Origin of the sequence: Taklimakanibacter lacteus, from assembly GCA_003576695.1 — a bacterium.
GTDB classification, from domain to species: domain Bacteria; phylum Pseudomonadota; class Alphaproteobacteria; order Rhizobiales; family Aestuariivirgaceae; genus Taklimakanibacter; species Taklimakanibacter lacteus.
Genome location: QOZQ01000001.1, coordinates 346,030 through 576,715, shown reverse-complemented (window position 1 = coordinate 576,715; position 230,686 = coordinate 346,030). Strand labels below are relative to the sequence as shown.

The 230,686-nt window shown below is 62.8% G+C and carries 201 protein-coding genes, 1 tRNA gene, 1 pseudogene and 1 CRISPR repeat array (2 of these 204 running past the window's edge); of the genes and pseudogenes, 103 read left to right on the top strand and 100 right to left on the bottom strand.

All coding sequences use genetic code 11. The features are described from left to right. From DT068_RS02635 to DT068_RS02625, 3 genes are all read right to left on the bottom strand, one after another. Positions 1-1,859 carry the 5' portion of a hypothetical protein gene (locus DT068_RS02635; RefSeq protein ID WP_119388199.1) on the bottom strand. The gene continues 667 nt to the left of window position 1, outside the view, so the window shows 1,859 of its 2,526 coding nt (coding positions 1-1,859); its start codon is at positions 1,857-1,859; the stop codon falls past the left edge of the window. A gap of 31 nt (positions 1,860-1,890) precedes the next feature. After that, the gene (locus tag DT068_RS02630) at positions 1,891-2,142 is read right to left on the bottom strand and encodes a hypothetical protein (RefSeq protein ID WP_119388198.1); all 252 of its coding nucleotides are present in this window, start codon (positions 2,140-2,142) and stop codon (positions 1,891-1,893) included. Positions 2,143-2,299: 157 nt separating this feature from the next. Beyond that, positions 2,300-2,650 carry a VOC family protein gene (locus tag DT068_RS02625; protein ID WP_119388197.1) on the bottom strand — a complete coding sequence of 117 codons (351 nt, stop codon included), beginning with the start codon at positions 2,648-2,650 and terminating at the stop codon, positions 2,300-2,302. Positions 2,651-2,805: 155 nt separating this feature from the next. Between DT068_RS02625 and DT068_RS02620 the strand changes: the two genes are divergently transcribed. The 12 genes from DT068_RS02620 to DT068_RS02565 all read left to right on the top strand — a co-directional run bounded on the left by DT068_RS02620 (position 2,806) and on the right by DT068_RS02565 (position 11,365). Continuing rightward, a complete protein-coding gene (locus DT068_RS02620) occupies positions 2,806-3,156 on the top strand; it encodes an ArsR/SmtB family transcription factor (protein WP_368904391.1) in 351 nt (116 codons plus the stop codon). After that, positions 3,140-3,601, top strand: a complete 462-nt coding sequence (locus tag DT068_RS02615; RefSeq protein ID WP_119388195.1) for an SRPBCC domain-containing protein — start codon at positions 3,140-3,142, stop codon at positions 3,599-3,601. Before DT068_RS02620 ends, DT068_RS02615 begins: the two co-directional genes overlap by 17 nt. A gap of 14 nt (positions 3,602-3,615) precedes the next feature. After that, on the top strand, positions 3,616-4,092 hold the full coding sequence (locus DT068_RS02610; RefSeq protein WP_119388194.1) for an SRPBCC domain-containing protein: 477 nt from the start codon (positions 3,616-3,618) through the stop codon (positions 4,090-4,092). Between the two features lie 31 nt (positions 4,093-4,123). Next, on the top strand, positions 4,124-4,897 hold the full coding sequence (locus tag DT068_RS02605; protein ID WP_368904377.1) for a DUF899 domain-containing protein: 774 nt from the start codon (positions 4,124-4,126) through the stop codon (positions 4,895-4,897). Between the two features lie 156 nt (positions 4,898-5,053). Beyond that, positions 5,054-5,737 carry a DUF899 domain-containing protein gene (locus DT068_RS02600; RefSeq protein ID WP_119388192.1) on the top strand — a complete coding sequence of 228 codons (684 nt, stop codon included), beginning with the start codon at positions 5,054-5,056 and terminating at the stop codon, positions 5,735-5,737. Between the two features lie 129 nt (positions 5,738-5,866). Beyond that, positions 5,867-6,283, top strand: coding sequence for a YciI family protein (locus DT068_RS02595; protein ID WP_119388191.1), 417 nt, complete (start codon positions 5,867-5,869; stop codon positions 6,281-6,283). A gap of 26 nt (positions 6,284-6,309) precedes the next feature. Continuing rightward, the gene (locus DT068_RS02590) at positions 6,310-6,738 is read left to right on the top strand and encodes a VOC family protein (protein WP_119388190.1); all 429 of its coding nucleotides are present in this window, start codon (positions 6,310-6,312) and stop codon (positions 6,736-6,738) included. A gap of 13 nt (positions 6,739-6,751) precedes the next feature. Beyond that, the gene (locus DT068_RS02585) at positions 6,752-7,180 is read left to right on the top strand and encodes a YciI family protein (protein WP_119388189.1); all 429 of its coding nucleotides are present in this window, start codon (positions 6,752-6,754) and stop codon (positions 7,178-7,180) included. 103 nt (positions 7,181-7,283) lie between these two features. Beyond that, entirely contained in the window at positions 7,284-8,549 is a 1,266-nt protein-coding gene (locus DT068_RS02580) for an RNA polymerase sigma factor (protein ID WP_119388188.1), read from the top strand. Positions 8,550-8,589: 40 nt separating this feature from the next. After that, positions 8,590-8,946, top strand: a complete 357-nt coding sequence (locus DT068_RS02575; RefSeq protein WP_119388187.1) for a DUF1428 domain-containing protein — start codon at positions 8,590-8,592, stop codon at positions 8,944-8,946. 32 nt (positions 8,947-8,978) lie between these two features. After that, the gene (locus tag DT068_RS02570) at positions 8,979-9,770 is read left to right on the top strand and encodes an SDR family NAD(P)-dependent oxidoreductase (RefSeq protein ID WP_119388186.1); all 792 of its coding nucleotides are present in this window, start codon (positions 8,979-8,981) and stop codon (positions 9,768-9,770) included. 65 nt (positions 9,771-9,835) lie between these two features. Beyond that, a complete protein-coding gene (locus DT068_RS02565) occupies positions 9,836-11,365 on the top strand; it encodes an MFS transporter (protein ID WP_119388185.1) in 1,530 nt (509 codons plus the stop codon). Between the two features lies 1 nt (position 11,366). On the opposite strand, the gene DT068_RS02560 is transcribed toward DT068_RS02565, so the two are convergent. After that, entirely contained in the window at positions 11,367-11,888 is a 522-nt protein-coding gene (locus DT068_RS02560; protein ID WP_119388184.1) for a winged helix-turn-helix transcriptional regulator, read from the bottom strand. A gap of 125 nt (positions 11,889-12,013) precedes the next feature. Here DT068_RS02560 and DT068_RS02555 point away from each other — a divergent pair, with 125 nt between their 5' ends. From DT068_RS02555 to DT068_RS02545, 3 genes are read left to right on the top strand one after another with little or no spacing between them, the layout of a single operon-like run. Then, entirely contained in the window at positions 12,014-12,622 is a 609-nt protein-coding gene (locus tag DT068_RS02555; protein WP_119388183.1) for a glutathione S-transferase family protein, read from the top strand. A 51-nt stretch (positions 12,623-12,673) separates the two neighbouring features. Then, the gene (locus DT068_RS02550; protein WP_119388182.1) at positions 12,674-12,988 is read left to right on the top strand and encodes a type II toxin-antitoxin system RelE/ParE family toxin; all 315 of its coding nucleotides are present in this window, start codon (positions 12,674-12,676) and stop codon (positions 12,986-12,988) included. Positions 12,989-12,990: 2 nt separating this feature from the next. Next, positions 12,991-13,305, top strand: a complete 315-nt coding sequence (locus DT068_RS02545; RefSeq protein WP_368904376.1) for a helix-turn-helix domain-containing protein — start codon at positions 12,991-12,993, stop codon at positions 13,303-13,305. Positions 13,306-13,312: 7 nt separating this feature from the next. On the opposite strand, the gene mmsB is transcribed toward DT068_RS02545, so the two are convergent. The 9 genes from mmsB to DT068_RS02500 are packed head-to-tail and all read right to left on the bottom strand — an operon-like array spanning position 13,313 to position 20,138. Beyond that, positions 13,313-14,197, bottom strand: a complete 885-nt coding sequence (mmsB, locus tag DT068_RS02540) for a 3-hydroxyisobutyrate dehydrogenase (protein WP_119388181.1) — start codon at positions 14,195-14,197, stop codon at positions 13,313-13,315. Then, positions 14,194-15,246 carry an enoyl-CoA hydratase/isomerase family protein gene (locus DT068_RS02535; protein WP_119388180.1) on the bottom strand — a complete coding sequence of 351 codons (1,053 nt, stop codon included), beginning with the start codon at positions 15,244-15,246 and terminating at the stop codon, positions 14,194-14,196. The genes mmsB and DT068_RS02535 overlap by 4 nt, the downstream gene beginning before the upstream one ends. 9 nt (positions 15,247-15,255) lie before the next feature. Then, complete coding sequence (locus DT068_RS02530; RefSeq protein WP_119388179.1) at positions 15,256-16,401, bottom strand: acyl-CoA dehydrogenase family protein; 1,146 nt, start codon at positions 16,399-16,401, stop codon at positions 15,256-15,258. 27 nt (positions 16,402-16,428) lie between these two features. Next, a complete protein-coding gene (locus DT068_RS02525; protein ID WP_119388178.1) occupies positions 16,429-16,863 on the bottom strand; it encodes a c-type cytochrome in 435 nt (144 codons plus the stop codon). 2 nt (positions 16,864-16,865) lie between these two features. Further along, the gene (locus tag DT068_RS02520) at positions 16,866-17,303 is read right to left on the bottom strand and encodes a c-type cytochrome (protein ID WP_119388177.1); all 438 of its coding nucleotides are present in this window, start codon (positions 17,301-17,303) and stop codon (positions 16,866-16,868) included. After that, positions 17,303-17,833 carry a methylamine dehydrogenase light chain gene (locus DT068_RS02515; protein ID WP_368904375.1) on the bottom strand — a complete coding sequence of 177 codons (531 nt, stop codon included), beginning with the start codon at positions 17,831-17,833 and terminating at the stop codon, positions 17,303-17,305. The genes DT068_RS02520 and DT068_RS02515 overlap by 1 nt, the downstream gene beginning before the upstream one ends. An 11-nt stretch (positions 17,834-17,844) precedes the next feature. Next, positions 17,845-18,441, bottom strand: coding sequence for a methylamine dehydrogenase accessory protein MauD (gene mauD / locus DT068_RS02510; RefSeq protein WP_119388175.1), 597 nt, complete (start codon positions 18,439-18,441; stop codon positions 17,845-17,847). Between the two features lie 3 nt (positions 18,442-18,444). Next, entirely contained in the window at positions 18,445-18,990 is a 546-nt protein-coding gene (locus DT068_RS02505) for a MauE/DoxX family redox-associated membrane protein (RefSeq protein ID WP_119388174.1), read from the bottom strand. After that, a complete protein-coding gene (locus DT068_RS02500; protein ID WP_368904390.1) occupies positions 18,990-20,138 on the bottom strand; it encodes an amine dehydrogenase large subunit in 1,149 nt (382 codons plus the stop codon). The genes DT068_RS02505 and DT068_RS02500 overlap by 1 nt, the downstream gene beginning before the upstream one ends. A gap of 163 nt (positions 20,139-20,301) precedes the next feature. Here DT068_RS02500 and DT068_RS02495 point away from each other — a divergent pair, with 163 nt between their 5' ends. The 3 genes from DT068_RS02495 to DT068_RS02490 all read left to right on the top strand — a co-directional run bounded on the left by DT068_RS02495 (position 20,302) and on the right by DT068_RS02490 (position 23,023). Beyond that, positions 20,302-21,171, top strand: a complete 870-nt coding sequence (locus DT068_RS02495; RefSeq protein ID WP_162913969.1) for a cytochrome c3 family protein — start codon at positions 20,302-20,304, stop codon at positions 21,169-21,171. A 463-nt stretch (positions 21,172-21,634) separates the two neighbouring features. Further along, positions 21,635-22,393, top strand: coding sequence for a hypothetical protein (locus tag DT068_RS27900; protein ID WP_162913968.1), 759 nt, complete (start codon positions 21,635-21,637; stop codon positions 22,391-22,393). Between the two features lie 105 nt (positions 22,394-22,498). Beyond that, complete coding sequence (locus DT068_RS02490; RefSeq protein ID WP_162913967.1) at positions 22,499-23,023, top strand: hypothetical protein; 525 nt, start codon at positions 22,499-22,501, stop codon at positions 23,021-23,023. 55 nt (positions 23,024-23,078) lie between these two features. Here the strand turns inward: DT068_RS02490 and DT068_RS02485 are convergent, their stop codons facing one another. From DT068_RS02485 to DT068_RS02470, 4 genes are all read right to left on the bottom strand, one after another. Continuing rightward, positions 23,079-25,058 carry an acetyl/propionyl/methylcrotonyl-CoA carboxylase subunit alpha gene (locus tag DT068_RS02485; protein ID WP_119388170.1) on the bottom strand — a complete coding sequence of 660 codons (1,980 nt, stop codon included), beginning with the start codon at positions 25,056-25,058 and terminating at the stop codon, positions 23,079-23,081. A 200-nt stretch (positions 25,059-25,258) separates the two neighbouring features. Next, positions 25,259-26,866: a carboxyl transferase domain-containing protein gene (locus tag DT068_RS02480; RefSeq protein WP_119388169.1), complete on the bottom strand. Its 1,608-nt coding sequence runs from the start codon at positions 26,864-26,866 to the stop codon at positions 25,259-25,261. Between the two features lie 186 nt (positions 26,867-27,052). Then, entirely contained in the window at positions 27,053-28,222 is a 1,170-nt protein-coding gene (locus tag DT068_RS02475; protein WP_119388168.1) for an isovaleryl-CoA dehydrogenase, read from the bottom strand. A 169-nt stretch (positions 28,223-28,391) separates the two neighbouring features. Further along, positions 28,392-30,050: an AMP-binding protein gene (locus DT068_RS02470; RefSeq protein ID WP_119388167.1), complete on the bottom strand. Its 1,659-nt coding sequence runs from the start codon at positions 30,048-30,050 to the stop codon at positions 28,392-28,394. A 450-nt stretch (positions 30,051-30,500) separates the two neighbouring features. Here DT068_RS02470 and speB (DT068_RS02465) point away from each other — a divergent pair, with 450 nt between their 5' ends. The 3 genes from speB (DT068_RS02465) to DT068_RS02455 all read left to right on the top strand — a co-directional run bounded on the left by speB (DT068_RS02465) (position 30,501) and on the right by DT068_RS02455 (position 33,317). After that, the gene (speB, locus tag DT068_RS02465; protein WP_119388166.1) at positions 30,501-31,451 is read left to right on the top strand and encodes an agmatinase; all 951 of its coding nucleotides are present in this window, start codon (positions 30,501-30,503) and stop codon (positions 31,449-31,451) included. A gap of 445 nt (positions 31,452-31,896) precedes the next feature. Beyond that, positions 31,897-32,697, top strand: coding sequence for a ParB/Srx family N-terminal domain-containing protein (locus DT068_RS02460; protein WP_119388165.1), 801 nt, complete (start codon positions 31,897-31,899; stop codon positions 32,695-32,697). 20 nt (positions 32,698-32,717) lie between these two features. Next, on the top strand, positions 32,718-33,317 hold the full coding sequence (locus tag DT068_RS02455; RefSeq protein WP_119388164.1) for a DUF5681 domain-containing protein: 600 nt from the start codon (positions 32,718-32,720) through the stop codon (positions 33,315-33,317). Between the two features lie 85 nt (positions 33,318-33,402). Here the strand turns inward: DT068_RS02455 and DT068_RS02450 are convergent. The 16 genes and pseudogenes from DT068_RS02450 to DT068_RS02365 form a co-directional block, all read right to left on the bottom strand. Next, positions 33,403-33,525: pseudogene (locus DT068_RS02450) on the bottom strand (CsbD family protein); the annotation flags it as partial. Between the two features lie 431 nt (positions 33,526-33,956). Next, positions 33,957-36,897: direct repeats of the CRISPR family, unit length 36 nt; unit sequence GTTGCCGCTGGACCACGATCTCTGAAGCGCTATTCT. Positions 36,898-36,969: 72 nt separating this feature from the next. Further along, a complete protein-coding gene (cas2, locus tag DT068_RS02440; protein WP_368904374.1) occupies positions 36,970-37,308 on the bottom strand; it encodes a CRISPR-associated endonuclease Cas2 in 339 nt (112 codons plus the stop codon). Then, positions 37,305-38,231 carry a type II CRISPR-associated endonuclease Cas1 gene (gene cas1, locus DT068_RS02435; RefSeq protein ID WP_119388162.1) on the bottom strand — a complete coding sequence of 309 codons (927 nt, stop codon included), beginning with the start codon at positions 38,229-38,231 and terminating at the stop codon, positions 37,305-37,307. Before cas1 ends, cas2 begins: the two co-directional genes overlap by 4 nt. Then, positions 38,228-41,470 carry a type II CRISPR RNA-guided endonuclease Cas9 gene (cas9, locus tag DT068_RS02430; protein WP_119388161.1) on the bottom strand — a complete coding sequence of 1,081 codons (3,243 nt, stop codon included), beginning with the start codon at positions 41,468-41,470 and terminating at the stop codon, positions 38,228-38,230. Before cas9 ends, cas1 begins: the two co-directional genes overlap by 4 nt. Positions 41,471-42,166: 696 nt before the next feature. Further along, positions 42,167-43,111 (bottom strand): hypothetical protein, encoded by a 945-nt coding sequence (locus tag DT068_RS02425; RefSeq protein WP_119388160.1) that lies wholly within the window; start codon positions 43,109-43,111, stop codon positions 42,167-42,169. 210 nt (positions 43,112-43,321) lie between these two features. Next, positions 43,322-43,510: a hypothetical protein gene (locus tag DT068_RS02420; protein ID WP_119388159.1), complete on the bottom strand. Its 189-nt coding sequence runs from the start codon at positions 43,508-43,510 to the stop codon at positions 43,322-43,324. Then, positions 43,507-43,989 (bottom strand): c-type cytochrome, encoded by a 483-nt coding sequence (locus DT068_RS02415; protein WP_162913966.1) that lies wholly within the window; start codon positions 43,987-43,989, stop codon positions 43,507-43,509. The genes DT068_RS02420 and DT068_RS02415 overlap by 4 nt, the downstream gene beginning before the upstream one ends. Before the next feature lie 41 nt (positions 43,990-44,030). Further along, positions 44,031-44,324 (bottom strand): DUF1488 family protein, encoded by a 294-nt coding sequence (locus tag DT068_RS02410; protein WP_368904373.1) that lies wholly within the window; start codon positions 44,322-44,324, stop codon positions 44,031-44,033. A gap of 290 nt (positions 44,325-44,614) precedes the next feature. Beyond that, a complete protein-coding gene (locus DT068_RS02405) occupies positions 44,615-48,181 on the bottom strand; it encodes an autotransporter outer membrane beta-barrel domain-containing protein (protein ID WP_119388156.1) in 3,567 nt (1,188 codons plus the stop codon). A gap of 151 nt (positions 48,182-48,332) precedes the next feature. After that, positions 48,333-51,638 carry an autotransporter outer membrane beta-barrel domain-containing protein gene (locus DT068_RS02400; RefSeq protein ID WP_119388155.1) on the bottom strand — a complete coding sequence of 1,102 codons (3,306 nt, stop codon included), beginning with the start codon at positions 51,636-51,638 and terminating at the stop codon, positions 48,333-48,335. Positions 51,639-51,774: 136 nt separating this feature from the next. Beyond that, entirely contained in the window at positions 51,775-55,506 is a 3,732-nt protein-coding gene (locus DT068_RS02395) for an autotransporter outer membrane beta-barrel domain-containing protein (protein WP_162913965.1), read from the bottom strand. 297 nt (positions 55,507-55,803) lie between these two features. Then, the gene (locus DT068_RS02390; protein WP_368904372.1) at positions 55,804-56,925 is read right to left on the bottom strand and encodes a TIGR03032 family protein; all 1,122 of its coding nucleotides are present in this window, start codon (positions 56,923-56,925) and stop codon (positions 55,804-55,806) included. 107 nt (positions 56,926-57,032) lie between these two features. After that, a complete protein-coding gene (locus tag DT068_RS02385) occupies positions 57,033-60,680 on the bottom strand; it encodes an autotransporter domain-containing protein (RefSeq protein WP_119388153.1) in 3,648 nt (1,215 codons plus the stop codon). Between the two features lie 14 nt (positions 60,681-60,694). Beyond that, the gene (locus DT068_RS02380; RefSeq protein ID WP_119388152.1) at positions 60,695-61,618 is read right to left on the bottom strand and encodes a FecR family protein; all 924 of its coding nucleotides are present in this window, start codon (positions 61,616-61,618) and stop codon (positions 60,695-60,697) included. Positions 61,619-61,781: 163 nt separating this feature from the next. Continuing rightward, entirely contained in the window at positions 61,782-62,693 is a 912-nt protein-coding gene (locus DT068_RS02375) for a LysR substrate-binding domain-containing protein (RefSeq protein WP_119388151.1), read from the bottom strand. A 184-nt stretch (positions 62,694-62,877) separates the two neighbouring features. Further along, complete coding sequence (locus DT068_RS02365; protein WP_119388149.1) at positions 62,878-63,978, bottom strand: helix-turn-helix transcriptional regulator; 1,101 nt, start codon at positions 63,976-63,978, stop codon at positions 62,878-62,880. A 364-nt stretch (positions 63,979-64,342) separates the two neighbouring features. On the opposite strand from DT068_RS02365, the gene DT068_RS02360 reads away from it, so the two are divergent. Together DT068_RS02360 and DT068_RS02355 are read left to right on the top strand one after the other, a co-directional pair. Further along, positions 64,343-65,410, top strand: coding sequence for a helix-turn-helix transcriptional regulator (locus DT068_RS02360; protein ID WP_368904371.1), 1,068 nt, complete (start codon positions 64,343-64,345; stop codon positions 65,408-65,410). A gap of 87 nt (positions 65,411-65,497) precedes the next feature. Further along, the gene (locus DT068_RS02355) at positions 65,498-66,271 is read left to right on the top strand and encodes an outer membrane protein (protein WP_119388147.1); all 774 of its coding nucleotides are present in this window, start codon (positions 65,498-65,500) and stop codon (positions 66,269-66,271) included. 46 nt (positions 66,272-66,317) lie between these two features. Here DT068_RS02355 and DT068_RS02350 read toward each other — a convergent pair whose 3' ends face one another. Then, complete coding sequence (locus tag DT068_RS02350) at positions 66,318-69,206, bottom strand: autotransporter domain-containing protein (protein ID WP_162913964.1); 2,889 nt, start codon at positions 69,204-69,206, stop codon at positions 66,318-66,320. Between the two features lie 300 nt (positions 69,207-69,506). On the opposite strand from DT068_RS02350, the gene DT068_RS02345 reads away from it, so the two are divergent. The 8 genes from DT068_RS02345 to DT068_RS02310 all read left to right on the top strand — a co-directional run bounded on the left by DT068_RS02345 (position 69,507) and on the right by DT068_RS02310 (position 77,580). After that, positions 69,507-69,914, top strand: a complete 408-nt coding sequence (locus DT068_RS02345; protein WP_162913963.1) for an outer membrane protein — start codon at positions 69,507-69,509, stop codon at positions 69,912-69,914. After that, on the top strand, positions 69,878-70,195 hold the full coding sequence (locus tag DT068_RS02340; protein WP_162913962.1) for an outer membrane protein: 318 nt from the start codon (positions 69,878-69,880) through the stop codon (positions 70,193-70,195). Before DT068_RS02345 ends, DT068_RS02340 begins: the two co-directional genes overlap by 37 nt. 196 nt (positions 70,196-70,391) lie before the next feature. Further along, positions 70,392-72,797: a xanthine dehydrogenase family protein molybdopterin-binding subunit gene (locus DT068_RS02335; protein WP_119388143.1), complete on the top strand. Its 2,406-nt coding sequence runs from the start codon at positions 70,392-70,394 to the stop codon at positions 72,795-72,797. 231 nt (positions 72,798-73,028) lie between these two features. Further along, positions 73,029-73,757 (top strand): LamB/YcsF family protein, encoded by a 729-nt coding sequence (locus DT068_RS02330; RefSeq protein WP_368904370.1) that lies wholly within the window; start codon positions 73,029-73,031, stop codon positions 73,755-73,757. 17 nt (positions 73,758-73,774) lie between these two features. Continuing rightward, entirely contained in the window at positions 73,775-74,011 is a 237-nt protein-coding gene (locus DT068_RS02325; protein ID WP_119388141.1) for an acetyl-CoA carboxylase, read from the top strand. Positions 74,012-74,207: 196 nt separating this feature from the next. Further along, entirely contained in the window at positions 74,208-75,572 is a 1,365-nt protein-coding gene (locus DT068_RS02320; protein WP_119388140.1) for an acetyl-CoA carboxylase biotin carboxylase subunit, read from the top strand. A gap of 174 nt (positions 75,573-75,746) precedes the next feature. Beyond that, a complete protein-coding gene (locus DT068_RS02315) occupies positions 75,747-76,619 on the top strand; it encodes a 5-oxoprolinase subunit B family protein (protein ID WP_119388139.1) in 873 nt (290 codons plus the stop codon). Beyond that, positions 76,612-77,580: a 5-oxoprolinase subunit C family protein gene (locus DT068_RS02310; RefSeq protein WP_119388138.1), complete on the top strand. Its 969-nt coding sequence runs from the start codon at positions 76,612-76,614 to the stop codon at positions 77,578-77,580. Before DT068_RS02315 ends, DT068_RS02310 begins: the two co-directional genes overlap by 8 nt. Positions 77,581-77,803: 223 nt before the next feature. Here DT068_RS02310 and DT068_RS02305 read toward each other — a convergent pair whose 3' ends face one another. Further along, entirely contained in the window at positions 77,804-78,772 is a 969-nt protein-coding gene (locus DT068_RS02305) for an AraC-like ligand-binding domain-containing protein (RefSeq protein WP_119388137.1), read from the bottom strand. Between the two features lie 242 nt (positions 78,773-79,014). Here DT068_RS02305 and capB point away from each other — a divergent pair, with 242 nt between their 5' ends. The 7 genes from capB to DT068_RS02270 all read left to right on the top strand — a co-directional run bounded on the left by capB (position 79,015) and on the right by DT068_RS02270 (position 87,858). After that, a complete protein-coding gene (capB, locus tag DT068_RS02300; protein WP_119388136.1) occupies positions 79,015-80,772 on the top strand; it encodes a caprolactamase subunit beta in 1,758 nt (585 codons plus the stop codon). After that, positions 80,769-82,862: a caprolactamase subunit alpha gene (gene capA / locus DT068_RS02295; protein WP_119388135.1), complete on the top strand. Its 2,094-nt coding sequence runs from the start codon at positions 80,769-80,771 to the stop codon at positions 82,860-82,862. Before capB ends, capA begins: the two co-directional genes overlap by 4 nt. Beyond that, positions 82,859-83,602 (top strand): ABC transporter ATP-binding protein, encoded by a 744-nt coding sequence (locus tag DT068_RS02290; RefSeq protein WP_119388134.1) that lies wholly within the window; start codon positions 82,859-82,861, stop codon positions 83,600-83,602. The genes capA and DT068_RS02290 overlap by 4 nt, the downstream gene beginning before the upstream one ends. Then, positions 83,599-84,321: an ABC transporter ATP-binding protein gene (locus DT068_RS02285; protein ID WP_119388133.1), complete on the top strand. Its 723-nt coding sequence runs from the start codon at positions 83,599-83,601 to the stop codon at positions 84,319-84,321. The genes DT068_RS02290 and DT068_RS02285 overlap by 4 nt, the downstream gene beginning before the upstream one ends. A 256-nt stretch (positions 84,322-84,577) precedes the next feature. Next, positions 84,578-85,492, top strand: a complete 915-nt coding sequence (locus DT068_RS02280; protein WP_162913961.1) for a branched-chain amino acid ABC transporter permease — start codon at positions 84,578-84,580, stop codon at positions 85,490-85,492. Beyond that, entirely contained in the window at positions 85,489-86,571 is a 1,083-nt protein-coding gene (locus DT068_RS02275; RefSeq protein WP_119388132.1) for a branched-chain amino acid ABC transporter permease, read from the top strand. The genes DT068_RS02280 and DT068_RS02275 overlap by 4 nt, the downstream gene beginning before the upstream one ends. 45 nt (positions 86,572-86,616) lie before the next feature. Continuing rightward, positions 86,617-87,858 carry an ABC transporter substrate-binding protein gene (locus DT068_RS02270; protein ID WP_119388131.1) on the top strand — a complete coding sequence of 414 codons (1,242 nt, stop codon included), beginning with the start codon at positions 86,617-86,619 and terminating at the stop codon, positions 87,856-87,858. 120 nt (positions 87,859-87,978) lie between these two features. On the opposite strand, the gene DT068_RS02265 is transcribed toward DT068_RS02270, so the two are convergent. Then, a complete protein-coding gene (locus DT068_RS02265) occupies positions 87,979-88,725 on the bottom strand; it encodes an MBL fold metallo-hydrolase (protein ID WP_119388130.1) in 747 nt (248 codons plus the stop codon). A gap of 153 nt (positions 88,726-88,878) precedes the next feature. On the opposite strand from DT068_RS02265, the gene DT068_RS02260 reads away from it, so the two are divergent. Beyond that, a complete protein-coding gene (locus DT068_RS02260; RefSeq protein WP_162913960.1) occupies positions 88,879-90,075 on the top strand; it encodes a S1C family serine protease in 1,197 nt (398 codons plus the stop codon). Here DT068_RS02260 and DT068_RS02255 read toward each other — a convergent pair whose 3' ends face one another. Further along, the gene (locus DT068_RS02255; protein ID WP_119388128.1) at positions 90,076-91,398 is read right to left on the bottom strand and encodes an NAD(P)/FAD-dependent oxidoreductase; all 1,323 of its coding nucleotides are present in this window, start codon (positions 91,396-91,398) and stop codon (positions 90,076-90,078) included. Beyond that, positions 91,395-91,787, bottom strand: coding sequence for a EutQ-related cupin domain-containing protein (locus DT068_RS02250; RefSeq protein WP_368904369.1), 393 nt, complete (start codon positions 91,785-91,787; stop codon positions 91,395-91,397). Before DT068_RS02250 ends, DT068_RS02255 begins: the two co-directional genes overlap by 4 nt. Positions 91,788-91,831: 44 nt before the next feature. On the opposite strand from DT068_RS02250, the gene DT068_RS02245 reads away from it, so the two are divergent. Continuing rightward, entirely contained in the window at positions 91,832-92,470 is a 639-nt protein-coding gene (locus tag DT068_RS02245) for a TetR/AcrR family transcriptional regulator (protein WP_119388127.1), read from the top strand. A 13-nt stretch (positions 92,471-92,483) separates the two neighbouring features. Here the strand turns inward: DT068_RS02245 and DT068_RS02240 are convergent, their stop codons facing one another. From DT068_RS02240 to DT068_RS02210, 7 genes are all read right to left on the bottom strand, one after another. Beyond that, positions 92,484-93,083 (bottom strand): DUF1989 domain-containing protein, encoded by a 600-nt coding sequence (locus tag DT068_RS02240; protein WP_119388307.1) that lies wholly within the window; start codon positions 93,081-93,083, stop codon positions 92,484-92,486. 62 nt (positions 93,084-93,145) lie between these two features. Beyond that, the gene (locus DT068_RS02235; protein WP_119388126.1) at positions 93,146-94,099 is read right to left on the bottom strand and encodes a LysR family transcriptional regulator; all 954 of its coding nucleotides are present in this window, start codon (positions 94,097-94,099) and stop codon (positions 93,146-93,148) included. 86 nt (positions 94,100-94,185) lie between these two features. After that, a complete protein-coding gene (locus tag DT068_RS02230; RefSeq protein WP_119388125.1) occupies positions 94,186-95,076 on the bottom strand; it encodes an SMP-30/gluconolactonase/LRE family protein in 891 nt (296 codons plus the stop codon). Next, on the bottom strand, positions 95,076-96,809 hold the full coding sequence (locus DT068_RS02225) for an ABC transporter ATP-binding protein (protein WP_119388306.1): 1,734 nt from the start codon (positions 96,807-96,809) through the stop codon (positions 95,076-95,078). The genes DT068_RS02230 and DT068_RS02225 overlap by 1 nt, the downstream gene beginning before the upstream one ends. A 14-nt stretch (positions 96,810-96,823) precedes the next feature. Then, on the bottom strand, positions 96,824-97,936 hold the full coding sequence (locus DT068_RS02220; protein ID WP_368904389.1) for an ABC transporter permease: 1,113 nt from the start codon (positions 97,934-97,936) through the stop codon (positions 96,824-96,826). Positions 97,937-97,967: 31 nt separating this feature from the next. Further along, the gene (locus DT068_RS02215; protein WP_119388123.1) at positions 97,968-98,954 is read right to left on the bottom strand and encodes an ABC transporter permease; all 987 of its coding nucleotides are present in this window, start codon (positions 98,952-98,954) and stop codon (positions 97,968-97,970) included. A 67-nt stretch (positions 98,955-99,021) separates the two neighbouring features. Continuing rightward, the gene (locus DT068_RS02210) at positions 99,022-100,989 is read right to left on the bottom strand and encodes an ABC transporter substrate-binding protein (protein WP_162913959.1); all 1,968 of its coding nucleotides are present in this window, start codon (positions 100,987-100,989) and stop codon (positions 99,022-99,024) included. A gap of 278 nt (positions 100,990-101,267) precedes the next feature. Between DT068_RS02210 and DT068_RS02205 the strand changes: the two genes are divergently transcribed. Next, on the top strand, positions 101,268-102,584 hold the full coding sequence (locus DT068_RS02205) for an amino acid deaminase (RefSeq protein WP_119388121.1): 1,317 nt from the start codon (positions 101,268-101,270) through the stop codon (positions 102,582-102,584). A gap of 35 nt (positions 102,585-102,619) precedes the next feature. Continuing rightward, entirely contained in the window at positions 102,620-103,336 is a 717-nt protein-coding gene (locus tag DT068_RS02200) for a ribonuclease activity regulator RraA (protein WP_119388120.1), read from the top strand. A 114-nt stretch (positions 103,337-103,450) separates the two neighbouring features. Here DT068_RS02200 and DT068_RS02195 read toward each other — a convergent pair whose 3' ends face one another. Both DT068_RS02195 and DT068_RS02190 read right to left on the bottom strand, forming a co-directional pair. After that, positions 103,451-105,658: an oxidoreductase gene (locus DT068_RS02195; RefSeq protein ID WP_119388119.1), complete on the bottom strand. Its 2,208-nt coding sequence runs from the start codon at positions 105,656-105,658 to the stop codon at positions 103,451-103,453. Continuing rightward, positions 105,655-106,128 carry a RidA family protein gene (locus tag DT068_RS02190; protein ID WP_119388118.1) on the bottom strand — a complete coding sequence of 158 codons (474 nt, stop codon included), beginning with the start codon at positions 106,126-106,128 and terminating at the stop codon, positions 105,655-105,657. Before DT068_RS02190 ends, DT068_RS02195 begins: the two co-directional genes overlap by 4 nt. 218 nt (positions 106,129-106,346) lie before the next feature. On the opposite strand from DT068_RS02190, the gene DT068_RS02185 reads away from it, so the two are divergent. Then, the gene (locus tag DT068_RS02185; RefSeq protein WP_368904368.1) at positions 106,347-107,102 is read left to right on the top strand and encodes a FadR/GntR family transcriptional regulator; all 756 of its coding nucleotides are present in this window, start codon (positions 106,347-106,349) and stop codon (positions 107,100-107,102) included. A gap of 12 nt (positions 107,103-107,114) precedes the next feature. Here the strand turns inward: DT068_RS02185 and DT068_RS02180 are convergent, their stop codons facing one another. Continuing rightward, positions 107,115-108,035 (bottom strand): dihydrodipicolinate synthase family protein, encoded by a 921-nt coding sequence (locus DT068_RS02180; protein ID WP_119388117.1) that lies wholly within the window; start codon positions 108,033-108,035, stop codon positions 107,115-107,117. 91 nt (positions 108,036-108,126) lie between these two features. Further along, a complete protein-coding gene (locus tag DT068_RS02175) occupies positions 108,127-108,960 on the bottom strand; it encodes an amidohydrolase family protein (RefSeq protein ID WP_119388116.1) in 834 nt (277 codons plus the stop codon). A 110-nt stretch (positions 108,961-109,070) separates the two neighbouring features. Here DT068_RS02175 and DT068_RS02170 point away from each other — a divergent pair, with 110 nt between their 5' ends. The 5 genes from DT068_RS02170 to DT068_RS02150 all read left to right on the top strand — a co-directional run bounded on the left by DT068_RS02170 (position 109,071) and on the right by DT068_RS02150 (position 113,033). Further along, complete coding sequence (locus DT068_RS02170; RefSeq protein ID WP_119388115.1) at positions 109,071-109,880, top strand: NAD-dependent epimerase/dehydratase family protein; 810 nt, start codon at positions 109,071-109,073, stop codon at positions 109,878-109,880. Between the two features lie 117 nt (positions 109,881-109,997). Next, positions 109,998-110,396: a Fur family transcriptional regulator gene (locus tag DT068_RS02165; RefSeq protein ID WP_162913958.1), complete on the top strand. Its 399-nt coding sequence runs from the start codon at positions 109,998-110,000 to the stop codon at positions 110,394-110,396. 100 nt (positions 110,397-110,496) lie between these two features. Continuing rightward, entirely contained in the window at positions 110,497-111,243 is a 747-nt protein-coding gene (gene aztA / locus DT068_RS02160) for a zinc ABC transporter ATP-binding protein AztA (RefSeq protein ID WP_438816397.1), read from the top strand. Continuing rightward, positions 111,240-112,112 carry a zinc ABC transporter permease AztB gene (gene aztB, locus DT068_RS02155; RefSeq protein ID WP_119388112.1) on the top strand — a complete coding sequence of 291 codons (873 nt, stop codon included), beginning with the start codon at positions 111,240-111,242 and terminating at the stop codon, positions 112,110-112,112. The genes aztA and aztB overlap by 4 nt, the downstream gene beginning before the upstream one ends. A 12-nt stretch (positions 112,113-112,124) precedes the next feature. Beyond that, on the top strand, positions 112,125-113,033 hold the full coding sequence (locus tag DT068_RS02150; RefSeq protein ID WP_119388111.1) for a metal ABC transporter substrate-binding protein: 909 nt from the start codon (positions 112,125-112,127) through the stop codon (positions 113,031-113,033). A gap of 3 nt (positions 113,034-113,036) precedes the next feature. Here the strand turns inward: DT068_RS02150 and DT068_RS02145 are convergent, their stop codons facing one another. The 8 genes from DT068_RS02145 to DT068_RS02110 are packed head-to-tail and all read right to left on the bottom strand — an operon-like array spanning position 113,037 to position 121,109. Continuing rightward, a complete protein-coding gene (locus DT068_RS02145; protein WP_119388110.1) occupies positions 113,037-113,795 on the bottom strand; it encodes a bestrophin-like domain in 759 nt (252 codons plus the stop codon). Between the two features lie 51 nt (positions 113,796-113,846). After that, a complete protein-coding gene (locus DT068_RS02140) occupies positions 113,847-115,379 on the bottom strand; it encodes a hydantoinase/oxoprolinase N-terminal domain-containing protein (RefSeq protein WP_119388109.1) in 1,533 nt (510 codons plus the stop codon). Then, a complete protein-coding gene (locus tag DT068_RS02135) occupies positions 115,376-116,461 on the bottom strand; it encodes an S-methyl thiohydantoin desulfurase family protein (RefSeq protein WP_119388108.1) in 1,086 nt (361 codons plus the stop codon). Before DT068_RS02135 ends, DT068_RS02140 begins: the two co-directional genes overlap by 4 nt. 17 nt (positions 116,462-116,478) lie before the next feature. Then, a complete protein-coding gene (locus DT068_RS02130; protein WP_162913957.1) occupies positions 116,479-117,537 on the bottom strand; it encodes an ABC transporter ATP-binding protein in 1,059 nt (352 codons plus the stop codon). Next, positions 117,534-118,361: an ABC transporter permease gene (locus DT068_RS02125; protein WP_119388107.1), complete on the bottom strand. Its 828-nt coding sequence runs from the start codon at positions 118,359-118,361 to the stop codon at positions 117,534-117,536. The genes DT068_RS02130 and DT068_RS02125 overlap by 4 nt, the downstream gene beginning before the upstream one ends. Next, positions 118,358-119,254 (bottom strand): ABC transporter permease, encoded by an 897-nt coding sequence (locus tag DT068_RS02120; RefSeq protein WP_119388106.1) that lies wholly within the window; start codon positions 119,252-119,254, stop codon positions 118,358-118,360. Before DT068_RS02120 ends, DT068_RS02125 begins: the two co-directional genes overlap by 4 nt. Beyond that, positions 119,254-119,985 (bottom strand): aspartate/glutamate racemase family protein, encoded by a 732-nt coding sequence (locus tag DT068_RS02115; protein WP_119388105.1) that lies wholly within the window; start codon positions 119,983-119,985, stop codon positions 119,254-119,256. Before DT068_RS02115 ends, DT068_RS02120 begins: the two co-directional genes overlap by 1 nt. 17 nt (positions 119,986-120,002) lie before the next feature. Beyond that, a complete protein-coding gene (locus DT068_RS02110) occupies positions 120,003-121,109 on the bottom strand; it encodes an ABC transporter substrate-binding protein (RefSeq protein ID WP_162913956.1) in 1,107 nt (368 codons plus the stop codon). A gap of 217 nt (positions 121,110-121,326) precedes the next feature. Here DT068_RS02110 and DT068_RS28270 point away from each other — a divergent pair, with 217 nt between their 5' ends. Beyond that, entirely contained in the window at positions 121,327-122,361 is a 1,035-nt protein-coding gene (locus DT068_RS28270; protein ID WP_368904367.1) for a helix-turn-helix transcriptional regulator, read from the top strand. Here the strand turns inward: DT068_RS28270 and DT068_RS02100 are convergent, their stop codons facing one another. Beyond that, on the bottom strand, positions 122,362-123,285 hold the full coding sequence (locus DT068_RS02100; RefSeq protein WP_119388103.1) for an aminotransferase class IV: 924 nt from the start codon (positions 123,283-123,285) through the stop codon (positions 122,362-122,364). Positions 123,286-123,388: 103 nt separating this feature from the next. Here DT068_RS02100 and DT068_RS02095 point away from each other — a divergent pair, with 103 nt between their 5' ends. Next, positions 123,389-123,784 (top strand): hypothetical protein, encoded by a 396-nt coding sequence (locus tag DT068_RS02095; RefSeq protein ID WP_162913955.1) that lies wholly within the window; start codon positions 123,389-123,391, stop codon positions 123,782-123,784. Here DT068_RS02095 and DT068_RS02090 read toward each other — a convergent pair whose 3' ends face one another. Beyond that, a complete protein-coding gene (locus DT068_RS02090) occupies positions 123,785-127,045 on the bottom strand; it encodes a GH36-type glycosyl hydrolase domain-containing protein (RefSeq protein WP_119388101.1) in 3,261 nt (1,086 codons plus the stop codon). Positions 127,046-127,267: 222 nt separating this feature from the next. Between DT068_RS02090 and DT068_RS27895 the strand changes: the two genes are divergently transcribed. Further along, positions 127,268-127,729, top strand: coding sequence for a hypothetical protein (locus tag DT068_RS27895; RefSeq protein WP_162913954.1), 462 nt, complete (start codon positions 127,268-127,270; stop codon positions 127,727-127,729). Continuing rightward, positions 127,665-128,345, top strand: a complete 681-nt coding sequence (locus DT068_RS02080; protein ID WP_119388099.1) for a nucleotidyl transferase AbiEii/AbiGii toxin family protein — start codon at positions 127,665-127,667, stop codon at positions 128,343-128,345. The genes DT068_RS27895 and DT068_RS02080 overlap by 65 nt, the downstream gene beginning before the upstream one ends. Before the next feature lie 13 nt (positions 128,346-128,358). Here the strand turns inward: DT068_RS02080 and DT068_RS02075 are convergent, their stop codons facing one another. The 3 genes from DT068_RS02075 to DT068_RS02065 form a co-directional block, all read right to left on the bottom strand. Beyond that, positions 128,359-129,957, bottom strand: coding sequence for an adenylate/guanylate cyclase domain-containing protein (locus tag DT068_RS02075; RefSeq protein WP_119388098.1), 1,599 nt, complete (start codon positions 129,955-129,957; stop codon positions 128,359-128,361). A gap of 126 nt (positions 129,958-130,083) precedes the next feature. Further along, complete coding sequence (locus DT068_RS02070) at positions 130,084-130,779, bottom strand: RES family NAD+ phosphorylase (protein WP_119388097.1); 696 nt, start codon at positions 130,777-130,779, stop codon at positions 130,084-130,086. Continuing rightward, on the bottom strand, positions 130,766-131,203 hold the full coding sequence (locus DT068_RS02065) for an antitoxin Xre-like helix-turn-helix domain-containing protein (protein WP_119388096.1): 438 nt from the start codon (positions 131,201-131,203) through the stop codon (positions 130,766-130,768). The genes DT068_RS02070 and DT068_RS02065 overlap by 14 nt, the downstream gene beginning before the upstream one ends. 187 nt (positions 131,204-131,390) lie before the next feature. Here DT068_RS02065 and DT068_RS02060 point away from each other — a divergent pair, with 187 nt between their 5' ends. After that, a complete protein-coding gene (locus tag DT068_RS02060; protein ID WP_162913953.1) occupies positions 131,391-132,197 on the top strand; it encodes a hypothetical protein in 807 nt (268 codons plus the stop codon). A gap of 35 nt (positions 132,198-132,232) precedes the next feature. On the opposite strand, the gene DT068_RS02055 is transcribed toward DT068_RS02060, so the two are convergent. From DT068_RS02055 to DT068_RS02025, 7 genes are all read right to left on the bottom strand, one after another. After that, positions 132,233-133,693 (bottom strand): hypothetical protein, encoded by a 1,461-nt coding sequence (locus DT068_RS02055; protein ID WP_162913952.1) that lies wholly within the window; start codon positions 133,691-133,693, stop codon positions 132,233-132,235. Continuing rightward, positions 133,638-136,208 carry a hypothetical protein gene (locus DT068_RS02050; RefSeq protein ID WP_162913951.1) on the bottom strand — a complete coding sequence of 857 codons (2,571 nt, stop codon included), beginning with the start codon at positions 136,206-136,208 and terminating at the stop codon, positions 133,638-133,640. Before DT068_RS02050 ends, DT068_RS02055 begins: the two co-directional genes overlap by 56 nt. Before the next feature lie 221 nt (positions 136,209-136,429). Continuing rightward, a complete protein-coding gene (locus DT068_RS02045) occupies positions 136,430-137,683 on the bottom strand; it encodes a PEP/pyruvate-binding domain-containing protein (protein WP_119388092.1) in 1,254 nt (417 codons plus the stop codon). Then, a complete protein-coding gene (locus DT068_RS02040) occupies positions 137,680-139,317 on the bottom strand; it encodes a PEP-utilizing enzyme (protein WP_119388091.1) in 1,638 nt (545 codons plus the stop codon). Before DT068_RS02040 ends, DT068_RS02045 begins: the two co-directional genes overlap by 4 nt. Positions 139,318-139,425: 108 nt before the next feature. After that, entirely contained in the window at positions 139,426-140,892 is a 1,467-nt protein-coding gene (gene zwf / locus DT068_RS02035; RefSeq protein ID WP_119388090.1) for a glucose-6-phosphate dehydrogenase, read from the bottom strand. 78 nt (positions 140,893-140,970) lie between these two features. Then, positions 140,971-142,320, bottom strand: coding sequence for a sensor histidine kinase (locus DT068_RS02030; protein ID WP_119388089.1), 1,350 nt, complete (start codon positions 142,318-142,320; stop codon positions 140,971-140,973). Continuing rightward, positions 142,320-143,036: a response regulator gene (locus DT068_RS02025; protein ID WP_438816396.1), complete on the bottom strand. Its 717-nt coding sequence runs from the start codon at positions 143,034-143,036 to the stop codon at positions 142,320-142,322. The genes DT068_RS02030 and DT068_RS02025 overlap by 1 nt, the downstream gene beginning before the upstream one ends. A 189-nt stretch (positions 143,037-143,225) precedes the next feature. Here DT068_RS02025 and DT068_RS02020 point away from each other — a divergent pair, with 189 nt between their 5' ends. The 3 genes from DT068_RS02020 (at position 143,226) to DT068_RS02010 (ending at position 144,808) form a co-directional block, all read left to right on the top strand. Beyond that, a complete protein-coding gene (locus DT068_RS02020; RefSeq protein ID WP_368904366.1) occupies positions 143,226-143,528 on the top strand; it encodes a hypothetical protein in 303 nt (100 codons plus the stop codon). Between the two features lie 77 nt (positions 143,529-143,605). Further along, positions 143,606-144,514, top strand: a complete 909-nt coding sequence (locus DT068_RS02015) for a sterol desaturase family protein (protein ID WP_119388088.1) — start codon at positions 143,606-143,608, stop codon at positions 144,512-144,514. 3 nt (positions 144,515-144,517) lie between these two features. Continuing rightward, entirely contained in the window at positions 144,518-144,808 is a 291-nt protein-coding gene (locus DT068_RS02010; protein WP_119388087.1) for a cysteine rich repeat-containing protein, read from the top strand. An 18-nt stretch (positions 144,809-144,826) separates the two neighbouring features. On the opposite strand, the gene DT068_RS02005 is transcribed toward DT068_RS02010, so the two are convergent. Continuing rightward, positions 144,827-146,236: a hypothetical protein gene (locus tag DT068_RS02005; RefSeq protein WP_119388086.1), complete on the bottom strand. Its 1,410-nt coding sequence runs from the start codon at positions 146,234-146,236 to the stop codon at positions 144,827-144,829. A gap of 86 nt (positions 146,237-146,322) precedes the next feature. Between DT068_RS02005 and DT068_RS02000 the strand changes: the two genes are divergently transcribed. The 5 genes from DT068_RS02000 (at position 146,323) to DT068_RS01980 (ending at position 151,043) form a co-directional block, all read left to right on the top strand. Beyond that, a complete protein-coding gene (locus tag DT068_RS02000) occupies positions 146,323-147,615 on the top strand; it encodes an ABC transporter substrate-binding protein (protein ID WP_119388085.1) in 1,293 nt (430 codons plus the stop codon). A 161-nt stretch (positions 147,616-147,776) separates the two neighbouring features. Then, positions 147,777-148,661: a branched-chain amino acid ABC transporter permease gene (locus DT068_RS01995; RefSeq protein WP_119388084.1), complete on the top strand. Its 885-nt coding sequence runs from the start codon at positions 147,777-147,779 to the stop codon at positions 148,659-148,661. Then, entirely contained in the window at positions 148,658-149,611 is a 954-nt protein-coding gene (locus DT068_RS01990; protein ID WP_119388083.1) for a branched-chain amino acid ABC transporter permease, read from the top strand. The genes DT068_RS01995 and DT068_RS01990 overlap by 4 nt, the downstream gene beginning before the upstream one ends. Beyond that, a complete protein-coding gene (locus tag DT068_RS01985) occupies positions 149,608-150,342 on the top strand; it encodes an ABC transporter ATP-binding protein (protein WP_119388082.1) in 735 nt (244 codons plus the stop codon). The genes DT068_RS01990 and DT068_RS01985 overlap by 4 nt, the downstream gene beginning before the upstream one ends. Continuing rightward, positions 150,342-151,043, top strand: coding sequence for an ABC transporter ATP-binding protein (locus DT068_RS01980; protein ID WP_119388081.1), 702 nt, complete (start codon positions 150,342-150,344; stop codon positions 151,041-151,043). The genes DT068_RS01985 and DT068_RS01980 overlap by 1 nt, the downstream gene beginning before the upstream one ends. An 81-nt stretch (positions 151,044-151,124) precedes the next feature. On the opposite strand, the gene DT068_RS01975 is transcribed toward DT068_RS01980, so the two are convergent. Together DT068_RS01975 and DT068_RS01970 are read right to left on the bottom strand one after the other, a co-directional pair. After that, a complete protein-coding gene (locus tag DT068_RS01975) occupies positions 151,125-151,481 on the bottom strand; it encodes an endonuclease domain-containing protein (RefSeq protein ID WP_119388080.1) in 357 nt (118 codons plus the stop codon). A gap of 121 nt (positions 151,482-151,602) precedes the next feature. Next, positions 151,603-152,073, bottom strand: coding sequence for a MarR family winged helix-turn-helix transcriptional regulator (locus DT068_RS01970; protein WP_119388079.1), 471 nt, complete (start codon positions 152,071-152,073; stop codon positions 151,603-151,605). 88 nt (positions 152,074-152,161) lie between these two features. On the opposite strand from DT068_RS01970, the gene DT068_RS01965 reads away from it, so the two are divergent. After that, a complete protein-coding gene (locus DT068_RS01965) occupies positions 152,162-153,361 on the top strand; it encodes an amidohydrolase family protein (protein ID WP_119388078.1) in 1,200 nt (399 codons plus the stop codon). Positions 153,362-153,502: 141 nt separating this feature from the next. Here DT068_RS01965 and DT068_RS01960 read toward each other — a convergent pair whose 3' ends face one another. From DT068_RS01960 to DT068_RS01935, 6 genes are read right to left on the bottom strand one after another with little or no spacing between them, the layout of a single operon-like run. After that, on the bottom strand, positions 153,503-154,087 hold the full coding sequence (locus tag DT068_RS01960; protein ID WP_119388077.1) for an amino acid synthesis family protein: 585 nt from the start codon (positions 154,085-154,087) through the stop codon (positions 153,503-153,505). After that, positions 154,084-154,668: an amino acid synthesis family protein gene (locus DT068_RS01955; protein ID WP_119388076.1), complete on the bottom strand. Its 585-nt coding sequence runs from the start codon at positions 154,666-154,668 to the stop codon at positions 154,084-154,086. Before DT068_RS01955 ends, DT068_RS01960 begins: the two co-directional genes overlap by 4 nt. Beyond that, on the bottom strand, positions 154,661-155,536 hold the full coding sequence (locus DT068_RS01950) for a UPF0280 family protein (protein ID WP_119388075.1): 876 nt from the start codon (positions 155,534-155,536) through the stop codon (positions 154,661-154,663). The genes DT068_RS01955 and DT068_RS01950 overlap by 8 nt, the downstream gene beginning before the upstream one ends. Further along, on the bottom strand, positions 155,533-156,975 hold the full coding sequence (locus tag DT068_RS01945; protein WP_119388074.1) for a 6-hydroxynicotinate reductase: 1,443 nt from the start codon (positions 156,973-156,975) through the stop codon (positions 155,533-155,535). The genes DT068_RS01950 and DT068_RS01945 overlap by 4 nt, the downstream gene beginning before the upstream one ends. A 2-nt stretch (positions 156,976-156,977) precedes the next feature. Next, positions 156,978-159,764 (bottom strand): molybdopterin-dependent oxidoreductase, encoded by a 2,787-nt coding sequence (locus tag DT068_RS01940; protein ID WP_368904365.1) that lies wholly within the window; start codon positions 159,762-159,764, stop codon positions 156,978-156,980. Beyond that, entirely contained in the window at positions 159,740-160,594 is an 855-nt protein-coding gene (locus DT068_RS01935) for an FAD binding domain-containing protein (RefSeq protein WP_119388073.1), read from the bottom strand. The genes DT068_RS01940 and DT068_RS01935 overlap by 25 nt, the downstream gene beginning before the upstream one ends. Positions 160,595-160,750: 156 nt before the next feature. Here DT068_RS01935 and DT068_RS01930 point away from each other — a divergent pair, with 156 nt between their 5' ends. The 3 genes from DT068_RS01930 to DT068_RS01920 all read left to right on the top strand — a co-directional run bounded on the left by DT068_RS01930 (position 160,751) and on the right by DT068_RS01920 (position 163,689). Then, positions 160,751-161,524, top strand: coding sequence for a ferredoxin--NADP reductase (locus DT068_RS01930; protein WP_119388072.1), 774 nt, complete (start codon positions 160,751-160,753; stop codon positions 161,522-161,524). A 236-nt stretch (positions 161,525-161,760) separates the two neighbouring features. Continuing rightward, the gene (locus DT068_RS01925) at positions 161,761-163,248 is read left to right on the top strand and encodes a peroxidase family protein (RefSeq protein ID WP_162913950.1); all 1,488 of its coding nucleotides are present in this window, start codon (positions 161,761-161,763) and stop codon (positions 163,246-163,248) included. Positions 163,249-163,263: 15 nt separating this feature from the next. Beyond that, positions 163,264-163,689 (top strand): hypothetical protein, encoded by a 426-nt coding sequence (locus tag DT068_RS01920; protein WP_119388070.1) that lies wholly within the window; start codon positions 163,264-163,266, stop codon positions 163,687-163,689. Between the two features lie 63 nt (positions 163,690-163,752). Here the strand turns inward: DT068_RS01920 and DT068_RS01915 are convergent, their stop codons facing one another. Next, the gene (locus tag DT068_RS01915) at positions 163,753-164,838 is read right to left on the bottom strand and encodes a YcaO-like family protein (protein ID WP_162913949.1); all 1,086 of its coding nucleotides are present in this window, start codon (positions 164,836-164,838) and stop codon (positions 163,753-163,755) included. Positions 164,839-165,044: 206 nt separating this feature from the next. Between DT068_RS01915 and DT068_RS01910 the strand changes: the two genes are divergently transcribed. From DT068_RS01910 to DT068_RS01860, 11 genes are all read left to right on the top strand, one after another. Next, complete coding sequence (locus DT068_RS01910; RefSeq protein WP_119388068.1) at positions 165,045-167,531, top strand: adenylate/guanylate cyclase domain-containing protein; 2,487 nt, start codon at positions 165,045-165,047, stop codon at positions 167,529-167,531. Positions 167,532-167,861: 330 nt separating this feature from the next. After that, on the top strand, positions 167,862-169,181 hold the full coding sequence (locus tag DT068_RS01905) for an NAD(P)/FAD-dependent oxidoreductase (RefSeq protein WP_368904364.1): 1,320 nt from the start codon (positions 167,862-167,864) through the stop codon (positions 169,179-169,181). Positions 169,182-169,274: 93 nt separating this feature from the next. Continuing rightward, a complete protein-coding gene (locus DT068_RS01900; protein WP_119388067.1) occupies positions 169,275-169,820 on the top strand; it encodes a MarR family winged helix-turn-helix transcriptional regulator in 546 nt (181 codons plus the stop codon). A 30-nt stretch (positions 169,821-169,850) separates the two neighbouring features. Beyond that, entirely contained in the window at positions 169,851-170,549 is a 699-nt protein-coding gene (locus DT068_RS28265; RefSeq protein WP_119388066.1) for an SDR family NAD(P)-dependent oxidoreductase, read from the top strand. Beyond that, the gene (locus DT068_RS01890) at positions 170,550-171,878 is read left to right on the top strand and encodes an NAD(P)/FAD-dependent oxidoreductase (protein WP_119388065.1); all 1,329 of its coding nucleotides are present in this window, start codon (positions 170,550-170,552) and stop codon (positions 171,876-171,878) included. A 67-nt stretch (positions 171,879-171,945) separates the two neighbouring features. Beyond that, the gene (locus tag DT068_RS01885; protein ID WP_119388064.1) at positions 171,946-173,631 is read left to right on the top strand and encodes a peptide ABC transporter substrate-binding protein; all 1,686 of its coding nucleotides are present in this window, start codon (positions 171,946-171,948) and stop codon (positions 173,629-173,631) included. A gap of 69 nt (positions 173,632-173,700) precedes the next feature. Continuing rightward, a complete protein-coding gene (locus tag DT068_RS01880) occupies positions 173,701-174,654 on the top strand; it encodes an ABC transporter permease (RefSeq protein ID WP_119388300.1) in 954 nt (317 codons plus the stop codon). 7 nt (positions 174,655-174,661) lie between these two features. Then, positions 174,662-175,549 (top strand): ABC transporter permease, encoded by an 888-nt coding sequence (locus DT068_RS01875; RefSeq protein ID WP_119388063.1) that lies wholly within the window; start codon positions 174,662-174,664, stop codon positions 175,547-175,549. A gap of 7 nt (positions 175,550-175,556) precedes the next feature. Further along, a complete protein-coding gene (locus tag DT068_RS01870) occupies positions 175,557-176,573 on the top strand; it encodes an ABC transporter ATP-binding protein (protein ID WP_119388062.1) in 1,017 nt (338 codons plus the stop codon). Beyond that, entirely contained in the window at positions 176,570-177,592 is a 1,023-nt protein-coding gene (locus DT068_RS01865) for an ABC transporter ATP-binding protein (RefSeq protein ID WP_119388061.1), read from the top strand. Before DT068_RS01870 ends, DT068_RS01865 begins: the two co-directional genes overlap by 4 nt. A 38-nt stretch (positions 177,593-177,630) precedes the next feature. Beyond that, the gene (locus DT068_RS01860) at positions 177,631-178,461 is read left to right on the top strand and encodes an ectoine synthase (RefSeq protein WP_162913948.1); all 831 of its coding nucleotides are present in this window, start codon (positions 177,631-177,633) and stop codon (positions 178,459-178,461) included. On the opposite strand, the gene DT068_RS01855 is transcribed toward DT068_RS01860, so the two are convergent. The 4 genes from DT068_RS01855 to DT068_RS01840 all read right to left on the bottom strand — a co-directional run bounded on the left by DT068_RS01855 (position 178,455) and on the right by DT068_RS01840 (position 183,352). Beyond that, the gene (locus DT068_RS01855; protein WP_119388059.1) at positions 178,455-180,542 is read right to left on the bottom strand and encodes an oxidoreductase; all 2,088 of its coding nucleotides are present in this window, start codon (positions 180,540-180,542) and stop codon (positions 178,455-178,457) included. The genes DT068_RS01860 and DT068_RS01855 overlap by 7 nt on opposite strands. A 76-nt stretch (positions 180,543-180,618) precedes the next feature. Beyond that, positions 180,619-181,401 carry an ABC transporter ATP-binding protein gene (locus tag DT068_RS01850; protein WP_119388058.1) on the bottom strand — a complete coding sequence of 261 codons (783 nt, stop codon included), beginning with the start codon at positions 181,399-181,401 and terminating at the stop codon, positions 180,619-180,621. 1 nt (position 181,402) lies between these two features. Beyond that, the gene (locus DT068_RS01845; protein ID WP_119388299.1) at positions 181,403-182,206 is read right to left on the bottom strand and encodes an ABC transporter permease; all 804 of its coding nucleotides are present in this window, start codon (positions 182,204-182,206) and stop codon (positions 181,403-181,405) included. Positions 182,207-182,368: 162 nt separating this feature from the next. Next, positions 182,369-183,352 carry an ABC transporter substrate-binding protein gene (locus DT068_RS01840; RefSeq protein WP_119388057.1) on the bottom strand — a complete coding sequence of 328 codons (984 nt, stop codon included), beginning with the start codon at positions 183,350-183,352 and terminating at the stop codon, positions 182,369-182,371. A gap of 377 nt (positions 183,353-183,729) precedes the next feature. On the opposite strand from DT068_RS01840, the gene DT068_RS01835 reads away from it, so the two are divergent. Next, positions 183,730-184,659 carry a Gfo/Idh/MocA family protein gene (locus tag DT068_RS01835; RefSeq protein ID WP_119388056.1) on the top strand — a complete coding sequence of 310 codons (930 nt, stop codon included), beginning with the start codon at positions 183,730-183,732 and terminating at the stop codon, positions 184,657-184,659. Positions 184,660-184,713: 54 nt separating this feature from the next. Continuing rightward, positions 184,714-184,971, top strand: coding sequence for a hypothetical protein (locus DT068_RS01830; protein WP_162913947.1), 258 nt, complete (start codon positions 184,714-184,716; stop codon positions 184,969-184,971). Between the two features lie 932 nt (positions 184,972-185,903). Here the strand turns inward: DT068_RS01830 and DT068_RS01820 are convergent. Then, a complete protein-coding gene (locus DT068_RS01820; protein WP_119388053.1) occupies positions 185,904-186,713 on the bottom strand; it encodes a TIGR04255 family protein in 810 nt (269 codons plus the stop codon). Between the two features lie 244 nt (positions 186,714-186,957). Next, positions 186,958-187,032 (bottom strand) — tRNA-Gly (locus tag DT068_RS01815). A gap of 111 nt (positions 187,033-187,143) precedes the next feature. Between DT068_RS01815 and DT068_RS01810 the strand changes: the two genes are divergently transcribed. From DT068_RS01810 to DT068_RS01790, 5 genes are all read left to right on the top strand, one after another. Continuing rightward, positions 187,144-187,638 (top strand): prolyl-tRNA synthetase associated domain-containing protein, encoded by a 495-nt coding sequence (locus DT068_RS01810; RefSeq protein WP_119388052.1) that lies wholly within the window; start codon positions 187,144-187,146, stop codon positions 187,636-187,638. Between the two features lie 130 nt (positions 187,639-187,768). Further along, complete coding sequence (trxA, locus tag DT068_RS01805; RefSeq protein ID WP_119388051.1) at positions 187,769-188,698, top strand: thioredoxin; 930 nt, start codon at positions 187,769-187,771, stop codon at positions 188,696-188,698. Between the two features lie 6 nt (positions 188,699-188,704). After that, entirely contained in the window at positions 188,705-189,376 is a 672-nt protein-coding gene (locus DT068_RS01800) for an LON peptidase substrate-binding domain-containing protein (RefSeq protein ID WP_119388050.1), read from the top strand. 7 nt (positions 189,377-189,383) lie between these two features. Next, positions 189,384-189,569 (top strand): Trm112 family protein, encoded by a 186-nt coding sequence (locus DT068_RS01795; protein WP_119388049.1) that lies wholly within the window; start codon positions 189,384-189,386, stop codon positions 189,567-189,569. Next, positions 189,562-189,915, top strand: a complete 354-nt coding sequence (locus DT068_RS01790; RefSeq protein WP_119388048.1) for a gamma-butyrobetaine hydroxylase family protein — start codon at positions 189,562-189,564, stop codon at positions 189,913-189,915. The genes DT068_RS01795 and DT068_RS01790 overlap by 8 nt, the downstream gene beginning before the upstream one ends. A 119-nt stretch (positions 189,916-190,034) precedes the next feature. Here DT068_RS01790 and trmB read toward each other — a convergent pair whose 3' ends face one another. The 4 genes from trmB to lnt form a co-directional block, all read right to left on the bottom strand. Then, entirely contained in the window at positions 190,035-190,694 is a 660-nt protein-coding gene (trmB, locus tag DT068_RS01785) for a tRNA (guanosine(46)-N7)-methyltransferase TrmB (protein WP_119388047.1), read from the bottom strand. After that, positions 190,691-191,884: a methionine adenosyltransferase gene (metK, locus tag DT068_RS01780; protein ID WP_119388046.1), complete on the bottom strand. Its 1,194-nt coding sequence runs from the start codon at positions 191,882-191,884 to the stop codon at positions 190,691-190,693. Before metK ends, trmB begins: the two co-directional genes overlap by 4 nt. A 254-nt stretch (positions 191,885-192,138) precedes the next feature. Further along, positions 192,139-192,489 (bottom strand): helix-turn-helix domain-containing protein, encoded by a 351-nt coding sequence (locus tag DT068_RS01775; RefSeq protein ID WP_438816395.1) that lies wholly within the window; start codon positions 192,487-192,489, stop codon positions 192,139-192,141. A gap of 290 nt (positions 192,490-192,779) precedes the next feature. Further along, positions 192,780-194,345, bottom strand: a complete 1,566-nt coding sequence (gene lnt, locus DT068_RS01770; protein ID WP_162913946.1) for an apolipoprotein N-acyltransferase — start codon at positions 194,343-194,345, stop codon at positions 192,780-192,782. 79 nt (positions 194,346-194,424) lie between these two features. Between lnt and DT068_RS01765 the strand changes: the two genes are divergently transcribed. Continuing rightward, a complete protein-coding gene (locus DT068_RS01765) occupies positions 194,425-195,219 on the top strand; it encodes a maleate cis-trans isomerase family protein (protein ID WP_368904363.1) in 795 nt (264 codons plus the stop codon). Between the two features lie 145 nt (positions 195,220-195,364). Here the strand turns inward: DT068_RS01765 and DT068_RS01760 are convergent, their stop codons facing one another. After that, complete coding sequence (locus tag DT068_RS01760; protein WP_119388043.1) at positions 195,365-195,790, bottom strand: EamA family transporter; 426 nt, start codon at positions 195,788-195,790, stop codon at positions 195,365-195,367. Between the two features lie 4 nt (positions 195,791-195,794). Beyond that, a complete protein-coding gene (speB, locus tag DT068_RS01755) occupies positions 195,795-196,769 on the bottom strand; it encodes an agmatinase (protein WP_119388297.1) in 975 nt (324 codons plus the stop codon). A 167-nt stretch (positions 196,770-196,936) separates the two neighbouring features. On the opposite strand from speB (DT068_RS01755), the gene DT068_RS01750 reads away from it, so the two are divergent. After that, the gene (locus DT068_RS01750; protein WP_119388042.1) at positions 196,937-198,001 is read left to right on the top strand and encodes a dipeptidase; all 1,065 of its coding nucleotides are present in this window, start codon (positions 196,937-196,939) and stop codon (positions 197,999-198,001) included. Then, a complete protein-coding gene (locus DT068_RS01745; protein ID WP_119388041.1) occupies positions 197,998-199,110 on the top strand; it encodes an NAD(P)/FAD-dependent oxidoreductase in 1,113 nt (370 codons plus the stop codon). Before DT068_RS01750 ends, DT068_RS01745 begins: the two co-directional genes overlap by 4 nt. Here the strand turns inward: DT068_RS01745 and DT068_RS01740 are convergent, their stop codons facing one another. Then, positions 199,111-199,776 (bottom strand): outer membrane protein, encoded by a 666-nt coding sequence (locus DT068_RS01740; protein WP_119388040.1) that lies wholly within the window; start codon positions 199,774-199,776, stop codon positions 199,111-199,113. Between the two features lie 77 nt (positions 199,777-199,853). Between DT068_RS01740 and DT068_RS01735 the strand changes: the two genes are divergently transcribed. The 11 genes from DT068_RS01735 (at position 199,854) to DT068_RS01685 (ending at position 214,532) form a co-directional block, all read left to right on the top strand. Then, a complete protein-coding gene (locus DT068_RS01735; protein WP_119388039.1) occupies positions 199,854-201,101 on the top strand; it encodes a phenylacetate--CoA ligase family protein in 1,248 nt (415 codons plus the stop codon). Positions 201,102-201,220: 119 nt separating this feature from the next. Beyond that, the gene (locus DT068_RS01730) at positions 201,221-202,819 is read left to right on the top strand and encodes an ABC transporter substrate-binding protein (RefSeq protein WP_119388038.1); all 1,599 of its coding nucleotides are present in this window, start codon (positions 201,221-201,223) and stop codon (positions 202,817-202,819) included. Between the two features lie 53 nt (positions 202,820-202,872). Further along, positions 202,873-203,883 carry an ABC transporter permease subunit gene (locus DT068_RS01725; protein WP_119388037.1) on the top strand — a complete coding sequence of 337 codons (1,011 nt, stop codon included), beginning with the start codon at positions 202,873-202,875 and terminating at the stop codon, positions 203,881-203,883. Between the two features lie 4 nt (positions 203,884-203,887). Next, the gene (locus DT068_RS01720) at positions 203,888-204,796 is read left to right on the top strand and encodes an ABC transporter permease subunit (protein ID WP_119388036.1); all 909 of its coding nucleotides are present in this window, start codon (positions 203,888-203,890) and stop codon (positions 204,794-204,796) included. A 158-nt stretch (positions 204,797-204,954) separates the two neighbouring features. After that, on the top strand, positions 204,955-205,950 hold the full coding sequence (locus tag DT068_RS01715) for an ABC transporter ATP-binding protein (RefSeq protein ID WP_119388035.1): 996 nt from the start codon (positions 204,955-204,957) through the stop codon (positions 205,948-205,950). Further along, positions 205,947-206,939: a peptide ABC transporter ATP-binding protein gene (locus DT068_RS01710; RefSeq protein ID WP_119388034.1), complete on the top strand. Its 993-nt coding sequence runs from the start codon at positions 205,947-205,949 to the stop codon at positions 206,937-206,939. Before DT068_RS01715 ends, DT068_RS01710 begins: the two co-directional genes overlap by 4 nt. A gap of 20 nt (positions 206,940-206,959) precedes the next feature. Next, positions 206,960-208,567: a 5-guanidino-2-oxopentanoate decarboxylase gene (locus DT068_RS01705; RefSeq protein ID WP_162913945.1), complete on the top strand. Its 1,608-nt coding sequence runs from the start codon at positions 206,960-206,962 to the stop codon at positions 208,565-208,567. A 95-nt stretch (positions 208,568-208,662) separates the two neighbouring features. Further along, complete coding sequence (locus DT068_RS01700; RefSeq protein ID WP_119388032.1) at positions 208,663-209,343, top strand: HAD family hydrolase; 681 nt, start codon at positions 208,663-208,665, stop codon at positions 209,341-209,343. Between the two features lie 28 nt (positions 209,344-209,371). Then, the gene (locus tag DT068_RS01695) at positions 209,372-212,830 is read left to right on the top strand and encodes an acyl-[ACP]--phospholipid O-acyltransferase (protein ID WP_119388031.1); all 3,459 of its coding nucleotides are present in this window, start codon (positions 209,372-209,374) and stop codon (positions 212,828-212,830) included. After that, entirely contained in the window at positions 212,827-214,107 is a 1,281-nt protein-coding gene (locus DT068_RS01690; protein ID WP_119388030.1) for an aconitase X, read from the top strand. The genes DT068_RS01695 and DT068_RS01690 overlap by 4 nt, the downstream gene beginning before the upstream one ends. After that, complete coding sequence (locus DT068_RS01685) at positions 214,104-214,532, top strand: aconitase X swivel domain-containing protein (RefSeq protein WP_162913944.1); 429 nt, start codon at positions 214,104-214,106, stop codon at positions 214,530-214,532. Before DT068_RS01690 ends, DT068_RS01685 begins: the two co-directional genes overlap by 4 nt. Here DT068_RS01685 and mdoH read toward each other — a convergent pair. From mdoH to DT068_RS01670, 3 genes are all read right to left on the bottom strand, one after another. Next, entirely contained in the window at positions 214,498-216,384 is a 1,887-nt protein-coding gene (gene mdoH / locus DT068_RS01680) for a glucans biosynthesis glucosyltransferase MdoH (protein ID WP_119388028.1), read from the bottom strand. The genes DT068_RS01685 and mdoH overlap by 35 nt on opposite strands. After that, entirely contained in the window at positions 216,357-217,901 is a 1,545-nt protein-coding gene (locus DT068_RS01675; RefSeq protein WP_119388027.1) for an OpgD/OpgG family glucan biosynthesis protein, read from the bottom strand. The genes mdoH and DT068_RS01675 overlap by 28 nt, the downstream gene beginning before the upstream one ends. A 249-nt stretch (positions 217,902-218,150) precedes the next feature. Further along, on the bottom strand, positions 218,151-219,722 hold the full coding sequence (locus DT068_RS01670; protein ID WP_119388026.1) for an aldehyde dehydrogenase family protein: 1,572 nt from the start codon (positions 219,720-219,722) through the stop codon (positions 218,151-218,153). Between the two features lie 259 nt (positions 219,723-219,981). Between DT068_RS01670 and DT068_RS01665 the strand changes: the two genes are divergently transcribed. From DT068_RS01665 to DT068_RS01655, 3 genes are all read left to right on the top strand, one after another. Beyond that, on the top strand, positions 219,982-221,124 hold the full coding sequence (locus DT068_RS01665; RefSeq protein ID WP_119388025.1) for an AI-2E family transporter: 1,143 nt from the start codon (positions 219,982-219,984) through the stop codon (positions 221,122-221,124). Between the two features lie 181 nt (positions 221,125-221,305). After that, positions 221,306-221,674, top strand: a complete 369-nt coding sequence (locus DT068_RS01660) for an SPW repeat protein (protein ID WP_119388024.1) — start codon at positions 221,306-221,308, stop codon at positions 221,672-221,674. Between the two features lie 130 nt (positions 221,675-221,804). After that, positions 221,805-222,980, top strand: coding sequence for a pyridoxal phosphate-dependent aminotransferase (locus DT068_RS01655; protein WP_119388023.1), 1,176 nt, complete (start codon positions 221,805-221,807; stop codon positions 222,978-222,980). Here DT068_RS01655 and DT068_RS01650 read toward each other — a convergent pair. Beyond that, complete coding sequence (locus tag DT068_RS01650; protein WP_119388022.1) at positions 222,977-223,987, bottom strand: serine hydrolase domain-containing protein; 1,011 nt, start codon at positions 223,985-223,987, stop codon at positions 222,977-222,979. The genes DT068_RS01655 and DT068_RS01650 overlap by 4 nt on opposite strands. A gap of 156 nt (positions 223,988-224,143) precedes the next feature. On the opposite strand from DT068_RS01650, the gene DT068_RS01645 reads away from it, so the two are divergent. Further along, on the top strand, positions 224,144-225,361 hold the full coding sequence (locus DT068_RS01645; protein ID WP_119388021.1) for an MFS transporter: 1,218 nt from the start codon (positions 224,144-224,146) through the stop codon (positions 225,359-225,361). Here the strand turns inward: DT068_RS01645 and DT068_RS01640 are convergent. Beyond that, entirely contained in the window at positions 225,352-226,185 is an 834-nt protein-coding gene (locus DT068_RS01640; RefSeq protein WP_119388020.1) for an NAD(P)H-binding protein, read from the bottom strand. The two genes, DT068_RS01645 and DT068_RS01640, sit on opposite strands and share 10 nt — an antisense overlap. A gap of 146 nt (positions 226,186-226,331) precedes the next feature. On the opposite strand from DT068_RS01640, the gene DT068_RS01635 reads away from it, so the two are divergent. Beyond that, complete coding sequence (locus DT068_RS01635) at positions 226,332-227,876, top strand: CYTH and CHAD domain-containing protein (protein ID WP_119388019.1); 1,545 nt, start codon at positions 226,332-226,334, stop codon at positions 227,874-227,876. Between the two features lie 33 nt (positions 227,877-227,909). Here the strand turns inward: DT068_RS01635 and DT068_RS01630 are convergent, their stop codons facing one another. Continuing rightward, a complete protein-coding gene (locus tag DT068_RS01630; protein WP_119388018.1) occupies positions 227,910-228,815 on the bottom strand; it encodes a LysR family transcriptional regulator in 906 nt (301 codons plus the stop codon). Positions 228,816-228,921: 106 nt separating this feature from the next. On the opposite strand from DT068_RS01630, the gene DT068_RS01625 reads away from it, so the two are divergent. After that, on the top strand, positions 228,922-229,947 hold the full coding sequence (locus DT068_RS01625; protein WP_119388017.1) for an aldo/keto reductase: 1,026 nt from the start codon (positions 228,922-228,924) through the stop codon (positions 229,945-229,947). Here DT068_RS01625 and DT068_RS01620 read toward each other — a convergent pair. Both DT068_RS01620 and DT068_RS01615 read right to left on the bottom strand, forming a co-directional pair. Continuing rightward, positions 229,944-230,552: a sarcosine oxidase subunit gamma gene (locus DT068_RS01620; protein ID WP_162913943.1), complete on the bottom strand. Its 609-nt coding sequence runs from the start codon at positions 230,550-230,552 to the stop codon at positions 229,944-229,946. The two genes, DT068_RS01625 and DT068_RS01620, sit on opposite strands and share 4 nt — an antisense overlap. Then, on the bottom strand, positions 230,545-230,686 hold the final stretch of the coding sequence (locus DT068_RS01615) for a sarcosine oxidase subunit alpha family protein (protein WP_119388015.1). It continues 2,801 nt past the right edge of the window; 142 of the gene's 2,943 nt are visible here — the last part of the coding sequence; its start codon lies off the right edge, out of view; it ends in the stop codon at positions 230,545-230,547. Before DT068_RS01615 ends, DT068_RS01620 begins: the two co-directional genes overlap by 8 nt.

The window sequence follows — 230,686 nt, the reverse complement described above, 5'->3', positions numbered from 1 at the left end:
TTTCGCTCTTTGCCGGCGCTGTCGGTCCAAGAAATTGAGAACTTACCCCCCTCAATTCGGCGAGAAAAGTAGTCATCGCGCGCGTCCGTTTCGAATTGTAAGCGCATTCGGTAATTGATTGGGCAGTCACGCCTATGCAACTCACCATAGACTGTTCCCTTAACTTTGAAGAAAGTCGGATAAACCTCCCCCTTGAATGACTTCTCGTCTTGCGCTGTTGACTTAGCGTTGAACGGCGCCGTAATACGCTGCCCAAGCTGCAGTAAGGCGGTAAGATTAGGAGAACTCTTAATAAGATTCTGAAGGACATCAGCTAGTGGTTTGTCGTCCTTTACTTTGTCCGACATCATCTCCTTCTGCCGTTGATTGCGGAGCAGACGAAGGGTCTCATCGTTCCTAATCGCCTGTTCAAGGCAGTCAATCATTTCTACCTTGAAGTCATTTTCGGTTAGGCGATCACGCGAAGGCATGAAAAGATCTTCGCGAACTTCATCACTCATGTTATCGCATTCAACAAAGACCAATAAATCATCCGCCAGCGTCTTCATCTTCATCGCATCGCGACGAAAAAAATCTTTCGGCAGGGTCCCTTGTGTTTGTCCATTGCGGATGAACAATACGCCTTCACGCTTTCGATAGCGCGTAAGACCACCGAGCTTTTTCTTCTTTGACTCCTCTTCCCCATCTTCATCCTCATCCCGCGTCGACCCAGCAGGTTTAAATGCATACACAGTGGCGTAGAGTTGTTCGCCCGCGGGGGAGAAAGGTAGCGTAATTGGAAATCCCTCCTCAACGTTCGGCGTGTTGGAGAGCCGGCGACGAAGGCCACTGAGTGTAGTTTCGCGGCTACCAGCATCCAAGTACTTCCCGTTCGGGCCAGTACGAAATTCGTACAAGCGTATTGGAAGAGCGATCTCGGGAAGAAGAAGGTCTAGACGACTGAGAATACTCCGGCCACGAATGATGTTCGAGCGTTCGCCAAGGTACTTGTAGTCATAGAGCTTGATAACAGTACCATACGCGGCTTCCCTCCCATATGGACTATCTCTATCCGGGTAAATCTTCATTGTTGGTGCAGCGAACGCCAGTATTTCGCCTTTACGATCGGGATGAGCATCCCCGACGCCGACCGGGGCAAGGTACGACAGAATCGAGTTTTTGCGACCGCCTTCAGGACGCTCCCGGCGAACCACGGTAAAACCCCAGTTGCTATCGGCTTCATCAGGATCCGGACCCAGCAACTTAGGATTCCTACGACTGATGACTAGCTGTAGATTGTGGCGCCCACAAAACCGTAATGCACCAGTTCCGCCTTGATTGAACTGTCCCTGCACAAACGGAATATACATCTTGTTGCTCTTGCTGAGCGACATGATGGTAAGAGGTATCTTTCGCGGTGTCTGACCTTCACCACAGTCAGTAATTGTAAGATTCATAGTGGGCCTAGTGCCGGTTCCGCAGAGAGTGATCCCCTGCGCAATTTCCCTGATTTTTTCGTCCGACCAATCCTCGATGGCCCCGCCAGTCGCCATCTTCTTGCCGGTTCCACCTTCAAAGAAACGCGACACTGCTTCGCGAATGCTCTTTGGAGCATTAGGCCCGCGCGGATCGATACCGCGCTCTAAACACTCATTGATGAGACGAGCATCGACTGAATTGACAATCTTCTCAACAAGTGCCGCTTCGGCCAAACTCTGCTGATTGCCGCCTTGCCCCCAATTGTTTTCCAGATCGCCATAGTGGCGCCAGAGTTCTGACTTCTCCCAGAATCCTGCCTGCTTCAGCAGATCTATAACCTCATCCTCGGTCTCTGATTGAAGCAAAGCGATACAAAGGCTTCGAATTTGGCCGTTATTCATTTACACAGCCCTCCGCGCACCCAGCGCTCTATTACAATTGAAAGTCTATAGTGTCCTTGCCGCTAGTCGAGGACATACGCGCTTTCAGAGCGTCGACTTCTTTCAGAAGAGCGCGAACAATTTTCTGAACGTCAGAATCATCAAATTGATAGGCATTCTTGTTACCTAGCTTACCTATAACGCGGATCGCTTTGATTGCATTGCGAGTCCGATTTTCTGCCAATTTCACGAATTTATCGCGCTTTTGGCTTCTTGATTTTCCCTTGTCAACTGTATCAAGCATTTATGCCTCCTCTTGATATTTTATATAATAATATAGATTGCCATTTCCTTTGTAAATTACAAAAAATATGGAGTCCAGGGGAATCTAAATCCCGTAAAATATGGCAATTGCGGAGTCAGGATTTTGCTTAGTCAGCACCCTTGTATCCGGCCAAGCTTCACTCGTGGGTGAGGATATTGACGATCGCCCCGAAAGGATCGCGCACAAAGAAACGCCTGACACCCCAAGGCTCGCGCGCGAGATGATAGACGATGTCGAGGCCCGCTGATCGGGCGCTTGCATAGGCTTCATCGACATCCTCGACCTCGATCGAAAGATCGGGAACCGGCGTTCCCGAACCACCCTCGCTCATGAAGCTCACCTGCGGCCGCATTTTCGCATCCGACGCGAAGGTCACGATCCAGCCCTGGTCCATGACGACATCGAGTCCCAGGAAAGCGCCATAGAATTCACGGGCCTTTGCCGGATCCGCCGTCTTCAGATTGGGAACGATGCGCCTGATCTTCATGCTGACAACTCCTGACTGAGAAAAGTTCTATGGCTGTCTGGCCGCCGGGGCGGGCGGCAATTGCGCTCTCGTCTCTTCTATCTCCTGGACCGGCTTCTTGACAGGAAGGCCACGATCCTTTACTTAACCGATAGATTAATTAACTTAGTGGTTCAATAATGGCCGACCGCCTCAGCGCCGCTTTTTCCGCCCTTGCCGACCCGACCCGCCGGGCGATACTGGCGCGGCTCGCTTTGGGCGAGGCCTCGGTCACCGAGCTCGCCGAGCCTTTCGAGATGAGCCTGCCCGCGATCTCCAAGCACCTCAAAGTGCTGGAAAAGGCCGGCATGATCGCCCAGAGCCGCGAGAAGCAGTGGCGGCCGCGCCGTCTCGAGCCAGGCCCGCTCAAGGAGGCCGCCGACTGGCTCGAAAATTATCGCCGCTTCTGGGACGAGAGCTTCGACCGCCTCGATTCATATCTGAAGATGCTGCAGGCCAAGGGGGGCGGCGATGGCCCGCAAAGCTGAAGCACCCGCCCGCGAGCTTCATCTCTCGCGCCACTTCGATGCGCCGCGCACGCTCGTCTTCGCCCTGTGGACCGATCCCAGACACCTCGTTCATTGGTGGGGACCGCGCGGTTTCCGCACTTTGTCCTGCGAGGTCGATCTCAAGCCCGGCGGCAGCTGGCGCATTCATTCGCGCAGTCCCGACGGCATGAAATTCTCTTCTTATGGCGAGTTCCGCGAGATCGTCGTGCCGGAGCGCCTGGTCTTCACCCATGGCTTCGAGATGCCGGGCAAGTCGCCCGGCCCCCTCACTCTGGTGACGGCACTTTTCACCGAAGCAGACGGCAGGACGCTGCTCACCTTCCACCAGGGCGTCTTCGACACGATCGCCGACCGCAACGGCCATGAGGAAGGCTGGAGCAGCGCCTTCGATCTCATCGATGAATATCTACGCGATCTTGCGTGACGAAAGGAAACACCATGCCGGCTGCGAACAACACCGACATCAGGAAGGACAGGCTCGAGCTCGTCATCACGCGCGTTCTCGATGCGCCGGCGATCCTTGTCTACAAGGCCTGGACCGAGCCTGAGCATTTGGTGCGCTGGATGGGACCCAAGGGCTTCACCGCTCCTTCGGCCAAGCTCGATGTGCGGCCCGGTGGTGAATATCGCGCCTTGATCCGCTCCGCCGAAGGCAAGGACTATTGGTTCCGCGGCGTCTATCGCGAAGTCGTTGAGGCCAGGCGCCTGGTCTTCACCTTTGCCTGGGAGGAGGATGGCGAGCGCGGCCAGGAAAACCTGGTGACCATCACCTTCGCCGAGGAGAACGGCAAGACCCGCATGACCTTCACGCAGGCGCCGTTCCAGTCGGTCGAGGAGCGCGATGGCCATGAGGGTGGTTGGAGCGAGGCTTTCGACAAGCTCGGCGCCTATGTCGCCGCCGCCGGGAACATCTGATCAAACAAGTTAAGAGCGTAAGGAGATGACAATGTCCGAACATGAGATCGTCAGCCGCGAACAATGGACCATTGCCCGCAAGGCTTTCCTCACCAAGGAGAAGGAGTTCACCCGGATGCGCGACAGGCTGAGCGCCGAGCGGCGCGAATTGCCCTGGGTCCGGATCGAGAAAAACTATGGCTTCGACACGCCGGCGGGCCGAAAGAGTCTCGGCGATCTCTTCCAGGGCAACAGCCAGCTCATCGTCAAGCATTTCATGCTGGCGCCCGGCCAGGAGGAAGGCTGCGTCGGCTGTTCCTTCGAGGTCGATCATGTCGAAGGCGCGCTCACGCATTTGCGCCATCACGACATCGCCTTTGTCGCGGTGGCCCGCGCACCCATCGGCGAGATCGAAGCCTATCGCCGGCGCATGGGATGGGAATTCCCCTTCGTGTCCTCCTTCGGCAGCGACTTCAATTATGATTTCAACGTGTCCTTCACGCCGCAGCAGATGGCCGACGGCGAGACCACCTATAATTATGAGCAGACCGAAGTCGGCATCGAGGATCTTTCAGGAATAAGCGTCTTCTATAAGGACAACAATGGCGAGATCTTCCACACCTATTCCACCTTCGGCCGCGGCGGCGAGGAAATCCTGGGCTCCTATATGTTCCTCGACATGACGCCAAAGGGCCGCAACGAGCATGGTCCCAATTTCAATCTCACCGATTGGGTCAGGCTGCATGACCGCTACGATCATGACGGCCATGTCAACCGGCTGGGACGCTTCGTGCCCGGCTCCAAAGCCGAAAACTGTTGCAGCTGATCTTTTGCCGTTTGACATCTTTGAATAAGGTTGATATCAACATATTTGTCCGGACGGTAAAATTCGCGATCGGGGGACGCATCGCGGAAATAGCAAGTTGGGAATGCTTGGCCCTGCCGGCATTGCGCCACTAACCGGGAACAAGGAGTACTCTCGATGACTGAGACGACCGCGACCTTGCCGAAAATCGCCTCACGCGCCGAATGGCTCATGGCCCGAAAAGGACTTCTCGAGAAGGAGAAGCGCCTGATGCACGAGCGCGACGCGCTCAATGCCGAACGCCGGCAGCTGCCGATGGTGAGGATCGAGAAGGACTATGTGTTCGAAGGTCCCGATGGCCAGGTGAAGCTCGCCGATCTCTTTGCCGGCCGCCGCCAGCTCATCGTCTATCACTTCATGTTCGACCCGGCCTGGGAGAAGGCCTGTGCCGGCTGCACCGGTTTCGTCAACGACATCCCCGATGTGAAGGATCTCCACGAGCGCGATACGTCGCTCGCCATCATATCCCGTGCCCCGCAGGCGAAGCTCTCCGCCTACCGCAAGGCCATGGGCTGGGACCTGCCGCTCTATTCATCCTTCGGCAGCGACTTCAACTATGATTTCCATGTCACCTCGGACGAGAAGGTGGCGCCGGCCGAATACAACTATCGCCCCCGCGCCGAGCACCTGAAAAATGGCGAGCCATGGTTCGCCGATGGCGAGCATCACGGCGTCAGCGTTTTCCTCAAGGATGGCGATCAGCTGTTCCACACCTATTCGACCTATGCCCGCGGCGTCGAACCTTTGGTGCCGGTTCTGCATTATCTCGATCTGACACCCTTGGGCCGGCAAGGGGCCTGAGACCCGGACTGCCGCCACGGCAGAAATAAATACAAAAAAAGATTGAGGGCCATGTCGATTTCGCCAAGCCTCATTCGTCGTCGGGATAGAGCCCCAGAAACGGCTCCCAACCCGACAGGAGACTGAAGAATGCGTTTCATGATCATCGTCAAGGCATCGAGGGACTCGGAAGCGGGCCGCATGCCCGAGGAAAGCCTGCTCGCCACCATGGCGACCTTCCATGAGGAGCTGGCCAGTGCGGGCGTCCTGCTCGATGCCAATGGCCTGCAGCCCAGCTCAGAGGGCTTCCGCATCAGATATGAAGGCGGCAAACGCCGGGTCATCGATGGCCCCTTCGCCGAGACCAAGGAGCTCATTGCCGGCTACACCATCATCCAGGTGAAATCGCGCGAGGAAGCGCTCGAATGGGCGCGCCGCTTCCCCAATCCCCATAATGAGGACGGCGAGATCGAAATCCGCCAACTATTCGAGCTTGAGGATTTCACTCAAGGCGAGGCGATCAACCGCTTCCGCGAAATGGAAGTGGGCAGCGGCAAGAGACAATAAGCTTTAGCAACCAGAGGAGAACGACCATGCAAGTCCAACCCTATCTGTCTTTCGAGGGTCGCGCCGAAGAAGCGCTTGATTTCTACACCAGGGCGATCGGCGCCAAGGTCGGCACCAAGATGCATTTCAAGGATGCCCCACCCATGGAAGGCTCCGGCGAAGGCTGTGCCGGCATGACCCCACCCGCCGACAAGATCATGCATTCGGAATTCAAGGTCGGCGATTCGCTGATCATGGCGAGCGACGGCATGTGCTCGGGCAAGACCAATTTCGCCGGCGTTTCCCTGGCGCTCCAGGTCAAGGACGATGCCGAAGCGAAAAAGGTATTTGACGCCCTCGCCAAGGACGGCCAGGTCCAGCAGCCGCTGATCAAGACCTTCTTCGCGACGAGCTTCGGCATGGTCGCCGACAAGTTCGGCGTGGGCTGGATGGTCGTCACCGCCGGAACACCGTAACGGAGTGCGTGAAATGAAAGTGATGGTAATCGTCAAGGCCACCAGGGATACGGAAGCGGGCGTCATGCCCTCGACCGAGCTCCTGGCCGCGATGGGCAACTACAATGAGGAACTGGTCAAGGCCGGCATCATGCTGGGCGGTGACGGCCTGCATCCGAGTAGCAAAGGCAAGCGGGTGGAGTTCACCGGCAAGGCGCCGAAGGTGATCGATGGTCCCTTCGCCGAGACCAAGGAGCTCATCGCCGGCTACTGGATCTGGAAGGTGAGATCGATGGACGAGGCCCTCGACTGGGTCAAGCGCTGCCCGATGCTGGACGGCGACGTGATCGAGATCCGCCAGGTCTTCGAAGCGGAGGATTTCGGCGAAGCCTTCACGCCCGAGCTCCGCGCGCAGGAAGAACGCGTCTGGGCAGAAGCCCAGAAGCTTGCCCGGAAATCGTAAGCGAACCCGGCCCACGAGCCTGCTCGTGGGCCCAACCGGATGCGGATAGTGATGCGGCAGATGATCTTGCGGCGAAGAAGCGAAGATGGTGTGATCGGACATCATGACCATGTCCGAAGCTCATCGCGCGATCGACGCCATATGGAGGATCGAGCAGGCGAAGCTCATCGCTGCCCTGACCCGCTTCACCCGCGACATCGGCCAGGCCGAGGAATTGGCGCAGGAAGCCTTGCTGACGGCGCTCGAGCAATGGCCGAAGGCCGGCATACCGGATCGGCCGGGCGCCTGGCTCATGACGGCGGCGAGAAATCGCGCCATCGACCGGATGCGCAAGGCGAAACTCGCTTCGACCAAACATGCCGAGATCGGCCGCGAACGCGACGCCGACCAGGAGGAGGCGCTCCAGGAGCTGGAAGATGCGCTCGACGATCCGGTAGGCGACGATCTCCTGCGCCTCATCTTCATCTCCTGCCATCCGGCGCTCTCGACCGAAGCGCGCACCGCCTTGACCCTGCGCCTGATCGGCGGATTGACCACCGAGGAAATCGCCCGGGCATTTCTGCAGACCGAGCCTGCCATTGCGCAGCGCATCGTGCGCGCCAAGCGCACGCTGGCGGAGAGGAAGGTTCCCTTCGAGCTGCCGCGCGGGCCGGAGCTCATCGCCCGCCTTGCCTCGGTTCTCGAGGTCATCTATCTCATCTTCAACGAAGGCTATTCGGCGACCAAGGGCGACGACTGGATGCGTCCGCAGCTTTGCGAGGAGGCGCTGCGCCTCGGCCGCATCCTGGCCGGGCTGGCACCTCAGGAAGCGGAAGTGCATGGCCTCGTGGCGCTGATGGAGATCCAGGCCTCGCGCACCGAAGCGCGTATCAATGCCGAGGGCGAGCCCATCCTGCTGCTCGACCAGAACCGGGCCCTGTGGGACCAGTTGCTGATCAGGCGCGGCCTTGCCGCTTTGGCGCGTGCCGAGAAGCTCACCCCTTCACCTGGCCGTTATGTGCTGCAGGCGGCGATTGCCGCGTGCCATGCGCGGGCGACCACGGCGGAAGCAACCGACTGGTCGCGCATCGCCCGACTCTACGATGTGCTGGCAGCCCTCGAAGCGTCCCCCGTCGTGGAACTCAATCGCGCCGTGGCGCATTCCATGAAAAGCGGCCCGCAGGCAGGTCTCGATCTCACCGATGCCCTGATCGGGGAGGAAGCGCTCAAGGCCTATTATCTCTTGCCGAGCGTGCGCGGCGATTTCCTCGTCAAGCTCGGCCGGCTCAGCGAAGCGGAAGCGGAGTTCCGCCGCGCCGCGTCGCTCCCCCGGAATGCTCGCGAGCGCGCTTTGCTGCTCGCCCGCGCCGAGGCCTGCCGGTCGCCCTGACCTGGCTGGTCCACAAATCTGAAATCCAAGGAGAGTGAACATGGCTTATGTCGATGGTTTCATTGTTGCGGTGCCCAAGAAGAAGCTGGGCGATTATCGCAAGCTGGCCAGGCTCGCCGGCAAGGTGTGGCGCGAGCATGGCGCGATCGATTACAAGGAATGCATCGCCGATGACGTGCCGATGGGCAAGCTCACGTCCTTCCCGAGAAGCGTGAAGCAGAAGCCGAGCGAGACGGTGATCTTCGCCTGGATTACCTACAAATCCAAGGCCGAGCGCAACCGCATCAACAAGAAGGTGATGGCGGATCCGCGCCTTTCCGGAATGGATCCGAAGAAGATGCCTTTCGATGCCAAGCGCATGATCTATGGCGGCTTCAAGGTCATCGTCGCGGCATGATCTACGACAGGGTTTAACGACAGGAGTATCCGATGCTCGCGGACAAGACCGCCATCATCTATGGCGGGGGTGGAGCTGTTGGCGGCGCTGTAGCGCGCGCCTTTGCCCGGGAAGGTGCGAAGGTCTTCCTGGCCGGGCGCACCTTGAGCAAGCTCGTCAAGGTCGCGACCGACATTTCAGCCGAGGGCGGTGATGTCGAGATCACAGAGATCGACGCTTTCGACGAGGAAGCGGTAAAGGCCCATGCCGACATGGTGGCGGCCAGGACAGGCGGCATCGATATCGCGCTCAACGCGATCGGCCTTGTCCATGTCCAGGGCACATCCTTTGTCGATCTCACTCTCGACGACTATGCGTTCCCGATCATCGCCTATGCGCAAGCTCATTTCATCACCGCCAAGGCGGTCGCCTTCCATATGGCGAAGCGCAGCCGGGGCGTGATCCTTACCTTGTCGACGCCCGGCGGCTACCTGCCCGGCACCGGCTATCTGGGCTTCGGCGTCGCCTGTGCTGCGATCGAAGGCTTCTCGCGGCTGCTCGCTTGCGAGCTGGCGCCTTCCGGCATTCGGGTCATCTGCCTGCGCCCGCATGCACTGCCCGAAGCGCTGGCGCTCGGATCGCATGGCCGCCAGGTGTTCCAGCCCATGGCCGATCGCGCCGGCATCACCGTGGACGAGATGCTGGCAGGTCCGGCGCAGACTTTGCTGAAGCGCTATCCGACCCTTGCCGAAGTGGCCGAGACCGCAGCCTTCATGGCTTCCGACAAGGCCGGCGCCATGACCGGCACGGTGGCCAATCTCACTTGCGGGACATTGCTCGACTGACGCTGCTGACACCGTTGCGGCACATAATAATATAAAGTGCCGCGCATAGCTGATGGGAAGAAACCATGTCGACCTCCGATGTGCCGCAAAAGGCCGGCACCCGCGAATGGATCGGGCTCGCCGTCATCGCACTGCCCTGTCTCCTCTATTCGATGGATCTGACGGTGCTCAATCTGGCGGTGCCGAAATTGAGCGAGGATCTGAAACCCAGCGCATCCCAGCTTCTGTGGATCGTCGACATCTACGGCTTCTTCGTCGCGGGCTCGCTCATCATCATGGGCAATCTCGGCGATCGTATCGGCCGGCGCAAATTGCTGATGATCGGCGCTCTGGCCTTTGGCGCAGCTTCGGTCTTCGCCGCTTTTGCCGCGAGCGCGCCGATGCTGATCCTGGCGCGCGCCGTTCTCGGCATTGCCGGCGCGACGCTTGCACCCTCGACGCTCTCGCTCATCCGCAACATGTTCCATGACCCGCATGAGCGCACCACCGCCATCGGCATGTGGATCGCGAGCTTCTCGATCGGCGGCGCCATCGGGCCCCTTGTCGGCGGCCTGCTGCTCGAGCATTTCTGGTGGGGCTCGGTCTTCCTGGTGAATGTGCCGATCATGCTGCTGCTGCTCGCAGTGGCGCCGGCACTGCTGCCGGAATTCCGCGATCCCGGCGCGACGCGCCTCGACATTGCGAGTGCCGCCCTCTCCCTCATCGCCGTGCTGGCCCTGATCTATGGCCTGAAGCAGTTTGCCGAATATGGCATGGGATGGCGGCCCATCCTGTCCGCTTTGCTCGGCATCGCTGTCGCGACAATCTTTGCGCGCCGGCAGCTTCATCTCGCCGATCCGCTGATCGACCTGTCGCTGTTCAGGAAGCCCGCTTTCAGCATTTCTCTCGCCGTCTACATGCTGGGCGTGCTCGTCGCCTTCGGCTTCTTCCTGTTCATCTCGCAATATCTGCAGCTTGTCCTCGGCATGCGGCCGCTGCAGGCGGGGTTGTGGATGATGCCATCCGGTCTCGCTTTCGTGGCAGGCTCGATGCTGGCGCCTCGGATCGTGCGCAAGGTCCGGCCGGTCTATGTGATGGCGGGCGGCCTCGCCATCGCAGCGCTTGCCTGCCTGCTCCTCACCCAGATCGGCAGCACCCATGGCCTGGCCGTGCTGGTGTCGGGCTTCGTCCTCCTGTCACTGGGCCTGGCGCCGGTTTTCACGCTGGCGACCGACTTCGTGGTGACTTCGGCACCACCGGAACGCGCCGGCGCCGCCGCGGCAATTTCGGAAACGAGTGCCGAATTCGGCGGCGCGCTCGGTATCGCTCTGCTCGGCAGCATCATGACGGCGATCTATCGCACCTCCATGAGCTCAGCCGTCCCGGCCGATCTTCCCTCCGATGCCGCAGAAGCGGCGCAAAGCACGCTGGGCGGCGCCGTCGCCGTGGCTGCCGAATTGCCGGCGGATGTCGCGAGCGTCCTTCTCACGACCGCGCGCGAGGCCTTCACCGCCGCCCTCGTGACGACATCGGTGGTCTGCACGGCGATCGCGCTTTTCGCGGCACTCCTGGCGATGTTCATGCTGCGGCGAGTTCAAACCGCGGCACAACACTAGTCTAGCCCGCGGCGGCCGTCTTTTGGCGCGCGACGACCTCTTCATAGGCGGCCTGCAGCCTTGCCCCGACCGAGGGACGCCCGGCAGGACGCTTCTTGAGGGGAATGCCCAGATGCCTTTCGCGCAATTCGTCCATGAACTCGGCCCACAATCTGGGTCCGCCTTCTTCGAGGAGCTGTGCTCTTATCGCGAGCTCCTCGCTGACCGGCATATATTTGCGTCCCCACATCGCCATTTGCGCCAGCACCGGCAGAAGCTCGATGCCCTTCTCGGTGAGGCTGTAGAGCGCCTTCTGCTTGTGGCTTGGATCATCGCTCTTGGTCAGCACGCCTTCCTCCAGCAGCTTCTTCAGCCGGTCGGCCAGGATGTTGGAGGCGATGCCTTCCAAAGACTGGGTGAGGAGCTCCCGGAAATGCCGCTTATTGCCGAAGATGATGTCGCGGATGATGAGCAGGCTCCATTTGTCGCCCAGCACTTCAAGGGTGAGATTGATCGGGCAGCCCGAGCGATGCGCATCGTTCATCAGATGAATTTCTCCAGAAACCGCTTGCATTATCGCATCGGTCTGGGTAAATTACAACTAGTTGTAAAATACAACTAGTTAATCATAAACGCCGCCCGGTATCCTTTTGAAAACAGGAGGAATTCATGAAACTCTATGTTGCCCCTGGACCGAACTCCTATCGTGTCCGCATCTTCATGGCCGAGAAGGGCATAGAGCTGCCCCTGGTGGAGCTCGACTATGGCAAGCGCGAGCATAAATCGCCGGAATTCCTGAAGCTCAACTCGCTGGGCCAGGTCCCGGTGCTCGTCCTCGATGACGGCACCATCGTCACCGAAAGCGTCGCCATCTGCCGGGTGCTCGAGGATCTGCACCCGTCTCCATCCTTGTTTGGAAGTGACCACAGAAGCAAGGGCCTGATCGACATGTGGAACCGGCGCATGGAGAACGAGGTCTTCGCCACCATCGGCAATGTCACCTTGCACACCAATGAGTTCTTCAAGGAGCGGCTGATCCAGGTTCCGGCCTTCGCCGAGGCGCAGAGAAAGATGATCCCCACGAAATGGGCCTGGCTCGATCGCGAGATCAGCGACGGCCGTCCCTTTCTCGCCGGCGACCATTTCTCCATCGCCGACATCTCGGGCATGGTCACGCTGTGGCTTTCGGAAGTCTTCAGCTTCGAAGTTCCTTCCAATCTCGCTCATGTGCAGCGCTGGAACGAGCGCCTGCGCCGGCGCCCGAGCTGGAACGCGTAACCGGAAATGCGTGACGCTTGCAATATGTAAATACTTCTATATATATCGGCCATGGGCAGGCAGGTCGTCTTCCTCGGTTCGACACAGGAAGATCTTCAAGAGTGGCCTGACGAAGCACGCCGCGAGGCTGGCCATCAACTTTGGCTCGTCCAGAACGATAGAGAGCCGACGGATTGGAAGCCGATGCCTAGTGTAGGGCCTGGCGCACGCGAGATCCGGATCCAGGAAAATGGTGGGCAGTGGCGTGTGTTGTATGTCGCGAAGATCAGAGGTCTTGTTCATGTCCTGCATGTCTTCAACAAGAAAACGCAGCAAACGTCGCAACGAGACGTCAATCTAGGGAAATCTCGATATCGGAGTATTTAGTGATGCCTAAGGAGAAAGCACGAACCTATCGCAGCGTGTGGGAGGCGATCGAGAAGGACCCGATTGTGGCGTTGAATCTCGAGCGCCGGAGTAATCTGCTTATGAATATTCAGGAGCGGATCAGAAAGGAAAAGTGGACTCAGGCTGAGGTCGCGCAGATGCTTGATACCGATCAGCCCCGCATATCGAACCTGATGAAAGGAAAGATCAATCTGTTTTCTCTTGAGACACTGATCGGCTATCTCGACAAACTTGGCCATCCAGTCAAGATCGAGGTCGGCCGACCGAAGAAGTCAAGGAAGCTTGAGCACGCCTGAGGTTCTCCTACTCGCGCTTCGCCGTGCCGAGATATCGGATGATGGCGGAGAAATCCTCGCCCGCCCCGCCTCTTTCGCTGAAGCTGCGGTAGATCTCCTCGGCATGCTGGCCAAGCGGCGTCGCAGCCCCCGCTTCCGCCGCCGCCTGTTGCGCCAGCGCCAGGTCCTTGAGCATGAGCGCTGTGGCGAAGCCGGGCTTGTAGTCATTATCGGCGGGCGACACCGGGCCGACGCCCGGCACCGGGCAATAAGAGGTGAGCGACCAGCATTGGCCTGAGGCGGCGGAGGCAACGTCATAAAGCGCCTTGGCCTCGAGGCCGAGCTTGTCGGCGAGCACGAAGGCTTCCGACACGGCGATCATCGAGATGCCGAGGATCATGTTGTTGCAGATCTTGGCCGCCTGCCCCGCTCCCGCATCGCCGCAATGGACGATGCGCTTGCCCATCGCCGAAAGGATCGGGCTCGCGCGCTCGAAGGCTTGCGGTACGCCACCCGCCATGAAGGTGAGCGTCGCCGCGGCGGCCCCGGCCGTGCCGCCCGAGACCGGCGCATCGAGGCTTTGCATCGCCGCCGCCTTGGCCATGCGATGCGCCTCGCGGGCACTCGCCACATCGATGGTCGAGCAGTCGATGAACAAGGTCCCGCGCGGCGCCGGCTGCAGGATGGCGCGGTAGAGATCGAGCACATGCTGGCCCGCCGGCACCATGGTGATGACCACCTCGGCATTCTTCACCGCATGCTCGGCACTCTTGGCCGCGGCGATCCCCTGGGCCGTGGCGCGATCGAGATTGGCCGCCACGATATCGAAGCCGGTGACGGCGAAGCCCTTGGCCGCGAGATTTGCCGCCATGGGTCCACCCATATTGCCAAGACCGATGAATGCGATCTTCATGACCTACCTCCCGGAAACAGGCCGAGCTCTTCGGCGCCAAGCGGCGCGAACAGCGCTTCCACATCGCTCATCCGCACATCCGCGAGCCGCGCCGGCCGCCATCGCGGCTTGCCGTCCTTGTCGACAAGGAGCGCCCTGACCCCTTCGCGGAAATCATGCAGATGGACGCAGCGATGGGCGAAGCGATATTCATGATCGAGGCTTTCCTCGACGCAGGTAAAGCCCCGCGCCTGGCGCACCGAGACATGCGCGGCGGCGAGCGACGTGGGCGAATGCGCGGCGATCTTCGCCAGCGCCTCCTGCTCGAAGGCTTCATTCGCCGCCGCAAGCCGGGTCACCGCCTCCTGGATCGTCGCCGCCGAGAAGGCGCGGTCGATGCGCGCCTGCTGCGCCGCCAGAGGGCTCGGGCCCGGCTGGATCGCGAATTTGCGCATTGTCTCATCCGCCGGCCGGCCGGCGCACAGGGCCTCGATGAAGGCTGCCTTGTCCTGCGCGGGGACCTGCGCATCGGCGAAGCCCGCATAGATGGCATCCGCCGCATTCATCCGATGGACGGTTGCCGCCATATATTCCCCGGCATGGCCCGGTGCACAGGCCAGAAGCCACGAGCCGCCGACATCCGGCGTGAAGCCGATGGCCGTCTCCGGCATCCCGACAGCCGAGCGCTCGGTCACGATGCGATGCGAGCCATGGCAGGCAAGCCCGACGCCGCCCCCCAGGCAGAAGCCATCGATGAAGGCCACATAAGGCTTGGGATAACGCGCGATCATCGCATTGAGCCGGTATTCGTCGCGCCAGTAGCCGCGCGCCAGCTCGGGATCGACCGGGATCATGTCATAGACCGCCCTGATATCGCCGCCGGCGCAGAAAGCGCGCTCGCCTGCCCCATCGATGACGACATGCCTGACCTTGGCATCATCCCGCCATCGGGTGAGGGCCTCGGCGATGGCGCGCACCATCCCGTGATTGAGGGCATTGAGCGCCTTCGGCCGGTTGAGCGTGATGCGCCCGGCCGCACCTTCGATGCGGATAAGAACGTCGTCTGTCATCTCTTCTCGCTAGTCGTTGTCCAGCAAATCGCGCGCCACGATGAGCCGCATGATCTCGTTGGTCCCTTCGAGGATCTGGTGCACCCTGAGATCGCGCACCGTCTTCTCGATGCCAAAATCGGCCAGATAGCCATAGCCGCCATGGATCTGCAGCGCCTCATTGGCGACACGGAAGCCCGTATCGGTGACGAGCCTCTTGGCCATGGCGCAATATTTGCGCGCATCGGGCGCGTTCCGGCTGAGCTTCCAGGCCGCCTGGTAGAGGAAGATGCGCGCCGCCTGCAGTTCCGTCTCCATATCGGCGATCTTGAATTGCAGTGCCTGGAATTGGCTCAGGGATTTGCCGAAGGCCTTGCGTTCTTTCATATAGGCGATGGCCTTGTCGAGCGCCGCTTGCGCCGCCCCCAGGCTGCAGGCGGCAATATTGAGCCTGCCGCCATTGAGCCCGTTCATCGCGATCGAGAACCCCTTGCCTTCGCCGCCGATCAGATTGTTGGCGGGAACGGGCGCCGAATCGAGATTGACGGTCGCGGTCGCCTGGGCATGCCAGCCCATCTTCCTCTCATTCGCCCCGAAGCTCAGCCCCTGCGTGCCCTTCTCGATGAGGAGACAGGAGATGCCCTTGGGCCCCTCCTCGCCGGTGCGGCACATCACGAGATAGATGTCGGAATAGCCGCCGCCCGAGATGAAGGCTTTGGAGCCCGAGACGCGATACTGGCTGTTTCCTTCCTTCACCGCTTTGGTCTTGAGGGCTGCCGCATCCGATCCCGAGCCGGGCTCAGTGAGGCAGTAACTCGCGACCCGGTCCATGGCGCAGAGTTGCGGCAGCCAGGCCTTGCGCTGCTCCGGCGTGCCATAGGTGTCGATCATCCAGGCGCACATATTGTGGATCGACAGGAAGCTCGCCACCACCGGATCGGCATAGCTGAGCTCTTCGAAGATGAGCACCGACTCGACGCGCGAGAGCTCGGAACCGCCATGTTCCTGGCCGACCGTGATGGCGGCGAGGCCGAGTTCCGCCGCTTCCTTGAGAAGCGCGCGCGGAATGTTCTTCTCTTCTTCCCATTTGGCGGCGAAGGGCGCGATCTTCTCGGCCGCGAAGCCGCGCACCATGTCGCGGATCTGGGTCTGATCGTCGGTGAGCGCGAAATCCATCAAAAGGCCCCGGCAGTCGGCAGTCCGTCAGGGATAGGCGCCGATGCTGTAGCCCTGCGCATCGAGCTCGTCCTGGACATGCTTGCGATAGGCCATGATGTCGGCAGGCGCCGCCTTGCGCAAGGCCTTGATTTCGGCGCCATTGAAGGGGGTCCAGCTTTCGGGCGTGCTCTTTTCGCCGAACACCTCGACCACCCAGTTGAGGAGCGCTGCCGTTTCGTCAGCGCTGAGCCCGGAATTGACGATGCCCGGCACATTGGCGAAATAGAGCCGCGCATCCTCGCTGCGCACCAGATGGCCGACGACGCCCTTGAGCGGCGGAATGCGCCCCAGCGGCGGGCTCACCCCTTCGGCGGTGTGGCAGCCGGTGCAATGCAGCGCATAATTATAGTTGGGCTCGACCGCTTGCGCGGCCGCTGTCGGCAGGCTGAGTGCGAGAAAAACCGCCGCGCTCAGGCGCATCGTCATTCTCCCAACTTCGACCGCATGTCGCGCAGAGTCTGGTGGTCGACTGTGGCGGTTCTGAGAGCCGCGACATCGGTCCCCGCCAATGGCGAGGCTTTGAGACCATTGAGGTCCGCTTCGACATAATTGGCAAGGGCAGCGATATCATCGTCGCTGAAGTCGGCGCGCGGCGGCATGGCGCTCACATAGAGCTGCCCCTTGACCTTAATGGGACCGCTGAGCCCATGGATGATGACGAGCGGCACGTAGTCGCGCTCGACGCTGCCGGCTTTCTTGAGCGTGTCGGAGACGAGCGGCGGGGCGAGACCCGGCGTTCCGACACCGCCCTCCTGGTGGCAGGCGACGCAATTCTCCGAAAACAGCGACGCGCCATCCGCTGCCGCGGCGCCCGACGAAACGGCGAGCAGCGTGGTCGCCAGAACCAGCCTATGGATCATCAGCCGGTCCCGATCACCGCCGCGACGGTGCAGTGATAGAGGCCGCGTGAATTGGCCATGCACCAGTTGATGTCATTGTGGATGCCCATGCGATAGCCGGGCCGTTCGCGCAGATTGTAGTTGCACAGGCAGTTGCCGCACGACACCTGGCCGCAGCAGTCATTATAGCTGATGAGATAGGCCTTGTTGTCCTTGGGATTCTGGCAGGTCCCGACCCAGGTGACCTTGGAGGGCTCAGCACCTGGCGGGCAACTGGCCAGCGATCCGCCGCAGCAGGTGCACAGGAAGCCATCGAGCGCGCAATAGCGCCAATATTCGCAGGTCTCATCGCCGTCATCGCGGGTGCTGGCCGCTTGCGCGGCCCCCCCCGAGCGGTCGAAGGGCAGCATCGGCAGGATGGCGCTGCCGGCAATGGCGGTGCCGAGCGCCGACAGCGCATTGCGCCGCCCGATGCGCTGCGCGCCAAGCCGCGCCGCCGCCTCGCTCAGCCGGTCGAAGCTTTCCATGAGCCCGTGCAATGATCTCAACATGGCAACCCTCCTCAAGCCTCCTTGACCTGATCCAGGAAGCCCTGGATCGAGGCGACACCCATTTCCTTCGCGTTGAACAGGCTTTCCAGCTGTTCGCGGTTGTTGATCAGTCCCTTGGCCCTGACCGTGCCTTCACCATCGAGAACGACGCCATAGGGCAGCCGGCTGACCCGATAGGCCATGCCGAGATCGCTCGACAGCACATAGGGGAAGCCGTCAAGCTTGTGGCTCGTGATGAAGGCCTCATGCCTGGGCGCCTCGCCGTCGCTGGCCAGCACGATGTCGAGCCAGCCCTTCTCGGCCTTCTGCGCCGATTTGAGCACCGGCAGCAGCTTCTTGCAGACCGGGCAGGTGGGCGACAGGAAGAAGATGAGAAGGGCGCGTCCCGAGGCGGCGCCGATCGAGACCGGCTTGCCGGTGGCGAGCGCCTGGAGCGCGAATTTGGGAGAGGCTTCGCCGATCTTGGGGCCGGCATCGGTCATCAGCGCCCCCATGGGCGCCACCCTCTCGAACAATATGCCGATCTGGCGGGCCAGCGCGATCACCACGATGCCGAGCGCCAGGACAACGGCCCAAAGCAGGATGAGCGCGATGGTGAACGGATCCATGGGTCAGCCCTTGCCTCTGCTGTTGCGGATGAACTGGCGATGCGCATCATTCACCGCAGCCTGCTCGCTGGCGAGGAGGGCGAGCCATACGGTGACCACCGACAGGCCGAGCACGATCGCATCGGTGAACGAGATGTCGCGCGGTGTCGGCGCGGCGAGGGCCAGGCCGGCGACAAGGATGAGGATCGCATTGCGGGCGACGAGGAACCAGGACAGGCCCTGCCCCGATCCGCCGCAGCCGCAGTCGATCATATAGCGCCCGCGCCTGAGATTGACGGCAATGGCAAACCCATAGACCGCAAGCAGGACGATCGCGCCAATCGCAGCCGCCTGTCTTGTCGCCGGAACGACGAATCCGATGACAATCGCGGCTTCCGCCAGCAACAGGATGAGCGATGCCGGGGCGATGAGACCGGCGGGAAGCATCTCGTAATCGGCGAACAGGGCCTTGAACACGGCGAAGTCGCTGAGCTTGTGCCACAGTGCCCTGACAAAGACGGCAATGAGCACGCCCGACGCGATGAGCACGATGAGCGGGTCGAGCATCATCACTGCGTCTCGGCCTGGATCGGCGTATTGCCCGCCTTCTGCTCGCCGGCGGCGGTGAGCGCATAGCCCTTGGCCGCATCGGAGGTGTAGCGCATGACCTTGAGGCCGACGAGATCGATCGCATAGACGACCGGATCATCACCCTGTCCGAGCGCCACCGAGAAGGCCGTGGTGGTGGGCGAGCGCGACAGGAGTTTCTTGTTGCGCACATCATAGGCCCAGATCTCTTCCGCCGGATTCTTGTGCGAACCCTCGGTGCCGCCCTTGTGCATGAGAACGAACACCACGCCCGATTTCTGGTGGAAGGCATGGGTCTGATAGCCGCTCGGCCGCCAGTCGCCCTCGACCCCCTTGGTCATCTCGATCATTTCGACGAGCTTCGCCGCCGCGCCCTCCAGGTCGACCAGGTAGATATTGCCGGTGAAGGACACGAAGAGCCAGTTGTTGGCGTCGCGCTCGCCATGGATGAAGAGCGCGTCCTTGTCGGCATCGAAGATGGGCTCGGACGCGGCACGCTCCGCCGCCGAGCCGTCATCCTTCAGCGTATAGCTGCCGAAAGTGCCGTCGCCGCACATGGTGGCGAAGCGCAGGCCATTGGTGGCGGCGGGAAAGATGCCATAGCAGCCGGCATTGGCGACCTCGGCGGTCTGCTTCTGGGCGTTGAGGTCGACCACGCTGATCGATGTCGCGGGCGTCGCATTCTGGGCGAAGATCCAGCGGCCGTCGACCGAGCCCTGCAGCAGCGGCCGGTAGTTCAGCGCCTGCGCCCTTGTTGTCGCGATCGGGATCTCGCTCTTGAGATGCAGCGTGTTCGAATCATAGACCTCGAGCCAGTCGCTGCGCTTGCCGCGGGTGATCTTCTCGATATAGCTGGTGGCGATATAGAAGACATCCTGCTTCGGCGGAATATAGATCTGGCCGAGGAAGCCGGTGCCGACCATGCCGAGAAGCTTCATTGAGTTGGCATCGAAGATGCGCACCCGGCCATCCACGATATGCTCGATGGCAAGATCGGCGATGAAGAGCTTCGGCGTTCCCGCCGGGATCGTCTCCTCGCTCATCTGTTCAGGTTTGAGCGGCTCCTGGGCAGAGGCGATGAAGGGAAGGAGCGCGGCAAAAGCGCAGGCGAAAAATCCGGTGCGAAGCATGGGCACGGTTCCCCTCCTCTCGAGCGCTTCCCGCATCGGTCGATGAGGAAGCGCCCCTATGTATGTACGATCTGGTGTGGAGCGTACTGTTGATCATACTATCCGGCAGGCTTTTCGGGTTTTCAACCGATACCTTTGGTCGATTGAGGTGGAAAAACACAGCATGCGGATGATATCCGGTGCCGATCGTCTGGGTGGCGCGCTGCTGGCGGCAGCACTCCTCGCGCTCGCTTTTCAGCCGACCGATGCAACATGGTGGCTGGTCCGCACCCCCGGCATCCTGGCACTGCTGCTCTCGGCTTGCGCTCTCATGCTTCAACCCGATGCCAAGGGACGGTCGTGGCACCGGTACATCGGCTCATTCGCGATTGTCGCGGTGAGCCTGCATGTCCTTGCGGTTGCAGGCTTCGAGCCATCCTTCTGGCGCTGGCTGGATGGTGCTGTGCCTGTCGAGATCATCGCGGGCATCGTGGCGGCGCTGGCGCTCTTTGCGACACTTGCGGTGCGGCGCGCGCTCACCTCGCCCAAATCATTGATCCTCCACCGTATTGCGGGATTCATGGTCGTCGTCGCGGCAGCCCTGCATGTCGCTTTCATCGCCGGAACGCATGCCGCCATCTTGGGCTTCCTCCTGGCGGGAATGCTCATCCTGGTGTTCGCCGCCCTCTTGCCGGAAAGGCGCAAGCTCATTCTTGTTGCGCTTCCCACCGTCCTGCTCGGCATCATCGCTGCCCTCGCCACCGGGCCGATGGCGCAATTGCGGCTCGCATCGCTGCGCTCATCGCCCATAGATCACGCCAATTTCAACCATGGCGATCATACGGGCTTCGTCTGCACGGCCTGTCACCACAATTTTACCGATCGCACAGGTAAGGAGAACTGTCTCACCTGCCACAAGGCTTTGTCGGACAGCGAGAGCATGCGCATCGACCGGCTATTCCACGCTTTCTGCAGCGATTGCCACCGCCGCGAAGCGCTGGCGGGCAGGAAGAGCGGTCCGATCGATCATTGCACCGCCTGCCACGGCACTTGATCCATCAGGACGCTGCGAAACGTAAGAGTTCCTGACCTTTCCGGACTCACGCCACAAAAGCCTTTGACATTGCGTGCGCAAGCGTTGGATTGGAGAATATCAGGGTCAGATGATGTGCGCCCGCGGCTCAAACCCGCGGGCGTTTGTATTTCGGACTGAAACATGAATGCGCCGATCGGGCCGTGCCTACCCGCTTTCAGTGGGGCTTGTCGCGCTGATCGCTCCACCAAGCGCCCCGACGATGCCGTGGCAGATGGCAAGGCCGAAGCCGACGCTGGCGACCGGCCATCATCCTGCTTCACGCAAAAGAACGAGATGCGAACCTGGGATGCGCGCCATTCGGGGTGACGCCTCTCAAGGCATTTCATCTCGTTTCTGACCAGAAACCTCCAAATCATCAAGTTTCCTAAGGCTGACCACACGCGCGTCAGCCTCCACCCAGAGACCGACAAAGGATCAACCGATGGCTCTCGATCGTCAAAGGACTCATGAAATCGTGCAGGCATTGCTGCGCGCGAGGAACAGGAAGGATGGGGGTAATATCCTCCAGAGTATAGCACAAACCAAGGCGGAATCCGGCGACCGAAGCTACCGCGAGCCCGCATTTGGAGGAATGGGATTTCCTCCTGCATTGCGACTAAGGGTGACGGCAGGCGATAGCGCCGTAAGTCAATCGCGCAAGTTGATACCGAGGCCTCGTCCTCATCCATTCCGCGATCCGGCAGCATTCTCCGACACTGATGAGCCTACCGACATGGCGGCGGCGCGCAGCATTCCTGACCACGATCTGCTTGCTTTCAAGAAGGGGCCCAGCACTTTATCACGAGTGGCAAATCCGCAAGCCATGTATGGCGGGCCATTGGCGGTCAATGTGGCGGCAACTCCTCAACAGGGCTATTGGGACTCTTTTTGGGAAAGATTACTCCCGCCTTATTGCTCCCCCACCGACGACAATCTCTCATTTCCTCCCTTAATCAATCAAGATAGGAAACCGCTTACTGAAGCTGACAAGGACGCTTGCCACAACCAATTTTATCATGACAACGAGCAGTGTCATAAGAACTACAGTTATAGTCCAGAAGCTTGGAGGAAATACCACGAGCGCGCGAAAGTAATTCGCGACCTATGCCTGAGAGGCGAAAGCGAGATATTGCCCTGGAGCGACCCAGATGAAGATGGTATAAGATTCCCCAAGCCGCGCAAGAGATGGAAGAGAAAGTAGCGACGAGTGGAGAGAATCGATCTCAAGTCTCTGCTAAAGCAAGTAGAGCCTCATAGAATTGAGGTCGTGGAGATCGATGGCGTAACCATGCCAAAGAGCGCAGCCATGCTGCTGTCCGGTCTCGCAACCGAAAGCGAGTGGAATGTGCGCGTCGAACTCCATACGTGCGCTATCTCTGAGTGCGGATTGGCAGAGAATACCGCAGCTGCCGTCAAGTTGGCGCAGGCGTACCATCAGGAGTTCCGCGATGACATATCGTTGATGGGTTTGTCCAGGGCATTGATTGAGAACAATGAACTGGAGGCGGGACTTTTGCGCGCAAGGGAAGCCCTCGAATTGTCGATCCAGAACCAGGGGGGCGTGAATGACGCGGCGGGAAACCTGGTCCGGCTCTCCGTCAAGACAGGCTCCGTCGAAGCGGTGAACGAGGCGATGGAGGCGCTCGTCGACTCTACTGATATGCCGCGCAAGTGGGACTGCGTGCTGGATACCGACTGGTGTGATGACGCAGAAGCGCTCGGTGCCGATATGGAGATGATATCCTGGATCAGGGAAGTCGCGTTGGCGCAACTGCTGCACACGAAGCGTCGAAAGTCCGAGCGTTCACCCGAATCGGAAGCCAAGACGTGACATTGGCAAAATATCAGATCCATCATTGCACCGCGCTTCGCGGCGTGTGAATCGATCAGGACGCTGCGAAACGTAAGAGTTCCTGACCTTCCCGGATCTGGTCGCCCGACTTGCAGCCGACATGCTCGATCTTGCCCGCGTGACCCGCCTTCAGCGTATGCTCCATCTTCATCGCCTCGAGCACGATGAGCGGAGCGCCTTTCTCGACCATCTTTCCGGCCGCGACATGGACGGCGATGATGCGCCCGGGCATCGGGGCCGTGACTTTGAGCGCCGCCGCCTCGCCGCTTTCATCTTCGAACGCGATGCCGGCACGCTTGAGGCGATAGCTGATGCCATCGAGGAAGAGCGCGATGTCGTCGCCGGTGCGCGCGAAGCCTGCTGCCATGCGGCGTCCGCTGATATCGGCAATGAGCCGGCCATCCACCGACAGGGATGCCCTGACGATTGGGGCCGCCCTCTTGAGATGGAAGACGAAACCGTCCTTCGCATAGTCGAATACGAGCTTGTGGGCCGTCTGGCCGCCGCTGACATCGATCAGGCTCAGATGATCGTGCGCGCCGCCATAGTGGCGCCAGCCATCGGAGCTGGACCACGGATCGCCAAGCGAGACTTGGCGCTCGCTGAGGAGAAGGCCCGTCGCCGCCAGCAGCAGCACATCTTCGCTGGCCGCCGGAACGCTCGGCAGCAATTCCTTCTCATGACGCCCGATGAAGCCGGTATCGACATCGCCCTTGGCAAAGGCCTTGTTGCCGGCGAGCCTCGCCAGGAAAGCGGTGTTGGTGATGAGCCCGCCGATCTCCGTTTCACCGAGTGTCCGGCGCAATTGCGCCAGTGCCGACATTCGGTCGCGGTCCCACACGATGAGCTTGGCGATCATCGGATCGTAATAGGTGCTGATCTCCTTGCCTTCGGTGATGCCGGTATCGATCCGCACATGGCCGTTCTCGGCCGGGAACCTCAGATGCGCGATGCGTCCCGTTTGCGGCAGGAAATCACGGTCGGGATCCTCGGCATAGAGGCGCACTTCGAAAGCATGGCCGTTGAGGACGAGTTGGTCCTGGGCGAGCGGCAGCTTCTCATCCGAAGCCACGCGCAATTGCCATTCGACCAGATCGAGGCCGGTGATGAGTTCGGTCACCGGATGCTCGACCTGGAGACGGGTGTTCATTTCCATGAAATAGAAGGAGCCATCCTCATCAAGCAGGAACTCGACCGTGCCGGCCCCGACATAGCCGATGGATTTGGCCGCCGTGACCGCGGCCTCGCCCATGCGCTTGCGCAAGGCTGCCGTCATGCCGGGCGCCGGCGCTTCCTCGATGACTTTCTGATGCCGGCGCTGGATCGAGCAGTCGCGCTCGAACAGATAGACGCAATTGCCGTGGCTGTCGGCGAAGACCTGAATCTCCACATGGCGCGGTCTCTCGAGATATTTCTCGATCAGCACCCGGTCATCGCCGAAGGAAGATTTGGCTTCGCGCTGGGCGGAAGCGAGCTGGTCGCGGAATTCGGCCTTGCTGGCCGCCACCTTCATGCCCTTGCCGCCACCGCCGGCCGAGGCCTTGATCAGGACGGGATAGCCGATCTTGTCGGCCGCTTTCTCGAGAACCTTCGGGTCCTGGTCTTCGCCATGATAGCCTGGCACCAGTGGCACATTGGCCTTCGCCATCAACGCCTTGGCTTCGCTCTTGCCGCCCATGGCACGGATCGCCGACGGCGGCGGGCCGACAAAGACGATCTTCGCCTCGGCACAGGCCTGCGCAAAGGCGGCATTCTCGGAGAGGAAGCCATAGCCTGGATGAATGGCCCCGGCGCCCGTCTTCTTCGCCGCCTCGATGATGGCGTCCGCTTTGAGATAGCTGTCGCGCGCCAACGGTCCGCCGATGCGCACCGCCTCGTCAGCCTGAGCGACATGCAGGGCCTGCGCATCGGCATCGGAGTAAACGGCGATAGTGCGCAACCCCATGCGCTTGGCGGTGCGGATGACCCGGCAGGCGATCTCGCCGCGATTGGCAATGAGGACGGACTTCAGCATGGAACCTCGCAACCCTCTCCCTGCTTCAGTGGGGAGAAGGGAGGGACCCACCGCAGAGCGGTGGGAGGGGTGAGGGGCTTGTTGAAGTCCTGCACCAAGCCCCTCACCCTACCCATTGCTACGCAATGGGCCCCTACCCTCTCCCCGCTGAAGCGGGGCGAGGGCGTTGTCGCAATGGCTGCAAACACGAGTGGCATTCCCTACATCCTGAATATGCCGAAGCGGGTTTCGGGGATCGGCGCGTTGAGCGCGGCCGAGAGGCTTAAAGCCACCACGCGCCGCGTCTCGGCCGGGTCGATCACGCCGTCATCCCACAGACGCGCCGAGGCGTAATAGGGATGGCCCTGATGCTCATATTGCTCGCGGATCGGCGCCTTGAAGGCTTCCTCGTCCTCAGCACTCCATTTCTCGCCCCTGGCGGTGAGGCCGTCGCGCTTGACGGTGGCCAGCACATTGGCCGCCTGCTCACCGCCCATCACCGAGATACGCGCATTGGGCCACATCCACAGGAAGCGCGGCGAATAGGCCCGCCCGCACATGCCGTAATTGCCGGCGCCGAAGCTGCCGCCGATGATCACCGTGATCTTGGGCACCTGCGCCGTCGCCACCGCGGTCACCAGCTTGGCGCCATGCTTGGCGATACCCTCATTCTCGTATTTGCGCCCGACCATGAAGCCGGTGATGTTCTGCAGGAAGAGCAGCGGAATGCGCTGCTGGCAGCAGATCTCGATGAAATGCGCACCTTTGACGGCCGATTCGGAGAACAGGATGCCGTCATTGGCGAGGATGCCGACCGGCATGCCGTGGATATGGGCGAAGCCGCAGACCAGCGTCTTGCCATAGAGCGCCTTGAACTCGTCGAGCTCGCTGCCGTCGACGATGCGGGCGATCACCTCGCGCACATCGAAAGGCTCGCGCGAGGTCGGCGGCATGACGCCATAGAGCTCGGACGGATCGAATTGCGGCGGCTTCGCCTCACGCAGGATCACATCGGCAGGCTTGCGGACCTGCAACGCGGCAATGGCGCGCCGCGCCAGCTCCAGCGCATGCTCGTCATTCTGGGCAAGGTGATCGGCGACGCCGGAGAGCCTGGTATGTACATCGGCGCCGCCAAGGTCTTCGGCACTCACCACCTCGCCCGTCGCCGCTTTCACCAACGGCGGGCCGCCTAAGAAGATCGTGCCCTGCTCGCGCACGATGATGCTCTGATCCGCCATGGCCGGCACATAGGCGCCGCCCGCGGTACAGGAGCCCATCACCACCGCGATCTGGTGGATGGCCTTGGCCGACATATTGGCCTGGTTGAAGAAGATGCGGCCGAAATGATCGCGGTCCGGGAAGACTTCGTCCTGGTTGGGCAGATTGGCGCCGCCCGAATCGACGAGATAGACGCAAGTCAGCCGGTTCTGCTCGGCGATCTCCTGGGCGCGCAGATGCTTCTTGACGGTGAGCGGATAGTAGGTGCCGCCCTTCACCGTCGCGTCATTGCAGACGATCATGCATTCGCGGCCCGACACGCGCCCGATGCCGGCGATGAGGCCGGCCGCCGGCACCTCGCCGTGATACATCTTGTGCGCCGCCAGATGGCCGATCTCGAGGAAAGGCGAGCCGCGATCGAGCAGGCGCAGCACGCGTTCGCGGGGGAGAAGCTTCCCACGCGATTCATGCTTGTCGCGCGACGCCTTGGGGCCGCCCTGCACGATCTGCGAAGAAATCTTGCGCAGGTCATCGACGAGCCCGCGCATATGCTCCTCATTGCGCCGGAACTTGTCGGAGGAAGGATCGATGTCGCTTTTGAGGGCGGTCATTGGAGATCAGTCCATTTCCCCTCCCCCTTGCGGGGAGGGGCTGGGGTGGGGGTCGGGTGGTCCATCAATCCTTGTTCCTGCGAAGTAGAAGAAGAGAAGGCTTGAGAAACCACCCGACCCCCACCCTTAATCCCTCCCCGCAAGGGGGAGGGAAAATGAAGTGTGTTTGTGGCAGAGCATCCATCGTCAGATCGACTTCTCGAACAGCTCGCGGCCGATCAGCATGCGCCTGATCTCGCTGGTGCCGGCGCCGATCTCATAGAGCTTGGCGTCGCGCAACAGCCGCCCGGTGGGGAAGTCGTTGATATAGCCATTGCCGCCCAGCAGCTGGATGGCATCGAGCGCCACTTGCGTCGCCTTCTCGGCGGCGAACAGGATGGCGCCCGCCGCGTCCTCGCGCGTGACCCGGCCCCGATCGCAGGCCTTGCACACCGTATAGACATAGGAGCGCGCCGCATTCATCAGCACATACATGTCGGCGAGCTTGCCCTGCACCAGCTGGAAGGTGCCGATCGGCTGGCCAAACTGCTTCCTGTCATGCACATAGGGCAGGACGACATCGAGCGCGGTGCGCATGATGCCGACCGCTCCTGCCGCCAGCACGGCGCGCTCATAGTCGAGGCCCGACATCAGCACGCGCACGCCCTGGTTCACCTCGCCGACGACATTCTCCTCCGGCACTTCGCAATCCTCGAAGATGAGCTCGCCGGTGTCGGAGCCGCGCATGCCGAGCTTGTCGAGCTTCTGCGCGGTGCGGAAGCCCTTGAAGCCCTTCTCGATCAGAAAACTGGTGATGCCCTTCGCCCCGGCCGCGGGGTCGGTCTTGGCATAGACGAAGAGCGTGTCGGCGATGGGGCCATTGGTGATCCACATCTTGTTGCCGTTGAGGATGTATTTCGAGCCCTTCTTCTCGGCCCGGGTGCGCATCGACACCACGTCCGAGCCCGAGCCCGGCTCCGACATGGCGAGCGCGCCGACATGCTCGCCCGAGATGAGCTTTGGCAGATAGCGGCGCTTCTGCTCATCCGTGCCATTGCGGCGGATCTGGTTGATGCACAGATTGGAATGGGCGCCATAGGAAAGCGCCACCGAAGCGGAAGCGCGGCTCACCTCTTCCACCGCGATCGCATGATCGAGATAGCCGAGGCCGAGGCCGCCGAATTCCTCCTCGACGGTGATGCCATGGAGCCCGAGCTCACCCATGCGCGGCCACAGGTCGCGCGGGAATGTGTTGGTCTTGTCGATCTCGGCGGCCCTGGGCGCGATCTCGGCCTGCGCGAAGCTCGACACCGTGTCGCGGATCATGTGGGCGGTCTCGTCGAGATCGAAATCGAGCCCGAAATTGCTCTGCGTCATGCTCTAACCTTCAATCACAGAAATCGCGCCACCCCAAATCCGTCATCCCGGCGAAAGCCGGGATCCATTGGGTCCGCTCCACACAGGCAGCGCTGCTGAAATTGCGCCAATCTAGTGGGTCCCGGCTTTCGCCGGAATGACGGTAAGTGGATATCAGATGCTCGTCTCATCAAGCGGTCTTTTCTTCCTTGAGACCCAGTTCCCTGCGCGCTTCCTCGCGCATCAGGTATTTCTGGATCTTGCCGGTCACCGTCATCGGGAAACCGTCGACAAACTTAACATAGCGCGGAATCTTGTAATGGGCGATCTGCCCCTGGCAGAACTGGCGGATTTCCTCATCCGTGCAGGCCTGGCCGGCTTTGAGCTTGATCCAGGCGCACAGTTCCTCGCCATATTTGACGTCGGGCACGCCGATCACCTGCACATCCTGCACCTTGGGATGCTTGTAGAGGAACTCCTCGATCTCGCGCGGATAGATGTTCTCGCCGCCCCTGATCACCATGTCCTTGATGCGCCCGACGATGTTGCAATAGCCCTCACCGTCGATCGTGGCGAGATCGCCCGTATGCATCCAGCGCCCGGCATCGATCGCTTCCGCGGTCTTCTCCGCATCGTTCCAGTAGCCCCGCATCACCGAATAGCCGCGGGTGCAGAGCTCGCCCGTCGCCCCCGGTGGCACGATGCGCCCGTCGGCATCGACGATCTTGACCTCGACATGGGGATGGATGCGCCCGACCGAGCCGACGCGCTTCTCCAGGGGATCATCGGCCGAGGTCTGGAAGCTCACCGGGCTCGTCTCGGTCATGCCGTAGCAGATCGTGACCTCGTTCATATGCATCTCGTTGACGACGCGCTTCATCACCTCGATCGGACAGGGCGAGCCCGCCATGATACCGGTCCTGAGCGAGGAGAGATTGAAGCTCTTGAAATCGGCATGGCCCAGCTCGGCGATGAACATGGTGGGCACGCCATAGAGGCCGGTGCAGCGCTCGGCCTCGACCGTCTGCAGCACCGCCAGCGGATCGAAGCCTTCGCCCGGATAGACCATGGCCGAGCCATGGGTGATGCAGGCCATGTTGCCCAGCACCATGCCGAAGCAGTGATAGAGCGGCACCGGGATGCAGATGCGGTCTTTCTCGTCGAGCCGCATCGTCTCGCCGATGAAGAAGCCGTTATTGAGGATATTGTGATGGGTGAGCGTGGCGCCCTTGGGATAGCCGGTGGTGCCGCTGGTGAACTGGATGTTGATCGGATCGTCGAACTGCAGCGCGCCGGCGATCTCTTGGAGCTGGCGATGATGATCAGGGCCTGCGAGGCCCGCAATCTCATCGAAGCCCCGCATGCCGGGCGCCGAACCGCCGATCCGGATGATGGTCTTGAGATGCGGCAGGCGCTTCTCGGCGATGAGTTGGTTCAGCATGCCGACATAGTCGCTGGTCTTGAACTGGCTCGCGGTGACGAGCGCTGCGCACTCAACCTTGTTGAGCGCGTAATCGGCCTCGGCCAGGCGATAGGCCGGATTGATATTGACCAGGATCAGCCCGGCCCTGGCGGTGGCGAACTGGGTGATCACCCATTCGGCATTGTTGGGCGACCAGATGCCGACGCGATCACCCGGCCTGAGGCCGAGCGCCAGGAGGCCGGCGGCGAACGCATCGACCTTGCGCTTGAGCTCTTCATAGGTCCAGCGCACCTGCTGATGGCGCACCACCAGCGCCTCGCATCGAGGCCAGCGCCGCGCCGCTTCATCGAAGAAAGCGCCCACGGTCTGGCCGATCAGCGGTGTCTCGCTGACCCCATGCACATAGCTTTGCGTGAGCCGCGCCATTCGCACTCCTCCTGCCCGGCCAAGAAAGAGGATTATCGCATGGGTTTCAACCGGGGCGACCGAAAGTGTAAGCGCTTGATTCCCCTCCCCCCTTGCAGCAGGGCAATCGCATATGAAAATTCTGGAGCCAGGCAGGCTGTCTCCAATTTTCCCCCTCGCCCGTTGCGAAGCAATGGGAGAGGGTGCCCAACAGGGCGGGTGAGGGCTCTTTGCCTACAACAAGAACAGCTTTTGAAGGTTGCGCGAGCTTCGAGAAAGAGCCCTCATCCGGCCTGTCGGCCACCCCATCCTGCGGACGGGAGAAGGGGAACTGGAGGGAGTGATTTCTCCTTTCCAAGAGCCGCGCAAATTCCATATGCGATAGCCCTCCCCGCAAGGGGGAGGGGAATGGCACCACTTGCTTAACCAAAAGACCCATGTCACCTGTGGACCGGACCGGGAGGAACCAGCATGACACGAACACTCAACCAGCCCCTGGGCGGCAACCAGATGCCCCGTTTCGGGGGGCCGGCCACCATGATGCGGCTGCCAAGCCAGGCGGGCACCGACGGGCTAGATGCCTGCTTCGTCGGCATCCCCATGGATATCGGGGCCTCCAACCGTGCCGGCACGCGCCATGGGCCGCGCCAGATCCGGGCCGAATCCTGCCTCATCCGCCCTTACAACATGGCGACGCGCGCCGCCCCCTTCGACAGCCTGATGGTCGCCGATATCGGCGATGTGGCGATCGACACGTTCAATTTGCCGAAATGCATCGACATCATCACCGAGGCCTACCGCAAGATCATCGCCAAGGGCTGCCGGCCGCTGACGCTCGGCGGCGACCACACGCTGACCTATCCGATCCTCAAAGCCATGGCCGAGAAATACGGGCCCGTCGGCCTCATCCATGTCGATGCCCATGCCGACATCAACGAGAACATGTTCGGCGAGAAGATCGCCCATGGCACGCCTTTCCGGCGCGCGGTGGAGGACAGGCTGCTCGACACCAAGCGCTGCATCCAGATCGGCCTGCGCGCCACGGGCTATGCCGCCGATGACTTCGACTGGCCGCGCCAGCAGGGCTTCCGCGTCGTCCAGGCCGAGGAGTGCTGGCACAAGTCGCTTGTCCCCCTGATGGACGAGGTGCGCCGGCAGATGGGCAAGGGCCCGGTCTATCTGAGCTTCGACATCGACAGCCTTGATCCGGCTTTCGCGCCGGGCACCGGCACGCCCGAGATCGGCGGCCTCACCACCATCCAGGGGCTCGAGATCATCCGCGGCGCCTGGGGCCTCGATCTCATCGGCTGCGACCTCGTCGAAGTGTCACCGCCCTATGACCCGACCGGCAACACCGCGCTCACCGGCGCCAATCTCCTGTTCGAGATGCTGTGCGTGCTGCCCGGCGTGAAGCGGCGCTAGCCGACCCCACCGCGGGTAACCAAAATGCTTGGGAGTAATTCGCGGATTCAGGGAAATTCAGGGAATTCCACCCCACTTTTGATGTGGCTTGATTCACCTGTTACAGATGCCGATACTAGGATTTAAAGCCTATTCTTTAATAACTCGCGCGAAGCCGCCGAAAATCATGTGCTTGCCGGCGAAGGGCATTGTGGCGGATACGCCTTCCGCATCGATTGACATGGATCATCAACCCGAAGGGTTGACCTGTTGCATTTACAACGGGTGAAATCGTCGGCGGCATTACTCCCTGACAGTAGCATTTAATTCGAAGTGCCCTTCTCTGAAGGCAATGCAATTCGGATTTCAGAACAAAAAATTCCTCTTGCAATTGCGGACACAACGGGCACAAAAGAAGGGCTCCCTGCTGGCCGCCTTTTGGCTGGCGCAATGATGGAGCACCAGCTTGCCCAGAATTGATTATCTGCCCCTGCAGAATCTCAAGCCCTGGCCGGGCAACAGCCGCAGGCACTCCCGCAAGCAGATCAAACAGCTGATCGACAGCATCCGCCGCTTCGGCTTCGCGAGTCCGGTGGTTGTCGATGAGGCGGGCCATATCCTGGCCGGGCATGGCCGAGTGCGGGCGGCGTGCGAGCTGGGGCTGGCCGAAGTGCCCTGCCACCGGCTGGACCATCTGAGCGAGAGCGAGAAACGAGCCTATGTCATCGCCGACAACAAGATCGCGCTCAATGCGGCGTGGGACAGGAAGAAGCTGACGCAGGAGCTGAGTACGCTTCGCGCCGAGGATATCAATTTCGACATTGGAGCCATCGGATTTTCGATCAGCGAAGTGGACGCTCTCCTCGACATCACGCATTCGAGCGGCGGCGCCGATTTCGATTCCGAGCAAGGGGAAAGCCCGGCGGAGGTATCCCTGCGCGCGCCCCCTGCCCGCTGCGCCCCGGGTGATGTCTGGCTGTTGGGGCCGCACCGCCTCTGCTGCAGCGGGAAACTGCATAGCCCTGTCTATGAAGGATTCGGCGCCCATGCCGAGGAAATGATCATCGTGGTGACGCCGCAAGGCGCTCATCCTGACGGTTCGTCGAAAGAGCCGGGCGCATGGAAGACAGATACCATCCTCGCCGCCGGCGCAATGGGCAGGTCCGTTCTGCTCGCTGAACCTGACCTCACTCAATGCGACCGGATCCTGGCGCAGTGGGAATCTCATTCCCGGTCCAAAGCCGTGAGATTGGCCGGAAGAATTTAGATTGATCTGGAGTTGCGAGAATGAATGACAAATGCAGTACCGAGCCGGCCATCGAACCCAAGCGAGGCGGCTACGACGTGGGCTACGGGCGTGCGCCCAAGGACAACCGTTTCGTCAAGGGCCAATCGGGCAATCCTGGCGGCAAGCCCAAAGGTACGCGAAACAAGCTGCCCGCGCTTCACGAACGACGGCTCAAGGATCTCATCATGGAAGAGGCTTACCGGCAGATTGTGATCCATGAAAACGGAACGCCAATGACCGTTTCGATGGTGCAGGCAACGCTGCGCGCCGTCGCCGTTGCAGCCGTTAAAGGCAAGTTTCACGCCCAGACGCTGCTGCTGCGGCTGGTCAGCGCCGTGGAAGACCAGAACCAAGAGCTTCACGAGGAGTTCCTGGATTCCATGATCGACTACAAGACCCAATGGGAAAAGGAGCTTGCGCGCCGCAAGGCCAACGGCCTCGAGCTTCCCGACCCCGTTCCGCATCCGGACGATATCCAGATCGACATGCAGGAAGGGACGGTGCGCATGCTCGGCGCCTGGACAAAAGAGGAGAAGGCGGTTCTCGACGAGTGGCAAGCGGAACAGGAACGGTCAAAGCCCAAGGAAGCGATTTCATAGGCATGTTCCGCGATGCGCACTAAAAAATCTGCCCGCTCCATTTGACGATGGAGCGGGCAACGCGATGGTAACGCGGTTTCTGAATTTACCACACTTGACCGTTGTACCACGTGTCCACATCCCTGCGAGCCTGATCCCTGGCAATTCCGTAACGCTCCTGGATCTTGCCCTCGAGTTGATCACGCCGGCCATCGATGACATCAAGGTCTTGCGCCTGCGTCGAGCGGCGCACGGCGCGCGCGGTTGCCGCTGGACCACGATCTTTGAAGCGCTATTCTCGTAGCCAAGGTGGCCAAAGATTCCTGTTGGTGACAACTTGTTGCAGTATGGGGTGGCGTGCTCTAAAAGCACGCATGTCTTGGCAGCTTGTTTTGCTCGTATTGCAGGTAGCGCTGGGAGGCGGCCTCCTCCTGCGTGGCATGCGGAAGGCCATTTACGACTACAACACTGGCAAAGGCCCCGTATGGGGTGGGGTCGCGATGATGGCTGCGGGGGCGCTTTTGCTTTTGCTGGTACACCCGATGATTGGCTTGATTGCGCCGGAAAGGCCGATCTAGAACACCATGCGCTCGGCATACATCGCCCCTGTCGTTGCCCTCCTGGCGATATTGTCATTCTCCAGTGGCGTTGACGACTCGGGTTGCCGCTGGACCACGATCTCTGAAGCGCTATTCTCGCCGCCTTGAACAAAGTGAGCGCCGTCATGTTGCCGCTGGACCACGATCTCTGAAGCGCTATTCTTCGTGGTGGCGTTCGCCATGTCGGCCAGATGTTGCCGCTGGACCACGATCTCTGAAGCGCTATTCTCGACAAGCGCCCGGTTGCAAAGCTGATCGAGTTGCCGCTGGACCACGATCTCTGAAGCGCTATTCTATATTGCTCCTCGGCCTTGTCCCAATGCTTGTTGCCGCTGGACCACGATCTCTGAAGCGCTATTCTGCGCTATGATAGCGATGGTCTCTTGTGCCGGTTGCCGCTGGACCACGATCTCTGAAGCGCTATTCTGGCGGCTCTGCACGAGGTACTGGAATATGCGTTGCCGCTGGACCACGATCTCTGAAGCGCTATTCTAGATACCAATGAATGGCAGATACCAACTCAGTTGCCGCTGGACCACGATCTCTGAAGCGCTATTCTACCTTGCCCCAGGCGGACGAGAGCAGCGCCGTTGCCGCTGGACCACGATCTCTGAAGCGCTATTCTCCGCGAAGTCTTCCCGCTTGGTTCCCGCATGTTGCCGCTGGACCACGATCTCTGAAGCGCTATTCTTCTGGAAATCTTCCTTGCCCATTGCCGGCAGTTGCCGCTGGACCACGATCTCTGAAGCGCTATTCTCTCGCTCATGCAGCTACCTCCCTTCTATCAGTTGCCGCTGGACCACGATCTCTGAAGCGCTATTCTCAGGATTCGAACCATGCATTTGTGACCTGAGTTGCCGCTGGACCACGATCTCTGAAGCGCTATTCTAGAAGGACGCAGCGCCGATACCACCTGAGAGTTGCCGCTGGACCACGATCTCTGAAGCGCTATTCTGTTGCGCGATATGTATACCTGTCAGAAGACGTTGCCGCTGGACCACGATCTCTGAAGCGCTATTCTCGGGTAGCACGGGCAAAGCTGCGGCGCTTGGTTGCCGCTGGACCACGATCTCTGAAGCGCTATTCTGAACTGGCGCTTCGGCCCCTGGCCGGCATAGTTGCCGCTGGACCACGATCTCTGAAGCGCTATTCTCGTGTGGCGTAGCGCCATAGCGAGCGGCCAGTTGCCGCTGGACCACGATCTCTGAAGCGCTATTCTGTACGCCTGCAACGCCGGATAGATCATCTGGTTGCCGCTGGACCACGATCTCTGAAGCGCTATTCTATAGGGACATGGGTCAGCGCTCCATATTTGGTTGCCGCTGGACCACGATCTCTGAAGCGCTATTCTCTTCTCAACCGCTTCGAGGCGCTCCCCAAGCGTTGCCGCTGGACCACGATCTCTGAAGCGCTATTCTCTTCTCAACCGCTTCGAGGCGCTCCCCAAGGTTGCCGCTGGACCACGATCTCTGAAGCGCTATTCTCTCAACTTGAATTGCCTCTTCTTAGGCCAGGTTGCCGCTGGACCACGATCTCTGAAGCGCTATTCTAATCGGCCTCGATCATCTGCCAGCCCACGCGTTGCCGCTGGACCACGATCTCTGAAGCGCTATTCTCCGGGTACGGGATAAACTGTTGATCTGTCCGTTGCCGCTGGACCACGATCTCTGAAGCGCTATTCTCTTTTCAGCGCGCAATACATCGCGCTCGGGTTGCCGCTGGACCACGATCTCTGAAGCGCTATTCTTCAAGAAAATACGCCCCGGCACCGACATAAGTTGCCGCTGGACCACGATCTCTGAAGCGCTATTCTGAGGCTTGCTCGCCTCCCTCCCCGCAATGAGTTGCCGCTGGACCACGATCTCTGAAGCGCTATTCTACCTCGCCCGACCGGCAAGCACCCGGCACTGTTGCCGCTGGACCACGATCTCTGAAGCGCTATTCTACAACGCTGGAAAGAGCATCTTCAACATGGCGTTGCCGCTGGACCACGATCTCTGAAGCGCTATTCTGCAAGTCGCCATGCAGCCCTACCAGGCGACGTTGCCGCTGGACCACGATCTCTGAAGCGCTATTCTCCAGCGGCGCACCGACCGGCCGGCGCCATAGTTGCCGCTGGACCACGATCTCTGAAGCGCTATTCTCGGTATCGACCACGGCAAGCGGCGCGCCGAGTTGCCGCTGGACCACGATCTCTGAAGCGCTATTCTGCGTGCCGCGCGCCACGTTGTTTGCCGTGCGTTGCCGCTGGACCACGATCTCTGAAGCGCTATTCTCTGCACGATGTTGATGGCCTTATAGACGTTGTTGCCGCTGGACCACGATCTCTGAAGCGCTATTCTGCCCCTGTCGGCGTCGACTGCACCGGCGGAGTTGCCGCTGGACCACGATCTCTGAAGCGCTATTCTTTCGAGGGTCTTTCGCCGGCGGGCGAATAGTTGCCGCTGGACCACGATCTCTGAAGCGCTATTCTGTTGAGGATCGTGTAGAGATCGGAGAGCGTGTTGCCGCTGGACCACGATCTCTGAAGCGCTATTCTCCGACACCCTGGCGATTGACGCCCGCCTGCAGTTGCCGCTGGACCACGATCTCTGAAGCGCTATTCTCTATTCACCGGCCGTCACGTCTGTTGTGGAGTTGCCGCTGGACCACGATCTCTGAAGCGCTATTCTGACATTGAAACTGGATGGATAACGGCCTTCGTTGCCGCTGGACCACGATCTCTGAAGCGCTATTCTCAGTCAGCATCTGAATATCGAGATCGGCGTGTTGCCGCTGGACCACGATCTCTGAAGCGCTATTCTAAGTTGATCCGCCACCCACTGATGCCACGCGTTGCCGCTGGACCACGATCTCTGAAGCGCTATTCTGCCAGCGTAGTCTGCCGCCATTATCGGCATGTTGCCGCTGGACCACGATCTCTGAAGCGCTATTCTCATCCGGTCGATCGAAGAAGCCGACGAAGAGTTGCCGCTGGACCACGATCTCTGAAGCGCTATTCTAGATAGGCAGATATCCCATTGAAAACAATGGGGATATCTGCCCTTTTGAAGCAAATAAAATGCCCCCGATCCTTAAAACAAGGCGAGTTGGCCGGGATTTTTCTTTTGCCGCTTTCGGCGCTGCCCGGAAAATCGAACGATATTCTCATACTGCTTGTCCGTGAAGGTCAGGACATGCACATCCCCGCTGCCGGGAAGGTTGTCCTCGATTCGCCGCATATAGGCTTCGAACTGTTCTTTCCCGCTGCAGAAGCGAGCATAGACAGAAAACTGGCTTTTTTCAAAACCTTCGTCCAGCAGATACTGCCGAAATTTGGTCGCGGCCCGGCTTTGGGCTCTGGTGGTCACCGGCAGATCGAACATCACAAAGATCCACATGAGCCGATAGCTGTTGAGTTGGGTGAGGGTCACCGTATGAGGGCTTCCAGGCCCGCCAGATCGAGAGGCGAAGGCGGCGAAGGCAGCAGGAGCCCCGACGACTTCCCGGTTTCAAAGCACTGCGACAGGGACTGCGCCAATCTGGTGGCCGCGACGGTCACTGTCGTCGTCCCGTTCACGCCTGCGAGATCAAGCGCAATCAGCCCGGCAAAAGCCTGCTTCGATTCAGGAGTCAGCTCCGAATGTCCCTTCTTGACCAACTGGACGGCCATGGCATCGACCAGCGGCCTGAAGGGCTCGACAAGGTCATCGGCAAGCGCAAAAGCGTTTCCTCGATTGGCATGATGAATGCCGATCGAGGGATGCAATCCGGCTGCCACCACAGATCGCGCCAGCAATGAACGCAAGATCGTGTAGCCGTAGTTGAGAAGACTGTTGACGCCATCGGCTGAGCGATCACGTCGAAATTCCTCACCCATCAGCAGCGGCCAATAGCGCCGCGCTGCCTGCGCCTCGACATTGTCGGGATCGCCCGAACGAACCCGGCGTGCCAGCAGGTCGAAGGCACCGGATTCGACCCCGCGCGCCTCCAGAACGGCGGCCTGCCACCGAATCTTCGCCACGACGACTTCACGCCAGAGCTGCTTGGCAAGCGGCTTTCCCGCCTCCCATTGCGACCTCAGCCGAGCGTTCTGACCGTGATGGCCATCGAGGGGCAAGCAGACGGCGACGGGGGCATGGTTCGAGCCGCAAACCACCATCAACGCGCCCCGCTCCGCCAGCGCCACGATGAGATTGGTGCTCCAGGTTATGCCGTGAGCATGCACGACGACGGCGGCGATATCGTCGAGCGGAACACGTCCCACCTCCTCCCGCTTCTCGCTGACGACCAGAAATCCCCTGTACGCAGAAAGATGCCGGTCATCGGTGGCGATATCGACGATACGCTCCATCATCCCCCAGCCTCGGGAGATGCGCGCGGGCCAGGGTCGAGGACGCGGCCGAGCTCGTCCACCCTCACCTGGCGAGCTTTGATGCGCTTCAGGCCACCCGGCGTCGGGGCGAAATACTTGAAGGGATCTATGTCGACTGGCGAATCGTTCCGCCTCTTGAGATCCCCGGCTTCATGCGCTTCCGCCAACGTGACTTGACCCTTCTGGTCGAATTTGACGACCCGGACGAGCTTGCGGCCATTTGCATCTGGCTCGATCGCCAGCATGTCATCCTGGCGCAATGAGAGAACTTTCTTTGCATTGTGATTCTCGTGCCTAGCCTTAGATGACCAACCGGGCTGATGCACATCGAACATGGATACGACTTCCGCTATCCACTTGCCGTCCTTCAATTCCCAGACGTCATAGCGGTAGTTGGAGTCGCCCTTATAGCCCTTATAAGCGCGGCCATCCTTGTCGCGGATCGCTATGACGGACAGTGGCTCCACCTTGCGATATCGCCTTATGCCGCGAAATTGCAGGGGGCCGAGTTCGGGGAACTTCAACAGTTTCGTTTCGAAGGCCTTTCCTTCCAGGCCCCTAGTCCAAACAAGCAGGGCCTTGCGCAATTCAGGATCACGAACACTCTCGATATCGGCCGCCTTCGTCAGGCCATCGAGCGGCACCCGGTGAACGACAAGGTCGTTCTGCTTCGCATCCTTCTGACCGGTGAGCCCATAGGCGGTGTCGTTGTGCAGCCGCCCTGCCGTCGCATCCCGTCCTTTGGGCAAGGCTTTCTTTGCGGTCGTACCGTGATCAGCGCGATGGCTGACGACGATGCGGCTTACCACCTCTCCGACCTGATCCCGGAAAGCCTCCCACGGCATCGGCAGATCGGCTGTCATCCGGTTTGCGGCTTCAGCACCACGCCGGCCCGCCTCGCGGGAGATGCTCTGCAGCAGATGACGATCAGTCACGGCGACGACAATTGCGTCGATGGCATGATGGCGATGATCGCGCCGGTTCTTCGGCTGGTCGGCACCGCCACCGAAATTATGATCCGGAAGCAAACTGTTGAGGCCCCAGCTCCTGCGCAGCATCTCGGTGAGACGGCCGGGTGAAACCCAGACTCGACCGCTGCCTTCGCCCACATCCGGGAACAGTCCCGCCAAATACTCCCGCGCGAGTCGCGACAGATATTGCGTGTCGACAAGCTGGCGGGCGATGAAGCCGCCCTGATTGTCAAACCGTGACATCGCATCGGGCTCGAAGCGCCAGCGCTTTCCGCGTGGCAGGCGGGCCGCGCGAGCGGCAATCTCCGCCCAATCCGGACGATTGCCGAAAGCCTCATAGGGCGAACGCTTGCGCTTCTCTCGATTCGCCTCGCGCATGCACAGCAGGCGATTGTCATTCGAATCGTCAAGCGTGGCGCCGAAGGGTAGGATGTGGTCGACCTCCACCGCTCCCGAGAACAGCATCTCGATCGAAATCTGCCGTCCGGTGTATACACAGCGCCGGTCGAGCGCATTGTCGAGATTGAGCTCTTCCCAAAGCTTCAGGAGTGCTCGATTGCCCCCCTTGTCGGCGACTCCGATGTTCACCAGCTTTTCCGAGCGCTTGGTCGCGTCCTCCCGATTCTGTAGATTGCGCTTGTTGATCTCACGCTTGCGCTCGTCGTCAAGCTTCAGTTCGCGCGCCAGCTCGATCGCGACCTGCTCCGGCCGACCGTAGCACTTGATCAGCCTGTTGATGACATGGCGCAGCTGATTCAGCCCGATATGCACAGTCGGATTGGTAAGGCGTCCGATGCGCAACTCTTCCGGATCCGTCGGATCGGCGGTCCCCGGCATGATATGCCGTTCGAGCACGACGCCATAATAGGGAAGCTCGTCGAATGCTTCCCCGGTGCGGAAATCCGAATGATGGGCAAAACCCGCCTTCTTCACTGCCTCGCTGTAAATGGTGACATCAGACTGCAAAGCGGCGATAAGCCTGGTGGTCGCTGTCAGGCCGAAACGGCCGAAGCCCTCCGGAAGCCTGGCCCCGGCTGTCGAGCGCGATTGCTCAGGCTCAAGCTCATATGTATCGCGCAGCCACGCCAGCAGCCTCGCCTCATCTTCATCGCTCTCCAGTTCGCGGATTTTTGAGATGATCTCCCACTGCGCCTCATCGGACAAAAAGGCCCACCGCTTGCCGAAGCGGGTCTTGGCGCCCAGTTCCGCCGCCACCTCGTTTCCCTTGATTTCCCTGCGATTCTCGCTCTCCTTGTTGAAGCGTGCCTCCGGCTCGAGCCCGAGAAGCTTCCGCAGGCTCTCAAATGTGACGGAGCGCTTGTCCTTGAGTTTGAGATAAAGCAGGTCGCGCTGCTCGCGCGTCAATGGCTCGGCTGAAGCCCCCGGCCTGACGACCCGCAATGCGTTCAACTCTTCCAGCAGCCGCCGGCGCTGAAACAGCGGATGTGCCTTGGGTAGGCGCTCCTCGCCGACGACCAGAGTGCAGGTGCCGACCTTCGGTTGTTTCAGTGGCCGCTGGTGAAAGATGACCTCGAACAGACGCTTCCTGTTCTCAAGAGTCAGTACAGCCGGATGATGCACGGCCTGTCGCTCCCAGATAAGATCGAATTCTTCCTCCAGCATGCGGCGATCGGGATAGAAATCATAGCCATCGCCGCGCTTGCCTTCGCCGGGCTCCGGGCGCAGGCGCGTCCGCACGCCAGGAATGGTATTCGCGTCGCTGGCCGCGGCTCTGCGCTCGTGCAGGAATTCACCGAGCGTCTCGGCGCCCTTGTCGCGCATCGCCTCATAGAGGCGATTCACCCCGAGCTTGATCTTGCCGTCTTCCGCATCCTTGCCCCGATCGGCCTTGCGGTTGGATTTGAAGCCACGCCGTTGGTTGAGATGGAATAAGGCGCGACCGATATGATGTGGCGGCAAAGGCTCACGCAGCGCCTTGGCGCGAAGCTCGAACGGATCGAGGATCGCCAGCGCTGCGCGCTCGGCCGCGTTGGCAGGAAAGAGTCCCGCCATTTCGAGATGCTTGAGGAGTGCTGCCTGCCGTCTCTTGAAACGGTCGCGCCGGCGCCGCATGGCGCGCGCGGCGCGCCGGTCGACCGCCAGCGAAGCTCCGGACTTCGGATCGCGACCGGCCCCGAAAATCCGAGAACCTGCCGCGATGAGCCGGATGGGGACATTGTCCGCATCGAGCTCGATCGCCGCCCAGCCAAGTGAGCCTGTACCCAGATCGGCCCCAAATCTCCAGCGCATTGTTCCCCCTTTCATATACTATCGTAACTTACGCCCCAGAATTACCCCACGACACCTGCAAGTGGGAAGCCACAGGCCCTGAGGCATTCAGATGTAAGATGGCTTAGGGAGTTTGACAGAATCAAGAGAGATAGTTAATTGGACTTCACGTTGCAAGTGGGTTGAGGGTCCAAGCTCAACTGCCGCCCGACCTCCACAGTCTGAGCGTCGCAGAACGCGTCTGCCACTCGCAGCTCGTAAGCTCTCCCAGGAGACGGCTTTGGCCGCCCCCCAAGATGGCTTAGTTGCAGCTAGTCGCGATCTTGAACCAGAGTTGCCGATGAGCTACAATTGATTCTTCAGAGATCGTGGTCTGGCGGTTAACAAGCAGCCAGTCTGCACCAGATAAGGGTGACGCTCCGGCGTCGCCTTTTTTGTTGCGGCGCCGAAACTTTATTGGCACCACCGAAAACTCTGACAATATTCTCAGGACCGGCAACCGTTGCTACGCACCGTGTCGATCAATGGGTGGATCTTCGTACGCATGATTGCCCCCGCTTATCGGGGAAGCCGGCGATCAACTGGTATGAGCAGAGAAATCCGCCGAGAAGGACCCGGCCATTGCCGGCAGCCATCGCCATGCCTCGCCGCAAAACAAAACTGCAAGGCGCTGTCTGACAGGCGCCTTGCAGTCACGAAGCCAGGCAAGATCCGCGATTACAGAACGGGGTCGGCGGCTTCCGCGGAGATGAACACGTTGGGCAGCTTCTCATTGAAGACGCTGGTGTTGTCCACCGTGCCGGTGCGCTGGCGCTCGATCAACGTGCCGTCATGGCCGAAGTTGAACTTCACGCCGGCAAAGACCTGGAAGTCCTCGATCTCGAAGCTGAAATCACTGTCGTCGGGATCGAACTCGCGATCGGCATAGCGGGCGCCTGCAAAGATCGACAGGCCCTGATCCCACACGAGATATTCGCCGTCGCCGGTGATGGCGAAGCCGTCAAGATCGGCACCGTCGCTGCCTAGTTCCAGGTCGGCCAGCAGGACGTCGCCGCGCAAGGTGAAGGCAAGGTCGGGCGTCGCATAGAACTTGCCCCAGGCGGCCAGCTCGAACCCGTCCTCATCCTTACCCTCAGGCCAATCGGCATTGTAGTAATGCGCCGACGCGCCGAGCGTGAAGACATCGTCGAGATAGAATTCGCCAAACAGGCCAACCCGGAAGATATCGAGGTCAAGCCCTTCGATATCCTGCGATATCCAGGAAGCGCTGAGGCCGCCCGCCCATGAAGCCGGCTCGCGATAGAACAGCGCGCCGCCGATATGTGTATTGGTCTGGTCAATATCGATATCAACCTGGTCCAGGTCGGCCGAATGGGCGTAATAGGCGACATCGGCCTGGATGTTGAAGCCGCCGCAGGTCACGAGGCCGGCGCCTTCGCCGAAGGGCGTCGACCAGTCAACATCCTTGCCATCGATGGACTCATCGCCGTCATCAAATTCGGAGGACTGCCAGTTATACATGAAGCCGGCTGTCACCGAACCGGAGAGCATGCAGCCCGGATCCGCCACCACGTCGGCCGCGCGCGCCGTCGAGGTTGCAATTCCCCCAGCCATCACAAGAGCCAGCGCCAGGCTGCTTACGGCAGATTTAAGTCCGGTCATGATTTTCCCCAATTCGAATGCCTCACCCCGAATTATAAGAGGCCCCGCACCCCCACCTCAATGAGGACATATGACCTGGTGGAAGTAATTCCTCCACTGTGACTTCCAGGTCACACACAACACAATCCTTGATTGAATTTGGGTTGCAAAATAGAGCCGCCCGCAATCATACATCGGCCCGCAAAACCTCCCGACTCAACACTATCCGGCCTACCAGGCGAATCTCACCCCGGCATTGCCGGCGAAGGCGTCATAGTCCTCGGCGCACTGGCAATTGGCTCTGAGGGAGCTCGACCAGCCTTCCGGTGACTGCGCGCTGAAGCCCAGCGCCATATCGCCATAGGTCGCGCTTGGAGCGCAATATTTCCCGGCGATGCGGGAGCCCCGACCGGCCTTCATTTGCGGATCTGAATGGTCTCGAGATATTTGACCAGCCGCCTGATCCGCTCGGTCACTTCCGCGGCGGCCTCCTGGGCCTCCTCGAGCGATACCGAGGAATCGAGAGTTTCTCCCACGAACAAATCGCCCCAGACCGGCATTTCCCGCGTGCCATGCGAGATCGGCATGCTGCTTCCGGCGATCATCTCGAAGATTGCGTCTTCGGGAAATGTCCCACCCCTGCGCTCGGCGATCCGCGTCAGGTCCGGCGGCTCTATCTTCAAGGTCCGCGCCACCGGTCCATCGCCCCGTCCATCGGCGCCATGACATGCCGCGCAGTGAAACTGGAAATCCTGCGCGACTGTCGGTGCGGCGTCCGCGGGGCCTGAAGCGTCATCGGCCAGAGCAGCCCTGGGGCCGAGCACCAGCCAGACGGCAGCAGCCAGGATTGCTCCCGCTCCGGGACCGGTCCTTGCCGAACTGTCGGGCGAAGCCGTCACGCACTTTCCTCGTGGATCATCATCGACCGATCCCCCTGGCCTCACGGCGACAGATCACGGCGATGAACCATGACCCGCACACCACCTTCGCTTTCGAATTCGCCGCGCTCATGCTTGCAACGCGCGGCATCGTGGATCGCGATGGCAAGCTTCTCGAACGACGCAAGGAAGGCTTCCGCGGGAACCAGGCCGTGGCGCTGCAGGCTCGAATCGCATTCCTTGAGCGCGGCGATCGTCACGCCGCACAGCACTTCATCCTCTCCGTCGAAACCCTTGAAGCGGACACACTGCCCGTCAAACAGCCTGTCCTCGTCCAGGAAAGCGAGCTGACCCATATGGCTTCTCCTCATGCCCGGCTTTGCCAGCTTGGATTTTTTCCCATTATCTCCGATCGTCGGCACTTGCATTTGATCGTGATCAAATCCCGGCGACAAAAAGTCGAGTGTCGAGGACCGGGCCGGGCTTCAGTCTCAGCACGCTGAACATATTCGACATGTCGGCGATTGATTGCGCGTCCGAAGCATGCGCCAAAGACCGCGGCCGCCGCCCGACATGGCAGCTCCTCCGGCAGTCCTCACAGCGCCCGTGCGACGTGAGGGTTTGCTCCAGCCTCGGGCATTCCGCCCTACCAGGCGAATCTCACCCCGGCATTTCCGGCGAAGGCGTCATAGTCCTCGGCGAACTGGTAATTGGCGCGCAGGAACGAGGACCAGCCTTCCGGCGACTGCACGCTGAAGCCCAATGCCACATCGCCATAGGTCTCGCTCGGGCTGTCCGACACATCGCTCACCGGGAAACCCGGCGCGGCGATGGTGACGTCATTGTCGCCGGCGAATTCCTGCCACACGCTTGCCGTCACATCCGAGGAATAGATGAGCTGGTTGCTGGCGGTCAGCTCATGGCCGAGCCTCAGGCCCAGGCGGCCCCTGATGCTCGTCTCATCCTCGAAGTCGACGGAGCCACCCATGACATCATCGATGTCGTCGATCTCGGTATGGACGACGGCGAGCGAGGCTTGCGGCTCGGCGAACAGGCCATGGTTCAGCGGCATCTTGTAGCCCGCATCGATGAGGCCGCCGAGATTGACCACATCCGTATCGACATCATCGGCATCGGGCGCGATGTCGCCATCGTCGATGTCGACATCGAGGAAGTCGGCCTTCACCGTCAGGTCGGCATAGAAGGCATGATCGACATAGGTCGCATAGGCGCCGACCGACGGCCCTTCGTAATGCCACTCCGAGCCCGACTGGTCGAAATCGAGGTCGGACATGACATAGCCGCCGAACAGGCCGAACATCCAGGCCTCACCAGCGCTTTCCGAGCCGAAATCGAAGCCCGCCATGAAGCCATAGATCTCTTGGCTGCGGTCGGTCGAGACATTATTGGCTTCGTCCTGGTCGCGTTCGAGATAGGCGCCCACGCCTTTGAGCCAAAGCCCGGGCGTCACACGACCCACCGGCGTCGGCTCGACGGGTTCGGAGAAGTCGGCGACCGGCGTCACCTGCGTGCCGGCAAGCAGCGCGCGGAGATCGGCCTGGCGCTGCAGCAGCGTGCCGGTCGTCTGATGCCAGATATCCTGGGCGCCGGTGATGCCGGCGGCGAACTCATAGGAGCCGGCGCCAAGACCGACCGTGATCAGCTCATGGGTATTGCCGTCAAGCTGCAGATCCCAGGCAAAGAAGCCGGCATTGAGGACGCCGCCCTCGACATTGAAGTCCGCTTCCGCCGTCCCGTCGGTGACAGTGATCACCGGGATGCCGACGAAATTGGGTGTGCTGCCCAGCGGATTGGTGAGATTGACGACCAGACTGGTGACACCGCCGCTGCTGCCGGCGATGGTCAGCCGGTCCGATGTGCCGGCGGGATCAAGGAAAGCATCGACCGCAAGCCTGCCATTCAAGCCGACATATTCCGTTGCCCCGCCCATCTGCAACGCGTCGCCTGCAACCCCGTCAACCAGCGTCATCAGACCGGAATTGTTCACAAGCTCAGCATTGCTGAGCATCATTTCCTCGGACAGTGCCGGATCATCCGCCGCGCGCAAGGTGCCGCTGTTGTTCACGACGTCGTAGCCGCCGCCGAACTCGCTGAATCCGTTGGCGCTGTTCCACAGGCCGCTATTGTTGAGCGTATCCTCCAGATCGCCGAGCCAGACCGTGCCGATGAGCAGGTTGTCGTTGTTGACCGTCGCGGGGCCGAGGCGCGTCCTGATCGCCTGGTCGGACGACGAGCCCGAGAGGTTGCGCACCACGCCGTCATTGGTGATCGCGATGTTCTGGCCGTCGCCCGAATAGGCATATATGCCGCCCCTGGCGCCTTGCGCCAGACCAGTCGAGCCGACCCTGATGATCGTCTCTATCCCATCGAAATTGTTCGAGTATATGCCGTATTCATTCTCACCCGTCGCCTCGCCATCGACCAGGATATTGAGCGTGCCGGTGCCGCGCTGATCGATATCGATGCCTCTTTGGCGGGCCCTGACAACGCTTCCCGCAGCGGTCTCGATGGTCGCGTCCAACCCGCTGTTGGTCGCCGAAATGCCATTGATCCGCGCGCCGGTCACGGTGCCATTGACGATGATCGCGAGATCGCCGTCGCCACGATTGCGCGCGTCGATGCCCTCGTCATCGCCCGCCACCACGCTTTGCGCGCCGACGGTGATGGTCAGGTTGTGGCCGAATCCCGTGCCGACCTGGCTGTAGTTGTCAAAGTAATAGTCATTGGCGGCGAATATGCCATCGCCATCCACGCCGGTGACATCGCCATCGACGGTGATCGTGAGATCGCCCTCGCCGCGGTTGCGGGCTTCGATGCCGTCGTCGCCACCGGAAACGTCGCTCTGAGCCCCGGTGCTGATCGTCAGGTTCCGGGCATTGCCCGAACCGAAATAGGTGTTGTTGGCGGCATACAGGCCGTCTTCGCTTTCGCCGGCAAGCTCGCCATTGATGGTGACGGAAAGGTCGCCGGCGCCGTTGTTATACGCATCGATGCCGTTCTCGCTGCCGGTGACCGTGCTCTGGGCGCCCGTGATCACCGTGAAATCCCTGGTACTGCTGGCGCCGCGCAATTCCATGCCGTCACCATCCTCACCGATGACCTGACCCTGGATGGTGATCTCGGTATAGCCCGCCCCTCGATTGCCAGCCGTGATGCCATCGGTTCCACCCCTGATCACGCTCTGGGCACCCGTGGTGATGGTGAGGTCGAAACCCTCGTCATTGGTGGCATCTATGGCGGTGTCGTTCGAGGTCACCTGGCCGTTGATCTCCAGGATGAGATCGCTCTCGGCATTATTCTCGACATCGATGCCGCCGCTGGCGCCGTAGACGACACTGTCGACTCCCGTCGTAACACGCAGATCGCCGCCATTCCTGGAGTTGAAGGCAAAGATGCCGTAGCCGGCGCTGGGGCCCAGACCATTGCCGGTGACCTCGCCATCGGCCGTGATGACGAGGTTGCCCGTGCCATTGTTGCGGGCGTAAATGCCGTCGTCATACCCGGTGATGACGCTTTGCGCCCCGGTCGTGATCGTCAGGTCCCTGCCATTGCCGGTCGGATCATAAATGCCCGCATTGAACGCATTGATGCCGTCATCCGTCTCGCCGGTGACCACACCATTGGCCATGATCGTGAGGTCGCCGCTGAGGTTGCGCGCCTCTATCCCGTCATCGCTGCCGGTAATGGCGCCTCCAGGGCCCGCGGCAATCGTCAGAGGGCCGCCGCTTTGCGAGACGCTGTACGCATGGATGCCGTCGCCGTCTCCACCGCTGATGTCGCCATCGGTGACGATGGTGATCGCGCCGGCATTGTCGGCGCTGTTGCCGGTCGAATAGACGAAGAGGCCGGTGCCATTGGTCGCCGTGATCGGCGAGGCATTGACGTCGTTGAATTGCAGATGGCCATCGGCCTCGATATGGACGCCATCGCCGGTCGGCGCCGTGAGGTTGAATCCCGGCGCCGTCGATACATCGGCATCGGGGGTGTTGATGGTCTGCGTCGTGACGGTCGTGCCGCTGCAGGTGAAGGCCGGAGAGGTGCCCGCAATGCAATCGGCATAGGCCTGGCGGCCATAGCCGAGGAACGGCACCACGGCAAGGATCGTGGTGACGGCGAGCCGGCTGCGCAGATCGAGACAGCCGCCTTTTGCCGACAGGCCGGCTGACAACACCCAATCCGACCGCTGCCCCATGACTTCCCCGCTGCCCTGTCGACTCCGCCACCACAGATTGACGATAGGTTACCTAACGCAACGGAAAATCCAAGGAAAATCGGCGCGACTGAAGAAAATGGGTCTCCGAAGTAGCTTTCGCGCCACAGGTCTGGCTGGAGGAATGAGATGCCTACCAGGCGAATCTCACCCCGGCATTTCCGGCGAAGGCGTCATAGTCCTCGGCGAACTGGTAATTGGCGCGCAGGAACGAGGACCAGCCTTCCGGCGACTGCACGCTGAAGCCCAATGCCACATCGCCATAGGTCTCGCTCGGGCTGTCCGACACATCGCTCACCGGGAAACCCGGCGCCGCGATGGTGACGTCATTGTCGCCGGCGAATTCCTGCCACACGCTTGCCGTCACATCCGAGGAATAGATGAGCTGGTTGCTGGCGGTCAGCTCATGGCCGAGCCTCAGGCCGAGACGTCCTCTGACGCTCGTCTCATCCTCGAAGTCGACGGCACCACCCATGACATCGTCGATGTCGTCGATCTCGGTATGGACAACCGCAAGCGAGGCCTGCGGCTCGGCGAACAGGCCATGGTTCAGCGGCATCTTGTAGCCGGCATCGATGAGGCCGCCGATATTGAGCACATCCGTGTCGGCATCGTCTTCGCCCGGCGCGATGTCCGAGGCATCGATATCGACATCGAGGAAGTCGGCCTTCACCGTCACATCGGCATAGAAGGCGTCATTCAGATAGGTCGCATAGACACCGACCGAGGGGCCTTCGTAATGCCACTCCGAGCCCGACTGGTCGAAGTCGAGGTCGGACGTGACATAGCCGCCGAACAGGCCGAACATCCAGGCCTCGCCCGCACTCTCCGAGCCGAAATCGAAGCCCGCCATGAAGCCATAGATCTCTTGGCTGCGGTCGGTCGAGACATTGTTGGCTTCGTCCTGGTCGCGCTCCAGATAGGCGCCCACGCCCTTGAACCACAGGCCAGGCGTCACACGACCCACCGGCGTCGGCTCGACGGGTTCGGAGAAATCGGCGACCGGCGTCACCTGCGTGCCGGCGAGCAGCGCCCTGAGCTCCGCCTGGCGCTGCAGCAGCGTTCCGGTCGTCTGGTGCCAGATATCCTGCGCCCCCGTGATGCCGGCCGCGAACTCATATGAGCCGGCGCCAAGGCCGGCGGTAAAGAGCTCATGCGTGTCGCCGTCGAGCCTGAGATTCCAGGCGAAGAAGCCGGCATTGAGCACCCCGCCTTCGAGATCGAAATGCTCCTCCGCCGTCGCGCCATAGACCTGGACGACGGCGATGCCATCGGTATTGATGCCGGTCACGTCGACGACATTGACCGCGACCAGCGTCTTCCCGCTGCTGTCGCCATAGATCACGAGCTGGTCCGCTTCTCCTGTCGGGCCGAGCTCGGCATCGACGGCAAGCCGGCCGTTGTTTCCGACATACAACACATCGCCGGGCAGCGCCGATATGTTCAAGGTGTCGATCGCCCCGCCGTCGACCAGCGAGACAAGGCCTGAATTGTTGAATTGTTCGACATTGTCGATGATCGTCAGAACACCCACCGCCGCATTGTCGCCGGCGATGATCGTACCGCTGTTGTTGATGACATCGCCGTCATACGAACCGCCGAAGTCATTGATGCTGCCGGTGATGAACCACCGGCCGGCATTGTTCAGCACATCGCCATAGGTGCTTGTCCAGACGGCACCGACGAGGTCGCCGTTGTTGTCGATCGTGGTCGGGCCGCCGCGCGCGGTGATCGCCCGGTCATCCGACTCGCCCGAAACATTGCGCACCAAGCCGTCATTGGTGATGGAGATGGCCTGGCCGCCGGGGGCGAAGAGCCCCGAATAAGCGAAAATTCCGGCCACGTTGCCCTGGACGAGACCGCTGGCGCCGATCTTGATGATCGTGTCTCCATTGCCGTCATTGCGGGAGTCGATTCCATACTCGCCTTGCCCCGTCACGACGCCATTGACCGTGATTTCGAGATCGAGATCACCGAAATTGTAGGCGTGAATGCCGTTCTCGCTTCCGGTGATGATGCTTGCGGCCCCGGTCGTGACCTTCACTCCCTTGAGGTTGTCGCCGCTGGACGAGCTGTCCGCGAATATGCCATCGCCATCACGACCAGTGACGATGCCATTGGCCGTTACCACCAGATCGCCATAGCCGTGATTGTCGGTAAATATGCCATGGGTCCCGCCGGTGACGACGCTCTGGGCACCAGTGATGATCGTCAGCTTGCCGCCCGAAGAGTTGGCGACCTCGATGCCTGAGAAGGCTTCGCCGGTCACCTCGCCATTTGCGGTGATGAGGACATCGCCCGCTCCTTCCTGCTCGGCGGAGATGCCGCGTTCGGCGCCTCTGATCACGCTCCCGGCGCCGGTGGTAATGGTGAGCTTGCCGCCCTGCGCCGAGTTGTAGACGCCGATGCCGACAGAACCATAACCCGTGACCGCGCCATTGGCGGTGATCTCGAGATCGCCGCTGCCATAGTTGCTAGCATTGATGCCGCCATCGTCGCCGAGAATCTCGCTCCCCGGCCCCGTAGTGATCGTGAGATCGGTGCCGGCGGCCGAGTTGCGGGCATATATGCCGCTGGCGGTCTCGCCACGGATATAGCCATTGGCGGTAATGGCGAGATAGCCGCTGCCCTCATTGTAGGCGCTGATGCCGTAGTCGTAACCGGTGACAGAACTTCCCGCCCCGGTGGTGATCTTCAGGTTGACGCCGTTGCCGGGAGTGCCGGAGCTGGCGCCGGCATTGTAGGCGGTTATGCCATCCTGGGTCTCGCCCTCCACCTCGCCATTGGCGGTGATGTCGATGTCGCCTGAGCCGAAGTGACGGACGTGAATGCCGTTGTCGTCGCCGGTGACCGTGCTGTCCGCCCCGGTGGTGATGGTGATGCTCCCGCCATTGGCGGTATCGAAGGCGAGTATGCCGTTGAAGCCCTGCCCCGTGACATCGCCATTGGCGGTGACGTCGATGTCACCGGTCCCCACATTGAACGCAACGATGGCATTGTCGCCGCCGGTGACCGTGCCGCTCGACAGGATCGTGATCGAGCCGGGAATGGCGCCGTCATCGCCGGTCGCGGTCACGAACAGCGCATTGGTCGGCGCCACGATGCTCGTGGTGGCGTAATTGTCGGTGAAGCTGATGGCCCCGGCGCCGGTGATGGTGAGGCCCTGGCCCGCCGCCGCATTCACGCTGAAATCCGCCTCCGTCGTCACATCGGCATTGTTGACGATGGCGACCGTCTCGGTGGCGGCGCTGTACCCGCTGCAGACAAAGGTCGGCGGGGCCGGCGAGGCGACGCAGGCGGCATAGGACTGGCGGGCATAGCCGAGGAAAGGAGCCGCGGCGAGGATGGTCGTAGCGGCGAGACGCCGGCGCAGGGCGCGGCCACCCCCCTGCTTCGCCGCGGCACGACCCGAAAGCCTCCCGTTCAGCTGCCGCTCCATAGCTTCCCCCGCACATGGCCAGCCCGCGCGACACCGCGCAGTGTTCTCAGAAAATCTAACTTACCCAGGGAAAATCCGGAAGCGGATTTCTCCTGGCGAAGACGAATCCCCCACGTCCCGATCACGCGCTGGCCGGCTACCACGCCCATCTGACGCCGGCATTTCCGGTGATGGCGTCATAGTCGTCGGCGAACAGGTAGTTGGCCCGGATGAAGCCCGACCATCCATCAGGCGCCGCCATGCTGAGCCCGGCCGACACATCCCAATAGGTCTCGCCCGGATCATCGGACGCCCCGAAATCCGGAACACCTGAGCCCACGATCGTCACATTGTTGTCGCCGGCAAACTCTTCCCACACGCTTCCCGTCACATCGCCCGTATAGACCACCTGGTTGTCGCCCGTGTGGTCGAGGCCCAGCCTCAGGCCGAGACGTCCCCTGACGCTCGTCTCGTCGTCGAACTCGACCGTACCCCCGAAGATGTCGACATCGTCGATCTCGGTATGGAGGACGGCGAGCGACGCCTGCGGCTCGATGAACACCGTACGGCCGAATTTGTAGCCGGTGTCGATGCGCCCGCCGATATTGAGCGCATCGGTATCGGCATCCTCCTCGCCCGGCGCCAGATCGTCCGGATCGATGTCGATATCGAGGATATCCGCCTTGACCGTCAGATCGGCATAGAAGGCGTCATTCAGATAGGTCGCATAGGCGCCCACCGTCGGGCCTTCATAGTTCCACTTGCTGTTGGTCTCCTTGAATTTGAGATCCGACACCAGATAGCCGCCGAAGATGCCGAACAGCCAGGCATCGCCGGCACTCTCGCTGCCGAAATCGAAGCCCGCCATGCCGCCATAGACCGTCTGCTCGCGATCGAGGACGAAGCCATCCTGCTCGTCGTCACGCTCGATATAGGCGCCAATGCCGCGCATCCAGAAGCCCGGGGTGATGTGGGCGGTGGGAGTCGGCGCCACCGGCTCACCATAATCGGCGGCCGGCGTCACGCCCAGGCCGAACAGCGTCCGCAAATCCGCCTGGCGGTGCAGCAGCGTGGCCGTCGTCTGGTGCCACACTTCCTGCGCGCCGGTGAGGCCGGCGGCGAATTCGTAGCCCCCGATCCCGACCCCTGAGGTGTAGAGTTCATGCAAGGCCCCACCTTCGTCGTCGAGCCTGAGATCCCAGCTGTAGAAGCCGGCATTGAGCGCCCCATCGAGGTCGAAGTCCTCTTCCACCGTCGTGCCGTTGAGCACAAGCACCACTTGTATGCCCTCGCTATTCGCACCCGTCACGCCGACGACATTGACATGGACCAGGGTCGTCCCGCTGATGCTGCCGTTAACCCTCAGCTGGTCCGCATCTCCATCGCCCGGCGGCCCCAGCACCGCGTCGACCGCAAGCCGGCCGTCGGTCGACTGATATTGCATGGCTCCCACGGCCTGGCCGGCCAGGTGGATGCGATCGCCGGCCTGTCCATCGACCAGCGTGATGAGGCCGCCGTCATTGTCGAAGACCTCGAGATTGGCGAATGTCGTCGACTCGTCGCTTGACGGGTCGGCGGCGGCCCGCAGCGTGCCCCTGTTGATCACTTCATCGTTGCCGTTGCCGAATTCATTGAAGCCGTCGGCGGTATTCCACAGGCCGTTGTTTTCGAGCGTGTCGTTGAGGTAAGTAGCGAAATCAAGCTGCACCGTGCCGACGAGATCGCCGTTATTGATGATCTCCGTGGCGCCGCCATAGGTGGTGATGGCACGGTCGTCGGACTCGCCGGAGAGGTTGCGCACCAGGCCTTCATTGGTGATCTCGATGTCCTGGCCGTAGCGCGAATCGGCGAAGATGCCGGAATAGCTGCCCTGCACCAGGCCCGCAGCGCCGACTTCGATGACGGTGTCGGCATCGCCGTCCCCGGAATTCAGGGCCTCGATGCCGTTGCTGTCGCTGCCGGTCACATGACCATTGGCGATGATCTCGAAGCTGCCGCCGCCATAGTGGCGGGCATCGATGCCGTCATCGACGCCCGTCACCACGCTCTGGGCACCCGTGGTGACCTTGAAATTCTGGCCGTAATTCGCGGCATAGATGCCGTCGTCGCCTCTGCCCTCGACATCGCCATGAGCGGTGATCTCGAGATCGCCTCCGCCAAACTGCGAGGCGCTGATGCCGTCATGGCCGGCGCTGATGGCACTTTCAGCGCCGGTGATGATCGTCAGGTTGTTGCCGTAATTGTCGGCCTCTATGCCGTTGTCGTCTTCCGTGGTCACCTGGCCGTTGACGGTGATCTCGAGGTTCCCCGTGCCATAATTCTGGGCGTCGACACCGTCGAAATAGGCCGAGACCGAGCTTCCCGCGTTGGTGGTGACGATGAGATCATTGCCTCTGTAGCTGTTGAAGGCGATGATGCCGTCGCCTTCCTCTCCCGTGACCAGGCCATTGGCGGTGATGGTCAGATTGCCGGTGCCGAAGTTTTCGGCATCGATGCCGTCGTCGGCGCCCGTGACCACGCTCTCGGCGCCAGTGGTGACCGTCAGATCGACGCCCTGGCCGTCATAGGATTTGGTTTCGGTGTCGTTGAGATAATAGCCGGAGACATTGATGGCCCGGATGCCATCACCGTCCTCACCGGTCACCGTGCCATTGGCGGTGATCGTCAGGTTGCCGGCGCCGAAATTTCGCGCTTCGATGCCGTCGCTGTAACCGGTGACAGCGCTCCCCTGAACCGTGGTGATCGTCAGATCGGTGGCCGCGCCGAGATACAACAACTCGTCGCTGGGTATCTCGTGGACCTCGCCACTGACATTGACGGCGTGGATGCCGTCGCCGTCCTCGCCCGTGACGATGCCGTCGGCGGTGATGGCGAGATAGCCATTGCCGAAATTGCCGGCCAGGATGCCGTTGTCGCCGCCGATGACCTCGCTTTGCGCGCCGGTCACCACGATGAGGTTGCCGCCGAAAATCTCCTCGTCTTCGAGGTCGGAGAAGCCATTGCGGGCGTATATGCCGTTATCGTCGATCCCCGTGACCTGGCCATAGGCCTTGACCTCGAGATCGCCATCGCCCTCATTGAGGGCGAAGATGCCGTCGCGCTGTCCCGTGATGCTGCTTTGCGAGCCGGTAGTGATCAGGAGATCGTTGCCGGCGTTGCTGGCGGCGATGCCCCTGAAATCCTGACCATTCGCCCCGCCTGTGACCATGCCATTGGCGGTGATCTCGAGATCGCCGACATCATTGCGCGCGGCGATGCCGTTGTCGTCACCGGTGATCACGCTCAGAGCGCTGGTTTCGATCGTCAGGCCTTCGCCGGCGTTGCCGGCGTTGAAGGCATATAGGGCATCGCGGTCAAGGCTGGTGACCTGGCCTTCTCCCGTGATTTCGATATCGATGCCGCCGTCGCCATAGTTGCGGGCGTGGATGCCGAAATCCTCGCCCGTGATGTCGCCATTGGTTGTGATCGTCACGGCGCCGTCATTGGCCAGGCTGTTGCCGCCCGAGCGGACATAGAGGCCATCGTCGAAGCCTATGAGGCCATCGTCGGTGCCCACGATGGTCGAGGCATTCTCGTCGGTGAACTGCAGATGGCCATTGCCGGTGATCTCGATGCCGGTGCCGGCAGCCGCGTTGACGCTGAAGCCCGGAAGCGTCGATACGATTGCGTCATCATCTGCAATCGTTTGAGTGGCGTTATTGGCGCCACTGCATTCCCAGACCGCGGTGGTGCCGATTTCCGTGCAGGCGGCATAGGCCTGCCGGCCGTAGCCCAGGAAGGGGGCCACAGCCAGGATGGTCGTCACCGCCAGGCGACGCCGAAGTGCCCGGGCACCCTTTCCTGACGCTGTGATGCGCCCCGATAGCACCCAGCTGAGCTGCTGTCCCATGGTTCCCCCAACCAATGACCGGACCTGCGCGATCCTGCGCATCGTTACCTAAAGTTTACCTTACTTCGGGACAGGGAAAAGGAACTTCCCCGGCGCTCAAGGGATTTTCGGGCGAGCGTGTCGTTCTTGCCACACATCCATCCGGCGGCAGGTGAAAGCCGTCTCGTCAATGACAGAGATTTCTATTATATTTCAATATGTTGAATGGGAACGCCGAGATCCGGCCCAAGCCGGCGTTTCAAAACGCCTACACTGCCGATACCCCTCACGCAATCGTGATCTCATCGTCCGTCCCGGCTACCAGGCATCCGCCCGCAGCGGGTCATGGGTGATCAAGCTCTTGATTTCATTGGAGGCGAAGCCCAGCGCCATCGGGCAGGCGACGCCGGGCAGCACCGCCACGTCATAGATCTCCGCCACCGCGCCATCGATGCGGAACCACTCGACACAGGTCTTGCTGTCGAGGTCGATCACCTGGACGCCGCACCAGGGCTCGGAATCAGCGGCCTTCAGCCGCTCATCCAGGGCGAGGCCCTCGAAGCGCTTGTAGCGCGGCTTCGACAGGCCGACAAAAGCATGACGGCCCCTGATCGCGAGGCCACGCCCGAATCCGGGGCAGAACACATGCGGCCGGAACGTCCTGCTGGCGAGATCGACCTCGCCCAGATCGCCCGTGCCGGAATTCAACAGCCAGAGCCGCCCATTCACCAGACGCGGAGAATGCGGCATGGAGAGGCCGCTGCACACCGTCTCGCCCGTCTCGACATCGATGACGATGCCGCCATCGGCGCGCCGGTCGCGCCAGCCATCGATCGTGTCCGACCGCGACACCGCCGTCACATAGCGCGGCTTGCCGTTCTCCATGGCGAGACCGTTCAGGTGGCAGCGGTCCTCGCTGACCAGGGCCGAAATGAAGGGGGGCATCCAGATCGGTGTGAAGCTGTGGCGCTCGGAGGGCACGGCGAGACAGTTATAGGCGGTGTTGACGAAGACGATGCGCCCATCCGCCATGAGGCCTATGTCATGCGCATCGAGGACGCCCGTCGTGTAGGTGACGCGCGGAACATAGCAGGCATCCTGCGTGTGGTTGATGAACTGGCCGGTGTCGAGCACATTCTCGAAACGCTGGATCTGGAACAAGGTCGCGAGCGCCAGCATGTGGCCTTCCACGCAGATGCCCATCGCCTTGGGGAACAGGCGCTCATCCACCATGATCCCGCCCTTGGGATTGCGTCCCACGAGATAGAGCTTGCCCGATTGATAGGATGTGAAGCCGAGCGAGAGGTTGAGCCGGTTGAGGAGACCGCGGAATCCGGCCGACATTGAATAGGTGACGGTCGGCGCCGCCTTCTCGGGCTGCGCCTTGTCGGCGGCTTCCACCGGAGCCCCGGCAGGCGGAGATACGTCGGATGGAGTCAAGGCAGTTTCCCTGTCGGATCGATATCTGAAGTGCAGGACTACCGCGCTTTACAGGGGTCAATCAACTGGCGCTTGAAGGGGGCCGTCGACCATGCCGCCTTCGACAGCTACCAGGCAATCCTGACCCCGACATTGCCGCTGACGGCTTCATAATCGTCCGCGAACTGATAGTTCCCGCGCAGGAAGGTCGACCAGCCCTCAGGCGCCATGGCACTCAGTCCGACCGAGACATCGCCCGTCGTGTCGCCGGGATTGTCGGACACGCCGGAGTCCGGCAGGCCGGGAACCGCGATGGTGACATCGTTGTCGCCCGAGAAGTCCTCCCAGATGCTGGCGATCACATCGCCCGAATAGACGACGGAATTGCTGGCGGCGTGGTCGAAACCGAGTCTCACGCCCAACCGGCCCCTGACGCTCGTCTCGTCGTCGAACTCCACCGTGCCGCCGAAGATATCGAGATCGTCGATCTCGGTGTGGAGGACGGCGAGCGAGGCCTGCGGCTCGATGAAGACGCTCTCGCCGAACTTGTAGCCGGTATCGAACCTGCCGCCGATATTGACCGCATCGGTGTCGCTGTCCGATACCGCGTCCTGCGGATCGACGTCGATGTCGAGGAAGTCCACCTTCACCGTCAGATCGGCAAAGAAGGCACGGTCCATGTAAGTCGCATAGGCGCCGACGCTGGGACCTTCATATTCCCACTTGCTGCCGGTGTCCTTGAACTTCAGCTCCGACGTCAGATAGCCGCCGAACACGCCGAACATCAGCGCATCGCCCACACTTTGCGTGCCGAAGTCGAAGCCCGCGAGGGCTCCCCAGATGGTCTGCTTGCGGTCGAGGACGAAGCCTCCTTCCTCGTCGTCGCGCTCGATATAGGCGCCGACGCCCGATACCCAGAAGCCGGGCGTCACCTTGGCGACCGGGGTCGGGTCCACCGGCTCGCTGAAATCGGCGACCGGCGTCACGCCGGTGCCGCCGAGCAAGGCGCGGAGATCCGCCTGGCGCTGAAACAGGGCGCTCGTCGTCTGGAACCAGAAATCCTGGGCGCCGCTTATGCCTGAGGGGAATTCGAACGCGCCGCCACCAAGGGTGGGATCATTCTCATCGCCCAAGGTGAAGAGCTCGTAGGTCGAGCTGTCGGGATCGAATCTCATGTCCCATTGAAAGAAGCCGGCACTGAAGGGACCGTTCTCGAGGGCGAAATGACCATCGCTGTCGACCCCGGTCACGACGGTGATGCCGTCGAAATTAGCGCCCGTCACACCGACGACATTGACCGAAACCTCCGTCAGGTCGCTGGTGGTGGCGTTATCGAGCTCGAGCTTATCCGCTATCCCCGACGCCCCGGGGCCGAGCAGCGCATCGACCCACAGGCGGCCGCCAACGCTCGTGTAGTCTGTCGGAACTTCGACATTGTTATCGACTACGCCCGGGCCGATCAGGAGACGGTCGCCCGCCTGGCCATCGACCAGCGTGATCAGTCCGTTGTTGTTGAAGAACTCCAGCCTGTTCAGGCGCGTCTCTTCCAGCGTCGTCGCATCGTCGGCGGCAACCAGCGTGTTGTTGTTGTTGAACGTATCGACGCCCTCGCCGAAATCGCTGAACCGCCCGGCGATCCCGGCTGCATCCCACACGCCGTCATTGTCGAAGAGGTCGTCATACGCGTCGCTGCTGTCGAGCAGCACCTGGCCGATGAGAACACCGTTATTGTCGATATGCGTCGCGCCGCCCTCGGTCTTGATCGCCAGATCGATGGAGTCGAGCGAAAGATTACGCACCAGGCCGTCATTGGTGATCGAAATGGGCTGGTCATCGTCTGAATAGGCCCGGATGCCCGATCTATACCCTTGCACCAGGCCCGCCACGCCCACCGTGATGGTGAAGTCGTTGCCCTCCGGCCCATCCAAGGCATATATGCCGTCTCCATACTTGCCGGTGACACGGCCGTTGGCGGTGATGGCAATATCTCCGTCACCCCTGTTGATGGCAACGATGCCGGAATAACCGCCGGTGACCACACTTGTGGCACCCGTGGTGATCGTCAGGTCATTACCGTCGCCAAACTCGTTCTGGAAAGTCCGGAAGCTGAAGAACTCACCAAACCGATTGATGGCCTCTATGCCGTTACCGTCCTCGCCGGTGACGATCCCATTGGCGGTAATGGTAAGATTCCCCTCGCCCGCATTTTCGGCGTAGATGCCATGTTCGGTTCCGGTGACCTCGCTGTTGGCACCCGTCGTGATCTTCAGTGAATCGCCATCTTCATTGCCTGTACCGGAGGACGACTGATAAGCACGTATGCCGGCACCGACAGATTCATAGTACTCGCCCTTGCCGGTGACCTTGCCGTCGGCGGTGATGCTGAGGAACCCGGTGCCGTAATTATCCCCGTGAATGCCATCCTTGCCGCCGAAGACGTCGCTGTCTGCATCCGTAGCGATGATCAGATTGCCGCCATCCTCGGAATTGCGTGCGCGTATACCGTCGCCGCCGTGGTTGAAGTCGCTCGGCTCGGCATAGCCGCCGACGGTTCCCTGAACATTGACGGTGAGATTGCCGCTGCCGTTGTTATACGCCCCGATACCGTTGCCGCCGCCACGGATCAGGCTCTGATCCCCCGTCTCGATCGTGAGATCGGTGCCCTCATTTACCGCATAGATGCCATCATTGAGATTGCCGAACACCTCGCCATTTGCGGTGATCCTGAGCTGGCCCGTGCCGTAGTTGCGGGCATCGATGCCGTTGGAGTCGATGGGCGCCTCGGGGTCTTCTTCCAGATCGGGCAGCGGTGCATTGCCCTTGACCAGGCTTCCGACATCCGTCGTGATGATGAGATCGGTGCCGTCCTCACCATTGATGGCATGTATGCCGTCATAGCCCTGGCCGGTGACCGAGCCGTCGACCGTGATCTCGAGAATGCCCGACCCGTAGTTCTGCGCCTGCAGGCCGTTTCCGGCGCCGTCGACGACGCTTTGGGCACCGATGGTGACGGTCAGATTCTGCGCGCCGCCTTGGTAATAGGGGCTGCCATTGCGGGCGAATATGCCGTCGAACTCATCGCTCTTGACTTCGCCGTTGGTCGTGATGGTGAGATCGCCCGTGCCGTAGTTGCGCGCATCGATGCCATTGTGCTCGCCCGTGACCGAGCTGCCGACGCCCGTGGTGATGGTGAGATTGTTGCCGTAGTTTCGCGCGTAGATGCCGTCATTGGCGACGTAGTTGTCGCCCTCTTCTTCGATATCCACGCCGGTGACGGTGCCGTTGGCCGTGATGGTGATGTCGCCACTGCCGCGATTATCGGCATAGATGCCGTGGGCCGTGCCGCTGATCGTGCCATCGGTGAAGATGGTCACCGCGCCGATCGTCCCGTCGTAATCGTCCGTGGAGACGACCGAGAGGCCGCGACCATAATAGCTGCTGTTGGTGATGCTGGTGGCGGCGTTGGTGTCGATGAAGCGCTGATCGCCGCGACCGGTGATGAAGACGCCGTCCTCGGTCACCACGAAGGGCGGATTGGCCAGCGTCGAGACATCCGCATTGTCGGCAAAGATGCCCTCGCCCGTGCTCGTGTCGCTGCACACGAAGGTCGGCGAGGGCGAGGGAACGCAGGCGGCATAGGCCTGGCGGCCATAGCCGAGGAACGGCACCACGGCGAAGATCGTCGTGACCGCGAGGCGCGCGCGCAGCCGGCGGATCCGGCTCGTCGTCTCAGGCGCCTGTGTTCCCGAAGCGATGGAGTTTCGTGGCCTTGCCATGTGCCTTGCCTCTGTCAAAACCCGCCGCCTCCGGGGCCGCCGCCGCCGCTGCCGCCACCACCGCCACTACCGCCGCCAGTCCCTCCGCCCGTGCCGCCGCCGGCAGGTCCGCCGCCCGGGCCACCGCCCGGTGATCCGCCGCCCGTCGCGCCACCCGGCCCGGCATTCTGCGGACCGCTGCCCTGGTTCTGGCCGGGTGTGGTCGGCAGGAGGCCGAGGCTCGAGCGGCAGGACCTTGTGTTGAGCCGGAACCCGCGGTTCAACGAACCCTGGTTGACGATATAGGGGAGTTGCCGCAAGGCTTGGCCCTTGGCGCGCCCGCCCAGCTGATCGACATCATTGCGGCGCGCCCGCCCGACGCCGCAGCCTTCGGGGATGGTCTCGCACTGGCCGCGCGCGCATAGTCTGACACCGCCCTCCAGCACCGCGACCAGCGTCTCGCGCCCGGAGGAGAAATCGAAGGCGGTGCCGCGAATGCCGATCGTGGCGCTCGCCGTCTTGATGTCATAGGCGTTCTTCGCCGAATTGCCGGTGATGAAGCGGAAGGTGCCGCGCAGCGCGTTGACCGACAGCTTCTGCACCCGGTTGCCGCCGCGCATCAGGAAGCGATCGACCACGAGGTTGGAATTGGGGCCCACCACCAGCTTGGTCTCGTCGATGAACAGGATCTGGATATTGCCCGCGCCGGTCACCAGCCGGTCACCCTCATAGACCGGGCTTCCGGCCCTCAGCGCCCGGCCCCCGCCCGTCGGCGATCCGCCGACGGCGACCACCTTTGCGATCGCATCGGCGGCCTTGGCGATGGAGGGGGGTAGAAACGAAGCCGCCAAAAGGACGATCGCGGCGAGGAGCGCCCGGTGGAGCCTCTCCCCCGCATTGCCTTTCCGACGGGCCTTCTCGACGGCGCCCGGAAGCGCCCAATCTAACGGCCGTGCCATATTTTCCCTCAGCCACGCCGAAGCGCAATTTGTCAGAGAATTGCGTAACTTTACGGAAGTATAAAGAGGATTCCTTCCGGGCAAAGCGATTGCACGCCGACAGTGGCTTTCTTGCCACAGTCAACGGACTGAAATTGCCCCATTTTCTGTCACTTGCAGCCTTTCACATCGCCGCGGCGCCGGAGAAGGTCATGCTCATGAAGTCATGGAACACGCGGGTGGCGGGCGCCTGCTGCAACGCCCGGTTCCAGGCGAGGCCCACATCCATCGAGGGTATGTCGCCGATGACATTGCGCGCCTCGATGCGCTGGCCTTCGAGCGACCAGGGCCGGTAGACCATGTCGGAGAGCACGGTGACGCCCATGCCGGCGGCGACCATGCTGCGCACCGCCTCGACCGAGGAGGTCTTCACCACCATGCGGGGCTCGAGCCCGGCCTTGGCCCAGTATTTGCCGGCGGTGTTCATCGCCTCATCGACGGTGAGCATCACATAGGGCTCCCTCGCCACATCGGCGAGCGTCACATTCTCGCGGGTGAGCAGGGGATGCTCGACCGGCAGCCACAGCCGCCGGCGCGAGCGCAGCAGCGTCTCCGACGCGATATGCGCCTTGTCGGCCAGATTGGAGACCAGCATGACGGCGATATCGAGGGTGCGGTCGACCAGGCCACGCTCGATCGCCTCGCGCGGCAGCTCGCGCAATTCGACGGTGATGCGCGGATAGTTGCGCAGGAACCTGGCATAATGGCGCGGCATGAAATAGCCCGCGACCGTATAGGTGACGCCGACCCGGACATGGCCCGAATGGGCGCCGGCCTCGGTCAGGGGCGCGCTCATCGCCTCGTTCACCGCCGCCATGATGATGCGCGCATGCTGCAGGAAGCGCGTCCCTTCGGCGGTGAGCGCCACACCCGAGGGCTGGCGGTCGAACAGGCGCACCGCCAGATCGTCCTCGAGCTGCTTGATCGCCGCGGTGACCGCCGATTGCGAGACATTGAGCTCGATCGCCGCCTGGCTCACCTGCCCGGCATCGGCGGCGGCGATGAAGTACCGTACCTGCTTGATCGAGAGCGTCATTATCGGTTTTCTTGATATCGCGCGGCTGCTTTCTGATTTTACAATATCTCAGCCATGGCACAATATGGTCTTGCAAAGCGCTTTCCGGCGAAGTGGAATCGCTTCGCCGAAAAGGAAACGTGCAAAATCAATATGTTGGAGCAAATTCTTATCGCCAAAGTCTTCAACCTTGGTGGGATTTGCTCTATCGGCGATAGGGCGGCGTCATCGACCATGCCAGGCGCATCAGTTCGCTTTGCCGGTGCATTCCGGTCTTTGCAAAGATGCGAAGGAGATGGGTTCGCACAGTCACGACGCTGATCCCCAATATCGACGCGACCGTCGATGGTTCTTCTCCGCGCAGGAGGACTTCGAGCACGGCCCGTTCCGCAGGCGTGAGCCCGAAGGCGGCACCAAGGGCATCTCCCGCCAGGGCCGCGTCACTTTCCTGCGGACCGATGACAAGCATGCGTGTCGGCGACTCCCAGTCCGGGAAAACGCCGTTCTCGCGCTGCAACGGCAGGACGACGCAGAACAACGACCGTCCGTCCCGCAGCGTGATGGCGAAATTGGCAGGCGCGGTGGCGATTGCGGCTTCGAACGCGGCAGCTGCTCCGTGATTTACGCGTAGCTGTCCGTGCTCTGCGGCAAAGGCTCCGGCATCTCGGATCAGATCTTCGCCAATTCCATTGGCAAAGACGATACGGTTCTTCTCATCGAGCAGAACGATCCCGAACGAGAGGCGGGACATGGCCGCCTGGAATGTCTCCTCGCGATCCTCGAGGCGTTGCAGCCGCATCGTGATGGCGAAAGCGTTGGTCAGCGCGGGCGCCAGCTTCCCAAGGAAATCGAGGCCTTCCTCGTCGACATCGCCATGCCCGTCGGCGCGAACGAGCGTGAGCGGAATATAGGCTGAATGAGAGCGATGCAGTACAACCGTGACAGGGCAGCAGATTTCCTGCGGCCGCGCCCAGCCGTCGTAGAACTCGCTCCTTTTGAAAGACTCCTCGCGGACGACCATCCCGTTGGTGACGAAAAAGCCGGTCTGCAGCTTCGGCGCGATCCTGAAGAGCGGATTCTGCGGCAGATAGTGGTGCCAGGTTTTTTCGACATGGCCGTCGTCAAAACCGAAATAGTCGATGGGGCGCCCGGTGCCGGCGATGGGGTCCTCGAGCGTCAGCCCGCCGCCGATGCATCCCGTCGCCTGAGCGAGAGGACGCAGAACATCGATCCACTTTTTGGGCTCGAGGATCGCCACCCCGGCGAGCTCGAGTATCCTTAAGTAATCCGCCTCTCGAACAGTCATGACGCGCCTGGAAGGACGATGGGCATAACAGATACAGGATCAATTTCTAAAAGTTTTGAGACGAGAAATCACGCAAAATGTCCACCATATGGTGGACGCCGAACGGTCCGCCCGCCGGTAGATTGTTCCTGATGGCTTCCGCTGCCGGCAAGGGAGTCACGAAAAGGTGATGCATTTGCCCAACATTGTGGCAAGGGCGCCACACGGATGATCGTCGAGCGAACCCTTGATATTGGCCGGATTGACGGCCTGCAAGACATCGGGGACGCTTATGGGCGATTACGAATTCCAGCATGCTTAGGGGGCTTCGCTGACCGATTTCAACTCCGAAACGCTCATCGATCGGATTTACGAAGCGGCCTTCGTGCCGGATGTCTGGGAAAGCGTCCTGGAGACCACCGGACAGCTTTCGGATTCACAAGGCGGCGGCGCCGTGTTTTCCTTCAGCGAAGGCGTGCCCCCGAACGGCAGATCGGTCGCACGTCTGGCGCCCCTCCTCGACGAATTCATCTCCAGCGACATGTGGAAATCCTGCAATAGCGCAAAGCGGATGCTCGATATGCGCCCGGCTTGCTTCGTCCAGGTCGATGATTTCCTCTCCGAGGAAGAGATCCTGCGCGATCCGATCCGCATGCGCCTGAGGGCGATGGGCCTGGAAAGCGGCCTGTGCACGACCGTCCCGATGCTCAGCGGCGAAACCGTGACCTTCATCTACCTCCGGGCGACGGCCAAGAAGTCCCACAGCGAAGCCGAGATCGCAAGCCTCGACCGCCTGCGCCCGCACCTGGCGCGGGCCAGCCTGATGGCGGCAAGGCTGGGACTGGCGGAAGCGCAGAACGCCGTTGCCGTGATGGAAAAACTGGGACTGCCAGCGGCGGTGCTGACGGCCGGCCGCCGGGTCCTCGCCGCCAATGCCCTGCTGGCCGGCCTGCCCGGTATCTTCATTCCGCGCGCGCATGGCGGCCTGGCCCTGCCGACAAGCGAAACCGACGCCCTGTTGCAGGCCGCTCTGACGGAACTCGCGAGCAATGCGCAAGCGGCGGTCCGCTCGATCCCGATCCCGGCGAATGAATCCCGTCCCGCGATGGTGGTGCACGCCTTGCCGCTGCGGCGCACGGCGCGCGATATTTTCTCCGGCGGCGAAGTGCTGATCGCGGCCACCGAAATTCGCCCCGGCAGGAACGAGCCCCCGATCGGCCTCCTGCAGGGACTGTTCGACCTCACCCCGGCCGAGGCGCGCCTGGCGGCGGCCCTGACACGTGGCTTGACCCTCGGCACGGCGGCAACGCAGCAAGGCGTCACCATCAAGACGGCGCGCAGCTATCTGGAGAACATCTTCCGCAAGACCGGCACCGGCCAGCAGAGCCAACTGGTGGCGCTGCTCGGCGCGGCACAGCCGTTCCGCCTCTACGAAAGCATGCCGGGAAACTGATCGCGGGAATCGGTTGTACCCGTCATATGACGGGCGCGCGCACCGCTGACATTTGCTATTCGGCTCCGGGTAGTTTCAGGGGGCATCATGACTACGAGACTGATTGTCACTGGGGCCGCTGTCGCCTTCGTGGCTTCGCGGGCATTTGCCGCCGATGTCGCCGAACCGTCCGCCTATGACTGGAGCGGGCCCTATGTCGGCCTCACCGCCGGCTACGCCTGGGGCCGCGCCGATGGTTCGGTGGAAATTCCGTCAGACGCGGAGATCGATGAGCTCGCCGCCGAACTGGCCGAGGATGTTCTCGACGGCAACACCAAGGCCGATGGCTTCAATGGCGGGCTGACATTGGGCTTCAACCATCAGATCGACAATCTGGTGTTCGGCATCGAAGGTGACGCCAGTTTCCTTGATCTCGACGGATCACGCGAGGCGGAACGACCGGGCTTTGGCGCCGCACGTGGACGCGATGAGCTGAAGGCCGATCTTCTTGCCACCCTGCGCCTGCGCGCCGGTCTGGCGGTCGACCAGACGCTATTTTACGTCACCGGCGGCGGGGCCTATACGGACGCCAAGGTCCGACGCGACCTGGATTGGAGTTTCGTGAGCGGATGTCCGGATGCTGGCGGCGACTATGAGCGCTGCCATTCCGGCAGCGCGGAATTCGACATCGGCTGGACCATTGGCGCCGGCCTCGAACACGCCCTGGCGTCCAATGTGTCGCTCAAGATGGAATATCTCTATGCCGATTTCGGCAAGGAAGATTTCGATACCGAGAACCCCGAAGTCGAAGGCCAGACCATGCAGCACTCCTTCGATCTGGACATGCACATCGTCCGCGCCGGTCTGAACTGGCGTTTCTGAACGAGCGCCAATGATCCAATGATGATGCGCGCAAACGCTCCGGGCATCACCAGGCGTATCTGAGCCCGGCATTGGCGCTGAGCGCATCGAAACCTTCCGCGAACTGCCAGTTGCCGCGCACGAAGCCCGACCAGCCTTCGGGCGCCGTCACGCCGAAGCCGATCGAAACATCGCCGAAAGTCTCGACCGGGTCGTCCGACACATCGAAGGACGGGAAATCCGCCACCGCGATCACGGCCTCGTTGCCGCCATTGAATTCCTGCCAGATGCTGGCCGTCACATCGGAGGAATAAACCAGCTGATCGGCGGCGGTGAGCTCATGACCGAGCCTCAGGCCGAGCCTGCCGCGCACACTGGTTTCATCGTCGAAATCGACTTCCCCGCCATAGATTTCGACATTGTCGATCTCGCTGTACAGCACCGCCAGAGAAGCCTGCGGCTCGACGAAGAGTCCGTGCTCGAGGCCGATCTTATAGCCCGTGTCGAGCCGCGCGCCGAGATTGAAGCCGTCGGTGTCGGCTTTGTCCGCCGCCGGCGCCAGCGCGTCGGGATCGATGTCGATAGCGAGGAAATCCGCCTTGACCGTCGCATCGACGTAAAATGCCTCGTTCAGATAGGTGGCATAGGCGCCGAGCGTCGGGCCGTCATAGGTCCATTTCGTGCCGGTGGTGCTGAATTTAAGCGTCGAGGTGAGATAGCCGCCGAAGATGCCGAAGAGCATGGCATCGCCTGGCCCCGCATCCATGGCGAAATCGAAGCCGGCAAGGCCGCCGAAGACCGTCTGCTCGCGATCGAGATCAAAGCCATCCTGTTCGGCATCGCGCTCGAGATAACCGCCGACGCCCTTGAACCAGAAGCCCGGCAGCACCCGGCCTGACGCGGCTGGCTCGACCGGCTCGCCGAAATCGGCGACCGGCGTCACTTGCGTGCCGGCGAGCAGCGAACGCAGATCGGCCTGCCGATGCAGGACCGTGCCGATGGTCTGCTGCCAGATATCCTGAGTACCAGTGATGCCGCCCGCCATCTCATAGGCGCCGGTGCCAATGCCCGAGGTAAAGAGGTCATGGCTGCCGGCCAGCGCATTGTAGCGGATATCCCAGGTGAAGAAGCCGGCATTGAGAGGACCATCCGCCAGAAGGAAATCGCCCGGCTGTGTGTTGCCGTCGGTATAGGCGATTGGAATTCCTTCGAGATTGGCGCCCGTCGCATCGAGAAGATTGACCGAGACGCGGGTCACGCCGCCGACAGAGTCGAGGATGAGATAATCCGCCCTTCCCTCAGGCCCCAGCACGGCATCGACCGCCAGCCGGCCGCCATTGCTGAAATAACTCGTCTCCGCGGTAAGCTTGTCGCCCGCCTGCCCGTCGACAAGTGTGACCGTTCCAAAATTGATGAAGAATTCGAGATCATCGAAGCTCGACGGCTCGATCTCCCCGCCATTGCCGGCCACGATCAACGTGCCGTAATTGACGAGCGTGTCGTTGCCTCCGGCGAAATCGGCGCCGGCGGTGATCCAGCCTCCCCTGTTGGTCACCGAATCGTCGAATGCATCGAGCAAGAGCGTGCCGATGAGCGCGCCCTTGTTTTCGATCGTGGCAGCGCCGCCATTCACCTCGATGGCCAACGCATCGGCGGCGCCGGAAAGATTGCGCAGCACGCCCTCATTGGTGATCGACACAGCCTGCTCGTCATCCGATTCGGCGAAAATGGCGGAATAGCCGCCCTCCACGATGCCGCCAGCGCCGACCTTGATGAGCGTCGCATCCCCGCCCCTGTTCTGGACCTCGATGCCGATGCCACTCACTGTGCTGACCGCGCCTTGAACGGAGATATCGAGCGCGCCGGCGCCGGAATTTCTGGCATAGATGCCATGGTCTATGCCGGTGATAACGCTTGTCGCCTCGGCGACGATCTTCAGCGTGTCGCCGTAATGGGAATTATAGGCGTGTATGCCGGCGTCAGTCGTTCCTTCCACCTCGCCCTTGACCGCGATGGTGAGGTCGCCGTCATTGCCGAGGGCATCGCGATTGCCGTAATTCTGGGCAAAAATGCCGTCGCCGCCCTTGACCGCGCTGTCCGCACCCGTGGTGATCTCCATATTCTTGCCGAGATGCAGGTTGACGGCCGCGATGCCGGCATCATCGTCGCCGCCGGTGACTTCACCATTGGCGGTGACAATCGTATCACCTCCACCCTGGTTATTGGCGAGGATGCCATCATCGGCGCCGGTGACCCGGGCTTCCGTCTTCACCGTCACACCATTGCCGGACAATCCGGCATAAGCAGCGATGCCGGCGCCGGTCAGGCCCGTGACGTCGCCCTTGGCGGTGATCTCGAGAAGGCCTCCGCCCAGATTGCGGGCCCTGATACCCTCTTCGCCCCCTTCGACCATACTCCCGGCGCCCGTGGTGATCTTGAGGTCGCCACCCCCATTGTCGAGCGCGAAGATGCCGCTCTCATTCGTCCCGGTAACCTTGCCATAGGTGGTGATCTCGATATGGCCCTCGCCATAGTTCCTGGCCAGAATGCCGTAGAACACGCCCTCAATCTCGCCATTTGTTTTTATCGTCACCGCGCCAAGATTGGGGGCCGCCATATTGCCTGTCGATGTGACGGAGACGCCATTGACGTTTCCTTTGATGAAGGACGAATTCTCGTCGGTGAAGCGCAGATGGCCGGCTCCGGTGATGAATATCCCGCTCAAATCGGTCGCATCCACACCGAAGCCCGGTGCGGTCGAGACATCGGCATTGGGAACGCCTATCTCCTGTCTCGTCGTGTTCTCGGCGGCGCTGCCGGTGCACAGATAGGTCGAAGACCCGGGCACCACCGGATCGCAGCCGGCATAGGCCTGGCGACCATAGGTCGCGAAGGGCATGATGGTCAGGATCGTCGTCAAGGCCAGACGACGGCGAAACAGGCAGCTCGGCTTCATTGCACTCCCCCAGAAATGCCCGGCGGTCGATTCACGCCGGTTCCGGGCCTGAGAATAGGTGAGGCCACTGTCCCGGCGACACTCGTCAAATGACGGGTACATATCCGGTTTCCCTGTAACTATTGCAGATTTGCCACAGTTGATCGGCGATTTTCGGGAACTCCGGTTCCCTGATGTGTCGGATCGGCCACTGTCCCCAAAGAAAATCGATATCACCGTCATATGCCGGTATCTCCTCAGACATCGTGGCAGGCAGGATATCCAGGGTTTTGACGTGCGGGGGATTCGATGATCAGCAGGATGCTTCTGGCGGGTTGCGTATCGGTTGTTGCGGCATCAGCCGCGCAGGCGGCCGATTTCGAGGCACCGGCCGCCTATGACTGGAGCGGCGTCTATGGCGGAATTTTTGCCGGTGTCGGGTTCTCGTCCTCGGATTGGCGGGGCACGGATGACGATTCCAACGCCGATCCCGTCGCGATTGATGAAGAGTTGAATGACACGGCCGCGGTGCTGGGCGCGTTGGCCGGCATAAACGTCCAGCATGACCGGCTGGTCTTCGGCCTCGAGGCGGATATAGCCTGGTTCGGCTCGAAGGAAGACGAGAGTCTCGATGGCGCCGAGGGTCTCGACATTGTTTCGGACGTCGATCTTCTGGTTCGCTGCGGGCGAGATTGGGCTATGCACCGGATCGCACGCTGTTCTACGTGACCGGTGGCCTGGCCTTTGCCGATGCCAAGCACAGCTGGGATGACGGCGGCAGTGAAGCATTCAATCTGGCAAAGGAAACGGTCGATCTCGATTTCGGCTGGGTCGCCGGCGCCGGTATCGAGCATGCCTGGACCGACAATTGGCTGGTGCGGATCGAAGGCCTTTATTTCGACCTCGGCTCGAAGAAAGGCGAGGTGTCCAATGAAGACGAGACCGACACTTTCAAAGTGAACCAGGAGATTTTTGTCGGCCGGATCGGCGTCAGCTACAAGTTCGATTAGCCGTGGATTGAGACACTATCAATTTTTCAGATAGCGAGTCGCAGTTTTTCCGATTTTACAATACCGCAAGTGCAGCACAACATCCCTGTGCACTGATGCGCATATGAATGGTCATCCAGGCGAAAGCCGATAGCGCCCTGTATGAGATAAACGGCGCATGCACCAGCCTTCAATGAGTGCGGCAGGGAGAGAAGACGTGAACAAGCCCGAAGGCGCGCTGATCGGCCAGCGGATCAGGCGCAAGGAAGACCTCCGTTTCATCACCGGCGAAGGCCGCTATGTCGACGATATCCGCCTGCCCTACATGGCCCATGCGACGGTGCTGCGCTCACCCCATGCCCATGCCCGCATCAAGTCGGTCAGGACGAAGCGCGCGGCTCGGATGCCGGGCGTGCTCGCCATCTATACGAGTGCCGATATGCAAGAAGCCGGGGTCGGCAATCTGCCCGTCGGCTGGATCGTGCCCCACACCAATGGCGGGCCGATGGCGCGCCCGCCCCATCCGGTGCTGGCGTCGGGCCGCGTGCGCCATGTCGGCGATCCGATCGCCTTCATCGTCGCCGAGACGCGCGCCGATGCGCTGGCCGCCATGAACCGGATCGATGTCGATTATGAGATGCTCAAACCCACCGTCGATCTCGAGACCTCGATCGAGACGGGAGCATCTCAAATCTGGGACGAGGCGCCGAACAATCTCTGCTATGACTGGGATGTCGGCGACAAGGCGGCGGTCGACAAGGCCTTCGCCGCGGCCCACCATGTCACCACCGTCAAGCTGATCAACAACCGCGTCCATGCCTCGCCGATGGAGACGCGCGGCGTGATCGGCCACTATGACCCCTCATCCGACCGCTACACGCTCTATACGTCGAACCAGAATCCGCATGTCATCCGCGTGCTTCTCGCCATCTCGACGCTGAAGATCTCAGAAGAGAAGATCAGGGTGGTGGCGCCCGATGTCGGCGGCGGCTTCGGCATGAAGATCTATCACTATGCCGAGGAGGTGCTTGCCGTCTTCGCCGCGCACAAGCTCAGGCGGCCGGTCAAATGGGTGGCCGAGCGTTCGGAAGCCTTCGTCTGCGATACGCATGCGCGCGATCATGTGACCACCGTGTCGCTGGCGCTCGATGCCGAAGGCGTGGTCAAGGGGCTCAAGGTCGATACCATCGCCAATATGGGCGCCTATCTCTCGACCTTCGCGCCGGCGATCCCCTCCTTCTTCTATGCCTATCCGATGCCGGGCCCCTACAAAGTGCGCGCCGTTCATGTGCGCACCCGCGCCGCCTTCACCAACACCATGCCGGTCGATGCCTATCGCGGCGCCGGCCGGCCCGAATGCACCTATGTGCTGGAGCGCGCCATGGATGCGGCGGCCCGCGAGATGGGCATCGACCGGATCGAGATGCGGCGGCGCAATCTCATCCCGGCCGAGGCCTTTCCCTACAAGACGCCGCTGCTGTGGACCTATGATGTGGGCGAGTTCCACAAATTGCTCGACAAGGCCTATGAGGTCGGCGGCTTCGCGACGCTTGCCGAGCGCAAGAAGAAAGCCCGCGCGCGCGGCAGGTATCTGGGCCTGGGCTTCGCCTTCTATATGGAAGCCTGCGGCATGGGCCCCTCCAAGCTTCTGGGCCGCGAGGGCTGTCTCGGCGGCCAGTATGAAGTGGGCCAGGTGCGCGTCAATCCGACCGGCACCGTGACGGTGCTCACCGGCAGCCACACCCATGGCCAGGGCCATGAGACGGTCTATGCCCAGATCGTCGCCGACACGCTGGGCGTCGATTTTTCGCAAGTGGAGATCGTGCATGGCGACACCGACCGCGTCGCCTATGGCATCGGCACCTATGGCTCGCGCTCGCTCGCCGTCGGCGGCTCGGCGATGAAGATGTCGCTCGACAAGGTGATCGAGAAGGGCAGCAAGATCGCCGCCCATTTGCTCGAAGCCGATGCACGCGACATCGAGTTCAAGCGCGGGCGCTTTACCGTCGCCGGCACCGACCGGACCAAAAGCTTCAAGGAGGTTGTCGCCGCCGCCTATAACCCGGTCGATTATCCGCTCGACAAGCTGGAGCCCGGGCTCGAGGAGACGACTTGGTTCGACCCGCCCGATTTCACCTTTCCCTATGGCTGCCATCTCTGCGAGATCGAGGTCGATCCCGAGACCGGCCGCATCGAGGTCAAGGCGCTGGCGGCGGTCGATGATTTCGGCAACCAGGTCAATCCGATGATCGTCGAGGGCCAGATCCATGGCGGCCTGGCGCAAGGCACCGGCCAGGCGCTGCTCGAGCATTGCGTCTTCGACAGAGAGACGGGCCAGCTCCTGTCCGGCTCCTTCATGGACTACGCCATGCCGCGCGCCGATGACCTGCCGGCGATGCGCATCGAGTCGGTGGTGACCCCTTGCCGCAACAATCCCCTGGGCGTGAAAGGCTGCGGCGAGGCCGGCGCCATTGCCGGGCCCGCGGCGCTGGTGAGCGCGGTGCTCGATGCGCTGGCGCCGCTGGGCGTTGCGGCAATCGACATGCCGGTGACGCCGGAGAAGGTCTGGCGGGCTATCCAGAGTGCACAGTCCATTCCCCTCCCCCTTGCGGGGAGGGGTTAGGGGTGGGGGTCGGGTGGTCTCACAGCACTTTATATTTCAGCGGAAAGACCACCCGACCCCCACCCCGCCGCTGCGCGTCGACCCTCCCCACAAGGGGAGGGTAAAACGCACCTATCTGTTTTTCAAATACACAGACGCAGATTTTCCGATTTTACAATATGGCTTGTGCAACGCAATATTTGGATGGACCACAAGCGCGGCACCAGACCGTGACAACCGGGAGGAGACAGGGTGACAGCCATAAACTGTGACATGGGAGAGGCGTTCGGCCTCTATAAGATGGGCGACGATGAGGGCCTGATGCCCTTGATCGACGTCGCCAATGTGGCCTGCGGCTTCCATGGCTCCGACTTCAACCATATGCGCAGCACCGTCGAGCTCGCCAAGCAGCATGGCGTCAAGGTGGGGGCGCATCCTTCGCTGCCCGACCTCCAGGGCTTCGGGCGCCGCGAGATGAAGATCTCGCGCGAGGAGCTGACCAATTGCCTGATCTACCAGATCGGCGCGCTGAAGGGCTTCCTTGCCGCCGCCAGCATGCCGCTCAACCACATCAAGCCGCATGGCTCGCTCTATGGCATGGCGGCGCGCATGGAGGACATCGCGCATGCCGTCTGCGATGCCGCCGACATCTTCAAGGTGCCGCTCTTCGGCATGGTCAACACGCTGCATGAAAAGGTCTACACGGCGCGCGGCCACACATTCATTCCCGAATTCTACGCCGATCTCGACTATCGCGACGATGGCAGCCTGATCATCACCCGCGAGCACGAGGCCAAGGATCCCGACGAGGCCGCCGCCAAATGCGTGCGCGCCATCAAGGAGAGCAAGGTGAAGAGCGTCGGCGGCAAGGACATCACGGTGGGCTCCGCCACCATCTGCATCCATTCCGACACGCCCAATGCCGTCGCCATCGCCGCCGCCGTGCGCAAGGCGGTGAGCCCCTATCTCGATGCCGCCTGATCAACGAAAGAACGACCATGCCCAAAGAGCTTCTCTCACCCCTTCCCGGAACCTTCTATCGCCGGCCCGCCCCCGACAAGCCCGCATATAAGAATGAGGGCGACGAGGTGGCAATCGGCGATGTCATCGGCCTTATCGAGGTGATGAAGTCCTTCAACGAGGTGAAGGCCGAGACCGCCGGCAAGATCGTGAAATTCCTCGCCGACAATGAGGAGCCGGTGATGGCCGGCCAGCCGCTGGCGGAAATCGCGTGATGATGAATCGCTCTCCCCTCGCCATGTTACCTTCTCCCCGCTTCAGCGGGGAGAAGGAGGGGACCCATTGCGGAGCAATGGGGAGGATGAGGGGCCTGGTGCAGAACTTAAACAGACCCCTCACCCCTCCCGCCGCTTCGCGGCGGGTCCCTACCCTCTCCCCGCTGAAGCGGGGCGAGGGTGTCAGGTCTCTCGCATGCTGAAGTCCCTCTTCATCGCCAATCGGGGCGAGATCGCGGTGCGCATCATCAGGGCGGCGCGGGAATTGGGGATCCGCGCCATCCAGGCGCACAGCGCCGCCGATGCCACATCGCTGGCCGTCAGGATGGCGGATGAGGCGGTCGATATCGGCCCGCCGCATGCGGCGAAGTCCTATCTCAACATTCAGGCCATCATCGATGCCGCCAGGGCGGCCAAGGCCGATGCCATCCATCCGGGCTATGGCTTCCTGGCCGAGAATGCCGCTTTTGCCGATGCCGTCGTTGCCGCCGGCATGATCTTCGTCGGCCCGAGCGGAGATGCCATCCGCACCATGGGCGACAAGGTCTCCGCCCGCAGCGCCGCCGAGAAGGCGGGCGTGCCCGTCGTGCCGGGCTCGGGCGGGCGCATCGCCGACCTGAGCGAGGCGGCGCAGATCGCCGAACGCATCGGCTTTCCGATCATGATCAAGGCCGCGGCCGGGGGTGGCGGACGCGGCATCCGCATTGCGAATACGCGTGAGGAATTCGAGCAATTCCTGCCGCAAGCGCAGGCGGAAGCCCAGGCGGCTTTTGGCGATGGCGGTCTCTATATAGAGAAAGTCATCGCCAGAGCCCGCCATATAGAAGTGCAGGTGCTGGGCGACGGCGAGCGCGCTATCCATTGCTTCGAGCGTGAATGCTCGCTGCAGCGCCGCCGCCAGAAATTATGGGAAGAGGCCCCCTCGCCCGCGCTGCCTGAGGAGGTGCGCCGGAAGCTCTGCGCCTCTGCCGTGGCGCTGGCCGAAGCGGTCCACTACAAGGGCGCCGGCACCATCGAATATCTCTATGACGATGAAAGCCACGACTTCTATTTCATCGAGATGAACACCCGCATCCAGGTCGAGCATCCGGTGACCGAATTCATCACCGGCCTCGACCTCGTGCGCGAGATGATCCTGATCGCCGGCGGCGCCAGGCTGCGCCACCAGCAGAAGGACATAAGGCGCCAGGGCCATGCGATCGAAGTGCGCATCAATGCCGAGGACCCGGCGAAGAACTTCATGCCCTTCCCGGGATCGGTCTCGGGGCTGCGCGTGCCCGGCGGCCCCGGCACGCGTTTCGACACCATGCTCTATGACGGCTATCAGGTGCCGCCCTTCTATGACTCGCTTCTCGGCAAGCTCATCGTCTGGGACGAAACCCGCGAACAGGCGATCGCGCGCATGAAGCGCGCTTTGCATGAGCTCGATATTGGCGGCCTCAAGACGACGAAGCCCTTGCATCTGCTCCTTGCCGAGGACGGCGAGGTGCGCAAGGGGCAATTCCATACACGCTGGCTGGAGCCCTGGCTTGAAGCCAACGCGACGAGATTGAGCCAATGACGGACGCACTCACCACGACCGTCATCCCGGCGAAAGCCGGGATCCATTCAATGGACGCAATCCGGGCGGCGCGGCGTGCTCTGATGGAATTTAAGGGATCCCGGCTTTCGCCGGGATGACGGAAAATGTTTGGCTTTCGCCAGGATGACAAAAAATGAGGGAGGTGGCGCGTCCATGAAGACCCGGTATTCCTATGGCGGCGACGAGCATATCTTCGTCGAGATGGACGAGGAGATGTCGCTCGAGGCCTTCTTCAAGGCCCTGTTCATCACCAATGCGGTGCGGGACGCCAAGATCAAGGGCGTCACTGAGATCTGCCCGGCCAATGCCTCGATGCAGATCAAGTTCGATCCCGATGTGATCAAGCCCGCCGACATGCTGGCTGAGCTGAAGAAGCTCGAAAATGTCGCCGAGAAGGCCGAGCCCGTCATCAAGACGCGCATCATCGAGATCCCGGTCTATTACAACGATCCCTGGACGCATGAGACGCTGATGCGCTTCCGCGAGCGCCACCAGGATCCGAAATCGACCGACATCGAATATGCGGCGCGCATCAACAATCTCGATGGGCCGGACGGCTTCATCAAGGCGCATTCGAGCTCGCCCTGGTTCGTCTCCATGGTGGGCTTCGTCGCCGGCCTTCCCTTCCTCTATCAGATGGTTGAGCGCAAGCGCCAGATCGAGGCGCCCAAATATCTGCGACCGCGCACCGACACGCCGAAGCTCACCGTCGGCCATGGCGGCTGCTTTGGCTGCATCTATTCGGTGAGGGGTGCCGGCGGCTATCAGATGTTCGGCATCACGCCGATGCCGATCTACGATCCCAACCAGAAGATCAGTTACCTGCGCGACTTCATGTGCCTGTTCAAGCCGGGCGACATCGTCAAATGGAAGCCGATCGACCGCACCCAGTATGATGCGACGGTGGCCGATGTCGACGCGGGCAAGTTCACGCCGCTGATGAAGAACGTCACTTTCTCGCTGGACGAGTTCCACAAGGATATCGACGCCTGCAACCGCAAGCTCAATGAGGTGCTCCATGGTTAAGGTGTTGAAGCCCGGACTCTCCACCACCGTGCAGGATCTGGGCCGGCCCGGCTATTACAATATCGGCATCCCGCTCTCGGGCGGCATGGACCGGCTGGCGACGCGCGCCGCCAACATGCTGGTCGGCAATGACGAAGGGGCGGCCGTCCTTGAAGCGGTGTTCATGGGGCCTGAGCTCGAATTCACCGCTGATGCAATGGTTGCCGTCACCGGCGCCGAGTTGCCGCCGAAAGTCGACGGCGCCGCGCGCGAGACCTGGACGTCCTTCGCGGTGAAGAAGGGCCAGGTGCTTTCTTTCGAGTTTCTCAAGAAGGGTGCCCGCGCCTATATCGCCATCTCGGGCGGCATCGACGTGCCGGTGGTGCTCGGCTCACGTTCGACCTATACGCTGGGCGCGCTCGGCGGCTTCAAGGGAAGGAAGCTCGAAGCCGGCGATGAATTGCCGGTGGGCTCGGGCAAGAGCGTGAAGGAAGGCCGCAGCATTCCGGCCAATCTCAGGCGCGTGAACGGCAATCCGGCCGAGCTGCGCATGGTGCCCGGCCTCTACTGGCACCGCATCACCGAGACCGCCGGCAAGCACTTCTTCGAGGACATCTGGAAAGTGGCGCCGGAAGCCGACCGCATCGGCTATCGCTTCAAGGGCGGGCGGCCGCTCGAATTCGTGCCGCGCACGCCTCCTTTCGGCGCCGGCTCCGATCCCTCCAACATCGTCGATGCCTGCTATCCTTACGGCTCGATCCAGGTGCCGGGCGGCACCGAGCCGATCGTGCTGCATCGCGATGCGGTGTCGGGCGGCGGCTATTTCATGGTCGGCACCGTGATCTCGGCCGACATGGATCTGATCGGCCAGTTGCAGCCACATACGCCGGCGAGATTCGTGAGCGTCGATCTCGAGGGAGCTCTGAAAGCGCGCGAAGAGCGCGAAGCACATCTTCACAAGGTCAGGGCATCATTGTCCTGATCAGGCGAGGCAGAAGACCGGTTATATGCGAAATCATCGCACTGCCCACCACCTCCGTCACCCCGGCGAAAGCCGGGGCCCATTAAGTTATTTCCATCTGAGCAGGGCTTCCCGCGCTGCCCTTATTCAGGGGGTCCCGGCTTTCGCCGGGATGACGGATGATGGGAGAGTACGAAACCGTCAGTGGTCATCTTCGCCACTGACTCATATTCCTACGAAAAGGCTAAGCGTCGAGGCGCGTTGTGCGGCGGGCCTCGTCGCGGAACTCTTTGGGCGACATGCCGTAACGAGCCTTGAACGCGCGCGAGAACTGAGCCTGGTCGCCGAAGCCCCAGTGATAGGCGATCTCGCCGACGCTGCGGGTGATGCTGCGGTCGCCGAGCGCGGCGCGGCAGGCATCGAGCCTCTGGTCGCGGATCCAGGCGCCGAGCGTCTGGTTGGTGTCGCGGAAGAGCTCGTGCAGATAGCGGATCGAAATGCCGCAATTGCGCGCGATGAGATCGGGATCGAGCGCCGGGTTGCGCAGGTTGTTGCGCACGAAGGCCTCGATGCGGGTGAGATGCGCCGCCCGCATGGTCGAGCTGCCGGAAGTGAGCGTGCGCTCATCGGCCTTGAGCGCCAGGACCAGGAGGTCGATGAGCTGCTGGCCCACCATCTGGCGCATTTCGCTGTTCATCTCCTCGAAGCGGTCCGGGATCAGATGCAGCATGTCGGCGAAGAAGCCGCCGGCGCCATTGGCGGCGTCGAACTGCAGCGAGCAGAACCGGTCGGGACCGCGGATGCGCCCCGAAAGCGCCTTGGCCTCGACCTTCATGACCCAGAGATCGGCCGCCTCGTCATGGCTGAATTCGTAGGGCTCGTGGCTGCGCTCGAGGATGAAGCTGCCCGGCGCGCAATGGACGTCCTTGCCGCATTGCGAGAAGAAGATCTCGGTGCGCGCCGGGACCGTCACCAGGAAATGCTCGTCGCGCTCCTGGCGGAAATGATGCGGCAGGCGGCGGTAGCGCAGCGCCTCGGAGGTCAGGCGCGACAGGGAAACCCCGCCCAGATGCCAGTCGGTGATCTCGCCCGAGAAGCGGTCGGGCTCGCGGAAGGCGAGGTCGAGCGGGAAATAGGCCCGGGCGATGGTCTCATGCCAGTGCCGGCTGCGGTCATTGGCCGCCACGGCGTTGGTCGAAATGCGCGTTTTCATGACCTGCTCCGCATGCGGAAAATGTTACGGCGGCGCGGGCCCGGGCGCAATGGAAACCGCAGCCTGTGCGCGGGAAATCAAAACCGGATTCACCCGCAGCAAAGACTTGGGGCGCGATCGGACTTAAGCCTCACCCTTAGCAATGGTGCGAAAGACGCCATGCCGAGGGAGGGAAAGCAGCCGCCGGCCAGCAGCGGCATATTTTTGGCTTTCGGCATGGTCGAGCGACGAGCGAGGACCACATGAAGCCGAAGCGCAAACCCAAAGTCGATCCGATCACTCTCTCCGTCGTGCGCGGCGTGCTCGAGACGACGCAGCGCGAGATGACGCTGACCCTCGAAAAGACCGCCCGCTCGTCGGTCTTCAACCTGGCGCATGATTATTCGACGGCGCTGTTCAACGCGCGCCCCGAGATGATCCTGCAGGGCCAGGATATCCCCATCCATCTGGGCTCCCTCATCCCCGCCATGAAGGCGGTCGCCCGATATTTCGGCGACGACATCCACGACGGCGATCTCATCCTGCATAACGATCCCGCCTTCGGCGGCAGCCATGCCATCGACACCTGCATGTACAAGCCGGTCTTCCACAAGGGCAAGCTCGTCTACTGGACCGTATGCAAGGGCCATCTGACCGATATCGGCGGCCCGGTGCCGGCCGGCTACAATCCCAATGCCAAGGAGATCTATGCCGAGTGCCTGCGCATCCCACCGGTGAAGATCTGGGACAAGGGCAAGCCGCGCCACGATGTCCTCAACATGATCCTGACCAATATGCGGGCAAGGCGCGACCAGGAAGGCGACTTCAACGCGCTCATTGGCGCCTGCCAGGTGGGCGAGCGCAACCTGCTCGCCATGATAGACAAATATGGCGCTTCGACCGTCGATGCCTGCATCGATGAATTGCTCGACATGGCCGACCGCCATATGCGCTCGCTCATCAAGTCGGTGCCGGACGGCACCTATAGCGGCACCGCCATCCTCGAGGATGCCGGCCACGGCCTCGGCGATTTCGAGATCACAGCGACGGTGACGATCAAGAGCGACACCTGCCACATCGCGATAAAGAGCCCGCCGCAGGTTCCCTATTTCATCAATTCCTATGAGGGCAATTCACATTCGGGCGTCTATCTGGGCCTGATGATGTTCGCGGCTTTGCCGCCGCCCTACAATGAAGGCCTCTATCGCTGCGTTACGGTCGATTTCGGGCCGAAAGGAACGCTGTGCAACGCGGTCGAGCCGGCGCCGCATATGAACTGCACGACGACGCCGATGGAGACGCTGACCGATGCGGTGAGGCTCGCCTTCGAGAAGGCGATGCCGTCCAAGGTCGCCGCCTCCTGGGGCCATGCCAATGGCCTCAACATCGCCGGGCGCAACGGCAAGAGCGGCGAGGAATTCGTCACCATGGTGCTCGCCACCATCATCTCCGGCGGCGGCGCCACGCCCAAGCAGGATGGCTGGCATGCGGTCGGTCCCGAATGCTGCTTCGGCGCGCTCACCTCGGGCGATGTCGAGCTGCTCGAATATTCCTATCCGATCGTCATCCACCGCTATTCGCTGATGACCGACTCCGGCGGTGCGGGCAAATATCGCGGCGGCTCCGGCACGGCCTGGGAGGTCGAGCCGCTCTACAAGGACATGATGTGCATCGGCTTCGGCGAAGGCCGGCGCATCCCGGCCATGGGGGCCGCGGGCGCCAAGTCCGAGCTCATCGACACCAAGGTCGGCCGCGTCGAGCTCAAGCGCAAAGGCCGTGTCGATGTCGAGCGCAAGAACATCCTCGAGACCATCCAGCCGGGCGAGACCATCACCAATATGAATCCGGGCGGCGGCGGCTACGGCAACCCGCATGAACGACCGGTCGACAAGGTCTTATGGGACGTGAAGAACGGCCTCGTCTCGCTCGAAGGGGCGCGCCTCGATTATGGCGTCGTCATCACCGATGGCGGGACGGTCGATCAGGATGCCACCCGCACTCTGCGCGGAGGTGCCCAATGACCGCGCAATATCGTCTCGGCATCGATGCCGGCGGCACTTTCACCGATTTCGTCATCGCCGACCGCAAATCGGGCGATATCAGGCTGTTCAAGGCGCTCTCGACGCCCGCCAATCCGACCCGCGCCATCGAGAACGGCCTCGCTCTGATCGCCGAGCATCTGGGCCGCGCGCCTTCCGACATCGTCGCCAATTGCGATCTCTGCATCAACGGTACGACGGTGGGCCTCAACGCCCTCATCACCCATAAGGGCGGCAAGACCGGCCTCATCTGCACCGCGGGCCATGAGGATTCGATCGAGATCCGCAATGGCCACAAGGAAGACGGCTATCGCTACGACCCCGAATATCCCGCCGCCACCATGCTGGTGCCGCGCTATCTGCGCAAAGGGGTTCGCGAAAGGGTGCTCGCCGACGGGTCGATCCGCACCGCGATCGTCGAACAGGACGTGAGCGACGCCTGCGCGCTGTTCCTGAAGGAAGGCGTCGAGACGGTCGCCATCTCCTTCGTCTGGTCGGTGCTCAATACGGCGCATGAGAAGCGCGCCGCCGAGATCGTGCGCGAGATGATGCCGGGCGTGATCCTCACCGTGGGCTCGGAGCTCTATCCGCAGGTGCGCGAATATACCCGCACCTCGACCGCGGTGGCGAATGCCTATCTGGCGCCCGTCATGCGCAAATATGTGGGCGCGGTCGACCAGTATTTCCGGAAGCTGGGCGCGCAGCAGCCGGTGCGCTATTTCCAGTCCAATGGCGGCCTCGCCATCGGCCAGGTCATGACCGACCGTTCTGTCTATGCGATCAATTCAGGCCCGGCCTCGGCGCCCCAGGCAGGGCTTTATGTCTGCGCCCCCTTCAAGAAGAAGAATGTCATCACCGTCGATATGGGCGGCACCTCCTTCGACATCACGCTGACCAAGGACGGCCAGACCAATCTCAACAAGAATATCGACTTCCTGCGCTACCGCATCGGCGTGCCGATGATCCAGGTGGAGACTCTGGGAGCCGGCGGCGGCTCGATCGGCTGGATCGATTCGCTTGGCCTGCTCCAGGTCGGTCCGCAATCGGCGGGCGCCGATCCGGGTCCCGCCTGCTATGGCCAGGGCGGTGTCGAGCCTACGACATCGGACGCCAATCTGGTGCTGGGCTATCTCAATCCCGATGGCCTGCTGGGCGGCAAGCTGCCGCTCAGTGTCGAGAAGGCGCGCGCGGCGCTCACCCGCATTGCCGGCCCCCTCGGCATCACGCCGGAACAGGCGGCCTATGGCATGTTCACCATCGTCAACAACAACATGGTGAACGGCATCCGCCGCGTCTCGGTCGAGCGCGGCTATGATCCGCGCGATTTCGTGCTCGTCGGCGCGGGCGGCGCCACGGCCGCGCATATCACTGCACTGGCGCGCGAGATGGGCATCGATACGATCGTGCTGCCGAAGCTCGCTTCCGGCCTCTGCGCCTTCGGCCAGACGATCTCCGACGTCAAATACAATTACATGGCGACGGCGCCGGTGCGCCTCGACAATGACGCCGCCTATAAGCGCATCGACACGCTGTTCAAGGACGTCGAGCGCAAGGGCATCGCGCATCTCGAAAAGGACGGCTTCACCAGGAAGAGCATCGGCGTGAAGCGCAGCCTCGACATGCGCTATGTCGGCCAGGTGCATGAATGCACCGTCGACATCGCCACCTTCGACATCGACGCCAAGTCGATCGCCAAGGTGAAGGAAGCCTTCCATCGCCGCCATGAGGAGCTCTACACCTATTCCGAGCGCCACAATCCGGTGGAGGTCGTCAATATCGAATCGACCCTCTATGGCTATATCGACAAGCCGCGCCTGCCCAAGCTCGGCAAGGGAACACCTGTCGCCAAAGCGCTCAAAGGCCAGCGCAAGGCGATCTTCGACGCCAAGGGCAAAGGCACCAAGACGCCTGTCTATGACGGAGCGAAGCTCGGCGCCGGCGCCACGATCAAGGGGCCTGCCATCATCGAGGAGGTGACGACCACCATTGTCATCGAGCCGGGCTGGACGGCGAAGCTCGATGCCTCGGGCTCCTATATAATAAAGTCCAACCGGAAGATCGGAGGAAGATGAGCACCGCCCTCAGCGCGCAACATGTCTCGGTGTCCTTTGACGGCCTGAAGGCGCTGGCGAATGTCGTGCTCGACATTCCGCCCCAACGCGTCACTGGCTTGATCGGCCCCAATGGCGCCGGCAAGACGACACTGGTCAATGTGCTGACCGGCTTCCAGGCGCCGGATGAGGGCCAGGTCTTCCTCGACGGCCAGCCGATCGGCGGCATCACCTCGCACAGGCTGCGCCGGCTCGGCATCGCCCGCACCTTCCAGTCCGGGCGACTGTTCGGCGAGTTGCCGGTCATCGACAATCTGGAAGTGACGGGCGTCGGGCTCGGCCTGTCGCGCCGCGAATCTCAAGCCAGGGCCGAAGCGATGCTCGACTGGATCGGCATTGGGGCGCTCGCCGACCGCGCCGCCGGCGGCCTTCCCTATACGGACGAGCGCCGCGTCGCCATCGGCCGCGCTTTGATGATGGAGCCCAAATATCTCCTTCTCGATGAGCCGGCCGCCGGCATGTCGGCCGAGGAAGCCGATGATCTCATCACCCTCATCCGCCGCATCGTCGCCGAGATGAAATGCGGCGTGCTGCTGATCGAGCACAATATCGGCCTCGTCCTCAATATCTGCGACCACATCCATGTGCTGGATTCGGGCGAGATCATCGAGGACGGGGCGCCGGCCGCGATCAAGGCGAGCGAGAAGGTGCGCCATGCCTATATGGGCACGCAGGCCGAAGCCGGAGGTGTCGTGCTATGACCATCCTCTCCGTCGACGGCATCACGGTGCGCTATGGCCGCCTGACCGCGCTCCGCCAGGCCTCGCTCAAGGTGGATGAAGGCGAGACGCTCTTCATCACCGGGCCGAATGGCGCCGGCAAATCGACCTTGCTCAAGGCGATCGCCGGCGTCGTGCCGGTGGCCGAAGGCGCGATCACGCTCGACGGCAAGGTGATTTCGGGTGGAAGTCCCGAGGACACCGCACGCCTCGGCTTCTCCATGGTGCCCGAGGGCCGCCATGTCTTCGGCTCGCTCACCATCGAGGAGAATCTGATGCTGGGCGCCGGCATGCGGAAAGACCGGGCGCGGGCCGGGGATGATCTCGCCGCCGTCTATGAAGTGTTCCCGATGCTGAAGGAGCGCCGGGACAAGCCGGCTGGTGTGTTGTCGGGCGGCCAGCAGCAGATGCTGGTGATTGGCCGCGCCTTGATGACCGGGCCGCGCCTCATCGCCATCGACGAGCCCTCGCTCGGCCTCGCGCCCAAGGTGATCGACCAGGTCTACGAGACGTTGCTCGAGCTGAGGGACAAGCGCGGTTTGACCCTGGTCATCGTCGAGCAGAGCTCGACCCGCGCCATGATGACGGGCGGGCGCATGCTGCTCCTGCGCTCGGGCGAGATCGTGCTGGAAGGCGATGCCCGAAGCCTGGCGCGCGGCGACACGCTGAAGAAGGCTTATTTCGGATATGGGGAGCATTGATGAAGCGGATACCGCCCTTCGCCGCCTTACCCTCGCCCCGCTTCAGCGGGGAGAGGGAGGGACCCATTGCGAAGCAATGGGAGGGTGAGGGGCTTGCGCGGAGTTGGACTCGAATCTTAGATCAAGCAAGGAACACAGCACCGCGCCGCCCATTGCCCCTCACCCTTCCCACCGCTTCGCGGCGGGCCCCTACCCTCTCCCCGCTGCGCTTCGCTTGCAGGGCGAGGGTGAAGAGCTCGCGGTCTAAGGTACCCGGATGACCGCCATCCTCCAGATCATCTTCGATGCGCTGAGCCTCGGCAGCCTCTATGCCATTGGCGCGCTCGGCATCGCGCTCATTTTCGGCGTCATGCGGCTGGTCAACTTCGCCCATGGCGACTACATCTCCTTCTGCGTCTTCGCCATGCTGTGGCCGTCGATCGACGCGGCAGCCGTGGTCTTCGCCGGCAACCTGCCGACCTTCATCCTGATTCCGCTCATCCTCGCCATCGGCGCCGGGCTTTCCGTTCTTTCCGAGATCCTCGTCTTCCGCCGCTTCCGTAACGCCAATCCGGCCACGATGATGATCGCCTCCTTCGCGCTCGGCTTCGTGCTCAAGCACTTCCTGCTCATGCTGTTCTCCAGCCGGCCGAAGTCGATCGACCTGTGGTCCAATCTGAGCCTGCCGGTCGAGGTCGCCGGCGCCCGCATCCCGCTGCTGCAGGTCATCACCATTGTCATCACCATCCTGATCCTTCTCGGCCTCACCGCCTTCCTGAAGCGTACCCGCTTCGGCCTGGAAATGCGCGCCGCCGCCGAGAACTTCACCATGGCGCGCATGCTCGGCGTCAAGGCGAACCGCGTCATCATGCTGGCCTTCGCCATATCGGGCATGCTTGCCGCCGCCATCGGCCTCATCCTCGCCACCCAATCGGGCACCGCCGACATCCAGATGGGCGTCTCGGTCATGCTGGTCGCCTTCATCGCCACCGTGATCGGCGGATTGGGCAGTCTGCCGGGTGCGGTGATCGCAGGCTTTCTCATCGGCGGCGTCAGCGTCCTGATGCAGGTCATCCTGCCGCTCGATGCCCGCCCCTTCCGCGACGCCTTCGTCTATGGCGCGGTGATCGCCTGCCTCATCTGGCGGCCGCAAGGCCTGTTCGCTCCCAAATCGGCAAAGCAGAGAGTATGACCGTGACCCAGCGCAGCTCTCTCCTCGTCCGCACCATCTCGACCCCGATCATCCTGATCGTGATCCTGATCCTGATCGCGGTCATCGCCAAGCTCGTGGGCTCCGGCCCCTTCAGCCGCACCGTCGTCGAGATGTTCATCCGCGTGATGCTGGTGGCCGGCCTCTATATCTTCGTCGGCAATTCCGGCGTCATCAGCTTCGGCCATATCGGCTTCATGTGCATCGGCGCCTATGCCGCCGCCTGGTTCACCATCCCGCCGGCGATGAAGGCTGTTACCCTCCAGGGCCTCCCCGACTTCCTGGCCCAGGCGCAACTGCCGATCTTCCTCTCGGCCGCTTTGGCCGGCCTCCTCGCCGCCATCTTCGCACTTGTCGTCGGGCGCATCATGATGCGCCTCGCCGGCATCGCCGCCTCGATCGCCACCTTCGCCATGCTGGCCGTGATCAATGTCGTCTATTCCAACTGGGATTCGGTGACCGGGGGCACCGGCTCGATCGTCGGCATCCCCTTCTATACCGGGATATGGACGGCGCTGGGCGGCGCCATCCTGGTCGTCATCATCGCCTATCTCTATCAGATCTCGCGCTCAGGGCTCGCCCTGCGCGCCGGCCGCGACGAGGCGACGGCGGCGGCCGCTTCCGGCATCGACATCGTGCGCGAAAGGCTCATCGCCTTCGTCATCTCGGCCTTCACCATCGGCGTCGCCGGCGCGCTCTACGGGCACTTCCTCGGCGTGGTCAATCCCGATGCCTTCTATCTGGGCCTCACCTTCATCACCTTGTCGATGCTGGTGGTCGGCGGCATGAACAGCCTGTCGGGCGCCGTCATCGGCGTCATCGTGATCTCGACCATCATCCAGATCCTGCGCTGGCTCGAGAAGGGCATCGACCTTGGCGGCGCCACCTTATCCATCCCCAACGGCCTGCAGGAGATCACCATCGGCCTGGTGATGATCATCATCTTGATGTTCAGGCCGGCCGGGCTGACGCGCGGCCGCGAGATCGTCTGGCGTTTCGGGCCTTGGGCGAGCAAGCCGTCGACGGCGGGCGAAGTGGCCGTTTCGAAGAATGGGGCATGATCGAGTCTACTGGACGTGCGTTGAGAAATCATAAGGAGGAGACACATGAGTAAGTTGAAGACCACATTGTTTGGCGCGAATCCTCTTCGGCGAAGCTTCACTTCGCCGGGACGCGCGCTGGGATTGGCGGCCGCTCTTGGCGCGCTGATCGCGTCAGGTCCGGCACTGGCCGACGACATTGTCGTCGGTTTCGCCACGGCCGAATCGGGCTTCATGCAGGCCTATGACAAGCCGGCGCAGGATGCGGCCATGATCCGCATCGATGAGATCAACAAGGCGGGCGGCTTGCTCGGCAAGCAGATCAAGGTCGTCACCGCCGACACCAAGACCGACCGCGCCGAAGGTGCGAAGGCCGGTCTCGAGGTGCTCGACAAGGGAGCCGAGCTCGTCATCGTGTCCTGCGACTACGATTTCGGCTCGCCGGCGGCGCTGGCCGCCGAAGCCGCGGGCAAGGTTTCGTTCTTCCTGTGCGCCGAGTCGATCAAGGCCGGCATACCGGGCGTCGGGCCGCATTCCTTCTCGGCCTCGGTGCTCGCGGCCGTGCAGGGCGCCACCATGGCGGAATGGGCCTACAACAAGCGCAATGCGCGCAACTTCTATCGTCTGCTCGACACCTGGACGGTCTACAACAAGGGCATCTGCGACGGCTTCGACTGGCAGCTGCCCAAGCTGAAGGACGCCAAGCTCGTCGGCAGCGACACCTTCAAGAACGAGGACGCCTCGATCGCCACCCAGATCAGCCGCATCAAGGCGCTGCCGCAGGAGCCCGACGCGATCATGCTGTGCACCATGATGCCGGGCGCCGTTTCGGCCGTGAAGCAGATCCGCGCCGCCGGCATCAAGGCGCCGATCCTCAACGGCTCGGGCATGGACGGCAGCTACTGGCTGTCGGCGGTGCCCGATCTCTCCGACTTCATCGTGCCGGTGCAGGGCTCGATCTATGGCGATGACCCCAATCCGGCCGTCAACGAGTTCAACAAGAAGTACAAGGAAGTGACCGGCGGCGATCCGTCGAGCCAGTATGTCTATCCGGGCTATGTGCTCATCGATGTGTGGGCCAAGGCGGTGGAACGGGCGAAGTCGACCGATGCCGACGCCGTGGTGGCGGAGCTCGAGAAGATGAAGGATGAGTCGACCTTGTTCGGTCCGCGCACCTTCACCAGCGAGATCCATCACCAGAACAAGGGCCGCTATCTCATCGTCGAGACGATGGGCGGCAAGCCCAAGGTCATCGATGAATGGACGATCAGCGAAGCCATCCCGGTGGCGGACCTGCTGAAGCAGTAAGCTTCCTCATTCTTGAGGGAAGGCCGGGATCTCTGTGGGGATTCCGGCCTTTTTCACTCGGAGACCTGAGTCTCCGTCCCGCCTGAACGATCGGGCGCGCCACCCAGGCGAGGCAGTCGATCAGAGCGTTAGCATCTCGCCATCATCGGGAATGATGAGACGCTCGCTGGCGATCTTGCGGGCATCCGCTTCACGCCTGAGGTCGGCGCGCGTCGTCGTCGCGTGATCGAGCGCTTCCATATGGACGGCGACGATGCGCGATTTTGGCGCAAGCTCGGCGGTGGCGATAGTCTGCTCGGCATCCATTACGATGAGATCGCCGTCCCATTTGGCGCCGCAGGAATGGGTGACGATGATATCGGGCTTCGTCTCCGCGATGGTCTTGACGACCGGCGGATAGAGCACCGTGTCGCCCGCCCAATAGACCTTGGGCTCGCCTTGCGCCGCCAGCGTGAAGCCCATGACCGAGCCCATCTTCTTGACCACCGGCCCTACGCCGTGACTGCCCTCATGGCGGGTGAAGACCAGCCCGTTCCAGTCGAAGACATCGAGCAAGGGCCTGACATCGGTGAAACCGGCGGCGAGGATCGTGGCCTCATCGCCCGGCCGGCAGATGAGCGGCAGATGCTTCGGCACCACCTCCTTGGCGACCTTGTCGAAATGATCGGAGTGAAGATGCGAGACCACCACCAGCTCGACGCCGGCGAGGATGCTCTCGATGCTCGCCGGCAGGTCGACCATCGGATTGGGCGAGCGCCCGGTATAGGACGGCAGGCTGTGCTTCGGCGCCAGATAGGGATCGATGAGGATCGTCCTGCCGGCATAGTCGAGCTTGAGCGTCGCATTGCGGAAGAGCTGCAGCTTCATGTCATCTCCTGGATCGACACCATGTTAGGTTGTGCAATCGAACGATTCTAGCTTTGATTTGCATTGATCGGGTTTCTCACTTAGTCTCCTTACGTCGGGAGATCCGGGATGGCGCGTCTCATTATAGTTCTTCTTGGCTTGTGGCTTGGTAGCATGCCGGCCGCCGCGGAGCTGGTGAAACTGCACGATTTCGATGTCGCGGGCTGGGAGGCGGCCGTCTATGGCGATACCGAGACCGGCCGGTTCGACAATTGCATGGCCACGGGCAGATATGAAGGCGGTGTCGATTTCCACGTCATCGTCTTTCGCGATTATAGATGGGCCCTGGGTTTCAGCAGCACCAGATGGAATTTGCGCAGGGGGGAAATCCGCCTCGGTTATCGCTTCGATGAGGGACAGTGGTTCTCGACCGAGGCCTATATGGAGTCGCTGGGCGGGCTTGTCCTGTGGGACATGGCGAGCGATCCGGCCCAGGTCGCGCTGTTTCGGCGCAGCCGCGTCATGGACATCAGCATCGCGCAGCGCAGCTACAGCTTCAAGCTGACCGGCACGGCGCGCCTCGTCTCCACCTTGTCGCAATGCGTGAAGATCGTCACCGATGCGGAAAAGGGCAAGGTCGCGGAAAAGCCGGCGGCTCCCGCTCCAGTCAAGCCCAGGACCAAGACCGCTGCGAAAGCCAAGCCATCCGCCGCCAATGGCAAGGCCGAGAGCGAGCCGCGCAGCAGCTCGGGCACCGGCTTCATCGTTTCGAAAAGCGGGCACATCCTGACCAACCAGCATGTCGTGCAGGGCTGCACGTCGATCAGCGTGTCGCGCACGGGCGACATTGCGCGGCCGGTCGAGCTGCTGCGCACCGACATCACCAATGATCTTGCGGTGCTCAAGATGGAAGCGACGGCAGCAGACGACGAAATCGCGCGCTTCCGCACCCGCTCGATGCGTGCCGGCGAAACCATTGCCGCTTATGGCTTTCCGCTCGCCGGGACGCTGAGCGCTTCCGGAAACATCGTCAGCGGCAATGTCACCTCATTGGCCGGATTGTCCGACGATGTGCGTCTGTTGCAGATTTCGGCCCCGGTCCAGCCCGGCAATAGCGGCGGTCCGTTGATGGACAATAGCGGCGCCGTCGTCGGCATCGTGAATGGCAAGCTGAATGACCTCGCTGCCATCGAGGCGAGCGGCAGCTTGCCGCAGAATGTCAATTTCTCGATCAAGGCCAATGTCGGCCTGAATTTTCTCGATGCCCATTCGATCCCCTATGAAACGGTGAACGAGACGGCAGCCCTCGATCTGCCGGCCATCGCCGACAAGGCCCGGAAATTCACGGTCTTCATCGCCTGCCGGCGGTGACTATCTTTCCGCCCGCGCCTGCCATAGTTCCCAGGCCATGCGCGCTTCGACGCCGATATCGAGAAAGGGTCGGGGCGGCAGGGTGCTGGGCTTGCCGAGCGCTTCCATATCGGCAATCAGCGGATTGTCATGCCCGCAAGCGAGATCGGCGGCGAGGAGGCCGGCGATCGTCGCCTTGGTGACGCCCACCGCGTTGCAGCCGACGGTCGACCAGATATTGGGTGCCAACTTGCCGAAGCCCGGCGCGCCATTGCGCGTGAGGCACACGAAGCCGGTCCAGGTGTGCTCCATCGTGACATGCGGCAGGCTGGGGAAGCGCTGGCGGAACAGCCGCAGATGATCCTGCGCGATCTGCCGGCGGCGCTCATCCGACTGGCGCATGGACGGGCAATAATGGATGTTCTGGCGGATCAGGATGCGCCGGTCGTGCGTGAAGCGCATGGTGATGCCGGCAAAGGCATTGGCCGGGGTGAGGCCCCAGTCGGCGATATTGCCGAGGCGCGCATGCTCCTCGTCATCGAGCCTGCGGGTAAGGCTCGCATGCGCGGCGAAAGGCAGAAGCCGGCCTGAGAAGAAGCCGAAAGCCGGCGCATAGCCGTTGACGGCGAGGATCAGCTTCGCCGCGCGAATGGTTCCCTCGGGCGTCGTGAGCCTGACCATATCGCCGCCAAGATCGGCATCGATGACCGGGCTCCTCTCATGCAGCGTGACATTGGCGGGCAGGCTGTCGGCCAGCCCGCGGGTGAGAGCCGCCGGATTCATCAGGATGCAGCCCGGCGTATAGACGGCGGCGGTGAAATGCGGCGTGCCGAGCCGCGCCGCAAGCTGCGCGCCCTCGATCCAGGTCAGGGGCTCCTTCAGCGCCTCGAGCTCGCGCGCGAAGGGCTCGACGATGGTCTTCACGCCCTCTGGCGAGACAGCCGCATGATATTTCCCGGCTTTGCTCCAGTCGCAGTCGATGCGGTGGTCATGGACCTGCTTGCCGAGATAATCGAGCGCGGTGCGCGCCAGCCGCATGAAGCGCCGGGAGCCTTCGAGCTCGTCATGGGCACTTCCGACATTATGCGGCAGATCGATGCCGAAGCCCGAATTGCGCCCCGACGCATTCTCGCCGGCCGCATGGGCCTCGATGAGGAGGATCGTGTCCTGTGGCCGGTTGTCGGCGAGGCGCCGGGCCGCAGCGAGCCCGGCATAGCCCGCGCCGACGACGACCCAGTCGGCATCCTTGTGTCCTGTGAGCGCAGGCCTGGGCCGCCTTTCGGGCAGGATGGCGCTCCAGCCATTGCTGTTGTCGTCCTGCGGAAGACGGGTGATCGCGGTCATGGTCGACCGGCCTCGCTCATGCTTCTGTGCCAGTCGGCCGGATGGATGGCATAGATCACCAGCGCGTCCTCGGCTTCATAGATGACGGCACTGCCGGCGGGCAGCCAGATCGCATCGCGCGGGCCCGCGACCAGCGCTTTGCCGTCCACCTCTACCCTGATCTCACCCTCGAGCACGATCAGCACCTCATCATATTTCACCGTCCAGGCGAGCCTGGCGTTGCGCAGGCGGGCGAAGCCCGTTCCGAGCTCCGAATCTTCCTTGGTGCCGCTGATCTCGGCGAGCCAGGCGGCATCGCCGCCTTCGGCGCGCGGGATGAAGGACAGGCCGGCGAAAGGCACGATTTTCGCGGCCCTCGCATCGCTTTCCGGCGGACTTGCCTCTTCCATACAGTCATGTATATATCAATACACTAGTGTATGGAAGGGCCGCGATGGATGACCAGGCGCTGTTGGCCACTGTGGCGGGGAGCACATCCGCATCCCTGACGCGCGCCGATTGGCTGGCGGCGGCGATCCGCCTTTTCATCGATGAGGGCGTCGGCTCGGTGCGCATTACGCGACTCGCCGACGAGCTTGAGGTGACGCGCGGCAGCTTCTACTGGCATTTCACCGGCCGCGACGACCTCCTCGCTGCCATCGTCGAATTCTGGGGGCGCAAGAACACCAGGGCCGTGGTTTCGGCCTTCGATGGCCTGGATGATCTCACCCAGGGCGTCCTTGCCTTGTTCGATGCCTGGATCGATCCGGAGCTCTTCGACCCGCGCCTCGATCTGGCGATCCGCGAATGGGCGCGCCGCGACAAGGCCATCCACAGGGCGGTGGCCAAGGCCGATGCGAAGCGCATCCAGGCGATCTGCGATTTTTATTGCCGCTCGGGCTTCGCGCGGAAGGAAGCCTTCATCCGCGCCCGCGTCATCTATTTCACCCAGATCGGCTATTACGCGCTCGAGGTGAAGGAAACGCTGGCCGAGCGTCTGGACTATCTCGAGAGCTACTATCTCTCCTTCACCGGGCGGACCATCGATCCCGCCGCGGCAGAGGCCTATCGACGCCGGCATCCCGGCGCATGATGGAAGAAGGACCTCAGCCCAGTATCTGGTAATGCGCCTCGACCGGCTTGCCCTTGTTGATCGGCAGCATGTCCTGCGGGCAAGCCGACATGGCGACGACGCAATCCATCTGCGCCCTGAGCACCACATAGTCGCCTGCTTTCGAGACGGGCTCGCCCCAGCCGGTCGAGCCGTCCTTGGCCACCGGAATGTTCATCCACAGATTGAGCGGCTGCGGCACTTCCGGCGGCGTGAGCCCGATCTGGCGCATGCCGGCCATCAGATTGTCGGTGCAGTTGTCGTGATATTCGGTGCAGCCGAGGAGACCGTAGCGGTAGTCGTCGCAGGCGGCCATCAGCGTGTCATGGATGCCGGGCGACGTGTCCTCCTCGAAATGGAGGATGGAGCGCCGCCGGTTGGTGTGGAGATGATGTCCCTTGCGCGGAAAAATCGTGCCGATGGTCGGGCGCATATGCTCCATCGACATGAATTCATGCAGGTCCTCGGCGCTGAACGCCCAGGTATCGACGACCTGATGGCCATGCGTGTTGATGATCTTGATCGCCTGGCCCTTGATGAGCCGGCAGGCCCGGCCCTTGCGGGCGGGTAAGGTCATGAGATCGCTCTGTGCCATGATGTGCTCCTCTTCCCGCATTCCTTCGCATGGCCGCATCATCTGAAAAAGCTGGATTTGGTTCAGATCATATCGAATTTATCGATCTGATTGCGCCGGCCCGACTTTGCCGCCGCAGGGCCCTTGCCGACCTGCCGGCCGCGCGCCGTGAGCTCGCGGATGAACAGGCGCTGCAAGGGCGAGCTCGGCATATCGCTCTTGGTCACGATGACGAAGGGCCGCAGGATGCGCGTCTGCGGCGACATGAGGGCGCGCATCTGGCCGAGCCTGATCCAGTGCTCGGCATAGTGCTCGGGCAGATAGCCGATGAACTCGCCGCTCAGGATGAAGGTGGCCTGCGCCTCCATGCTGGTCGCATAGGCCCGCACTCTTGCCTTGCGGAAATGCTTGAGCTCGCGATTATTGGCATAGGGCCTGACGACGAAAGCGTGGCCCTCGATCTGCCCCCGGCCCGCCTCGCCTTTGAACAGCGGATGCAGATGGCCGCAATAGAGCGAATGCAGTTCCTCATGGAAACGCGTTTGCGTAAAGCCTTCCGGCATGTCGAGCTCGGGGATGACCACGAGATCGAGCCCTCCGGTTGCGACCTGGCTCACCAGCGCATCGGGAGCGGCGACGGTGAGCTGGATGTCGACATCGGGTGAGCTGCGCACGCAATGGCGGATGACGCCGGCGAAGGAGAAACGCGGATCGGTGATGGTGTTGTCGACCATGCCCACCCGCAACGTGCCGACGAGCTTGTCATGCAGCTCGCCCAGCACGCCCTCGAAGGCCGAGATCGAGGCGACCAGCGCCTTTGATCCGTCATAGACGGCCCGCCCGCGCTCGGTGAGGACGAAACCCTTGCGGCCGCGCCGGCATAATTCGAAGCCGAGACGTTCCTCGAGCGCGCGCAAATGGAAGCTCACCGTCGACTGGCTCATGCCGAGCGCCAGCTGGGTGCCGAGAAAGCCGCCATGCTCGACGAGTGCGCGGAACACGGTGAGGGATCTGAGATCGCTGGGCGAGAAGCGCATGCGCCATTCTCGCACTGGTCCTGAATCATATCAACTTCCTCGATATGAATTGGATTCGCTTCGTGTTCTTCACTGAAATGTCCGCTTCAGCCCTTGTAGCGCGGCTCCGGCAGGCCGGTGACGCCGGCCTCGACCGCGAACAGGCTTCCCGCCATGGGCTGGTCCCTGAGGCCCGATGAGGGGCGGATCGAGGTCACATAGATGACATCGAGCTTAGGCCCGCCAAAGGCCAGCATGCTCGGCTTGGCGACCGGCAGCGCGATGCGCCGGTCGACCTCGCCCCTGGGCGTGAAGCGTACGATCTCCCAGCCGTCATTGCCGGCCATCCAGTAGCAGCCATCGGCATCGACGGCGCCGCCATCGGGCCGTCCCGGCATGCCCTGCGTATCGACGAAGACGCGGCGGTTGCCGATCGTGCCGTCATCGATATCGAGATCCCACGCCCAGATGGTGCGCACCGCCTTGAAGCTGTCGGAATGATAGAGCGTCCTGCCATCCGGGCTGAAAGCGAGCCCGTTGGCGACGTAGAGCCCGTCGACGGCCTGGACGCAGCGCCGATCGGCACCGAAGCGGTAGAGCGAGCCCTTGGGCCCGGCCGGATTGACCGGATCCTCCATGCTGCCCACCCAGAAGCGCCCCTGCCGGTCGCAACGCCCGTCATTCAGCCGGTTGTTGCGTAAGTGCGCTTCCGGCTTCGCCAGCGCCGTCAGCTTCCCGGTCTTGAGATCATAGCGCCACAATCCCGATTTGAGCGCCACCAGCGCGCTGCCGTCGGTCGCGAGCGCGAAGGAGCCGATGGCTTCCGGCAAGGTCCATACCTGGTTCTTGCCGGAAGCCGGATCGAATCGGTTGAGCCGTCCCACATAGATGTCGATCCAGTAGAGCGCGCGCTCCTCCGCGCACCACACCGGGCATTCGCCGAGATCGGCCCTGATATCGAGCACGCAGTCGACCTTGGGCTTGTTAGCACCTGTCATCAGCCGTCCACCTCGCTCACATAACGGATGCGCTGGCTCTTGCCGCGCAGATTCGGGTCGGGCTTGGGAATAGCCGAGATGAGCGAGCGCGTATAGGGATGGCTCGGCGCATCGCAGATCGCATCGGCATCGCCGATCTCGACGATGCGGCCGCGATGCATGACCGCCACCCGGTCGCACATATAGCGGATCACGCCGATGTCGTGGCTGATGAAGATGAAGCTCATCTCGAATTCACGGCACAGGCCCAGCAGGAGGTCGAGCATATGGGCGCGCAGCGACACGTCAAGCGCGGAAGTGGCCTCATCGGCGACGATGAGCTCCGGCTTCAGCGCAATGGTGCGGGCGATGCCGATGCGCTGGCGCTGGCCGCCGCTGAAGGCATGCGGATAGCGCCACATGGCATCGCGCGTGAGGCCGACCCGCTCGAGCAGCGAGACCACCTCGGTCTCGAGCGCCCGCCGGTCGCGCATGCCGTGATTGAGCAAGGGCTCGGCAATGACCTGGAAGACGGTCATGCGCGGATTGAGCGAGGAGAACGGGTCCTGGAAGATCATTCGCATCCTGCCCCAATAGGGCTTGACCGCTCGCCGGGGCAGCGCTGCGAGATCAGCCACAGCACCATCGCGGCCGGTGAAGCGGATGCTGCCCGAGCTTGGATCGAGGATGCGTAGGATGCAGCGCCCGAGCGTCGTCTTGCCGGAGCCGCTCTCGCCCACGATGCCCAGAACCTCGCCGCGTTTCAGCGTGAAGCTCACATCGTCGAGCGCCTTGACCGGCGGCTCCTTGGGCTTGCGGCTGAACAGGCTGCGCCGTGCCGAGAAGCTCATGCTGAGGCTGGAGACCTCAAGAATGGCATCGTCGCTCCGGAGCTTCGCCGCCGAGCCGGCGCGATGCGAGCGCTTCTCCAGCGCCCGCACCGAGGCGAGGAGCCGCTGCGTATAGGGATGCTTCGGCGCGAAGAAGATATCCTTGACCGGCCCGTGCTCGACCACCTCGCCCATATACATGACGGTCACGTCATCGGCGATCTCGGCGACCACGCCCATGTCATGGGTGATGAACATCAGCGCCATGCCGTGGCGCTGCTGCAGGCTCTTCATCAGGTCGAGGATCTCGGCCTGCGTCGTGACATCGAGCGCCGTCGTCGGCTCATCGGCGATGACGAGCTTGGGCTCGCAGACCAGCGCCATCGCCGTCATGGCGCGCTGGCGCATGCCGCCCGAGAATTCGAACGGATAGCTGTCGATGCTGCGCTCGGGCCGAGGGATCCTGACCTGCGCCAGGACCTCGATGGCGCGCTCGCGCGCCTCCTGCTTGCCGACGCGGCGATGCAGGCGGATGGTCTCGATGATCTGCTGGCCGATCGTATGGACCGGGCTCAGGCTCGACATCGGCTCCTGGAAGATCATGCTGATGTCGCGCCCGCGGATCGAGCGGATCTGGCGTCCCTTGGGATGGAGGGAAGCGAGATCGACAATGCCCCCCGTTCCGCCTGCGCCATGCAGCAGCACCTGCCCCTTGATGATGCGGCCGGGCTTGGGAACGATATTGAGGATCGAGCGCGCGGTGATGCTCTTGCCGCTGCCGCTTTCGCCCACGATGCAATGGGTACGCCCGCGCCGCAAGGTGAGGTTCATGCCTTCGACGGCCTTGATCACCTGCTTGCCGGTGTCGAACCAGGTCGACAGGTCCTTCACGTCGACCACGATGTCGCTGGCGGGGTTTTTCATCGCTGCATCGAACATCATTGCCGGTAGGGATCGGCGGCGTCGCGCAGGCCGTCGCCGACGAAATTGAGGGAAAGCACGGCGATCACCACCGCGACACCCGGCGCGAACAGCCAGGGCGCGGTGACGATCGAGCGGATATTCTGCGCCTCCTGCAGAAGCACGCCCCAGCTCACGATCGGCGGCTGCAGGCCGAGGCCCAGGAAGCTCAGCGCCGTCTCGGCCAGGATCATCGCCGGGATGGCGAGGCTCACTTCCGCGATGATGTGGCTGACAAAGGACGGCGCCATATGGCGGAAGATGATGCGCTTCTCGCTCGCCCCGTCGAGCCGCGCCGCGGTGACGAAGTCTTCGGTGCGCAGCGACAGGAAGCGGCCGCGGATGACGCGCGCCAGGCTGGTCCAGCCGATCAGCGACAGAATGAGGGTGATGGCGAAGTAGATGCGCAAAGGCGGCCAGTTGTTCGGCATGGCGGCGGCGAGGCCGAGCCACAAAGGCGTCGTCGGCAAGGACAGGATGAATTCGATGACGCGCTGGATGACATTGTCGACCATGCCGCCCTTGTAGCCCGATATGCCGCCCAGGATGATGCCGAGCATCAGGCTCAGCGCCACGCCGACGAGGCCGATCGACATCGAGATGCGCGTGCCATAGACGATGCGGCTCAGCATGTCGCGGCCGAGCCGGTCGGCGCCCAGGAGATAGAGGGGATCGCCCTTCTTGAGCGGCCCGAACAATTTGGTCTCGAGCGTGAAGAGCCCGCCCCACATCGGATAGGGATCGGACTTGACGAACAGGCCGACCGGATATTTCACATTCTCGTCGATGGTGAAGACGCGGCGCAGCGCGGCCTGCTCGATGGTGACCTTGTAGCCATTGACATAAGGGCGGAACACCAGGCTCCCCTCTTCATTGCGATCGAAGAGATGCAGGCGCTGCGGCGGCGCATAGGTATAGCGCGGCGAGAAGGCATCGGGCGAGAACGGCGCCAGGAACTCGCAGAACAGGCCGACAAAAGCGATGAGCAGCAGCACGAAGCTGCTCACCATGGCGAGGCGATGGCGGCGGAACTGCCACCACATCAACCGCCACTGCGAGGCGGAATCGCGCTTCGGCGTCGAATGGGCCATCGGCGGGCCGGTCTCTGCGGCGGGCTCGGAGCTAATTGTCATAACGGATCCGCGGGTCGACGAAAGCGAGGAGAATGTCGGAGAGCAGCGTGCCGATGAGGACGAGGACGCACTGGAACATGATGAGAGCCCCGCCCAGATACATGTCCTGCGTCTTCAGCGCCTGGATCAGGATCGGCCCCGAGGTCGGCAGGCTCAGCACACTCGACACGATCACATCACCTGAGACGAGCACCGGCAGCACCCAGCCTACCGTCGAGATGAACGGATTGAGCGCGACGCGCGTCGGATAGCGCAAAATGAGGGTTGCTTCCGGCAGCCCCTTGGCACGCCCGGTCTCGACATAGGGCTTGCCGAGCTCGTCCAGCAGATTGGCGCGCATGATGCGCACCAGCGCGGCGATACCGGCGACGCCGAGAACGACGACCGGGATCCACAGATGCCCGAGGAGATCGATCACCTTGGCCCAGCTCCAGGGCGCGTTGACCTGTTCGGGCGAGAACAGGCCGCCGACCGAATAGCCGAGGAACTCGACCGAGAGATACATGACGACCAGCGCCAGGAGGAAGCTCGGTGTCGCCATGCCGAGGAAGCTCAGGAAAGTGACGGCATAGTCGCCGATACTGTATTGCTTGACGGCCGAGAAGATGCCGACCGGGAAGGCAACGAGCCAGACGAAGGCGAGCGTGCAGAAGGCGACCAGCGTCGTCATGCCGAGCCGGTCCCAGATGATGCTGGCGACCGGCGAGCGGTATTCGAACGACATGCCGAGATCGCCCCGGAACGCATTGCCCACCCAGGTCAGGTACTGCACCACCATGGGCTGGTCGAGGCCGTAGCGCACCCTTAGCGCATCGAGCGTCGCTGAATCGGCGGGCGAGCCCGAAGTGGCGAGGTCGGCCGCATAGCTGGTGACGAAATCGCCGGGCGGCAGCTGGATGATCACGAAGGCGACGACGGTCACCGCGAAGAAGGACGGAATCATCCAGAGCAGGCGGCGGAAAATGAAACCAAACATGACCGGTCAATTTCAGGGCGGGATGCCGGCCGGGCTGGAGCCCGGCCGGTGTTCTCTATAACAGCAATCAGCGCGGCGGATCGAAGAAATACTGTTCGGTATTGCTCGCCACCGGGCTCGGATAGGTCCAGGCGAAGGGCCTGGCATAGACATTGTGCAGGTTGTTCTTGACCGCCGAGAACAACGGCCCCGGCGTGCTGATGCCGATGGCATAGAACTCGTCCGCGGCGATATTGAGCAGTTGCTGCATGAGCTCGTTCTGCTTGCCCACATCCGCCGTCTTCAACACCTCGCGATAGAGCTCCATCTGCTTCTTGGCCGCGGCCGTGGGCTCCTCGCCCGACTTGCCGCCCGAGGCATACCAGTTGCCCCACGGCACCGCGAACAGGCTCTCGTTCCAGAACGGGAAGTAGAAGGTCGGCTCGAACAGCGCATCGCCCATGCCGCCGCTGCCGAGGAACACGGACGCGTCCTGGTCGTTATTGTCCTTGCGGTCGTAGAACAGCGTGCGGTCGACGGTCTGCACCTTCGCATCGACGCCGACCGCCTGCCAGTATTGGGCAGTGAGCTGGGTCGAGTCGAGGAAGTCGCCGAGCGCCGGGATCACCATGATGTTGAAGCTGATCCGCTTGCCGTCCGGCCCCAGGCGGAAGCCCTCGCTGTCCTTCTTGGGGTAGGCCTTGTCGAGATGCTCATTCGCCTTGGCGACATCATATTCGGTATATTGCTTGGCGAGCCTCTCATTATAGTAAGGCGACTCCTTGCGTGGCCCCGCCTGCCAGGGCTCGCCCTGGCCGACGAAGGCCGCATCGATGATCGCCTGCCGGTCGACGGCATAGGACAGGCCGATGCGGAAATCCTTGTTGTTGAAGATCTCGCGCTTCACCGCATCCTTGTGGGTCAGGTTGAACGAGATGATCGTGGTGTTCATGTCGGCATTGGGTCCATCGACGAGATGGATCTGCGCCTTCTCGGCCGCATCGGTGAAGACGGCGCGGTTGGCATTGGCGTTGACATGGCGGTCCTGGTAGTCGATCTCGCCATTGACCACCTTGAGCACCAGCGTCTGCTTGTCGGCATTCACCGAGACGCTGAGGTCATCGATATAGGGAAGCTGGTTCCCCTCCGGATCGACCTTGAAATAATAAGGATTGCGCTTGAGCGTGACCAAAGTGGCGCCGCCGATATAGGGGTCCTTGATCACCCAGGGCTCCATGGTCGGACGGTCGGGATTCTGCCAGCGCTCGTTCGCTTCCGTGTCGACCGCGCATTTCTTGATGAAGAGCTCGGTCCAGGTGCCGACGCCGGCCTCCTTCATCAGGGCATCGAGGCCATCCTTGTTGTAGGCGGGCTCGAACTGCGAGCAGTAATGCTTGGCCATCATGGTCATCTGCACGCCATAGACGCTGGCGAGCTTCTGCGGGAAGACGCCATAGGGCTCCTTGAAGGTGATCTTGAAGGTCGTGTCGTCGACCTTCTCGAACTTGCCGGGCTCGCCGCCGCTCATCATCCAGTCGATGCCGTTCGGCAGCAATTCCTTGTTGCCGGCGACGTCATTGATGAAGAAGCCGATATCGTCGCTGGTGAAGGGCTTGCCGTCCGACCATTTGAGGCCCTTGCGCAGCTTGATCGTATATTCCTTGGCATCGGCGCTGTTGCTGATCTCCTCGGCGAGGTTCGGCACCACCTTGCCGCTCCATTCGCGGTCCCAGGCGACGAGCGGCTCGTAGCCGGCGATGCGGAACAGCCAGTTGCGGTCCGAGCCGCCGACCATGCCGGAGCGCCAGGTGCCGCCATATTTGCCGACCTTCTCGACCGGCGTGATCACGCGCGGTGATGCCGGCAGGCGCTCGGCGACCGGCGGCAAGGTACCGGCCTTGACCAGTTCGTCCAGCATCGGCGCCTGCTTGTAGTCGACGGCGAGCGCCGTCGTGGCGCCAAGGCACAGCGCGCCGAGGGCGACGACAAATCCCGATAGTTTGCGGCTTGAGCCCATGCCGGCGACCGGGCGCGCGTCGGCGGCATGCGCCATCATCACATTTCTCACCTGGTAGTCCTCCCTGGTTATTTTTCGAAAATTGGATGGTGCGACGAGTACGCTTACATGTCGACGACCGTCTGTCAAGAATTCATAAACTTGTAAGTCAGGTTTTGCCGTCGTGACCGCACTGCGTCCGGCAGCGAAAACAGGCCCGGTTTTCCGCGATTTCCGCAATGTCTCGGAATTTTCTCGAAAAGCCATTGAATCCACTGAGAATAGAGATGTAAGACAAGTTTGGGAAGAACAGCGGTTTGCGGGACGGAGCCCGAAGCATGACCAAGATCGATTTGTCCGCCATCGAAGCCTCCGCCATCGACCGGACGGTGAAAGGCATGCCGGGCGACATAATGCCGATGACGCTGGCCGGCATCGGCAAGAAGGGCTGGAATATCCTGCGCGAGGACCTGCCCTTGCCGGCGGCGGTGATGCGCGAGAGCGCCATCGCCCATAACAGCAGCTGGATGCGCCGTTATCTGGCGGCGACCGGCGCCGATATCGCGCCGCACGGCAAGACGACCATGAGCCCGCAGCTTTATGCCCGCCAGATCGCCGACGGCGCCTGGGGCATCACCCTGGGATCCGTGGAACAGGTGCAGGTGGCGCGACAGTTCGGCTTCGGACGCCTGCTGCTCGCCAATCAGCCGGTCGGCGCGAGGTCGCAGCGCTACATCATCGATGAGCTCAAGCGCGATCCCGACTTCGACTTCTATTGCTTCGTCGATTCGGTGGCGCTGGTGCGCCAGCTTGGTCAGGCCGCGCGTGCTGGCGGCCTTACCCGGCCGCTGCAGGTCATCCTCGAAGGCGGCTTCCAGGGCGGGCGCACCGGCTGCCGCACCCATGAGCAGGCGATGGAGGTGGCGCGCGCCATCAAGGCGGAAGCGCCTCATCTCTCCTTGCGCGGCGTCGGCGGCTATGAGGGCCTGCTGCGCAAGCCGACGCCTGAGGAATCGGCGAAAGTGGTGGAGGATTTCCTCTCGAGCCTTCTCGATATTGCCACGGGCTGCGACCGCGAGGCTTTGTTCGGCGAGGGCGAGATCCTGCTGACCGCCGGGGGCACGGTCTTCTACGATATGGTGACAAAACGGTTCAGCAAGGCCGGCCTGTCGCGGCCTCACCGCCTGGTGCTGCGCTGCGGCTGCTACCTCACCCATGATTCCGACAGCTATGTGAAGCATTTCGCGCAGCTGCGGGCGCGCACGCCCTGGGTCGATGATCTGGGTCCGGCACCGCAGGCCGCGCTCGAAGTCTGGGCCTATGTGCAATCGCGTCCCGAACCCAACCGGGCCATCCTCACCGTCGGCCGGCGCGACATCTCCTTCGATTCCGCCATGCCGACGCCGCTCAAGTGGCTGCGGCCCGGTCAAGGCGTCACCGTGAGCTCGTTGCAGTCCTTCGGACCGGGCTATGTCGTGACCGGGCTCAACGACCAGCACTGCTATTTGCAGGTTCCGGAGACGAGCCCGCTCGCCGTCGGCGATATGGTGGCCTTCGGCATCTCGCATCCCTGCACGACATTCGACAAATGGCAGGTCATCTCGGTCGTCGACGACGACTACAATGTCGTCTCGGCCATCCGCACCTATTTCTGATCTCTCCTCACATCCAGCAACCAGGACGTCTCGCGATGAGCACACAGCCCCTTTCGCCCGAAACCCGCGCCCTCCTGTCGCGCATCAGCACCGCGACCTTGACCTCGCAGCTCATGGCGCGCGGCCTGCGCAACACCTTCATGCACAAAGTCTACCGGCTGACGACCGGCGGGCCTTCGATGGTCGGCGAGGCCTTCACCTTGCGCTATATTCCGGCGCGCGAGGATATCGATGTCTCCGCCGTCTTCGAGAATCGCGAGCATCCACAGCGCAAGGCGGTCGAGACGATCCCCGCGGGCCATGTGCTGGTGATCGATTGCCGCCAGGATGCGCGCGCCGCCGGCGCCGGGAGTATCCTGGTGAGCCGCACGATGATGCGCGGCGCCGCCGGCGTCGTCACCGATGGCGGCTTGCGCGATTCACCCACCATCGAGGCGCTCGACTATCCGGTCTATTGCGCCGGCCGCGCCGCGCCCACCAACCTCACCCGCCATCACGCCGTCGACGTCAATGTGCCGATCGGCTGCGGCGATGTGCCGGTCTATCCGGGCGACATCATTGTCGGCGACCGCGAGGGCGTCGTGGTGATCCCGCGCCATCTTGCCGATGAGGTGGCGCGCCAGGGCACCGAGCAGACGCTGATGGAGGATTTCGTCATCGAGCGGGTGCTGGCCGGCCAGTCGACCTACGGACTCTATCCGCCCAACGAAGAGAGCCTTGCCGCTTTCGAGAAATGGAAGAAAGGGCGGTAAAGAAAACTCATCAACGCAGAAGGATGGCGGCCTTGCCCTCTCCCTGCTGCGCTTCGCTTGCAGGGCGAGGGTAAAAGGCCTTCGCCGGGGACGATTTAGGAGCGCGCGTACTTGCTACACCACGTGATCCCCGAGCTTCGGAAATGTCTCATGCCCCCAGATCTGGCGCTCGCGGATGATGGCGCGCGGCCGTTCCGGGTTGGCGCTCTCGAATTCGCGCGCGATGCGGTGCCCGTCAAAAATGGCATCCGCCAGATAGCGCGGCGCCAGGCAGTCGCCTGAGCGCACCACCGTCTCGAGCCCCGCTTCCTTCCAGCGCGGCTTCAGCGCCGTGAGATCGTCATAGAGCTCGCGCTTCGATTCGCGCGCCGTGCACAGGATCACGCTGTCGCAGCTCATTATATCGACCGCATTGCCGAGCCGGCGCGGATAGATGCCGGTCTCGGGGCGCGTGGTCCGCCGCGAGCCGTCGCGGTAGAGATCGTAGAGGAAGACATCGACGCCGTCGTCATTCTTCTCGACCTTGTCGACCCAGTGGGCGAGGCGCTCCTTGATCCCCTTCTCGCGCATCATGCGGCGCAGATTATAGCCTTCGAGCGTCAATCCCGTCATCGGCGCGACAGTGTCGAGATGGGTGACGAGCGTCACCTGCTTGCCTTGGTCGGCCAGCACCTCGGCGATGCTGATGCCCATGAAATAGCCGTCGGAATCGAGCACCACGACGCGCTCGCCGATCGCCTTGCCGGCGAAGAACTGTTCCGGCGTGACGAAATGATCGAGCGCCGCGTCGATGCCGGAGATCGCGTCTGGCCCCGAGGCGCCAAGGCCATTGCCGACCCAGCGCGCGCCCGTCGCCAGCACCACGCGCCTGGCGCCATAATCGAGAATGTCGTCGGCGGTGACGAGGCCGGTGCCGCGCATCACCGTGACATTGCTCATGCGCGCGATCTGTCCTTCGCGATAGTCATAGACGCGGCCCCATTCGGCAAGGCCCGGCAGGCGCACGACATCGCGCAGATGGCCGCCGAGCTGTTCCTTCGCCTCGACGAGATGCACCTCATAGCCGCGCTTGCCGAGCACGCGCGCGCATTCGAGGCCGGAAGGCCCCGCCCCCACCACCAGCACCATTTCGGGCGTGGGCGCCATGTCGAAGCGTTCCGGATGCCAGCCGCGCCGATATTCCTCGAGCGCCGTCGGGTTCTGCGTGCAGATGATCATGTTGTTGAGGTTGAAGCGCGACACGCAGGCATTGCAGCCGATGCATTCGCAGATATCCTCGATGCGCCCCTCGTCGATCTTGCGTGGCAGCCAGGGATCGGCGATCGAAGGCCTGGCCGCGCCGATGATGTCGAGCTGGCCCGAGCGGATCACCCGCACCATCTCGTCGGGCTCGGTGAAGCGACCGACGCCGACCACCGGAACCTTGGCGATGCGCTTCACTTCCGCGTTCCAGGGCGACTGGTGGTTCGACTTGTAGAAGCGCGACGGCCCCGAATCCTCGCCCCACATGTCGTTGCCCGAGCCGCCGATGATGATGTCCCACATATCGACGAGGCCGAGCCTGGTGATGTAGTCGACGAAGGCCAGGCCCTCATCATGGAGCTCGAGGCCCCAGGGCCCGGCGAGATCGTCGATCGAGATACGGGTCGCCACCGCGCACTCATCGCCCGCCACCTTCTTCAGCCGCTCCAGCGCCTCGACCCAGAAGCGGGCGCGGTTCTCGAACGAGCCGCCATATTTGTCGGTGCGGCGGTTGAAATGACGCGACAGCGCATGCACCGGAAAGACGCCGGCGGCGCCGTGGATATAGAGAATGTCGAAGCCCGCATCCCTGGCGCGCCGGGCCGCGTCCTCATACATCTGCATGACGCGGTCGATGTCTTCCTCGGCCGCGGGATAGGTGTAGACCTTAGGCGTGCCGCCGGACGGATAGCGGTCGAAGGCCGGCGCCACATAGCGGCTCCACAGATTGTCCTTGACCCCGCCGGCGCCCAGCTCGACGCCCGCCAGGGCGCCCCATTTATGGACCTCGTCCACCATGTGGCGATGGTTGATGACATCGCCCTCGTCCCACAGGGTGGTGTTGGTCGATGTCGACTGGTTGACCTCGGGATGGATCGAGCAGCTTTCGGTCGAAAGCCCGCCCCAGCCGCCTTCCGCCTTCACCGCCCGGTGGCCGGCATTGGAGCCCGGCCGCGGATGGCCGGCGCCGGTGCATTGCGGCACCTGGTAGAAGCGGTTCTTCATCACTTTGGGGCCGATGCGGATCGGCTCGAACAATATGTCGTAGCGCGGGTCGCGCCGGCGCGGCGCCGTGGTCATGGCGCGATCTCGACAATGGCCTCGACCTCGACGCCGACGCCGCGCGGCAGGGTGGCGACCCCGATGGCGCTCCTCGCGTGGCGGCCGGCCTCGCCGAAGACTTCCATCAGAAGCTCGGAGGCGCCATTGGCAACGCCGGAGGCGTCGGTGAAGCCTGGCGACGCATTGACGAAGACGGTGAGCTTGAGGAACCGTCGCACTTTGTCGATGCGCCCGCCGCAGGCTTCCTTGAGCTGCGCCACCAGATTGAGCGCGCAGAGCCTTGCCGCCTTGTAGCCCTCCTCGGGGCTCAGAGTGTCGCCGACCCGGCCCTTATACATGATGTCATCGCCGCGCCGCGGGATCTGGCCCGACATGAAGACGAGATTGCCCATCACCGCCGCCTGCAGGAAGAAAGGCGAGCCGGCCTTGGCGGCGGGCGGCAGCTCGGCCCCCAGAGCATCGAGACGGTCCTGGAAGTTTACGCTCATATGTGTGATTTCCCTGTCAGATCGAAGCCTGTCGCCCTGCCGCTTGGCCCATGCCGGGCCTCATTTGCGTCACGACGAAATGAATTGTAAACTTATCAGACATGTTTGGGCAAGACGTCCGTCGGGGGCTTGCGCAAGATCGGGCGATGCTGCAAACACGGATGGGTTGTAAATGACGCGGACAACGCGTTGGGTGAAGGAAAGACGGGAGAACGAGCTTGGCGCGCAAATCCGCCGATAAGCCGCTGCGCAGCAAGACCGAGTGGCGCGTGCAGTCGCCGAGCCGACCGTCGCGCCTGGCCGACCAGCTATATGGCCAGATCCTCGACCGCATCGTCTCGGGCGCCCTGCCGGAAGGCGAGAAGCTGCCCTCCGAAAGCCAGCTCTGCGAGCTCTATGACGTTTCCCGCCCGGTGGTGCGCGAGGCTTTGTCGCGCCTGCAGGCCGACCGCGTCGTCATCTCGCGGCATGGCTCGGGCACTTTCGTCCAGCGCCGGCCGAACCAGGCCTTTGCCCTCCTGGCGCCGATCGACGACATTGCCGGTTTGATGCGCTGCATGGAATTCCGCATCGGGCTCGAGGGCGAGGCCGCCTTCCTCGCCGCGACAAGGCGCACCGAGGCCGATCTCGACCGCATGAAGCGTGCTTTCGATGATCTCGAGAAGATCATCGCCACCGGCGAGATCGGCAGCGAGGCCGATCAGGCCTTCCATGTGGCGATCGGCGCCGCCGCCCAGAACCAGATCTTCGTGCAGACGATGGAAGTGCTGTCCGAATATACGCTGCGCGGCATGGAGCTCGCCCGCACCCTGTCACTGCGCCAGAGCACAAGGCGCCTGCAGCTCGTCCAGCAGGAGCACAGCCGCATCCTCGCCGCCATCACCGCCGAGGAGCCGGAAGAGGCGCGCAATGCCATGCGCACCCATATCGACAATGCCCGGCTGCGCGTGCTCAGCGACAGCATCGAGCCCTGAGACGCCGCCGCATCAGGCAGCAGCGCCCTTCGCCATCGCGGCATTCTGGGCGAGAAGGGCCTTGGCCGCCGGCGCCACGCGCCGGCGATCGGCCTCGTCGAGATTGGACAGCATGGGCAGGATCGGCCCCATATCGGCGATGCCCGCCAGCGTCACGCCGTCATGCAGGACCCGCGTCGGGTTGATGTCATCGCGCGCCGTCTCGAAGGGCAGGAAGAGCTGCCTGAGGCGCTCGGCCTCGTCGAAATTGCCGGCCTTGAGTGCGCCGAGCAGCGCGCTCGACAGCCGGGGGGCCAGCGCCACCGAGCCCGAGGTGAAGGCCCTGAGCCCGAAATGCCGCCAATGCTGGACCGCCGGGCGCTCGCCGATGCCGCTGATGATGCGCTGGCGGTCGATGCGGGTGACGAGCTCGGCCAGATAGGCGTCCTGGCGGGGATCATCGCGCACGATCGCATATTTGATGGCCGAGACGACACCCTGCTCGACCAGCCGCGTGACCGAGGCGACCGAGAGATAGTTCTCCGCCTTGAGATAGATGATGACCGGCCGGCCGAAGCTTTCGGCGAAGCGGCTGATGCCCGCGACAATGCCGGCATCGGTCGCCATGCCGATGCCCGGCAGCACCATCGCGGTCGGGAACGGCCGAGAGCGCAGCACCTTGGCCTGGTCCTTGAGCTTGCCGAAATCGGGACCGGCCGAGGGAATGACCCAGCTGGCCGGCGAGGCAAGCTCGATCAGCATGTCGAGCACCTCGGCATAGTCGCCGGGCGCCACATGGTAGAAATTGGCGTTGCCGCCATACATCAGCGTCGATACCCCGCCCGCTTCGAGATGGCGGATCAGCGCCCGGTTGGCGTCGACATTGAGGGAGAGGTCGTCATGACGGGCGAGCGGCGGCACCGCCACGACCGATTGTCCCAAGTCACTATGCACTGGTCTGTTCCTGTCCGCGGATGATGGTTGCGATCAAGGTCCCTCCTAGCCCGGCATCGGACGGCAAGTCAACCCAAGACATAAACTTGTCTTACGTCTTTTCCGCGGAAATGCCGAACAGCCGCGCTGCCGTTCCGCCCATGACCAGCGCCTTTTCGGCCGTGCCGAGACCGGGGAAATCCGCGCCCCATTGGATGAGCTTGTCATAGCTGCATATGTTTGCAGCCCCCGGATAGTCCGAGCCGAACATCACACGCTCCGCTCCGAACCGGGCGAATACGGATCGATAGAAGGCGACGACATCCGCAAAGGGATAGGCGCTCTTCGTGTCTTCCGCCGTGCACAGCAGCTTGAAATGGACGTTGGGCTGCGCGGCCAGGAGATCGAGATAAGGCGCTGAATCGCTGCGCCCGTGAATCTCAGGTCCCAGATAATCGACGATCAGGGGCAGCGCGCGATGTTGCGCCGCCAACTGGGCCACCACCGGCGCCTGCTCGATATCCATCTGGAAGGCGATCGAAATTCCCTTTTCTTCCGCGGTTTCGAAGAGATCACGATAATCGGGGCCGGTGAGCCTTGTGACATCGCCGCGCCGGATCGTGTTGAGGCGCAGGCCGCGGCCGGCCCCCTTCGCGATGAGATCGAGGAAATCCTCGCGCGGCGTCGCAGAGCGCAGGTCGACCAGGCCGACGCCGATGAAGCGATCGGGCGCCAGCTTGAGGCAATCGATCAGATAGCGGTGATCGCGACCATAGACGCTGGGCTGCACCAGGATCGCCTTGTCGACCCTGGCATGTGCCATGTCGGCGATGAGCCTCTCGACCGGGGCGGCATAGGTCGGCGGCGGCACATGGGCGAGGAGCGGCTGCCAGGGATAGGCCTGAGGATCGCTGGACCAGACATGCACATGGGAATCGACGATCATGAGGCCTCGGGGGGAACGATGCGATATGTCACATCTTGAAGGATGGCGGCCAGCATATAAACTCGCCTGACAACTTTGTCCAAGCCCGAATATGACGAATGGGATTTAGCATGACCGACAGACGCCCCCTCCTCCTCACCGGCGCCGCGGGCCTTCTGGGCCGCTGGCTGAGGCCGCGGCTCATCGAGAAATATGGCGCCTTGCGCTCATCGGATGTGGTCGAGTTCGGGCCTGCCTTGCCGAATGAGGAGATCGTCATCGCCGACGTCGCCGATGCCACTTCCGTCGACCGCCTGGTGGCGGGCACCGGCCGCATCATCCATTTCGGCGGCATTTCCTATGAGACGACCTTCGACAAGCTGCTCCAGGCCAATTTCGCCGGCACCTATAATGTCTTCGAGGCGGCGCGCCGCCATGAGGCCGGCCCCATCGTCTATGCGAGTTCCAATCACGCCATCGGCTTCTATGCCAGCGGCGAGCATCTCGATGCCAGCGTGCCGCAGCGCCCCGACACGCTCTATGGCGTATCCAAGGCCTTCGGCGAGGATCTCGCGAGCTTCTTCGCCGACAAATACGGCATGGATATCGCCTGCCTGCGCATCGGCACGGCGAGGCCCGACCCCATCGATCCGCGCCATCTCTCCACCTGGCAGAGCTATGAGGATCTGCTGCGCCTGATCGAGGCCTGCTTCGCGGCCGAGCGCCTCGGCTGCACCATCCTCTATGGCGTGTCGAACAATGACCGCAGCTGGTGGAGCAACAAGCTCAACCCCCATGTCGACTACCGCCCGCAGGACAATGCCGAAGCCTTCGCCGACAAGCTTCTGCCTGACGGCGACAAGCGCGATTTCACCGACCCCGCGGTGAAGTATCAGGGCGGCCCCTTCGTCGCCAACGGTTATGCGCCGAGACGCAGGTGAGGACCGGCTGAAGGATTTGATGAAGCATTTGTAATTCCGCCTCTCCCGATTCCGACTTGACAGACCGAAATGTTATAACATAACACTCCCCTGACGAGTTGAAGGGGAAAGCCATTGGTGCGCCAGCGCAGCGATATCCGCGCCCATGAGCAGAATGTGCTCAGCGTTCTGCAACGGACGCGCCGGCCCATGTCGGCTTACGGCATCCTCGATGCGCTGCATGGCTCACCGACGCGCGCCGCCATCCAGGTCTATCGCTCGCTCGAAAGGCTGGCGCAGCAGAAGCGCATCCATCGCATCGCCAGCCTCAACGCCTATGTCATGTGCGCGCATCCCGAGCATGACGAGCCGGCGGGCTTCTTCGTCTGCAAGAGCTGCGGCACCGCCACCGAATTCGATCTGCCGGTTGCTGCGCCCTGGCCCGGTCTCGCGGCCGGCTGCCAGATAGATACGATCAGCATCGAGCTTTCCGGCACATGCGCCGACTGCGCAGCGCGAAACGGAGCCTCGGCATGAGAGGCTCATCGCAGCTCCTGAAGCTCGGCCTCGCCCAGCGCCTGGGCCTCGCCGCCATCGTTGTCGCCCTGCTCTGGCTCACGCTTTTCCTGGTCATGAGGTGAGGATGCCGTGCTTCCGTCTCGATGATGTGACCCTTGGCTATGACGGCCATCCCGCCGTGCATCATCTCAATGGCGATGTCGGCAGGGGCTCGCTGACGGCCGTCATCGGTCCCAACGGATCGGGCAAGTCGACGCTTCTCAAAGGTCTCGTCGGCGCGCTGAAGCCGCTTGGCGGACGCATCGAGAGGGTCGGCTTTGCCGCGCATGACATCGCCTATCTGCCGCAGGCAAGCGACATCGACCGCAGCTTTCCCGCGACGATCGAGGACCTGGTGAGCCTCGGCCTGTGGCGCAAGCGCGGTCTCTTCGCCGGCCTGACGCGCGACGACAACGCGCAATTGTCGACGGCGCTCGACGCCGTCGGCCTTTCCGGTTTCCGCGACCGCCCACTCGACAGTCTTTCCGGCGGGCAGCTGCAGCGCGCCCTCTTCGCCCGCGTGCTGCTGCAGGATGCGCGCGTCATCCTGCTCGACGAGCCTTTCGCCGCCATCGACAGCCGCACCGTCGCCGATCTCATCGACCTCGTGCGCCGCTGGCATGGTGAGGCGCGCACCGTGATCGCCGTGCTGCATGATATCGAGCTGGTGCGCCGGCATTTCCCCCACACCATCCTCCTCACCCGCGAAGCGATAGCCTGGGGCCGCACCGAAGAGGCGCTGCACCCTGAGAATCTGCTGAAGGCCCGGCGGATGCACGAAGCCTGGGACATGCAAGCCGACTGGTGCCGGCAGGTGACGGCATGACGCTGTATGATTTCGCCATCGCTCCTTTCGCCGATTTCGCCTTCATGCGGCGCGCTTTTGCCGGCGCCGGCATTCTTTCGCTCAGCGCCTGCCCGGTCGGCGTCTTTCTCATGCTGAGGCGCCTGAGCCTCACCGGCGATGCCATGGCGCATGCCATCCTGCCTGGCGCCGCGGCCGCCTTTCTTTTCTACGGCCTCGCCATCCTGCCGATGACCTTTGGCGGCCTCGCCGCCGGCGTGCTAGTGGCGCTCGCCGCGGGCGCCGTCTCGCGTCTCACCATCCAGCGCGAGGATGCGAGCCTTGCCGCCTTCTACCTGATCTCGCTCGCTCTTGGCGTGCTGCTGGTGAGCGCCAAGGGATCGAGCGTCGATCTCATGCATGTGCTGTTCGGCACGGTATTGGCCCTCAATGACGAGGCGCTCCTGCTCATCGGCGCCATCGCCAGCATCACCGCCATCGCCCTTCTCGCTCTGTGGCGTCCACTTTTCGCCGAGTGCCTCGATCCGAGCTTCCTGCGCTCGGTCAGCAATGCCGGGCCTCTGGCGCATTTCGTGTTCCTGCTGCTCGTCGTCCTCAATCTCGTCGGAGGCTTCCAGGCGCTGGGCACGCTGCTCGCCGTCGGGCTGATGATGCTGCCGGCCGCGGCGGCCCGCTTCTGGTTCCGCGATCTGGAGCCTCTGTGCCTCATGGCGATCGCGATCGGCCTCCTGTCGAGCTATCTGGGCTTGCTTGCCTCCTACCACTGGAGCCTCGCCTCCGGCCCCGCGATCATCCTCACCGCCGGCATCTTCTATGCCGCGTCGCTCATTTTAGCCCCCCGCGGCATCCTCTTGAGCCGCCTCAAGCCCAAACGCCATCTGACTGCCTGAAGGAGAAGCCCCATGACCCTGTCGTTGAACTCCTTAGCCGCCGCCTCAGCCCTCATCGCTGCTGCGATGCTCGCATCGCCCTCACCCTCTTTTGCCGCCGAGAAGCTCAAGGCCGTCGCCACCTTCTCGATCCTCGGCGACATGGTTCACCGCGTCGGCGGCGATCTTGTCGAGGTCACCACCATTGTCGGGCCCAATTCCGACACGCATGTCTATGAGCCGAAGCCCGCCGACGCGAAATCGCTGGCCGGGGCGCAAGTCTTCTTCGCCAATGGGCTGGGCTTCGAGGGCTGGATGGAGCGCCTCGTCGAGGCGACGGGCTTCAAGGGCGAGACCGTCATCGCCAGTGACGGCGTCAAGTCGCGCGCCATGATCGAGGATGGCGTCGAGGAGACCGACCCGCATGCCTGGCAGAATCTCTCGAACGGGCTCCTCTATGTGAAGAACATCACCGATGGCCTGTGCAAGGCCGATGCCGCCCATTGCGACACCTTCCGGGCCAATGCCAAGGCCTATTCGGCCGAGATCGAGAGCCTCGACAAGGAGGTGAAGGCGCGCATCGCCGCGGTGCCCGAGGCCAAGCGCAAGGTGATCACGACGCATGACGCCTTCGGCTATTTCGGCGCCGCCTATGGCGTCACCTTCCTGGCGCCGGAAGGCTACTCGACCGAGAGCGAGGCCTCCGCCGCCGATGTCGCGAAGCTCATCCAGCAGATCAGGGACGACAAGATCTCGGCCCTCTTCATCGAGAATATGAGCGACCCGCGCCTCATCGACCAGATCGCGCGCGAGACCGGCGTCAAGGCCGGCGGCGCGCTCTTCGCCGACGCCCTCTCCGAGAAGGGCGAAGGTGGGGAGACCTATCTCGACATGTTCAAGCACAATATCTCGCTGCTGGCGCCCGCCATGGCAGGAAGCTGAGCTTTACGATTGCATTTCCTGGAGCGCCCGCTCGAGCGGCGCCGGCGATATCCGGATCGGCCCTGAAAAAGGCCGCTCCATATCGAGGATCAGATAGAGGACGCCGGAGATGAGTGCCGCGGCGAGCACGAAAGCCGACACCACAACGCCGTTGCGCGGCGCCCGCAAGCCAAGGCTGGCGAAGATCAGGATCAGCCACAGGGCCACCATCACGATGAAGGGCTCGCCGGGGCGGCCGCTCTCGGTCTCCCCCACCAGGGTCCAGCGCTGCTCCACCAGCTTGCGATATTGCTGGCGGGCGTCCTGCCACACCGCCATATGCTCATTGTCCGGAGGCCTGATCTCGCGCAGCTTGCGGCCCACGTCGTTGAGCGTCTGCTCGGCGCTGCGGTCGAGCTCGGCCGACGGGCTTTCGCTCGGCCATGAGCCTTCAAGCGCCTGCTTCGTATAGGCGACGAGGCTCTGGCGCGCCGCCTCGGCCTCGGGCCCGTAATCCACCAGGGTCTTGTCGAGCAGGATGAGCCCGGAAGCGAAGCCCTTGAGATCGCGGTCGATCGCCTCGAAGGCATTGCGCGAGGAATTGACCATCAGGCCCAGCACCAGCGACGACATCATCACGAAAATGGTCGCCACCAGCCTGACCACATTGAATGTATCGTCCTCCCGGTATTTGCCGGGCAGCCGCGCATAGGCCTCGAGCGTGCCGAAGGCGGCGGCGAGCAGGCAGAAGAAGATCACGAGAGCGATGATGGCCTCACGCATCACCGGAGCCTAGCCGCAAATGCAGCCATCGTCATCCTGCGATGATCGTGTCTACAACGCATCCCCGACGACGCGCACCCTGACCCTGAGCGCATTGCCGGGAACATAGGCGAGCGGCATGTCCTCGACATCGAGCAGCGCCAGGCTGTCCTTGCGGGCGCCGGCGGCGACGGCCCGCTCATCGGCGATGGCGCGCGCTTCCGCGATCGCGTCCTCGCGCGAGCGGTTCTGGAATATCCGGTCGATCTCGCCGCTCACTTGCGCCATGGCGGCGCCGACCGCATTGGCGACGCCGGCATTCACGACCTTGACCACCTGCGAGACGCCCGGCAGCTCGTCCGGCACCAGGAAGGCGCCGCCGCCCACCGCCAGCACCGGGACATCGGCGGCGCTGGTCTTCATGCGGTCGATCATGTCGGCGATCTTGCCGGCGACCCAGGATGCGGTATCGGCCTGAAGCTCCGCGCCGATTTCAGCGACCAGCGCCTTGTCGCCGATCTCCGCCTTGCCACGGGCGACGCCGATATCGGTGAGCGTAAGGTCGGGGCCACCGAAGACGCGGGCCCGCTCGGTAATCCGGAAACCGGCGCTCTCGGGACCGATCCTGAGGGGCGCGGGTGTGACGAGGGTTCCGCCGCCCAGCGCGATCGAGACCACATCGGGCATGCGGAAGGAGGTGCGCACCCCGCCGATGTCCACCTTGCTGTTCGCCTCGCGCGGAAAGCCGCCCTGCAGCATGCCGACATCGGTGGTCGTGCCGCCGACATCGAGAACGATCGCGTTTTCGACCCCCGACAGCAGTGCGGCACCGCGCATGCTGTTGGTGGGCCCCGAGGCAAAACAGAGGACGGGGAAGCGTTCGGCCAGCTCCGCCAGCATCACGGTGCCGTCATTCTGGGTGAGATAGAGCGGCGCCGAGAGCCCGCTTTCGGCAATCGCCGTCCGGAAAGCCTTCACCGTGCGCCGCGCCAGGCCATGCAGGCAGCTGTTGAGGATCGTCGCATTCTCACGCTCGATGAGCCCGATGCGTCCGAGCGCGCTCGACAGCGTGACCGAGACCTGCGGCGCCACGTCCGCCAGGATCGCCGCCGCTTCCTCCTCGCAGGCATCGGTAAGCGGCGAGAACACGGCGGTGATGGCCGCCGAATCGACCCCGCTTGCCGCGATCTCCGCCGCGGCGCGGCGCATGCCATCGCGGTCGAAGGGCACGATCGGCCTGCCGTCGAATTCATTGCCGCCGCGCAGCAGGAAGGTCGGACCTTCCACCTTGCTCCGCAGATCTTCGGGCCACTCGATGAAAGGCGGCAGGGAAGCGGCGGCCGGCAGACCGATCCTGACGACGGCGGTCCGCGCGATGCCGCGCCGCTCGACCACCGCATTGGTGAAATGCGTGGTGCCGATCATGATCGCGCCGATGGGCGCTTCTCGCGCGACACCGTCTTTCAGGATATGGGCAAGCGCCGCCTTGATGCCGCTCGTCACGTCTTCCGTGGTCGGCGTCTTGATCGCGCGCAGGATCGTCGTGCCTTCGAGCAGCACCGCATCGGTATTGGTGCCGCCGACATCGATCCCGATCCGCCTCATGACGGCACTCCTGCATGGCCGCGGCGCGCGAAGGGCCGATAGTCGAAATCGAAACCGAAGGCGCGGGGTCCGACCGTGTGCAGACCTTCGGGGCTCGTCATGATCGGATCGGCCGGGAGGGCGACCACTGCCACGCGCTGGCCGTAGCGGATGACTTCCGTGCCGATCGCTTCCGTCGTTTCGGCATCGAGCACGGTGATGAGATCGGGCACGCAGGCGATGATCTCGCCATCGAGCCGCGCCACCGAGAATTCGTTCTGGAAATCGATATCGAGGGTCCTGCCCTCGCCTGCGATCCGCACCTTGCCGCGCACGAAGCCGTCGGTGGTGCGCCGCGACACGTCAATGACTTTGCCGCGCAGAAGAAGAGCGCCGTCTCCTGCCGCGAGGATCGCCGCGACCGCATCTTCATGCCTGCGGCGTGCGTCGAGGACGATGTCGCCGAGCCGGATGGCGCGGCTGGTCGAGCCCAATATGCCATGCGCCTTCACCTCGGCACCGCTGCGCGGCGCGGCACAGGTGCCGGCGATGGATCCGAGCTCGATCGCGGCCTTGCGGCCGAGCCGTTCCGTCCACAGCGCATTCTCGGCCTTGGCGATCAGCACTTCATTGTCGCGGATATCGGCGAGCGCGAAGGGATAGACATCGAGCCCCCGGATCGCGAAGCTCGCCATCTGAGCTTCCGGGAAGGCGCGCCCCATTGCATCCGCATCGACCACCGGCAGGTCGAGCTCCATGCCGACGAGCAGCGGCAGGAAGGCATTCTCGCCGCCGATCTCGACCGACATCACCGCATCGAATTTCCTCTCCGTATGCCGTTCCATCAACCTGACCGCCCGGCACGCCGAGATGGGTTCGGGCAGTCGTTCCTTGGTGACGAGCGGGGCGCCCATGAAGGCGAGGACGGCAATGCGCATGTCGTCCTGCAATTCTTCCGGCGCGAGGAGCTGCGCCCGTTTTCCCGCCGCATAGGCGGCACGCGCGCAGAGCAGCTCCAGATGCGGGTGATTGCCGCCGCCGGTGCCGAGAATGCCGGCGCCGATCGCCAGCGCTTCAAGTTCATGGAGTTCGATGGCGCGCATATTTCCCTCAAGGAGACTTAAGGCCGGATGATCCAGGCCGCTTCCGCGGTCCAGGCGAAGACGGCGCTCTGGCCGAGCGCCGGCGTGAAGGCGGCCGCGGGCTGCATGGCGGTGACCCGCTGTCCATTCGCCAGCCGCCCGACGATGCGCCGGACGGAACCCGAGAACAGAATATCCTCGATGATGGCCGCCACGCCCTTGCCCGTCGCCGCGACCGCAATCGCCTCGGGACGCACCGCGAGCGTGAGCCGGCTTCCCGGCGGCGGCAGGCCGTCGCCAGAGAGAGCGACGGTGCTGCCATCGCCCACAAGCTGCGCCATGCCGGGCCCGATGACGGTCGCATCGAAGAGATTGGCCTCGCCGACGAAATCGGCCACGAACCGGCTGGCCGGGCGATTGTAGATCGTCTCGGGATCCGCGAACTGCTCGATGCGCCCGGCATTCATCACCGCGATCCGGTCCGACAAGTTGAGCGCCTCTTCCTGGTCATGGGTGACGGCGATGAAGGTGAGCTTCAGCTTGCGATGGATTCCTTTGAGCTCGGCCTGCATCTGCTTGCGCAATTTGAGATCGAGCGCGCCCAATGGCTCATCGAGCAGCAGCACCGCGGGCTCGACCACCAGCGCCCGGCCCAGCGCCACACGCTGCGCCTGCCCGCCCGATATCTCGCCGATGCGCCGGTTGCCGAAGCCCGCGAGGTTCAGGAGCTCCAGCATCGCATCGACCTTGCGCGCGATCTGGCTCTTCTCCATGCGCCGCATCCTGAGCCCGAAGGCGATGTTCTGGGCGACGGTGCGATGGGGAAACAAGGCATAGTCCTGGAACACCATGGCCGTGTCGCGCCGATAGGGCGGCAGTCCGGTGACCGACGCCCCGCCGATCCGCACATCGCCTTCATCGGGCTCGACGAAGCCGCTCACCATGCGCAGCAGGGTCGACTTGCCGCAGCCCGAGGGGCCGAGCACGGTGACGAACTCGCCCGCTTCGATCGCGATCGAGACGTCATCGACCGCTGCGGCGCCGGAATAACGCTTCGAAACCTTCACCAGCTCGATATCGCCCGCGCGCTTCGTCATGCGCCCACCCTTGCCGATGGTCGCGCCTGGCGGATGACCCAGAGCTGCGCCAGCACGCTCAGGGCCAGCGAGGCGAGGATGATGATGGTCGAGATGGCATTCACCTTGGGCGAGATCACCTGGCGCAGCGATGTCCAGATGACGATCGGCAGCGTCTTGGTGAAGCCGGCGACGAACCAGGCGACGATGAACTCACCGAAGGCGTCGGTGAAGGCGAGCAGGAAGACGGCGATGAGCGCCGGCAAGGTCAAGGGCAGGATCACCTCGCGGAAGACGGTGAGCTCATTGGCGCCCAGATTCATCGCCGCCTCGATATAGGAGCGGCGGAAGCCGAGCAGGCGCGAATAGAGCACCATCGTCGCATAGCTTGCCGTCATCGTGGTGTGGGCGAGCACGATCGCGGGCTCGCCGACAAGATTGGGCGCACCGCGCAGCAGCGACACGAAGCCGAGGCCCAGCACCAATTGCGGCAGCACCACCGGCCCCAGCACGAGGCAGAGGATCAGGGATTTGAAGCGGGTGGGGAACCAGGCCAGCACCATTGCCGCCGGCATGGCGAGGGCTGTGGCGAGCGCCGCAGAGAAGAAAGCCAGCTTGGTGCTGGTGAGGAGCGCGCCGACCAGCACGGGATCCGCCGACGCTTGCGCGAACCAGCCGGTCGTGAAGCCGGCCAGCGGCAGGCCGGGCACCGGCTTGGCATCGAAAGCGAAAAGCACGATCACGACGATCGGCAGATAGAGGAACAGATAGATGAGCGCCGAATAGGCGATGAACGCGGCACTGCCCGCCGACGCTTGACGGAATTTCAGGGCAGTGGCGCTCACGGCCTTTCCCCGCTGGCGATGCGCAGGTAACGCATGGAGAGAAGGAGGAGCGTGAAGACGATCGCCAGCAGCACCATGGCGATGGCCGCACCTCCCGGCCAGTCCTGGCGGCGCTGGAATTCATCCTGGATGATCTGCGCGATGAGGAGCTGCTTGCCGCCGCCCAGCAGAGCCGGCGTCACGAACTCGCCGAGGCCGAAGATGAAGCAGAACACCGCGCCGACCACGAGCCCGGGCAGCGACAGCGGCAATGTCACTTCGAGAAACGCCCTGACCGGCCCGGCATTGAGATCCTTGGCGGCATCGATCCAGCTGTCCTGGATCCGGTCGATCGCCGCATAGAGCGGCAGCACATAGAGCGGCAGATAAGCATAGACGAGCCCGATCGCGGTCGAAACCGGCGAATAGAGCAAGCCGCCCAGAGGCTCGCTGGTGAGCCCGAGCGATATCAGCGCCTGGTTGATGACGCCGTTCTCGCCGAGCAGGATGCGCCATGCCGAAATCCGCATGACGATGCTGATCCAGAACGGCGCGATGACCGCGATCAGGAGCACGATGCGGAATCGCCCCGCCTTCTTGGCGATGAAATAGGCAACGGGATAACCCAGGAGCGCGCAGGCCAGGGTGACGAAGAAGGCGGTTTCGAGCGACAGAACGAGGCTGCGCCACAGAGCCGGATCGGCGAATACCGCGCGGTAGTTCTCCAGCGAAAAGCCGGGCTCGAGGCGGTAGTTCCGCATCGTCCAGAAGCTGATCACCAGCAGGATGAGGAGCGGCACCACGAAGAAGACGAGTTGCCACAGGACGAGCGGCGCCAGGCCCGCCAGCGCGAAACGCCGGCGCCGGCGCTGGGAGGGAAGGATCGTCGGACTGCCGCCGGAAATGCGCTCCATCAAGCAAAGCCATATTCGCTGCGCGCCGAGCCGGGCAAGGGGAAAGCGCGCTTCGAATGCCTGAGGCCGGCACCGGCGAAGGCTTCGGCGAATTTGACCGCCACCTTGCCGGGATCGATGACCGGGATATGGACGCCGAAGCGCTCATGGAGCGCCGTCTCGACCGAGCTTGCCATATCGAAACCCGTGCCCGTGCACCCCATGACGACCGCTTCGGCGCCGTCGCGCTCGACCGCCTCGCTGCATTGGGCGATGACATGGGGCAGCCGGCTCTCATCGAGATCGAGAACGCGGGCGCCCGCCGCCTTGACGCAAGCGAGCTTGTCGCTGAACCCATAGCGGGCGACGACGCGGCGGATCAACGGAAACAATGCCTCTTCGGTGATCATCACCGTGAAGCGCGACGACAGCATGGCAGCGGCATGCAGCGCCGCCTCCCCTTCCCCGATCACCGGGATGGAGACGAGCTCGCGCGCCCCGAACAGGCCCGGATCGGTGAAGCAGACGATCGTGCAGGCATCGACTCCTTCCGCTTCCGCCTCACGCGCCAGGCGCATGACTTCGGGCGCGGCGAGTGCTGAATCGAACTCGGCCTCGATCGAAAAGGTCCCGCGCCTGAGCGGCACCGCCGACACGGTCGTGCCCGGCGCGGCAAAGGCGCGGTATTCCATTTCCGCCTTGCCGACCAGCGCTTCGCTGTCCAGCACCGGAACGATGAGGCGTATATGCATGGAGAGGCGGGATCCCGTCAGGCTGTCTTGAACTGCTGCCAGGCATCAGCCCAGGCCTGGTCGTCAGCGGGCGCCTGGCTCATCTTGCACTGCGACGCCCATTCCTCGATTTTGTCGAGGCCCAGCGTCTTCACCTGCTCGGCGCTCAGAAGCTCCATCACCTTGGCATTGGTGACGGCGAATTTGTCGCGGCCCCAGGCCATCTGCCTGGCCACCTTGGCACTCGTCATGTAGTTGAGATAGGCGATCGCCGAGGCGAGATGCTCGGTGCCGCGCACGATCTGCAGTGTCTCCATCCACATGGCGCCGCCCTGCCTGGGGATGGTGAGCTCGACATTGGCGCCGGCGAGCTTGGCGGTGGTCGCGACATTGTCGCTCGACGCGCCCCACACCATCCAGGCCTCACGGTTGATGAGATCCGACTTCACCGTGCCCATATCCGCCTGCAAGGCGCGCATATTGGGCCGGAAGGACTTCATGCGCTCGAGTATCTTGGCGAGGTCATCGCCCACCGCCGTCTCGGGCGCCGGCAGGCCGAGCCACTGCCCGGCCATCCACAGATAGAGCTCCGGCCAGTCGATGATCTCGACCCGGTTCTTGAGGCTCTCATCCCAGGCGAGGTCGGCATCCAGGGCGGCCGAAGCGGAAATCTTGTCCGGCCAGTAGACGAAGCCATTGACGCCGAAGCGGGTCGGCACGCCATAGGTCTTGCCCTCGAACATGGTTTCGGCCCGGTTCTTGAACAGCGGGAAGAAGTCGTTCATCGACGACAGCTCCGCCGTGTCGATCGGCAGCGTCAGGCCGGCCTGGGCGAATTTCGACGTCCATACCGCATCGGGATTGATCACATCGAATTTGATGGTGCCGGCGCGCAGGAGGTCGAGCTGGGCGCCGTTGCTTTCCGCCTCCTTGACATTCAGCTCGACGCCGGTCGCCTCGCTGAAGCCCTTCATCAGCTCGGGATCGTCGTAACCCGACCAGGCCAGCACATTGAGCGGTCCCGTCAGCTTGGCATCCCCGGCAAAAGCCGGGCGGGAAAAATCGACCTGCGCCGCGATGAGGCCGAACATGGCGGCCGACGCGCTGTGCCGCAGGAAGCTGCGGCGATCTGTGAACTTCATCATTCCTGTTCCTTCCCGGATCGCAAAACCACCCATATGATCGAAAAACCAGCCTTTGGCTGCTTGTGTTTTGGGCAGATGAACCGCCGTCGTCGACAGTAGCGCAACGGGTCGGGCCTGCCATGGTGACTGCGGATACCATCCGCGCGCCATTTGCCAGATGGCTTGAAATTTGCTTGTTAACTCTTTTCCCGGGGCATCTGCCCCAACGGACCACCCGATGACCATGATCACCAGCTTCGTCCCGGCTCATCACGAGGGAACATCCAGCCTGCCCGCGGGATTTTCGGCAGAGCTGGCCGACACGATCGGATCGATCGGCTCGGATGATTTCTACAGCAACATGATCCGCCTCGGCCGCCGCCTGCTGCCCTGCGATTTCTGGGTGATGGCGCAATATAGCCGCCGCGGCCGCCCGCGCATTCTCTGCGACGACGGCATGAGCCATGCCGCCAAATCGATCTATGCGCAGGAGCTCTGGGCGCTCGATCCGGTGAACACCGTATGGGCGGCGGAAAAGCCGCATCCCGCCTTCAACATCGAGGCGATCCGCGACACGGGCGGTCTCGACCTGCTCTATGCGCGCTATCTCGAGCGCACCGCGCATATCAGGGACGAGCTGACGATCCTGCTGCCGGTCTTCGACGATGTATGCCTGGCTCTGGGCTTCGACCGCAGGGACAGGCCGTTTTCCGGGACCGATGTCGCGCTCGGTTGCGAGCTCCAGAACATCCTCCAGGCGCTTCATCGCCAGCATCTCGAGCGGCATTTCGAGCGCCTGGGCGACGCCCAGGGCAGCCGCCGCGAGGTGATGATCCGCGACAACGACAACCATGTGCTCTATCGCAGTGCCGGTTGGGCCGAGGCGATTGCCGGACAGCGCGATCTCGCCGGCCATGTGGATGGCATGGCGGCATTCGGCGATGACATTGCCGGTAAAAATGGCTGGCGCCTGCGCCGCACGACGATGAACTGGGCGGATTCCTGGTCGTCCGGCATGCAGGTCTTCATCCTCGATGGCGACGCGGAGGAGCGCCTGCCCAATATCATTCGCCGCTTCGCGCGCCGGCACGGCCTCACGAGGCGGGAAGGCGAGATCGTCGAGCTTTCGCTCGCCGGCCACCACAATGCCTCGATCGCCCGCAAGCTCGAGATCAGCCTGGGCGTGGTGAAGAACCACAAGCACCGGCTCTACAACAAGCTCGACATCACCAGCGAGCGCGAGCTCGCAGCCCTCATCTTCCAGGCTTGCTAGCTATTCCGCCGCCATCTTGTCGAGCGGGCGCACCGGGGTGCGGTGCCAGCCTTCCTCATGCTTGCGCCAATAGGCCTCTTTCAGCTTGAGCGACAGCGGCCCCGGCCGGTCATTGCCGAGGATGCGCTTGCCGACGCGCGACACCGGCATGACGCCGCCCGCCGTCGTCGCCGCGAACACTTCGTCCGCATCTTCGAAGAGGCTGCGCGGAATGGCGGCCGCCTGCGCCTCGATCCCCATCCCGGCGCAGAGCTCCAGCACCGATTTGCGCGTGATGCCGTGCAGGCTGCCGCGATCGGGGGTGAGCACGCGCCCATCCTTGACCATGAAGATGTTGAAGCCAGGGCCCTCGGTGAGAAAGCCTTGCGCATCGCACAGCACCGCCGTGTCATAGCCCTGATCATGCGCCTCGAAGAGGCCCGAGGTCAGGTCGCTCCACTGATAGTTCTTCACCGTCGGATCGACCGAGGCGTCGGGCACGCGCGGTATGCCGGCGATATGGAGATGGGCGCCACGCTCCTGCACGTCCTTGGGGATGACGTCTATCCACGGAATGGCATAGGCGATGAAGTGATTGTCGCAATCGGCGGGACGCCTGGATCCGGCGACCCGCGGCCGCCCCCGCAGCGTCACCATCGCCACATAGGCATCGGCGAGTCCCGCCAGCGCCACGCAGCGATGCAGCACCGCCTCGATCTCATTGCGCCCTTCCGGCGGCTCGAGCCGACGCGCTTTCATCGACGCGGCGAAGCGGTCGAGATGATCGTCAAGCCGGAAGAAGCCGTTCTTGAAGACATGCACGACGTCATAGACGCAATCCGATCGGGTGAAGCCCCAGTCGGTGACGGGAATGCTCGCGTCCTGGATAGGAACGAAGCGGCCGCGAATATAGGCGGCGCCATTGGCGAAGGAAGATATGTCCATGGATGAAACTTTAACGCCCTCCCCGGCATGCGGCAATGGCGGGCTTTCCGCTGGCATCCGCGGCCACAGGGCAGTAGCGTTGCATCATAAGGGAATCGGCGCGATGACGGGTGGAACTTCGAGCTTGCGGTGGCTCGGCATGGGATTGCCCTTGCTGCTGCTGGCCTGCGCGCATGAATTGCGCGACGACGGCCGGCCCGACCGCGTCTGGGCCTCGCCCAGGGGCCTCGAAGCGGCCAAGACCTGCGCCATCCGGGCGCTCGATGAGTTCGGCCGCACGCAGACGGCCCTGGCGCCGAGCGTCACCCATGTGGCGCAAACCATCGAGCCCGGCAAAATCTATGAAGTCAGGCCGCGCCAGGCGCTGGGCACCACCGGCGACAGCTACTTCCTGCGCCTCGAAAAGATCGACGATCACATCACCCGCATGTCGTTCTTCGTCAGATCGCCCTGGAAGGGGCAGATGATCGCCGCGCTGGCGCCCTGCGGCCGGCGTTGATTACGCCTCATCCGCCAGAGTGAGCTTCGTTCCCTTGAGCCGCTTCGGCAGCAGCGGCGCATCGATGCGCTCGCCGAAATGCCGCCGCCTTCCGAAAGCAAGCCGCACCAGCACATTCGTATAGAGGCCAGGCCCGCTCGAATAGATGCGCCAGCCGCCGTCGACGGCGACCTCGCCCTTCTTGACCCGCGCCCATTGGGCGCTCGCCGCATAACGGTCGGGAAAGGCGGCATCGCTGCTGGAGAAATAAGTATTGCGCTGGCGCAGCGACGCATGGCCGAGAAGCTCGGTCACCGCGATCGGATTGACCTTGAGCAGGGCATCCCACAGCGCATCCGCATCGTCCAGCAGCGACATCGCTTCCGCAAAGCGCAGATGCGCATGCGTATACATGAGGCCGATCTCGCGCCCGAAATTGGCCGCCGATTCGGCGCGCCGGAAGATGCGCTCCGGGCCGCCACGATAGGTAACCGGCTTGTCCATGAGCCGCGCGCCATCGGGATGGAGCAGATGCTGGCGGATGAGCTTCAGGTGATGCTGCGTCTGGTCCTCATCGAACATTCCGCTGATGATGCCGCGCTTCATCGGCAGCAGCGAATATTTGAGGCCGGTGCGCTCATCGCTCGGATGCAGCAGCAATTCGGGCTTCTCCTGGCCCGGCTCGAAAATGGCATAGCCGGCGACAGTGCCGTCGCGGATGAGATGCTGGTTGAAATCCCGCCGCATCTCGAGCGCCAGGCGTCTCAGGCTTTCAGCCTCCGGCAAGCGGCCCGCCTGACGCAGCACTTGCGAATAGCGCTTCACCTGCTGGAACAGCAGCGCCACGGTCCAGCTCGACACCATATGGTCGCGCAATCTGGGATCGGCGGGCTGCAGCGAATCGTTCCAGTCGCCCTCGCCATAGCGGATCAGTTTCGTTCCCGGAATGAACATTCCGGCAGCGGTGGCAAGAAGCTTCTCGATATGTTTCGCAACCGAATCCTTGCGGGACGTAGCGGCCAGCGTGTCCTCGTTTCGCCAGGCAACCTCCTCATCGAGGAAGCTGAAATCATTGGTCCATTCGACATAGTCGCATAGCGCCTTCAGCGGCCAGACGATGACATCGCCATGGGCATGCTTGTCCTGGATGTCGGAATAGGGCTCGAGCATGAACCATTGCGGCCAGTCGCCGCGCTTCTCATATTGCTGCGCGAAGACGATGCGCAGGATCTCCTTCACCGGCGCGTCATGGTCGAGCGACAGCAGATATTCGACCGGTCCCTGGCAGACATCGCGCGTTCCCCAGGCCGCCCCGGTATATTGCTCGAGCCCATGCGGCACGCTCAGATGGATCATCGCATTATGCGCGAGCCACGGGAACATCGTGTCGAGCGCCTGGGCGCCGGGATCATCGCTCTCGATGCGAAGCCCGCGCGTCAGATGCGTCCAGTAGCGCCGCGCCGGCGCGAGCATCGCTTCGCTCGCGACATTGCCCGCATATTTGTCGGCAAGCCGCAGGGCCTCACCGCGATCGGTGAGCGAGCCCACCACCGCGAAACGGAACGCACCCACGGCGCGCGTCCGCAGCGCCACATAGGCGCCGTTGCGGGCCGTTCCGTCTTCATAGAGAAGTTCATCGCCGCCCACCGCCTCTACCGCCTCAGGGCTCCCGGTCACCAGAAGATACTGGCTTTCGGGATAGCGCTGGCCCCACAGGAATTCCTTGTCGGGCGTGAAGGAGATGCGTTTGCGCTGCGTGTCGACCTCGATCCGGCCCTGGTGATTGAGCTCGCGCTCGCCCATCACCAGATGGCCGAAGACGAGGAAGCGGCAGGGCTTGCCCTCGACCGTCACCTGCCATTGCAGCGCTGAATCATCGCCCGAGGCGATGGTTTCAACCGTGATCGTCCGGCCGGCTGAGCGGTAGATCCAGCGGCAATCGCTCAAGCCGATCTCGAAGACGGACGGCACCGCGAGCAGCCACCATCCCTCCCCCAGATCGGCGAGGATGCGCAGGCCGCTGGCGCGCGTGATGTTGTAGGGATCGCGCGAGATCGAGAACAGCTTATGGAAGGACGTGTTGCCGATGGTGAGCTGCGCGCCGAACACGCCGGTCATCCAGCAGGTGGCGCAGAGCGTCGTGTCATCGAGCAGCATGCCCTGGCCGCTGCGGATGAGCGTGCCGTGGCGGCGCGGCACCAGATGCTCCTTGGACCTGAGCACGATATGGCGGTTCTGCGCTCCATCGGGCACGAAGAAGGAAAGGAGCGTGCCGTCCCGGCGTTCCTCGTGCCGGCGCTCGCCATAGAGCCTGGCGATCTCGGCGTCACCGATGCGATCGGCGAGAAGCGGCGGCGAATCCTGCAAGAGGCTGCGCCGCGGCGCCGCCAGGGTGACATCAGCAGGCGCAAATTGCGCGCGCGCCGCTTTCACCCTGACGAGGAGCGCCAGATCGCTTTCGCCCGAAGCCGCCGGATGATCGGGCTCGTGCAGGCCGAAAAAGGTCCAGCTCGCTAGCGCGCCGGGCTTGACACTCGCCGGGCGCGACTGGAGCGCCGCGCAGGCCACTTCATGCTGCAGCCTGAGACTTGGCAGGTCCGTTCCAAACGGGAGATCGAGCCCGCCCAGATCGCGATAGCCTGGCCCGAAGAGCTGCAGCGCATCGGTGGCGAAATGAACGGCGCCATCGAGGCAGCCTTGCACGACCCAGGGAAAGCGTCCGCCTTGTGAAAGATTCTGCCGGCTCATGATCACCGGGCCGATATCCGGCGCCTTCTCGACATGATGATCGATATATTGCGAGACATAGGCTTCGTTGTTCTGGACGAAGCCGCGATCGCCGAGGCCCAGATCCTGGATCAGCACCGCATCGCAAGGAAGAACCCCCTTGCCTGTGTTGGTGATCTCGACATGCCACAGCCAGATCGGCTCCCGAGGCGCAAGCCACAGCGTCACGCGATGCGTGATGCCCTCCGTCGCGCCTTCCCACAGGAAGCGATCGGCCGCGGCGCCGAAGCGGACCTTGGCCGCAGGACCGACAAGCTCGATGACGCGCGGCGCATCGCCGCCCATCCGCAGGCACAACCGCCCGATGCCGCCATGGACGGGCGAGCCTGGCACCTGGTTGAGCATGATACGGGCATGCTCGCTTTGATGCTCGAGCACGAACAATGCGCCATTGGGCAGCAGGCTCGCCGCAAGCCCGGTTGCGCTGGTAATTTGCCGGAGGCCCAGATCGCCCTCGCGCGGTGTCGTGAATGTGCGAATGGCGTCAGTGCTCATGCGACGTCTCCTCGTGACTCCCGCCCGTTTCCGACAAGGAGCGCGGCATGGTCTGTTTGTCAATCCGGACAAAAAGAACGAGTTGCACGGCCTTTCTGGAAAAGACGTAATACACTGATTTAATTATGAATCTCCAAATTCCAACGTTCACTTTTCCCAAGAACATACGTAACCGGATTACGTTTGATTTCGTAATCCGGTTACGATATTCTTCATGACGCCATGACAGATCGCACCGCTTCACGCCGCGTCCGGAAATATCGCCTTCGCCAGGCGAGGGATCGTGGCATCGCTCGCGTGGAAGTTCAGGTTCCCAAAAAGGCCGCGAAGGACATCAAGGACCTGAGCAGGAAGCTTCGTGCCGCCTCGCGGAATGCCGTTGCCGCAGAGCGCCCGGTGCAGCTTGTACTGGGCACGATCAACGCCCCGCGTCCTCATCCCGTTGACGCCCAGACCCTGGTTCACTGCCTGATCACTGCCACCCCCGATCCGCACTGGCATCCGCATGTCGAGGCTTTCTTCGATGAGGTGGCGCCCGAGGCCATTCATGATCTCGTCCTGGCAAAGGTGTTGAGCTTTGAAGATCTTTATAGGGCAGCCCGCAACTGGAGAGTGAGCGATGCCGGAAACGTTGCCTGGATCAAGGAAATGGCTGACCTCCGACTGGCGAAACCTGCTGCGTGAGGCCATCGCGCTCATCGACACGCTGGACGACAATCCGGCCTGGACATTTGGCGGCGGCACGTCGCTTGCCGTCCACTATGATCATCGCATCAGCTATGATATCGACATCTTCGTTCCGAGCGCGCAGGTCCTGACCGATCTGTCGCCCAACCGAAATCCCACCACCAAAGGCTTGCTGTCGGGACGCTCTTACCAATTCACCGGCAACTATCTGAAGCTCGAACTGGATGGCGGTGAGATCGACTTCATCATTGGCGCGAACCGCACAGGCGATCCGACCCGGAGATGGCGCTTCGAGGGCCGGGACATTCCGATAGACACGCCCTGGGAAACGGCGACAAAGAAAATGTTTTATCGCCCCTCCACATTCAAGATACGCGATGTCTTCGATCTCGCAGCCGTGATCGACCGCGATGGAGAGAAATTGAAGCCGTCACTGCCCGAAATCGAAGATCGGCTCGACAAGCTCATCGACCGCGTGGATGCGCTCGCCCCCACCTATGAAAGGGTGGCGATTGAAGATATCAACCCGACTGAAACCGGGCGAAAATATATCGAAACTGCCGCTGTATATTCGGTGATGAACTTCCTGAGCGGCTGGCGGAGCGCATCGTAGCCAGCTCGCACCCTCACGTGACATCGCTATGCCGCGGCCGGGGCGATGTATCGAGCGAGGCGAGCGCTTTCTGGAGCAGCGAGCGCGTCCGCGCCGCCGCCGCCTCATCGAGCTGCGAAGGGTCGAGATAGAGATCGAGGCCCGGCATATGCTCGCTGATCAGGCTCGACACCTGCCCGCCGCTCGCCAGCATCCCGTCGACGACATAGGGCACCACCGGCCGGCTGATCCCCTTCATCTGGATGGGCGGCAGCGAATGGGCGGTGAACATCTCGCGCACCAGCGCATAGGTTTCATAGGAGAGCACGATCTGCCCGGGCTCGGCGACCGATTGCAGCCTGGCCGCGAGATTGGCCTCGGCCCCGATGATCGTATAGTCCATGCGGTCGGAGCTGCCGAAATTGCCGACATTGCAGAAGCCGGTATTGATGCCCATGCGGACGAGGAAGCGCTCCTCCACCCCCATGCTGCGCCATTTCGCATTGAGCTCGACGGTGCGCGCCTGCATCTCGAAGGCCATGCGCAGGCAGGCCAGCGCATCCTCGGTGACGCCCTTGGTCTCCGGATCGCCGAAGAAGATCAGGATCGCATCGCCGATGAATTTGTCGACGGTGCCGCCATGCTTCGTCGCGATCGCCGACATCTCGGTGAAATATTCGTTGAGCAGTGCCGTGATCTCCTCCGGCTGCAGCTTTTCGGTCGTGGCGGTGAAATCCTTGATGTCGGAGAAGAAGATGGTGAGCTTCTTGCGTTCGGTCTGGATGGCGACGTCCTTCTCGCCCGCGAATATGCTCTTGTAGAGCTGCGGCGAGAGATAGCGCGAGATCTTCATCGACACCGCCGCCAGGAAGGCGTTGTTCGATTCGAGCTCCTTGTTCATGCCGGCGATGAGATTGGATTGCCGGTTCTGCCAGCCGACGACGCCGAGGCCGAAGGCCGCCATCACGCCGAAATAGCTGAGCAGCCATCGGAACGAGAACAGGTTCCTGGCGATCGGCTGGTCGATGATCACTTCCTGGATGCCGCGCACATCGCCTTCCTTCCAGTCCTTCTTCGGGCTGTCGGGATGCTTGTTGTGGCAGGCGACGCAAGGTGCCGCCATCAGTACGGGGGCGACGAGGCGCACCTGGCCGCTCAGATTGTTCCACGACACGTTATTGACGACCTGCTTCGGATCGCCACGCAGCATCTGCAGTGCGGCTTGCTCGAAGGGGTCGAGCTCATGCGGGGCGCGGCCCTTGAACGGATAGTCGGAGACGAAGCGATAGGTGATGTTGCCCTGCTGCTCGCCGATCACCTTGCCGAGCTCGAGCGACAATGTCGCCGGAATGGGGATGGCGCCCGGCACTTCCGCATAATTATGGATGACCTGCGTGGCGGTGCCGGGATTGGCCAGCACCCGCCCCACGACATTCTTCGAATAATAGCTGCGCACGCTGGTGATGACGGAATTGAGATCGCTCGCCTGGAGTCTCAGCGACTGTTCGGCGAGATTGCGCAGATCGAGCCAGGCCGAGAGCGGCAGGCCGGCGAGGAGAAGCAGCACGCCGATGGCGATCGCCCAGCGGGGCAGGCTTGAGCGCTTGGTGGTCGTATCCTGATTCACGGTCATGGCGGAATCACCTGGGTTCCAGAGTCGGCGCAGTTTGTCCGAAAAAACCCGTCACCACACCGTCATTCTTGCATCACGCCCAAGAATGATCCGCCGAAATGGATGCAATTTTCAGTTTAGGGCTGTCTAAATTGCGTCCCACGCATAATCGGGGGAACCCGACCAGGTCAGCCGGTACATGGAACCCTGCACCACCGACTGGACGACATTGGGCCACAGGGCCGCGATACAGGTTCCACCCTTCTGGCGCACCGAGGGATAGATGATCCCATTATGGCCTTCGGCGCGGGCCATGGCGGCGATGGCATTCCCGGCCGGATAGCCGATGGCCGTATCGGCGGCGAGGCTCGGATGGTCGGGAACCGATCTCAGATCCACGAACAGCCCCGACATGCTGGCCAGCATTTCCCCGTATTCGACGATGGCGTCGTAATCGCCCGCATCATCGAGCGCCCTCGTCAGATGATAGCCGACCTCGGCGATGCAGGTCTCGACCGCCAAAGCGGCATACCAGGCGCCGCGATTGGCCGGGCTGAAGCGCATGGGCTGGCGCGGCTTGGCATAGGCGAAGCTCGCATTGATGAAGCGCGCATGAGGAACGCCATGCACCAGTTCATCGGCGGTGAGCGTGCCGAGCCCCCGCTCCTGCGCGATCAGCCGCCCGCTGGTCGCACCCTCGATCTCGGCCAGCAGCGCCAGCTCATCGGGCGTGTCGGCGAGCGGCGTCAGCACGGCCTCGCGCAAGCGGGCGCTCGACACCAGCCGCACCGTGCGCGGATAGGCCACCCGCGCGACTTCGAAGGAGAACTCAGAGTCCGCCACGCAGCGCGTCGATATATTGCCGGGTTTCGATCATGCGCGGGATGCCGCCTTCGATCATCGCCTGGACGGGCGTCAGGCGATCGAAGATCGGGCCCTTATTGACGAGCTTGGGCCAGCGGTCGGCCATGTCATTGGCGAACAGCAGATGCAGACCTTTGAACACGCCGATGAGGGCGGAGGCGCGGGTCAGCTGGTCCTGGGTGAGGACGCCCTCCCACTTGCCACCCTTCATCCGGTCCCAGGTGCTCTCGGAAACCCCGAGCAGTGCCGCCCCTTCGGCATTGCTGCCGCCCCAGGCCTCGACCAGCCGCAACACCGCTTTCACGGCGGCATGGGTCAGCCGCCGGCGGTCGCTTTCGCCGGAAAAAGTCTGCAGGCCTGAGGGGTCGGCTTGCGGTCGCTCGATTGTCGCCGGATGGACCATATCGCGTCTCCTGACGCCTATATACGCACCACATGACGCGATGTCAAGCCTAGCCTTGGTCCTTCGCCAAAATGAAGGCGGGGGGCTCTACCCGACCTTGGTCAGGTTATGCTCTATCCCTTAGCGACGCCGCATTGGACCAAATGTGTCAGTGTTTATTGTGCCAAGTGACGGGCAAAACAGCCATATGGCTAGATTGATAAATTCAACGGATATGCGCGTAACTCAGACGCTTGCCTCTGGCACCATCATCCGCCAGGACTTTCGCCACGCCGCACGGTTTGTCTTCTTCGACACAGGTAATGAACAATGGCAGTATGCTACACATGGCGGCACGATGTTTGTCGTGCTCTACAAGGGCACCCTCTATGGCCTGTTGTGCCGGCATGTGCTGAAAGACTTCGACTGGCGGCAACTCGTTGTGACAGATCAACGGCAAGGCAAACTTGTCGCCGGCCTTAGATCAGTCGCATATCCCAGCCAGCCCAAGGGCGCGGCGATAGATACTGATCTCTTAGACGTGGCCGTGGTCCGATTCAGCGAAGACGTGGACGCCGCGTTCTTCAAAGACGCAGCGTACATTCTCGACGAAAAGACTATGGCCACAAGCAAAGTCGGTGACACACTACACGTCGCGGGTGCGCTAAAGACCAAGAGCGAGATCACTGACGACAAAATAGCGCCTATCTATTGTCTCCTGGAGGTCGTCGATAACACCCCGACCACTAGTGACCCCACCTTGCGACGTGCCTCAGGTAATTTCGACAAGCCCGAATTTACCGACGTACTCGGCCTGAGCGGCAGTCCGGTGTTCAATGTCAGCCAGCGCGCTCTTTGTGGCATGGTCGTGCGGGGAGCTATCGACAGTAACGCCTGCACCTTATGGTACGTTGATATTTTCGACATTGCACAGCTTTTGGTCGCGGTCCATGAAGATCGGGCTGAAACTCAATATCAGAAGCAGGTGACCAGAATCGTGACAACTCCTAGGTAGGAGGGACCATTGGTCCGCAGCTTCCAATGCAACTCTCAACGAGACAAACTGCTAGGTCGGGCAATATTTCCTTGCAACAGGATTGCAATGACAAACGTGGTTGATGAACCATGCTGATCAACTAGTATTCCCAGGCCATCCTCCGTTGGGAACGGTGCAAGCGTCTTTTTGGAGCAATCCAACACGCACAAGATGGCCAAACGTTTGCCACTAGCGACAGCGTAAGTCGTCGCTTGCCCGAGGAATTTCCTACAGTCTTCCAGCACCATCGGCTTTTCGGAGTCGACCTTTAGTTCGAGTCTAATACCCTTGAAAGAAAGATCCGTTATACCGCCGCCCGCGCGAGGATGTTCCTCCAAATCGCTTCCAATTCTAGGTTGACTTCGCAGGAACGACTTGATGCGTTTTTGAAACTCATTCTCAAAAACAGACGATTCATACAAATTGTCCTGAACTACTTGCCCCGCGTAATTGACAATAGGCGCGACCAGAGTCAAAGCATCGAAAATCTCCTGCTGAGACAGGCCCGCCGTTTGGCGAAGAGTGTCACGCACATCCATCAATTTTTTGTCAAGATTCGCATATCCCGTAATTGGGTTACGAACAAGATCTACACCTTCAAGTAACAAGGTTCGCTGACCAACAACATCGACAGGCTGCTCAACCGATTGCGGAACGAATCTCGCTACGTACTTAAATTCGAAAGGGCGCGCATTCATGTGATGCGGAACATTCAGTATAGCACGTCCATTCTGCCTAAGTTGATATGGACCATCACCTATCGGAGCTGGAATGGAGAAGACTGGCATTTGATAGGTCGAGGCCCGCTCAATGGTCACAGGTTCAAGAATGAGAGCCGTCGAGTCTGCCGGCCACCGAGACACGCGCACTTCAATATCAAGATCGTGCAGTTCGCCGGGAGATACAAAATGGACTTTCTCCAAAGGTATTCCATCGATAGTGAACTTGATAAACGCGACCGATAGTTTCGCTGGCCTCTCATCCGAAGACTGCTCCTTGTATCTCTTTCGAACGGATCTGTCCGGCTGGCGATAGAGTCCGATGGGAAGCGGCACAAAACACGCATCCGTTACCAACTTTGCAACCTCCGAGACCTCTTTGAGGCCTTCCAGTTTTGCCGCAACCTCCCTAAGGCCCCCCACTATTTCACTAGCGTCATACCTCACAAGCCAGTCCTTGGCTCGCTCGCGCGCGGCGGTAATAAACCGCGAAGCCTCGGGCTTTGCATTCAGTACGCTATCTCGCCACTCAACCGCCAACCCCACAATCTGAACTATGTCAGCAAAAGCTCCATAGAGCGTAGCATTCTTGGCTTTACCATAAAGCTGAGCGACCGAGCGAAGCATATCTGCAGCGCCATACAACCGACCATGACCGGACTCGGAACCTAATCCAGCAGCCCGCAGAGCTTCGACAGCTTCAACCCGAGCTGAGAAGGCCTCTGAGTGGATCTCGACGAAGTCGGTTAACCTCATTGTCTTTCTCGATTTCTGCTAGGGTAGACACCCACTCATTTCGCAATACGCCGAGGGCTTCCAACTTACGCTCTGCAAGAGCTCCCTCGAAAGAAGATGCGATCATCCGCAGTCTGGCGTGTAGTCTGATTGGCCTATTTCGGGTGTTATCCTCGATCCCGTCATAAGCAGAAGAGCTGAGTTCGATAGCCTCTTTCCAACAATCGGCACCGGTCAACAGCTCAATCAGAAAGCCCGTTTCCCGCACTCTTCGGCTTGTCGCCAATCGTTTACCCACCGCCACAATCGCGCTTCGATTGGCTCGCACAGCTCCAGGAGACGCATTTCGGAGTTGACCAATGAGATCGTCACCATACAGCGACATCGCTCGATTCTCGTCAATTAGCTTTAACAACAGTGGCATGTAATGCTCATTTGCCGAAAAGATTCTCCCTGAATATCGCAGCTTACGTGCTGCTGAAATAGTGGCCACACGTTGCATAATCGCGATAAGAACGCTACCTACACGGCCGGCGAGCGCATCTTTCGAAACGTAACGGTGTGCGTAAAGGCAAATGGTAGTCATCAAGAAATCGTCATCTTTCCGCTCGCTTGCGTAGACGTTGATTATGTTCCATAAGGCCAAAGTACATGTCGAACTGAATTTCTCTGGCAGCTTGAATCTTTCTAAAGCGCTGATTGCTGCACGGTGTACGACTACATATGGGTCTGAAAGTAGCACCACAAACCCTTCGAAAACGAGCGCAGGCATGTTGTCGCGGACATTGTCATTCAACTCTCCCAGTACAGTCGCTGCATATGATCGAAGGACTTGTTCTGATCCAACCAGGGCCGAATAGTAGTCTGGAAGACATTGCTTTAACGAGTCAGTCGAAATCATCAAGGCGTCAAAGCCTCCAATGATCGCTCCACGCAAATTTGTGCTTCCCTCCGGCAAAGCGCGCATGAACTCCAGCACTATAGAGGTAGACTTTTCTCCATCATCCCCCGCCGCCACACACGACCACCGAACAAAGCACTGCATTAAATTGTCAAGATACGAACGTCGATTCATCTCTTGAAGCATGTGGAGCTCATTTGCCTTCGATGGCATTTCAGCATCCAATTGGTCCAGTTTTGTGGATAATACAGCTGCACTGCCCAGAAGCAGACCGATCTCCTCTATTACGAGCGGAGTAAGTGCGTACGGATTGCCGTGGAACATTCCTGTAATAGTGTCGCGGACCTCTTCATTACTGGCGCTTGTTGCTATAACAATCAGGCGCCGGAAGGCCAGACGATGGGCGTCGATGATCTCTATCTTTTCATCATGATCGAACCTGAGATCATGCAGAACTTCATCATAAATCTTGTAAAGCTGTGCGGCGTTTTCGTGTGAAGCGCCTAACAAATATCTTTCAATAAGAGCATTGGTCTCTTGGGGCTTTGCAATAAACGTTCGCGTCAGCACGCCTCGCACGTCATTGAGAGCTCCGCTGACCTCTTCTTCTCGACCTTGCACCAAGTGCTCGGCCCGAACAAGCTTAGCGGCTAACTGCATAGGCAAGAAGTCCAGAATGGTTGGGTCGATTTTCGATAGACTTTCAATTCCGCGAGCTGCCAACCGAACGTCGTGGGCGTCTTTGAGCTCGAGCAAAGACTTTAATCCGTCCTTCACCGCCGATTGATGGAGTCTATAGAGGTCCCGAAGCGGCTTACTAATTGGCCGCCGCTCGTGGCCGCCAACAAATGGGTCCGAGATTGGGTTTGCTAGGTTAATCAAGGCTGGTAGAGCTGGCGCGATTAGATTGTCGGCGGCCAGTGAAGCATGAGCCTGCACAATCTCGGCCGCGATCCCCTGGGCACTGTAGGAACGGAGCACTTGCAGCGCCGCATTGCATAAACGAGTTGGATCTACGTTGAGCCTCCGCAGAATTTGTAGAGCAGATTCAAAGAGCCAGTATTCTCCACTTGTAATCTGAGAGAATAAATACTCTACAATCTCGGGCCGAAAAGTCTCCGGGGCCAATTCAACAAGTTCAATGAGTCTTTGGGCGGCTTGATCGGTGCGCGTGCGGTCAAGTTCGGAAATCTGGTCCAGAGTCGTTGCGGAGACCGGATCAAGCACCTTACGCAAGCTTTTTCTAACCTCCTCCCTCGCTGCAAGCCTTTCTTCACTCGCCTTGTTAGCACGCTCCCGTTCTTGCTCTTGCACTTTTCTCTGAGCATCACGCTCCGCGACTATTCTTGAGATGTTGGGGAAGCCAACGGGTTGACGGCGTTTGCAATCGACGCAATTGCGATCGTAGAAATCCAAGGCCGTGTCTGCTAAATCCCAAGCAGCCATTCCGCCTGCTGAGGCATGCGGGCACTCGAGGAAATGATGACCAATTGGCAGGCCGGTTTGCATCTCGATCAGCCCAGTGCCGCCATGTTTTTTTACCGTCACATGAGAGCACCAGTTTCGCACTAACTTCATCGTCTCGAGATTTTTTTGTCCGGCTTCCACCGCTTGCTGAATGCTATCATTCGACATGATGAGAAAGCGCTCCACCCACCACTGAGGGAAAAGAAGGGCGATTGTCAGTAAGAAAACTAACTTTCTAAGGTTAACTATAACACGTCACAATACTCACAGAAGAAATTGAACCAGTCCATTTTTTTCAATCCCCGGTACGGCAGTGGATCGTTGCGCTCCCTTCGATGCCGCCCATTCGTTCATCGTTCCCTCTTCTGGGCTCGTGCATTCCTACTTCCCTAACTCGAGTCCTTCGCCCTGAGCCTTTTTGCCAATGCCTGCAACAGCTTCCAGGCCATGGCGCCGTTCTTTTCGATCAGCGGGCGGAATTCCCAGAAGGTGATGCCGTAGCAGACGAGGTCGCTGACCGCGGTCACGGTGGCGGAGCGCGGGCCGCCATCGATGAGGGCGATCTCGCCGAAATGATCGCCCGGCCCCAGGAGCGCGACTTCCACGCCCTTCGACGTCACTCTCGCCTCGCCTGATTCGATGAAGAAGAAAGCCGCACCGCCTGAGCCTTCCATGATGATCGTCTCGCCCTTGTCGAAGCGGCGCTCCTTGACGACGCGGGCGATCTGCTCGGCCTGGCGGCGGTCCATGTCGGCGAAGAGCTGGACACGCCTGAGCGCCGTCAGCGGATCGCGGACCGGCGGTCTCACCGGCGGTGGCGGGCTTGCCGGCTTGCCGGTGGTGACGGCGCGACATTGCAACAGATAGAGCACGCCATCCTGGACCGCCCATTCGATGTCGCGCCTCGGGCCATAGGCCTTCTCGCATTGGAGGGCGAGCGCGCTCAAGCCGGCGAGCTGCGCATCATCGAGACAGAGCTGGCTCACTCTGTCGGCCGCCACCGGCTCCTCGAAGGTGCCGCCCGAGGGCAGCGAGCGGATGGCGATGCGCTTGCGCCCGGCCTTGCGCTCCAGCACCGCACCTGACCGATCGAGGCGGAAATGATCGGGCACCACGAGGCCCGCCACCACCGCCTCCCCCAGGCCCCAGCTCGCCTCGATGAGGCGCTCGTCGCGGCCGGTGACCGGATGCTCGGTGAACATGACGCCGGCGGCCTCGGGATTGAGCAATGTCTGCACCACGACGCCGACCGAGGGCCGCGTCATCAGGCCGACCTTCTGGCGATAGGTGATGGCGGCATCGGAATTGGCCGACCACCAGACCTCGCGCACCGCACCCGGCACATCGGCGGCCGAATGGACATTGAGCACGGTCAGATGCTGGCCGGCGAAGCTGGCATTGACGCCATCCTCGTCGACGGCGGAGGAGCGCACCGCGAAGGGGGCTTTCAGATCGGCAATGGCCTTCACCACCTTGCCGATCGCCGGTCTGTCCTTGGCGGCAACCGCTTCGACGAGATCGCCCGACAGCGCGACACCCGGCGGCACATTGATGCCCTTGCGCACCGCATCGCCCAATCCCACCGCCTTCGAGCCATAGAGCGAGGTCTCGCGCGCTTTGGCGAAGGGGACGACCTTCCTCATCCGAGCACGGTCACTTCACCCGCATCGCCATCGACGCGCACCAGCATGCCGTCGGTGATGCGCTCGGTCGCCTCGCGCGTGCCGACCACGCCCGGAATGCCATATTCGCGCGACACGATGGCCGCATGCGACAAGAGCCCGCCATTGTCGGTGACGATGCCGCCGAGCAGCGGCAGCAGGATATTGAAGGCTTCGGTGGTCGATTCGGTCACCAGCACATCGCCCTTGGCGATGCGCCCGAATTCCGGCGGACCCGAGACGCGCCGCGCCGGACCTTCATAGACGCCCTTGCTGGCCGCGAGGCCATAGAGGACCTTCTCCTGGTTCTGCGCCTGCGAACTGCCGAAGACATGGCCGAGACTGGTCAGCGTCGCACGCATTACGCGGGCGACATCGGGCGGCAGCTTGGAAAGATCGGGCGGCAGACCCGGTGGTGAGCCCAGCACCGGCGGCGCGTCCTTGGCCGTATAGGTGGCGCGATATTGCGCGCGCAAGCTGAGCTCATCCGCCGACGGGCCATCCTGGCCGGTGACCAGCGCGCACATCTCATCGAGGCCCGCATCCAGCATCTGCTGCGGATTGGCGATGCGCCCGCGCGCGACCGCCCGCCTCCCGGCCGCCAAGGCGGCGCGCCGCATGATGCCCGACGCCCAGACGTCGCTATAGACGCCACGCTCATCGCGCAAACGGTAAGTGAGCCGCGCTTCCGCCAGCAGCGCGTCGAACTCCTGGACATGTTTCTCCGGCACCTGGGCGCGGATCTCGGCGGTCTGCTCATCGACATCGGAGGCGACGGGTTCATCGGAAACGGCGCCGCGAATGGCGCGCAGCAGCGCATCCGGCAATTCGAGCGCGGTCGGCTCGGCAATGTCGAAACCGTCGATGAGACGGTTGCCGACGAGATCGAGATAGGCGGTGAGTGCCGCGCCCGCTTCGCCGCCCAGCGCCCGCAGGCGCTCCAGCACCTTGGCGGGATCGCGGTCGGTCTCGATGATCCTTGCCGCCGAGGCGTCATGGGCGAAGGCCTGCTTCAGGCGCGCCATTTCCTCCGAGCCGCCGGACGAGACTTCCGCCGAGCCGCGCATCAGCCCCAGGAGCTCGGCATGCGGCAGGCCGGTCCATTCCGCGGCATGAGCGAGGAAATCCCCGGTCGGCAGCACCGCGGCGGCGGTGAAGCGCATATGCTGCGCGATCATCGCCGCATGATGGTCGCGGCAGCGCGTCAGATACTGGGCCAATTCCTCAGCCTCCAGCGCGTCGGCATCGACGGATTGCAATTTGCGGTGCGTGGCGAGCGAGGATGGCTTGTGCTTCTCGTCCCAGTCCTTGAGCTGCTCGCGCCACAGCTTTTTCGCATAGACTTCACTGGCGCGCTTGAAGCGTTCCGGGATATCGGCCTCGGGCGCCGGGATCCTGTTGTTGTAGCCGAAGCCGTTCACATAGGCGACCTGGATGCCGTCGATCAGCATGCCATAGAAGCGGGCGAAATCGCCGGTGCCTTTCCTGAAGGCGGGCGGATGCATCTCCTGCCAGTAATGCGTCATCGGGCGCGGGAAATGCACAGGGTCCTGTTCCCAGGTTCCTGGTCCCGGCGGCTCGAAGGTAAGCTTGGTCTCAGAGCTTGAACCGGCCATCGATGTTCCTCCCTGCGGACGCTGGAGGGAGTCGTACCAGCCTTCCCGGTTATTGACCTAGCGGAAAAATATAGGGCGGGAGTCGGGCGGCCTGCAGTCCGGTGTCACCTATTTCTGGCTTGTATTATTCCCATTCCGCCAGGCGCGCTCGAAGGGCAGGCGCCAGGCATGCGGCGCGATGAGCTGGTGGATCGATTTCGGTCCCCACGAGCCCGGCTGGTAGAGACTGACCGGCGGCGGATTGTCGAGCAACGGCGCCGAGACCTCCCACAGGCGCTCGATGCCTTCGGCGGTGGTGAAGAGAGTGTGGTCGCCACGCATGGCATCGAGGATGAGCCGCTCATAGGCCTCGAGCACGTCGCCGATCCAGCCCGTCTCGTTCATGGCGAACTGCATGCTGAGCTTGTCGAGCCGCATGCCGGGCCCCGGCCTTTTGCCATAGAAGGAGAGCGAAACCTTGGAAGCATCGGCGAGATCGAAAGTGAGATGATCGGGACCTTGCGCGCTCACCCCCGATCCCGCCGGAAACATGCTCTTGGGCGGCTCGCGGAACGCGATGGAGATGATGCGCTGTCCCTCCGCCAGGCGCTTGCCGGTGCGCAGGAAGAACGGCACGCCGGCCCAGCGCCAGTTGTCGATCTCGCATTTGAGCGCGATGAAGGTCTCGGTATCGGATTCGGCGTCCACCCCCTCCTCCGCCCGGTAGCCGACGAACTGCCCGCGCACGACATTCTTAGGCTCGATCGGCATCATCGAGCGGAAGACCTTGTTCTTCTCCTCGCTGATCGGCTGGGGCTCGAGCGCCGTCGGCGCCTCCATCGCCATGAAGCCAAGGATCTGGAACAGATGCGTCACCACCATGTCGCGATAGGCGCCGACTGTTTCATAGAAGCCGGCGCGCCTGCCGAGATCGAGCGTCTCCGGCACGTCGATCTGCACATGGTCGATGAAATTGCGGTTCCAGATCGGCTCGAACAGGCCATTGGCGAAGCGGAAGGCGAGGATGTTCTGTGCCGCCTCCTTGCCGAGAAAATGGTCGATGCGGAAAATCTGCGCCTCGGCGAAGACCTCGTGCAATTTGGCATTGAGCGCCACGGCGCTGGCGAGATCGGTGCCGAAGGGCTTTTCCATGATGATGCGGCTGTTCTCGACGAGCCCGGCTTCCGCGAGCATCTTGACCGCGGCCAGTGCCGCATTGGGCGGCACGCTCAGATAATGGATGCGCCGGCTGTCGCCGCCGAGCGACTTCTCCGCCGCCTCGACCGACGTTTTGAGCGCCGCCGCCCCGGCCGAGATCGGCACATAGCTCAAGGTCTCGGCGAAGCTTGCCCAGTCCGCCTCGTTCACCGGACGGGTGGAGAACTGGTCAAGCGCCTCGCGCGCCAGCTTGCGGAAGCCGTCACTGTCGAGATTTTCGAGCGCCAGGCCGATAATGCGGCAGGCGGTGATGAAGCCCGCGCTGCACAGATGAAAAAGCCCCGGCAGCAGCTTGCGCCGCGACAGGTCGCCAGTCGCCCCCACCAGGATGAGGACTTGCGGAGTCTTGGGCCCCATCCGGGATGCGTCTTTTACCATAGGATCCCCGTCGTCTCGATCATGCCGATGTTGCGACGAAGTTCGTGCCAGCTTCGTGACGGGAAGTCCAGCTGCGGGTCACAGAGGCCGGAACATCGGCAACAGCAGTGTGATCCGTGCGCCGCCGCTTGCGGCGTCGCCAATCCCGAGGGTCCCGCCATGCGCTTCGACAAGGTTGCGGACGATGGCGAGGCCGAGGCCGGCGCCGCCCGTTTGCCGGTTGCGCGAGGTCTCAAGACGGACAAACGGCTCGAGCAGGAATTCGCGCAGATCGGGCGGAATGCCCGTGCCTTCGTCATCGACCGTCAAAACCAGCGACTGCGAATCGATCGCGATGCCCAGATGCGCCGCATGGCCGTATTTCAGGGCGTTGTCGACGAGGTTTGAGACAATGCGCCGGAGCGCGAGGCGATCGCCGAGAATGGTCGCGCCGGCGGCGCCCGGAGCGACCTGAAGCTCGACCGGCGCCCCCGCCGCTCGTCTGTCCTCGACCTCGATGCGGACGACGTCGTCGAGCTCCACAAGCTCCTGGGCAAGCTCTCCGGCGCCGGCGCGGCTGGCGAGCAGGGCATCGTCCAGGAGTCGGATCATGTCGGAGATATCGTTGATCGCACGATCGCGCTCCGCGCCCTCCGGGATGCGGTCGACGCGCAGACGCAATCGCGTCGCGAAGGTGCGGACATCGTGCGAGATTCCACCGAGCATCGCCATGCGGGCGCGCAGCAACTGCGCGAGGCGGGCCTGCAGCCGGTTGAAGGCGGCAATGAGCGCCTGGATTTCAGGCGCGCTGGCCCGCGCCTGGGGCAAGATCACCGGCGTGCCGGCGAGATCCATCCGATCGACGGCAGCGGAAAGCCGGGCAAGCGGTCGCGTTTCACGATGCATGATGACGAGGGCGAGAAAGGCGATCAGTGTCCCGAACAGGCCTGCGCCGAACCCCACCGGCAGGCCGAGCCGGGAGACCGGCAGTGGACTGCGCGTATTGATGAAGAGGGTTTCGCCGGTCCTCAGCGCAATGCGGAATTCGAGTGCGTTCGTGGTGATCGCGAAGAGCCGGGGGAAACGCCGCTCGGCCGGCACCGCAAACACGATGGCGAGCGGGCGACCCTCCAGGGCAGCCGCGTAGGCCTGCAGCAGTGTCTCGTCGACTGGCCGACCTTCACTTGCTGCGCCATCGGGCGCCCTGTCCGCTTGCAACCTGGCATCGAAGACCCGGGAGGCGACTGCAGCAAGGGCAAGCGGTCTTTGCTCACGGGGAATGCGCTCGATCAATTCCACAAGTGCCGCGATCTGTCGTGGCGATGGACGCGCGCTTTCCCCCTCCTGATCATATGAGCGGTAGACCAGCGCGATCGCCACGATCCAGGCCGTCGTCAGGGCAATGATCACGATCATCGCGATGCGGGCGGCAAGGCCCAGGCGCAGCATCACGGCACCGGCTTGACGGGAGCGGTGAACAGATAGCCGCCATTGCGAACAGTGCTGATCAAATTGGAGCCAGGGCTGGCAGCGTCGAGCTTCTTGCGCAAGCGCGAGACCAGCATGTCGACGGTGCGGTCGAAGGGATCGGCGGCGCGGCCACGCAGCCAGTCGAGAATCTGGTCGCGCGTCAGCACCCGGCGTGGCCGCTGCACGAAGCAGGCGAGCAGGTCGAATTCGGCGCTGGTGAAGCTCAGCACCCCGCCATTGTCGTCGGCCAGCTGGCGCGCATCGAGATCGATGACGAACCGGCCGAAGGCGAAGCGCCGCGAGGGCGTCGTGAAGGATTGCGCGCGCCCGCGCCGGAGCACGGCCCGGACGCGCGCCAGCAGCTCGCGCGGACCGAAGGGCTTCGCCAGATAGTCGTCCGCCCCCATCTCAAGGCCTACCACGCGATCGATCTCGTCGCTCTTGGCCGTCAGCATCAGGATCGGCAGAGCATCCCGGCTCCTGATCCTCCGGCAGATCGAAAGCCCGTCCTCGCCGGGCAGCATGAGGTCGAGGATGACGAGATCCGGCCGCATGCGGGCCAACACCTCGTCCATGGCCGCGGCATCCTTCGCCTCCTCGACGCCAAAGCCCTCCTTGCCCAGCAGCTCGGCGACGAGCCGGCGAATGTCGGAATCGTCCTCGACGATCAGGATGGTGGCCATCGGCAAGCCCATCCCCCGCTTTTCCGGTATCCGAAGGTGATGTGCAAGGACTTAAGCGAGCTTTTACAAACTGTTACATGCCCCTGACAGCCTGTTACAAAATACCATGCGCCGATCAAACCACGCTGACATCGCCACTGCAATCTCCCTGGCATGGACGGTTCGGGAAATGACCGCCAGTCGAAATCAAAGGAGATGAAAATGATGATGAAGCTATTCGCCGCGGCCGCCGTCGCCGCCACCCTGTCCATGGCGGCCGCCGATGCCAATGCCTGGACCCGTCACGGATCGGTGACGGGCTGGCGCGGCACCGCCACTGTCCAGGGCTCCGGAAGCTGCGCGGACGGTGTTTGCTCACGGCAGATCACGCGCACCGGCCCCTATGGCCGCAGCATGACCCGTCAGGGTTCGGTGAGCTGCGCCGACGGCGTGTGCACGGGAAGCCGCACGACCACCGGCCCGCGCGGCCGGACGATCCATCGCCAGGGCTCAATTTCACGCTGATCCCGGGCCTTGCCGGGCGGGATGCTTCCCCCACCCCGTCCGGCTCCTTCCGGCATGAGGTCAAAACGAGCAATGCCATGACGGACCAGCTCAACATCCTGACCAATCCCGCGATGCGCCTGACGATCCTTGCGGTCGCCGTGGGCTTCATGATCCTCGAATATCTTCTCAGCCGCCTTGCGCATCACGACCGGGAGACACACGACCTCGGCGAGAGCGCCGCATCCATCGGCGTGGCGCTCGGACAAAATGTCGTGCGGGCGCTCGAAGCCGGCATTGTCGCGATGCCTTTCGCTTTCGCCTACGGCCATCGGCTGTTCGAGATCGCTCCCTCCACCCCAGCCGCCATCGGCGCTCTCTTCCTCGCCACCGAATTCGTCTACTATTGGCACCATCGCGCCGCGCACCGCATTCGATGGATGTGGGCGACGCACTCGGTCCATCATTCGGCCACCAGGCTCAACCTCACCGCGGCGATCCGGCTCGGCTGGACCGGCAGCATCTCAGGCAATTTTCTGTTCTTCGTGCCGCTCGCCTGGATCGGCTTCCACCCTCTGGCCATCGTGGCGATGCTGGGCGTGAACCTGCTCTACCAGTTCTTCATCCATACGGAGCTCGCGCCTCGCCTGGGGCCGCTTGAATGGATATTGAACACACCGGCGCATCATCGCGTGCACCACGCCTCGAACCACTCCTGCCTCGACAAGAACTATGGCGGCATGCTGATCGTGTTCGACCGCCTGTTCGGCACTTTCGCCGAAGCGCCCCGGAATGAAAGGCTGCGTTACGGCCTCGTCGGCGGCAGGCCGACGCTCAACCCCATCCGCGTCGCGCTGGGCGAATGGGCCGCCCTGATCCGCGACGTCCGTAATGCGCCGTCGACGCGCATAAGGCTCCGCGCGCTCTTCGCGCCGCCAGGATCCGTCAAGATCGCCGGCAAGTCCGGCAGCAATTGTTCGCCATCAGCCTCAATCAAAGGAGAATGAACCATGAAGTCCACCTCACGCCGCCCTATCGCTTTTGCCGCCGTCACATTGCTTGCGCTCGCCATTGCCGGCTCCGGCGGCACGGCGGCGCAAACGCAGGTCACACCTGAGATGAAGGCCCAGGTAAAGGCGCTGGCACGCGCCTGTCGAGCGGATTTCCGCCGGCTTTGTCCGGGCGTCAAGCGGGGTGGCGGCCGTATTCTCGCTTGCCTGCAAGACCACAACAGCGAACTGTCGTCGCAATGCCGCGACGCCATGTCGAAGGCTTCCGAAACCGGCGCCCTGCCGCAGTGATGGCGGGCACACGAGCGTTCAGCCGATCTGCGGCGTCGACAGGAGCCACAGGCCGAACAGCGTGTAGCCCACCATCAGCAGGGCCACGGGGATTTCACTCCTCACAGCCTTCCAGCGATCATCCGTCTCGGCCAATGCGATCCGATGCGCCATCAGTGTCGCGATGATATGGCCGATGACGATGATCGCGGTCTGTACCCGATAGATCAGCACCACCCTGTCATGGCCGAGCCCCATGCCGGAGCCGGCATGCACGGTGCCATGCGGGATGAGCTCCCAGCCGAGGCCAAAGGGGTCGGCCAGCGCCAGGATGACGGAAGGAAAGCCGACGATCAGGCTCGGCAGGTAATGCGCCAGGTGATAGGCGATGGAGATCGGGACAAGCGAGAGCACGAAAAGGCCGAGCGCCTTGCGCCGCGAGGGGACGAGGCGGGTGCGAAAGGGTCCGAGCTCGATCGCCAGCGCATAGAGCGCGCCGAGCGCCAGGATGCTCAAGGCGAGGCCTGAGCTGTTCGCCCGGAGCACGGCGGAGCGTCCGGGAAATTCGAGCGGATTGATGCCGAGCCATCCCATCCAGGTGAAGCTTCGCGCCAGCCCATCGAAGGAGACCGAGGCCAGGGTCACGAGGATGAACAACACCCCGGTGAGACTGGTGAAGTCATCCTTGCTTCCAGGGCTGCCGAAGGTGAGCGCGACGCCGGCGCGATTTTCCCGCACCGTCATACGCCACTGCAAGGGGCTGAAGCTTCCGGCCATGGCGAAGAAGGCGGAAAACGCTTCTCCGTGCGAGAGCCAGCGCGGCCCGAAGAGGAGAAGGCCTGCGAAGGTGATGAGCCAATAGGCCGCGACCGCGATCGCCAGCTGGTACGGATCCTGCGGCACGACATAGATGAGCTCGAACCAGGCGAAGCCGAAGAACAGGATGATCGCGGGCCAGTAGCCCCAGCGCGCCGGATAGGTGAGCGGCGCCCGCCAGGGCAGGAGATCATGGAGCCCGATCCACGGATTGATCATTGACCAAAGATTGCCGGCGATGACGACGAGAAACGTGAAGCCCATCCACCACAAGGTCCATACCGTGAGCGGCAGAGGATTGACGAGCGGATCGGGCTTGCCGGCGAAACCCGCGGCGAGGAGAAAAGCGAGAAAGGCAAGGCTGAGCAGACTGATGGTCCGCAGGACCGGGCGCGGCACCTCATGCACGGGGGCAGCGACGCGCGCTTCTTCCCGCCGCTTGTGAAAGAGCGCCAGCACGCAGAACGAGACGAGCACCGCCAGCGCGCCGCCGATAATATAGAGCTCGGTCGGCAGGAGCAGGATTTCCGCCCCCTCGCCCGCATGCGCTGCGGCTTCGCGCGCGCCCGGCAGGCAGAAGGTGAAGACGGCGAGAGCGCGACGACCGGTCGCTTGCGTGAACAGCGCAATCACGTCACACCTCTTCTTGACCTGCGAATGAAACTATGTGTATACCAACAATCAACGAGATAACCAACATCGTCTCTAGGGAGGCGTCCATGAGTGCCCGCAAAACAGGCAACCCTGTTTCCTTGTCTCGCCGTCAAATTCTCGCCGGTGCCGGCGCCTTGTCCGGCCTCGCTCTGGCGGGCCAGTTTCCAAGATCAGCCTATGCCGCCGGTGATCCGCTCAAGATCGGCCTGCAGGCGCACCGCACCGGCATCGGCGCCGCCTATGGCTATTGGTATGAGCGCACCAGCGTCGCCGCCGTCAAGGTGATCAACGACATGGGCGGCATTGCCGGGCGTCCGGTCGAGCTCATCGTCGAGGATGATGCCACCGATGCCAAGCGCGCCGGCGAGGTGATGGAGAAATTCGCCACCCAGCATAATGTCGATTTCGTCTTCGGTCCGCTTTTCGGCCATGTCGTCGGCGCTTCCGCCGCGCGCGCCGCCGACCTGAAGATGCCGCTCTTCATCGTCAGCGAGGGCAGCGAGCTCGCCGACGGCCAGTTCAACCGCTATGTGTTCCAGACCGGCATCACCAATGTGCGCTCGCAGGTCAAGGCGATATCGCCCTTCGTCATCGGCAATGTCGGCAAGAAGGTCACGATGATCATCCCGGATTATATCTTCGGATATAATCACCGCGACTTCTTCACCGAGGCCGCCAAGGCTGAGGGCGGCGAGGTCAAGGCGGTCATCGCCATCCCGCCGACCGAGACCAGCTTCACCAAATATTTCTCGCAGATCCCGCCTGATACCGACGCCATCTATCATGTGATGGTGGGCCCGGGCGTGCTCACTTTCGTGCGCGAGCTCGGCGAGTTCTTCGGCACCAAGGGACCGAAGCTTTTCGGCTTCATCGACTCGCTCGAAGCGGTCGCCATCGCCTCGCCCGGCCTCGAATTCCTCGAAGGCTCGCATCTGTGGGAGGCCTTCCCGCGCTATCTCTCCGGCCTCGACACTGAAGGCGCCAAATTCTACCGCGACGCCGTCGGCCTCGACGAGAACGGCGCCAACAAGGACAACGCCAAGGAAGTCTCGACCAATTCGCACATGTTCGGCTGCTGGGAGACCCTGTTCTCGATCAAGCAGGCCGTCGAGGCGTCGGGCTACAAGGGGGCGTCCGACCGCAAGACTTTCATCGAGACCGTCGAGGCGATCACCTCCTTCGCCGAAGGCAAGGAGCATCCGCAGGGCGAGAAGAAATTCATCGGCAAGGCGCATCAGTGCTTCGGCCGGCAGTTCATCTCCCAGGTCGAAGGCGGCAAGCTGAAAGTGGTGCACACCACGTCCATCGAGGACGGACTCTACGAGCCGAAGGCGGATTACACGACGCAGGCCCTGTGATAGCCCACTTTCGTCATCCGGCGAAAGCCGGGCCCCCTGAAAAAGTGCAATCTGGGCGGCGCTGCTCGCTACGGCAAATTTAATGGGTCCCGGCTTTCGCCGGGATGACGGAAAAGGATCGGGGCGGATCGCGTGTCTAGAATCATGGTTCCGTTTCCACGATGATCACCGGCCCTGCCCTCCTCCTCGCCTTGATGGAAGGCGCGGTCGGCGCCGCTGTCCTGGCGCTGACAGCGCTCGGCCTGTCGCTCGTCTTTGGCGTCATGCGGGTGATCAACATCGCCCATGGCGAATTCGTCATGCTGGGCGCCATCATCGTCTGGTGGTGCTCGGCGGAGTTGCTGGGCGCCCATCCGGCCCTGGGCTTCCTGCTCGCCCTCGTGATGGCGCCGGTCGTCGTCGGCCTCATCGCCATGGCCGCCGACTGGCTGGTGCTGCGTCGCATCAACTACGATCCCGAGCGCACCATCGTCGCCACAATGGGCCTGCTCTATGTCATCCAGCAGAGCGTGCTGATGACCTATGGTCCGGATGCGCGGCCGATCGAGCCGCCCGTCTATTTCCGCATCCAGCTGCCCTGGTTCGGCTATTCCGGCTACAAGCTCATCGTCATCGCGCTGGCGCTGCTGCTGCTCGGCATCACCTGGCTGATCCTGTCGAAGAGCCGCATCGGCCTCTACATGCGCGCCACAAGGCTCGATGCCGAAACCGCCCAGGCCTTCGGCGTGCCGGTCAGGCGCGTCTATGCCTCGGTTTTCGCGCTGGGCGCCATGCTGGCCGCGGTCTCGGGCGTGCTGATCGCCCCCATCCAGCAGGCGCATTACCTCATGGGCGCCGATCCGCTGCTGCTCTCCTTCATCGTCGTCATTGTCGGGGGCTTGGGAAATCTGCGCGGCACCTTGCTGGCCGCGGCCCTTATCGGCATCGGCGAAGGCATGATCGCGGTCCTGTTCTCGCCCACTCTCGCCAAGATGATCGCGACACTTCTGGTGGCGCTCGTCCTCATCGCCAGACCGGGCGGCCTCATGCGCGAGAGCGCCCCATGAGACAGGCGGCGTTCAGATCTTACGCATTTCATATTGCCGTCATCGCGGCCCTCTTCCTCCTGCAATATGTGCTGCCCGCCTATCACATCGGCACCTTCACCCGCATCATGGTCTATGCGGTGCTGGCGATCGGCTACAATATCCTCTTCGGCTATACCGGCCTGATGAGCCTCGGCCATGCGATGTTCTTCGCCGCCGGCGCCTATGGCGCGGGCCTCTCCGTCTACTGGCTGGGCTTCGGCCCGATCGCGGCGCTGCTGGCGGGTGTGGCTTCCGCCTTCGTCGTCTCGCTGCTGGCGGGTATCGTGGTCCTCAGGGTGAGCGGCGTCGCCTTTCTCATCGTCACCTTGATGCTGGCGCAGGCGGCGTTCCTCGCCACCTTGTATTTCAACACCATCACGCTGGGCGACCAGGGCATCGTGCTGTCGCTGCGCCCGATCGAGATGGCCGGGCTTTCCTTCGCGCTCTCCGACCCGTCGGTGAAATATAATGTGGCGCTTGCCGCCTTCGCCTTCGCGCTCCTCTTCAGCCTCTGGCTCTTGCGCTCGCCCTTCGGCCGCATCCTGATCGCGGTGCGCGAGAACGAGGCGCGCACGAAGCTCCTCGGCTACAACACCTTTCTCTATCGCTTCTGGGCGCTGGTGATCTCGGGCACCCTGTCGGGGCTCTCGGGCGCCCTCTACTGCCTTCTCTTCGCCTATGTCGGCGCCTCCTTCGCCTCGCTGCAATATTCGACACTGCCGCTGCTCTACACCTTGCTCGGCGGCACCGGCGTGACGCTGGGCCCGCTCGCCGGCACGGCGATCATGTATTACCTCATCGACATATCGAGCAGCTTCACCTCGAGCTACATGATCATCGTAGGCGCAGCGCTGCTCGTCATCACGCTCTGGTTCCCGGAGGGCATCGGCGGCTGGGTGCGCCGCTTCCTCAGGAGGAAGCCCGCATGACGCTGCTCGAGACCAGGGGCCTGAGCCGGCGCTATGGCGGCGTGACGGCGGTGAACGATGTCTCCTTCCGCCTCGAGCAGGGCGAGATCCGCAGCATCATCGGCCCCAATGGCGCCGGCAAGACCACTTTCGTCAGCATGATCTGCGGCCGCATCCCGCCGAGCGGTGGCGCCGTCTTCTTCGAGGACCATGACATCACCAATATGAGTCCGTGGAAACGGGTGATGCGCGGCATCGTCTATACGTTCCAGATCACCAGCATCTATCCCAAGCTCACTCTGCGCGAGAATGTGGCGCTGGCTGTCCAGCGCCGGCTGACGGCGAAGCCCGGTCTTCATCTGTCGCTCTCCCCTGATGCCCTCGATGCCGCGATCGATGAGGCCCTGTCGGCGGTGGGCCTCAACAACGAGGCGGATCGCCTGGCGGGCGTGCTGCCCTATGGCCATCAACGCCTGCTCGAGCTCGCCATGGGCCTGGCGCTCAAGCCGTCTCTGCTGGTGCTGGACGAGCCGACGCAGGGCCTGGCGCCCGGCGACATCCAGCCCTTCTGCGATCTCATCCGCAGGACGGCAAAGACCTCGACCATCCTTTTCATCGAGCACAATCTCAAGGTCGTCCTCGACCTCGCCGACCGGATCACCGTCATGGACCGGGGCGCTATCCTCGCCGAAGGCACGCCCGCCGAGATCGAGAGGCACCCGGCGGTGCAGCAGGCCTATCTGGGGGACTGATGCTCGAGCTCACCCGCATATCGAGCGCCTATGGCGCGGTGGAGGTCCTGAAGGAGATCTCTTTCACCCTCGCCGCGGGCGAGATCCTGGGCGTCATGGGCCGCAACGGCGCCGGCAAGACGACGATACTTAAGACCATCATGGGCCTCATCCCGAAGCGGCGGGGATCGCTGAAGATCGCTGCTGAGGAGATTTCCCATCTGCCGCCGCATGCCGTCCCGGCGCGTGGCATCGCCTATGTCCCGCAGGGCCGCCGGTTGTTCAGCGAGCTGACCGTGGCCGAGAATCTGCGCATGGGATTGCTGGTCAATAACGCGCCGCAAAGCGATGCCGAGCCGGTGCTCGATCTCTTTCCCATATTGCGCGAGCGGTTGGCGCAGGCCGCCGGCACATTGTCGGGGGGCGAGCAGCAGATGCTGGCGGTGGCGCGGGCTTTATGCACCAAGCCGAAAGTGCTGCTGCTCGACGAGCCGAGCGAGGGCCTGTTCCCGGCGGTGACCCATCGCATCCTCGACACCGTGGCGCAATTGCGCCAGTCGGGCGTCGCCATCCTGCTGGTCGAGCAGCAGGTCAAATCCGCTCTGCGCATCTGCGATCGCATCCTGCTGATCGAGAACGGCGTCATCCAGCATGAGGCCAAAGCCAGCGAGCTCGCCGCCAATCCGGTGCCGCTCGAACGCTATATCGGCGTGCATCGCTGAAGCTCGTTACCCGTCAGAATCTCCCTCCCCGCATGGCGGGGAGGGTGGCGCGAAGCGTCGGGTGGGGTCACGCCGCCGCACTTATGCGAAGGGATTTTCTCCTTGCAGAAATGCCCAGATTGTATCGGCAGCGGCATCAGGATCGCTATTAACATCGGCATTCCATAAGCGCGCAACGCGATAGCCTTTGGCGCGGAAATGCGCATCTCGTTTTGCGTCATGTGCCGAACCATGGTCTTCACCATGCTGACTACCGTCGACTTCGACGATCAGCTTGTGCGTCTTGCAGACGAAATCCAGGACGTAACCGTCGATCGGCGCTTGCCTACGAAAGTGATAACCCTTGCTGCGCCATGTCCTCAATCTTACCCAGAGTTTCACTTCTTCTGGAGTCATGCGTTTTCGAAGCGAACGAGCGAAGGCGATACGGTCGTCCATGGATTGCTCCATCCTGACTGCGCGCGAACGTTACTAGGCTAGGTGCATAGGGGAAAGACCCCACCCCCGCCCTTCGGGCGTACCCTCCCCGCTCCGCGGTGAGGGAGAGGATACGATCGGGTCACCGCAGCTTCGTCAGCAGCGCCAGCAGCCGCGTCTGCTCCTCGGGCGTCAAAGGCGCCATCGTCACCTGGCTGATGGCGGCGGCGCGCGGCGTGAGCTTCCGGGTGAGCCGCCTGCCCTGCTCGGTCAGCCGCACCACGAGCCTTCGCGCATCGCCGGGATCGGGATTGGTCTCCACCAGCTGGCGCTTGCCGAGCCTCAGCACCACGCCCTTGATGGTCGCCGCATCCATGGAGGTGAGCCGGCCGAGCAGGTTCTGCGACGTGGGGCCGATCTCCTGGAGCTTGGACAGCGCCGCCCATTGCGTCGGCGTGACGCCCTCGCCGATCAGCTCGTCGAAGATCACCGCATGGCGCTGGCTTACTTGCCTCAGGATGAAGCCGACCTGGCTGTCGAGCACATAATCATCATCGTCCGGCTTGCGGCCATTGCCGCCCTGGCGCGATGGTGCCGGTTTGCGCGATGTCATCGTCGGGTTCTCTCAAGCAGGACAGCAGGTGCTTGCTCCTTCCCTATTGTTTGCCTACAAATATTCATTCTGACAAGAGGAGACGAACATGTCCCATGAGGCCGCCACCCCTGCCGCTGGTCCCCGGAAGACCGTCATCCGCAATATCGGCCTTGTCCTGTCGGGCGCTCTCGAGAATCCCATCCTCGATGCCGATACGATCGCGGCGGTCGACGGCAGGATCACGCAGATCGGCCGCGCCAGGGACATCGATGCCGAAGGAGCGACGGTGATCATCGATGCCAAGGGCTGCGCACTTGCGCCGGGGCTTATCGACAGCCATGTGCATCCGGTGGCGGGCGACTGGACGCCGCGCCAGAACCAGCTCGGCTGGATCGACAGCAATCTCAATGGCGGCATCACCACCATGATCTCGGCGGGCGAGGTGCACACGCCGGGCCGGCCGCGCGATGTGATCGGCCTCAAGGCGCTCGCCATCTCGGCGCAACGCCAGTTCGCCAATTTCAGGCCGTCCGGCGTCAAGGTCCATGCCGGGGCACCCTGCATCGAGCCCGAGATGACGGAGCAGGATTTCAAGGACCTGGCGGAAGCCGGCGTGAAGCTTCTGGGCGAAGTGGGGCTCGGCGGCGTCAAGGACGGCCCGACGGCGCGCCGCATGGTGGCCTGGGCGCGCAAATACGGCATCCAGAGCACCATCCATACCGGCGGCCCGTCCATTCCGGGCTCGGGCCTCATCGACAAGGATGTGGTGCTCGAAGCCGACACCGATGTGGTGGGCCATATCAATGGCGGCCACACGGCGCTGCCCGACACGCAGATCCGCTGCATCTGCGAGGGCTGCAAGCGCGGCCTCGAGATCGTGCACAATGGCAATGAGCGCGCCGCGCTTTATGCGCTGCGCGCCGCGACCGAGATGAAGCAGCTCGAGCGCGTGATCTTAGGCACCGATGCGCCGGCAGGCTCCGGCGTGCAGCCGCTCGGCATATTGCGCATGATCTCCATGCTGTCCGCTTTGGGCGACCTGCCGGCGGAACAGGCCATCTGCCTCGCCACCGGCAACACCGCGCGCATGCGCAAGCTCGACTGCGGATTGATCGAGACCGGCCGTGCGGCCGATTTCGTGCTGATGGATACCGCCCAGCATTCGGCCGGCGAGACCTTGCTCGACAGCATAAGGCTCGGCGACCTGCCCGGCATCGGCATGGTGATCATCGACGGCCTGGTGCGCTGCCAGCGCAGCCGCAACACGCCGCCGGCGAAACGGATTCCGACGATCGAGAAGGCGTGACCCCCAAAACCGTCATCCCGGCGAAAGCCGGGACCCATTAAATTCGCGCAACGCGATCAACGCCGATCGTGAGGTGAGATCGCAATGGATCCCGGCTTTCGCCGGGATGACGAACTGGGGTTGCGTGCGGGGGACTGCGCTCTACCGCAACCCGTCCTCGCCCTTGATCTCCGACGTCTTCAACCCGCCGACGCGCGGCAGCGGGCGTCCACCCGAGGTGACGGCAACCGCCACCATGATCTCATTGGCGCGCGGCGCGTCATTGACCCTGACTTCCATGCCGTCGAAATGGCTGCGCACATAGGCGGCATCCTTGTGGCCGAGCGGCACATCGAGCACGACCCCCATGGGGCCGCGCTTCTTCGATGACGGGATGAGCGCCGCACCTTTGCCCAGCACCTTGCGGAAAGGTGTGCCGAGCTTGGGATGGAGGATCGCTGCCGCATGCTCAAGCTCGCCATTCTCGCCGACAGCCGCCGCCTTGCCATAGCTCTCCACGCTGGCGCCCGGTATCCCCAATGCGGCGACAGCGCGCTCGGCCAGAAGGCCACCCAACTCCTCGCCGACATCGATGAGCAGGCTCAGGTCTTCCTGATACCTGCCGGCAAAGGGATTCTCGATCACCGCCACCGCGGCCGCGCGGCGTATGGGTGGTGTCACCGCCTTGCCCTGCTCGCTCAGCGTCTCATCCACGAAGGTGACGATTTTCCGAATCCTGGCTTTCATCTCAGTCCATCCTTTCCGGCAATATCCTTGGCCGCCAGCCCGCCGGCGCGGGCATGGACGCGCGCCCCCGTGGTCATCACCAGGATCAGCACCATCTCATTCGCGCGGGGTGCGTCCGGAAGACCAACCTCCATCGCATCGAAATGGCTGCGCACATAGGAGGCATTGATATGGGTGACGGGCACATCGATGCGCGTGCCGGGCCCGCCCACTTTCTTGGTCGAGGGCACGATCGCTTTCGCACCGCCCAGGAGCTCACGCATCGCATAGCCGCCCGGCTCATGCCACAGCGCACCATGCTCGAGCTCCCCGCCCTCGCCCACGATGGCGGCCTTGCCATAGCCTTCGACCACCCTGGCATCGCCGCCGAGCGCCGCGATGAGCCGGCGCGCCATGTCGAGCCCGAGCGGCTTCAGGTCGTCCATGAAAGGCTGGATTTCTTCGTGATATCTGCCGGCGAACGGATTGGCGATCACGGCGAGAGCCGAGGCGCGCCGCTGCGGCACGGCGGCGACCGGCCCGCCCTCATGGAAGATCTCTTCGACGGAGACGAGAAATTTCCTGATCTTCAGCTCATGCATATATAGCTATCCTTGCTGTTTCCCTGTTGCGCGCCCGGTAGTGGCCGACGGTTCGCGTCTCGCCCTGCAGGTGGAGGGCGGCTGCAATAACAAGGCCCTCTGCCACGAGGCGCTGCGCGGTCCGGCAGCCGCGCGTCAGCGCGCGATCGATCTCATCCTTCGACAAGGCGCCGACGCCGCGCGTCACTTCCCGCTCCTTGAGATCATTGTCGGGCTGGATATCGCAAGCCCGCGCGCGCGCGATGGCCGCATGGCCGGGCAGGTCGACATCATTGGCGATGATGGTCGCCGCCGCATCGGCATGGCTCGCTGTCTCGGCCAGGACGGTCACCGCATCGGCGATGCCGAGCGAGAAGCTGCGGCCGCGCCAGCCGCTGGTCGCGATGCCGCGCACGCCGTCCTCTTCCCCGATCTCCGCTGTGCCGAAGAGCGAGGGCTGGTCGGGCCGGTCGACGAGCCCGATGCGGAACGAGCTGCCTGGCGCCAGATGAAGCGCGATATCGCCGCCATTATTGACATAGGCGCGAGCCAAATGAGCAGCTTCCGTCATCGCCGCAAGGATCTCCTCGGCGACGCTGCCGGCCACCGCCGCCATCGGCGTGATGAAACGGCCTCGCGCGAAAGGAAGCGTCGCGCGCCACATAAGCTGCGCGGTAATTCCCTCCGGCCTCACCGACGTGGCCTGACGCAACAGGGAAAGCTCGGCGCACAATTCATCGAGGATCGTCGCAAAGCGCAACTCCGCCGCGCCATAAGCGGCACGAACAGCAGACGCGTCACCTTTCGCCTCGATCAACAGATCGATCGGACCGTCATGGAGATGCAACCTCTTTCCGTCGGCCAGGAGCTGCGCCTGATAGCGGGTCATGGTGCGTTGACCCGTTTCTTGCCCTTGGCCAGGGCGACTTCCGACAGAGGCCGCACATGATCCATATGCCCGCCGAGCAGGCGATAATCGTCGCGGCGCATGGTGAATTCGATGGGAGCGACGAGCGCCGGCGTCGGCACATAGCCGAAGGCATTGGCCGGCAACAGGGTCACATCGACCATGAAGGTGATGCCGCCGCCCGGCCACACATAGGTGGGAGCGCCGCCCGCGGTCACCCGCGTGAATGAATCCTTCACCGACTTGGTGAGGCGCACCGGATTTTCCGTGACCCCGGCGCGCAGCGACCCGCCGGCGCCGCCCATGAACAGCACCGTCGACAGGGCCGGCTCGCAATTCTCCTTGATGCGCTCGACCGAGGCCCGCATGCCGGCCGGCATCTCCTTCTCGACCGGCGCCAGCTCCGCGTCGAGCTCGAAATAGGCGCTGTGCTCGCCGGTCGTCGACACCATCAGCATGCGCAGGCCCGGCCACGCCTCCTTCGCGTCGAAAGGCTTCAATATCGCGAGCGGATCGCTGAGATCGGTGCCGCCCCAGCCGGTGCCGGGCTCGGCCACCTTGAAATAGCGCCCGGGCGTCGAACGATGGCCCTTGATCTTGATGCCGGTGTCGCGCACGCCGAGGAATTTTCCGGCCTGGTGCTCGGACAGCACGCCGGTGATGTGGTCATCGACCACCACCACCTCATCGATCTGCCCGAACCACTGGCGCGCGAACATGCCGATGGTGGCCGAGCCGCAGCCGACCCGCATCCGCTCTTCCGGTGTGCCGTTGATGATCGGCGGCTTGCCGGCCTCGACGATGAGAGTGACGCCGCCATCGACCGTCATCTCGACTGGCTTGCCGTTGCACAGCGACAGCAGCGCATCGCAGGTGACGCGGCCTTCCTTCTTCGAGCCGCCGGTCAGATGGCGAACCCCGCCGAGCGCCAGCATCTGCGAGCCATATTCGGCCGTCGTGACATGGCCCACCTGCTCGCCATTGACGCGCACCGCCGCGGTCTCAGGCCCCAGATGCCGGTCGGTGTCGATCTTCACCTTGACGCCGCAATAGCTGAAGATGCCCTCGGTGACGACCGTCACCATGTCGACGCCATTGACCTCGGAGGAGACGATGAAAGGCGCCGGCTTATAGTCGGGATAGGTGGTGCCGGCGCCGATCGCGGTCACGAAAGTATTGGCGCTTTCGACGATGCGGCCGTCCCAGTCCTTCTCGCGCCCGAGGAAGGAGATGACCTGGCCGCCGCCCTTGATCGTCTTGTCGAGCAGCACATGCGGATCGACCCGCACCAACTGCCCCTCGATATTGGCATAGCGGTCGCAGGCGCCGGTATTGCCGGGCTTGATGTAGCACAGCACCGGACAGGCATCGCAGCGGATCTTGTCGGCTTGAGGCGTGATCGGGAGAGCTGCCTCTGACATGGTCAAGTCTCCTTTGCGCTGAGCAAGGCGGCGCGGATGCGGTCGGGTGTGGCGGGCACGCGCCTGATGCGCATGCCCGTCGCGTGATGGATGGCATTGAGGATGGCGGGCGCCGTCGGGATGAGGGCTTGCTCTCCCACACCCTTGGCGCCGAAGGGCCCGACCGGTGACTGGTCCTCGATCAGGATCGTCTCGACCAGCGGCATGTCGCCGATCGTCGGGATCAGATAGTCATGCAGGTTTTCGCCGCGGCCCGGATGGAATTCCTCCATCAGCGCCATGCCGAGCCCTTGCGCGATGCCGCCTTCGATCTGGCCTTCGATCAGCGTCGGGTTGATGGCGCGCCCGACATCATGCGCCGCTGTGATCTTGCGTATCTTCACCTTGCCGAGCTCGACATCGATCTCGATCTCGGCCAGATGCGCGCCGAAGCCATAGGCGGCATAGGGCTCGCCCTGGCCGTTCTCGTCGAGCGGCGTGGTCGGCGGGTTGAAGGTCTCTTCGCTCTTGAGCACATAGCCGAAGCCGTCGCGCGCGAGGCCGGTGAGCTCGATCCGGTGCGTCATGACGCCGTCATCGATGATCGCTTTTCCGTCCTCGAGCGTGAAGGAGGCGCCCTCGCCCGCATTGGCGAGCCGCAGGATCGAGGCTTTGAGGGCCTGGCCCGCAAGCTCCGCCGCCTTGCCGGTGACGAAGGTCTGGCGCGACGCCGAGGTCTTGCCGCAATCGGGCGTCAGCGCCGTATCGGCCGAGACGCGGTCGATGATGCCGATCGGCACGCCGAGCGCATCGGCGAAGATCTGCGTGATGACGGTGTTGGAGCCCTGGCCGATATCGACGGCACCCTGATGCAGCGCGATGCGCCCGTCGGGCTTGAGCCCGGCGCGGATCGTCGACGGATTGGGCAGTGAAGTGTTGCCGCAGCCATACCACATGCCGGCAATGCCGACGCCGCGGCGCAGATGCGCTGCCTTCGCATTGTGATCATCTGCGTCCTTCAGAGCGCGGGCCCAGTGTGGCCGCAGCACCTCGAGACAGGCGCGGATGCCCACTCCCTCGCCCAGTATTTGTCCCGTCACCGTCGGCTGGCTTGCATCGAGCGCATTCAGGATGCGGAATTCGAGCCGGTCCATGCCGATACGTTCCGCCAGCTCGTCATAAAGCTGCTCCTGGGCGATCGCCGTCTGCGGCACGCCGAAGCCGCGGAAGGCGCCGGCGGGCACGACATGCGTGTGGATGGCGCGCGCCAGCGCCCGGTAATGCGGCACGAAATAAGGACCCGACGCATGGACCGGCACGCGATTGGCGACCGTCGGGCCGAAGGAGGCATAGGCGCCGGTATTGAAATCGCCGGTGAAGTCGAGGCCCACGAGCTTGCCCTCGCGGGTGACGCCGGCCCGCGCGCGGATACGGGCCGGATGCCGCTTGGTCGTGGTCATGATCGACTCGCTGCGGCTATAGACCATGCGCACCGGCTGATCGAGATGGAAGGCGGCGATTGCCACGAAAGGCTGCAGCGACAGATCGAGCTTGGAGCCGAAGCCACCGCCCACTGCCGTCGGCACGATACGCACCTGTTCGGGCGCGAGGCCCAGGATCTTCACCAGGTCGTCGCGGTTCATATAGGGCGCCTGGGTCGAGGTATGGATCTCGACCGTGTCGCCGACGCGCCGTGCCCAGGCGGCCTCGGGCTCGATATAAGCGTGCTCGACAAAGCCGGTTTCGAATTCGCCCTCGACGACGACGGCGGCCGAGGCAAGCGCTCTGTCGACATCACCACTGACCACGCGCCCGCTGGTGAGCAGATTGTCCGGCCGCTCCTTATGTATGAGCATGCCCTGCTGCGCCTCATCCATCGTCAGCAAGGGCGTCAGCTCGTTCCATGTCACCGGGAAGGTGCCGAGATCGAGGCTCTCGATCGCCGCAGGCTCACCCACCACCAGCGCCACCGCCTCGCCCTTGAAGCGGGTTTCATCGATCGCGAAGACCGGCTGGTCGGCGAAAGGCTCGATGACGCCATGCCGGTTGACGCTGGGAATGTCGGCCGCCGTCAGCACACGCAATATGCCGGGATGCGCGCCGATCCAGCCATCGATATTGCCCAGCGTAAAACGCGCATGGTGATGCGGCGAGCGTATGGCGCGCGCCAGCAAGGCATCAGCAGGCGTGGCATCGGCGCCGAAGATCTCGCTGCCGTCAACCTTTCGCACGCCATCGAGCCGCGCGATGCGGGCACCCACCGCGGCGCCGATCTTCGGGCTCACATAGATGGACTCGACCCCTTCGGCCGCAGCGAGCACCGCCGAGATGATCTTGCGATAACCGGTGCAGCGGCACAGCACGCCGCCCAGCGCATCCATGACCTGCTGCTCGGAGGGCTTGCGCGTCTCTTCGAGCAAGGCCGCGGCCGAGACCAGCATGCCCGGCGTGCAGATGCCGCATTGCGCCGCCCCTTGCGCGAGGAATGACTGTTTGAGGCTTTCGCCGGCCCGCGTGCAGCTGGCCAGGCCTTCGATGGTGACGACGGAGGCGCCTTCCACCTGCTGCACGCTGGTGAGGCAGGCGCAGGCCGGCGCACCATCGATCAGCACCGTGCAGGCGCCGCAATCGCCGGCATCGCAGCCGACTTTGGTTCCCCACAGCGCAAGCTTCTCGCGCACCACCTTGCTCAGGCGCTCGGCCGGGGCGCTGGTGACCGAAACCGTCTTGCCGTTCAGCGAGAATTCGAGCTCGGCATGGCCCTGGGCGATGATCTCATGGCGCGTCATGCCGAGGCTCCCTTGGCGCATTCGCCTATCACGCGCCGCACCAGCAAGAGGGCCGCGTCGCGCCGGTAGGTTCCGGTGGCGCGCACATCATCGATGGGCGAGAGATCTGCGAGATGGCGGGCTTCGGCACTGCGGCCAAGCTCCGCCGCCACAGGCTTGCCAAGCAGATCGGCTTCCAGCGCGCGCAGGCGCTGCGCCACGGCCGAGCAGGCGCCGACCGCGATCTTCGCATCGGCAACGCTTCCATCATCGCCGCGCACCAGATTGACCGCCACCATGGCGATGGAGATCACGAGATAATGACGGGCGCCGAGCTTGGCAAAGGTGGAGGAGGCCCTGCCCCGGGCGCGCTGCTGCGGCACGATGATGGCGGTGAGGATCTCGTCGGACTTCAACGCGGTGCGCCGGTTGCCCAGGATGAAGTCGCTGAGCGCAAGCCTGCGCATGGCCTCCGCCGAGGCGAGTTCGACCTCGGCCTCGAGCGCCAGCAAGGGCGGTACCCCGTCCGCGGCAGGGGATGCATTGCACAGATTGCCGCCGATCGTGGCGCGGTTCTGGATCTGGATCGACCCCACTTCCCGGCCCGCCGCCTTGAGGGCGTCGAAGGCCGGCGGCAGCGGGCTCGCGATGAGCTTCGTCCAGCTGGTGCAGGCGCCGATGCGGATTTCCTGCGGACCGACGCTGATCCCGTCGAGCCCGGCAATCCGGGTGAGATCGATGATCGTGCCCTGGGGCTGCGCCGTCCCCAGCGCCGGGTAGAAATCGGTGCCGCCGCACAGGATCTTGCTGCCGGCCTTGGCCCGCAGCTTTGTGGCTTCCGCTAGGTTGGTGGGTCTGATATAGGCGTTCATCCGCCGGCGGTCCGAGTTGCCACGCTATTTCGTATGTATACATATGACAATGGCATTGGGCAAGCGCAGGACCCAGCCCCGCCACCGAGAAATTCGTTGACATACGGCATTTCTCCACTATCATTTGTATACAAACGATATCGGATCGCTTTATCCATGAGCAATTTCGTCGAAGAGACGGTCCTCAGCGTTCATCATTGGACCGATCGCCTGTTCAGCTTCCGCACCAGCCGGCAGCCCGGCTTCCGCTTCCGCAACGGCCAGTTCACCATGGTGGGCCTGAATGAGGGCAAGAAGCCGCTGGTCCGCGCCTACAGCATGGCGAGCCCCAATTACGAGGACTATCTCGAATTCTTCAGCATCAAGGTTCCGGGCGGGCCGCTGACCTCCAAGCTCCAACACATCAAGGACGGCGATCAGGTGGTCATCGGCCAGAAGCCGACCGGCACGCTCGTCCTCGACAATCTCCTTCCGGCCAAGAATCTCTATCTTCTCGGCACCGGCACCGGACTTGCCCCCTTCCTCAGCCTCATCCGCGATCTCGAGACCTATGAGCGTTTCGAGCGCGTGATCCTGATGCATGGCTGCCGCTTCGTCACCGATCTTGCCTATGCCGACTATCTGACTAATGTGCTGCCGAACGACGAGATCTTCGGCGAGCTGGTGCGCGAGAAGCTGGTCTATTTCCCGACCGTGACGCGCGAGGCCTTCCGCCATGTCGGGCGCATCACCCATCATCTGCAGCAGCCATCCTTCTTCGACGATGTCGGCGTGCCGCCCCTCTCCCCCGAAAACGACCGCATCATGCTGTGCGGCAGCCCGCAGATGATCCAGGATCTCAGAACCCTGATCGAAGGCCTGGGCTTCGAGGAAGGCAATCACGGCGAGCCCGGGCATTTCCTGGTCGAGAAGGCCTTCGTCCAGCGCTAGAACCGCCATCTGTACGACAGTGGCTGCGCCTTCCACGAGAGTCCACGCTCTCGTGTTCGGTCATTCGACCATGACCAAAATCACTCGATTGCAGCTAGACTCTTACGTTAAGGCATGCAACCATTATTGGGAGCTGTAGGGTGAATTCTTAAACCCGTGGAGGATTCTTGCTTGCACGAGAGGCAAAGCGGCCCCTCAAACATGGGCGCAGCACATACGTCCTCGACGACAGATATGTGTTCGACATTGGCGGCGCCCGCGCCGACATCGATATTTTGGATGCCGACCCGACATCGGGCTACCCGTTTCGTTTCACCAGGGCTCTCACCGAAGGCGCCAACCAACCGTCCATAAGAGTCTTGACGGAACTGGGAAAGGCGATGACTAGCGATGCCCTCAATGTCGGCGACAGCACGATACCAGCGGGCTACTCATATTTGGGCCAATTCATCGCGCATGAGACAACGCACAACGAGACGGCTTACAAAGAGTACCGCAATGTAAAGGATATGAAGCAGGCCGCTTCTCCAAGGCTGGATTTGGACAGCATATATGGCAAATTGGATTTCCGTAGTTTCAATACTCCTCCGTTTCACTTGCCGATGGGTTACACCACACCGTCGTCCCATATACCTCCTTTGAAATGCAGGTCCTTTCCCCGAGATCTTCCGCGCGATGAGAACGGAAAGACGACCATTGCCGACACGCGCAACGACGGAAATGTCACCGTCGCGCAAATGCATATTGCGTTGATGCGATTCCACAACGCCATTGCGACCCTGCTGCACGAATCTCGTCAGCGTCATACGATGGACGATGTTGTGGAGATGACGGTGCAGCACTTCCAATCTGTGGTGCTGCACGACTTCCTGCCGAGGATTACCGATCCGGATGTCTACGCGGATATTCGCGACAATGGGTCGGTGTGGTTTCCGAACGTCCTCAAGGACCGGACCGATCCCCTCCCGATGCCGATTGAATTTGCGATGGCGGCATTTCGCTTCGGCCACAGCATGATCAGACCATCCTACGGACACTGGAATCCGTATGTATCTCCTGACATCTCAGACATGTTTGATCTGACGAATGAGAACGGCAGCCTGAAGTCCCCACTCCCATCGGAATGGATAATTAACTGGAGGAAATTCTTTCCTCCCCCATTCCTGGGAGGCGCCTCGCTCGCGGGGCTGATCTACTCGCGCCCGATTGATACCCGCATAGCAATTCCGCTCGGTACGCTGCCGGATCGGGTATTGGCCTCTCCTGATCCCTCAAACAATCTCGCCGTGCGAACCTTGCTCTTCGGGCAAGCGCTTGGATTGCCAAGTGGGCAGGCGGCCGCCGCGGAACTCAATGTGTTGCTGAGGTGTGCAGGAAGGGCAGAGATCAACATACTGAGCGAGAAACAGGTTCTCGCGGATGAGAATAGCGCCATCCTGGGCCAGGAAAAGCTGGCTATAGAGACCCCCCTTTGGTTTTACATTCTGAAGGAAGCAAAAATTCAGCAGTCCGGGAACGCTCTGGGCCAGCTTGGTAGTCGGATTGTCATCGAGGTTCTGCGCGCACTCATAGAGCGGTGCCAAAATTCCATACTCGATCCAAAACGACCCTGGTCGCCAACACTTCCTCGTTCCCAGGACGAGCACTTCACGATGATTGACCTTCTGAATTTCTCGGGAGGACTCAACGTCTACGAAGAATTGGGGCCATGCCCCGAGCCATAACTGGAGGAGAAACTTATGGGCAGTCTCAGAATTCTGATGGGCAACAGCTCCGGAGCGCTTGATGTCAACGGCTACATCGAATTGGCCGAAGATTTGAAGAATCTCACCCCCAAAGAATATAAAGCTCTGGGACGTGTCAATCCCGCCATACGTTTCCTTAAAACCGGAACTCCAGCCAAGACCGGCGGAACCAGAAACCGGTTGGTATATGATGAGGATGGAGTTGAGATTGATCCAAGTACTCATCATATCGTGTTTACGTCTGACGAGAGCTTCGATGATGTCGATCGCCCAATAACTCGAATATCGATCCCGGAGGAGATGCCGAACAATTTTGGGTACCTTGGGGCCTTTATCACCGAGATCAACAACCTGAGTGGTGATCCGCCAAAGCAAAGGAAGTTTGTCTTTGGCATGACGCTCATCACGAAGTGTCGTTGACCCCGATCGGAGGGTGGTATTCAAAAACGAAGGCCACGTGGACATCCTGTTGCCAGGATAAATCTAGACGAGTAGCGGGACGTCATTGAGCGCATCTTCGCCGAACGAAGAACCCGGTGGATAAATACGCTTGCGGCCAAACCGGGGCTTCCCCAGGCACAGATCAGGAGACAGCACCCTGACAGAGGGTACCGACAGCTCTGGGCGTGTCTGGTCGATCCAATAGACGGATATGCCTGCCCTCTCGCAAGCGTTCAGGCAGGCGTCGAGATCAAGATTACCATCCTGGTGCGTTGACTTCAGCTCTTCGCCAACCAGGCTCAGGGGCTGGGTCGCCATCGTGACGCGCTCGCACCAGAGATCCCAGGCTTGCGAGCTGCCGGGGGCGGACCTCGCTATATCGAGCGACACTTCCATCTGCAGGACTTCGATCACTGCGGATCGGGCTGCTGCGCATGCATTGCCTGAAGCGGCCGATCCGGTGGCGATATCCGTCCCATCGGGCTCACAGGTGACAGCGACGAAGGCCGGCACGGCGATATCGCTTGTTATCTCGATCAGGTGACAGCGCCGCGATCGATCGCGCAAATAGGAGCCCAGCTGATCCGGCAGACCGCAAGATGTCAGGTCGACGGTCTTGCCGGGCACACGGCCATACCACCAGCGTGCGACGGCGTCCCTTTCAATCAGCTCAAGAAGTCCCGAGCATTTGGCGGACTCCAGCGTTTCCCCGCTGGCGCAGCCATTGCTGTCGGCGATCGCGACCGCTTCCTCGTCTCCGCGCTCTCGCCTGCCGATGAGAACGGTATCGGCCGGCACAAACTTGCTTGCGGCACCATAAGCGTCCTCGACCTTGAGCCAGTCGATCACGGCCTCCGGATCCGGCCGTCTCGGACGCCAATCGAACCAGCCATACTGCCGGTTCCAAGGATCGCGCTCCGCATATTGCGACGCACTCAAGCCGATCAGGTCTTCGGCCGGGATCGCCTCGCCCCTGAGCTCATGGCGGGACGCTCCGACGATCGGCTCATCTCCCCAGGCGCAGCTGCTGGCAAGCTCGATCAGTTCGCCGAAACAGCTTAGCCGGCACTGAGCGCGCGTTAACCCTCTCCCATTGGCGGCCCGACCGCGCATCGGCGTCGCCGCCATCGGAAAATTGGGAAATTCCCGCGCCAGCCTGCCGGTCGGGATGGCAATTGAAAAGAACGCCGGGCAGCCGTCGGGCGCTATCTCCAGCGGCTCGAAGCACTGCCACAGCCTTTGCCCGCCTGTCTCGTCCAATATACCCTCTGGAGCGGTTCCCCGAACCTCTGATATTATCGGGGAGCAGCGCGCGCACAAGGAGTTGCCGTCGATTGGGCGTCCGACCGAGAAAGACAGCGCTCAAGGCCATCCTGATCGCGGACATGGTGGACTACAGCCGCCGCGTGAGCGAGCGCGAGGCCTCCACGCTGGATTTCGTCGCCAGATGCTTCACGCTCTTTCGCGAGCACTGCGCCGGATTTGATGCCTCGGTCATCAAGACCATGGGCGACGGCATCATGCTCGAATTCGCCTCCGCGTCGGAGGCCATCCAGTATGGCCTTGAGATGCAGGGCGCGATTGACCGCCTGCAAGGCGAAGCCCCCCGCAAGGCACAATTCCGCATCGGCGTGCATGCCGGCGAGGTCGAGTCGGTCGATTCCGACATATACGGCCATGCCGTGAACGTGGCTTCCCGCGTGGTCGGCTTTGCCAGGCCGGGAGGCATCTGTGTCTCCCATGACGTCTACCAGCAGGCGCGGCATCATCCGTCCTTCGTCTTCGCCTCGGCAGGCCCCACGCGTCTCAAGAACATTCCCGAGCCGATGACCCTTTACCACGTCACTTCGGGTGGCACGGCGAAGGAGACCGAGGCCACGCGTTACATGGTCCGGACCATCGGATCGGTTTCGATCACCGATGAAGCAGGCCACAAGGCCGATTTGCGCTCGGAGCATGTCCGGGCCCTGCTCGGCTACCTGGCCCTGAGCCCCGGCCATGGCGACTATAAGGAGCGCCTGGCGGCCCTGCTGTGGTCCGAGCGCGAGGCCCAGGCGGCGCGGCGGGCCTTGGCTCAGTGCCTGCGCTCGACCGCCGATGCCTTCCGCAGCCTGCCGAGCTCGCCTTTGCTTCAGGAAGACGGCCAACTGGCGCTCGATGAGAGAAATGTGGCCGTCGATCTCGATGACATTTCCGAGAAGATCGAACTTGGCGTCATCGACAAGCTGCTGGTTGAGCGGCCCGACTGGCCGGAAGCACTCCTGCGCGGCACCGACACGCTGGGCCCCCTCTACCGTTCCTGGCTCCAGGTCACGCGACACAACTGGCGCACCAAGATCGCGGACGCGCTTGAGGTGTGCCTGGGCCGCTTTGAGCCGGACGACACGGCCTTGCGGCGAGCCGCCACGGCGCTGCTTGCCCTCGAGCCCGGTCACGAGATCGCGGTTCAGAAGCTGATCTCGCACTATGCCCATCATCACAACGTCGCCATGGCTGTGAAGACCTTCAAGGAGTTCTCGGCCTATATAAGCGCGCAGTTTCAGATCTCTCCCAGCCAGGCGACGGCCACCCTGATCAGGAACATAACCGAGGGCCGATGGGAGAAGGCGAGCGACACGGCTCCGGCGCCGAAAGCCAAGAACCTGGCGCCGACTCTGGAAGTCGGCCGCATAGACGTCTCCGCCCTGGCGCAAAAGGACATTCATCTGGCCGCGGGATTCCGAAACGAATTGGTGGCGAACCTTGCCCGCTTCAGGGAATGGATCGTCCAGGAAGCCTCGGCGGAGGCGCCTGCCGCGAAGGGCAGCCGGGCCGACTATCAACTCGTGATGTCCTGCTTGCAGACCAAGAGCGGGCTTGCCTTGCAGCTGACGCTTCTCGAAGGCGGCAGCCAGCATATCGTATGGAGCGAGACGGTCGACATTGCCATCGAGACCTGGTTCGACGCGCTTCGGCTCGTTATCCGGCAGGTCGCCGCTCGCCTGCACATCTATCTCTCCTCGGACCGGCTGTCGCGGATCGTGGACAGCGACCACACGGCGCTGAAAAACTACGACGCCTGGCTGCGCGGCGAACACCTTCTGTCGCTGTGGACTCCGGACGCCGAGGATGAAGCCGCCCGGATCTTTCGCCGCATCGTGGAGGACGATCCCAAATTTGCGCCGGCGCTGGCGAGCCTCGCCTCGATCTTCAATGTTCGCCATCTGATAAAGCCCGGCCTGGCGCCCGACGCGCAGCAGGATCGTCAGGCGCTTCAGCTCGCCAGGCAGGCGGCCGAGCTTGACCCGCTCGATGCCCGCAATCATCTCGTGGTGGCCTGGTCATCGGCCATGTCGGGCGAGTTCGACAAGGCGGCAATTCATTACGAGTTGGCGGTGAGCCTGAATCCGGTCGCACCGAAGCTGCTGATCTCCGCCGCCCAGGGGCTTGCCTTCCTGGGCGCCGTGGGGCGCGCTCGCCAGATCATGGAGGAAGCTCTGCAGGCCGCGCCGTTCCTGCTGCCTTACCAGTGGTGCTATGTGTGCTCCACCTGCTGGATGATCGGCAAATATGAACCGGCGCTCATGGCGGCGACCCGCGGCGGGCTGACGACGCTCGATACGCATGGCTGGCGCGCCGCGGCGCTCTCGATGCTGGGTAGAAAGGCTGAGGCTCAAGAGGCCTTTCGCCAGCAGGTCCAGGCGGTCGAGCCCTTATGGGCCGGCGAGCAGAAGGCGACGCCCGAGATTGTCCTTGCCTGGTTCACTTCCGCCTTTCCGATCGCCAGGGAGGCGGATCGGCTGAGGTTGCAGCAGTCTCTCCGCGCCAGCCTGGGTTCCTGACCAACGGCTTCTGCCGGGGTCGGCCTCGTTCACGGCAAGAGCACCGTGGCTCGGCATCCGTGCAGAGATCGATAGTCTTTCCTTTGCCGTTCGAAGATGACCGGGTTCCGGTTCCTGGCTTGATTCCGCCTGCGTCGAAAAATCAGCGGATTCCCCGTCTGGCCAACGTCACATCCATTGACATTGTCCATAGTGGAAACTTACTATTATTTCTCAAATCCACCAGCTCAGACGGCGTGAGCGGTCGCATCGAAATTCATCTGCCGCTCGCAAGGCGGCGGGACGGGGAAGTTGCTTTCCTTCGAAAGCAAGAACGCAGGAACGCGCCGCGTGAAGATACAGGACGCGCCGATAGAGCCTTCTCTCTGGTATGCGACGGCAGCGCCGGCGCCGAAGACGGAGCCGCTCACCGATCGCCTTAACGCCGATGTCTGCGTGATCGGCGGCGGCTATACCGGCCTGTCTTCGGCCCTGCATCTGGCCGAGCAAGGGGTCGATGTCGTCCTCATCGAGGCCAAGGAGATCGGTCACGGCGGCTCGGGGCGCAATGCCGGTCATTGCACGCCGACTTTCCACTTCTATGAGATACCGGCCATCCGCAAGATGCTGGGCGAGCCCTTCGCCGCGCGCCTGATCGCGCGCCAGACCAATGCCGCCAATCTCGTCTTCGACCTCATCCGTCGCTACGACATCGACTGCGAAGGCGTGCAGACGGGCTATGTCCAGGCCGCGCACGCGCCGGGCGTGCTGGCGAAGATGGAAGCGCGCTGCGGCTACTATCAGTCGGTCGGCAAGGCGGCGCGCATGCTTGATCGCGACGAGGTCACGCAGCTGACGGGGTCGCCGCGCTATTACGGCGGCTGGTTTCATCCGGAAGGCGGCCATCTCAATCCGCTGGGCTATTCGCGCGGCCTCGCGCGGGCGGTCATGTCGCGCGGCGGCCGGGTGTTCACGCAATCCCCGGTGACGGCGATCACGCCCGAAGGGGTGCGCTGGCGCGTCGAGACGCAGCAAGGCGCGGTCTTGGCCGACAAGGTGATCTGCGGCACCGGCGCCTATACGACCGGCTTCTGGCCCGGTCTCGACAGGACCTTCAGCACCCTCGGCGTCGCGGTCATGGCGACCCAGCCGATCGGCGACAATCTGCGCAAGATCATCGCGCCCAACAACAATACGGTCGTCGACAGCCGCGGCGACACGATGATCTACAAATACAACAAGGAAGGCCGGCTGGTGACTTCGGCCTTCGTGGAAGGCCGGCGCGGCGGCGACATCGCCTTCACCAAGGCGCTGATGCGCGACAAGCTGAAGTGGCTCCTGCCGCAGCTCACCGAGGTCGACTGGCAATATTACTGGCTGGGCGCCCTCGACATGCAGCCGAAGACGATTCCCCGGCTGTTCGATCTGGCGCCCGGCGTGGTCGCCTCGCTCGGCTATTCCGGCCGCGGCGTGCCGACCGGCACAATGATGGGCACCGTCCTTGCGGAATGGGCCATGGGTGCGCGGCGCGAGGACCTCGCTTTGCCGCTCGAGAAGCTGCGCCCGGCGCCGCTTTACATGAACTTTGCGCCCAGGCTGTTCCTGGCCTGGTCGCGCATCCGCGATCAGCGATTGGCGCGCGCCGGCGGTGCCGATCCGCCGCCCTTCTAGCCAATGCCGAGACCGCGCGAGGGGTTGCAGTTTCAATGACCATCTGCCATCACGAGAAAAAGAGATTAACGGCGAAGGGAGGGCGTCGAGGACATGAGTCCCAGCGATCTGGCGCGACGGCGCGACGAGGCACGACGGCGCAATCCCGGCAAGACGCCGAAAACCATCGCCTATCAGCACATCGATTTCGACATTCTCGATACGCTGCTGAGCTTCTACGTGCGATCGGTCAATCTGCTGGTCAGCCAGGACCTGGATTCTCACACCGAAGCCCTGACTCTCGGCGGCGGGACCGGCAAGATCTCGACCATCCTGATGGTCGATTCCAATCCGGGTCTCAGGCCCTCGGTGCTGGCGCATTTCATCCGCAAGGACCGCTCGGCCATGACCAAGCTGCTCTGGCAGATGGAGCATGCGGGCTATCTGCAGCAGCGGATCTCGCCCGCCGAGCGGCGCGCGCGCGAGCTCTATCTGACCAGGAAGGGCAAGGATCTGGCCAGGCGCCTGCGCCTCGTCATCAAGAAGCAGGACGACGACTTCTTCGCCATATTGAGCAAAGAGGAAAAGGCGACGCTCACCCGCGTGCTGCGCAAGGTCTACGAGACCTATATAGACACACAGCCCCTCGCCGAGGGCTGACGCTCACGCTCCATTGCCGGGGACTTGGCAATGGTTGAGCGTGTGGCGATGATCTCCGGCGCCAATCGCGGCATCGGTGCCGCGATCGCGGCGCATCTCGCCGAGCGCGGCTGGCGCTTGAGCCTCGGCATGCGCAAGCCGCAAGACCTGACCGCGCCACCCGGCGGACCGGCCACGCTGGTCTCGCGCCACGATGCCGAGGACATCGCCAGCGAGGCCGCCTGGGCCGGGCGGACCGTTGAGCGCTTCGGCCGCATCGATGCGGTCATCGCCAATGCCGGCATGATGATCCCGAAGACCGTGATCGAGGCCGATGACGGCGATCTCGACCTGCTGTTTCAGGTCAATGTGCGCTCGCCGCTGAGGCTCGTCAAAGCGGCCTGGCCGTTTCTCACCCGCTCGGGGCAAGGCCGGGTGGTGACGCTGGTCTCGCTTTCCGGCAAGCGGGTGAAGTCCGCCCGCTCCGGCCTTTATGCCACGAGCAAGTTTGCCGCCCTTGCCATGACGCATGCGATCCGTCAGGCCGGCTGGGATCTGGGCGTGCGCACCACCGCCATCTGCCCGGGCTTCGTCGCCACCGACATGGCGATCGGCCTCACTGAGCGGGCGCCCGAAGACATGACCCAAGCCTCCGATATTGCCCGGCTGGTCGGCATCGTGCTGGACCTGCCGAATACCGCGAGCATTGCCGAAATCCCGATCAACTCAACCCTGGAGGAGATGGTTTAGATGGGTCCGGTCGTCGATCCTGTGGAAGCCGAACATCGCATCCCATCAAGCGTCGATGTCGTCATTGTCGGGGGCGGCATCATCGGCACCAGCGCAGCCTTCTTTCTGGCGCAGAAGGGGGTTTCCGTGGCCCTGTGCGAGAAGGGCCACATCGCCGGCGAGCAGTCCAGCCGCAACTGGGGCTGGGTGCGCAAGGCACGGCGCGATCCGCGCGAGATTCCGCTGATCGTCGAAAGCCTGCGCCTGTGGGAGGGCCTGAATGGAGAGGTCGAAGGCGAGACCGGCTTCCGCCGCACCGGCATTCTCTTCGCTGCCGAGAGCGACGCCGATGTCGCGCGCTACGAAACCTGGCTCGGCCATGCCCAGCCTTACCAGATCGAGGCGCGCCTCGTTGCCGGCAATGAGCTCGATCGGATGATGCCGGGCGGCGGACGGCGCTGGAAGGCCGCCCTCTACTGCGCCACCGACGGACGCGCCGAGCCGCAGAAGGCAGCGCCCGCGATCGCCGCGGCTGCCCGTCGCGCCGGCGCGGCGGTGCTGACCAATTGCGCCGTGCGCGGCGTCGAGAAGAGCGCCGGCAAGGTGTCGGCGGTGATCACCGAGCATGGCCGGATCGCCTGCAACACCCTGGTGGTGGCGGCGGGCGCCTGGTCCAGGCGCTTTCTCAAGGATCTGGGCCTCACCTTGCCGCAGCTCAAGGTGCGCGCGAGCGTGATGCGCACAGCACCCCTCGACGGGCCGCCGGAGACGGCGCTGTGGTGCAACGATTTCGCGTTCCGCAAGCGGCTCGACGGCGGCTACAACATCGCCAACGGCAATGTGAATGTCGTGCCGATCGTTCCCGACAGCTTCCGCTTCTTCAGCAACTTCCTGCCGGCACTGCGCGAGGACCACAAGAGCCTGAAACTGCGCCTCGACGGCCGCTTCCGGCAGGAGCTGCACGAGGCGAGGCCGGTGCCGCTCGACCAGCCATCGCCCTATGAAGAGACCCGTGTCCTCGATCCGGCGCCCGACAGCGAATATCTGCGTACGGCGCTCGATCGATTGGTGGAGATGATCCCGTCTTTCGCCGCGGCCGAGGTCGTCCAGGAATGGGCCGGCCTGATCGACGTCATGCCCGACGCGATACCGGTCATCTCGGGCGTCGACGGCGTGCCGGGCCTCATCATCGCGACCGGCTTCTCCGGTCATGGCTTCGGCATCGGCCCCGGCGCCGGCCGCCTCATTGCCGATCTGGCGATGGGCGTGGCGCCGATCGTCGATCCAGGTGAATTCCGTTTCTCGCGTTTCAGCGACGGCACGCGCGTGCGGCCGATCGCCGGAATCTGAAACAGGCCCGATCCGCGGCGGGTCCGTTTGAAACCGCGGCAACCGAGTCACAATAGGGAGAAGTGCCATGAGTGAAGACCGCAGAAACGAAACCATCCCATTGCTCACCAGCCGCCGGCGCCTGCTGGCGCTCGGCGCATCGGCGGGCGCGCTCGCCTGGGCCGGCCCGAAAATGGGCTGGATCCCCGCCGCAGAGGCGGCGACCCCGCCCTCCAAGCCGACCGGACAGGCGGTGATCGGCCTCTCGCAGGAGCCGACCGTCTTCATGCCGCTCCTCGCCCATATCGAGGTCGACGAAGGCGTCTATTTCAATCTCTTCAGCCCGCTCTGGCGCGTCGACGAGAAGGGCGAATTCCAGCCCGATCTCGTCGCCGAGGTCCCGACGCTGGAGAATGGCGGCATATCGGCCGATGGCCTCGAATGGCATTTGAAGCTCAACGACAAGGCCAAGTGGCATGACGGCACGCCATTCACGGCCGACGACGTGAAGTTCAATATCGAGCTGATCCAGAATCCGAAATTCCTGGCCGGCCGCCGTTCCGGCATCGATCTGATCCAGGACATCAAGATCCTGGGTCCGAGCGAGCTCACCTTCAAGCTCAAGAGTCCCTATGCGCCGCTGCCTTCGATCATCTCCTGGACATTCCTCGTGCCGAAGCATCTGCTCGAGAAGGCGGCGGACTTCAACAAGCCCGAGGCGTTCCTGGCCAACCCGGTGGGCACCGGCGCGTTCAAATGGGTCGAGCGCGTGCCCGGCGATCACATCACGCTCGCCGCCAGCGATGCCTATCACGGCAAGGGCCCCTATCTGGAGAAGCTGATCTTCAAATATGTGCCGGACCTGACGGTGCTCTATACCCAGTTCCAGACCGGTGACGTCGACTATATCGGCATCCAGGGCATCACCCCCGATCACTATGAGGAGGCGAAGTCGCTTGCCGACCGTGTGGTGACGCCGGTGCCGCAGCCCTTCATCGAGAACATCGCCTTCAATCTCGGCAATCCGATCTTCCAGGATGCGGCCGTGCGCGAGGCGCTCTATCTCGCCATGGACAAGCAGAGCATCATCGAGCAGATCTATTACGGCCTGCCAAGCCCGACCGAGTCCTTCCTGCCCAGGCAGTCCTGGGCTTTCAACCCGGATCTGCCGAAGCATGCTTTCGACCAGGAGAAGGCCAGGAAGCTGCTCGACGATGCCGGCTGGAAGCCGGGCGCCGACGGCGTGCGCGAGAAGGACGGCAAGCGCCTTGAGTTCACCAACTCGACCACCGCGGGCAATCATGTGCGCGAGCAGGCGCAGCAATTGCTGCAGCAGACCTGGGGCGACATCGGCGCCCGGATGACCATCAAGAACCTGCCGCCGGCGGTGATGTGGGGCGATTACTGGAACCTCTCCCAGTTCGACACGACGATGGTCGGCATCGACTTCATGGTCGGGCCGGATCCGGACGCGACCCAGTATTTCGCCTCGACCGGCATCGTGGCCAAGGGCGGCGCCGGCAACAACACCACGCAATATGCCAATCCGGACGTCGACAAGCTCCTGGCCGACGGCGCCGCGACCGTGGATATCGAGAAGCGCAAGGCCGCCTACGTGAAGATGCAGGAGCTGACGCGCAAGGACTTGCCCTTCCTGCCGATCTTCCAGTACGCGATGGTGCAGGGCGTCAAGGGCAAGCTCGAAGGCTTCACACCGAACGTCAATGTTCAGGAGAATTGCTGGAACGCCTGCACCTGGTTCTGGGCGAGCTGACGCTACGCGTTTGGATCGTGCCGCGGGCCTGAGATAATCGGCTCGCGGCCGGTCCGAGGGAGAATGCTGATGGCCAACTTCCTGCTCGGCCGCCTGCTGCAGAGCCTTGTGCTGCTGCTCATCGTCTCGATCATCGGCTTCGCCGTGCTGCATCTGGCGCCGGGCGGGCCGCTCAGCCAGTTCGCGCTGGTGCCGGGCCTCAGCAAGGAAGACCTCGCCCGCATCGCGCATGAGATGGGTCTCGACCGGCCGCTGCCGGTGCAATATTGGGAGTGGCTGACGCGGCTCGTCGGCGGCGACTGGGGCCGCTCCTATCGCGACAACCAGCCGGTGCTCGCGGTGATCGCCGGACGCCTGCCGGCGACGCTCGAGCTCATGGGCGCCGCCATCCTCATCTCGGTCTTCGTCGGGATATGGATCGGCGTGATGGGGGCCATCCGCAGCTATTCGCTCTTCGACATGCTGGCGACGGTCGGCGCCATGGTGGCGCTGTCGATCCCGACCTTCTGGTTCGGCCTGATCGTCATCTATGCCTTCTCGGTCAATCTCGGTTGGCTGCCGCCGGGCAACCGCATGACGGTTGGCGGCGACGGCTCGTTCCTCGACTATCTGCACCATCTGATCGCGCCGGCACTGGTGCTGGCGCTGGTCGAGGTGGCGATCTGGAGCCGCTATATGCGCGCCTCCATGCTGGACGTGATCAACCAGGACTTCATCCGCACCGCCCGCGCCAAGGGGCTGCCTGAGCGCACCGTGCTCTGGCACCATGCCTTGCGCAATGCGCTCCTGCCGATGATCGCGCTCGCCGGTGTCGAGATCCCGACGCTTCTCGGCGGCGCGCTCGTCACCGAAACGGTTTTCACCTGGCCGGGCATGGGCCGCCTCCTGCTCGATTCGCTGGGGTACCGCGACTACCCGGTGATCATGGGGATTCTCATGTTTTCGGCGTTGCTGGCGCTGCTCGGCAACCTGCTCGCCGACATCTTCGCCGCCACCGCCGATCCCCGCATCCGGCTGACATGAGGCGCCCATGACGACCGCCGCCGCCCTGGCCCCCCTGGAACGCGACCTCGCCACGACCGGCAACCGTGCCTGGCGCCGTTTCCGCCGCCACCGCCTCGCTCTGTTCGGCATCGTAGCCATCGTGCTCATGGTGCTGGCGAGCATCGTCGGACCGTGGCTCATCCCCTTCGACCAGCTCAAGATCGACATCCGTCACCGCTTCGCGCCACCGCCCTGGGGCGGGCACCTGTTCGGCACCGACCAGCTCGGCCGCGACCTTCTGGTGCGCCTGCTGATGGCAGGACGCATCTCGCTCGCCATCGGCTTCCTGGCGATGATCGTCAGCACCGCCTTCGGCACGCTGGTGGGCATCACGGCCGGCTACTATGGCGGCGCCATTCGCATCGTGCTGATGCGCTTCGTCGATGCGATGCTGTGCTTCCCCTCGATCTTCCTGCTCTTGATCCTCGCCGCCTTCATCCAGCCGAGCGTCACGACGATCACGCTCATCATTGCGGCGACGAGCTGGATGGAGGTGGCGCGCGTGGTGGAAGCGCAGGTGCGTTCATTGCGCGAGCGCGATTTCATCCTGGCCGCCGAGATGATCGGCGCGCCCGGCCGCTATGTCATGTTCCGCGAGCTCCTGCCCAACGCCATCGGGCCGATCGTCGTGGCGGCGACGCTGACCGTCGCCCGGGCGGTTCTGATGGAGGCCTATGTGAGCTTCCTCGGCTACGGCATCCAGGCGCCGATGGCGAGCTGGGGCAACATGCTCAACAATGCCCAGCAATATCTGGGCTCCGCCCCCTGGCTCGCGATCTTTCCCGGCCTCATGATCACGCTCTCGGTCGCAAGCTTCAACTTCGTCGGCGACGGCCTGCGCGACGCGCTCGATGCGCGCTTCGATGTGAAGTGAGCCCCCGATGAAAAGCGAAAATGTGCTCGAAGTTGAAAACCTCTCGGTGACCTTTGCCACCGAGAGGGGCCCGCTCCAGGCCGTGCGCGATGTCTCCTTTACGCTGCATGCCGGCGAGACATTGGCGCTGGTCGGTGAATCGGGCTCGGGCAAGAGCGTCACCAGCCTGGCCATCATGCGCCTCACACCGCCGGCGCCGCTGGTGGCGCTGGGCGGCAGCGTGCTTTTCACCGGCGCGGACGGCGGGAAGCGCGACCTCGTCACTCTCGATCCCGACGCCATGCGCGCGGTGCGCGGCAACGAGATCTCGATGATCTTCCAGGAGCCGATGACGTCGCTCAATCCGGTGCATCGGATCGGCGACCAGATCGCCGAGGCGATCACCTTCCATGAACACATCAGCGCCAGGGCGGCCCTGGATCGCGCCGCCGGGCTCCTCGACAAGGTAGGCATCCCCGATGCGCGCCGCAGGCTTTCCGCCTACCCCCACCACCTCTCGGGCGGCATGCGCCAGCGCGTGATGATCGCCATGGCGCTCGCCTGCAATCCGCGGGTGCTGATCGCCGACGAGCCGACGACGGCGCTCGACGTCACGGTGCAGGCGCAGATCCTGGAGCTCATGAAGGAGCTGCAGCAGGCGACCGGCATGGCGGTGATCTTCGTCACCCACAATCTGGGCGTCGTGGCCGAGATCGCCGACCGGGTGATGGTGATGTATTCAGGCGCGATCGTCGAGAAAGGCGGCGTCGTGCCGCTCATGACCCGGCCGCTCATGCCCTATACGCAAGGCCTCCTCCATTCCGTGCCGCGGCTCGATCCCGAGGCTCTGGGCCTGTCCCCGCTGGAAGCCATTCCCGGCAGCGTGCCGGATCCCTTCCGCCTGCCGCCGGGCTGCACTTTCGCGCCGCGTTGCCGCCACAGGGAGCCTGCGTGCGAGGCGGCTTTGCCCACGCTCGAGGCGGCCAATGGCAACCACGACGTGCGCTGCCGCCGCTGGCGCAGGCTCGCGGAGGCCCGGGCATGACCGCAACGGCGGCGATCGCCGCACCTGTCCCCGAAAGTCCGCTGATCGAAGTGCGCGAGCTTCGCCAATGGTTCCCTGTCGGCGGCGGCCTGCTGCGGCGCGGTGACGTGGTGCGCGCGGTGGACGATGTCTCCTTCTCGATCGCCAAAGGCGAGGTCCTGGGCCTGGTCGGTGAATCGGGCTCGGGCAAGAGCACGCTGGGGCGCGCCATCCTGCGCATGAGCACGCCGACCAGCGGGCAGATCCTGTTCGAAGGCCGCGATGTGACGAAGCTTGGCCGACGGGCGCTGCGCCCGCTCCGGCCGCGCATGCAGTTCATCTTCCAGGACCCGTTCGCTTCCCTCAACCCGCGCATGACGGTGCGCCAGATCGTCGGCGCCCCCCTCCTCATCCAGCGGCCGGAGCTCGACGGCGCGGCGCGCGACGCCCGCATCGGCGAAGTGCTGCGCACGGTCGGCCTGTCGCTGCACTATGCCGGCCGCTACCCGCACGAATTCTCGGGCGGCCAGCGTCAGCGCATCGGCATTGCCCGCGCCTTGATCCTCGAGCCCGCCTTTCTGGTCGCCGACGAGCCGGTCTCGGCGCTCGACGTCTCGATCCAGGCGCAGATCGTCAATTTGCTGATCGACATCCGCAAGGAACTCGGCGTCGCCATGCTGTTCATCAGCCATGACCTGGCTGTGGTCGGCCATCTCTGCGACCGCGTCGCGGTCATGTATCTAGGCCGTATCGTCGAGATCGCGCCGACCCGCGCCTTGTTCCGGCGGCCGCGCCATCCCTATACCGAAGCCTTGTTCTCCGCCGTCCCGGTTCCGGACCCGACCATCCGGCGCGAACGCATCATCCTCAAAGGCGACATTCCGAGTCCATTGGCGCCGCCCTCGGGCTGTGCCTTCCGTGGCCGCTGCCGCTATGCCTTGCCCGAATGCGCAAGCGCGGTGCCGCCGCTCCGGCAAGTGGACGGCGGCCACTGGACGCGGTGCATTCGCGACGACCTGAAGCTCGGCCGTTCCTTGTGATTGCGTTACACTTGCCGGATCGGGAGGAAATATCTGCCATGTTCATCCGCACTGACGCCGAGCTCGAGAGGCTCGGGCGCATAAGGTTTCCGATGGCCAATGACATGTTCCGCTCGGCGCGTTTCCTCACGGCCGCCGACCGGATGGGTTACTCGTATAACGAGAACCGGGCCAGGCAGGGCATCGACGCGATCATCTGGCTGAAGCACCACTGGGAAGCCAATTACATCATCTCCGGCAAGGGCGAGGTCACCGATCTGACGGACGGCAGGACATGGTCTCTCGCGGCGGGCGTTCTCTATGTCGTCGGCCCCAATGACTGGCACCGCCTCCAGGTGAGCGAGGACATGCATTATGTGAGCATCTTCTGCCCGCCGCTCAAGGGCGACGAGCACTTCGACGCGGATGGCGGCTATGAGGCAAGCGGCCCCATCGACAAGACCGACCGGCGCATGTTCGTCAAACAGGCGGACGAGATGCGCCGGGCCGGACAGGAGATCGTCGTAGCCGATGGCCAGGCGCGAACGGTCCGCATGCTGACCAAGGCCGATGGCGTCGGCTTCGGATTTTCGGATGTGCGCCTCGCCCAGGGCGCCGAGGCCGTTCTCTGGTACAAGCATCATTGGGAAGCGAACCACATCATTTCGGGCACAGGCGAGGTGAGCGACCTGACCACCGGCGAGGCGTGGACGCTCGAACCCGGCATGGCCTACAATGTCGGCCCCAGGGACCGCCACCACCTGCGCGCTCACACCGATATGCATCTGGTGAGCATGTTCTGCCCGCCGCTCATCGGCGACGAGCAGCATGACGAGGACGGTGCGCTCGCCCCCAGCGGCCCGGTCCCGCCAGGCCCTCCAGGCTATTGAGTTCTCCAGGGCAGCGGTCCCTCCGCCAGCCCCGTCACCTCGCGCCGGAACAGCGGCGCATCGATGTCGCGCGTTACGTCCAGCTCTTCGGCATAGCGGCGGCCTGAGAAGACGGCGGCCGCGATCGTGCCCGGTGCGACCGCATCTCCGATCGCTGTAACGGATTTGAGCGGCGCTTGCGCCGTCATCTGCGCCTTCACGCCAGCGAGCAGCTCGTTGCGCGGCAGGCGGGCCGTGACGAGAACGCTCGCCTCTGCCTCGACCATCACGCGCCTTCCGGTGAAGACGCACGCCACTTCAGCACCCTGTTGAGTGATGGCGGCGAGACCGTGATTTGTGATGATCCTGACGCCCAGCTCCAGGAGGCGAGCCTGCACGCGGAACTGCTCCATGGTGTTGCGCATCCAGTTGGACGCATCGGGTGCGGGCGTGACCAGCGTCACCTGGCGCCCTTCCGACACCAGCAATTCGGCCAGGACGCCACCCATATAATAATGATCATCGTCATAGACCACCACGCGCTTGCCCTTGGGCCGCGCGCCGGAGTAGAGGTCATCGGGCGTCAGCACCTCGGCTCCCGGGGCCACGCTCACCGGCTTCAGCAGATAGCGCGCCACGCCATCCCGCCGCCAATTCGATCCCGTGGCGATCACCGCGTGATCGCAGCCAAAACCCAGAATATCTTCAGCCGTGAGATCGCTCTCGCGATAGACCGTCACATTGGCGAGCTTGTTGATCTGGCCCTCGCGGTAATCCGCCACCCGGCCCCAGGCTGAAAGCCCGGGAAGCCGCCGCTCCTCGACCAGCCTGCCGCCGAGCACCCGCGATTTCTCCGCCAGCGTCACCTCATAGCCGCGCCGGCCCAGCATCATGGCGGCTTCGAGCCCGGAGGGACCGGCGCCGACAACCAGGACGGAGGACCGCGACCCAGCGATATTGATGCGTTCGGGGTGCCAGCCGCGCCGCCATTCCTCGCCGAAGGACGGATTCTGCGTGCAGCGGCTCGGGCTCATCATATGATCGCCTGCGACGCACATATTGCAGCCGATGCATTCGCGGATATCGTCGATGCGGCCCTCCATGATCTTGTTGGGCAGGAAGGGATCGGCGATCGACGGGCGCGCCGCGCCGATGAGGTCGAGAATGCCGGAACGGACGAGCCTCACCATGTAGTCGGGCGAGGTGAAGCGGCCGACGCCGACCACGGGCTTTGTGGTCAACTGCTTGATGCCGGTGACGAAAGGCTCCTGATACCCTTCTTCCGCGAAGCGCGATGTCTGGCTGTCATTGTCCCAGCTCGACAGCGTCAGGTCCCAGAGATCAGGCAATTCGGCCAGATGCGAAATGATGTCGCGTGCCTCGGCGGCATGGAGGCCCTCCTCGCCCAGGAGCTCGTCGACCGATATGCGGCAGGCGACCGCCATCTTGTCGCCCACAGCATCCTTCGTCTCCTCGATCAACTCCTTCAGCAGGCGCGCCCGGTTCTCGAGGCTGCCGCCATATTCATCGGCCCGCGTATTGAAGCGCCGCGACAGGAAGAACATGGCGCCGCCGAACAGCTTCCCGGCATAGACATAGACGAGATCATAGCCCGCTTTCTTGCCGCGCAGCGCCGCATTGCGATGCCAGCGCCTCAGATTGCGGATATCCTCCTTGTCCATGGCGCGCGCCTGGACGGGATCGTTGAAGATGGAGAAGACCGGAAGATCGACAGGTCCCAGCGGGATCTCACGCGAATAGAGATTGGGCGCGTTCATGCCATTATGGGCAAGCTGCAATCCGGCGAGCGCCCCTTGCGCATGCGTGGCCTCGGCGATCCGGGCCAGCATCGGAACATCGCTCTCGTCCCAGTTGTGCAATTCGATGAAGGGAGCGATATCGCCGGTGGGGTGGATCTCCGCCTGCTCGGTGCACACGACGCCCCAGCCGCCTTCCGCCTTCACCGCCCGCATCGTGGCGAGCGCGGTGGCGTCCCGATACCCCATGCCGTTGCAATGCGGCACCTGGTAGAAGCGGTTTTTCGTGGTGACGGGCCCGATGCGGACCGGCTCGAAGAGGATGTCATAGCGTGGGTCGCGCATGGCCTGGCTCCTAGAGCATCGGACCGAAAAGTGCGAAGCGGTTTTCGGATAGTCCGATGCGCAAACAAAAAGACACTTAGTGCGTCTCGTCGATCTCGTCGCGCAGCTCGTTGATGATCCGCCGCTTGATCGCGATGAATTCGGGCTCCAGCACGATTTCCGGGTCGCGCGGGCGCGGTATGTCGATCCTGATATCGGCCTTGACCTTGCCGGGACGCGCCGTCATCACGATGACCCGGTCGCCCAGCAGGATCGCCTCGTCGATATCATGGGTGACGAAGGCCACCGTCTTCTGCGCATGCTCCCAGACGCGCAGCAGCAATCTCTGCATCGTGTGGCGAGTCTGGCTGTCGAGCGCGCCGAAGGGCTCGTCCATCAGCAGGATGTCGGGATCGTTGGCGAGCGCCCGGGCGATCGCCACGCGCTGCATCATGCCGCCCGACAATTGCTTGGGATAGTGATCGGCAAAGGCGGCAAGCCCGACCTCGCCCAGATAATAATCGACGACCTTCTGCCGCTCCGCCGCCGCAATGCCCTTGCGCTTGAGGCCATATCCGACATTGTTGCGCACCGTGAGCCAGGGAAACAGCGTATAGGCCTGGAACACCATGCCGCGATCGGCGCCCGGCCCCGTCACCATCTGCCCACCGGTATGGATATGGCCCGATGTCGCATCGGTGAGCCCCGCTGCGATATAGAGCAGGCTCGACTTGCCGCAGCCCGACGGGCCGACGATGACGGTGAATTCGTTCGGGCGCACCTCGAAGGATATGCCATCGAGCGCCAGCACGCTTTTTTCGCCCGCCGAATAGACCAGCGAGACGCCGTTGACCGACAGGCTGCCTTTCGCCTTGCTCATCTCATACAGCCCATGGCGCCAGGCGACGCCTGAGATAGCGGAAGAAGAGATCGGAAATGAGGCCCAGGAGGCCGATCAGCACGATGGCGAGGAAGATCGTGTCGACCTGGAAGCCGCGCATGGCTTTCAGCGAGATGAAGCCGAGCCCGCTATTGGCCGCCACCAGCTCGGCCACCACCAGATAGGTCCAGGCCCATCCCATGGTGACGCGCAGCGTGTTGATGATGCCGGGCAGTGCGGCCGGAAAGATCACATGCCACACCGCCTCGCTGCGCTTGGTGCCGAGCGTGTAGCTGGCATTGACGAGGTCGCGCGACACTGCACGCGCCTCATCCGCGATCATCACCAGCTGCGAGAAGAACGTGCCGAAGAAGATGACCGTGATGCGCTGCTCGATGCCGATGCCGATCCACAGGATGAACAGCGGCACCAGCGAGGTGACCGGCAGATAGCGGATGAAGTTGACCATGGGCTCCAGCGCCGCCTGCACGATCCGGTAGGTGCCCATATAGAGGCCGAGCGGCACCGAAATGGCGGCCGAGACCAGGAAGCCGAGGAGGACGACCTTGATGCTCGACCACATATGGACGAAGAGCGAGCCGTCGGCTGCGAGCGTGATGGCGCGCCTGACGACGGCATCCGGCACCGGCAGGAACATGTCCCTGACATAGCCGCCATAGGTGGCGACGGCCCAGGCGCCGAGCACGGCAATCCAGAGGATGGCGCCGGCGATCATGGCGGCGGATGCCGGTATGTCGCCGAACGGCGTCACGAAAGTCTGAAACAAGGAGCGTTTGTTGTTCATCGGTTTCACGAAAGCGGGTTCCGCATATAAAGCATCGGACCGGAAAATGCGCAGCGGCTTTCGGATCATCCGATGCGCAAAAGAAGAGATGGAGTGCCGGATTCAATCCATGAGAGGGCCCGGCACTCTGGCGTGCCGGAACCCGCTGATGGATGAAGTGATCTATTTGTCGATGAAGGACGTGTCGACGAGATCGCCGTAGCCGATCGTCATCTTCATCTTCTGGAAGCCGCCCCAGATCTTGTTGCCCAGATCCATGAGGTCCTTGGCCTCGCCCTTGTCCGGCGTGCCGAAGAACTCGATATTGCGCGGCTTGTCGTAAAAGCGCACGCCCTTGGCGGCTTCGGCGAAATCGGCGGGCTTCTCGAGATAGCCGCCGACGCCCTTGGCCATGATGGCATGGGCCTCGTCCGGATTGGTCTTGATGAACTCGACCGCCTTGTAGACGCCCTTCACGAAGGCCTCGACATCCTTGGGGTTCTTCTGGATGTAGTCGCAGGTCAGCGCCACCACATCGACGATGAGGCCGGGCGTCTGCGAGGAATCGATCAGCACCTTGCCCTGCTTCTTGCTGCGCACCAGCGACAGATGCGGCTCCCAGGTCACGGCCGCCGGAATCTGGCCGGCGATGAAGGCCGCGGCCGCGTCATCGGCCGTCATATTGGTGATCTGCAGGTCTTTCTCGGTCATGCCCTCACGCGTCAGGAGGATGTTGAACCAGAACTGCGAGACCGAGCCCTCATTCATGCCGACCTGCTGGCCCTTGAGGTCCTTCAGCGAATTGACGCCGTCATGCACCAGCACGCCGTCGCCGCCATGGCTGTCGTCGAGCGCGAACACCGCCTTGAAGCAGAATTCGGGCGAGCGGTATTTCATGATCTCATCGATGGTCGATGCATTGCCGTCGAGCTCGCCGGCGGCAATGGCGGCCATATAGAGCGAGGCGTCCTCGATGATGCGAAGCTCGACATCGAGGCCGTTCTCCTTGAAGAAACCCTTGTCGCGGGCCAGGAACATGGGGCCATAGCCCACCCATGTCGTCATGCCGAGCCGCATGTTTCCGGCCTCGGCGGAAGCCATCATGGAAAGGCCCGCCGCGGCGGACAGCACGGCCAGTCCGGCTTTGCGCATCAATGATTTCAGCATTTCGTTTCCTCCTCCTTGTTCATTGGTCGACGTTTCCGCGGGGTTCGCAGAATGAGTTGCATCGGCCTTCATCCCGTCCGGGATGCGCCGAAGAGCTGCATCTGGGTTCCCCGAAGTCTGGTCTGGAGGGTCGGCTCAGGTGAAGGCCTGGCTTTCCCTGTGCGGGCTTCGCCGCTTGGCTTCAATGTCACGCAAAAACCGGCTTGGGAAAACCATGTCTTATGGAAGCTTTGATTAGCTTTTGCCTATTCAGCGGACTGTCGGCCGGGCCGGCTCCCTTGAAATGATTGGAGAAACCGGACCGGGCCGTTGCCGGCCGAGATTCCTGTGCTAGACATCGGTGCTTCGTCATTGCCTTTCGAAGCAGGGGAAGCCTCATGCCTTACAGGATCGCCGTCGCCGGCATCGGCAAGATCGCCCGGGACCAACACCTGCCCTGCATCGGCAAGAACCGCAATTTCACCCTGGTGGCGGGCGTCAGCCGTTCGGCCAAAATTGAAGGCGTGCCCAATTTCGAGAGCCTTGCGGCCCTCAAGGCGAGCAAGCTCAAGGTGGATTGCCTGGCGCTGTGCACGCCGCCGGCCGTCCGCCTCGCCATGGCGCGCGAAGCGCTCGACCATGGCTGGCACCTCCTGATCGAAAAGCCGCCGACCCCCACGGTGGGCGAGCTCCTCGCCATGGAGGCCTATGCCAGGAAGAAAAAACGCGTGCTCTATGCCACCTGGCATTCGCGCTACAACAAGTCGGTGGACATGGCCAAGGCCAAACTCCGGGGCAAGCATGTCGATTTCCTGCGCGTGACCTGGAAGGAGGACGTGCATAAATGGCATCCAGGCCAGGCCTGGATCTGGGAGCCCGGTGGCTTCGGCGTGTTCGACCCCGGCATCAACGCGCTCTCCATCGTGACCAAGATCCTGCCCGAGCCCATTTTCGTCGACAGCGCCACGATCGAAGTGCCCGCCGATGCGGCGACCCCGATCGCGGCCGATATCCGCTTCAAGCGCGGCGACGGCGCAACGGCGGATCTCTCGGCGGTCTTCGACTGGCGGCAGAAGACCGGCGAAACCTGGGAGATCGAGGTCGCCACCAGAGACGGCCTGAAGCTGCATCTGAAGAATGGCGGCTCGATCCTCGAGATCAACGGCAAGACGGCGCACAAGGCCGTGCTGCGGGAATATGAGGACATCTACGCCAAATTCGCGCGCCTCCTGAAAGCGAAGAAGAGCGAGGTCGATCCTTCTCCTCTGCAGCTGGTGTCCGACTGCTTCATGCTCGGCAAGCCAAAGGTGGTTGCGCCGGTCGGCTAGATCGATATCATCGGCCGGCATGAGGCTGCCTGGCATCCAACTCCGGTGATCGACATGCGGAAAGCTGGTTTCGCGCTGCTTATCCTCTGTCTCGGCGCAGCACAGGCATCTGCCGATGTCGACTGCGTCAAGGCTGAGTGCGAAGGCAAGGGCCGCACATGCGTGGAAACGCTCCATGTCACCTGTGAGGCCTGCCGCAAGGCCGCCAACGAGAAATGCAACACCGTGCAGCTCGCCGAGAAATTCAACTGCCCTACCTTGGGAAAAGACCGGCAGTTAAAAGATCCAGGCGCATGGCTCTGCCGATATTGATATTCAGAGCGACTGACAACTCAGAGGTCAATTCCCGGTATAGGCACGAACCAAACGGCCAGCGCTCGGAGTCGCCTCTGTTTGTCTTTGGTGAAAATTCCCCAAACTTCACCATGGTATGGATTAGCCGGCTCAGAAGGGGTTTCCTCAAGCGGATCATATCCGACTTGGAAACCCTCGCCCCTCAGCGCACCTGCCGTAAATCGAACCGACCCCACCCAACGTGGCGTAGTGACGTATGCCCGGGGGTTTTCGCCCGCTGCCGCAATAAAGGGTTCAATGTCAACAGACATACCCCCATTCGGACCCGCAGAGGCTTGGAAAGCTATCGTAGAAACACGACGCCGCCCATCTGCCCCTACGACCGTCTGCCTTTCAGATAATCGGCGGATGACTCCGTCATCATGCCCAATCCCCTCGTGGTCGTGGGGAATGACGGCGCCTCCCGCGTCACGCGGCGGCGGCGTCGGCAAGGGCAGACCCCGCTATTTCGGCTATCCAGTCAGCAATCTCCGTAAAGTCATTCGTCAGGACAAGCTCTTCTCCCGCCGGCCCAGTCGCGTCGTTCCCACGCCAAGCAGTCACCCTGAAAGGACGCTGAACGTGCAATTCGACATCGCCGTGTATTGTATGCCACTCAACTTGAAGATCACCGGTCCGCCCAGGGACGACTTGCGGAACTATTGTGTCTGCCGGACAAACGGTTTCAAGCATGCGGAGCGCAAAATTCGCTGTTTCGAAGCTTACCGGCGGCGCACGATAGCCGTCCCAACCCGATTCAAGCGCCACCAACTCGTTTAGCTGACTAACAACGGGTGGACGCCAGTCCCGAAGAGGCTCGGACACGATCCGCCTGGAAAATGCACCAACTGCACCACCGCTGCCAAGCGTTCGCACTACATTCGTAAAAGCCGAGCTGTTCTGCGCTCGTGTCATTTTGTTCTCTCCCATAGATTCTGCGCCTTGCCAGTCGTTATCGCGGTGAATTCTTCAACGATCATTTCTCGACCCTCGGCGAGATAAGTTAATGCGGCGAGCCATGAAGGTTCCCTTGGGGTGCCGCGAACAGTTAGTGTCGCGCTTATTATCCGGCTGCCATCCTTAGATACTGCTGTCGCAATATCGCAATAAAAGCGGCCAGTTGGTTTTCCCCCTTTATCAAATATCGTGCGCCAGTATGAGCATGATAAGTCGGCAGGCTCACGGTCGTTAAAGTCGAAAAGATTCAGGTAGTCTGATGCGCGTTCGAAACCCGCATGGGTACCTAAAGAAAAGTGATTTATATATGAGGTCTCACACTGATTGACCTCCAGTGTTTGAGGCGCCAAGCTGTTGGAATAGCGCTCAAACTCGCTGATCTCTTTTTGGAAGTCAGCGATCATCACATCAAAACGAGGGTAAGTACGCAAAACACCCGGGGTTTGCCGCCAATTGTGAAGGAGCCGATCGGATTGGAACTGCATAAGTTCATCCCGATCCTTTGAAATGAACCAATACCGATCATGCTGCGCGCCTGTAAGGAATTCTAGGCGCGGACGTTGTCCCTGCAATGGGCCGAATGTCTCAAATTGCGGCGGCAACGCCGGCTTTTCTTCGACGGACGGATACCGATCTCGAAAGAGACACCAGACTTCGCCGGCACGAATTTGCTGGTAGCCCGCAGGCGGCTGAAATTGAATGCCGAGCACAACCTCGTTTAGGGGCGGTTTCCGGAACTCGGCAAGGTGTGGCGGCCTAGTCATAGATTCTCCCGGCACGCTATGGCGACACCCGGTGAGCGTCCAACGTCAAAATGGTGGCACCTGGTCCGATTCGCAGCACAAAATTCGTCACCGACCATTGTCATATTGGCCGAATGTACACATTTGCAACGAATATCCGATTCTTTCGACATCCCGAAAGTGGATTAAATTCGGCATGATAGCAAAAAAGCTACGCACCCCAGAGTGTATTAGAGGAACTTCGTAAGCCACTTACGATGAAACCTGGAGCGGGCGAAGGGATTCGAACCCTCGACCCCAACCTTGGCAAGGTTGTGCTCTACCCCTGAGCTACGCCCGCAATAGGTAAGGCGACGGGGCAAGCCCGGCGCGCCGGTCTTATTGCGCATGCCCCGGACAAATGCAATAGGAACCTCGCTTTGACCGTAAACACTTCACTTAGAAGGTGAAAATGCCCGCCAGCCGCGCCGACCTGATGGCCCGATTCTCCGCGCTCGGTATCGCGACCGAGACCCGCGAGCACCCGCCCGTCTTCACCGTCGATGAGGCGCAGGCCTTGCGCGGCCAGATCCCGGGCGGCCATTGCAAGAACCTCTTCCTCAAGGACGAGAAGGGCGCCGTGTGGCTCATCGTCTGCCTCGAGGACGCAAGGATCGACCTCAAGGCGGCCCCGGCCCGCATCGGCTCGAGGCGCCTCTCCTTCGGCAAGCCCGATCTCCTGATGGAGCTTTTGGGCGTCGAGCCGGGCTCGGTCACGCCTTTCGGCCTCATCAATGATGTGGGCAACCGCATCACCGTCATCCTCGAGGAGCGCATGATGCAGGAGGCCCTGCTCAATTATCACCCGCTCGGCAATGACGCGACGACCACCATCAAGACGCCCGATCTCGTTGCCTTCATCCGCTCCTGCGGCCATGAACCGCGCATCGTGGCGCTGGCGGCCTGACCGGCCCCGGGGCGGATTTCTCACTGTTTTCGGGGATTTGACGTGCGGAAAGCATCTCCGGCCCTTCGGGTTGCAATCACCTGCCCGATCCGCCATCTATGGGGTGAATTCCGCTCCGAAAGGCCGTTTCATGGAAGCTTCCCCTCAAGCCGCCCTCAAGACCAATGGCGCCGGCAGCCCGCCCGCTGGCGCCCTGATCAAGGATTCCGACACCCGCAATTTCATGGCCGATGTCGTCGAGATGTCGCGCAAGGTGCCGGTCATCGTCGACTTCTGGGCGCCCTGGTGCGGTCCCTGCAAGCAGCTCGGCCCGATGCTCGAAAAGCAGGTGACCCAGGCCAATGGCAAGGTCCGCCTGGTCAAGGTCAATGTCGATGAGAACCAGCAGCTCGCCGGCCAGATGCGCGTCCAGTCGATCCCGGCCGTCTTCGCCTTTGTCGATGGCCAGCCCGTCGACGGCTTCATGGGGGCCCTGCCCGAGAGCCAGATCAAGCAGTTCATCGACCGCCTGGGCAGCCAGGGCGGCATGGCCGAGGAATTGGAGGCCGCCGTCACCGCCGGCCGCGAGGCGCTGGCCCAGAACCAGTTCGCCGAGGCGGCGCAGATCTTCGCCCAGGTGCTGGGCGTCGACCGCGAGCATGCAGGCGCGCTCGCCGGCCTCGTCAAATGCTATATCGGCTCGGGCGATCTCGACCAGGCCAGGGCGACTTTGGCGCTGGTGCCGCCCGCCAAGGCCAATGATCCCGAAGTGGTGAGCGCCAAGGCGGCGCTCGAGCTTGCAGCAACGCCGGTGGACCACAGCGAGATCGCCAATCTGACGCGCAGCCTCGAGGCCAATGCCGACGACCATCAGGCGCGCCTCGATCTCGCCGTGGCGCTCAATGCCGCCGGCAAGAAGGAAGAGGCGCTCGACCATCTCCTCCATATCGTGCGCAAGAAGCGCGACTGGAACGAGGAGGCGGCGCGCAAGCAGCTGGTCAAGTTCTTCGAGGCCTGGGGCCCCAAGGACGAGTTCACCATCCTGGGCCGCCGTAAATTGTCCTCTATTCTGTTCTCTTGATAGGCCATGGGTTTCATCGACCAGTATCGATCGCCTTCCGATCTGCCGCGCCACCTGAAAGTGTTCCCGCTGCCGGGCGCGCTGCTGCTGCCGCATGCCGAATTGCCGCTCAACATCTTCGAGCCGCGCTATCTCGCGATGGTGTCGGATGCGCTGTCGGGCGACCGCCTCATCGGCATGATCCAGCCTGATGACGACGACGCCGATCTCTCAGGCAGCCCGGCGCTGAAGCAGGTCGGCTGCGCCGGGCGTATCACCTCCTTCACCGAGACGCCGGATGGCCGCATCCTCATCACGCTCTCAGGCGTCTGCCGCTTCGCCGTGACACGCGAGATCGCCTCCGACCGGCCCTATCGCCAGGTCGAGGCGGATTTCACGGGCTTCGCCGGCGATCTCGCCGATGCCGAGGATGAAGAGGCGGTCGATCGCACCTCGCTTCTCAAGGTGTTCCGCGATTATCTCAACGCCAATGACATGAGCGCCGACTGGGACCAGGTCAGGGCCGCTTCGACCGAGGCGCTCGTCAACACGCTGGCCGTGCTGGCGCCGCATGCGCCGCGCGACAAGCAGGCGCTGCTCGAGGCCAAGGATCTCAAATCCCGCGCCGACGTGCTGATCGCGCTGACAGAGATGGCGCTGGCGCGCCAGGGCTCGGGCCCGAGCTCGGGCCTGCAGTGAGGCAGAGATGAGCCGGCAGACCGATCCCAAGCTGCTCGAAATCCTGGTCTGTCCGCTGACCAAGACCAGGCTTGAATATGACAGCGAGAAGCAGGAGCTGATCTCGCGCGCCGCGCGCGTGGCCTATCCGATCCGCGACGGCATCCCGATCATGCTGGCCGACGAGGCCCGCGAGCTCGGCGAAAATGAGTAGCGATCCGCCGGAGGAAATCCGCCTCAGGGATCATGGCCGCACACTCGAGGTCCAGTATGGCCCGAACGAGACCTATGCGCTCTCCGCCGAATATCTGAGGGTCGAGAGCCCGAGCGCCGAAGTGAAGGGCCATGGGCCCGGCCAGGAAGTCACCGTCGCCGGCAAGAAGAATGTGCGCATCCTGCGCCTCGCCCCCGTCGGCCACTATGCGCTGCGCATCGTCTTCGATGACCGTCACGACACCGGCCTCTACACCTGGGGCTATCTGCGCGAGCTCGGCCGCGACGAGAAGACCCGCTGGCCCGCCTATTTGCAGAAGCTCGCGGACGAGAAGCTGACGCGCTGATCCACAACCGTCATCCCGGCGAAAGCCGGGACCCCCTGACTAGAATCAACCGGGCGGCGCTGCCCGCCCTTCGCGAATTCAATGGATCCCGGCTTTCGCCGGGATGACGGAGAGAGGAATCAGTCTCTTCTGAAAGTCAGATAGCAGGGCACCCGTCCCTCGCGCTTCGCCTTCGCCTCGTAGCGTGTCTCGATCCAGTCGGGAAATGGCTTGCGCCAGTCATCGGCACTTTCGGCGAGCCAGGTGAAGCCGCCCGCTTTGCGCATCTCGAACAGCGTCCATTGCACATAATGCGCGATGTCGCTGGCGAACAGGAACAATCCGCCGGGCTTCAGCAGGCGGTGAAACTGCCTGAGCGTCTCCGGTGAGACGAGGCGCCGGCGCAGATGGCGCGCCTTGGGCCAGGGATCGGGATAGAGCAGATAGATGCGCTCGAGCGAGCGATCAGGCAGCAATCCGAACAGCGCCCGCGCATCGTCGGGATGAATGGAGATGTTGCCGAGCTTCTCCGCCTCGATGACCGCCAGCAGCTTCGCCACGCCATTGACGAAGGGCTCGGCGCCGATGAAGGCGATGTCGGGATTGAGCGCCGCCTGGTGCGCCAGATGCTCGCCGCCGCCAAAGCCGATCTCGAGGCGCAAAGGCCGCGCCCGATCGAGACGCGCGGGATCGAAAGTCACTTGCGGCAGGAGCTCGGCGATCAGCCTCGCCTGATGGGGACGCAGCGCCTTGCCCTTGCGCCGCCCATAGAGCTGGAAGCGCCGGTCTCTTTCGCTCACTTCACCGCAGCTTTGATCGCCTTGACGAGATCGGTCTTCTCCCAGGAGAAGCCGCCGTCGCCTTCCGAATGACGGCCGAAATGGCCGTAGGAAGAGGTGCGCGCATAGATCGGCTTGTTGAGGCCGAGATGATTGCGGATGCCGCGCGGCGTCAGGTCCATGACCTTGGCCAGCGCCTTCTCGAGCGCCTTCTCCTCGATCTTGCCGGTGCCATGGGTGTCGACATAGATCGACAGGGGCTGGGCCACGCCGATCGCATAAGAGAGCTGGATGGTGCAGCGCTTGGCGAGGCCTGCCGCCACGACGTTCTTGGCGAGATAGCGCGCCGCATAGGCCGCCGAGCGGTCGACCTTGGTCGGGTCCTTGCCCGAGAAGGCGCCGCCGCCATGCGGCGCCGCCCCGCCATAGGTGTCGACGATGATCTTGCGGCCGGTGAGGCCGCAATCGCCATCCGGGCCCCCGATGAAGAACTTGCCGGTCGGGTTGATGTGCCAGATGGTGTCCTTGGTGATCCAGCCCTTGGGCAGCGCCTTCTTCACATAGGGCTCGATCAGCTTGCGCATGTCCTTGGAGGTGAGGCTCTCATCGAGATGCTGCTGCGACACGACGATCTGGGTCGCAGCGACCGGCTTGCCGTTCTTGTACTGGACGGTGACCTGGCTCTTGGCATCGGGACCGAGCGCCTTTTCCTTGCCCGAACGGCGCGCCTCGGACAGCGCCTGCAGGATGCGGTGGGCGTAATAGATGGGCGCCGGCATCTGCTCCGGCGTCTCATCGCAGGCATAGCCGAACATGATGCCCTGGTCGCCCGCCCCTTCATCCTTCGTTTCGGCGGCATCGACCCCTTGAGCGATATCGGCCGACTGGCCGTGCAGCAGGATCTCGATCTTGGCGTTCTTCCAGTGGAAGCCGTCCTGCTCGTAGCCGATATCCTTGATGGCGTTGCGCGCCGCGGCTTCGATCTTGTCATGCGTGACGCTGACGGGACCTCGATATTCGCCGGCGATGATCGCCCGGTTGGTCGTGCACATGGTCTCGCACGCGACCCGGACATGCGCCGGGTTCATGCCCTGCTCGATCGCTTCCCGATAGAACAGATCCACCACCTCATCGGAGATACGGTCACAGACCTTGTCCGGGTGCCCTTCGGAAACCGATTCACTGGTAAAGAGATAGTTCTTCCGCGCCATTGTCATCTCACATCAAATCGCATCAAAATCCCCCGCGAACTCCCGCGGAAAGCCGCGCGTCTTCTGGCAGGCTTGGCAAATGAGGTCAAGCGTAGCCGATGTCTCGGTCCGCCCGTTCGCCGGCCGTGGCGGCAGGCATGCGAAGGGGAAGAACACCAGCAATTTCATTACTCTAGTGCTTTCGGACCCCTGGCGCTGAGATTGCCCGCAGCCGCCGCACAGGAACTTCGCATTCGGCATGGCTGCAAGGGGCCTTACGGCCCCTTGTAATCGGCCAGCAATTTCACCGCATTGAGGATGAGCTTGCGCTTCTCCGGATCGGTGGTCTCGCTGAATATCCGGGCGATCTGCACGCCATCGGGCGATTGCAGCGCGCCGGCAATAGCGTCCGCTCCCTCTGATTCGGCGAAGCCGGAGGGGTCGTCGTCGCCTTTCAGCTCGTCGTAGAAATACTGGACCGGTACGCCCAACACGCGCGAAATCTGGTACAGGCGGCTAGCGCTGACCCGGTTCGAGCCTTTCTCGTATTTCTGGACTTGCTGGAAAGTGATGCCGAGCAGTTCGCCAAGCTTTTCCTGGCTCATGCCGACGAGGAGCCGTCTCATGCGCACCCGATTGCCCACATGACGGTCTACGAAATTCGGGTCTCTTTTTGTCATTAAAGTACTTTTGTCCGACCACTGCTTCCCCCGGTCTGACCAAATGTGCTTTACCGAGAAAACCTGAGCCTCAGCCCCTGTCATTTCGGCGGCGTAATGCTTAGACCACCCATCTGATTTTGACAAATGGATTTATACTTAGGTTCAACATTTTTGCGTTGCTTTTTTCACATTCCCGCAAGCTTACCCAGCGTGTGTTTTTATCCGATCACACCGTTCCTGAAAATCCGATCACTTCATTGCTTCGGCTTCGATTGTCGCACGACGATGCCGATCGCGCCGAGAAGCAGCATCAGGACCAACAGCATCCAATCGCCGGCGCGCGCATACAAGGTGGGTGGCAAAGCCTTGGGCAGCGTGCCGTCGAGCACGCCTTCCTGTCCGAGGCCGAGCGATGTCACGATGCGTCCATAGGAATCGATGATCGCCGATATGCCGGTATTGGCGGCGCGCGCCAGAGGCAGCCCCTGCTCGATCGTGCGCAGGCGCGCTTGCGCCAGATGCTGATAGGGCCCGCTTGATTTTCCGAACCATCCGTCATTCGTCACATTGATGATCCAGTCCGGCCGCTGCGTCGGATCGACAAGATCATGCGGAAAGATCGCTTCATAGCAGATGAGCACCGCTGCCGGCGGCAGTCCCGGCAGCGCGATATTGCGGGGGCCCGGCCCCGCGGCGAAGCTCCCCGGCACGGTGACGACCTTGCGAAAGCCCAGGGGCTCGAGGATGGATTCGAACGGCAGGAATTCGCCGCCCGGCACCAGCCGCCATTTGTCATAGCGCGCCGCGACATTGGCATCGCTGTCGAGACCGAGCACGCTGTTGAAGACGCGTCTTTCGCCCTCCGCCCCTTTCTCGCGGCGCAGCGCCCCCATCACCAGCGCCGTGCCGTCGGGCAGCATGTCGGCAAGCTCGTTCAGGCCTTCGACGCTTTCATCCATGTAGAAGGACACCGAGCTCTCGGGCCAGATCACCACCGACACATCGGCAATGCCGTTGGGTCTTTGCGGGCTCGCCTGGCTCGAAAGGAATTTGAGCTTGTCGAAGATGGGGCGCGCATTGTCGCCCCGCCATTTATCATCCTGCGAGATGTTGGGCTGCACGATGCGGATATTCACTTTCGTGGCCGGATCGTCCTGCGTCGCCGAAAGCCGGGTGCTGCCCCACAGCCACAGGGCCGGCAGGAGCGCGATCAGCAGGAGAGCCGCGATGATCTCGCGCCTTCGCAATGAGGCGAAGCCGAAGAGCGCCGGCAATGAGGCCCACAGCACGATGAAAAGGGTCAGGCCCGTCATGCCGATGAGCGAGGCCGTTTGCGCCAGGGCACCCATGCCGATGACCGCAAGTCCGGGCGCCGTCCACGGAAAGCCGGTCAGGAGATGCCCGCGCAACCATTCGGCAAGCGCCAGGCACAGGGCGAAAGCGATGATGCGGGCAAGGCCTTGTCGACGCAGCAGGACCGTGGCGAGCGCCGCCAGTCCCCAATAAAGCGCCATGCCGCCCGAGAGCGCCCCCACCATGAAGGGCATCATCCACAAATAGGTCGCCGCATCGACCAGGAAGGCGATGCCGATCCAGTAGAAGCAGACCGAAAAGTAGCCGAGCCCGAACAGCCAGCCGGTAAGGAAGGCGCGGCGCGGCGCTGCATCATCGAGCGCCCAGATCAAGACCGGAAAGGCCAGGAACAGCAGTGGCCAGACATCGAAGGGCGGCATGGCAAGGCCTGCCGCTGCGCCGGCGACGAGCAGCATGGCCGCCCTGCGCCAGCCGCCGAGCTCGCTTACGCTTTGGGCAATTCTCAAGGATCGACTCATGATGTCACTATAGGTGCGGGGCGGCGCCTCTGATACACTGCTCGATGCGGCCGAAGGAGGGCATTGGATGGACCAGAAGGCGAAAGACGGCATGCTGCTCCTCGAGCATCTGCCCTTCGAGACCGACCGCGGCATTGCGTCCCGGGCGCGCATCGGCCTCATCGTCCTCGCCACCGATTACACGATCGAGCATGAATGGCGCCAGGTCATGTCGGGCTTGCCCGGCGTGGCGCTCTATCACAGCCGCATCCTCAATGACGCGCAGATCACGCCCGAGACTTTGCGCGCCATGGAGCCGCGCATCGCCCAGTCCACCGATGTCATCCTGCCCGGCGCCGATTTCGACGTCATCGCCTATGGCTGCACCTCGGCCTCGATGGCGATCGGCGAGGAAAAGGTCTTCGCCCGCATCCGCGAGGCGCGGCCCAATGTCGAATGCACGACGCCGATCACCGCCGCCTTTGCCGCCTTCCATGCCTTCGGCGCGCGCCGCATCGGCGTCCTCACCCCGTATCGCGCCGATGTGAACCGCATCGTCGCGAGCTATATAACGGCGCGCGGCTTCACCGTGCCGGTCTTCGGCTCCTTCAACGAGGAAGACGACAACATCGTCGCCCGCATCACGCCCAGATCGATCAAGGACGGCATCCTGGCGATCCGCAAGCGCGCCGAGATCGATGCGGTCTTCGTCTCCTGCACCTCGGTGCGCCTCGCCGAAGCCGCCGCCGATATCGAACGCGAGATCGGCCTGCCCGTCACCTCCTCCAATCACGCCATGGCCTGGCATGCGCTGCGCCTCGCCAAATATGACGAGGCGCTGCCGCAATGGGGCAAGCTCTTCACGCTGCCGCTGACGACGTGACCCGAATCCTCCCCTCTACCGTCACCCCGGCGAAAGCCGGGGCCTATTAAATTCGTGAAATACGAACAGCACCGCCCGGTTGATTCTATTCAGGGGGCCCCGGCTTTCGCCGGGGTGACGAATGCATGAAAGGCGGAGAAGCGCTCTAACGCAACGCCACCAGCACGATCCCCGCCGTGCACAGCGCCACGCCCAGCCAGTTGGTGGGCGACAGTTTCTCGCCGAGGAAGATCGCCGCGAACACCGCCACCAGAACGATGCTGAGCTTGTCGACCGGCGCGACCCGCGCCGCATCGCCGAGCTTCAGCGCGCGGAAATAGCACAGCCATGAGGCCCCGGTCGCAAGGCCGGAGAGCAGCAGGAACAGATAGGTCCGCCCCGATATTTCGCCGGGCGAGCGGAACTGCCCGCTCGCCGCCAGGATCAAGGCCAGCACCGCCGCGATGATCAGGGTACGGATGAAGGTGGCAAGATCGGGATTGATGTTTTCGACTCCGACCTTGGCGAAGAGCGCGGTCAATGCCGCGAAGCCGGCCGACAGAAGCGCCCAGAATTGCCAGGATGACAGCATCGCATCACCTGCGTTTCGCCACATCCTCCGCCATCGGGCACAGGATCTCGAACATCATCGTGGCGCCGGCATAGGCGGTGAGGCCGGAAGCGTCGAAGGGCGGCGACACCTCGACCACATCGCCCCCGACGATATGGAGGCCGCGCAGGGCCCTGAGCATCTGCTGCGCCTGGAAGGTGGTGAAGCCGCCGATCTCGGGCGTCCCGGTGCCCGGCGCATAGACGGGATCGAGCATGTCGATGTCGAAGCTCACATAGACAGGGCTGTCGCCGACGATGCGCCGCGCTTCCGCCATGACGGTCTCCGGCCCCTTCGCCATCGCTTCCTCGATGCGGATGATGCGCACCCCGGCCTTTTCGGCAAAGTTGACGTCCTCGGCGTCATACATCGAGCCCCTGATGCCGATCTGCACCACGCGCCTGGGGTCGAGCAGGCCCTCCTCGATGGCGCGGCGGAACGGCGTTCCATGCGTATAGCGGAAACCGCCGAAATACTCGTCATAGAGGTCGGTATGGGCATCGAAATGGATCATGCCGACAGGCCGCTTCTCAGCCACCGCCCGCAACACCGGCAGCGAGCAGAGATGATCGCCGCCCCCGACCAATGGCCTGATCCCCTTGGCCGTAAGCGCCTTGAACCAGGTCGCGATCCGCTCGAGGCCGTCCTGCACGTCGGCCGGATTGACCGGGCAGTCACCGAGATCGGCGCAATTGGCGATGTCATAGGGCGAGATGCGCGACACCTGGTGCATGCGCCGGACCATCGCGGAATTGTCGCGGAGCTGGCGGGGTCCATGGCGAGGCCCCGGCCGGTTGGTGGTGCCCGCATCCCACGGAATGCCCACGAGGCCGATATCGATGCCATCCGCCTGGTCCAGCGGCACATGCGGCAGGCGCATGAAGGTGGCAATGCCGCCAAAGCGCGGCGTCACGAAACCCGACACCGGCTGGTTGAACGGGCGCTCCGAATTCTTCACCATGCGAAAACCCCACCATTGCGTGATGGGCGTGACCATGACACGGGGCCGCGAGGCTTGCAAAATAGCAATGTTCCCCAAGGCCGCAGACCTGCCCCTCGCCTAAAGGGGTTCACTCACGCTGCCACATGGGGTAATGGCACCCTTTCCCCTCTCCTACGGTTCACCCGATGACTGACAGAATCCCTATTTTCGACGGCCATAATGATGTGCTCCTGCGGCTTCTGAACAAGAAGAACGACCGGGCGCATGAGCATTTCCTTGCCGGTGACGGCGAGGGCCATATCGATCTGCCGCGCGCCAAGGCCGGCGGCTTTGCCGGCGGCATGTTCGCCGTCTACATCTCCTCGAGGGACGACATTGGCGATGTCGAGGAGATGATGAAGGGATCGTCCTATGACGTCCCCTTGCCGCGGATCATCTCCTCCACCGAGGCGCTGCCCACCGCGCTTGCCATGATGGCCATCCTGTTCCGCATCGAGCGCGCCTCGCAGGGCCAGGTCAAGGTATGCCGCACCGCGCAGGAGATCCGCACCTGCATCGACAAGGGCGTGATGGCGACGGTGCTCCATATCGAGGGCGCCGAAGCCATCGACGAGAAGCTCGATTCACTCGAGGTCTTCTACCAGGCGGGCCTGCGCTCGATCGGCCCGGTCTGGAGCCGCCCCACCATTTTTGGCCATGGCGTGCCCTTCCGGTACCCGGCCGGCCCCGATACCGGACCCGGTCTGACCGATGCCGGCAAGGCGCTGGTCAAGGCCTGCAATGAGCTCGGCATCGCCATCGACCTTTCCCATCTCAATGAGAAAGGCTTCTGGGATGTGGCGCGCCTCAGCAAGGCGCCGCTGATCGCCACCCATTCCAATGTCCATGCCATCTGCCAGCACACGCGCAATCTCACCGACCGGCAGCTCGCCGCCATTCGCGATTCGGGCGGCATGGTGGGGCTGAATTTCGCCACCTGCTTCCTGCGCGCCGACGGCCAGGTCGACCCCCATACGCCGATCGACCAGATGCTGCGCCATATCGACTATCTGGTTCAGCATCTCGGCATCGAAGGGGTCGGCCTCGGCTCCGATTTCGATGGCGCCGTCGTTCCCGCCGAGATCGGCGATGTCTCAGGCCTGGACAGCCTGCGCAGCGCGCTCAGGAAGCGCGGCTTCACCGATGACGTCATGCGCAAGCTCTGTCACGAGAACTGGATCAGGGTGCTCGAACGCAGTTGGGGCGCATGATGACAGCCGACATCATCGTCATTGGCGCCGGCATCGCCGGCGCCTCGGTGGCAGCCCATCTTGCCCGCGACCGCAAGGTCGTCGTCCTCGAAATGGAGGAGCGGCCGGGCTATCACTCGACCGGCCGGTCGGCCGCCACCTATGAGCCCAATTACGGCCCACCCTCGATCCGCGCCTTGACCCGCGCCAGCCGTGGCTTTTTTGAAACGCCGCCGCAGGGCTTTGCCGCCGCTCCCCTGGTCTCGCCGCGCGAGACCATCTTCGTCGTGCCCGATCACCAGCGCGAGCACGCGGAATCCCTGCTCAAGACCGGCCTCGATTTCGCGGAAATCCCCTATGCGGAAGCGCGGCGGAAATTCCCGCCCTTGCGCGAGACCTATGCCAGCCTGGCGATGCTCGATGCCACCACGGCCGACATCGATGTCGATCTCCTGCATCAGGGTTTCCTGCGCATGGCGAAGACGCAAGGCGGCGAGATCATCTGCCGGGCGCCGGCCGAGACGATCGCGCGGCGCGAGGGTGCCTGGCACGTGGCGACGCCGCAAGGGACCTTCTCGGCGCCGGTCCTCATCAATGCCGCCGGCGCCTGGGGCGATGTGATCGCCGGGCTCGCAGGCGTCCAGCCCAAGGGCCTGCAGCCCAAGCGGCGCAGCATGGCGGTCGTTCCCGTGCCGCCCGATGCCAATGTGATGGCCTGGTCCTTTGTCGGCGATGCCGGCGAGACCTGGTATGCCAAGCCTTCCGGCGGCAGGCTTCTGGTGTCGCCCGCCGAGGCCGAGCCGGTCGAGCCGCATGACGCCTATGCCGACGACATGACGCTCGCCGAAGGCCTCGCCCGCTTCGAGGAGGCGGTCGACATCGAGGTAACGAGGCTCGAGGGAAGCTGGGGCGGCCTGCGCTCTTTCGTGCCCGATGGCAATCCGGTCTGCGGCTTTGACGGGGAGGCGGAAGGCTTCTTCTGGCTCATCGGCCAGGGCGGCTATGGCATCCAGACCTCACCCGCCCTGGGCGAGCTCGCCGCCGCCCTGGTCAGGGGCGCCGGCATGCCGGGCTATATAGAAAGAGAAGGGCTGAAGCTTCAGGATATCTCGCCCGCCCGCTTCAACTGATCAGGGCGCGCCTAAATTATAATTGACGCCCAGGCGGACGATATTGGCCTCGATACCTACGTCCCTGTAGCCGGAGATCTGCACATCGAGATCTTCATTATCGAGATCGACATAGAGATATTCCGCCTTGACCGAGATCCGGTCGTTCAGCAGATATTCGGCGCCGGCTCCGATCGTATAGCCGGACCATGAGAGCGAACTTTTGCTGTCGAAATCACCGAAACCGAAATAGTCGCTGTCGCCGCCGCCCCAGGCGAAGCCACCGGTGCCATAGACAAGAATGCTATCGAAGACAAAGCCGGCCCGTGCCCGCAACGTCGCCAACCAATCGAGGTCGACGGTAATGCCTTCGGAAAAGCCCGGATTCTTGAGATTGAAAACTTCGCCATCCGTGTCCAGGCCGGTAATATCCGCTTCCGCGCCGATCAGGAAGTGGTCGATCTGGTAGTTGAAGCCCACCTGGGCGCCGCCACCAAAGCCATCAATATCTTCGTCGAAAATGAAGGGGGCGATCGACCCGTCTACGGTCGGCTCTCCCCACAGGTATTCGGCATGGACACCGGCATAGAACCCGGTCCAGTCTACTTCCTGGCCCTGAGCCGCACCGGCGCTGCCCGCGACCAGCGCAGCAGCGATGAGTTTTGATTGCAATCGAGCCCCAGCCATTCAAACTCCCGATTGTCCTGGCTAATTTACTATACGTAGCATAGGCCCGCGCAAACCGGCAAGCGACGAGAAGGTCCGTGAACGAGGCAGCCCTCACCCAGCAATTCTTCAGGAACATCCTGCGGAGCGAGACCTCGACGCGCCAGAAAATCATCGATCACCAGCGCCGCCTGCTCGAGCGCCTCATTCGCCACGCCCGCCAGCACGTCCCCTTCTATCGCGACAGCGGCCGCCTCGATCTGCTCTTCAGGCCCGACGGGGCTATCGATTGGTCGCGCTGGGGCGACCTTCCCATCCTCACCCGCCGCGAGGCGAAGGACAATGAGAAGGCCCTGGGCGCCGACTGGCTGCCGCCGGAAATGCTGCCCCTGGACGAAGACATGACCTCGGGCTCCACCGGCGTGCCTTTCCGCTTCCAGCGCACCAAGCTCAGCCGCATCGCGTCCAGCGCTTTGCTCGGCCGCGCCATCGACTGGCATGACAAGGGCGCCATTGGCGCCGTCGCCGCTGTCCGTTCCGTGCCCGCCGATCTGGGTAACCAGGTGACAACGGGTGCCATCACCATTCCCCTGCATCTGCCGGCCAGGGACCAGCTCGCTTTGCTGGAACGCGTAGCACCAACCCATCTCGTCACCTATCCGAACCAGCTCCTCGCCTGGCTCGATTTCGATACGGGCCAGGCTTTCCGCAATCTACGCGTGGCCGTTCTGACCGGCGAAGTCATCCACTCGGAAACCCGCACCCGCCTGGCGCGCCAGCTCGGAATCACGCTGATCGAGGCCTATGCCACCTCCGAGGTTGGCGCCATTGCCTTTGAGGGCAAGGAAGGGTCCTTGCTCGTCTGCGAGGAAAACATCCTCTTCGAATGCCTGGAGGAAACGGCCGAGCGGCCGGGCCATGTCGTCCTGACGCCTTTCTACAATCACGCCACCCCCCTTATCCGCTATGCGCCCGGCGATTTCGCGGTCATGGATCCGCTTCTGGCGGACAAAGCCTTGCGCGGCATCAAGCGGGTGGTCGGGCGCGAACGCAATCTGTTCCGGGCGCCCAATGGCGATCTCTTCTATCCGAGCGTTGCCGCAAAGCTGTTTGTGGCCATACTCGATCATCGCGAATGGCAGCTGGTGCAGACGACCCGCCATGACGCGGTTTTCAGGGTCGTTTGCCCCACACCGCCCTCATCCGCCCAGCTCAAGGCCCTGCGTGACGCGCTCGGGGAGCTGCTGCACGGGCTGAAGCTCACGATTGCGGTGGTTCCCGAAATCGAGCCGGGAACAGCCGGGAAACCGGCCGAAAGTATAATAAGAAGCCCCGGAATAAACTGAGGAAAACCGGTATTCACCGCGTTTTTCCAGTCAGTTCACTTCCGTTGAAAAAGCTGCTTATATGCAACCCCGCCTTGAATGAATAAGGCGCTAACAAGATGTACCAGGGAGGACTATCCATGAAACGCGTAACGACGCTCGCATCGGCATTGCTCTTTACGACAATGCTTGCGGCCGGCACGGCCAGTGCCAAGACATTGGTTTATTGTTCCGAGGGCTCGCCGGAAGGCTTCGATCCTGCGCCATATACTGCGGGCACCACCTTCAACGCTTCATCGCGTCCGATCTATAATCGCCTCGTCGAGTTCGAACGCGGCACGACCAAGGTGATTCCGGGTCTAGCCGAGAGCTGGGAAGCCTCCGCTGACGGCCTCGAGTTCACCTTCAAGCTTCGTAAGGGCGTCAAGTTCCATACCACGTCCTATTTCACGCCGAGCCGTGACTTCAACGCCGATGACGTGATTTTCTCCTTCTCCCGTCAGTGGAAGAAGGATCATCCGTGGAACCAGTATACCGCCGGCGTCGCCTGGGAATATTTCGACGGTATGGACATGCCCGCCTTGCTGAAGGACATCGTGAAAGTTGACGATTACACGGTGAAATTCGTGCTGAATCGCCCCGAGGCTCCGTTCATCGCCAACCTTGCGATGGATTTCGCCTCGATCCTGTCGGCCGAGTATGCTGCCAAGTTGGAAGCCGATGGCAAGAAGGACATGATCAACCAGCAACCGGTCGGCACCGGCCCGTTCATGTTCGTCGACTACCAGAAGGATGCCGTCATCCGCTACCACGCACATTCGGACTACTGGGGCGGCAAGCAGCAGATCGACGATCTGATCTTCGCCATCACCACCGACGCCGCGGTGCGCATGCAGAAGCTCAAGGCCGGCGAATGTCATGTGGCGCCCTATCCGCCGCCAGCCGAGATCGCCAGCCTCAAGGCCGATCCCAATCTCGACGTGATGGAACAGGAAGGTTTGAACGTCGGCTATCTGGCTTACAACACGATGCAGGCGCCGTTCGACAAGGTTGAAGTCCGGAAGGCCCTCAATATGGCGATCAACAAGCAGGCCATACTCGACGCCGTGTTCCAGGGCGCGGGCTCCGCGGCAAAGAACCCGATCCCGCCGACCATGTGGTCCTACAACAACGAGACGGTCGACGACACCTATGACCCGGAAGCTGCCAAAAAAATGCTGGCAGACGCCGGGGTTTCCGACCTCAAGATGAAGATCTGGGCAATGCCGGTGCAACGCCCCTATAATCCAGACGCCCGCAAGATGGCCGAACTCATCCAGGCTGACTTCGCCAAGGTCGGCGTCGGGGCGGAAATCGTCTCCTACGAGTGGGGCGAGTATCTGGAGCGCTCCAAAGCCAAGGACCGCGACGGCGCTGTGCTGCTCGGCTGGACCGGCGACAACGGCGATCCGGACAACTTCCTTGCCGTGTTGCTTGGCTGTTCGGCGGTCGGCGGGAACAACCGGGCACAGTGGTGCTACAAGCCCTTCGAGGACTTGATCCAGAAGGCCAAGACGCTACCCACCAACGACCAGCGCGAGCCGCTCTATGCGGAAGCCCAGAAGGTCTTCAAGGAACAGGCACCTTGGGCCACAATCGCTCACTCGGTCGTATTCATGCCGATGAGCAAGAAGGTGTCGAACTACAAGATGGACCCATTGGGCTCGCATCGCTTCGACGGCGTTGACATCGCCGAATAGAACGAGACAGAGGGGGCGGCCCCGCATCGGAGCCGCCCTCCTTCCATAGCTTCATGCTCCGCTTCCTCGCTTCCCGGCTTTTGCTGCTGGTGCCGACGTTTATCGGCATCTCCATTGTCGCCTTCGGCTTCATTCGTCTTCTCCCCGGCGATCCAGTGCTGCTCATGTCCGGCGAGCGTTCGCTTCCGCCCGAGCGGCATGAGGAACTGCTCCGCCAGTTCGGGTTCGACCGGCCAATCTGGGAACAATACTTTACCTATCTCTGGAAACTGCTGCAGGGCGACTTCGGCATTTCGTTCAAGACCAAGGCGCCGGTTCTGAACGAATTTCTCACGCTGTTTCCTGCGACGGTGGAACTTGCATTTTGCGCCATGCTTTTTGCCGTCATCTTCGGCATACCGGCGGGCGTCGTCGCTGCCGTGCGGCGCGGCAGCGTCTACGACCAGTCGGTGATGGGAACAGCACTCGTCGGATATTCCATGCCGATCTTCTGGTGGGGTCTCCTGCTCATCATCTTCTTTTCGGTGACGCTGCAATGGACGCCCGTGTCGGGCCGCATCGGGCTCGTTTATTTCTTCAAGCCGGTGACTGGGTTCATGCTGATCGACAGTCTCCTGTCGGGCCAGAAAGGCGCCTTCACGTCTGCCGTCCGCCACTTGATCTTGCCGACCGTGGTGCTCGGAACCATTCCGCTTGGCGTCATCGCGCGGCAGACGCGTTCCGCCATGCTGGAGGTGCTGGGCGATGACTATGTGCGAACTGCCCGCGCCAAGGGCTTGGCGCCATTTCGGGTCATCGGCATCCACGCACTTCGCAACGCCATGATCCCGGTCATCACCACCATCGGCCTGCAGGTCGGCACACTGCTCGCAGGCGCCATCCTCACCGAGACGATATTTTCCTGGCCCGGCGTCGGCAAGTGGATGATCGACGCCATTTCGCGCCGCGACTATCCTTCCGTGCAGAGCGGGCTTCTGCTCATTGCCGGCGTCGTCATGCTGGTCAACCTCATCGTCGACTTGCTGTACGGCCTCATCGATCCGCGCATACGGCATGGGAGGTAGAGACATGAGCGACGCCGCCGCCACAGTTGCCGACACCCGGAAGACAGGGCGCATGACGCTCCTCACCGAGTTCTGGCGCTATTTCAGCGAGAACCGCGGCGCGGTCGCCGGTCTCGCCGTTTTCCTCTTCGTCGTCATTCTGGCCGTCTTCGCGGATGTCATTGCGCCCCATGCGCCGCATGAGCAATACCGAGACGCGTTCCTCAAGCCTCCCGTCTGGCAGGTGGGAGGGGATTATCGCTTTATCCTCGGCACCGACGCCGTGGGCCGCGATATCCTCTCGCGTCTGATCTATGGCAGCCGTTACTCGCTGTTCATCGGCGTGATTGTGGTGTCGATCTCACTGACTCTCGGCGTCACGATCGGCCTCTTCACCGGCTATTTCCGCGGGCCGCTCGACAATGCGGTGATGCGTGTGATGGACGTATTCCTGTCGTTTCCAAGCCTTCTGCTTGCGCTCGTTCTGGTGGCGCTGCTCGGGCCCAGCCTCACCAACGCGATGATCGCGATCGCGCTGATCCAGCAGCCCCACTACGTCCGCCTCACTCGGGCCGCCGTGATGAGCGAAATGGTGAAAGATTATGTGACGGCGGCAAAGGTTTCCGGCGTTGGCCGGTTGCGACTCATGTTCGTCACCATCCTGCCGAACTGCATGGCTCCGCTCATTGTTCAGGCAGCATTGTCGTTCTCCACCGCCATTCTCGACGCCGCGGCGCTTGGCTTTCTCGGCATGGGCGCCCAGCCGCCGACTCCCGAATGGGGTACGATGCTGGCCGACTCCCGCGAATTTGTAACCCGCGCCTGGTGGGTCGTGACGATGCCCGGCATCGCCATCCTCGTTACTGTGCTGGCCATCAATCTCATGGGCGACGGCTTGCGCGACGCGCTTGACCCGCGTCTCAAGCGGAGCTGACTATGACGGTACGGAACGATCAGTCTCGAGTCCGGGTTTCTGGCGAAGATCAGGTTCAGTCGAGTTCTCGGCGCAGCAGCGGCTCGGCCCGGATTGCGCTTCATCAATGGCCTCCAGCTTGCGCCGGGGTGACGAACGAAAAAGGGACGACCTGACCAATGGCGCTGCTCGACATCCGCAATCTCACTGTCGAGTTCAAGACCGCCAGCGGCTGGTTCCGTGCCGTCGACGGGGTATCGTTCAAGGTTGACGCCCATGAGGTCCTCGCCATTGTCGGTGAGTCAGGCTCCGGCAAATCCGTCTCGATGCTGGCGGTCATGGGGCTTCTCCCCTGGACGGCGACAGTTACCGCCGACCGCCTGCAGTTCGAGGGCCGTGAACTGCTCGGCATGAGCAAGAGAGAGCGCCGCAAGATCATCGGCAAGGACATCGCCATGATCTTCCAGGAGCCGATGTCGAGTCTCAACCCCTGCTTTAATGTCGGCTATCAGCTGACCGAAGCGCTGAAAACCCATCTCGACATGGACAAGGCGGAGCGCCGCAAGCGCGCCATCGAGCTCCTGAGCGAAGTGGGCATACCCGCACCCGAAACCCGGCTCAATTCCTTCCCGCATCAATTATCGGGCGGCATGAACCAGCGCGTGATGATCGCTATGGCCATCGCTTGCAAGCCCAAGCTCCTGATCGCCGACGAGCCGACCACAGCGCTCGACGTGACGATCCAGGCGCAGATCCTCGATCTCCTGCTCAAACTGCAGCGCGAGACCGGCATGGGTCTTGTCCTCATCACCCATTCGATGGGCGTCGTCGCCGAAACCGCAGAGCGCGTTTCGGTGCAGTATGCCGGCCAGAAAGTCGAGGAGCAGCCGGTCAGGGGCCTGTTCAAGGAACCGCACCATCCCTACACTGCCGCCCTGATCGCAGCCCTGCCCGAACGCGCCCACGCCAATCGCCTGCCCTCCATTCCGGGAGTCGTGCCGGGTCAGTTCGACCGGCCGCAGGGCTGCTTGTTCTCGCCACGCTGCGGTTTCGCCACCAGTCTATGCCGTGTCGAGGTGCCGCCGCAACAGAGGGAGCTGGGTGATGCACTCTGCCACTATCCGTTGAAGAATGGCGTGGCGCTCGGCCATCCCGGCAAGGGAGAAGCCGCATGACCGCAGACACCGTCCTCATCGCCCGCGATCTCGCGCGCCATTACCTGGTCTCGCGTGGCGCCTTCCGGCAACCGGCGACCCTCAAGGCGCTCGACGGCGCGGGCTTCACTGTGAAGCGCGGCAGGACACTTGCCGTCGTGGGCGAGTCAGGTTGCGGCAAATCGACCCTTGCCCGCCTCGTCACCATGATCGAGCCGCCTACCGCGGGGTCGCTGCAGATCTCGGGCCACGAGATCGTCGGCGCATCGTCGGACACGCTGAAGAAGCTGCGCTCGAAAGTGCAGATCGTCTTCCAGAATCCCTATGGCTCGCTCAATCCGCGCCAGAAGATCGGCCATGCGCTGGAGGAGCCGCTTCTCGTCAATACGACGCTCTCCGCCAAGGAGCGTACCGAGCGGGCGCGCGCCATGATGGCCAATGTGGGCCTGCGCCCTGAGCATTATGAGCGCTATCCGCACATGTTCTCAGGCGGCCAGCGCCAGCGCATCGCCATCGCCCGCGCTTTGATGCTCGATCCCGACATTCTGGTGCTCGACGAGCCGGTCTCGGCGCTCGATGTCTCGATCCAGGCGCAGGTGCTCAATCTTCTTGCCGACATCCAGGAGCGCCTCAATCTGGCTTTCCTGTTCATCAGCCATGATCTCTCGGTCGTACGCCACATCGCCAATGACGTGATGGTGATGTATCTGGGCCGCGTCGTCGAATATGGCTCCCGTGACGACATCTTCCGCAATCCCCAGCATCCTTATACGCGCGCCCTTCTCTCGGCGACGCCGATGGCCGACCCCGAGCGCAAGCGCGAGCGCATCGTGCTGAAGGGCGAGCTGCCCTCGCCGCTCAACCCGCCCTCGGGCTGCGCCTTCAATCCGCGTTGCCCGCTGGCTTTCGAGCCCTGCCCCGTGCTTCGTCCGGCGCTGCTTGCACACGAGGCAAGCCTTGTGGCATGCCATGCCGTGAACAAGCCCGAGGCCACGACAAAAGCGGCCTGATATCCAAATCGGAGTTAAGAATGTCCCGCGCTGAACACTCGACCGGCGAAGCTCTTGTTGGCCTGCTCGAGGCCTATGGCGTCGACACCATTTTCGGTATTCCGGGCGTCCACAATGTCGAGATGTACCGCGCTCTGCCGCGCTCCGGGATCAAGCATGTGCTGGTGCGCCATGAGCAGGGCGCGGGCTTCATGGCCGACGGCTATGCCAGGGCCTCCGGCAAGCCCGGCGTGTGCTTCACCATCACCGGCCCCGGCCTGACCAATATCATGACGCCTCTGGGCCAGGCCTGGTCCGATTCGAGCCCCGTTTTGTGCATTTCATCGGCCCTCGATATCGCCGACAGCGCCCAGGGGCGCGGTCGCCTGCACGAGATGCAGAACCAGCTGGGTGCGGCGGCCACCATCACCAATCTCGCGGTGCGCGCCTATACGCCCCAGGATGTGCGCGACGGCGTGGCGCGCGCCTTCTCGGCTTTCGCTTCACAGCGCCCGCGCCCCGCTTATCTCGAGCTGCCCCTCGATTTGCTCAAGGTTCCCTCAGGACCCGGCTGGACCGCGCACAAGACCCCGCGGCTGCCGCAGCCGGATGCCGTTCAGGTCAAGGAGGCGGCCGAGCGCCTGGGCGCCGCCAAGTCGCCGGTGATCCTGCTCGGCGGTGGCGCGCTCGATGCCGGCAGGGCGGCGCTGGCCATTGCCGAGCAGCTCGGCGCCCCCATCATCACCACCACCGCCGGCAAGGGCGCCGTGCCGGGGACGCATCCTCTGGTGCTGGGCTACCGTCTGGCGAGGGAGTCCGGCCGCAAGCTGCTGCGCGAGGCCGACACCATCCTGTGCGTCGGCTCGGAACTCTCCGAAACCGACTTCTGGGATTCGGGCTTCATCCTCGACAAGGGACTCATCCGCATCGATCTCGACCCGGCGACCCTGGCGCGGCCGCATGCCGCCGACATCGCCATCCTGGCCGATGCCGCAGCCACGCTCGCCGCGATCAAGGCCAGCCTTCCCGCCGCCGACCATGAGGCCAGGCGCAGGACGAACGAGAAGCGGATCGCCGGTTATCTCGCCATGGAAGGCAGCCAGGATGACGCCTTGCGCAAGATGCTGGGCAAGGTGCTGGCCGTCATCCGCGACAGCCTGCCGCCCGAAACGGTGATCGCCTCCGACATGACCCAGATCGCTTACGCCGCCAACGAGATCTTCCCGGTCTTTGAGCCGCGGACCTGGCTCCATCCGGTGGGCTTCGGCACGCTGGGTTTCGCGCTGCCCGCCGGCATCGGCGCCAAATTCGGCGCTCCCGGCAAGCCGGTCGCGGTGATGATCGGCGACTACGGCATCCAGTACACGATCAACGAGCTCGGCACCGCGGCCGAGCACAAATTGCCGCTGGTCATCCTGATGTGGAACAATGACGCGCTGGGCCAGATCCGCGACGACATGGTGAACAAGGGCATCCAGCCCAATGCCGTGACGCTGGTGAACCCCGATTTCCAGGCGCTCGCCAAGGCCTATCGCTGTCATGCCGAGAAGCCGGACTCGCTGAAAGCGCTCGCCCAGGCGATCGGCAGGGCGCTCAAGGCCGACGGCCCGACACTTGTCGAAATGACGCCGCGCATGCTGAATGGCTGAACACCCACTTTCGTCATCCCGGCGAAAGCCGGGACCCGCAAAACCCTCTCAACGCGAGAAGTGTCGCCCGCATTGTGCGGACCCGGCTATCATCGATGCACTCTGATTCAGCCGTCATCTTCGATGTCGACGGCGTGCTGCTCGATCTGACGGCTGCCGAAGAGGATGCCTTCTTCTGGGCCTTCGAGAAGCTTCATCGGCTGACCGGCCTGTCGCGCGACTGGGACAGCTACCGCACCCGCAATGACGAGGACATCATCACCGAGATCCTCGAAGGCCATTTCGGGCGGGCACCGTCCCCGGCCGAGCACAAGGCCGTGATCGAGACCTATCTCGCTCATCTGACGCAAGGCATAGAGGCGCGGCGGCTGGTGCCCGAGCCCATTGAGGGAGCCGCCACCCTCCTTGCCTCGCTCGGCGGCAGGACGACACTTGGTGTCGCCACCGCCAATCTCATCGAAGCCGCCGCGGCGCGTCTCGCAGCCTGCGGCCTGTGGGAACCTCTGAAAGACACTGGCTTTGGCGCCAATGGCGGCGGCGCCAAGCGTGAAATCCTCGCCCGCGCCATGGCGCGGCTCGGCCTGCCGCGCGACCGTATCGTCTTCATCGGCGACAATCTCAACGATGTCGCGGCGGGTCTGGGCAATGGCGTCCATTTCATCGGCTTTTCGCTGGATGAGGAGAAATGCCGGCGGCTCGCCGCGGCGGGCGCGCAACGCATTTGCAATCATCACCAGGATACGCTGAAACATATAGAAGACGCGCTTAAGATCTGATTTGCCCATCTGAAGGAGACGGCCCGACTTGGACCACCACCCCAATCAGTTCGCGCTTTTGCGCACCAGGCGCTTCTGGCCGCTTTTCGTCACCCAGGCGATCGGCGCCTTCAACGACAATGCCTTCCGCTATGCGCTGTCGATCCTGCTCATCTATGATCTGGGCCCGCGTCTCGGCTTCAATGCCGCCCTTCTCAACACCGTCTCCGCCGGCCTCCTGATCCTGCCCTTCTTCGTCTTCTCGGCCACCGCCGGCCAGATCGCCGACAAGTTCGACAAGGCGCTGCTGGCGCGCCGCATCAAGCTCATCGAGATCGCCATCGTGGCGCTCGCCTCCTTCAGCCTGTTCACCGACCAGGTCTGGCTGCAGCTTCTGACCGTGCTCCTGACCGGCATACAGTCGGCCTTCTTCGGGCCGATCAAATATTCGATCCTGCCGCAGCATCTCGAGCGCGAAGAGCTGCTGGGCGGCAACGGCCTGATCGAGATGGGTACCTTCCTGTCGATCCTGCTCGGCACCTTGTTCGGCAGCTTCGCCATCCAGTCCGAGCTCGGCCGCCATGCGGTGAGCGTGGTGATGATCGGCCTTGCCATCATCGCCTATATGAGCGCCCGCCAGATTCCCGAAGCGCCCGCCCCCCAGCCCGATCTCCGGATCAACCCGAATATCGCCGAGGAAACCTGGCGGATGATCGGCATCGCGCGCGAGCGCAAAGAGGTCTTCCTCGCCATTCTCGGCATTTCCTGGTTCTGGTTCCTGGGGGTCGTCTTCCTCACCCAGATCCCGCTCTTCACCCAGACCGAGCTTGCCGCCAACGAGACGGTGGCGAGCCTCATCATCGCCGCCTTCACGGTGGCGATCGGCATGGGCTCGATCGTCACCAACCGGCTTTTGAAAGGCGAGGTCTCGGTCAAATATGTGCCGGTCGCCGCGATCCTGATCACCCTCTTCATCATCGACCTCTATTTCGCCACCGGCGCGCTGCGCACCAGCGACGCCAGCACGCCGCGCACGGTGGCCGATATCGTCTCGACCTTTTCCGGCTGGCGGATTCTGGTCGACCTCACGGCAATAGCCTTCTGCGCCGGCCTCTTCGCCGTGCCGCTCTACGCGCTCGTCCAGTCGCGCTCCTCGCCGCAGAAGCGCGCCCGCGTCATTGCCGCCAACAACATCATCAACGCGATCTTCATGACGGCGGCGACGCTTATCTCCTTCCTGGCGCTGGGGGCCGGGCTGTCGGTGCGCGGCCTCTTCCTGGTGACCGGCCTCGCCAATGCGATCGCCGCCGCCTGGATCTGCCAGCTTTTGCCGCAGGAGCTCGCCGCCTATGTGGCGCGCCGCCTGTTCCGCCTGTTCTACCGGGTCGAGATCAAGGGCTTCGAGAACTTCGCCAAGGCCGGCCGCAAGGCGCTGATCGTCGCCAACCACACCTCTTTCCTCGATGGCCCTCTGATCTCGGCCTTCCTGCCGGAGCGCTGCCATTTCGCCATCAACACCCATATCGCCAATCGCTGGTGGGTAAGGCCGGCTTTCCAGCTCTTCGACCTGCTGCCCATCGATCCCGCCAATCCGATGGCGATCAAGACGCTGGCCAACGGCCTGAAGCGCGGGCGCAAGGTGGTGATCTTCCCGGAAGGCCGCATCACCCGCACCGGCTCGCTGATGAAGGTCTATGAGGGGCCGGGCGTCATCGCCCATCTGGCAGGCGCGAAAATCCTCCCCGTGCGCATCGACGGCGCTCAATATACGCCCTTCTCGCTGATGAAGGGCAAGCACCGACTGCGCTGGTTCCCCAAGATCACCCTGACCTTCCTGCCTCCCATCAAGCCCGATGCGCCGGCCGATCTCAAAGGCGGCGCCTTGCGCGAGTTCCTCGCCGACAAGCTCTATGACGTCATGACCGACATGATGTTCCGCACCAGCTTCGCCGACGAGACCCTGTTCAGGTCGCTGCTCAAGGCGCGCCGCATCCATGGCCGCAACCATGCCATACTCGAGGACATCCAGCGCACGCCCCTGACCTATGGCCGCATCGTGATGGCGAGCTTCATCCTCGGCCGGCGCCTCGCCGAGCTCACCCCCGGCGAGAAGCGGGTGGGCGTCCTCCTGCCCACCGCCGCCGGCTGCTTCATCACCCTCTTCGCCCTTCACGCCTCGGGCCGTGTGCCGGCTTTGCTCAACTACTCGACCGGCGCCGCCAACATGGCCGGCGCCTGCCGCACCGCCGAGATCAAGACCATCATCACCTCGCGCCGCTTCGTCGAAGCGGGCAATTTCGCCGACGACATCGCCGTCCTCGAAAAGGAGGCGCGCATCATCTGGATCGAGGATGTGCGCGAGAAACTGGGCCTGGGCGACAAGCTCTACGGTCTCTATGCCGGCCTCTTCCCGAAAGCCGCTCTGTCGCGCCTCGGCTACAATGACGACGCCCATGCGCCGGCGGTCGTCATTTTCACCTCGGGCTCGGAGGGAACGCCCAAGGGCGTCGTCCTCTCGCACCACAATCTGCAGGCCAATCGCCACCAGGCCGCGGCGCGTATCGACTTCACGCCCAAGGACATCGTCTTCAATGCCATGCCGATGTTCCATACATTCGGCCTGAATGCCGGCACCTTGCTGCCGATCCTCGCCGGCGTGCGCACCTTCCTCTATCCCTCGCCGCTCCACTACAAGATTGTCCCCGAGATGGCCTATGACATCAATGCGACGATCCTGTTCGGCACCGACACCTTCCTCACCGGCTATGCCCGCAACGCGCATCCCTACGATTTCTACGCGGTGCGCTTTGTCGTGGCGGGCGCCGAGCGGGTGCGGCCGGAGACGCGCCAGACCTGGATGGACATATTCGGCCTGCGCATCCTCGAAGGTTATGGCGTCACCGAATGCTCGCCCGTCCTCGCCGTCAACACGCCGATCCACTATCGCGCCGGCACCGTCGGCCGCCTCCTCGACGGCATCGATTACCGCCTCGACAAGGTCGAGGGCATCGAGGAAGGCGGCCGTCTTGTCGTCAAGGGCCCCAATATCATGATAGGCTATCTGCGCGCCGACAGGCCGGGCGTCATCGACCCGCCGGCCGAGGGCTGGTACGACACGGGCGACATCGTCAAGGTCGACGAGAAGCGCTATATCACCATCCTCGGGCGTGCCAAGCGCTTCTGCAAGATTGCCGGCGAAATGGTCTCGCTTGCCGCGGTGGAGAGCAAGTTGCAGCAGGCCTTCCCGGAGCATGTCCAGGCCGTCGTCGCCATTCCTGACCCCAGGAAGGGCGAGCAGCTTGTCCTCTTCACCACCGACCAGGGGCTCGACCGCAAGCGCCTGGCCGACGGGCTCAGGGCGCAGGGCGCCACGGAGCTGATGGTGCCCAAAGTCATCATCCCCGTGGAAACCATGCCCATCCTCGGCACCGGCAAGTTCGACTATGTCACCTTGAACCGCATGGCGCGCGAGAGGGCCGAGCCGAAGGACGATGCGGCGGAGCCATGAGCGTCACGCTCGACGATAGGGACCGGGGGCGCCTTGAGGGCGCCGAAGGCCCGGCGCTCGAGCTCGCCATGCGCCTCGTGCTGGCCGCCGCCGACATTCTGGAAGCCCGCTCCCTCATCCCCATCTCCTTCGCCCATATCGATGCCTGCTTCTATGCGGGCGAGGCGCATGTCGATTTCGCGCAGTATCTGCTCGATCACGACGCCAGGCTTGCCGTGCCGGCCTGGACGAACAATGGCGTGGTGAGCCTCGCGGATCCCGAGATCAGGCCCGAGGCGGGCGATCCGCAAATGGTCAAGGGCGCGCGCCGGCTGATGCAGCTCTATGAGAAGCTCGGCTGCCGCCCGGTCTGGACCTGCGCGCCCTATCAGCTCCCGGGCGGCCCCAAATTCGGCGAGCACATCGTCGCCGGTGAATCCAATGCGGTCTCCTTCTACAATTCCGTCATCGGCGCCCGCACCAACAAATATGGCGATTATCTCGATGTCGCCTGCGCGCTCATCGGCAAGGCGCCCTATGCCGGGCTCCATCTCGTTGAGGCGCGGCGCGGCGATATCCTCATCCGCACCACCGGCATCGCCGCGGACTGGAAGAGCGAGAACATCTTCTATCACCTGCTCGGCCATCATGTGGGGAGGCTCGCGGGCCAGGCCATCCCGGTGATCGACGGACTGCCGCCGCAGGACACGACGGACGGGCTCAAGGCGCTCAGCGCCGCCGCGGCCGCCTCCGGCGGCATCGAGCTCTGGCACGCGACCGGCGTAACCCCTGAGGCGGCAACGAACGAGCACGCCTTCCAGGGCGGCACTCCCACCCGCATTCTGGATCTGACGCCGGATGACCTGGCAAGGGCTCGACGCGACCTGACAAGCGCCCGCGACGGCCCGCTCGACATGGTGGCGCTCGGCACGCCGCATTTCTCGCTGACCGAATTTGCCCGCCTCATGCCGCTCATTGCCGGCCGCAAGGCGAAGCCCGGCCTCGCCTTCTATGTCTCGACCAGCCGCTATGTACGAGACGAGGCAGCGTCGCGCGGCTGGATCGCCGATCTCGAAAAATTCGGCGCCATCGTCATCGCCGATACCTGCACTTATTATTCGCCCGCCGTGCGCAACTGCCGCGGCCGCATCATGACCAATGCCGCCAAATGGGCCTATTACGCGCCCGGCATGCTGGGTGTTGAAGTCTGTTTCGGCAGCCTTGCCGAATGCGTGGAGAGTGCCGTCAGGGGCGAGACATGGCGCGATCCTCGGCTGTGGACGAACGGCCTCGCATGATCAGCGCCCGCATTCTTCACAAGGGTGCTGCGGAGGGCGAGGTGCTGGCGCTCGCGGCACCCTTGAGCTTCTGGGGCGCCTTCGATCCGCGTAACGGCGTGATCATCGACATCCACCACCCGCAACGGGGTCAGTGCATCTCAGGCAAGGTTCTGATGATGCGCGAGACGCGCGGCTCCGGCACAGCACCTGGCGGCATGGCGGAAGCGATCAGGCTCGGCACGGCGCCGGCGGCCATCATCCTGATCAGGCCCGATATCAATCTCGCCATTGGCGCGATGGTGGCGCAACAGCTTTACGGCCGAAGCTGCCCGGTTCTCTCCGTGAACACGGAGGATTATGAAACTCTGGCGGTCGCTTCGACGCTGGCAATTGCCCCGGATGGCCGGATCACTCCGCCGCCGCGAGCCGTCCCTCGGGGCTAGTGTCCTGGTCGCCGAAAACCGGCTGCGCCTCTTCCGGGATGCGGAAGATGTTCCACGCCCAGGCGCGCTTGCCGACCGACACGAGCCCCGTAACCCAGGACACATAGGCCGACAGAGCGAGGCCCAGCACGATCGGCGACAGCCACAGGAAGGTCTGGGTGGTGATCAGGAAAGCGAGCACGCCGACCAGCACGCCGGTCACGATATGCCAGGCATGCTTGTAGAGGAGCTCGTTGAAAGGCGGCGCCTCTTCGGTGCGCTTCTGCGCCTTCCAGCCGGAATCGCGTCCGAGCAGCACATCGAGCACGAAGCCCGACTGGATGAGCATCATGATCGGCGAGAGCAGCGCCGACAGGAAGGATTCGGCCAGCAGGCTCTTGAACAACCCGATGGCGCCGCCGCAGCCGCGCCGCAGCTCGGGATTGAGGAGTGCCGCCAGGATGCCGAGGATCTTCGGCACGAACAGCACCGCCATGGTCAGGGTGAACAATCTCAGCGCTCGTTCCGGATCGAAGACCGGCCAGGCCGGGAACAGCGAGAAGCCTTCGGGGAAATAATTGGGCTCGGTATATTTGGCGACCGTCGAGAGAACGAGACCGGTCATCAGCAGAAACAGCCACAGCGGCGAGGCCAGATAGGACATGATGCCCTGCAGGAAGTGGATGCGGCTCACCCAATGCAGGCCCTTCACGGTGAGAAGCTTCATATGCTGCAGGTTGCCCTGGCTCCAGCGCCGGTCGCGCGCCGCGAGCTCGATGAGATTGGGCGGCGTCTCCTCATAGGAGCCGCCGAGCCCCGGCAGCATATAGACCGCCCATCCGGCGCGCCGCATCAGCGCCGCCTCGACGAAATCATGGCTCATGACATGGCCGCCGAAGGGCTTGCGGCCTTCGAGCTCGGGCAGCCCTGCGGCTTCGGCGAAGGCCTTCACCCGGATGATCGCATTATGCCCCCAATAATTGCCGTCGCGCCCGTGCCAGGCGGCGAGCCCGTTGGCGACGATCGGTCCATAGACGCGGCCGGCGAATTGCTGCATGCGCGCATAGAGCGTCCAGCGGTTGTGCAGGAGCGGCAGGCTCTGGATGATGCCGGCCTTGGGGTCGGCCGCCAAGGCCCGCGCCAGCGTGACGAGGGTGGATCCCGCCATCATGCTGTCGGCGTCGAGCACGATCATCGCCTCATAGGTGCCGCCCCAGCGGGTGACGAAATCGGCGATATTGCCGGCCTTCTTGTGATGATTGTCGGCGCGGCGGCGATAATAGACGGCGATCACGTCACTGAGCTGCTCGCGCAGTTTGGCGAAGACCTGCACCTCGTTGCGGATATGCGCCGCCTCGCGGCTGTCGCTCAGCACGAAGATGTCGAACGACTTGCCGGCATCTTCCGCGGCAAGTGCCCGGCCCATGCGGCCCAGCGCTTCGGCCACCGTTTCGGGATCCTCGTGATAGACCGGCATCAGGAGCGCGGTGCGCCCGATCTTGTCCTTGTCGGCCAGCACATAGCGCTGCCGCCTCAGGCACAGGAAGCCGAGGACGGCGCTGGCGCAGGCGAAGGAGATCCAGGCGAAGGTGACGGCGAAGAGGCCCGCGAAGATGACCTGCAGCCAGGTGATGTCGGCCGGGCTGATCACCTGGTAGATCTCATAGGTACCGAGGCCGGTCAAAGCCAGCGTCGCCGAGAACACGAACCAGCGGCAGACATGGATGCTGGGATGCGACCGGCCGGCGGGGAGCGCCCCGCCCGGCGGCCAGTGCCTGAGATCCTGAACGGGCATTTCGAGCCGGGATTCCGGCGGCAGACTATCGTCCTTCGCGGGGGCGAGATCTACGATTTTGTCCACCGATAGAGCCATGTTTCGCTCACCTTGTCCTGGCCGCGCTTGAGCACGGCCCGGAATTCGGCCATCTCGGCACTTCCGACATCAATCTCGAAAGACAGCCTGACGCCGCCGCTTTGCGGATTGGGCTGGGTGACGACATTGCTGATCGTACCCTGGCTCGCGGTCACGTCGGCGACCACATCGCCCGTCAGAGAGCCGCCTTCGAAATCGATGACATAAAGGCGTTTGTTCTGGTCGAAATTGAGACCGCCGCCCGAGAAACGGGCCATTGCCTTGAAATCCTTGCGGTCGAGCGGCCACTCGTCGCACCAGTAGAGCCGGTAGACGAAGGAGGCCGAGCCGTCCTTGGCCGGCCGCTGCTTCGGCTGCCAGAATACCGCGATATTGTCGTTGATCTCGCGCTGCGAGGGGATTTCATAAAGCTCGACCGCACCCTGGCCCCAATCGCCGATCGGTTCCACCCACAGGCTGGGCCGCTTCTCATATTTGGCTTCGAGATCGAGGAAGTCGTCATAGCGCCTTTTGCGCTGCATCAGGCCGAAACCACCCGGGCTGTTGTCGACGAAAGCCGACACCTGGAGCGTCTTGGGATTGGCCAGCGGCCGCCACAGATACTCGCCCGCCCCCGTCAGCATCATCAGCCCGTCTGAATCGCACACCGCCGGACGATAGTCGTCGAAGGCGGCATGGTTCATGGCGTCATAGAGGAACATGCTGGTGAGCGGAGCGATGCCCACATGCTCGAGATCGCGGCGCGGGAAGATCGTCATCTCGACATCCATCTGCGTCGCCGCGCCCGGCTTGATGGTGAAGCGGTAGGCGCCGGTCGCCGACGGGCTGTCGAGCAGCGCCCACACCACCACCGAGACCGCATCGGGCGTCGGCGTGCGTATCCAGAACGAGCGGAAGAACGGGAATTCCTCGCCATTGGGCTGGCCGGTGTCGATCGCCAGCCCGCGCGCCGAAAGCCCGTAGAGATGGCCCCTGCCGATGGCGCGGAAATAGGAGGCGCCCTGGAACACGCAGAACTCGTCGTTGTAGTCCTTGCTGTTGATCGGATAGCGCAGGCGGAAGCCGGCATAGTGCAGATCGACATCGCCCTTGGGCTGCTGCACCAGGGGACCGAAGGTGAAGAGATCGGGGACGTAGTTGAGCTTGGCCTGCTCGCCGTCATTCACGACGAAGATGTCGACCGGCGATGTGTAGTAGAAGCCGGAATGGAACAGGTCGAAGGAGAAGCCATGCGGCTGGCCGCGCCAGATCGACTTCTCCGGATTGAAGCGGATGTCGCGATACTGATCGTAGGTCAGATTGTCCAGGCCGGGCGGCATGGCGATCTTCTCTTCGACGAAGGGCTTCTTGGCACGCGCCCGCGCCAGCTCCAATACATAGTCGTCGCTAAAGGTCTCGGATTTGGCGAACAGCTCGGTCGTCTGTGCCGCTGCTTCAAGCAGGCCGGCTTTGGACGCAAGCCCCAGGACCGCAAGCCCTTGCAGCGTGTTCAACACACCGCGCCGCGTAACGCTCATTCAACACAACTCCTCGCCCGACTTAACACGATGCCGGATCACGGTTTTTTGCCAGTTCTCTGGAACCTGGAACACACCCCGATGTGCGCCGCAACATGGAGCCCCAAGAACGATTTGTAAAGCCCTCGGCGGCGCGTGATCGGGAAAAGTGGGTACCGGTTTTCCGTCCGATCATGCGCCAAATTTATAAGTTCGATCACCTTTATCCCCTCAGATCGGACCGATCCGAGGGGATGGTGATCTAGTGCCCTAACCACGCATGATGGTGAGACTTTGTTCGCGCATATAGCGGGGGATGGTAAACGGGCCGAGGCCCCCTTTGCCGTCGACGCCCGAGCCCTTCCAGCCGCAGAAGCTCTGGACGCCGGGCCAGGCCCCGGTGGTCGCCCCGCTCCGCCGGTTGACGTAGAGAACGCCAGCTTGGGCGATCGCGAGGAACCTCTCGATCTCCCTGGGGTCCTCCGAATAGAGTCCCGCGCACAGCCCGTAAACATTGCGATTTCCCAATTGGATGCCCTCGTCCAGCGAAGCGCAGGCCTGGACCGAGAGAAAGGGCAGGAACAATTCCTCTTTGTTAATCCAATGATCCGGGGGAAGTTCCGCCACGATCGTGGGGGCGACGAAATGGCCTTTGGCGTAGCTTCCGCCGGCCAGCCTGTCGCCGCCATGCACGATGCGGCCTTTTGACCGGGCAGCCTTCACCGCTTTGTGAAACCGCTCGATAGCCGCTTCATTGATCACCGGACCCATGAACGTCCGCCGGTCTTCCGGATTGCCGGTGACGATCGCCTCGGCCAGCACCTTGAGGCGCTTGAGCAGGTCGCCGACGACAGCGGTTTCGACATAGGCCACCGAGCAGGCCGAGCATTTCTCGCCCGACAGGCCGAAGGCCGAGCGGACGAGCCCTTCGGCCGCGCGCTCGAGATCCGCCCTGGCTGACACATAGGCAGGGTTCTTCCCGCCCATCTCGCAGATGACCGGCCGCGCAAAAGGGCCGGATGCGAATTTGCGGAAGATGCGCATGCCGACCTGGTGGCTGCCGGTGAAGGCGACACCGTCGACGCCGTCGCAATCGACCAGCAGCGGCCCTGCCTCCTCGCCATTGATCATGTTGACGACGCCGGGCGGCAGGCCCGCGGCCTCGGCCGTCTCCATCAGCAGCGCCGCCGTCAGGCCTGATTGCGGGGAGGGCTTGAACACGGCCGTATTGCCGGCCACCAGGCAGGCCCCTAGCATGTTACAGGCCAGCGCCACCGGAAAGTTGAAGGGCGCGATGACGGCGAAGACGCCGACCGGCTTGAGCTGGCAGCTCGTCTCCTCCGCCTTGAGGGCGCGCGCCATGGGCCGCACGAAGCCCTTGTTGCGCTCCATCTCGTCGCAATACCATTCGATGAGATCGACGGCTTCCTCGGCCTCGCCAATGGCCTCGAGCCTGGATTTTCCGACCTCATAGAGAGCGGCCATGCCGAGATCATATTTTCGCCGGTCGATCTCCTTCGCCCATTTTCGCATGATCTTGAGGCGCGCCTTCCAGTCCATTCCCGACCAGTCCGGAAATGCCTCGCGCGCCGCGGCGACGGCGCTCTTCACCGCCTTGCGGTCGCCGGCGACGAGGCGTGCCACAATCAGATCGTGATCGAACGGACAATGAACCTCATAGGCACGCCCGCTGACATCGTGGCGGCCGGCCACGACATTGGGCCATGCCTGCCCGATGGAGGCCTTGCGAAAGCGCGGCAAGGCCTGATCGAGCCAGTCATGCAGGGCTCCGAAATCGGCAGCGATGTTGGAATAGGTGACGCGCGGCAGGGCTTTGGTCATGCAGGAACTCTCGCAGGCCTTCGGAAGCTAGAGCAAATCCCGCCAAAGTTGAAGACTTTGGCGATGAGGCTTTGCTCCAACACATTGATATGGCGCGAATCCTTTTCGGCGAAGCGATGCCGCTTCGCCGGGATGCGCGCTGGTGCCGAAACGCCGCCGTGAAGTCTCTTCCGGATCGCTCAGCTCCTTGCCGTCGTGGAACCGGTATCGAGACCAAACGTTATTGGTAGGCCCAGAGGGAACCGGCAAGGATGGTCACATGGATATGAGCCCGGTCGAGGGCAACAAGGCGGTTGCGGCGCGGCTTCATCTGTCCAAGCCGGTATCCGTCTCCATCATCGGCATATTCGTGATCCTCCTGATCGGCGCCTTCTATTTCGCCCGCGGCTTTTTCCTGCCGGTGATGCTGGCGCTCCTGATCACCCTCACCTTTTCGCCCATGGTGCGCTATTTGCGCCGCCATGGCATTCCCTCCGTCGCTTCGGCGATCCTCCTGGTGCTGGCGATCTTCACCGTCTTCGGCTCGGCGACCATCTATCTCTCCGACCCGGTGAGCCAGGTCATTGCCGATGCGCCGGCGATCGCCCAGCGCATCGAAGAGCGTTTTGCCCCCTTGCGTGAGCCCTTGCGCAAGATGATGAGCGCTTCGGCGCAGCTCGAGGAAATGGCCGACGCGTCGGGTGCCACGACCGAAAAGGTCACCGTGGCCCAGCCGGGCCTTGCCGCCTGGGCCGCCGATACTCTGGGCGGGCTCGGGACGACGCTCGGCGCCACCCTGGTGCTCGTGGTGTTCCTTCTCTCCTCGGGCGATCTCTTCCTGCACAAGCTGGTGCGCGCCTCGCCCACCTTCAGCGACAAGAAGCGCTCGGTGCGCGTCGTCCACGACGTCGAGTTCGAGGTCTCGCGCTATCTTCTCACCATCACCGCCATCAATATCTGCTTCGGCATCGTTGTCGCCATCGCCATGGCGGTCCTCGGCATGCCCAACGCGCTGCTCTGGGGCGCGGCGGCGACCATGCTCAATTTCATTCCCTATGTCGGCGCCATCATCGGCACCGGTGCGGCGCTCATCGCCGGCCTCATCACCTATGGCGGCATCGGTCCGGCCCTGCTGCCGCCGGCGGCCTATCTCGTCTTCCACACGCTCGAAAGCGCCTTCATCACGCCGCTTGTCGTCGGCAAGCGGCTCGAGCTCAATGTCGTCGCCATTTTCATCTCGCTGGCTTTCTGGAGCTGGATATGGGGCATTGTCGGCGCGCTGATCGCCGTGCCGATCCTGGTCGTTGTGAAAGTGTTCTGTGACCACTTTCCGGGCCTGGCCAAATTCGGCGAATTCCTCTCCGGCAACAATTTCACCATCGAGCCGGTGAATGGTCACGAAACCACGCCAGCGGAAGACTGACGCATTATAGCCCGCCGGCAGGCTTGTCGTCGCACCATCTTGACGCAGCGTCTTTCGCTCCTACGTAGCTTGCAGAGCAGTCTGTTCCGTGCGCCAGGGGCGCGCGAACGCCCTTGTCCCGGAATTGAGATGAGCAACCGGCGTTGCGTATCCTGCTCGCGCAGCGCGACAGGAGTTGGTCATGGTGGACATCGGCAAAAGGCTGACGGCTCAATGGAAAGATGCCGTGAACATCGTTCTCGGGCTTTGGCTCATTGCTTCCCCATGGGCGCTTGGTTTCGTGACGGACCGTGCGCCGACATGGAATGCCTGGGCCGTGGGCGTGATCATTGCCGTCGCCGCACTGGCGGCCATGGTGGCTTTCAACAAATGGGAGGAATGGGCCGAGATCGCGCTTGGCGCCTGGCTCGTCGTTTCGCCCTATCTTCTCGGATTTGAGATGATGATGAACCCGACCATAAACCAGGCCGTCGTCGGCATCATTGTTGCCGGCCTTGCGATCTGGTCTGTCATGGCGACGACCGGCACGGCCGGCCGGCTCATGAGGTAGATGATGGGAATGCCGGCCTTGGCCGGCATTCCCCCGTGCGTTCTCGCCGGCGGTAACATGTTTCTTGCGCCGCACCTCGACGCGGATGAGGCTTTGATCTAGAAAGCCGCCCGTATCCGAGGAAGCAATCATGCGTTTTGCGAAGATCACGGAGCGGCTCCAGGGCCTGGGCTCCGACAAATGGGCTGTTCACATCGAAGGCAAGCACCGCGAGGCACGCGGCGACAAGCTCATCTTCCTGTCGATCGGCGAGCCCGATGCGGCGGTGCCCGAGGCCATCATGGATGTCGCCGAGCGCCAGATGCGCGCCGGCCGCACCCGCTACTCCAATGGCCGGGGCGAGCCGCAGGTCCTGCGCGCTTTGTCTGCCATGTATTCGCGCCGCACCGGCCGCCATGTGACCCCCAGCCAGTTCCTGTTCCTGCCCGGCACCCAGACTGCTCTCTATGTCGCCTTCATGGGAACCATCGATATCGGCGATGAGGTGCTGCTGCCTGATCCCTATTACGCGACCTATGAGGGCGTGATCGCCGCCGCGGGCGGCGTAGCAGTGCCGGTGCGCGCCGACCCCGACCGAGGCTTCCACCTGAACGCCGCCGATCTCGAGAAGAAGATCACGCCCCGCACCCGCGCGCTCCTCCTCAACACGCCGGGCAATCCGACCGGGACCGTCTTCACCGCCGAAGAGATCGCCGGCATCGGCGCTCTGTGCCGCAAGCATGACCTGTGGATCGTGTCTGACGAGGTCTATGCGACGCTGACCTATGGCAACACGGTCTTCGTTTCGCCCTTCGACGACAAGTCGCTGGAAGAGCGCACCGTCGTGGTCTCGTCGGTCTCGAAATCGCATGCCATGCCGGGCTTTCGCTGCGGCTGGATCGCCGCATCTGAGGAGTTCTGCGAGCATGTGCTGCCGCTCTCCGAGACCATCCTGTTCGGCTCGCAGCCTTTCCTCGAAGATGCCACCGCCTTCGCGCTCGACAATGAGTTTCCCGAGGTCGATGCGATGAAGGTGAGCTATGAACGGCGCGCCCGCGCGCTCATCGCCGGCATCAACGGCTCAAAGGCTGTTTCGGCGCGCATGCCGGAAGGCGGCATGTTCGTCATGATCGATGTGCGCAAGACCGGCCTCTCGGGCGATGAGTTCGCCCGCCGCCTGCTCGCCGAGGAAGCGGTCGTCACCATGCCGGGCGAGAGCTTCGGCGAAGGTGGTGCCGGGCATTTGCGCATCGCCCTGACGGTCGATGAAACACAGATCGCCGAGGCGGCCAGGCGCATCCGAAGGCTCGCCGAGCGCGTCGCCTAATCAAGCGTCTCAGCTTTTAGCAAATTGGCGAGAAGGATCTCACGCCAGACGCGCATGGGCGTGATCCATGAATCCCACATATTGTATCTGCCGGAGAAGGTCACTGCCGCAATGCCCGCATCGGGCATCAGCCACAGACGCTGCCCGCCATTACCGAAGCCACCGAGCCACCGGTGATTTCCCTCATGACCAATGAACCAGAGGCGACCATAATGATCCCCGTCGCCCGTTGGAATGGCGGGCTTCCACGACTGTTCGATCCATGCTCGCGAAACGATGCGCCTGCCCTCCCATTCGCCATTCTGAAGCAAGAGGTTGCCTATGCGCAGCAGTCCACGGCCGGTGAGGCGCAGTCCCGATGCCGCGGACGCTATTCCATCATTGCCGGCCGACCATTCGAATTCGGTGATCCCCAAGGGAGCGAACAGGGCCTCTTTGGCGAATTCAGGCAAGGCCTTGCCCGTGCCGCGCTCGATCAGCGCGCCGATCAGCGCAACGCTGCCGCCCGAATAGGTCCAGCGCTTGCCCGGCTCCATGACGATCGGCCTTTCGAGGATGAAGCGATAGCGATCCGCCGCCTGCTCCATGGCGATCTCGCTGTTCGCCGGACTGGTGTAAGGGAGGCTTTCGTCCCACTCCAAGCCGAGCGTCATGGTCAGCGCATGCTCGATGGTGAGCCCTGACCGCTTGGCGTCTTTGCCGAGATCGGGATATTCCGGAAACTCAACGAGCAACGGGGCTTCCGGCAACGGCACGAGCCCGCGATCGAGCGCTATTCCATAAAGCACGCCGACAATGCTCTTCGTTACCGAGCGCAGGTCATGGAGCGTGTCGGGCGTGAAGGAAACCTGACCCAAGGGCGAGCCCCAATTTACATCGGACCCCTCAAAATAGCGCTCCAGCACGATCTGGCCGGCCCGGCTGGCGACGACGATATGCAGATCGCGCAACAGGCCAGACTCGATGCCTGCCGCGAGTTTCCGTGCAATATCCGGTGTATCTTGCATGTCGAACCTGTGTTGAAATTGATATCGATGGCGAGGCTAGCATTTAGCCCTTGCGAATGAACAGACTACAACAGACACATCCAGTCATCCGCGCATGGGCGGCATGCGGAACTGCTCCTTGCGTCACCGCTGCGTAATCCTCAGAAGAGGACCTGCATGCAAAAACCTTTGGGAACCACGGCACCAACTGCCGAAACGGATTGGCGTGCTGTCGCCATTGTCGTTGCCGCCGGTGTGATCGTGGCGCTCCAGGTCGGCAAGGGCATCATCACGCTTCCCGCTTTGCGCGCCGATTTCTCGCTCGACCTTGCCGCGGCCGGCTGGATCATCTCGGTCTTCGCCCTTGTCGGCGTTGTCAGCGGCATTCCGGCCGGCGTGGCGGTGAACCGCTTCGGCGACAGGTTCCTGTGCATATTGGGTCTCGCCGTCCTGGCTTGCGGCGGCCTGGCGGGCGCGCTCGCTTCGAGCTTCGCCATGCTTCTCGCCGGGCGCATCGTCGAGGGCGTGGGTTTCCTGGTGACCGTCGTCGCGGCGCCGGCTTTGCTTCAGCGCACGGTCGCAGCCGGGGATCGCGATTTCGTCTTCGGCCTGTGGAGCACCTTCATGCCGGCCGGCATGGCCATCGCTTTGCTCTGTGGTGCCTGGGTCGAAGGCTGGCGCGGCTTCTGGATCGCCAATGGCGCATTGACCGCGGCGGCAGCGCTGCTGGTGATGCTTATGGTACCGCGCAAAAAGGCCGAAGCAGGCAGCATCGCCACGGGCGCGCTGGCGCGTGATGCCTGGACGACGCTGACCGCGTCAGGCCCCCTGCTGCTGGCTTTCACTTTCGCGCTCTACAGCCTGCTCTATTTCGCGCTGGCCGGCTTCCTGCCGATCCTGCTCACCGAGCGCATGGGGGTCTCGCCCGTTGCCGCGGGCGTCCTCAGCGCCATTGTCGTCGCCGCGAATATTGTGGGCAATCTCGCCGCGGGAATACTGCTCGGCCGCGGCATCACCGCGCGCTGGTCGCTGATCGCCATCGCCGCCATCGTCATGGGCCTTTCAGGTGTCGCGATATTCCTCGCGCCCCTGCCTGCCGCCATTATCTTCCTGCTCTGTGTGATCTTTTCCGGTATCGGCGGCCTGCTGCCCGCGACCTTGCTGACCTCCGCCCCGCTTCTGGTTCCCATGCCGCGTCTGGCGCCGATGTCGCTTGGCCTCGTGATGCAGGGCAGCAATCTGGGCCAGGTGGTGGGGCCGGTAACGATCGGCGCTGCCGTCGATTGGGCGGGCTGGCCCGCCGCTGCCTGGCCGGTCGCCATCGCGGCCACGGTGGCGGCCGTAATGGCAGGCCTGGTGCGCCGTTTCCCGCTGATGCGGCGCGGTCACAGCTGAGAGCGCGTCAGGAAGCTCTCGAAATCTTCCGGCGGCCGTCGCAGCATCTTCATGAAATGTGTCGATGTCGCCGCGAATCTTCCCTCCCGGATGGACGCGCACAAGGACGTGAAGGCCACCGGCCAGGGATCCTCAACCTTGCTCTGCAGCCGCTCGAGATAGTCCTGGTCGGCGCAGGGCTGGTAAGAATACGCTTCACCCGAGGAGCGCGACGCCGCCGCCGCGATCTCGGCCATGGAATAATCTTTGGCGCCGGTCAGATCCCAGCTCGCCGCGGATTCATCGAGCATCGCCTGGGCAATGAAGGCCGCCACGTCGTCGCGGGAGATGGGCGCGATGCGGGCATCGGCAAGCGGCAGCGAAATCAGCCTGTCCTTCAGCCAGTGACGCAGGATGAAATCCGAATAGAGGCCGCATCTGACGACCGACGTGGCAAAGCGCGCCGCCTTCAACCGCCGTTCCGCGTCGCGATAGGCTGGGGCGAAGTAGAAAGGCGAGGCTTCTTCCACATCGATGATGCTGGTGAAGACGGCATGCGTGATCGGGCTTCGGTTCGCCGCGTCGATGATATGGGCGTGGTGACGCATAACGTCATCGGCAAAACCATCGCTCGAGACGAACAGCAGCTTCCTCGCTTTGGCGAAAGCGCGATCGAGGCTCTTGCGATCATCATAATCGGCGATGATGATGGGGACGCTTTCCGGAATGACTTCACGCAGGCGCTCGCTGTCGCGCGCCATCGCGGTTACCGGCAATCCAAGCCCGGCGAGGCGGCGGATTGCCCGGCTTCCGATGTAACCGCTGGCACCTGTGACAACGATCATTCGTCATCTTTCTTGAACAATGCTGAACCCGTTGACACTGCGTAGTTTTTCCTGCGCGCAACGCAATATATCCCGTCTGGACCATATTACATCTTGCATCTGGTCCTCCCTGTGCCAAGAATGCCGACCCGCGGGAGGAAAGAAACGTGGCTCAGGAGATCGAGCTCAAATTCCTCATCGAAAGCGGCGGCCTTCCGATGCTCGACAGCTTGCCCGTCATTGGCAAGCGGCTTCGCCATGCGCCGCGCAAGCATATCGAGACCACCTATTTCGACACGCCGAAGCGGATATTCTCCGATGGCGGCTTCGCCCTGCGTGTGCGCAAACAGGAAAAGGGAAAACTGCTCTCGGTCAAGCAGGCGGGGTATTCCGGCACGGCGCGGGGCGAATGGGAAAGCCCGATTTCGGGCGACAGGCCCGAAGCTGAGGACCTCGCAGCGACGCCGGCCGGCGCGGTGATGGCCAATGCCGAGAGCGGAGACGAGCTGACGCCGCTCTATACGGTGGCGGTCGACCGCGCCGCCTTCCTGGTCAAGGAAGGATCGGCCGAGATCGAGATCGCCGTCGATCGCGGCGAGATCAAGCACCGGGACAAGGAGCTGCCCGTCTGCGAGCTCGAGCTCGAGCTGAAGTCGGGCGAGCCGCGCCAGCTCTTCGCGCTGGCCCGCCGCTTCATCGAGAAGGCGCCATTGCGGCTGAGCTTCATCAGCAAGGGTGATCGCGGCGATCGCCTGGCGGATGGAAGCTGGGGACACCCGGTCGGCGCATCGACGCCCAGGCTCGCCGCCGAGATGACGGTGGCGCAGGCCTTTCGCACCATCTGCCACACCTGCCTCTATGACTTCATGCTCAATGAGCCGGCCATCGAGGACGATGGCGACATCGAGGGCGTGCATCGGGCGCGCATCGCCATTCGCCGCCTGCGCGCCGCCTTCAGCCTGTTCCGGCCGATCGTCGAGGACAGGGACCATGACCGGCTGCGCCGCGAGCTGTCATGGCTGTCGGGCCTTCTTGGCGCCGCCCGGGATCTCGATGTGATGCAGGTCAAGACCTTCGCGCCCCAGGTCGATGCCGGTGGCGCACCCCTGGGCGCCACATCGCTCCTGGCCGAAGTCGCCAAGCGCCGCCGCGCGGCCCGCGCCACCTTGCATGATGCCCTCAATTCCAGCCGCATGCGCAAGCTTCTCTTCGATCTCGCCGGCTGGCTCGACCATGGCGAATGGCTGGGTCGGGAAGAGGCGAAGGAGCCGGTGCTCGCGCGCGCGCCGAAGCTGCTCGCCAGGAGATTCAGGCAATTGCGCAAGCGCGCCCGCCATCTCGTCGAGGCGGATGCCGGGCAGCGTCACGAGATCAGGATCACGGCAAAGAAGCTGCGCTATATGTGCGAGTTCTTTTCGGGTCTTGTTACCGGTGCGAAACGGCGCCGCCGGTTCGGGAAATTCGTGCGGGCGCTCGAGAGTATCCAGTCCGCCTTGGGCGAGATCCAGGATGGCGCGGCGCGGGCGCAGTTCCTGCAGACCCTCGTCACCAACATGACAGGTGATGAGCCCGCCAGCCGCGCCGCCATCACGGCCTTCGCCGCCGGCGTCTTCACCGCCAGCGAACGCCCGAAAGAGAAGAAGCTCGTCCGCAAGGCGTGCGAGGCCTTCGCGAATCTGGCGGACAACCGGCGGTTTCTCAAGGCCGCGTGAGGCGTCGCAACCGAGCCGTCGGGCTCGATCTTCCTACAGAGGCCGAGCTTGCTGGCCGAGGAAAAGCCGGCGATGCTCTTTAGCCAGGGACCGCAGCCTGTCACTGACCCGGCGAATGTGTCTTTGAGTTCTGTCCTGATCGTGGCTCACCAGCCATTGATCATGCCCCAATTCCTGGATGATGTCCGATGCCCGCACGAGACCGCTCTGCACATCGCCAATGAAGCACGGCAGCACACACAAGCCGCGGCCGGCCAGTGCAGCTTCAAGCACCTCCTGGCCCGACCTGCATCTCAGATTGGGCGCATGTTCCAGATGTTCATCGATCCAGGCCCCTGACGGCGTTTTGGGCCCGGGCGGCGAGAAGGCGATCCAGCGGCATGCCTTGAATCGACGATGGTCCCTGGCCTCGACCCTGCCTTCCACATATGCAAGCCCGCCAAATATGGCGAACTCCACACGCGTCAGCTTGCGACCGGCCAATCCCGGAATCTCCGGCCGGTGATTGCGAAGCCCCAGATTGGCTTCGCGGCGCAGCAGGTCCGCGATGCCTGCGCCGCTCACAAGTTCGATCTGGATGTCCTCGTCCTCGCCAACCAGATCGCCCATGTGACGGGCGATGAATGCGCTCGTCCACGTGCCTGCGGCAATCTTCACGACAGAGCCGATCGCATCTGATGTGCGCCAGCGATCGATAGCCAGCGCATTCAATTCGAGGGCCTCGGCCAGCCGCAGAAATTCATTCCCTTTGGCCGTCAGCACATAGCCGTCGCGCTGGCGCACAAAGAGCTGACGGCCCAGGCATGTTTCCAGCGCGGCCATTCTGCGCCCCAATGTGGGAGGGCTTATTCCCGACAGCCGAGCGGCACCTGCAAGCCCGCCAGCCCGGCCGACGGCAAGAAACAGTCGCACATCATCCCATTGCCACGTTTCATCCATGAAATGATCGTTCCATACTTGTTTCTTTAAAATCAGAGCATAATCGCGTTATCTGCAGAGACAGAGGCATTAGCTTTCATTTTTGAATGCAGGAAGACTACAACCAATGAGCAGTGATTTCCACAGGCGCCGGCTTGGCAGGTCAGGCATCGTCACGGGCCCTTTGGGTATGGGCACATGGGCGATAGGAGGCCCCTTTTTCAGTGGACCGGGTTGTCACTACCCTCTGGGCGCTCCGCTGGGCTACGGCAAAGCCGACGACAGAACCTCGATCCAGGCTTTGCGGCGGGCCGCCGAACTCGGAATGACGCTCTTCGACACGGCGGACGCCTACGGCACAGGGCATGGCGAGCGGATTCTGGGTGAGGCCTTGAAGAACATCCGCAAGCGTGTCGTCATTTCGACCAAGTTCGGCAACACCTATGATGAGGCGCGCCGCGAGCTGCGAGGACCGGATGCGTCACCCGGCTATATTCGCCAGGCCTGCCATGCCTCGTTGAAGCGCCTCCAGACCGACTGGATCGACGTCTATCACTTGCATGTCGGCAACCTTCCCCTCGACCAGGCGCCCGCAGTCGCGGACACGCTCGATGCCCTATCCAGAGAAGGTCTCATCAGATCCTATGGCTGGAGCACCGACGACCCGCTTCGTGCTGCTGCCTTTGCCGGTAGACCTGCCGCAACCACTGTCCAGTTCGACATGAATCTGTTCGAAGATGCGCCTGACATGCTGGCGACATGCGAAACACATCATTTCGCCGGCATCATCCGCCTTCCCTTGGCCATGGGCTTTCTGAGCGGGAAATATTCGCCGCATAGCCGGCTTCCCGACGACGATATCCGCAGCAAGCCTCCGCAGTGGCTGCGCTATTTCGAAGAAGGGGGACAGGCCTCGCGAGAATGGTGCGCCACGCTGGATGCCGTCCGCGAAATTCTCACCGCGAAGGGCCGCACTTTGGCGCAAGGAGCCTTGGCATGGATATGGGCCCGGAGCGCCTGCACCATTCCTATCCCCGGCATCCGAACCGTCGCGCAGGCGGAAGAGAATATTGGCGCCATCGAATTCGGTCCCCTGTCGCCTGACCAGATGACGGAGATCGCGAGCCTTCTCGGGCGCTCGGCCGAGATCTAGAGAACCTGATAGCCGTATTCTTCCGACTGCTCGGTGAGCCATTCCCAGAAACTCTCCGAGAAGCCGCGGAACACCGACAGCTCGAATTCGTCCTTGCCCGTCTGGACGAGATGGACGCCGACATGCGCCATCTGGGTGACGGCCGATTTGCCCGGCCCGAAGGCGGCAGGGTGGAGATCAATCGGCGTGCCCTTGGCGAGGAGTGTCCGCGCCTTGGGACCCGAGACCCTCAGGATCACGCGGCCATGGCTCTGGTCCGAGCAGGAGGCAAGCCCTTCGAGCCTCGCTTTGAGATCGCGATAGAGCTCACCTTCCGCCTTGCCCTCGGCGATGGCGTAATATTGCTCCGCCCCGCACCAGTGGAAGCTGATGGCGCCCTTGCCCGTGCTCGCGCCCACAGCCGGCAGCGAACATTTATAGGCAGCCTCGATGGCCTTGCCGAGATCGTCCGACCGGCCTTTACGCGCAATGACGGTGACGATCGACATCGGATGGCGCACCGACAATGTCACGCCAGGCGCGCCCTTGTCGGCGCCGAAGCGGCCCTGCACCGCGACATCGGCCAGAGCCGAGACGCGCTGAACTGCTGAAGAGACCTTAGGCATGGAGCTTCTTGTTCTCCTTGTCGTAATGCATGGGATCGCAGATCTCGCCATACATGTGGATATTGCGGATCCCGTCGAAGACCTTGACGATCTCGCCATGGCGCTCGCGGCCGTTCTTGAGGAGGGCGAGGCCC

Coding starts and splice junctions, on each gene's coding strand:
- DT068_RS01625 (WP_119388017.1), top strand. CDS start 228,922: ATGAGCAGTGATTTCCACAGGCGCCGGCTTGGCAGGTCAGGCATCGTC.
- DT068_RS01685 (WP_162913944.1), top strand. CDS start 214,104: ATGATCAGCGCCCGCATTCTTCACAAGGGTGCTGCGGAGGGCGAGGTG.
- DT068_RS02245 (WP_119388127.1), top strand. CDS start 91,832: ATGGATGACCAGGCGCTGTTGGCCACTGTGGCGGGGAGCACATCCGCA.
- DT068_RS02175 (WP_119388116.1), bottom strand. CDS start 108,960: ATGATCGTCGATTCCCATGTGCATGTCTGGTCCAGCGATCCTCAGGCC.
- DT068_RS02615 (WP_119388195.1), top strand. CDS start 3,140: ATGGCCCGCAAAGCTGAAGCACCCGCCCGCGAGCTTCATCTCTCGCGC.
- DT068_RS01725 (WP_119388037.1), top strand. CDS start 202,873: ATGCTCCGCTTCCTCGCTTCCCGGCTTTTGCTGCTGGTGCCGACGTTT.
- DT068_RS01790 (WP_119388048.1), top strand. CDS start 189,562: ATGAGTAGCGATCCGCCGGAGGAAATCCGCCTCAGGGATCATGGCCGC.
- DT068_RS02000 (WP_119388085.1), top strand. CDS start 146,323: ATGAGTGCCCGCAAAACAGGCAACCCTGTTTCCTTGTCTCGCCGTCAA.
- DT068_RS02480 (WP_119388169.1), bottom strand. CDS start 26,866: ATGACCGCCCTCAAAAGCGACATCGATCCTTCCTCCGACAAGTTCCGG.
- DT068_RS01935 (WP_119388073.1), bottom strand. CDS start 160,594: ATGAACGCCTATATCAGACCCACCAACCTAGCGGAAGCCACAAAGCTG.
- speB (WP_119388297.1), bottom strand. CDS start 196,769: ATGGTGAAGAATTCGGAGCGCCCGTTCAACCAGCCGGTGTCGGGTTTC.
- DT068_RS02075 (WP_119388098.1), bottom strand. CDS start 129,957: ATGACCGTGAATCAGGATACGACCACCAAGCGCTCAAGCCTGCCCCGC.
- DT068_RS01660 (WP_119388024.1), top strand. CDS start 221,306: ATGGTGGACATCGGCAAAAGGCTGACGGCTCAATGGAAAGATGCCGTG.
- DT068_RS02580 (WP_119388188.1), top strand. CDS start 7,284: ATGACCATGTCCGAAGCTCATCGCGCGATCGACGCCATATGGAGGATC.
- DT068_RS02575 (WP_119388187.1), top strand. CDS start 8,590: ATGGCTTATGTCGATGGTTTCATTGTTGCGGTGCCCAAGAAGAAGCTG.
- DT068_RS02230 (WP_119388125.1), bottom strand. CDS start 95,076: ATGACAGGTGCTAACAAGCCCAAGGTCGACTGCGTGCTCGATATCAGG.
- DT068_RS02255 (WP_119388128.1), bottom strand. CDS start 91,398: ATGACCGCGATCACCCGTCTTCCGCAGGACGACAACAGCAATGGCTGG.
- DT068_RS02570 (WP_119388186.1), top strand. CDS start 8,979: ATGCTCGCGGACAAGACCGCCATCATCTATGGCGGGGGTGGAGCTGTT.
- DT068_RS01675 (WP_119388027.1), bottom strand. CDS start 217,901: ATGAGCGTTACGCGGCGCGGTGTGTTGAACACGCTGCAAGGGCTTGCG.
- DT068_RS02380 (WP_119388152.1), bottom strand. CDS start 61,618: ATGGCACGGCCGTTAGATTGGGCGCTTCCGGGCGCCGTCGAGAAGGCC.
- DT068_RS01945 (WP_119388074.1), bottom strand. CDS start 156,975: ATGTCAGAGGCAGCTCTCCCGATCACGCCTCAAGCCGACAAGATCCGC.
- DT068_RS01705 (WP_162913945.1), top strand. CDS start 206,960: ATGTCCCGCGCTGAACACTCGACCGGCGAAGCTCTTGTTGGCCTGCTC.
- DT068_RS02015 (WP_119388088.1), top strand. CDS start 143,606: ATGACGGACCAGCTCAACATCCTGACCAATCCCGCGATGCGCCTGACG.
- DT068_RS01890 (WP_119388065.1), top strand. CDS start 170,550: ATGGGTCCGGTCGTCGATCCTGTGGAAGCCGAACATCGCATCCCATCA.
- DT068_RS01955 (WP_119388076.1), bottom strand. CDS start 154,668: ATGCATGAGCTGAAGATCAGGAAATTTCTCGTCTCCGTCGAAGAGATC.
- DT068_RS02195 (WP_119388119.1), bottom strand. CDS start 105,658: ATGACCACGGCGCCGCGCCGGCGCGACCCGCGCTACGACATATTGTTC.
- DT068_RS02080 (WP_119388099.1), top strand. CDS start 127,665: ATGCCGGAAACGTTGCCTGGATCAAGGAAATGGCTGACCTCCGACTGG.
- DT068_RS01865 (WP_119388061.1), top strand. CDS start 176,570: ATGACCGCAACGGCGGCGATCGCCGCACCTGTCCCCGAAAGTCCGCTG.
- DT068_RS02320 (WP_119388140.1), top strand. CDS start 74,208: ATGCTGAAGTCCCTCTTCATCGCCAATCGGGGCGAGATCGCGGTGCGC.
- metK (WP_119388046.1), bottom strand. CDS start 191,884: ATGGCGCGGAAGAACTATCTCTTTACCAGTGAATCGGTTTCCGAAGGG.
- DT068_RS01645 (WP_119388021.1), top strand. CDS start 224,144: ATGCAAAAACCTTTGGGAACCACGGCACCAACTGCCGAAACGGATTGG.
- DT068_RS01995 (WP_119388084.1), top strand. CDS start 147,777: ATGATCACCGGCCCTGCCCTCCTCCTCGCCTTGATGGAAGGCGCGGTC.
- DT068_RS02525 (WP_119388178.1), bottom strand. CDS start 16,863: ATGCGCCTGAGCGCGGCGGTTTTTCTCGCACTCAGCCTGCCGACAGCG.
- DT068_RS02515 (WP_368904375.1), bottom strand. CDS start 17,833: ATGTTGAGATCATTGCACGGGCTCATGGAAAGCTTCGACCGGCTGAGC.
- DT068_RS02100 (WP_119388103.1), bottom strand. CDS start 123,285: ATGGACATATCTTCCTTCGCCAATGGCGCCGCCTATATTCGCGGCCGC.
- DT068_RS02625 (WP_119388197.1), bottom strand. CDS start 2,650: ATGAAGATCAGGCGCATCGTTCCCAATCTGAAGACGGCGGATCCGGCA.
- DT068_RS02140 (WP_119388109.1), bottom strand. CDS start 115,379: ATGAGGCGGATCGGGATCGATGTCGGCGGCACCAATACCGATGCGGTG.
- DT068_RS01800 (WP_119388050.1), top strand. CDS start 188,705: ATGGGTTTCATCGACCAGTATCGATCGCCTTCCGATCTGCCGCGCCAC.
- DT068_RS01960 (WP_119388077.1), bottom strand. CDS start 154,087: ATGAAAGCCAGGATTCGGAAAATCGTCACCTTCGTGGATGAGACGCTG.
- DT068_RS02045 (WP_119388092.1), bottom strand. CDS start 137,683: ATGAGGAAGGTCGTCCCCTTCGCCAAAGCGCGCGAGACCTCGCTCTAT.
- DT068_RS28270 (WP_368904367.1), top strand. CDS start 121,327: ATGACCATGATCACCAGCTTCGTCCCGGCTCATCACGAGGGAACATCC.
- DT068_RS02530 (WP_119388179.1), bottom strand. CDS start 16,401: ATGGATTTCGCGCTCACCGACGATCAGACCCAGATCCGCGACATGGTG.
- DT068_RS01885 (WP_119388064.1), top strand. CDS start 171,946: ATGAGTGAAGACCGCAGAAACGAAACCATCCCATTGCTCACCAGCCGC.
- DT068_RS02395 (WP_162913965.1), bottom strand. CDS start 55,506: ATGGGACAGCAGCTCAGCTGGGTGCTATCGGGGCGCATCACAGCGTCA.
- DT068_RS02495 (WP_162913969.1), top strand. CDS start 20,302: ATGCGGATGATATCCGGTGCCGATCGTCTGGGTGGCGCGCTGCTGGCG.
- DT068_RS02130 (WP_162913957.1), bottom strand. CDS start 117,537: ATGACGAAGCGCGCGGGCGATATCGAGCTGGTGAAGGTTTCGAAGCGT.
- DT068_RS01810 (WP_119388052.1), top strand. CDS start 187,144: ATGCCCGCCAGCCGCGCCGACCTGATGGCCCGATTCTCCGCGCTCGGT.
- DT068_RS02270 (WP_119388131.1), top strand. CDS start 86,617: ATGAGTAAGTTGAAGACCACATTGTTTGGCGCGAATCCTCTTCGGCGA.
- DT068_RS02475 (WP_119388168.1), bottom strand. CDS start 28,222: ATGACGCAGAGCAATTTCGGGCTCGATTTCGATCTCGACGAGACCGCC.
- DT068_RS02050 (WP_162913951.1), bottom strand. CDS start 136,208: ATGTCGAATGATAGCATTCAGCAAGCGGTGGAAGCCGGACAAAAAAAT.
- DT068_RS02110 (WP_162913956.1), bottom strand. CDS start 121,109: ATGATGAAGTTCACAGATCGCCGCAGCTTCCTGCGGCACAGCGCGTCG.
- DT068_RS02135 (WP_119388108.1), bottom strand. CDS start 116,461: ATGCGCGCCATCGAACTCCATGAACTTGAAGCGCTGGCGATCGGCGCC.
- DT068_RS01950 (WP_119388075.1), bottom strand. CDS start 155,536: ATGACCCGCTATCAGGCGCAGCTCCTGGCCGACGGAAAGAGGTTGCAT.
- DT068_RS02200 (WP_119388120.1), top strand. CDS start 102,620: ATGAGCACACAGCCCCTTTCGCCCGAAACCCGCGCCCTCCTGTCGCGC.
- trxA (WP_119388051.1), top strand. CDS start 187,769: ATGGAAGCTTCCCCTCAAGCCGCCCTCAAGACCAATGGCGCCGGCAGC.
- DT068_RS02455 (WP_119388164.1), top strand. CDS start 32,718: ATGAATGACAAATGCAGTACCGAGCCGGCCATCGAACCCAAGCGAGGC.
- mdoH (WP_119388028.1), bottom strand. CDS start 216,384: ATGGCTCTATCGGTGGACAAAATCGTAGATCTCGCCCCCGCGAAGGAC.
- DT068_RS02090 (WP_119388101.1), bottom strand. CDS start 127,045: ATGAGCACTGACGCCATTCGCACATTCACGACACCGCGCGAGGGCGAT.
- DT068_RS01715 (WP_119388035.1), top strand. CDS start 204,955: ATGGCGCTGCTCGACATCCGCAATCTCACTGTCGAGTTCAAGACCGCC.
- DT068_RS02170 (WP_119388115.1), top strand. CDS start 109,071: ATGACCGACAGACGCCCCCTCCTCCTCACCGGCGCCGCGGGCCTTCTG.
- DT068_RS01980 (WP_119388081.1), top strand. CDS start 150,342: ATGCTCGAGCTCACCCGCATATCGAGCGCCTATGGCGCGGTGGAGGTC.
- DT068_RS02610 (WP_119388194.1), top strand. CDS start 3,616: ATGCCGGCTGCGAACAACACCGACATCAGGAAGGACAGGCTCGAGCTC.
- DT068_RS01650 (WP_119388022.1), bottom strand. CDS start 223,987: ATGCAAGATACACCGGATATTGCACGGAAACTCGCGGCAGGCATCGAG.
- DT068_RS02325 (WP_119388141.1), top strand. CDS start 73,775: ATGCCCAAAGAGCTTCTCTCACCCCTTCCCGGAACCTTCTATCGCCGG.
- DT068_RS02355 (WP_119388147.1), top strand. CDS start 65,498: ATGACTACGAGACTGATTGTCACTGGGGCCGCTGTCGCCTTCGTGGCT.
- DT068_RS02555 (WP_119388183.1), top strand. CDS start 12,014: ATGAAACTCTATGTTGCCCCTGGACCGAACTCCTATCGTGTCCGCATC.
- DT068_RS01875 (WP_119388063.1), top strand. CDS start 174,662: ATGACGACCGCCGCCGCCCTGGCCCCCCTGGAACGCGACCTCGCCACG.
- DT068_RS28265 (WP_119388066.1), top strand. CDS start 169,851: ATGGTTGAGCGTGTGGCGATGATCTCCGGCGCCAATCGCGGCATCGGT.
- DT068_RS02025 (WP_438816396.1), bottom strand. CDS start 143,036: ATGGGCTTGCCGATGGCCACCATCCTGATCGTCGAGGACGATTCCGAC.
- DT068_RS01970 (WP_119388079.1), bottom strand. CDS start 152,073: ATGACATCGCGCAAACCGGCACCATCGCGCCAGGGCGGCAATGGCCGC.
- DT068_RS02405 (WP_119388156.1), bottom strand. CDS start 48,181: ATGGGGCAGCGGTCGGATTGGGTGTTGTCAGCCGGCCTGTCGGCAAAA.
- DT068_RS01730 (WP_119388038.1), top strand. CDS start 201,221: ATGAAACGCGTAACGACGCTCGCATCGGCATTGCTCTTTACGACAATG.
- DT068_RS01870 (WP_119388062.1), top strand. CDS start 175,557: ATGAAAAGCGAAAATGTGCTCGAAGTTGAAAACCTCTCGGTGACCTTT.
- DT068_RS02345 (WP_162913963.1), top strand. CDS start 69,507: ATGCTTCTGGCGGGTTGCGTATCGGTTGTTGCGGCATCAGCCGCGCAG.
- DT068_RS01710 (WP_119388034.1), top strand. CDS start 205,947: ATGACCGCAGACACCGTCCTCATCGCCCGCGATCTCGCGCGCCATTAC.
- DT068_RS02285 (WP_119388133.1), top strand. CDS start 83,599: ATGACCATCCTCTCCGTCGACGGCATCACGGTGCGCTATGGCCGCCTG.
- DT068_RS02505 (WP_119388174.1), bottom strand. CDS start 18,990: ATGATGCTCGACCCGCTCATCGTGCTCATCGCGTCGGGCGTGCTCATT.
- DT068_RS01795 (WP_119388049.1), top strand. CDS start 189,384: ATGAGCCGGCAGACCGATCCCAAGCTGCTCGAAATCCTGGTCTGTCCG.
- DT068_RS02310 (WP_119388138.1), top strand. CDS start 76,612: ATGGTTAAGGTGTTGAAGCCCGGACTCTCCACCACCGTGCAGGATCTG.
- DT068_RS01760 (WP_119388043.1), bottom strand. CDS start 195,790: ATGCTGTCATCCTGGCAATTCTGGGCGCTTCTGTCGGCCGGCTTCGCG.
- DT068_RS02240 (WP_119388307.1), bottom strand. CDS start 93,083: ATGGCACAGAGCGATCTCATGACCTTACCCGCCCGCAAGGGCCGGGCC.
- DT068_RS02235 (WP_119388126.1), bottom strand. CDS start 94,099: ATGCGCTTCTCGCCCAGCGATCTCAGATCCCTCACCGTGTTCCGCGCA.
- DT068_RS02060 (WP_162913953.1), top strand. CDS start 131,391: ATGGCTAGATTGATAAATTCAACGGATATGCGCGTAACTCAGACGCTT.
- DT068_RS02565 (WP_119388185.1), top strand. CDS start 9,836: ATGTCGACCTCCGATGTGCCGCAAAAGGCCGGCACCCGCGAATGGATC.
- DT068_RS02055 (WP_162913952.1), bottom strand. CDS start 133,693: ATGAGGTTAACCGACTTCGTCGAGATCCACTCAGAGGCCTTCTCAGCT.
- speB (WP_119388166.1), top strand. CDS start 30,501: ATGACACGAACACTCAACCAGCCCCTGGGCGGCAACCAGATGCCCCGT.
- DT068_RS01840 (WP_119388057.1), bottom strand. CDS start 183,352: ATGCTGAAATCATTGATGCGCAAAGCCGGACTGGCCGTGCTGTCCGCC.
- DT068_RS02215 (WP_119388123.1), bottom strand. CDS start 98,954: ATGTTTGGTTTCATTTTCCGCCGCCTGCTCTGGATGATTCCGTCCTTC.
- DT068_RS02630 (WP_119388198.1), bottom strand. CDS start 2,142: ATGCTTGATACAGTTGACAAGGGAAAATCAAGAAGCCAAAAGCGCGAT.
- DT068_RS02210 (WP_162913959.1), bottom strand. CDS start 100,989: ATGATGGCGCATGCCGCCGACGCGCGCCCGGTCGCCGGCATGGGCTCA.
- DT068_RS02595 (WP_119388191.1), top strand. CDS start 5,867: ATGCGTTTCATGATCATCGTCAAGGCATCGAGGGACTCGGAAGCGGGC.
- DT068_RS01860 (WP_162913948.1), top strand. CDS start 177,631: ATGTTCATCCGCACTGACGCCGAGCTCGAGAGGCTCGGGCGCATAAGG.
- DT068_RS01670 (WP_119388026.1), bottom strand. CDS start 219,722: ATGACCAAAGCCCTGCCGCGCGTCACCTATTCCAACATCGCTGCCGAT.
- DT068_RS02585 (WP_119388189.1), top strand. CDS start 6,752: ATGAAAGTGATGGTAATCGTCAAGGCCACCAGGGATACGGAAGCGGGC.
- DT068_RS27900 (WP_162913968.1), top strand. CDS start 21,635: ATGGCTCTCGATCGTCAAAGGACTCATGAAATCGTGCAGGCATTGCTG.
- DT068_RS01640 (WP_119388020.1), bottom strand. CDS start 226,185: ATGATCGTTGTCACAGGTGCCAGCGGTTACATCGGAAGCCGGGCAATC.
- DT068_RS02420 (WP_119388159.1), bottom strand. CDS start 43,510: ATGAAGGCCGGTCGGGGCTCCCGCATCGCCGGGAAATATTGCGCTCCA.
- DT068_RS02150 (WP_119388111.1), top strand. CDS start 112,125: ATGACCCTGTCGTTGAACTCCTTAGCCGCCGCCTCAGCCCTCATCGCT.
- DT068_RS02600 (WP_119388192.1), top strand. CDS start 5,054: ATGACTGAGACGACCGCGACCTTGCCGAAAATCGCCTCACGCGCCGAA.
- DT068_RS02545 (WP_368904376.1), top strand. CDS start 12,991: ATGCCTAAGGAGAAAGCACGAACCTATCGCAGCGTGTGGGAGGCGATC.
- cas9 (WP_119388161.1), bottom strand. CDS start 41,470: ATGCGCTGGAGATTTGGGGCCGATCTGGGTACAGGCTCACTTGGCTGG.
- DT068_RS02375 (WP_119388151.1), bottom strand. CDS start 62,693: ATGACGCTCTCGATCAAGCAGGTACGGTACTTCATCGCCGCCGCCGAT.
- DT068_RS02470 (WP_119388167.1), bottom strand. CDS start 30,050: ATGGCGCGGCTCACGCAAAGCTATGTGCATGGGGTCAGCGAGACACCG.
- DT068_RS01850 (WP_119388058.1), bottom strand. CDS start 181,401: ATGAGCAAGGCGAAAGGCAGCCTGTCGGTCAACGGCGTCTCGCTGGTC.
- DT068_RS01630 (WP_119388018.1), bottom strand. CDS start 228,815: ATGGATGAAACGTGGCAATGGGATGATGTGCGACTGTTTCTTGCCGTC.
- DT068_RS02550 (WP_119388182.1), top strand. CDS start 12,674: ATGGGCAGGCAGGTCGTCTTCCTCGGTTCGACACAGGAAGATCTTCAA.
- DT068_RS01745 (WP_119388041.1), top strand. CDS start 197,998: ATGATGACAGCCGACATCATCGTCATTGGCGCCGGCATCGCCGGCGCC.
- DT068_RS01655 (WP_119388023.1), top strand. CDS start 221,805: ATGCGTTTTGCGAAGATCACGGAGCGGCTCCAGGGCCTGGGCTCCGAC.
- DT068_RS01990 (WP_119388083.1), top strand. CDS start 148,658: ATGAGACAGGCGGCGTTCAGATCTTACGCATTTCATATTGCCGTCATC.
- DT068_RS01740 (WP_119388040.1), bottom strand. CDS start 199,776: ATGGCTGGGGCTCGATTGCAATCAAAACTCATCGCTGCTGCGCTGGTC.
- DT068_RS01985 (WP_119388082.1), top strand. CDS start 149,608: ATGACGCTGCTCGAGACCAGGGGCCTGAGCCGGCGCTATGGCGGCGTG.
- DT068_RS02145 (WP_119388110.1), bottom strand. CDS start 113,795: ATGCGTGAGGCCATCATCGCTCTCGTGATCTTCTTCTGCCTGCTCGCC.
- DT068_RS01750 (WP_119388042.1), top strand. CDS start 196,937: ATGACTGACAGAATCCCTATTTTCGACGGCCATAATGATGTGCTCCTG.
- DT068_RS01965 (WP_119388078.1), top strand. CDS start 152,162: ATGTCCCATGAGGCCGCCACCCCTGCCGCTGGTCCCCGGAAGACCGTC.
- DT068_RS02315 (WP_119388139.1), top strand. CDS start 75,747: ATGAAGACCCGGTATTCCTATGGCGGCGACGAGCATATCTTCGTCGAG.
- DT068_RS02250 (WP_368904369.1), bottom strand. CDS start 91,787: ATGGAAGAGGCAAGTCCGCCGGAAAGCGATGCGAGGGCCGCGAAAATC.
- DT068_RS02500 (WP_368904390.1), bottom strand. CDS start 20,138: ATGCTTCGCACCGGATTTTTCGCCTGCGCTTTTGCCGCGCTCCTTCCC.
- DT068_RS01665 (WP_119388025.1), top strand. CDS start 219,982: ATGGATATGAGCCCGGTCGAGGGCAACAAGGCGGTTGCGGCGCGGCTT.
- DT068_RS02275 (WP_119388132.1), top strand. CDS start 85,489: ATGACCGTGACCCAGCGCAGCTCTCTCCTCGTCCGCACCATCTCGACC.
- DT068_RS02290 (WP_119388134.1), top strand. CDS start 82,859: ATGAGCACCGCCCTCAGCGCGCAACATGTCTCGGTGTCCTTTGACGGC.
- DT068_RS02265 (WP_119388130.1), bottom strand. CDS start 88,725: ATGAAGCTGCAGCTCTTCCGCAATGCGACGCTCAAGCTCGACTATGCC.
- capB (WP_119388136.1), top strand. CDS start 79,015: ATGAAGCCGAAGCGCAAACCCAAAGTCGATCCGATCACTCTCTCCGTC.
- DT068_RS01820 (WP_119388053.1), bottom strand. CDS start 186,713: ATGACTAGGCCGCCACACCTTGCCGAGTTCCGGAAACCGCCCCTAAAC.
- DT068_RS02385 (WP_119388153.1), bottom strand. CDS start 60,680: ATGGCAAGGCCACGAAACTCCATCGCTTCGGGAACACAGGCGCCTGAG.
- DT068_RS02225 (WP_119388306.1), bottom strand. CDS start 96,809: ATGAAAAACCCCGCCAGCGACATCGTGGTCGACGTGAAGGACCTGTCG.
- DT068_RS01930 (WP_119388072.1), top strand. CDS start 160,751: ATGAGCAATTTCGTCGAAGAGACGGTCCTCAGCGTTCATCATTGGACC.
- DT068_RS01855 (WP_119388059.1), bottom strand. CDS start 180,542: ATGCGCGACCCACGCTATGACATCCTCTTCGAGCCGGTCCGCATCGGG.
- DT068_RS02020 (WP_368904366.1), top strand. CDS start 143,226: ATGATGATGAAGCTATTCGCCGCGGCCGCCGTCGCCGCCACCCTGTCC.
- DT068_RS02115 (WP_119388105.1), bottom strand. CDS start 119,985: ATGCATATACGCCTCATCGTTCCGGTGCTGGACAGCGAAGCGCTGGTC.
- DT068_RS02605 (WP_368904377.1), top strand. CDS start 4,124: ATGTCCGAACATGAGATCGTCAGCCGCGAACAATGGACCATTGCCCGC.
- DT068_RS02535 (WP_119388180.1), bottom strand. CDS start 15,246: ATGACAGACGACGTTCTTATCCGCATCGAAGGTGCGGCCGGGCGCATC.
- DT068_RS02400 (WP_119388155.1), bottom strand. CDS start 51,638: ATGGAGCGGCAGCTGAACGGGAGGCTTTCGGGTCGTGCCGCGGCGAAG.
- DT068_RS02365 (WP_119388149.1), bottom strand. CDS start 63,978: ATGACTGTTCGAGAGGCGGATTACTTAAGGATACTCGAGCTCGCCGGG.
- DT068_RS01940 (WP_368904365.1), bottom strand. CDS start 159,764: ATGCGCCAAGGGAGCCTCGGCATGACGCGCCATGAGATCATCGCCCAG.
- DT068_RS02260 (WP_162913960.1), top strand. CDS start 88,879: ATGCCGGCCGCCGCGGAGCTGGTGAAACTGCACGATTTCGATGTCGCG.
- DT068_RS02305 (WP_119388137.1), bottom strand. CDS start 78,772: ATGAAAACGCGCATTTCGACCAACGCCGTGGCGGCCAATGACCGCAGC.
- DT068_RS02560 (WP_119388184.1), bottom strand. CDS start 11,888: ATGAACGATGCGCATCGCTCGGGCTGCCCGATCAATCTCACCCTTGAA.
- DT068_RS02040 (WP_119388091.1), bottom strand. CDS start 139,317: ATGGCCGGTTCAAGCTCTGAGACCAAGCTTACCTTCGAGCCGCCGGGA.
- DT068_RS02095 (WP_162913955.1), top strand. CDS start 123,389: ATGACGGGTGGAACTTCGAGCTTGCGGTGGCTCGGCATGGGATTGCCC.
- DT068_RS01920 (WP_119388070.1), top strand. CDS start 163,264: ATGGGCAGTCTCAGAATTCTGATGGGCAACAGCTCCGGAGCGCTTGAT.
- DT068_RS02220 (WP_368904389.1), bottom strand. CDS start 97,936: ATGGCCCATTCGACGCCGAAGCGCGATTCCGCCTCGCAGTGGCGGTTG.
- DT068_RS02490 (WP_162913967.1), top strand. CDS start 22,499: ATGCTGCTGTCCGGTCTCGCAACCGAAAGCGAGTGGAATGTGCGCGTC.
- DT068_RS01830 (WP_162913947.1), top strand. CDS start 184,714: ATGCGGAAAGCTGGTTTCGCGCTGCTTATCCTCTGTCTCGGCGCAGCA.
- DT068_RS01720 (WP_119388036.1), top strand. CDS start 203,888: ATGAGCGACGCCGCCGCCACAGTTGCCGACACCCGGAAGACAGGGCGC.
- DT068_RS01900 (WP_119388067.1), top strand. CDS start 169,275: ATGAGTCCCAGCGATCTGGCGCGACGGCGCGACGAGGCACGACGGCGC.
- DT068_RS02030 (WP_119388089.1), bottom strand. CDS start 142,320: ATGCTGCGCCTGGGCCTTGCCGCCCGCATCGCGATGATCGTGATCATT.
- DT068_RS01775 (WP_438816395.1), bottom strand. CDS start 192,489: ATGAGACGGCTCCTCGTCGGCATGAGCCAGGAAAAGCTTGGCGAACTG.
- zwf (WP_119388090.1), bottom strand. CDS start 140,892: ATGGTAAAAGACGCATCCCGGATGGGGCCCAAGACTCCGCAAGTCCTC.
- mmsB (WP_119388181.1), bottom strand. CDS start 14,197: ATGAAGATCGCATTCATCGGTCTTGGCAATATGGGTGGACCCATGGCG.
- DT068_RS02205 (WP_119388121.1), top strand. CDS start 101,268: ATGACCAAGATCGATTTGTCCGCCATCGAAGCCTCCGCCATCGACCGG.
- DT068_RS01835 (WP_119388056.1), top strand. CDS start 183,730: ATGCCTTACAGGATCGCCGTCGCCGGCATCGGCAAGATCGCCCGGGAC.
- capA (WP_119388135.1), top strand. CDS start 80,769: ATGACCGCGCAATATCGTCTCGGCATCGATGCCGGCGGCACTTTCACC.
- DT068_RS02350 (WP_162913964.1), bottom strand. CDS start 69,206: ATGAAGCCGAGCTGCCTGTTTCGCCGTCGTCTGGCCTTGACGACGATC.
- DT068_RS01915 (WP_162913949.1), bottom strand. CDS start 164,838: ATGGCGGCGACGCCGATGCGCGGTCGGGCCGCCAATGGGAGAGGGTTA.
- DT068_RS02410 (WP_368904373.1), bottom strand. CDS start 44,324: ATGGGTCAGCTCGCTTTCCTGGACGAGGACAGGCTGTTTGACGGGCAG.
- DT068_RS02520 (WP_119388177.1), bottom strand. CDS start 17,303: ATGATCCATAGGCTGGTTCTGGCGACCACGCTGCTCGCCGTTTCGTCG.
- DT068_RS01620 (WP_162913943.1), bottom strand. CDS start 230,552: ATGCCTAAGGTCTCTTCAGCAGTTCAGCGCGTCTCGGCTCTGGCCGAT.
- DT068_RS01845 (WP_119388299.1), bottom strand. CDS start 182,206: ATGAACAACAAACGCTCCTTGTTTCAGACTTTCGTGACGCCGTTCGGC.
- DT068_RS02425 (WP_119388160.1), bottom strand. CDS start 43,111: ATGACCGGACTTAAATCTGCCGTAAGCAGCCTGGCGCTGGCTCTTGTG.
- DT068_RS02120 (WP_119388106.1), bottom strand. CDS start 119,254: ATGGAGCGCATTTCCGGCGGCAGTCCGACGATCCTTCCCTCCCAGCGC.
- cas1 (WP_119388162.1), bottom strand. CDS start 38,231: ATGATGGAGCGTATCGTCGATATCGCCACCGATGACCGGCATCTTTCT.
- DT068_RS27895 (WP_162913954.1), top strand. CDS start 127,268: ATGACAGATCGCACCGCTTCACGCCGCGTCCGGAAATATCGCCTTCGC.
- DT068_RS01765 (WP_368904363.1), top strand. CDS start 194,425: ATGGACCAGAAGGCGAAAGACGGCATGCTGCTCCTCGAGCATCTGCCC.
- mauD (WP_119388175.1), bottom strand. CDS start 18,441: ATGGATCCGTTCACCATCGCGCTCATCCTGCTTTGGGCCGTTGTCCTG.
- DT068_RS02590 (WP_119388190.1), top strand. CDS start 6,310: ATGCAAGTCCAACCCTATCTGTCTTTCGAGGGTCGCGCCGAAGAAGCG.
- DT068_RS01700 (WP_119388032.1), top strand. CDS start 208,663: ATGCACTCTGATTCAGCCGTCATCTTCGATGTCGACGGCGTGCTGCTC.
- DT068_RS02065 (WP_119388096.1), bottom strand. CDS start 131,203: ATGGTCCATCCGGCGACAATCGAGCGACCGCAAGCCGACCCCTCAGGC.
- DT068_RS01880 (WP_119388300.1), top strand. CDS start 173,701: ATGGCCAACTTCCTGCTCGGCCGCCTGCTGCAGAGCCTTGTGCTGCTG.
- DT068_RS02190 (WP_119388118.1), bottom strand. CDS start 106,128: ATGAGCGTAAACTTCCAGGACCGTCTCGATGCTCTGGGGGCCGAGCTG.
- aztB (WP_119388112.1), top strand. CDS start 111,240: ATGACGCTGTATGATTTCGCCATCGCTCCTTTCGCCGATTTCGCCTTC.
- DT068_RS02485 (WP_119388170.1), bottom strand. CDS start 25,058: ATGCTGAAGTCCGTCCTCATTGCCAATCGCGGCGAGATCGCCTGCCGG.
- DT068_RS01975 (WP_119388080.1), bottom strand. CDS start 151,481: ATGGACGACCGTATCGCCTTCGCTCGTTCGCTTCGAAAACGCATGACT.
- DT068_RS02010 (WP_119388087.1), top strand. CDS start 144,518: ATGAAGTCCACCTCACGCCGCCCTATCGCTTTTGCCGCCGTCACATTG.
- DT068_RS02280 (WP_162913961.1), top strand. CDS start 84,578: ATGACCGCCATCCTCCAGATCATCTTCGATGCGCTGAGCCTCGGCAGC.
- DT068_RS01690 (WP_119388030.1), top strand. CDS start 212,827: ATGAGCGTCACGCTCGACGATAGGGACCGGGGGCGCCTTGAGGGCGCC.